The sequence below is a fragment of the Bartonella sp. AP280QHHD genome (assembly GCF_042196125.1).
Classification (GTDB): Bacteria; Pseudomonadota; Alphaproteobacteria; order Rhizobiales; family Rhizobiaceae; genus Bartonella.
This window is the reverse complement of sequence record NZ_JBHIPQ010000031.1, coordinates 1-192826: the sequence shown is the minus strand read 5'-3', so window position 1 is coordinate 192826 and position 192826 is coordinate 1. Positions and strand designations below refer to the sequence as shown.

149 protein-coding genes, 3 tRNA genes and 2 pseudogenes are annotated in these 192826 nt (G+C 37.1%); 62 read left to right on the top strand and 92 right to left on the bottom strand.

All coding sequences use genetic code 11. From position 1 onward, the window contains the following. The coding region (locus ACFIMK_RS04315; RefSeq protein WP_375675064.1) for an MBL fold metallo-hydrolase at positions 1–531 on the bottom strand (531 nt) is incomplete at its 3' end. Between the two features lie 144 nt (positions 532–675). Between ACFIMK_RS04315 and ACFIMK_RS04310 the strand changes: the two genes are divergently transcribed. After that, positions 676–1380 carry a response regulator gene (locus ACFIMK_RS04310; protein ID WP_375682985.1) on the top strand — a complete coding sequence of 235 codons (705 nt, stop codon included), beginning with the start codon at positions 676–678 and terminating at the stop codon, positions 1378–1380. Positions 1381–1388: 8 nt separating this feature from the next. Continuing rightward, entirely contained in the window at positions 1389–2729 is a 1341-nt protein-coding gene (locus ACFIMK_RS04305) for an ATP-binding protein (RefSeq protein ID WP_375611185.1), read from the top strand. A gap of 45 nt (positions 2730–2774) precedes the next feature. Here the strand turns inward: ACFIMK_RS04305 and ACFIMK_RS04300 are convergent, their stop codons facing one another. Together ACFIMK_RS04300 and ACFIMK_RS04295 are read right to left on the bottom strand one after the other, a co-directional pair. Further along, complete coding sequence (locus ACFIMK_RS04300; protein ID WP_273724125.1) at positions 2775–3275, bottom strand: YbjN domain-containing protein; 501 nt, start codon at positions 3273–3275, stop codon at positions 2775–2777. Between the two features lie 403 nt (positions 3276–3678). Beyond that, positions 3679–3924 carry an accessory factor UbiK family protein gene (locus tag ACFIMK_RS04295; RefSeq protein WP_273791228.1) on the bottom strand — a complete coding sequence of 82 codons (246 nt, stop codon included), beginning with the start codon at positions 3922–3924 and terminating at the stop codon, positions 3679–3681. Between the two features lie 305 nt (positions 3925–4229). On the opposite strand from ACFIMK_RS04295, the gene lgt reads away from it, so the two are divergent. The 4 genes from lgt (at position 4230) to ACFIMK_RS04275 (ending at position 8463) form a co-directional block, all read left to right on the top strand. After that, positions 4230–5108 carry a prolipoprotein diacylglyceryl transferase gene (gene lgt / locus ACFIMK_RS04290; protein ID WP_375638075.1) on the top strand — a complete coding sequence of 293 codons (879 nt, stop codon included), beginning with the start codon at positions 4230–4232 and terminating at the stop codon, positions 5106–5108. Beyond that, a complete protein-coding gene (locus ACFIMK_RS04285; protein ID WP_375638074.1) occupies positions 5083–6162 on the top strand; it encodes a class I SAM-dependent methyltransferase in 1080 nt (359 codons plus the stop codon). The genes lgt and ACFIMK_RS04285 overlap by 26 nt, the downstream gene beginning before the upstream one ends. Positions 6163–6264: 102 nt before the next feature. Continuing rightward, positions 6265–7056, top strand: coding sequence for a peptidoglycan editing factor PgeF (gene pgeF / locus ACFIMK_RS04280; RefSeq protein ID WP_375682986.1), 792 nt, complete (start codon positions 6265–6267; stop codon positions 7054–7056). 474 nt (positions 7057–7530) lie between these two features. Continuing rightward, positions 7531–8463, top strand: coding sequence for a ribose-phosphate pyrophosphokinase (locus ACFIMK_RS04275; RefSeq protein ID WP_375606345.1), 933 nt, complete (start codon positions 7531–7533; stop codon positions 8461–8463). Here ACFIMK_RS04275 and ACFIMK_RS04270 read toward each other — a convergent pair. Then, positions 8460–9959, bottom strand: coding sequence for a helicase HerA domain-containing protein (locus ACFIMK_RS04270; protein ID WP_375612981.1), 1500 nt, complete (start codon positions 9957–9959; stop codon positions 8460–8462). The two genes, ACFIMK_RS04275 and ACFIMK_RS04270, sit on opposite strands and share 4 nt — an antisense overlap. Before the next feature lie 292 nt (positions 9960–10251). Here ACFIMK_RS04270 and ACFIMK_RS04265 point away from each other — a divergent pair, with 292 nt between their 5' ends. After that, the gene (locus ACFIMK_RS04265) at positions 10252–10881 is read left to right on the top strand and encodes a 50S ribosomal protein L25/general stress protein Ctc (RefSeq protein ID WP_375611180.1); all 630 of its coding nucleotides are present in this window, start codon (positions 10252–10254) and stop codon (positions 10879–10881) included. A gap of 75 nt (positions 10882–10956) precedes the next feature. Continuing rightward, positions 10957–11538, top strand: coding sequence for an aminoacyl-tRNA hydrolase (pth, locus tag ACFIMK_RS04260; RefSeq protein ID WP_375631640.1), 582 nt, complete (start codon positions 10957–10959; stop codon positions 11536–11538). 221 nt (positions 11539–11759) lie between these two features. On the opposite strand, the gene ACFIMK_RS04255 is transcribed toward pth, so the two are convergent. Further along, positions 11760–12503, bottom strand: a complete 744-nt coding sequence (locus ACFIMK_RS04255) for a L,D-transpeptidase (RefSeq protein ID WP_375638071.1) — start codon at positions 12501–12503, stop codon at positions 11760–11762. 265 nt (positions 12504–12768) lie between these two features. On the opposite strand from ACFIMK_RS04255, the gene ychF reads away from it, so the two are divergent. Further along, positions 12769–13872 carry a redox-regulated ATPase YchF gene (ychF, locus tag ACFIMK_RS04250; RefSeq protein WP_375636229.1) on the top strand — a complete coding sequence of 368 codons (1104 nt, stop codon included), beginning with the start codon at positions 12769–12771 and terminating at the stop codon, positions 13870–13872. A gap of 159 nt (positions 13873–14031) precedes the next feature. Here ychF and ACFIMK_RS04245 read toward each other — a convergent pair whose 3' ends face one another. From ACFIMK_RS04245 to petA, 4 genes are all read right to left on the bottom strand, one after another. Next, on the bottom strand, positions 14032–14472 hold the full coding sequence (locus tag ACFIMK_RS04245) for a PRC-barrel domain-containing protein (protein ID WP_375611176.1): 441 nt from the start codon (positions 14470–14472) through the stop codon (positions 14032–14034). Positions 14473–14582: 110 nt separating this feature from the next. Then, the gene (locus ACFIMK_RS04240; RefSeq protein WP_375668220.1) at positions 14583–15479 is read right to left on the bottom strand and encodes a cytochrome c1; all 897 of its coding nucleotides are present in this window, start codon (positions 15477–15479) and stop codon (positions 14583–14585) included. Next, positions 15473–16729 (bottom strand): cytochrome bc complex cytochrome b subunit, encoded by a 1257-nt coding sequence (locus ACFIMK_RS04235; RefSeq protein ID WP_375611174.1) that lies wholly within the window; start codon positions 16727–16729, stop codon positions 15473–15475. Before ACFIMK_RS04235 ends, ACFIMK_RS04240 begins: the two co-directional genes overlap by 7 nt. A 4-nt stretch (positions 16730–16733) precedes the next feature. After that, positions 16734–17282, bottom strand: coding sequence for a ubiquinol-cytochrome c reductase iron-sulfur subunit (gene petA / locus ACFIMK_RS04230; protein ID WP_375611173.1), 549 nt, complete (start codon positions 17280–17282; stop codon positions 16734–16736). Between the two features lie 725 nt (positions 17283–18007). Here petA and ACFIMK_RS04225 point away from each other — a divergent pair. Next, positions 18008–18487 (top strand): tRNA (cytidine(34)-2'-O)-methyltransferase, encoded by a 480-nt coding sequence (locus tag ACFIMK_RS04225; protein ID WP_375682987.1) that lies wholly within the window; start codon positions 18008–18010, stop codon positions 18485–18487. Between the two features lie 477 nt (positions 18488–18964). Here ACFIMK_RS04225 and ACFIMK_RS04220 read toward each other — a convergent pair whose 3' ends face one another. Then, positions 18965–20218, bottom strand: coding sequence for a CCA tRNA nucleotidyltransferase (locus ACFIMK_RS04220; protein ID WP_375612987.1), 1254 nt, complete (start codon positions 20216–20218; stop codon positions 18965–18967). A 245-nt stretch (positions 20219–20463) separates the two neighbouring features. Between ACFIMK_RS04220 and ACFIMK_RS04215 the strand changes: the two genes are divergently transcribed. The 5 genes from ACFIMK_RS04215 to ACFIMK_RS04195 all read left to right on the top strand — a co-directional run bounded on the left by ACFIMK_RS04215 (position 20464) and on the right by ACFIMK_RS04195 (position 28776). Continuing rightward, on the top strand, positions 20464–21495 hold the full coding sequence (locus ACFIMK_RS04215) for an AAA family ATPase (protein ID WP_375612988.1): 1032 nt from the start codon (positions 20464–20466) through the stop codon (positions 21493–21495). After that, positions 21496–22407 carry a DUF58 domain-containing protein gene (locus ACFIMK_RS04210; RefSeq protein WP_375638069.1) on the top strand — a complete coding sequence of 304 codons (912 nt, stop codon included), beginning with the start codon at positions 21496–21498 and terminating at the stop codon, positions 22405–22407. After that, on the top strand, positions 22404–25202 hold the full coding sequence (locus tag ACFIMK_RS04205; RefSeq protein ID WP_375638068.1) for a DUF4159 domain-containing protein: 2799 nt from the start codon (positions 22404–22406) through the stop codon (positions 25200–25202). Before ACFIMK_RS04210 ends, ACFIMK_RS04205 begins: the two co-directional genes overlap by 4 nt. Beyond that, on the top strand, positions 25199–27295 hold the full coding sequence (locus ACFIMK_RS04200) for a glutamine amidotransferase (RefSeq protein WP_375675053.1): 2097 nt from the start codon (positions 25199–25201) through the stop codon (positions 27293–27295). The genes ACFIMK_RS04205 and ACFIMK_RS04200 overlap by 4 nt, the downstream gene beginning before the upstream one ends. A 596-nt stretch (positions 27296–27891) precedes the next feature. Further along, on the top strand, positions 27892–28776 hold the full coding sequence (locus tag ACFIMK_RS04195; protein WP_375612992.1) for a metallophosphoesterase family protein: 885 nt from the start codon (positions 27892–27894) through the stop codon (positions 28774–28776). Between the two features lie 1364 nt (positions 28777–30140). Here the strand turns inward: ACFIMK_RS04195 and ACFIMK_RS04190 are convergent. From ACFIMK_RS04190 to ACFIMK_RS04135, 12 genes are all read right to left on the bottom strand, one after another. Continuing rightward, positions 30141–30965, bottom strand: a complete 825-nt coding sequence (locus ACFIMK_RS04190; RefSeq protein ID WP_375612993.1) for an outer membrane protein — start codon at positions 30963–30965, stop codon at positions 30141–30143. 451 nt (positions 30966–31416) lie between these two features. Then, a complete protein-coding gene (locus ACFIMK_RS04185) occupies positions 31417–34341 on the bottom strand; it encodes a bifunctional [glutamine synthetase] adenylyltransferase/[glutamine synthetase]-adenylyl-L-tyrosine phosphorylase (protein WP_375649373.1) in 2925 nt (974 codons plus the stop codon). A gap of 90 nt (positions 34342–34431) precedes the next feature. Next, positions 34432–35814 (bottom strand): ATP-binding protein, encoded by a 1383-nt coding sequence (locus ACFIMK_RS04180; RefSeq protein ID WP_375610111.1) that lies wholly within the window; start codon positions 35812–35814, stop codon positions 34432–34434. Then, positions 35811–36497, bottom strand: coding sequence for a response regulator transcription factor (locus ACFIMK_RS04175; RefSeq protein ID WP_273791552.1), 687 nt, complete (start codon positions 36495–36497; stop codon positions 35811–35813). The genes ACFIMK_RS04180 and ACFIMK_RS04175 overlap by 4 nt, the downstream gene beginning before the upstream one ends. A gap of 72 nt (positions 36498–36569) precedes the next feature. Continuing rightward, positions 36570–38081, bottom strand: coding sequence for a Do family serine endopeptidase (locus ACFIMK_RS04170; protein ID WP_375611163.1), 1512 nt, complete (start codon positions 38079–38081; stop codon positions 36570–36572). Positions 38082–38299: 218 nt separating this feature from the next. Next, positions 38300–38710: a cytochrome c-type biogenesis protein CcmH gene (locus tag ACFIMK_RS04165; RefSeq protein ID WP_375628209.1), complete on the bottom strand. Its 411-nt coding sequence runs from the start codon at positions 38708–38710 to the stop codon at positions 38300–38302. 1 nt (position 38711) lies between these two features. Then, positions 38712–40691 (bottom strand): heme lyase CcmF/NrfE family subunit, encoded by a 1980-nt coding sequence (locus ACFIMK_RS04160; RefSeq protein WP_375638065.1) that lies wholly within the window; start codon positions 40689–40691, stop codon positions 38712–38714. Between the two features lie 7 nt (positions 40692–40698). Further along, on the bottom strand, positions 40699–41178 hold the full coding sequence (gene ccmE / locus ACFIMK_RS04155; protein ID WP_375611160.1) for a cytochrome c maturation protein CcmE: 480 nt from the start codon (positions 41176–41178) through the stop codon (positions 40699–40701). A 77-nt stretch (positions 41179–41255) separates the two neighbouring features. Then, positions 41256–42026 carry a tetratricopeptide repeat protein gene (locus tag ACFIMK_RS04150; RefSeq protein WP_375652309.1) on the bottom strand — a complete coding sequence of 257 codons (771 nt, stop codon included), beginning with the start codon at positions 42024–42026 and terminating at the stop codon, positions 41256–41258. A gap of 238 nt (positions 42027–42264) precedes the next feature. After that, on the bottom strand, positions 42265–43683 hold the full coding sequence (locus ACFIMK_RS04145; protein ID WP_375668225.1) for an ATP-binding protein: 1419 nt from the start codon (positions 43681–43683) through the stop codon (positions 42265–42267). Beyond that, positions 43683–44348, bottom strand: coding sequence for a response regulator transcription factor (locus ACFIMK_RS04140; RefSeq protein ID WP_375649356.1), 666 nt, complete (start codon positions 44346–44348; stop codon positions 43683–43685). Before ACFIMK_RS04140 ends, ACFIMK_RS04145 begins: the two co-directional genes overlap by 1 nt. A gap of 21 nt (positions 44349–44369) precedes the next feature. Further along, complete coding sequence (locus ACFIMK_RS04135; RefSeq protein WP_273723886.1) at positions 44370–44606, bottom strand: hypothetical protein; 237 nt, start codon at positions 44604–44606, stop codon at positions 44370–44372. A gap of 346 nt (positions 44607–44952) precedes the next feature. Here ACFIMK_RS04135 and ACFIMK_RS04130 point away from each other — a divergent pair, with 346 nt between their 5' ends. From ACFIMK_RS04130 to ACFIMK_RS04085, 10 genes and pseudogenes are all read left to right on the top strand, one after another. Next, a complete protein-coding gene (locus ACFIMK_RS04130; protein ID WP_375682988.1) occupies positions 44953–47103 on the top strand; it encodes a transglycosylase domain-containing protein in 2151 nt (716 codons plus the stop codon). A gap of 17 nt (positions 47104–47120) precedes the next feature. After that, on the top strand, positions 47121–47717 hold the full coding sequence (locus ACFIMK_RS04125) for a DUF1214 domain-containing protein (protein WP_375681164.1): 597 nt from the start codon (positions 47121–47123) through the stop codon (positions 47715–47717). Beyond that, positions 47710–48249 carry a hypothetical protein gene (locus ACFIMK_RS04120; protein WP_375681163.1) on the top strand — a complete coding sequence of 180 codons (540 nt, stop codon included), beginning with the start codon at positions 47710–47712 and terminating at the stop codon, positions 48247–48249. The genes ACFIMK_RS04125 and ACFIMK_RS04120 overlap by 8 nt, the downstream gene beginning before the upstream one ends. 523 nt (positions 48250–48772) lie before the next feature. Further along, entirely contained in the window at positions 48773–49558 is a 786-nt protein-coding gene (locus ACFIMK_RS04115; RefSeq protein ID WP_375628221.1) for a DUF1499 domain-containing protein, read from the top strand. A gap of 1421 nt (positions 49559–50979) precedes the next feature. Next, positions 50980–51381, top strand: a pseudogene (locus ACFIMK_RS04110) (DUF1499 domain-containing protein); the annotation flags it as partial. 392 nt (positions 51382–51773) lie between these two features. Next, on the top strand, positions 51774–52832 hold the full coding sequence (locus ACFIMK_RS04105) for a hypothetical protein (RefSeq protein ID WP_375638060.1): 1059 nt from the start codon (positions 51774–51776) through the stop codon (positions 52830–52832). Continuing rightward, complete coding sequence (locus ACFIMK_RS04100; protein ID WP_375638130.1) at positions 52786–55578, top strand: autotransporter outer membrane beta-barrel domain-containing protein; 2793 nt, start codon at positions 52786–52788, stop codon at positions 55576–55578. The genes ACFIMK_RS04105 and ACFIMK_RS04100 overlap by 47 nt, the downstream gene beginning before the upstream one ends. 78 nt (positions 55579–55656) lie before the next feature. Then, a complete protein-coding gene (locus ACFIMK_RS04095; RefSeq protein WP_375638059.1) occupies positions 55657–56697 on the top strand; it encodes an HlyD family type I secretion periplasmic adaptor subunit in 1041 nt (346 codons plus the stop codon). Between the two features lie 120 nt (positions 56698–56817). Further along, positions 56818–56922, top strand: a complete 105-nt coding sequence (locus ACFIMK_RS04090) for a toxin-activating lysine-acyltransferase (protein WP_375638129.1) — start codon at positions 56818–56820, stop codon at positions 56920–56922. Continuing rightward, positions 56891–57169, top strand: coding sequence for a toxin-activating lysine-acyltransferase (locus ACFIMK_RS04085; RefSeq protein ID WP_375638058.1), 279 nt, complete (start codon positions 56891–56893; stop codon positions 57167–57169). The genes ACFIMK_RS04090 and ACFIMK_RS04085 overlap by 32 nt, the downstream gene beginning before the upstream one ends. Positions 57170–57399: 230 nt before the next feature. Here the strand turns inward: ACFIMK_RS04085 and ACFIMK_RS04080 are convergent. Further along, positions 57400–57474, bottom strand: a tRNA-Gln gene (locus ACFIMK_RS04080). Positions 57475–58349: 875 nt separating this feature from the next. On the opposite strand from ACFIMK_RS04080, the gene ACFIMK_RS04075 reads away from it, so the two are divergent. Further along, the gene (locus tag ACFIMK_RS04075; protein ID WP_375682989.1) at positions 58350–58952 is read left to right on the top strand and encodes a superoxide dismutase; all 603 of its coding nucleotides are present in this window, start codon (positions 58350–58352) and stop codon (positions 58950–58952) included. Between the two features lie 82 nt (positions 58953–59034). Here the strand turns inward: ACFIMK_RS04075 and ACFIMK_RS04070 are convergent, their stop codons facing one another. Next, positions 59035–61128, bottom strand: coding sequence for a S9 family peptidase (locus tag ACFIMK_RS04070; RefSeq protein ID WP_375682990.1), 2094 nt, complete (start codon positions 61126–61128; stop codon positions 59035–59037). Between the two features lie 855 nt (positions 61129–61983). Between ACFIMK_RS04070 and ACFIMK_RS04065 the strand changes: the two genes are divergently transcribed. Beyond that, entirely contained in the window at positions 61984–62421 is a 438-nt protein-coding gene (locus ACFIMK_RS04065) for a MucR family transcriptional regulator (RefSeq protein ID WP_012754848.1), read from the top strand. A gap of 98 nt (positions 62422–62519) precedes the next feature. On the opposite strand, the gene ACFIMK_RS04060 is transcribed toward ACFIMK_RS04065, so the two are convergent. Continuing rightward, positions 62520–62930, bottom strand: a complete 411-nt coding sequence (locus ACFIMK_RS04060) for a SufE family protein (RefSeq protein ID WP_375611146.1) — start codon at positions 62928–62930, stop codon at positions 62520–62522. A 108-nt stretch (positions 62931–63038) separates the two neighbouring features. After that, a pseudogene (locus ACFIMK_RS04055) lies at positions 63039–63414 on the bottom strand (DUF5330 domain-containing protein). A 1050-nt stretch (positions 63415–64464) separates the two neighbouring features. Here ACFIMK_RS04055 and ACFIMK_RS04050 point away from each other — a divergent pair. Next, on the top strand, positions 64465–65298 hold the full coding sequence (locus tag ACFIMK_RS04050) for a peptidoglycan-binding domain-containing protein (RefSeq protein WP_375613011.1): 834 nt from the start codon (positions 64465–64467) through the stop codon (positions 65296–65298). Positions 65299–65395: 97 nt separating this feature from the next. On the opposite strand, the gene ACFIMK_RS04045 is transcribed toward ACFIMK_RS04050, so the two are convergent. From ACFIMK_RS04045 to ACFIMK_RS04030, 4 genes are all read right to left on the bottom strand, one after another. Next, complete coding sequence (locus ACFIMK_RS04045) at positions 65396–65566, bottom strand: hypothetical protein (protein ID WP_375628290.1); 171 nt, start codon at positions 65564–65566, stop codon at positions 65396–65398. 1492 nt (positions 65567–67058) lie between these two features. Further along, positions 67059–69725: a pyruvate, phosphate dikinase gene (ppdK, locus tag ACFIMK_RS04040; RefSeq protein WP_375613012.1), complete on the bottom strand. Its 2667-nt coding sequence runs from the start codon at positions 69723–69725 to the stop codon at positions 67059–67061. Between the two features lie 174 nt (positions 69726–69899). Continuing rightward, complete coding sequence (locus tag ACFIMK_RS04035) at positions 69900–70556, bottom strand: DsbA family protein (RefSeq protein ID WP_375611143.1); 657 nt, start codon at positions 70554–70556, stop codon at positions 69900–69902. Positions 70557–70638: 82 nt separating this feature from the next. Next, entirely contained in the window at positions 70639–71139 is a 501-nt protein-coding gene (locus ACFIMK_RS04030; RefSeq protein ID WP_375638055.1) for a DUF721 domain-containing protein, read from the bottom strand. 203 nt (positions 71140–71342) lie between these two features. On the opposite strand from ACFIMK_RS04030, the gene mutY reads away from it, so the two are divergent. Beyond that, positions 71343–72401, top strand: coding sequence for an A/G-specific adenine glycosylase (mutY, locus tag ACFIMK_RS04025; RefSeq protein ID WP_375620664.1), 1059 nt, complete (start codon positions 71343–71345; stop codon positions 72399–72401). Between the two features lie 755 nt (positions 72402–73156). Here mutY and ACFIMK_RS04020 read toward each other — a convergent pair. Next, the gene (locus tag ACFIMK_RS04020; RefSeq protein WP_375613050.1) at positions 73157–74245 is read right to left on the bottom strand and encodes a site-specific DNA-methyltransferase; all 1089 of its coding nucleotides are present in this window, start codon (positions 74243–74245) and stop codon (positions 73157–73159) included. A 368-nt stretch (positions 74246–74613) separates the two neighbouring features. On the opposite strand from ACFIMK_RS04020, the gene ACFIMK_RS04015 reads away from it, so the two are divergent. The 7 genes from ACFIMK_RS04015 (at position 74614) to ACFIMK_RS03985 (ending at position 85462) form a co-directional block, all read left to right on the top strand. Further along, entirely contained in the window at positions 74614–75309 is a 696-nt protein-coding gene (locus tag ACFIMK_RS04015; RefSeq protein WP_375613014.1) for an HAD family hydrolase, read from the top strand. Positions 75310–77304: 1995 nt separating this feature from the next. Beyond that, a complete protein-coding gene (locus ACFIMK_RS04010) occupies positions 77305–77661 on the top strand; it encodes a hypothetical protein (protein WP_375668543.1) in 357 nt (118 codons plus the stop codon). 189 nt (positions 77662–77850) lie between these two features. Beyond that, positions 77851–78213: a hypothetical protein gene (locus ACFIMK_RS04005; RefSeq protein WP_375628296.1), complete on the top strand. Its 363-nt coding sequence runs from the start codon at positions 77851–77853 to the stop codon at positions 78211–78213. Positions 78214–78422: 209 nt separating this feature from the next. After that, positions 78423–78785 carry a hypothetical protein gene (locus ACFIMK_RS04000; protein WP_375613017.1) on the top strand — a complete coding sequence of 121 codons (363 nt, stop codon included), beginning with the start codon at positions 78423–78425 and terminating at the stop codon, positions 78783–78785. A 637-nt stretch (positions 78786–79422) separates the two neighbouring features. Then, positions 79423–80820, top strand: a complete 1398-nt coding sequence (thrC, locus tag ACFIMK_RS03995; protein ID WP_375631597.1) for a threonine synthase — start codon at positions 79423–79425, stop codon at positions 80818–80820. 83 nt (positions 80821–80903) lie between these two features. After that, positions 80904–82178: a M16 family metallopeptidase gene (locus ACFIMK_RS03990; RefSeq protein ID WP_375611135.1), complete on the top strand. Its 1275-nt coding sequence runs from the start codon at positions 80904–80906 to the stop codon at positions 82176–82178. A gap of 398 nt (positions 82179–82576) precedes the next feature. Continuing rightward, positions 82577–85462, top strand: a complete 2886-nt coding sequence (locus ACFIMK_RS03985; protein ID WP_375672014.1) for an EAL domain-containing protein — start codon at positions 82577–82579, stop codon at positions 85460–85462. Positions 85463–85504: 42 nt separating this feature from the next. Here the strand turns inward: ACFIMK_RS03985 and ACFIMK_RS03980 are convergent, their stop codons facing one another. Further along, the gene (locus tag ACFIMK_RS03980; RefSeq protein WP_375613019.1) at positions 85505–86089 is read right to left on the bottom strand and encodes a YqgE/AlgH family protein; all 585 of its coding nucleotides are present in this window, start codon (positions 86087–86089) and stop codon (positions 85505–85507) included. Positions 86090–86160: 71 nt separating this feature from the next. Between ACFIMK_RS03980 and ACFIMK_RS03975 the strand changes: the two genes are divergently transcribed. Then, a complete protein-coding gene (locus tag ACFIMK_RS03975) occupies positions 86161–87039 on the top strand; it encodes a protein-disulfide reductase DsbD domain-containing protein (protein ID WP_375628302.1) in 879 nt (292 codons plus the stop codon). Positions 87040–87065: 26 nt separating this feature from the next. Here ACFIMK_RS03975 and rnhA read toward each other — a convergent pair whose 3' ends face one another. The 4 genes from rnhA to cyoE form a co-directional block, all read right to left on the bottom strand. Further along, a complete protein-coding gene (rnhA, locus tag ACFIMK_RS03970) occupies positions 87066–87533 on the bottom strand; it encodes a ribonuclease HI (RefSeq protein WP_375613021.1) in 468 nt (155 codons plus the stop codon). 5 nt (positions 87534–87538) lie between these two features. After that, a complete protein-coding gene (locus ACFIMK_RS03965) occupies positions 87539–88498 on the bottom strand; it encodes a homoserine kinase (protein ID WP_375613022.1) in 960 nt (319 codons plus the stop codon). After that, positions 88498–89553 carry a 4-hydroxy-3-methylbut-2-enyl diphosphate reductase gene (gene ispH, locus ACFIMK_RS03960; protein WP_375611130.1) on the bottom strand — a complete coding sequence of 352 codons (1056 nt, stop codon included), beginning with the start codon at positions 89551–89553 and terminating at the stop codon, positions 88498–88500. Before ispH ends, ACFIMK_RS03965 begins: the two co-directional genes overlap by 1 nt. A gap of 182 nt (positions 89554–89735) precedes the next feature. Continuing rightward, positions 89736–90671, bottom strand: coding sequence for a heme o synthase (cyoE, locus tag ACFIMK_RS03955; RefSeq protein ID WP_375613023.1), 936 nt, complete (start codon positions 90669–90671; stop codon positions 89736–89738). Between the two features lie 344 nt (positions 90672–91015). Here cyoE and ACFIMK_RS03950 point away from each other — a divergent pair, with 344 nt between their 5' ends. Next, complete coding sequence (locus tag ACFIMK_RS03950; RefSeq protein ID WP_375628307.1) at positions 91016–91555, top strand: invasion associated locus B family protein; 540 nt, start codon at positions 91016–91018, stop codon at positions 91553–91555. Between the two features lie 110 nt (positions 91556–91665). After that, positions 91666–93090: a metalloprotease TldD gene (gene tldD / locus ACFIMK_RS03945; RefSeq protein ID WP_375611127.1), complete on the top strand. Its 1425-nt coding sequence runs from the start codon at positions 91666–91668 to the stop codon at positions 93088–93090. A 557-nt stretch (positions 93091–93647) separates the two neighbouring features. Here the strand turns inward: tldD and ACFIMK_RS03940 are convergent. From ACFIMK_RS03940 to ACFIMK_RS03905, 8 genes are all read right to left on the bottom strand, one after another. Continuing rightward, positions 93648–94901, bottom strand: a complete 1254-nt coding sequence (locus tag ACFIMK_RS03940) for a class I SAM-dependent RNA methyltransferase (RefSeq protein WP_375638051.1) — start codon at positions 94899–94901, stop codon at positions 93648–93650. After that, positions 94898–95641 carry a TlyA family RNA methyltransferase gene (locus ACFIMK_RS03935; protein ID WP_375613026.1) on the bottom strand — a complete coding sequence of 248 codons (744 nt, stop codon included), beginning with the start codon at positions 95639–95641 and terminating at the stop codon, positions 94898–94900. Before ACFIMK_RS03935 ends, ACFIMK_RS03940 begins: the two co-directional genes overlap by 4 nt. Positions 95642–95657: 16 nt before the next feature. After that, the gene (dxs, locus tag ACFIMK_RS03930) at positions 95658–97565 is read right to left on the bottom strand and encodes a 1-deoxy-D-xylulose-5-phosphate synthase (protein ID WP_375681154.1); all 1908 of its coding nucleotides are present in this window, start codon (positions 97563–97565) and stop codon (positions 95658–95660) included. Between the two features lie 240 nt (positions 97566–97805). Further along, a complete protein-coding gene (locus ACFIMK_RS03925; protein WP_375611123.1) occupies positions 97806–98060 on the bottom strand; it encodes an exodeoxyribonuclease VII small subunit in 255 nt (84 codons plus the stop codon). Between the two features lie 7 nt (positions 98061–98067). Further along, entirely contained in the window at positions 98068–99171 is a 1104-nt protein-coding gene (ribB, locus tag ACFIMK_RS03920) for a 3,4-dihydroxy-2-butanone-4-phosphate synthase (protein ID WP_375613028.1), read from the bottom strand. Between the two features lie 15 nt (positions 99172–99186). Continuing rightward, the gene (gene aroC, locus ACFIMK_RS03915; RefSeq protein WP_375613029.1) at positions 99187–100275 is read right to left on the bottom strand and encodes a chorismate synthase; all 1089 of its coding nucleotides are present in this window, start codon (positions 100273–100275) and stop codon (positions 99187–99189) included. Positions 100276–100422: 147 nt separating this feature from the next. After that, a complete protein-coding gene (gene fabI, locus ACFIMK_RS03910) occupies positions 100423–101241 on the bottom strand; it encodes an enoyl-ACP reductase FabI (RefSeq protein ID WP_273787904.1) in 819 nt (272 codons plus the stop codon). 127 nt (positions 101242–101368) lie between these two features. Beyond that, a complete protein-coding gene (locus ACFIMK_RS03905; protein WP_375628316.1) occupies positions 101369–102274 on the bottom strand; it encodes a DnaJ C-terminal domain-containing protein in 906 nt (301 codons plus the stop codon). Between the two features lie 326 nt (positions 102275–102600). Here ACFIMK_RS03905 and pdxH point away from each other — a divergent pair, with 326 nt between their 5' ends. Next, positions 102601–103224, top strand: a complete 624-nt coding sequence (gene pdxH / locus ACFIMK_RS03900; RefSeq protein ID WP_375628318.1) for a pyridoxamine 5'-phosphate oxidase — start codon at positions 102601–102603, stop codon at positions 103222–103224. Between the two features lie 238 nt (positions 103225–103462). On the opposite strand, the gene ubiA is transcribed toward pdxH, so the two are convergent. Next, positions 103463–104467: a 4-hydroxybenzoate octaprenyltransferase gene (gene ubiA / locus ACFIMK_RS03895; RefSeq protein WP_375628320.1), complete on the bottom strand. Its 1005-nt coding sequence runs from the start codon at positions 104465–104467 to the stop codon at positions 103463–103465. A gap of 90 nt (positions 104468–104557) precedes the next feature. Between ubiA and purD the strand changes: the two genes are divergently transcribed. Further along, positions 104558–105832, top strand: a complete 1275-nt coding sequence (gene purD, locus ACFIMK_RS03890; RefSeq protein ID WP_375638048.1) for a phosphoribosylamine--glycine ligase — start codon at positions 104558–104560, stop codon at positions 105830–105832. Positions 105833–106918: 1086 nt separating this feature from the next. On the opposite strand, the gene ACFIMK_RS03885 is transcribed toward purD, so the two are convergent. From ACFIMK_RS03885 to ACFIMK_RS03855, 7 genes are all read right to left on the bottom strand, one after another. Then, the gene (locus ACFIMK_RS03885) at positions 106919–107446 is read right to left on the bottom strand and encodes a DUF6101 family protein (RefSeq protein WP_375638047.1); all 528 of its coding nucleotides are present in this window, start codon (positions 107444–107446) and stop codon (positions 106919–106921) included. Positions 107447–107590: 144 nt separating this feature from the next. After that, positions 107591–109000, bottom strand: a complete 1410-nt coding sequence (locus ACFIMK_RS03880; protein WP_375611115.1) for an FAD-binding oxidoreductase — start codon at positions 108998–109000, stop codon at positions 107591–107593. 2 nt (positions 109001–109002) lie between these two features. Then, positions 109003–109965: an L-threonylcarbamoyladenylate synthase gene (locus tag ACFIMK_RS03875; protein WP_375611114.1), complete on the bottom strand. Its 963-nt coding sequence runs from the start codon at positions 109963–109965 to the stop codon at positions 109003–109005. Further along, the gene (locus ACFIMK_RS03870; RefSeq protein WP_375638046.1) at positions 109962–110603 is read right to left on the bottom strand and encodes a ribonuclease HII; all 642 of its coding nucleotides are present in this window, start codon (positions 110601–110603) and stop codon (positions 109962–109964) included. The genes ACFIMK_RS03875 and ACFIMK_RS03870 overlap by 4 nt, the downstream gene beginning before the upstream one ends. Before the next feature lie 199 nt (positions 110604–110802). Continuing rightward, entirely contained in the window at positions 110803–111711 is a 909-nt protein-coding gene (locus tag ACFIMK_RS03865; protein WP_375638045.1) for a 4-(cytidine 5'-diphospho)-2-C-methyl-D-erythritol kinase, read from the bottom strand. A gap of 237 nt (positions 111712–111948) precedes the next feature. Beyond that, entirely contained in the window at positions 111949–112797 is an 849-nt protein-coding gene (locus tag ACFIMK_RS03860; protein ID WP_375612095.1) for a S49 family peptidase, read from the bottom strand. 191 nt (positions 112798–112988) lie between these two features. Continuing rightward, complete coding sequence (locus tag ACFIMK_RS03855) at positions 112989–113777, bottom strand: tRNA1(Val) (adenine(37)-N6)-methyltransferase (protein WP_375629758.1); 789 nt, start codon at positions 113775–113777, stop codon at positions 112989–112991. Positions 113778–113956: 179 nt separating this feature from the next. Here ACFIMK_RS03855 and ACFIMK_RS03850 point away from each other — a divergent pair, with 179 nt between their 5' ends. From ACFIMK_RS03850 to glyS, 4 genes are all read left to right on the top strand, one after another. Then, a complete protein-coding gene (locus ACFIMK_RS03850) occupies positions 113957–115033 on the top strand; it encodes a polyprenyl synthetase family protein (protein WP_375629760.1) in 1077 nt (358 codons plus the stop codon). 95 nt (positions 115034–115128) lie between these two features. After that, positions 115129–116823 (top strand): tetratricopeptide repeat protein, encoded by a 1695-nt coding sequence (locus ACFIMK_RS03845; protein ID WP_375612092.1) that lies wholly within the window; start codon positions 115129–115131, stop codon positions 116821–116823. A 91-nt stretch (positions 116824–116914) separates the two neighbouring features. Then, on the top strand, positions 116915–117856 hold the full coding sequence (locus tag ACFIMK_RS03840) for a glycine--tRNA ligase subunit alpha (protein WP_375606430.1): 942 nt from the start codon (positions 116915–116917) through the stop codon (positions 117854–117856). Continuing rightward, positions 117856–120078 (top strand): glycine--tRNA ligase subunit beta, encoded by a 2223-nt coding sequence (gene glyS / locus ACFIMK_RS03835; protein WP_375638042.1) that lies wholly within the window; start codon positions 117856–117858, stop codon positions 120076–120078. The genes ACFIMK_RS03840 and glyS overlap by 1 nt, the downstream gene beginning before the upstream one ends. 124 nt (positions 120079–120202) lie before the next feature. On the opposite strand, the gene ACFIMK_RS03830 is transcribed toward glyS, so the two are convergent. From ACFIMK_RS03830 to ACFIMK_RS03795, 8 genes are all read right to left on the bottom strand, one after another. Next, entirely contained in the window at positions 120203–120697 is a 495-nt protein-coding gene (locus ACFIMK_RS03830; RefSeq protein WP_375682991.1) for a F0F1 ATP synthase subunit B, read from the bottom strand. A gap of 11 nt (positions 120698–120708) precedes the next feature. Next, on the bottom strand, positions 120709–121275 hold the full coding sequence (locus tag ACFIMK_RS03825; protein WP_375612089.1) for a F0F1 ATP synthase subunit B: 567 nt from the start codon (positions 121273–121275) through the stop codon (positions 120709–120711). A 143-nt stretch (positions 121276–121418) separates the two neighbouring features. Beyond that, positions 121419–121649, bottom strand: a complete 231-nt coding sequence (locus tag ACFIMK_RS03820; protein ID WP_005773968.1) for a F0F1 ATP synthase subunit C — start codon at positions 121647–121649, stop codon at positions 121419–121421. Between the two features lie 54 nt (positions 121650–121703). After that, positions 121704–122462 carry a F0F1 ATP synthase subunit A gene (locus ACFIMK_RS03815; RefSeq protein ID WP_375638128.1) on the bottom strand — a complete coding sequence of 253 codons (759 nt, stop codon included), beginning with the start codon at positions 122460–122462 and terminating at the stop codon, positions 121704–121706. Between the two features lie 7 nt (positions 122463–122469). Further along, on the bottom strand, positions 122470–122904 hold the full coding sequence (locus tag ACFIMK_RS03810) for an AtpZ/AtpI family protein (RefSeq protein ID WP_375612110.1): 435 nt from the start codon (positions 122902–122904) through the stop codon (positions 122470–122472). 1090 nt (positions 122905–123994) lie between these two features. Next, a complete protein-coding gene (gene der / locus ACFIMK_RS03805; protein WP_375629773.1) occupies positions 123995–125419 on the bottom strand; it encodes a ribosome biogenesis GTPase Der in 1425 nt (474 codons plus the stop codon). Positions 125420–125423: 4 nt separating this feature from the next. Continuing rightward, a complete protein-coding gene (locus ACFIMK_RS03800; protein WP_375612087.1) occupies positions 125424–126095 on the bottom strand; it encodes a tetratricopeptide repeat protein in 672 nt (223 codons plus the stop codon). Positions 126096–126668: 573 nt separating this feature from the next. After that, complete coding sequence (locus ACFIMK_RS03795) at positions 126669–128441, bottom strand: SLC13 family permease (RefSeq protein WP_375613534.1); 1773 nt, start codon at positions 128439–128441, stop codon at positions 126669–126671. A gap of 354 nt (positions 128442–128795) precedes the next feature. Between ACFIMK_RS03795 and ACFIMK_RS03790 the strand changes: the two genes are divergently transcribed. Next, on the top strand, positions 128796–130502 hold the full coding sequence (locus ACFIMK_RS03790) for a hypothetical protein (protein WP_375682992.1): 1707 nt from the start codon (positions 128796–128798) through the stop codon (positions 130500–130502). A gap of 146 nt (positions 130503–130648) precedes the next feature. After that, complete coding sequence (gene nhaA / locus ACFIMK_RS03785; RefSeq protein ID WP_375618444.1) at positions 130649–132007, top strand: Na+/H+ antiporter NhaA; 1359 nt, start codon at positions 130649–130651, stop codon at positions 132005–132007. Positions 132008–134610: 2603 nt separating this feature from the next. Here nhaA and ACFIMK_RS03780 read toward each other — a convergent pair. Continuing rightward, the gene (locus ACFIMK_RS03780; protein ID WP_375638031.1) at positions 134611–135867 is read right to left on the bottom strand and encodes an aspartate kinase; all 1257 of its coding nucleotides are present in this window, start codon (positions 135865–135867) and stop codon (positions 134611–134613) included. A 188-nt stretch (positions 135868–136055) separates the two neighbouring features. On the opposite strand from ACFIMK_RS03780, the gene ubiG reads away from it, so the two are divergent. After that, complete coding sequence (gene ubiG / locus ACFIMK_RS03775) at positions 136056–136799, top strand: bifunctional 2-polyprenyl-6-hydroxyphenol methylase/3-demethylubiquinol 3-O-methyltransferase UbiG (RefSeq protein WP_375638029.1); 744 nt, start codon at positions 136056–136058, stop codon at positions 136797–136799. A 20-nt stretch (positions 136800–136819) separates the two neighbouring features. Here the strand turns inward: ubiG and grxC are convergent, their stop codons facing one another. Both grxC and ACFIMK_RS03765 read right to left on the bottom strand, forming a co-directional pair. After that, complete coding sequence (grxC, locus tag ACFIMK_RS03770; RefSeq protein ID WP_375612081.1) at positions 136820–137074, bottom strand: glutaredoxin 3; 255 nt, start codon at positions 137072–137074, stop codon at positions 136820–136822. A gap of 47 nt (positions 137075–137121) precedes the next feature. Continuing rightward, positions 137122–137907, bottom strand: coding sequence for a ComF family protein (locus ACFIMK_RS03765; protein ID WP_375621100.1), 786 nt, complete (start codon positions 137905–137907; stop codon positions 137122–137124). 196 nt (positions 137908–138103) lie between these two features. Between ACFIMK_RS03765 and ACFIMK_RS03760 the strand changes: the two genes are divergently transcribed. Further along, positions 138104–138982, top strand: a complete 879-nt coding sequence (locus tag ACFIMK_RS03760) for a methyltransferase (protein WP_375638027.1) — start codon at positions 138104–138106, stop codon at positions 138980–138982. A 7-nt stretch (positions 138983–138989) separates the two neighbouring features. On the opposite strand, the gene ACFIMK_RS03755 is transcribed toward ACFIMK_RS03760, so the two are convergent. Beyond that, positions 138990–140345, bottom strand: coding sequence for an L-cystine transporter (locus tag ACFIMK_RS03755; RefSeq protein WP_375638025.1), 1356 nt, complete (start codon positions 140343–140345; stop codon positions 138990–138992). Between the two features lie 815 nt (positions 140346–141160). Between ACFIMK_RS03755 and ACFIMK_RS03750 the strand changes: the two genes are divergently transcribed. Next, the gene (locus ACFIMK_RS03750) at positions 141161–141598 is read left to right on the top strand and encodes a type ISP restriction/modification enzyme (RefSeq protein WP_375612077.1); all 438 of its coding nucleotides are present in this window, start codon (positions 141161–141163) and stop codon (positions 141596–141598) included. A 1120-nt stretch (positions 141599–142718) separates the two neighbouring features. Here ACFIMK_RS03750 and ACFIMK_RS03745 read toward each other — a convergent pair. Together ACFIMK_RS03745 and ACFIMK_RS03740 are read right to left on the bottom strand one after the other, a co-directional pair. Then, the gene (locus ACFIMK_RS03745) at positions 142719–144092 is read right to left on the bottom strand and encodes a glutamate--cysteine ligase (protein ID WP_375612076.1); all 1374 of its coding nucleotides are present in this window, start codon (positions 144090–144092) and stop codon (positions 142719–142721) included. A 68-nt stretch (positions 144093–144160) separates the two neighbouring features. Continuing rightward, positions 144161–144904, bottom strand: a complete 744-nt coding sequence (locus ACFIMK_RS03740; protein WP_375612075.1) for a 16S rRNA (uracil(1498)-N(3))-methyltransferase — start codon at positions 144902–144904, stop codon at positions 144161–144163. 235 nt (positions 144905–145139) lie between these two features. Here ACFIMK_RS03740 and ACFIMK_RS03735 point away from each other — a divergent pair, with 235 nt between their 5' ends. Further along, complete coding sequence (locus ACFIMK_RS03735; protein ID WP_273790383.1) at positions 145140–145283, top strand: hypothetical protein; 144 nt, start codon at positions 145140–145142, stop codon at positions 145281–145283. Between the two features lie 315 nt (positions 145284–145598). On the opposite strand, the gene ACFIMK_RS03730 is transcribed toward ACFIMK_RS03735, so the two are convergent. Further along, a complete protein-coding gene (locus ACFIMK_RS03730) occupies positions 145599–147479 on the bottom strand; it encodes an AsmA family protein (protein ID WP_375638023.1) in 1881 nt (626 codons plus the stop codon). A gap of 315 nt (positions 147480–147794) precedes the next feature. On the opposite strand from ACFIMK_RS03730, the gene folD reads away from it, so the two are divergent. Next, a complete protein-coding gene (gene folD / locus ACFIMK_RS03725; protein WP_375629801.1) occupies positions 147795–148694 on the top strand; it encodes a bifunctional methylenetetrahydrofolate dehydrogenase/methenyltetrahydrofolate cyclohydrolase FolD in 900 nt (299 codons plus the stop codon). Positions 148695–148760: 66 nt separating this feature from the next. Here the strand turns inward: folD and edd are convergent, their stop codons facing one another. The 7 genes from edd to ACFIMK_RS03690 all read right to left on the bottom strand — a co-directional run bounded on the left by edd (position 148761) and on the right by ACFIMK_RS03690 (position 157172). Continuing rightward, on the bottom strand, positions 148761–150584 hold the full coding sequence (gene edd / locus ACFIMK_RS03720) for a phosphogluconate dehydratase (RefSeq protein WP_375682993.1): 1824 nt from the start codon (positions 150582–150584) through the stop codon (positions 148761–148763). A gap of 55 nt (positions 150585–150639) precedes the next feature. Then, positions 150640–151392 (bottom strand): 6-phosphogluconolactonase, encoded by a 753-nt coding sequence (pgl, locus tag ACFIMK_RS03715; protein ID WP_375638019.1) that lies wholly within the window; start codon positions 151390–151392, stop codon positions 150640–150642. A gap of 10 nt (positions 151393–151402) precedes the next feature. Continuing rightward, on the bottom strand, positions 151403–152875 hold the full coding sequence (zwf, locus tag ACFIMK_RS03710; protein ID WP_375682994.1) for a glucose-6-phosphate dehydrogenase: 1473 nt from the start codon (positions 152873–152875) through the stop codon (positions 151403–151405). Positions 152876–152995: 120 nt separating this feature from the next. After that, a complete protein-coding gene (locus ACFIMK_RS03705; protein WP_375682997.1) occupies positions 152996–154279 on the bottom strand; it encodes an NAD(P)/FAD-dependent oxidoreductase in 1284 nt (427 codons plus the stop codon). An 11-nt stretch (positions 154280–154290) separates the two neighbouring features. Next, positions 154291–155718 (bottom strand): glutamine synthetase family protein, encoded by a 1428-nt coding sequence (locus tag ACFIMK_RS03700; RefSeq protein WP_375682995.1) that lies wholly within the window; start codon positions 155716–155718, stop codon positions 154291–154293. Positions 155719–156173: 455 nt separating this feature from the next. Continuing rightward, on the bottom strand, positions 156174–156410 hold the full coding sequence (locus ACFIMK_RS03695) for a class I SAM-dependent methyltransferase (RefSeq protein WP_375668516.1): 237 nt from the start codon (positions 156408–156410) through the stop codon (positions 156174–156176). 414 nt (positions 156411–156824) lie between these two features. After that, entirely contained in the window at positions 156825–157172 is a 348-nt protein-coding gene (locus ACFIMK_RS03690) for a hypothetical protein (RefSeq protein ID WP_375668515.1), read from the bottom strand. A 468-nt stretch (positions 157173–157640) separates the two neighbouring features. On the opposite strand from ACFIMK_RS03690, the gene ACFIMK_RS03685 reads away from it, so the two are divergent. The 4 genes from ACFIMK_RS03685 (at position 157641) to ACFIMK_RS03670 (ending at position 161247) form a co-directional block, all read left to right on the top strand. After that, positions 157641–158876 carry a coproporphyrinogen-III oxidase family protein gene (locus ACFIMK_RS03685; RefSeq protein WP_375638015.1) on the top strand — a complete coding sequence of 412 codons (1236 nt, stop codon included), beginning with the start codon at positions 157641–157643 and terminating at the stop codon, positions 158874–158876. 205 nt (positions 158877–159081) lie between these two features. Further along, positions 159082–160302 (top strand): MFS transporter, encoded by a 1221-nt coding sequence (locus ACFIMK_RS03680; protein ID WP_375638013.1) that lies wholly within the window; start codon positions 159082–159084, stop codon positions 160300–160302. A 60-nt stretch (positions 160303–160362) separates the two neighbouring features. Further along, positions 160363–160695, top strand: a complete 333-nt coding sequence (locus tag ACFIMK_RS03675) for a hypothetical protein (protein ID WP_375693520.1) — start codon at positions 160363–160365, stop codon at positions 160693–160695. Positions 160696–161100: 405 nt separating this feature from the next. Further along, a complete protein-coding gene (locus ACFIMK_RS03670; RefSeq protein ID WP_273787870.1) occupies positions 161101–161247 on the top strand; it encodes a hypothetical protein in 147 nt (48 codons plus the stop codon). 68 nt (positions 161248–161315) lie between these two features. Here the strand turns inward: ACFIMK_RS03670 and ACFIMK_RS03665 are convergent, their stop codons facing one another. The 9 genes from ACFIMK_RS03665 to ACFIMK_RS03625 form a co-directional block, all read right to left on the bottom strand. After that, positions 161316–161525, bottom strand: a complete 210-nt coding sequence (locus tag ACFIMK_RS03665; RefSeq protein WP_375612065.1) for a hypothetical protein — start codon at positions 161523–161525, stop codon at positions 161316–161318. After that, positions 161510–161683: a hypothetical protein gene (locus ACFIMK_RS03660; RefSeq protein WP_375612064.1), complete on the bottom strand. Its 174-nt coding sequence runs from the start codon at positions 161681–161683 to the stop codon at positions 161510–161512. Before ACFIMK_RS03660 ends, ACFIMK_RS03665 begins: the two co-directional genes overlap by 16 nt. 424 nt (positions 161684–162107) lie before the next feature. Further along, entirely contained in the window at positions 162108–162281 is a 174-nt protein-coding gene (locus ACFIMK_RS03655; RefSeq protein ID WP_375638007.1) for a hypothetical protein, read from the bottom strand. Between the two features lie 40 nt (positions 162282–162321). Further along, positions 162322–162510, bottom strand: coding sequence for an NADPH-dependent FMN reductase (locus ACFIMK_RS03650; RefSeq protein ID WP_375612108.1), 189 nt, complete (start codon positions 162508–162510; stop codon positions 162322–162324). 315 nt (positions 162511–162825) lie between these two features. Continuing rightward, on the bottom strand, positions 162826–164169 hold the full coding sequence (locus ACFIMK_RS03645) for an MATE family efflux transporter (RefSeq protein WP_375681452.1): 1344 nt from the start codon (positions 164167–164169) through the stop codon (positions 162826–162828). A 1013-nt stretch (positions 164170–165182) separates the two neighbouring features. Beyond that, positions 165183–165434, bottom strand: coding sequence for a hypothetical protein (locus ACFIMK_RS03640; protein WP_375638002.1), 252 nt, complete (start codon positions 165432–165434; stop codon positions 165183–165185). A 296-nt stretch (positions 165435–165730) separates the two neighbouring features. Then, positions 165731–165898 (bottom strand): hypothetical protein, encoded by a 168-nt coding sequence (locus tag ACFIMK_RS03635; RefSeq protein WP_375631516.1) that lies wholly within the window; start codon positions 165896–165898, stop codon positions 165731–165733. A 742-nt stretch (positions 165899–166640) separates the two neighbouring features. Next, on the bottom strand, positions 166641–169838 hold the full coding sequence (locus ACFIMK_RS03630) for a DEAD/DEAH box helicase family protein (RefSeq protein WP_375638000.1): 3198 nt from the start codon (positions 169836–169838) through the stop codon (positions 166641–166643). A 28-nt stretch (positions 169839–169866) separates the two neighbouring features. Next, positions 169867–171783, bottom strand: a complete 1917-nt coding sequence (locus tag ACFIMK_RS03625) for a site-specific DNA-methyltransferase (RefSeq protein WP_375637998.1) — start codon at positions 171781–171783, stop codon at positions 169867–169869. Between the two features lie 370 nt (positions 171784–172153). Here ACFIMK_RS03625 and ACFIMK_RS03620 point away from each other — a divergent pair, with 370 nt between their 5' ends. Then, positions 172154–172480 carry a hypothetical protein gene (locus ACFIMK_RS03620; protein WP_375637995.1) on the top strand — a complete coding sequence of 109 codons (327 nt, stop codon included), beginning with the start codon at positions 172154–172156 and terminating at the stop codon, positions 172478–172480. A gap of 414 nt (positions 172481–172894) precedes the next feature. Here the strand turns inward: ACFIMK_RS03620 and ACFIMK_RS03615 are convergent, their stop codons facing one another. From ACFIMK_RS03615 to ACFIMK_RS03600, 4 genes are all read right to left on the bottom strand, one after another. After that, positions 172895–173023, bottom strand: a complete 129-nt coding sequence (locus ACFIMK_RS03615) for a DUF2924 domain-containing protein (protein ID WP_375631508.1) — start codon at positions 173021–173023, stop codon at positions 172895–172897. 813 nt (positions 173024–173836) lie between these two features. Continuing rightward, positions 173837–174340, bottom strand: a complete 504-nt coding sequence (locus tag ACFIMK_RS03610) for a hypothetical protein (RefSeq protein ID WP_375631507.1) — start codon at positions 174338–174340, stop codon at positions 173837–173839. Positions 174341–175056: 716 nt separating this feature from the next. After that, positions 175057–175133, bottom strand: a tRNA-His gene (locus ACFIMK_RS03605). Between the two features lie 137 nt (positions 175134–175270). After that, positions 175271–176353: a quinone-dependent dihydroorotate dehydrogenase gene (locus ACFIMK_RS03600; protein ID WP_375627812.1), complete on the bottom strand. Its 1083-nt coding sequence runs from the start codon at positions 176351–176353 to the stop codon at positions 175271–175273. Between the two features lie 1316 nt (positions 176354–177669). Here ACFIMK_RS03600 and mscL point away from each other — a divergent pair. Then, the gene (gene mscL, locus ACFIMK_RS03595; RefSeq protein ID WP_026500234.1) at positions 177670–178077 is read left to right on the top strand and encodes a large conductance mechanosensitive channel protein MscL; all 408 of its coding nucleotides are present in this window, start codon (positions 177670–177672) and stop codon (positions 178075–178077) included. Positions 178078–178095: 18 nt separating this feature from the next. Here mscL and ACFIMK_RS03590 read toward each other — a convergent pair whose 3' ends face one another. Both ACFIMK_RS03590 and ACFIMK_RS03585 read right to left on the bottom strand, forming a co-directional pair. Next, the gene (locus tag ACFIMK_RS03590) at positions 178096–179802 is read right to left on the bottom strand and encodes an ATP-binding protein (RefSeq protein ID WP_375612060.1); all 1707 of its coding nucleotides are present in this window, start codon (positions 179800–179802) and stop codon (positions 178096–178098) included. Between the two features lie 1154 nt (positions 179803–180956). Then, the gene (locus ACFIMK_RS03585) at positions 180957–183530 is read right to left on the bottom strand and encodes a DNA translocase FtsK (RefSeq protein WP_375682760.1); all 2574 of its coding nucleotides are present in this window, start codon (positions 183528–183530) and stop codon (positions 180957–180959) included. Positions 183531–183990: 460 nt separating this feature from the next. Here ACFIMK_RS03585 and ACFIMK_RS03580 point away from each other — a divergent pair, with 460 nt between their 5' ends. The 3 genes from ACFIMK_RS03580 to rpoH all read left to right on the top strand — a co-directional run bounded on the left by ACFIMK_RS03580 (position 183991) and on the right by rpoH (position 187488). Next, a complete protein-coding gene (locus tag ACFIMK_RS03580) occupies positions 183991–185421 on the top strand; it encodes an aldehyde dehydrogenase family protein (RefSeq protein ID WP_375682759.1) in 1431 nt (476 codons plus the stop codon). Positions 185422–185450: 29 nt separating this feature from the next. Then, the gene (locus ACFIMK_RS03575; RefSeq protein ID WP_375650654.1) at positions 185451–186455 is read left to right on the top strand and encodes an RluA family pseudouridine synthase; all 1005 of its coding nucleotides are present in this window, start codon (positions 185451–185453) and stop codon (positions 186453–186455) included. 148 nt (positions 186456–186603) lie between these two features. Continuing rightward, positions 186604–187488: an RNA polymerase sigma factor RpoH gene (gene rpoH / locus ACFIMK_RS03570; RefSeq protein ID WP_273790355.1), complete on the top strand. Its 885-nt coding sequence runs from the start codon at positions 186604–186606 to the stop codon at positions 187486–187488. A 203-nt stretch (positions 187489–187691) separates the two neighbouring features. On the opposite strand, the gene ACFIMK_RS03565 is transcribed toward rpoH, so the two are convergent. The 3 genes from ACFIMK_RS03565 to ACFIMK_RS03555 all read right to left on the bottom strand — a co-directional run bounded on the left by ACFIMK_RS03565 (position 187692) and on the right by ACFIMK_RS03555 (position 192187). Continuing rightward, on the bottom strand, positions 187692–189113 hold the full coding sequence (locus tag ACFIMK_RS03565; RefSeq protein WP_375613715.1) for a hypothetical protein: 1422 nt from the start codon (positions 189111–189113) through the stop codon (positions 187692–187694). A gap of 237 nt (positions 189114–189350) precedes the next feature. Beyond that, on the bottom strand, positions 189351–190640 hold the full coding sequence (locus ACFIMK_RS03560) for an adenylosuccinate synthase (RefSeq protein WP_375613716.1): 1290 nt from the start codon (positions 190638–190640) through the stop codon (positions 189351–189353). Positions 190641–191023: 383 nt separating this feature from the next. Then, positions 191024–192187, bottom strand: coding sequence for a phosphoserine transaminase (locus ACFIMK_RS03555; protein ID WP_375613717.1), 1164 nt, complete (start codon positions 192185–192187; stop codon positions 191024–191026). Positions 192188–192587: 400 nt separating this feature from the next. On the opposite strand from ACFIMK_RS03555, the gene ACFIMK_RS03550 reads away from it, so the two are divergent. Next, positions 192588–192663 (top strand) — tRNA-Phe (locus ACFIMK_RS03550). Positions 192664–192826 lie beyond the last annotated feature (163 nt).

Genomic DNA, 192826 nt, shown 5'->3' with positions numbered 1-192826 from the left:
AGATTGCATCAATTTTTCATAAGAACAGAAGGGGAAGTCCGTACGTCCAATAGAACCACGAAAGAGAACATCACCCAAGAGAGCTAAGCGCTCTTTTTCATTGAAATAAATAACATGACCAGGGGAATGTCCTGGGGTGTGAAAAACCTTAAACACATGTCCAGCAAAATGAACGCACTCACCATCTTCTAACCATTGGTCAGGAATACAGATGCAAGCATCAGTGATGCCATAATTTTTTGCGCTTTCGCTCACGGCATCCATCACAGGCTTATCATCGCGATGTGAACCGATAATTTTTACATTAAGCGCTTCTTTCACTTGCATTGCTGCTCCTACATGATCAAAATGACCATGTGTTATCCAAATAGCCTCAACGATAACACCATTCTTTTCGATTACGTCTTGAATTCGTGGCCAATCACCACCAGGATCAACGAGAACCCCCGTTTTACATTCACTATCAAAAAGCAAAGTGCAATTTTGTTGGAATGTCGTAACTGGAATAATATGTATATTAAGACTACCCATAATATCCTTTTCAAAAATAACTTTTTTAAATTTATAAATAAAACTTTCTTTCCTTTAAGGTAAAGGTGCTGCTCGACAGCTTTATACAACTTATGTAAACTTGCATTTTGTGTAAACTAAATTTTTATCAAGGTTTTTTTAAGAATGAGCAATCACGTTCAAGTTTTGTGTGACGATGCCCCTCACCTTCTTGTGATTGATGACGATACACGTATTCGCAATCTTTTATTTCAGTTTCTCATTAAAAATGGATTTCGTGTTTCAGTTTCAGCTAATGCGAATGAAGCAAGACGACTGTTAGTAAGTTTAGATTTTGATCTTCTTATTGTTGATGTCATGATGCCTGGCGAAAACGGTATTGATCTCACTCATTCACTCCGCCAAACAAAAGATGTCCCTATCTTTATGTTAACAGCTTTATCAGAAATAGACAATCGTATCCGTGGATTAGAAGCAGGGGCAGATGATTATCTGGCTAAGCCGTTTGACCCTCGTGAACTTCTCCTTCGCATCAACGCCATTTTACGACGTGGTTTTCCCCCTCACCAACCTAAAATTGAGCAAATAGTTTTTGGTCCTTATATATTTTCAATTTCACGACGCGAACTCAAAAAAGGAGGAGAAATTATTAAATTAACAGATAAAGAACAAGAAATGATGATCATTTTTGCCGAAAATGCAGGCGATACAATTCCGCGCCATAAATTCGCGACCGATGACAGCAATGTAAGTGAACGTGCCATTGATGTGCAGATCAACCGCCTTCGTCGTAAAATCGAAAAAAACCCAGCACTGCCTATATGGCTCCAAACCGTGCGAGGAATAGGGTACAAACTCTCTATTGAATAGGCACAAGAATGATCAAACCTTTAAGATTTTTTCTTCGATGGTTAACGAAAAAAATGCCTAAACGGCTTTATGCTCGCTCTTTGATCATTATCATCGCTCCCATGGTGCTTCTGCAAACGGTCATTGCTTATGTCTTTATGGAACGCCATTGGCAAATGGTAACCGAGCGTCTTTCAACGGCTGTCGTGCATGATATTTCAGCCATTATTGATATTCTTGAAACATATCCCCAACAAGATAACTATGAAGATATCAAGCGTATTGCACAACAACGTATGGGATTAAATATTTCTATTCTATCTCCTACCTCCTTACCCCCTCCAGGACCTAAGCCATTTTTTGCAATTCTTGACTATTTTTTAAGTGAAGAAATCACCCGCCAAATTAACCGTCCCTTCTGGATCGATACCGTAGGAGATTCTGATCTTGTTGAAATCCGTATCCACCTTGGTCACAACATTTTACGCGTCTTTGCTCCACGCAGCCAAGCCTATGCTTCCAATACTGCTATTTTTTTAAGCTGGATGGTAGGAACAGCTCTTGTTTTATTGCTGATAGCAATTTACTTTTTACGCAATCAAATCAAACCGATTCAACAATTGGCTGAAGCAGCAGAAAGCTTTGGACGCGGTCGTCCTTTACCAAAAGGATTTCAACCACAAGGAGCTGATGAAGTCCGACGTGCAGGCATCGCTTTTTTACGCATGCGTGAACGTATTGAACGCCAAATTGAACAACGTACCATGATGCTCTCAGGAGTAAGTCATGATTTAAGAACCATTCTTACACGCTTTAAACTTCAGCTGGCATTAGTAAATACTGACTTTGATATTAAACCGCTTGAGCAAGATGTAAGTGACATGCAAAATATGTTAGAAGATTATCTTGCTTTTGCTCGTGGTGAAGGAAGTGAAAGTGTCAAGACTTTTGATTTAAATGCTCTTATGCAAAAATTCTCCACCGATGCTCGTCTTCACAAACGTCAATTTTCTTACACTATTGAAGGTCCTACAGAAATACAAGTACGTCCCCGTGCTTTTACACGCTTGGTCAGCAATCTTGTATCAAATGCATTTTGTTACGGCACGACCGTTAAACTAACCGCTAACTCTCAACAAGAATCTTTTATATTAATAATCGATGATAATGGACCTGGAATTCATAAAAATATGCGCACAGAAGTTTTTAAGCCATTCTTTCGACTTGATAAAGCGCGAAATCAAGATGCAAGTGGAACAGGACTTGGTCTTTCTATTGCTCAAGACATAGCACGCAGCCATGGTGGCAATATACAATTAGATGAGAGCCCACTCGGGGGAGTGCGCGCTATTCTTGATGTCCCCCTATGAGCAATATTTCCGCAAACCGTCTGTAAAAATAACAGACTGTATATTTTAGGCATTCCCTACAGTTTCAAACAAAGTGTACTGTAGTGCCTTGTAAGCACTTTCTCCCGACAAAGCAACCATCTGAAATGCAACATAATGGCTTTCACAGGCTTTAAGTGCATGTATCAACAATGTTTCAACCTGTATATGAGATGGATGCATCCCACCAGCCAAAAGAAGACCTTGTCGATAAATAACTGAATTATTCCTTTGCCAGTAATCAAAATGTCCCAACAACAACTTTTCATTAATTGCTAGCAATAAGCGCTGTATTTCAGCTGTTCGAGCATTTTTAATAGAGAGATCAAACGAACAAGCTAAATGAAGTGCTTCATGCTCTTCCATCCATGAAAAAGCAAGACGATAGTTTGCGCGTTTTCCTTCCACACAAACGCTAATTTCATCTTGTGCATCCCGCTCAAACGACCAATCATATTCACAGGCAATCTGTTCGATAAAGTCAACAGGGTGCTCTTTTCTTTCTGTGGCGCAAAATGCAAGCCTCATCACAATCCTCAATCATCTTAAAACATTGTCAACAGAATATAAACCGTCTCAACTGTAACAATATTTTGCTACAATCAGAACCTTTACACCAAACAAATACACATAAAAACATCGACAGTACACAAACACCCAGAACACAATCGCGCTGTTTAGGGCAACCTGATAGTCATAAAACGAATCATCAAGTCTTTTCAGTGTATTGATACAATTTCATAGCGCCAGCCCCCCTGATTCAAAAAAATGTACTTTACCCAAAAAAAAATCAAAAATAAACAAATGCTCCGCTCTAACAGACTCAAGATTAAGCATTTTTTAGTTTCACGCATCATATTGAAAAATTGGGGATATTTTTTTGAAGATTCTTTTTTTTAAACTATTTTACTTTTTTGTGTCTGCGTTTTTTTTAATCATCTTTTTTTAAATCATCAAGGCGTCTTTTCAAATCAGCGTTATCAGCATGGATTTTCAGCACCATCTCCTTAAAAGTCTCAAACTCTTCGCGAGAAACAAGATCAAGTTTGTTTGCTATCTTTTCAGCCTGCACACGAAAAGCTGTTCCAGCTTCACGTCGTATGCCTTGCGCAACGTCAGCAGCATCCGTTGCTAATTTTGCTAATTCATCAAGAATACGATTTGATCCATTACGCATAACCTTTTTCCTTAAATTTTAATTATTGACGCACGCATTATAGCGTATTCTCATAACATTTAGATACTGTAATTTGTTCCTTTTACTCTATATTTTACATACTGTGCAGATTTTTCATAATGATTTTGTTTAAGATTTTTTAATATTCCTTTTATCACCATATTTTTTACCGCGATAAATCAGTGGAAATCTATCTCCCTTTCTGACTAGCCTCCCTACTGACTTGACCATTGTGTATTCATCTGTCATTTCTGACCATCAGAGTCACTTCATATTCATCTCGTATAATGTAAGATGCTTAACTCATGAACAATTTGTCTTGTCCAACCATTGCTTTTCCGTCTTTTCTTGATCCTGTTATTATCCAGCTAGGTCCCATAACACTTCATTGGTATGGACTTGGTTACGTGCTGGGTATTCTTTTTGCTTGGTGGTATGCGCAAAAATTATTAAAAAAAACATCTCTATGGTATAGAAACTATCCTCCTATGGATAAAGAAAAAATCGGAGATTTTGTTGTCTGGTCTGCCATAAGTGTTGTTGTCGGAGGGCGTTTAGGACAAGTTCTTGTATGGGATCCCATTTACTATTTTAACCATCCAAGTGCTATCATTGCCGTATGGGATGGGGGAATGTCCTTTCATGGCGGACTTATTGGTATTATCATTGCTATGATCTGGTTTGCCCGTAAAAATTATATTAACATACGAGCCATGTTTGATATCATTGCTGCAGGTGCTCCTATTGGTATCGGCATTGTACGAATCTGCAACTTCATTAACCAAGAATTATGGGGTAATATTACTACACGTCCTTGGGCTGTTTGTTTTCCTCTCGATCCTTACTATTTACCGCGCCATCCAAGCCAGCTTTACGAAGCATTTATGGAAGGATTTCTTCTCTTCATCATCCTGTGTCTTCTTATTTTTGGGTTCAAAGCATTAAAACGTCCCGGTACTGTATCAGGAACATTTATTATAGGCTACGCAGTAACACGCAGCATTTCTGAAATTTACCGTGCGCCTCAAGAAGATCCAGAATGGTTTTCGACTCTTTTCCATTCTACTGGTTTTACCTATGGCATGGCTTTATCTCTTCCCATGCTTCTTGTAGGGTTTTATCTTCTTCTCCACGCCTTTAAATATAAATCGACAGAAAATGGCCAATCTAAAAGAAAAAATTAAAGAAATTATTGTCCTTAATGGACCAATCACTGTTAGCCAATATATGACGTTGGCACTCACCGATCCCCAATTTGGTTATTATCAAACACAAACCCCTTTTGGACGTGCTGGTGATTTCATTACAGCACCTGAAATAAGCCAATTATTTGGAGAAATGATTGGCATTTGGACTCTTGCAAGCTGGAAAGCTCAAGGGTGCCCTCACCCTTTTATTCTCGCTGAAATAGGTCCAGGACGAGGAACTTTGATGGATGACATTTTGCGAACCATCCAAAAGCTCTCTCAAACGGCATTTAATGCTGCTGAAATTTTTCTGATCGAAATAAGCAAAAAACTTGCAAAAGAACAAAAAAAGCGCCTTTTCTCTTATCAAAAACAAATCCATAGCATTGAAAATTTTAATCAAATTCCTTCAAATCCTCTCTTCCTCATTGCTAATGAATTTCTCGATACACTCCCTATCAACCAATATATTAAAGTCAATGGAGAATGGAAAGAGCGCCGCATTACAGTCAATCAAAATGGAGATTTCATCTTTATTGCTGCCCCGCATAAACTTCCCTCTTCTTGTCTACAAACCTATTGTTCTAAAGTGCCTGACGGAACAATTTTTGAACATGCCCCCTTACGGCATCAATTCATGCAACAAATCAGCCACCATTTAGTGCAAGTGACAGGTTCTGCTTTACTTATCGACTATGGTGCTTGTGAGCTTGCCTTTGGCGATACCTTGCAAGCACTCTCAAAACATAGATTTCGTGATGTTTTTGATGCCCCTGGTGAACATGATTTAACATCCCATGTTGATTTTTCTTTTTTAAAAAACATAGCTCTTGAACAGGGCTGTTTTGCTGAAATCTTAGAGCAAGGAGAATTTCTTTTTAAAATGGGGCTACTGGAGCGCGCAAACCAGCTTGGAGTTGGCAAAAGTGCTCCTTTGCAAGACAAAATCCGCCAAGACATCGAACGGCTCGCTAGTCCAGATCAGATGGGAAAATTATTTAAAGTTTTACATTTCAGTGATAAAAATATCTCCATACCTCCCCAATTTTGATGATCGGCGCTTTTGTCAATAAGCACATCATTATCTGAAATATTCATTGACAAATATGAACATCTCCATCCTCACTTTAAATAATCTCCATAAGGAACTTTTATGAAATCTATCCCTCATCCCATTCTTGCAAAAAATCTTTCTACTTTACACTCCCATGGAATAAAACATGGATTTTTTACACGTCAAGGTGGTGTTTCAAAAAATCTTTATCATAGTCTTAATGTTGGGAAAGGTTCAAATGATCAACTTGAATATATTGTACAGAATCGTCTTTTGATTGCCAATTATTTTTCTATTGAAGCGCAAAATTTAGTCACAGTCAATCAAATACACTCCTGTAACGTTGTCGTAGCTCATCAAGCAACTATCGGTGCACCTCCTCAAGCTGATGCTCTGGTTACGACCACCCCAGAACTCGTTATTGGGGTTCTTACAGCAGATTGCGGACCCATTCTGTTTGCTGATCCACAAGCTGGAGTCATCGCTGCAACTCATGCTGGCTGGCGTGGAAGCTTAAATGGAATTATCGAGAAAACAATTGCTGTTATGGAAACACAAGGAGCCAAAAGACAATCAATAACAGCAGTCCTTGGACCTTGTATTGGCCCTTATCACTACGAAGTAACAAATGAATTTTACGACCAATTTATTGATTACCACAGCAAATACCAAAAATATTTTTTAAAAACAGACAAAATAAATCGCTTTTATTTTAATCTATGGGCATTTATTATAAACCAACTCAAAGAAGCAGGCGTTAATGCTTCTTGTGTAGAGCTTTGTACCTATCAAGATGAACAGCGTTTTTTCTCCTATCGCCGTGCAATACACCGCAACGAACCCGATTACGGACGGCAAATTTCTGCTATTATGCTGAAAAACAAAAGATGAGCCCCTTTTATACTTGAGAACAATACCAAAACTGCAAAACTAAACTTTTTACCCAAATGTAAAAATAAACCCCATTGGACTTTGCTTTTTTCACGAAATTATCTACCAGCACATAAAATATGATAGCCTTCGCTATGATCATTTTCAATGTTTGGTTATAATGATTGAAGGCAAGATGATACTTCTTTTTATTACTCCCCTTCATTCATCTTAAATATGAAACATTCCCCATATTGAAAGTATTTTTATAAAGTAATAACCAAAAAGCTTAATCAATATGTATTTCTTTGCCGCATGGAGAAAAAACTTTGCTCTAAAAGTAATAAACTTTTGGAAAAAGAGAAAACATACTGCATAGCTCTTTTATAATAATCGATAAAATTGTAAGGCTTTTGTAATTGCTCTCTTGCAATTTAATAAAAAGAAATTAAAAACCGTGTCGCATTCCCACCATGATGATTCAGAGGTTCTACTATGAAACTTTTCTGCGGAAATTCTAATCCACGCCTAGCTGAAGATGTTGCAAATTATTTGAACATCCCCTTAGGCAAAGCAACTGTAAAGCGCTTTGCTGATCAAGAAATTTTCGTAGAACTGCATGAAAATGTACGTGGACAAGATGTTTTTGTTTTGCAATCTACATCCTATCCCGCAAATGATCATTTGATGGAATTACTCATCATGATTGATGCCCTTCGTCGTTCTTCTGCGCGTCGTATTACAGCTGTTATCCCCTATTTTGGCTATGCCCGCCAAGATAGAAAACCAGGACCACGAACTCCTATTTCTGCAAAACTTGTTGCCAACCTCATTACTGAAGCAGGGGCCCATCGTGTTTTAACACTAGACCTTCATGCAGGACAAATTCAAGGTTTTTTTGATATCCCTACGGATAATCTCTATGCTGTTCCTGTCATTTCTCGCGATGTCAAAGTGCATTATTCTCTTGAAAATGTTATCGTTGTTTCACCTGATGTGGGTGGTGTGGTTCGCGCGCGCGCGCTTGCCAAGCGCTTGAACAGTTTGCTCGCTATTGTGGATAAACGTCGCGAAAGCCCCGGTGAATCAGAAGTTATGAATATCATTGGAGATGTATCGGGAAAAGATTGCCTTTTGCTTGATGATATTGTTGATTCAGGTGGAACTTTATGCAATGCAGCAAGTGCTCTGCTTAAACATGGTGCCAATAGTGTCACAGCTTATATCACGCACGGTGTTCTTTCTGGTAATGCAATCGAGCGAATTGCTAATTCAGAGATGAAAGAATTGGTTATTACAGATTCAATTATGCCAACACAAGCTATTGAGAAAACCCATAATATTCGTGTTTTGCCCATTGCCGACCTTATGGGAGAAGCAATAGCAAGGACAGCAGCAGAACAATCGGTTTCCAGCTTATTTGGTTAAAGTGGTTCCTTGGGGTCTCCCGGTGCTGTTTCAACACCAAGATCAGGAAAGGCAACAATACGTTGACCACTAAAATGCGTGTGAATAACAATAAGTCCACGCTCTTCAAAGTAGGTTAAAAGTCGGCGTGCACGGCTTAAAGAATGAGTCCCATAAAGACGTGCTAAAAATGCATCAGATGGACATGGCTTTCCCCCTAATGCGGCCTGTGCCACGTTCAAGAAGACTCCTTGAACATCTTCTTCCAAACTTTCTGATATCTGCAAAATATGTTTCCAATGTTCACTGACAGCCGTTTGTTCATCAACAAAAGCCTGAGCAATAGCCAATTTACGCCGAAATTGTGAAAGATTAAAAGGAACCTTTGACATCCCATGGATACGGCAACGAACTGAAAAATCTTGATAAAGCACCGCTGTTGAACGATAAAAAGCTTCAGAATCCTCAAGAATTTCCCGAATAATATGTTCTGCTTGCCCGTCACGCTCAACATCAGAAAGTTCAGGAAATAAACTTGGGTTTTCTTCTAACAACTCTTGTTTTTTATGCACGACCTCCTCTAACATCTCGTGCATTGACTTTTCCCTCATCGGCTCTCGTGTTTGTTTAAATGGCGTTAAAATTTCCTCTGGTGAAGCAGTAAAAACGAGCTCTTGCACATCATCCCGCTCTGTTGGAAGTGGCATTAATTTAGGGCTAGAAGAGCGTGCCAAAGTTTCAACAGAACCGATAATAATTGGTAAGGGACGTCGTGATAAAGCAGGGCCTAAAGCTATAAAATTTCCCCGTTCAAGATCTCTAAACATTTCCGCTTGGCGACGCTCCATCCCCAAAAGATCAGCGGCGCGCACCATATCAATATCTAAAAAAGTCCGCCCTATTAAAAAGTTTGAAGCTTCAGCCGCAACATTTTTGGCAAGCTTAGCCAAACGTTGTGTCGCAATAACACCAGCAAGACCACGTTTACGTCCTCGACACATCAGATTGGTCATAGCGCTCAAAGAAATTTTACGCGCTTCATCAGAAACTTCTCCTGCTGCAGTTGGAGCAAACAATTGTGCTTCATCGACAACGACAAGCATAGGATACCAATAATCACGTTCCACATCAAACAGTGCCCCAAGGAAAGCCCCTACAGCACGCATCTGTTGTTCAGTGTCCAAACCTTCAAGATTAAATACCACCGAAACCCGATGTTGTCGAATGCGATGCGCAATACGTGTCAATTCTAGTTCGCTCCGTTGAGCCTCTACAATAACATGACCAAATTTATCTGCCAAAGTTACAAAATCGCCTTCTGGATCAATTACACAATGCTGCACCCACTGAGCACTTTGCTCCAGAAGACGGCGTAAAAGATGTGATTTCCCTGAACCAGAATTACCTTGTACAAGAAGACGTGTCGCCAATAATTCTTCCAAATCAAGAAGTGCTGGCATCGATTTATGCAAAGCACGACTTTCTGACATCTCACCCAAGGCAATCTCAACCTTCATAACATCTCCAGTGTTTGATTTTGAACATATCAGTGCCAGCACATATTGGTTGATTCTCCATCCACACCGTAATTTGTAACATTTCCTCCTTTTTAACGGTAGAAATCATCGATTTTTCCCACAACTCTTGCATCTATGAATAGTTTGAACTATAGAACAAACTTCTGCGTAGACACCCTTGGAGGCAACGTAGAATGGAGTGATCGCTGTTGGTTAGCGCATATCTTCATATCCATGCAAAAACTATTACTGTTTTTGAAGGATCTCCAATCATGTAAAAAGGACTTAAATTATGAGCAAAAGCTACACTCTTAAGGCCGAAAAACGCGAGCGGGTTGGTAAGGGGTCCTCCCGTGAACTTCGCCGCAACGGTCTTATTCCTGCTGTCATTTATGGTGAAAAACAACCACCTTTGGCAATAACAGTTCCCTATAAAGAAATTTTCTACAAAATTCATGCTGGTGGCTTTCGCACCACCATTGCAACGATTATTCTTGACAAGCAAAAAATTATGGTTTTGCCAAAAGATTATCAATTAGATCCCGTGCGTGACTTTCCCCTCCATGTAGACTTTTTGCGCATTTCAGCAAAATCCGTTGTAGAAGTGAATATTCCTGTCCACTTCCTCAATGAAGATACGGCACCTGGACTTAAAAAGGGTGGTGTCCTCAATATTGTTCGGCACGAAATTGAATGTACAGCTCCAGCAAGTGCTATTCCTGAAGCTATTGAAATTGATCTCTCCAGCTACTCTATTGGTGATTCTATTCACATTTCAGCAGTGCAACTGCCAAAAGATGTGACTCCCATCATCCAAGATCGAGACTTTACCATTGCAACCATTGCAGCTCCTGCTGGCATGGATGTCAGCGATGAAACTTCTGAACAAGAAAATGATGAAGAAGACACACAAACTTCATAAAACTCAAAAGGCGGGAATTTTTCCGCCTTAATTTATGAGACATTACCCTTACTCATACTTTGACTGAAGATACACATGTGGCTTATTGCTGGTCTTGGCAATCCTGGTTTACAATATCAAAATAACCGCCATAATATCGGTTTTATGGCTGTTGATGCCATTTATCAGTCCTTCTCTTTTTCTCCATGGTCAAAGAAGTTTCAAGCAGAAATCTCCAATGGTTTCATAAATAATGAGAAAATTTTTCTTATAAAACCACAAACTTTCATGAATCTTTCTGGTCAAGCTATCGGTGAAGCTTTGCGATTTTATAAATTAGATTTAAAGAATTTGATCATCATTTATGATGAACTAGACCTGTCACCGGGGAAAGTTCGTATAAAAATTGGTGGAGGACATAATGGGCATAATGGCATTAAGTCTATTGATGCCCATTGTGGTACTGACTATTGTCGTATACGCATAGGAATTGGTCATCCTGGAAGCAAAGAACTTGTTCATCAACATGTCTTGGGGAATTTTACCAAATCTGATCAAGAATGGTTATCCCCTCTCTTAGAGACAATTGCAAAAAATATCGCTCTCCTTATAAAAGATGATAAATCCCTCTTTATGAATGAAGTTTCACAAACGATAAAACACAATCAGAACCATTAGCTTGCGTGCCCCTGTCGCGTGAAGAATATGAATAAGAACTCTTAAAAAAATCCTCTTATAAACTTTCTCAAAGGCAAAATCTGTTGGCAACGTGAGAAGCTAGAAAATAGAACAGAATACAAGCTTGTATACACCTTTGAAGAAGAAAGGCTTATATTCTCTTTTGAGAGAAAGAGAAGATTGAACAGCAAACACAGCTCTCTCCAATCTTCTCCCCTAAATTAAAAAAAATCATTTGGCTGAATGGTCGACTGTAGCGGATCGTAACCATTTGATTGTTGACTATAAACTGCAGGAATACTCCTATTGTTTTGCAATACCACAACACGCGAACCAATGGGAACACGATCATAAAGATCGATAATATCTTGATTAAGCAAACGGATACACCCACTTGAAATAGCACGCCCAATTGACCACGATTCGTGTGAGCCATGAATACGGAAAAGTGTATCTTTCCCATTTTTGAACAAATAAAGTGCCCGCGCACCTAATGGATTATCGGGCCCTGGTGGCATTCCTTTCCCAAGATGACCATAACGTTCTGGTTCTCGAGCCATCATAGCTGCAGTAGGAGCCCAATTTGGCCACCGACGCTTGCGCTGTATAACCCCCTCACCTTCAAATGCTAGGCCTTCTTTACCGACACCAATCCCATAACGCAAAGCTTTTCCATTTTCACCAATAAGGTAAAGAAAACACTCTTGCGTATCTATAACCAATGTTCCAGGCGCATAAGATGTATAATAAATCACCTCTTGTCGCCAATATTTTGGATCAATTGTCGCAAGATCAACAGCAGGTAACGAATAGGTCTCATTCGTTACAGGACCATACAAAGCCTGTATTTCTGGTGGAATGTATCGAACTTGTTGAAAAGGTACCGATGACATATCTGACTGACGTGTAGCACATCCAGCCAAAGCCAAAAGTGCTGCAATTAAAAAGGCACAACGAGATAACACTCTTCTATTTTCTCCGATTAATTATTTATGCAGATTTGCATACCATGAAAAACTTAGCACAATATTAACATTAATTCGAAGTTTTCTTATCCTTGTAACTAAGGAGAACAATAAGGTAAGAAGAACTAAGGTAAAAAAGTAGATACCTATTACTTTAGACTTTTTTCTCACTTATCGCAAGACCAGGACTATAACTCTTCTGAAAATATGCTATAAAAAGGAAGCTTTATCTTGACCATAAAATTAATAGAAAAGAAAGACTCTCATGGGCTTTAAATGCGGTATTGTCGGATTACCTAATGTCGGGAAATCAACTCTTTTTAATGCATTAACAAAAACAGCCACTGCACAGGCTGCCAATTATCCTTTTTGTACCATTGAACCCAATACCGGAGAAGTTGCTGTTCCAGATTTACGAATGGAAAAAATTGCATCAATCGCTGGTTCAAAAGAAATGATTCCTACACGCATTAACTTCGTCGATATTGCGGGGCTTGTGCGAGGAGCTTCAAAAGGCGAAGGTTTAGGAAACAAGTTTTTAGCCAATATTCGCGAAGTCGATGCCATTGTCCACGTTTTACGCTGTTTTCAAAATGAAGATATTACCCATGTAGAGGGACGTATTGATCCTTTTTGTGATGCGACAACGGTTGAAACCGAACTCATGCTTGCGGATCTTGAAAGTCTTGAGAGACGAATCATACAAATCCGTAAACGAGCAACCGGAAAAGACAAAGAAGCTCTCACAATTTTACCTATTATGGAAAAAGCATTAAACATACTGCAACAGGGAAACCCTGTCCGGTTATTACTCAAAGATATTTCTTCCGATGAACACCACATTCTTAAGAGTTTGAATCTTTTAACCTCCAAGCCTGTACTTTATGTTTGTAATGTAAGCGAAAATGACGCCGCTCGTGGAAATAGCTTTACCCAAACAGTTGAAAAAATGGCAACAGAGCAAAATGCGCAAAGCATTATCATTTCTGCTTCTATCGAAGCGGAAATTACACAACTGAGTGATGCTGAAGCATCAGAATATCTCAATGCGCTAGGACTCTTTGAACCGAGTCTCAATCGCCTCATTCGCGCTGGTTACCATTTACTTGATCTCATTACTTACTTCACCTGTGGGCCTAAGGAAACACGAGCATGGACAATTACGCGTGGTACAAAAGCTCCCCAAGCAGCTGGTGTTATTCATTCAGATTTTGAGCGCGGTTTCATTCGTGCCCAAACCATCAGCTATAATGACTATATTGCTCTGGGTGGAGAAAGCGGTGCAAAGGAAGCAGGAAAAGCCCGCGATGAAGGAAAGGAATACATTGTGCAAGATGGCGATATCATGTTATTTAAACATAATACTTAAATCTTCACTCTGTCTTAATAGTTTATCTTGAAAACTTTGATAATAGCTCCTTGGAATCTTGTCGCAAAAATTCTCAAGAGCTTTTAGAACAAAAAAACTGTTGCTAGCATATGATTGTGATAGCAACAGCTTGGTCCATTAAAGAATAGAAATATAAAATTAGCGTGTCCAACGCCCTTCGTATTTAAATGTTGGAGCGTTCTTTAAAGAATCTTTTGTCGCATTTGTAATAAGTTTCCATTTACCATAATCATTTGTCATCTGGATTGTTTCTGGAGAAACGACCACATAACTCTCGCCTATGCCAAGAAAACCACCAACAGCAATAACAAATCCTGCAATATTATTTTCACGTAAAATAATATCTTTTACTTCACCAATATTTTCATCTTCTATATTATATACATTGGCGCCTATAAGACTGGAAGCAACAAAATCCGTTGCTAAAGGTGTCACATAACGCACAGACTTATCTATCCCCACCTGTACAATACCCGTCGAAGAGATCATTTCAGGTTTTGAAGGCACTTCAAAAGACTGAGCATAAGTACTAGAAACCATCAAAATTGACATAAGAGTAGTACATGCAATTTTTTTCATTTTAACATCTCCATTTTTACTTTGCTTTTACTTTATAAAACCTCAATGCATCATAAAAAGATTTGTTCCTTATGCTCTTTATACTCTATACTCTTTTGAGCCTTATCGCTTTACCCTTTTCTCTTTATTTCGTCTTTTATTTCTTTCTCTAATTCTTCTTCTAAACCACACCAAATACGATTTTTTAAAATATAAACAAACCCTGCAAAAATGATTAAAAATAAAATAACACGAAAACCGGTTTTTTTACGAATTTCCATATGAGGATCGGCAGCCCACATCAAAAAAGCAGAAACATCGCGCGCATAATGTTCAATGATTTCTGGGGTTCCATCTTCATAAGCAACCATACCATCACTCAAAGGAGGAGCCATAGTTAAAGAATTACCGGCAATAAAATAAGGATTATACCAATAACCATTCGCAATTTTTATCTCCTTCGGTGCCTTCTGATATCCTGTTAAAAGAGCTGTAATATAATCTGGACCAGCTGTATCATAATGAGACAATGCATCAGTAATTAAAGCAGGAAACGGCAAAGATACCCCACGTGCACGTGCTATCAATGTCAAATCTGGAGGATAAGCACTATTCAAAATAAATCTTGCTTCTTCTTCATGTGAAAAGGGAGAAGGAAAACAATCCGTTGCAACCCCAGCACGTTTAAAAAATTTTCCTTCTCGATTAGGACCATCGCGCACTTCATATTGCCCCGCCAAAGCTTTGATCTGTTCTTGATCATACCCAAGATCTTTTAAATTGCGAAAAGCCACATATTTTAGCCCATGGCAGCTGGAACAAACTTGTCTATAAACCTTTAATCCGCGCCTCAATTGCGCCTTATCATAAAGCCCAAATGGACCTGAAAAACTCCATTCTTGTTTTTTAGGAACCTGTAAAGGAAAAGAAATAAATCCTTCTTCCTGATCAGAGGCATCACTCGCTAAACTCTGAGCAGAAAAACTCATAGCAACAATAACAACCAGCCCGACAAAAACATTTACCATAGTCTCTTTTTTTTCTGTTTTAAATCTTGCATAATTGAAGAAGGAAGAGAACAATTTTTTTCAAACGCTGGCAAAATCGGCAAAATAACCAAAAAAAATATAAAATAATAAACCGTAGCCAATTGTGTCCATAAAAGAATTTTGTCACTTATTTCTCTTGACCCCAACCAACCAAGAAAAACGACATCAATAACCAACGCCCAAAAGAAAATTTTATAAACAGGTCGATATCTTGCTGAACATATTTTAGAGCGGTCTAACCATGGCACAAAAATTAAAATGCAAATCGAACTGACGAATAAAACAAAGCCAACAAAGTTTGAAGAGAAAATACCGATATCAAAAGTTATAGCACGAAGCATCGCATAAAAAGGCAAAAAATACCATTCTGGAACCACACGAAGAGGTGCCTTTAAAGGATCTGCCACACTATAATTTTCAGCCTGCCCCATATAATCGGGCATATAAAACAAAAACCAGGCAAAGAAGATGAGAAAAACAGTAATAGCAAAAATATCTTTGATAAGCGCATAAGGCGAAAATGGAACTGTTTCCTTATCTGATTGTATAGCAAGACCCGTTGGATTGCCTTGCCCAACACAATGAATTGCCCAAATATGCAGCCCCACAAAAAGAAGCAAAATAAATGATAAAACATAATGGAAAACATAAAAACGATTCAACGTTGGTTGTCCTACGACATAACCACCCAGAAGTGTCTCATGCAACCATGTCCCCACCAAAGGTATCGTTTTTAAAAGCCCTGCAATCACTGAAGCCGCTGAAATAGACATCATCCCCCAAACAAGCACATAACCAAAAAATGCTATTGCCATCATGATGATATAAATAAAAATACCTGTAACCCATACCATTTCTCGCATATTTTTATAAGAACCATAATAAAGTCCACGTGCTAAATGGATATAAACAGCAATAAAAAAAAACGAAGAGCCTACACAATGCCATGGACGAAAAAGCCAACCAAACTGCCCTTCACGCCGAAATCGTTCACTGGTTTCAAAAGCCAAATGAATATCCGGAACATAATGCATAGCCAAGACAATACCAGTCAAAAGCTGTGATAAAAGCATAATGGTCAAAATACCGCCAAATGTATAAAAGTAATTAAGATTACGCGGAACAGGAAAAATCACAAATGCATTATAAAAAAAACGAGGAAGAGGAAAACGCTTATCAAACCAACGGGCAAGTGCATTTTTAGGACAATAAGGAGAAAACCTTGTCATAACCTTATCCTATTTTGAGCAAAGTATCAGAAAGAAATTGGTAAGGAGGAATAGCCAAATTATAGTTAGCTGGACCCGACCGCACTCTTCCAGCTGTATCATAAACAGACCCATGACATGGACACAACCACCCTCCAAATTTCCCAGATTGCCCAAGTGTTATACAGCCTAAATGCGTACAAAGATTAATGACGATAAGCCAATTTTCACGTCCTTTACCTGCTGAACGTGCAAAATCCGTCGCTTCTTTTTCACCTTCAAGATTAGGATTGCGCGCTTGACGATCTTTTAGAAGTCTCAATTCAGTAGCGCGCGCATCAGCAATTTCTTTTGCCGTACGATTTCGAATAACAACAGGCTGTCCTCGCCACTTTACCGTTACTGACATCCCCTCTTCAATACCAGAAAGATCAACCTCAACAGAGGAAGATGCCAAAACAGCTTCATCTGGACGCAACTGACGGATAAAAGGCCACACAACCGCTCCCATTCCAACTGCTCCTGCAACAGCTGTTACCAAAAACAGAAAATCCCGCCTCGTTTGCTCACCCATGGCCTTAACTTAAAGAGACACTTTGCTAAAACATTCTTTTACCATACCCTCTCCCATTGTACAATGCTTGATCACTCCGTTACCTCAACCATAAAAACATCCCCGTAAAACACTCCTGCCATTTGTATGGTTTATACAAAAAACTGTTTTATAATGATAATTCATCGTTTTACAGAGTGAATGAAATCCCTAAACACCGTAAGGTTTTTTCATTTCAAACCTATTCATATTAATCAATCAAAATTACTCCCCCGCCCGTGAAAATCAGAGATAGCATGTAAATAAACACTCCTAAAGAAAGAAACATAGTCTTGTTATGACCATATCTCAGTAAACAAGTTGAGCTTATCGGTTATTTCTTTAACACATTTACAGCATCTCTCCCTCCCTCAATTCCAACTGGTTGCATGAGTATTTTTTTCGCTTCTGTTTTTGCATAAAAAGCATATTTTGTTGATTTTAATTAAAATTGATGATCTAACCTCATTAAATATCCCACTTTTCAACATAATGAGCCAAGTCATTTCATGGATTGCTCAATAAAAGGAAGTCCCTAATAGGGAGCTTCTCTCTGATCCCAAACAGACCTGTATACATAACTTTTCCCTGAAATTTAAAGGGAATAAAAATGAACCGTAAAAAACATGTATTTCTCAAAGCATATTTTTCGAATAAATTGTGGTGCTTCTTTACAAAGTCGAAAGAAAAATCATATTACAGAGAACATGACACTTCATATAGCTCTTTTCCAACCTGATATTGCTGGTAATACTGGAACGATTTTACGTCTTAGCGCTTGCTTTGGTTTACATGTGCACATTATTGAACCTGCAGGCTTTAATCTGTCGGATCGTAATCTCAAACGCGCAGGATTGGATTATCTCGAATATGCTTCCTTAGAACGACACATTGATTGGCAACATTTTATAAGCTCCATGAAACACTTTAACCGCCGCCTGTTGCTTTTAAGTACAAAAGCAAAAACATGCTATACGCAGATATGCTATCAAAGAAATGATGTTTTACTTTTTGGTCGTGAAACAGCTGGCGTTCCCGATTATGTTCATGAAGCGGCCGATTACACATTAAAAATTCCCATGCAACCACAGGCACGCTCTCTAAATCTCGCCATGAGCGTAGCCATAACAACAGGAGAAGCATTACGCCAAATTGGTTATCATGAAAGAAAATCTATAAAAACATAAATTATCACGAAAAACAATAATACAACATATAAAGAACAGTTAGAGCGTATAATGCCTATCATTTTCCAACAATTAAGTGCTGGTAAAATAAACATTTCTTAGTGCCCATCACATCCATTTCATATCACCTCATATCACCACCTATGAATGATTAAATACTCCTCATAGTAAAAATCCAGTGAACATCCCCCTCTTTATGGTCATACAAGGTGCAAACCGCTACCACTATTCTCTTTATTCGTTCTCATTTTCGAGAATCCTTATCTTTGAGATGATTCATAAGAGACATTTTTCCTCTCTGTAATCATTTTTCCTCACTTGTGACGTGTAAGGCAATAACTTTGATTGATGTAATATGAACAGGTTTGAAATAACCTTACAATATTGTGAACTCTTATTTCACATAAATAATGATTATTATAAATTAATATGTTGACTTAAAAAATATAAACAACAGTGAGTTTATAAACAGAAATATTATAAATCAATTTTTTCTAATAGTGCATGACGATCCATTAAAAATCCGCTTTCAATCCATATCATTTCTAGCTCTTTAAGCTTTTTTCCTAAAAGTACACCTTTTGTAAAACCTTTCTTTATTAAATCGTTACCATTAATAGGAAAAGTTGGAATTTGCCATTTTTGGGCAAATTGATAAAGCTTGACATAACCCTCTGCTTTTTGCAAAGCATCACTTTTTTCCAGATGATCAAGATGTGATGCAGCGACAGACAACGATAATTGATCTAAAACTGGCTGTCGTCCATGAAAATAAATCAGTTTTTGCACAAAATGATCAGAACAGTTTTGGTTTATTATTTCTAACTCTGCCCATTCTTTTAATCGCGTTGTTTCCTTAAGAGAAAAACGCAAGCGCTGTGCCATTTCATGAAGACGCATGGGATCAGGAGGAAGAAGGCTTTCTAGCCGTAACAATGGATCAACTTTCCAACCAAGATCCTGTTCTGTCTTCACCAATGCGTGAATTGCATCAATACCCCATCGTTCTGTTTCAGGAAAAATGAGTGCCAAAATTCTGCTTTGTCGCATCCATAAAAGAGCACGCGTTGGATCAAACGCCGCAAGAAGCTTTTTCATTTCTGCCCAAATACGTTCAGAAGAAAGTTTTTTTAAACCGTGTTTTAAACGAACACATGCCTTCAATCCTTGCACATCAGGTCGCCCTGCTCCATACCACGCAAAAAAGCGAAAAAACCGTAAAATACGCAAATAATCTTCGCCAATACGATCTTCTGCAACCCCAATAAAACGAACTGTTCGGCTAGCAATATCACTCAAACCTCCCACATCATCATAAAGGTTGCCAGCAGCATCACAATAAAGCGCATTTATCGTAAAATCTCGCCGTTCAGCATCTTTTTTCCAATCACGACCAAATGCCACTTTTGCATGACGACCATCTGTTTCAATATCGCAGCGAAGCGTTGTAACCTCATAAGAACATGAATGAGCAACTACTGTTATTGTACCAAAAGCAATCCCTGTAGGAATAGCTTTAAATCCTGCTTCTTCTACACGTGCAATAACCTGTTGCGGCAAACAGGTTGTTGCAATATCAATATCACTAATAGGCTGCCCTAGCAGTTGATTGCGCACTGCTCCCCCTACAATACGCGCCTCTTCCCCCTCCACAGACAAAACACGAAGAAGTGTTTGGATATCACTTTGTTGTAACCACGCAACCTGTTTGAAGTTCTGTCTTATATTCACCCTTTAACCTTTCAAAAAAGTTGTCTTCATTGCTTTAAAAAACTCTCTTCATAAAACAAATTTTTTAAGACATCCCTTATAAAGCACGTCTATTCTTCCAAAGAAACTTTTCTCTTCTATACGAATATGAAAAAAAACGGCATATGATACTTCATTTCTTCTCATTTTCTGTTACAAACAATAAGATATCCATTATCATGCAGAGAAAATTACCATTTTTGCGACAAACGCCTTAAGGAAGAAATATGAGTCAACATGATCCATCATCCAATTCTATAAAAAAGGTCAATATCAATCATGAAGCTCAAGTCATTATTGATGATATTGATACGGCACACAAAGAATTGGATATTTTACAAAAAGAAATTGACAAAGTTATTTTTGGGCAAAATCAGGTAATCGAATATGCTTTAATCGCTATTTTTGCTGGTGGTCACGCCCTTCTTGTCGGTGCTCCAGGACTTGCAAAAACACGTCTTGTTGAAACATTGGGAACAGTCTTAGGGCTTGATGAAAAACGCATCCAATTCACTCCTGACTTAATGCCATCGGATATTATTGGTTCTGAAATTATGGATTCCGATAAAGACGGTAAACGTTCTTTTCGATACATTCAAGGTCCTATTTTTACGCAACTTCTCATGGCCGATGAAATCAATCGTGCTTCCCCACGGACACAGTCAGCCCTTTTACAAGCTATGCAAGAATATCATGTTACTGTTGCAGGTAACCGTTATGATTTGCCACAACCTTTTCATGTTCTTGCAACGCAAAATCCTCTCGAACAAGAAGGGACCTATCCACTTCCTGAAGCACAACTGGATCGCTTTTTGATGCAAATCGATATTGACTATCCTGACCTCACAACAGAGCGACGGATTATTTTAGAAACAACAAAAGAAAAAAAATCAAATGCAAAACCAATTTTATCCGGCAAAAAATTGCAAAAAATTCAAAATATCGTTCGCAAAATGCCTCTTTCAGAAAGTGTGATCGAAGCTATTTTAAAAATTGTCCGCTCATCTCGCCCTCATAAAGACAATAGCCTTGCTAATACTTATGTTTCTTGGGGACCTGGTCCACGGGCATCACAAGCCCTTTCACTTTGTGTTCGCGCCCGTGCTCTTTATTATGGACGCTTAGCCCCTTCACTTGATGATGTTGAAGCATTGGCCTATCCTGTATTACAACACCGCATGGCTCTTAATTTTTCTGCCCGTGCTGAAGATATAACCGTAAAAGATATTATTAATAACCTTGTGAAAGATGCTCTTTGAATGGCTCTTGGCAAAAAAGTTTTACAAAAGCCTCCATTGTCGCTGGCAAATGAACTGCATAAGGATACTGGCAAAATGCCATATTTCCTTTTACAAGCGCGTCATATCGCTAATACATTGATAACCGGATGGCATAGACAACGTAAAAGCGGTAATGGGGAAAACTTTTGGCAATTTCGTCCCTATATGGAAGGAGAATCCATTAGCCGCATTGACTGGCGTCGCTCAGCGCGTGATGAAAATACATATCTCCGTGAACATGAATGGCAAATGACACAAACCGTTTGGCTTTGTCCTGATCAGAGCGCATCAATGCATTACTGTTCGCGCTTTTCTAAAATCTCTAAAGGTAATCATGCCATTATTCTTACCCTTACCTTGGCATCCCTTCTTGCACGCAGTGGCGAACATATTGCTATTCCTAACTTAATGTCCCCCACAATGACATCCAATGTCGTAGAACGAATAGCCTTTGCTTTAGAAAATCATTCAGATGAAAATTTATTTCCGGATTTTTCAACGATTACACGCTTTTCACATGTCATTATAATGAGTGATTTTCTCGACTATCCTGAAAAAATCATCCAACATTTAACCGTTTTAACTACAAAACAAGTGACAGCGCATTTAATTGAAATTTCTGATCCCGCAGAAGAAAGCTTTCCCTACACAGGTCACACAGAATTTTTGGATCCCGAAACGAAAGAGAAACATGTTTCCACTAAAGCAGAAGATCTTCGTAAGAGCTATTGTAAACTATATCACGCAAGGCGACAAGAATTGGTAAATTTTTGCGCACGCCAAGGATGGTCTTATCACGTTAGTACAACAGATCAACCTTTAACAGAGACCATTTTTCATCTTGCAAATACAATGAGCGACTCTCCATTGCAAAAAAGGAGGGCACTTTGAGTTTTGCTGCTCCCTTTCTGTTACTAGGGCTTTTGTTCCTACCGGTCATTTGGTGGCTGTTGCGGATAACTCCTCCATCTCCGCGTAAAGAGCTTTTTCCCCCTTTTCGCTTCTTACCCAAACCAACTCATCAACAAGAAACAGCAAAACATACACCTTGGTGGTTGCTCTTGTTGCGTTTAACCATAGCGGCACTTGTTATCATAGCTCTAGCACGCCCCACTTGGAATCAAAAACCAATAAGCTTTTCCGGATCTCAACCCCTTGCACTCATTATTGATAATGGTTGGGTTTCTGTAAAAGAATGGAAACAGCGCATCTCTATCGCTGAAATGCTCCTTGCACAGGCAGAAAAACAGCAAAAAAATATTTATCTTGTTGCAACGGCTGAAAATAATATCTCCAATATAGAGCCCCAACCAGCCAAGATTATAAAACAGCATTTAATGCATTTGCAACCGCGTCCTTGGCCTGTCAACCGTGTGCATGCCTTCAAAAAACTCAGCGAAAGAACCAAAGGAAAACCTCTTGATATTGCTTATTTAAGTGATGGATTACAAACAAATGAAGATGAGCAAGCTTTTGCTCTTCTTGAAGAATTAAAACCTAGAAACTTCTTGTGGTATTTGACTGATATTTCCGATTTAACCGGCATAACATCCATAGAAAATAATAATGGAAACATGGGCGCGCGTATTATCCGCTCAACAACACACAGTAATACTCCCGCTATACTCAGCCTTTACGATTCAAATAATCAACTTCTCGGTCAATTTACGAACAAGTTCTCTGAAGGAGAAACAACAGCACTTGTTCCTTTTAATGTACCACTTGAACTACGCAATGATATCGCTTGGATAAAAATAAACAATCAAAACCATGCTGCTGCAACCTTCTTGGTAGATAGCCATAACAGGATAAGCCGTGTTGCTCTTCTCTCACCCGATACCAATGAAATGGCACAGCCTTTACTTGCTCCATTTTATTACATTATCAAAGCCTTACAAGGTCATACACAGCTTATAACAGCCGGTGGAAGAGAACTTTCAACGGATATTGATCATTTGCTTAAACAAAATCCATCTGTTTTGATTATGGGTGACATTGTTAACATACCCCCAAAAGCAGAAAAAAAACTTTCTGATTTTGTGAATAAAGGGGGAACACTCATCCGCTTTGCAGGAGAAAAACTCAGTAGCGCAGAACATTACGATAACCTTCTTCCGATACCACTGCGCCCAGGTCAACGTTCCCTTGGAAGTATTATGTCTTGGACAAAACCACAAAAGCTTGCCCCTTTTGCAAAAAATAGCTTTTTCTTTGGTCTTCCCTTTCCAGGAGATGTTACTGTCTCGCGCCAAATCCTCGCAGAACCAACCCCAGATCTTTTTGAAAAAACGTGGCTTAGCCTTTCGGATGGAACTCCTCTTGTTACCGCAGCAAAACGTGGTAAAGGAACCCTCATTCTCATTCATGTTGCTCCTGACCCAACATGGTCTAACCTTCCTCTTTCTGGCTTTTTTGCACAAATGCTGCAAAAATTAATCACATTAGGTTCTAACGAAAACACAAACCTAACACACAGAGAAAAAAGAACAGTGATACAAAACCCTTGGCGAACTATAGCCATTGACGGACAATTACAAGTACCACCCTCTGATGTTGTTCCTTTGATCTTTGACTCTCAAAATCCACCCCATCCTTCCTACCATACTCCCCCAGGACTTTATGGTGCCAAAAACAATTTTTATGCACTCAATCTCTTAACTCATTCGTCGCACTTGATGAAACAATCATCATTGCCAACTTCTCTTAATAAAAGCCCTTTATCTTACGATACAAAAGAAAAAAATCTTATCGGTCCACTTTTAGGATTAGCCATCTTATTATTCGCCTTTGACAATTTTCTCATTTTATGGATGGGAGATATTTTTTCTTTCATGAAACGGCGTAATATGTTTCTCGTCCCCTTTATAAGTCTTATTGCCTTGTTTTCATATGATCCAACTCTTCATGCACAAACGAAAGAAAATCATCATGATAGTGTACAAGCTGCTGGCGCAACACATCTTGCCTATGTTATAACCAATAATCATGAAATTGATACAACGAGTAAAAGTGGTCTAGAAGCGTTAAGTCAATTTATCGCAGAGCGCACAATGCTTACCCTTGGCTCTGTTACAGCACTTGATCTCGATAAAGATGAACTCTCTTTTTATCCTCTTATTTACTGGCCAATTGATGTTAAGAGTCCTATACCAACCCCCAAAAGCCTTGAAAAAATAAATAACTTTATGAAACATGGGGGAACAATTTTATTTGACACGCGCGATCAGATAAAGAGCAATCTTAATCTTGAAGGAGACGCTACTCCAGAAACGCAAAGATTACGAGATATCTTAAAAAAGTTAAATATTCCATCCATTGAGCCAGCATCAACAGATCATGTTGTTGCACGTTCTTTTTATATTATGCCAGATTTTCCTGGTCTCTACCGTGGTTCACCTTTATGGGTTGAATCCTCATCAACAAACAAAAAAAATAAAAACTCTCTTGCCAACGGCGATAACGTAAGCTCCCTTCTCATCACCGCAAATAACTTTGCTGGGGCTTGGGCACTCGATGAAAAAGGGGCATGGAAATATCCCCTTGTTCCCAATGATCCAATGCAACGTCTATGGGCATTTCGTGCAGGTTTAAATATTGTCCTTTATGTGCTTACAGGAAACTATAAAGCGGATCAAGTGCATGTTCCAGCACTCTTGGAACGCTTTAAAAGAGAAAGAAGGCAATGATATCATTTTTCACTTTTCAGCCTTTTTTACCACTCTTTTGGATTCTGCTCTTAAGCGGAATATCGATTCTTTTTGTCGTTGTTGGTCTTGTTACGCTACGGCAAGGTTCTTTATTTCGTCTGATGGCATTAAGCGCCCTTATCCTTGCTTTGCTCAATCCAATGATCATAAAAGAACAGCGCGAACCACTGAAAAGCACAGTAGGCATTGTCATTGACCGCAGCAAAAGCCAATCATTTGGAACACGTACAAATGATAGTGATGAAGCGCGCAGGCAATTAGTCGAAACACTGGCGCATTATCCACAATTTGAACCACGCTTTATTGAAGCTGGGAAACTTGCTGATAATCGATATGCACCCTCAACGAATTTGTTTGAAGCTTTAACACAAGCACTATCTGATGTACCGTTCTCTCGTTATGCAGGAACCATTTTTATCACCGATGGACAAGTGCATGACATCCCTGACCTATCAGACCTTCATCATGAAGCACCTCTCAATGCCCTGATTACAGGATACTCAGATGAATTTGATCGCCAAATCAAGTTTATTTCTCCTCCACGCTTTGCCCTTGTCAACAAACCACAAACGCTCTCCATTTTGGTAGAAGATAAAGGCCCCGCCAAAAAAACAATATCAGAGAAAGCAAATATTACACTAAGCGTCAATGGACAAGACATTGGCCATTATTCTGTAACTCCTGGCGTGATTTTTCAAACTGAAATTACCCTTCCTCATGCTGAAAAAAATATTATCCAAGTTATAACTGATCCACACAAAGGTGAACTAAGCTTGGAAAACAACCGCGCCATAACAATTATTGAAGGAATCAGAGAAAATTTACGCGTTCTTCTTATTTCAGGTGCTCCTTATAATGGAGAACGGACATGGCGAGACCTTTTGAAAGGTGACTCCAATATTGATCTTGTTCACTTTACTATTTTGCGTCCCCCCACCAAAGCAGATAATACGCCCTCAAGCCAATTATCCTTAGTGGTCTTTCCCACAAGAAAACTCTTTGTTGAAGAAATTAATAACTTTGATCTCATCATCCTTGATGGCTACCAGCACTCTACTGTTCTCCCCTTAATCTATTATGATTATATCGCCCAATATGTACAAAAGGGGGGTGCATTGTTGATGGTAACAGGACCTGAATTTACCCAAAAAAACTCACTTGCGAAAACACCTTTAATAAGCATTCTACCGGCATTGCCCAATGGAACTATTATTGAAAAACCTTTTCGCCCCACATTAACCAAAGAAGGTGAGCGCCATCCTGTCACAAGGGGTCTTGCAACACTTAACCTTCCCGCTTCTCAATGGGGGCAATGGTTGCGACAAATTGCTATTCAAAACATAAATAACGGAATCGCCCTCATGAAAGGAGCGGATGAACAACCACTTTTACTTCTCTCCCATGTTGATAAAGGACGTGTGGGCATGTTGCTTTCTGATGAAAGTTGGCTTTGGGCACGAGGTTTCGAAGGCGGTGGTCCTTATGCTGCTCTTTATCGTCGTATTGCCCATTGGCTCATGAAAGAACCAGAACTTGAGGAAGAAAAATTAAGTGCGACTAGCAGCCATCATCATTTAACAATTCGCCGCCAAACTCTAAAAGACCATCCAGAACCCGCTGAAATAATCTTTCCCTCTGGAAAAAAAGAAAATATTACTCTGACCAAAGAGAAAGAAGGCCTTTTTACTGCAACTGTGACCACTGATGAGACAGGAATTTTTAACATTAAAAATGGCGGTTTAACAATACTTTCTTCTGTAGGGATGCTCGATAATCTTGAGTTGTTTGACTTGATTTCAACACAAGAAAAACTAGCCCCCATTATTAAGCACACTGGTGGCTACATCGGACGTTTACACCCTGAAGGAAAAGAAAACATTCATCTTCCTCCATTTAAGCTGATTCAATCAAAAACAAGTCCGTCCTCTTCCCCAGCACATTCAATTGTTCTGAAAGAAGCAACAGAAACCCGTTTAATCAATACCTTTTATTTTTCGATATTTTCTGGTTTTTTTGCACTGCTTGCTTGCCTTTTACTGTTGAGCAGCATGTGGTATTATGAAGGCCGTTAAAAAGTCTGAGATTTCGTATAATAGTTTTAAAATTCAGCTTATCTTTTTACGTATTTACTTGTCTTTTGTAATTAGATAACGTATTGATTTATAACTCAAAATACAGTGGAATTCTCCTTATTTCCAATATCCTCATATTAAAACAATAAAAAACATTCTCTTGCGTATTATTAGAAGGGATGCTGTATGGATAGAAACCATTGAAGAAAAGAGTGAAATACCTCTTATGAATCCTATTAAAGCAAAGCAAGGATTTTCATAAAATTGGGGGAAAATAGTATGATGTTTTTTATTTGCACCTTGTATAAGTGTAGAGATGGTAGTGTACAGTAAGCCCTATATAGTTCACAGAAGCTTTCCATTATAATATCGAGTACCATCGTGAAATTAGCTCAAACGCATTGAGAAATGTTTTTTTTACAAATATGTGAATCTACAACACAATGATATTTTATTAGGGATATTCTATTTGGAACATTCCGCTTGAGACATTCTTTTTTGCAAGCTAATTTTCATTTTACAATCTTTCTTGCCTTTAAGCACTAACTTATCTTATGTTTATTCTTTAAATCGTTTTTAATACTTTACGAGCTTTTATGTTTTATCTTGCCCATATATCGGATGTACATCTTTCCCCTCTCCCGCAACCTTCCCTTTTTGAACTTTCTGGGAAACGTCTTACCGGTTATCTGAACTGGCAAAAAAAACGTAAGAGTCAGATGGCAACAGATGTCCTAGAAACTTTAATAGATGCCTTGAACAAAACAAAACCTGATCACCTTGTGATCTCTGGTGATCTTGTAAATCTTGCTCTCGATAAAGAATTTGTACAAGCTCATCGTTGGCTACTTAACCTAGGAAAACCTCAAGATATTTCTTTGACATTTGGAAATCACGATGCCTATGTCCGCGGCGCTTTACAAAAAGCATGCACTCTCTTTAAACCTTGGATTACAGGTGACATCCCTCAAAAAAGTGCCTTTCCTTATATGCGCATTCGCAAAGATGTTGCCATCATAGCAGCTTCTTCAGCCATTGCGACATTGCCTTTTCAAGCTTCTGGCTATTTTGGTAAAATGCAAGCGCAAACTTTACCGCTCTTTTTAAAGGAAGCAGCACAGCGCAACCTTTTTCGTGTCGTCATGATTCACCACCCCCCCTTTCCAAAGGCAACGTCTTGGCATAAAAAACTACGGGATATAAAACGTTTTCTAGACATTATCAAATACCACGGTTGTGAGCTTATTCTTCACGGACATACTCATTTACCCACATTGAATTACATTGAAGGACCAATTAAAAAAATTCCTATTGTTGGTGTTCCTTCCGCATCACAAGCTTTTGGTGATAAAAAACCGCCCGCAGGCTTTAATTTATTTTCCATTGAACGCTTACAAAATCAATGGCATTGCCAATTACAACGTTATAGCATTATCAACCCCAAAAACGAGATTGCATGTACTGAAAAAATTAATCTTTAAACACCTTCATAGTTGCCCAAACAACCAAAAATAAAAACATTTTTATTTCACATCCCTTTGGAAATCATAATTCTTATTTCCCTTTTTCTCCTTAAAAGATAAAGTTTCACCTTCTCTGTCAATAGATCAATTTTTCTCAGACAGTTCCATCTGCTGCCCCACTTATGTGACTAGCTTTTTACAAACTTATCGGTTTTCTTCCTTCCCGCTCTAAAGGACGAAAATTCTACCACATCTGATTTATAAATAATTCGGATTCTTGTCTCACGGGTTCCAGCTGCTAATTGCGCATGTGATTTACTTCACAAAGCTCTACACATAAACCCTGCTTTGAATTTCATCATCCACTCCTCCAAAAGCATCTAATGCCTAAAATCCTTATATTATTACAATGATGATATTTTATAGAATAATAGAGAAGCTCATTCAGCTTCTATACCTGAAAATCAATGGCTAAAAAAGCCAAATAATAACTAAAGTATATAATTTAAATAACCCAACCTACTTGTGATTCATAAACAAATGATGTTGATTGATTTATCGTAAATAGATTTGAAATGATCCATTACTATTTCACTCGAAATTTATTATCGTACATTAAAAAATTAGGAAAATAATAGATTATATTTCGATAACAGACATAGGTAATAATGTTTTTTATGTCTCAATAAATTCCTAATTTTCTCTCTATTTTTTCCTATAAATCACTTTATAATACTCTTTATAATTATTTTATTATTGAATTATATTGCGGATGTAATTTTACGTTCTTTAGAGTTTTTTTGCGAGCTTTTTGTTATTAAATAAAATATTTTACGATACCGCAAAACAGAAAAGTTGATTGTATGAAAAATCTTTCAAATAAAATAAAATGCCATTAGCTTGCCAATTCACATGTTGGTTTAAAAAAGCATCTTTTAAAGCACCCAAACCCATTTCCCGACGGTACCTATGAATGATGTAATGTTAAGTCCATTTAGCAACACCATCTTCACGTTTATGGAAAAGCAAGCTAGTATCAAAATCTCACACTTTGCCACCCCCTAATGTAGCGACAGCCTTTAGCACTTAAAATGGTTCATAAGAAGCATTTTTATTCTTTCTTTAATGTTTTTATCTCACGACGCCCCCTCTTTTTGACGTGCAAAAGACATGGTTTTGATCGGTTCAATTAAAATGAGAAAATCTTATGACACTTGGGTCTCTCACTCAACATGACAAAAAGTAATTTATGTTTACAAATCAAAGTATTGTTCGAATAAAATAGTAGCTCTTTTGAGTAAAGGATATTTACTAGAACATATCTGAAAAATAAAAGCCTCATTCGAAAATGAGACTTTTGAAGTGTTTAATTCTGCAAAAAATTAAAATTTATAAGCTACACCCACACGAAAATCATTTGTCTTGTAGCCCATTTCAAATTTATCCTGTATGAACTTCTTTTTGCCAAAATCTGAATAACGATATTCTGCACGTACAATAATATTATCAGTCATTGCAAAATCAATACCACCTCCAAGGGTATAACCAATCATGGTCTTTTTTTCATCATGCAACCAATCAGAAAAATCAACTTCTCCATTTTTGCTATCAGCTACTGCCGCAAAAATATTCTGAAGCTGCGTATAAGCAATCCCTCCAGAAATATAAGGCATCATACGCTCAATCGCAAAACCAACTCTCACCCGTGTAGCACCAGCCCATTTTTGTTTTAAAGTATGACGTACAGCTTTAATAGGTGTTGTCGAATCCTCCTCATGCAAATCTCTTGTTAGACTTGTTTTTTCTACAAGTTTTGGTGTTTCTTCAGTTGGACTTTTTTTCGGTAGATTGACATCTTTAGAATCCTTTTTACCAAACCACATAATATCTGTATCAATACCTATAATAAAACTATTATCGATATCAATATTGGAACCTGCATAAACTCCCCCGATAAAACCAGAAAGTTTAGGTAAATTCTCCTTTCCAATTGGATTCCATATCCCTGTCTCATGTTTTAAATAACTTGCAGTTGTTTTACCTGAAAAGTTACCAATCTGTCCTCCAAGATAAAATCCTGTCCAAGACAAAGCAGGTGCTGGAATAACAGGAACAGGTTGTTCAGGAATAACGATATCCGACGCCTGTACTACAGAAATTGAAATTAAAGAAAATATAGATGTCGAGGCTAAATACTTTGTAATCATAATTGCTCCCCTAAAAGCTAATGTGATACATAAATAATGGTAAATCGTTTCACAATTTTTTGAAAAAATCTATAGCAAAAATGACACAGTTAAAAAATTAAAATTAGTTTTAAATAAAGCTTAAATATTATTTATAATTTCCAGAAGCTATTAATCTATAGTAGCTTTTATAGCTTCATATTGATCATTATTACTTGGAATTATATAAATAATTATAATGTCAATTTTTTGAAAAAATGAGATAACGCTCATAAAAAATATGATTCACTAAATTAATCACTCACCGCTTTTTGTATAAAGAATGATACCTAGAATGGAGAATTTTTTCATCACACTTGAAAAAACAGTAGAGAACTTCACTCTAACCCTCTCAAGCGTCTATGAAATGAAAGACAAAAATTAATATATAAAAATGGAATTAATAATTTTTATTTATTCTTATAGAATTATTTTAATATTTCATGATTTTTGTAAAAACTGAACAGACCAATTGCCCAGTTTCTGCAATTAATTTTTCAACACGAAGCAAATCAGGTTCCCCAACACTATTCAACAAAAGGTCACTTAATCCAGGTGGCATGTCATTGGGATCAAGAGAATCATTTAAGCAAAGCCGTATAATTTGACTCAAATTTGTATAAAGACGATAGGCATAATGTAAATCAGCAATACATGACTGATTAAGAAAACTGTTTGGTAAGTGATCTAAAATATCCGCTGTCGTCGCTCCAATTTGAAACTCAATGACATGCGTAATAAGAGAAAATTGAGCAATAAACTCCAAATCCATAATGCCACCAGACATCGTTTTTAAATCCCATTGATTTTTTGGCGGCTTTTCTTTTGCAATCAAGGCACGCATTTCACATACTTCTTTTGCAACTTCCTTCTTATCACGAGAAATAGCAATAATTGCACACACTTCATTTTCTAGCTTTTGTAAAAAATCAGGGTCTCCTGCAATGCCTCGAGCCCTTGTTAAAGCAAGATATTCCCATATCCATGCTTCTTGGCGATAATACTTTTTAAAAAATGGAAAAGAAACAGCAATAGGTCCTTTATTGCCTAATGGCCGTAACCTTAAATCAACGACATAAAGAATACCTTGGCTTGTAAGAGTGGATAAAGCAGAAACGAGGCGCTGTGCTAAACGCGTATAATATTGAGAGATATAAAGAGGCTTTTCTCCATCAGATATTTCTGCATCATCATCGTGTTCATAAAGCAAAACGAGGTCAACATCGGAATCTGCTGTTAATTCGCGACTTCCAAGCTTCCCCATACCCAATATGCCAACACGCCCTCCTTTAATACGACCATGAAGACGAGAAAATTCCTCTTGAACGGTAGCAAATGTTTTTGTAATCATAAGATCAGCAAGCGCAGTAAAAGCAAAACCCGCTCTTTCTCCTGTAATTGTACCGTTTAAAATTCGAATACCAATCAAAAAACGTTGTTCATCTGCAAAAATCCTTAAATGATCAAGAATTTCCTCATAAGAAAGAACATTTTCAAGAAAATATTCAAGCCGTTTTTCTAAGTACGTTTTGGTCGGTAATTCTGAAAGAATATTCGGATCTAACATTCCATCAAAAACATGGGACCTGCGTGCAATAATTTCTGCAAGACGTGGAGCAGCCCCCATAATAAGGACAAGCATATCCAAAAGAGAAGGATTAGACTGCAAAAGACTAAAAAGCTGAATTCCTGAAGGTAAGCCCTGTAAAAAACCATCAAAACGTAACATCGCCTCATCAGCTCGTTTTGTCCCACCAAAAGCTTTCAAAAGAGCTGGTGTTAATTCCGTTAATCTCTCGCGTGCTTCGGCTGATTGCGTTGCTTTATAACGACCAAAATGGAGCGTGCGCATAATACGACAAATATCACTTGCTCTTTCGAAGCCTAAACGGCTTAACGTTATTAATGTCTCCGGATCATCTTCTTCACCGGTAAAAACTAAATTACCAATTTCTAAACCAAGTTCTTGCTCATTCTCAAACAGTGCAGCATAATGTTTTTCAACAATCTGAAGTGTTTTTAATAAATCACGGATAAAACTGCTCCTGTCTTGATAACCCATTAAATAGGCAACACTCGTGAATTGAGCAGTATCATTTGGAAGAAGATGTGTTTGTTCATCGAAAAGCATTTGAATACGATGTTCCACATTTCGAAGAAAAGCATAACTTTTTATAAGGCTATTTCTCGTTTTCTCACTGATCCAACCAAGCGTGTGAAGTTCTGCTAACATTGCAACTGTCTGACGTCCACGTAATTGAGGAAAACGTCCACCAGCAATGAGCTGCTGTGTCTGAACAAAAAACTCAATCTCACGAATACCACCACGACCTAACTTTATATTATGCCCATAAGCTGCAATTTGACCGTAATTTTTATGCGCATGAATTTGACGTTTGATCGAATGAATATCAGCAATAGCAGCATAATCTAAATATTTCCGCCACACATAGGGAAAAAGCTCTTTGAGAAAGTTAAAACCTGCCCTCTTATCACCAGCAACTGGACGTGCTTTAATCATGGCTGCTCGTTCCCAATTTTGCCCACGCCCTTCGTAATAACGCAATGCAGTCCTTACTGGTAAGGCCAAAGGGGTTGAACCTGGATCTGGACGAAGACGAAAATCAAGACGAAAAACATATCCTTCCGCAGTGCGTTCTTGAATGATACGGATTAATCGGCGTACCATTTTAGAAAATACGTCAACACTTTCAGAAAGATTACCAATATGAGGTGATGTTTCATCAATGAAAACAATAAGATCAATATCAGAAGAATAATTAAGTTCCCCTGCTCCTAACTTTCCCATCCCTAAAATAATTAAACCACAGTCTTTTTCTGGATTCTCACGGCTTAATAAATTGATCTTACCATGATCATGCGCTTCTCTTAATAGAAAACGTAGTGCTACACTTAATGCTGCTTCGCCCAAACGTGTCAACCAAGCACATGAAACTTCGTAAGTAAAAACACCACCCAAATCAGCTAAAGCAATAAGAACATGCGCTTCTCGTTTTTTGCGCCTTAAAGCAGCCATCAATGAAGTTTCATTTATAGCTTCATCTTTATCAATAGCTGTAATATCATCTATAATTTCGCTCAGCCTTGTTTCTATATCAACATTTAATAAAGCACTAAGATATGATGGGTTGGCAATTAAAACCTCACGCAAAAAAGGAGATAAGGTCATAACCGAACTGATAAAATCAATCTGCGTTCCACTCTCTGAAATGATGGAAACAAGCGATTCTAAACCTTCTTTCCTTGCTTGTTCTTCCATGTCTTTTAACCATTGGGAACCACTTTTATCGAGAGGACATAAAGGGAGAAGCTGTGTTTTTAAAAAAGCTTGTTTCATCTCTGCTCCCTTGAAAAGCATTTTGCTTTCCTTTCTATTGCTTTATACTTTTAAAATAGTTGTTACGTATGAAAGTGAAGAAAAATATCTTTAAGGAAATAACAAAACAGCCCTAAGCCCTGGATTTGCATTTTCAAGTAACAATTCACCCCCGTGAAGCTTCATAACCGCTTTTGCTATACTTAAACCAATCCCAAACCCAGGTTGTGTGCGGCTTTCTTCAAGACGAACAAATCGTTCTGTCACTTTTTCACGTTTATCCTCTGCTATTCCTGGTCCATTATCGCTCACAACAACTAATAAATGTTCATCACGATATTCCATTGATAAGCAAACCTTCGCTTGCCTTCCACCTTTAGGCGCATATTTAATTGCATTATCTATAAGATTAAAAATTGATTGTGCAACAAGCTCACGATTCAATTTTAGCTCTTTATCAAATATATCTCCCAACTGAAGTAAAACACCTGACTCTTCAGCAAAAGGTTCGTAAAGCTCAACAGCATCCTCAATAATCAGTTTCATATTCATCATTTCAAGATGTTCAATTGCACTGCTGGCCTCAATACGTGAAATCATTAAAATCGCATTGAACGTACAAATAAGTTGATCTGATTCTGCAATAACCCTATCAAGGACCTGACGATATTCAAGCTTTGTCTTATTTCCTGAAAGCGCTTCTTCAGCGCGATTTCTAAGACGCGTTAACGGCGTTTTCAGATCATGAGCAATATTATCTGATACTTGACGTAAACCAATATTTAACTCTTCAATGCGGTCTAACATAACATTAAGATTGGTTGACAATCGATCAAACTCATCCCCTACTCCAGAAACAGGTAAACGCCCACTGAAATCACCATCCATCAAGCGCTGTGATGCAGCCGTTACATGATCAATCCTTTGTAAAGCTCTCCTGCCAACAAAAAACCATATGAGTAAAGCGCCTCCAACCATTGCAGCAAGTGCAATGATCACAGCTTTGCGAATAACAACAGCAAAACGTTCTGGCTCATCCAAATCACGTCCTATAAGAATCTTCATAGCATTAGGTAAATCAACAATAACCGCCAAAGCGCGATGTTCACTTGTTTTGCCATGTTCTCCAAAACGGGAATACAAAAAAGAGGTAGAAATAAAACCACTCTGATTCAAAAGACCTAATTCAATACGTGCTACATTTCCTGCTAAAATACGCCCCATAGAATCTGTAACAAGATAAAGAAATGCTCCTGGTTGTCTTGAACGATAATCAATAGTGCGCATTAATAAGGATAATCCCCCATAATTATAAGCATTTTCAATATACTTTAATTCTTCATGTAAAGCCTGTTCAGTTTGCTCTGTTAACAATGAAGCAGAAAATGCCGTCATATAAATAGAAAGTCCTGTTGCCACCAATCCAAACAATAAAATGTAAAGTGCTGAAAGCCTTAGCGCCGTCGTGCGCATTATATTAATCAAACGATTCATGCTTTGTTATCTGGTACTTTCAGCATATATCCAGCTCCACGCACTGTATGGAGAAGGGGAACATCAAAATCTTTTTCAATTTTGGCTCTCAAACGAGAGATATGGACATCAATGACATTCGTTTGTGGATCAAAATGGTAATTCCAAACGTTTTCCAAAAGCATAGTGCGTGTAACAACCTGCCCCGCATAACGCATCAAATATTCAAGTAAACGAAACTCTCGTGGTTGCAATAGAATGTTTCTATCACCTCGTTTTACCGTATGTGCTAACCGATCAAGCTCAAGATTACCTACACAGTAAACAGTTTCTGCTTCTTTAGGATTTTTCCGCCGTTGTAAAACTTCAACACGCGCAAGAAGTTCAGAAAAAGCATAAGGCTTTGTCAAATAATCATCTCCCCCTGCACGCAGCCCCGTTACACGATCATTAACTTGCCCTAAAGCAGACAGAATAAGAACCGGTGTTTCATTGCCTTTAGCGCGCAATTCAGCAATAATAGAAAGACCATCACGATGCAAAAGCATTCGGTCAACAACCATAACGTCATAATTTTCCGTGGTTGCTAAAGCGTATCCCGTATCTCCATCATAAGCAACATCAACAGAATGCCCTACTTCCAAAAATGCTTTTTCGAGATAATGCCCCGTCTCATGATCATCTTCAATAACGAGTATCTTCATAAAACGTATCTCCATTATTTTATTATGTTGTAGGACAAATGTTTAATAAATATTTGTCCTACAACTAAAGCTTTATTTTTTGAAAATTGGAAGAGCAACAAAACGATTTTGATCATTTGTTCGCACTTGTAAGAGTATAGCCTTTCGTCCTAACTGCTGAGCATTTTTGATTGTGTTAATAATATCAGAGACTCGTTTAACTGGTTTATTATTTACTGTCACAATGATATCACCAGGGCGTATCCCTTTATCTGCAGCATCTGAATCGGTATCGACATCCGTTACGACAACCCCTACACCATCATCAGAAGGCATAACAATCAAACCATAATCTTCCAATGTTTCATCTAAATCACTCTGTCCATTTGAATATTTTGAAGTCTCTTTCTTACTTTCATCTTCAGACATTGAAGCGAGTTTAACCTTTATACTCTCCTCCTTACCTGATCTCCAAATCCCTATGGTTACCATTTCTCCTGGTTTAATATTTGCAATACGTTTCGCCAGCTCACGCGCATCAGCAACTTTTTCATTATTCACTGAAATAATTACATCACCCGCTTTAATACCAGCCTTTTCTGCCGGTCCTTTTAACGGATCAGTAACCAAAGCACCTTTGGCTTCTTTCAATCCTATTGAATCGGAAATCTCCTTTGTTACCGGCTGAATCTGAACACCTAACCAACCACGTTGAACTGAACCTTTTTCAATAAGTTGTTGTACAACCTGTTTTACAGTCGCTGCTGGAATAGCAAAAGCAATCCCAACATTTCCTCCAGAAGGAGAAAAAATTGCTGTATTAACCCCAACAACCTTTCCATTAAGATCAAACGTTGGACCACCAGAGTTTCCTCTATTAACAGCAGCATCAATCTGAATAAAATCATCGTACACACCAGTGCCAATATCACGTCCACGTGCAGAAACAATACCTGCTGTCACAGTTCCACCAAGACCAAATGGATTCCCAATGGCAACAACCCAATCCCCAACACGAAGCTTTGAATCATCACCAAAATCAACATAAGAAAATTTTCTTTTATCATTCACTTTTAATACGGCAAGGTCGGTTTTGGGGTCTTTCCCAATGAGCTTTGCGTTCAATTCTGTACCATCATCAAGAACAACAGTATAACTTGTTCCGTCAGAAATCACATGATCATTGGTCACAATGTAACCATCAGACGAAATAAAAAAACCCGATCCAAAAGCAACAGGACGGAGTCTCTGCGATTGGTGCGGAAATTTATTTTTAGGTTTATCAAAATCATAAAACTCTTTAAAAAATCTTTTTAAAGGATGCTGATCTGGTAATTGATCAAGTCCTGGACCACTAAAAAAGTTGCTAAAGAACCTATCTTCTTTCTTTTTATTGCTCTTTACTTGTACTGCTACAACGGCTGGTTTCACTTGAGCAACAATATCGGCAAATCCCTGTTGTTGCATTAACGAAGTAAATACAGAACTTGCATGAGCCTTTGTCATCCACAAGCTTGATGTACATCCACTAAAAAACAGTGCACTTTCCAATATCGCAGAAAAACTCACTGCGACAAATGTTTTAAAGAAAGCCTTTTTAACCATTTATTCTATGCTCCTATTCAATCATACCTTTATTTCAATTCCGATCACTTATAAAATACCAGACCTTACCGTTTTCTGTCTAAATTATTAAAGTTTTGTAAGGTTTCAGTATTCCCTAATATAATTACAATAAGATTGTCTGCTCATTGCAGATGATCTGATTTTTTTCTTTTATGTAACATTTTTTTTAATGCAATGACATTTTTGACTGTTCTTTTTCATTCACATAACTCATGATTATTTCGTTTGAAGTGGAAAAATATGATACTTACGCCAATGATAATAATGATCAAAGGCGAGAACCATAAAAACCAAGTTATCTTATTCAATGGTGGTTTCAAGAGAATAAATTCACCATATCGCTCAACAAGAAAGTCAGTGACTTGCTGATTACTATAGCCCATTTTTAGCCTTTCCCGAATTAAAAGCCGTAAATCACGTGCTAAAGCAGAATCTGAATCATCAATTGATTGATTTTGACAAACAGGACAACGTAAATGCGATGAAATATGGCGTGCTCGCGCTTCAAGAATCTTATTCTTTAAAATCTCATCCGGCTCTACTGCTATTGCTAATCGAAAAGGAAACGTTGCAATTAAAAAAAATACAATCCAAAGAATTTTTTTCATCTCAATGTCTTTTCCAAAAATTTAAAGCAAGCACTACCCTATTGTACATGCCAATGCGAAACCAATACCCCAAAAGAGAAAGACATCCCCCCATAGCCATCATGAATGCCCCTAACCAAATACATATTACATAAGGCTTCCACCATACGTGCACAACGAGACCCCGATTATCAATATGTCCCGGTACAATATATAGCTGTGATAAGCCATGATTTTTAAGACCAACTTCTGTTATTGATGTATTTTGGCTTGAATAAAATCGCTTTGAGGCTGTTACATGACCTACAATGTTTTTATTTTCATATATTTTAAAATAAAACTCCATTGTCGAATAATTCGAACCAACACCATCATACACTGCATCAAAATGAAGCGTTTTATCCGCTATCGTCACCCTATCCCCTTCGTTCATGATTAAAATACGTTCTTGCCCAAAACTTGCTACGCAAACAATACCAAATAATGTAACGCCTAATCCCATATGTGCTATTGCTGCACCAAAAGTAGACCATGGCAATCCAAGAAATCTCTTAACGCGTACTGAAAAAGCTCTCTTGCCATATCCACTCTTTCCCCATAGATCCGCTAAACTGCCTAAAAAAACAAACGCTGAAAGCCCAATCCCTAAAACTGCAAAAATATCACGCACAGATGTCGCATAGAATATTATAAAACAGACGATACCAACCAATACAAAAACAAACCACAAGCGTTCAAAAACTGCAAGAAAATCACCGCGTTTCCATGCCATCATTGTCCCAAATGGAACAAACAACAACAGCAAAACCATTAGCGGTCCACAGGTAAGATTAAAAAAAGCAGCCCCTACAGAAATTTTTTGCCCTGTTAATATCTCAATAAAATAAGGATAAAGCGTACCAATCAATACTGTTGCTGTTATTGTTGTCAGTAACAAGTTATTTAAAACAATAAACCCTTCACGTGAAATTGGTTGAAAAAATCTTTCTGTTTTTAAAATAGGGGTACGCAAAGCAAAAAGAAGAAAAGCAGCTCCCGTAAAAAAAAATAAAAGAGCAAGAATTGCTTGCCCGCGTGCTGGATCAACAGCAAAACTATGAACAGAAACTAAAAGCCCAGAACGCACAAGAAAAGTTCCCATCAGAGAAAGGGAAAAAGTAAGCAGCGCTAAAAACAGAGTCCAACTTTTCAATATTTCTCGTTTTTCGAGAACAAGAGCAGAATGTAAAAGAGCCGTTCCTGAAAGCCACGGCATAAACGAAACATTTTCAACAGGATCCCAAAACCAATACCCCCCCCATCCTAGCTCATAATAAGCCCAATAAGAGCCAACCATAATACCCAATGTCAAAAAACACCAAGCAAGTAAAAGCCACGGACGAATCCCACGCGCCCAAATTCTATCAACCTGTCCCATAATCAATGCCGCAACGGCAAAAGAAAAACAAAGTGAAAAACCGACATAACCTAAATAAAGTAGCGGTGGATGAATTGCTAATGCGATATCTTGTAAAAGAGGATTGAGACCATTTCCCTGCAATGCTGGTGGATTTACGCGTAAAAATGGATTGGATACAAAAAGAATAAATAAAAGAAAAGCAGTTGTAATCCAACTTTGGCAAATTAAAACAAGCGTCTTAAAATCTTCTGGCAAATGTTGGCTAAAAAAAGCCATCAATGCGCTAAAAAAAGCAAGACTTAAAACCCATAACAACATAGAGCCTTCGTGGTTGCCCCAAACACCTGTAATTTTATAGAGCATCGGTTTTTCTGAATGAGAATTCTCAACAACGTTCAAAACAGAAAAATCAGATACGACATAAGCATAAATTATCACTAAAAAAGATAAAAGCAGTAATGTAAAAGTGATATATGTTAGAGGAACAACTGTTTGCATTAACAAACGCTCTCTCCACCAAAAACCTAAAGCAGGTAAAAATGCCCCTAATAAGCTTACTGAAAATGCTGCAGCTAAAAAAATATGACCCAGTTCGACAAGCACAATCGAATTATTTCTCCATAATGTAATGTTTTTTCAAACGATCAGCTGTTTCTTTAGGCATATAAGTTTCATCATGTTTTGCTAAAATACGCATCCCTATAAAAAAGCCCTGTTTATCGAAATGCCCTTCTACGATCACCCCCTGACCTTCACGAAAAAGATCCGGTAAGGCACCATTGAAAACTACTTTTTCATGTTTTTTGTTATCCGTTACAAAAAAAACAACGCCTCTCTCTCCAACATATTGAACAGTTCCCTTTTCAACAAAGCCACCCAAACGCAAAGGGCGCTCCGTTAAAATATCTTCTCTTGTAATTTCAGAGGGCATTCTAAAAAAACTGACCGCATGACGCATTGCATACACTATGAGACTTGCTGCAATTGTCATAACCAAACAACATAATAATATGATCAGTAAGCGCTTTTTTTTTCGCTGCTCTAAAATAACCTTCCATGAGGCAGAATTCTTTAAAGATTGACTGTTCATAGACACTCTGCGAAAAAATTTTAAATACGTTATAATTAAGTATCAATATTTTATTTTTTAAGAGCTTTGCACATCTTCTACATAGGTGCAAGATTTCTTTTCTTTGTATGCTTACTCGATAAATCACGTAACTGAATCATCATTTTTTTAACACGTGATTGTCCTGAAAAATTTTCAGGCATTGTATCAAGAAAGCTTTGTAAAAATTGCACTGCCTGTGCAGTTTTTCCTGCTTGATGCAATGCATCGGCTAACAATAAACGTGGATAAAAATCTGTTGGCGCTAAATCTGCTGCTTTTTGAAAAGCATTTTGCGCTTCTTGCGTTATCACTCCCCCTTCATAACCAACCAATGCTAAACCGTATCCTACAAGCCTTGGAGCTGTTTCTCCATTCAAACGAAGTGCATCTAAATAAGTATTCACTGCTTCTTGAAAAAGGCTTTCTTCGAGATACCCTACCGCTAACGCATCTGCTAGCTTGCCATCATGAGGTGCACGGAAAAAAAGCACTTGTAAACGAATAAGCTTTTCTTGCTTACTAAGAGTTTGAGGATCCTTATCCATTAATTCGCTAAAAAAATAACTTTTCACTTCTGGATTGCCTGTCAGCCCATAAATATTCCATGTCATAAGGAGAACAAACAAGATACTTAAAGCCTTAAGAATATTTCTTTTTTTATAATGCATATAAAGCTTGTTAAACTCAATCATACGCTTATGGCTTCTATAACCATCCACGGTTTGAACTTTCCATTCTTTTTTTATCTCATCATCAAAACGTAGTGAAAGAAAAAGAACACTTGCCAGAAAAATCAGAAAAAATGCTGCAAAAATCAATAAGAGCATATCGTTTTTTTCCAATACGAACAGAGAATAACTCGCTTACATTTTATCCTCTTCATGAGAAAAGTGATGTGAATTAATAAAAATTCATTTTTTCATGGAGAATATTATAAAATCTATTATATATATATATCAATTAAACAAAGAAACTAAAAACAATGTTTCCCTACTCTTTGATGTATTATCTGAAAATACTGCTTTACAAACTTTATAGACATTTCTTGCTTAAGGAGAAAATATGTTATTCTCCCATCTTAGGTAATAAAACTTTTGCATATAACCCACCCAAATCAGAACGGGATAAAAAGAGATTCCCACCATATTCACTGACCATATCTGAAACAATTGCTAACCCTAAGCCTGACCCTAGTTTACTTTCATTAAACCGCCGCCCCCTTTTTAATGCTTCATCAATTTTGTCTTCTGTTAAACCAGGACCATCATCTTCTACAAAGATACTAAAATATTCTGTTTCTTCAGCATTTTCTTCTAAACAACAAGAGATCAAAACCTTTGCGCGAGACCACTGAGTAGCATTTTCAATCAAATTCCCTATAATTTCTTCTAAATCTTCCTTCTCTCCAGAAAAAACAATATCATCAACATCCATAATAAATTGAATTTGTTTTTCAGGATTAAGCTTTTTCATAACCCGCACCAAGCGTTCAAGCACACTGCGAACAGACGTATGATAGACAACACTATCGCATTGTGCTGCAATCCGCGCACGCTGAAGATAATGATTGATTTGAGCTTGCATTATTTGCGTTTGCTCTCTCAACAAACTAGCCTTTTCTCCGCGCATCTTATCTGTCTCATTCATAATCACGGATAGAGGCGTCTTCAATGAATGCGCGAGATTACCAACCTGTGTGCGAAATCGCTCGATAATACGCTGATTATTATTAATGAGAGCATTCATCTCTTGTACAAGCGGCATCACTTCGCTTACTAAATCCGTATTCACATAATGAACTCTTCCTTCGCGAATATCATTCAATGCATATCGAATAAGCTTCAACGGTTGAAAACTAAAGAAAATAATAGCAATATTAATAAGAACACTCCCGATACCGAAACTCCAAAGAAAAATTTGCAAAGTTCGCTTAAATTCCTTTACCTGGGCATGAGCTTCATCGATATTCCCAACAAGCCGAAAACGTGCAATATGATTTTTATTATCAAGAACAACATCACTCTCAATCACTTGTAGCTTTTGACCATTGTTCCCCGTTATCCGATAAGAGCGAAAGAATTTATTGTCAAAAGGTATATCAACATCACTTGGTGTAAATATCTCGCCTGTTCCCAATGAGGGAGATGTCAATCTTCCTTTTAAATTATGGGATATCGCAACAACTTCCCAATACCATCCTGTTGTTGGATCAGAATAACGAATATCATCAATCCCAGCCCCTCCTATCAAAGTACCTTCCGATGACACCGTCACTGTTGCAATAAGACTGTAGAGTTGAGCAGAAAGGATACGCTCTAGGCTTTGTTCAGTCGAACGCTTATAAAATAAAATACTTACTGCAGAAATCGATAAAAGAGAAATAACAACCCATAATGTTGATAAGATCATAACACGTAAACTGAGAGATCGAGTAATTACAAAAAAGAACCTCCTATACCAATTATTCTCTTCAAAAACATTCATTAATCACCTCGCGTTCTCACGCGATATCCCATTCCTCGAATAGTTTCAATCAAATTCACTCCAAGCTTTTTCCGTAACCGACCTACAAAGACTTCCACCGTATTCGAATCCTTATCAAAATCCTGATCATAAAGATGTTCAGTAAGCTCTGTTCTTGAAATGACCCTGTCACAATGATGCATGAGATACGAAAGCAGTCTGAATTCATAAGATGTTAGTTTAATCAATTGACCATCCACAAAAACACGAGACGTCTTTGTATCCAACAAAACATTTCCGCAACATAATGCACTTGTCGCATGTCCCGTAGTGCGACGAATTAATGCTCGCAAGCGCGCCATCACCTCCTCCAAATGAAATGGCTTCACAACATAATCGTCAGCTCCAGCATCAATACCGCGCACCTTATCAGACCAACGGTCTCGCGCCGTTAGCATTAAAACAGGCATGGAGAGCCCTTCTTGACGCCACTTTTCAACAACACTAATACCATCAATCTGCGGTAAACCTATATCAAGTATCACCGCGTCGTAAGACTCTGTGCTCCCTAAAAAATAAGCCTCTTCACCATCGAAAGCACTATCGGAAACATATCCTGCACGTCTTACAGCTTCTGCTAATTGATGGTGAAGATTCCGATCATCTTCAACGATTAAGATACGCATCACAACACCATCTGCTAAAGACTAATCAGCAGGAACAAAAAACTCAACACGACGTAACTTTTCACCATTACGGGCTGGTACAACAACTACAATTGCACACATGTCCTTTCCATCCTGAACAACCGGTTTTGAACGGACGAGAACCCCGCTCTCTTGTGCGGCAGCCTTCTTACCTACTTCAGCACACCCAGAAGCTAGAACAGAATCTGCTCCTAAAAAAGCTGCTATTATTACGAACAAGAATTTTTTTTTCATCATAAATATTTCAATAACCCATCTCTTCTCTTCCTTGATAAAGGATAAAAGAAATAATGGTTTTTTTTAGTCGATTAAAAAATCACAAATGAAAACAATTTATCCTCTATCTTACAGAAGAACATATTAACATTACTCCAAATTTTTAAAAAATCAAAAAAATATTTTTAATAATGAGAATAAAATTTATTCAATAAAATAATAAAATATTAATATACTATCTTACAAAAAATGCATAATTCTAAAACAAATTCTTTCTCTGTTAGAACTATAGAAAAAAAATACTTCTACTCCATATAATTATTGTAGATTTGTTTGGTTGTATTGCTTTGCCATAGGCTCTCTTTAAATGTTTGATTTTTTTAAAAAAAAGAAAGGGCAACACCGTAAGCCATTTCATAGTCCTGCTCTCATTGAATTAGACGCACGATTAGACACAGCGCTTTATCACATTCGTTCTGCTAACAGTTTTTTCTGGAAAAAGGCAAAAATCGTCTCACAAAATTTTCATCTTCAAGGATGGAAACGTTTTATCGTTGAAGTTCTCGATGAAATACTGACATTAGGGTTGTTGGGATTTACTCTTTTCACTATTTTGGGCATTTCTGTTTTTGAACTGACCAAAACAGATTGGTCTTCTCCTAAAAACTTTTCCATTCTTTTTCTAGATCGCTATGGAAATTCCATTGGGCACCGTGGTGCACTGCCGGCAATCTCTGTCCCCGTTGAAGAAATGCCTGACACTGTTATTAAAGCGGTTCTCGCTACAGAAGACCGTCGTTTTTTTGATCATTGGGGCATTGATTTTCAAGGACTTACACGGGCAATTTCACAAAATATGCAAGCTAAAGGTGTGGTGCAAGGTGGTTCAACTCTCACACAACAATTGGCTAAAAATTTATTTTTAACAAACGAAAGAACCATAACACGTAAAATCAAAGAAGCTTATCTTGCTCTTTGGCTAGAAGCAAATTTTAGCAAAAAGCAGATTTTACAACTTTACCTTGACCGAGCCTATATGGGAGGAAACAATTTTGGTATTGCCGCAGCGGCAAAATTTTATTTTGGAAAAAACATACGTCATGTCTCTTTAAGTGAATCTGCTATGTTAGCAGGACTCTTTAAAGCTCCAACAAAATATGCTCCTCATAGTCATCTCTTTGCAGCTCAAACACGTGCCAATATCGTCCTTTCTAATCTTGTTAATAGTGGCTTTATGACGAAGAGCCAAATTATCAATGCGCATCGCCACCCTGCTAAGGCACTTCCCCAAAGAGAAAATAATCAGCCAGATTATTTTCTTGATTGGGCATTCGAGGAAGTCAAAAAAATGCGTAATCAACTTCCAAGCCATAGTTTCATTATTCAAACGACCCTTGATCCGAATATTCAAAAAGCAGCAGAAGAATCAATCGCATATCATTTACATCAATATGGTCAACAATATCGCGTAACCCAAGCTGCCACCGTTATACTCGATAATAACGGTGCCGTATGCGCAATTGTTGGAGGACTCGATTATAAAAAGAGCCAATTTAACAGAGCAACACAAGGCGGACGGCAAACTGGTTCTTCATTCAAACCTTATGTTTACGCAACCGCACTGGAACACGGACTGTCTCCCTCGACAATCGTTTTAGATGCTCCTATCAATTGGGGAGGTTGGACACCAAAAAATAATTCTGGTCGTTATTTGGGAAAAATTGATTTAGCAACAGCTTTAGCTTTTTCTATTAATACAGTCCCTGTGTATCTCACCTATCAATATCTTAACCGTGATACCCAACCCATCATAGATCTCATAAAGAATATGGGGATTAACGCGCATATTTTATCACACAAAACAATGGTTCTTGGTACTTCCAACATGACCCCCATGGATCAAGCAACTGGCTTTAATGTCTTTGCGAATGGCGGGATAGCTGGTAATCGTCATGGGTTCACGCAAATCAGAACAATCGATGGGCATGTGGTATGGGATTTCGAACATAACGGAAAAAAACTACACCGAGTTCTGAGTCAACAATCAACAGCTTATATGAACCAAATGATGGTGGGTGTCACGACACGAGGATCTGGTAAGCGTGCTGCTCTACCCATGACTCTCGTCGCTGGGAAAACTGGAACATCACAATCTTATCGTGATGCTTGGTTTGTTGGCTTTACAGGCAATTATACAGGAGCGGTATGGATGGGAAATGATAACTTTTCACCGATGAATCGTGCTTTTGGGGGTGGCGTTCCTGCCATGATATGGCATCGCATCATGCTTGCTGCACATCAAAATATCATGCTCAAACAGCTCTATGGTGTTAAAGATTCTCTCCTTCCTTATCAGCCCCCAGTACTTTCTTCCCATGCAGATTCTGAAGTTCCTCCTCCAATACCCTCTACGCTTTCTCCTGAAACATTGAATATTGTGCGATTGATTAACAAAGATCTGAAAAAAACATCTGTAATTTCTTTGAAAATGAAAACAACTGGAGATTCAACATTTTGAATTCAAGATATTCACTGATGTTTTTTAATATCACCATTTTCTTTTTTATCTTCGCTTTTTCCATTTTATGTGGAACACTGAGTGTCGATTATGTGCTCAATTCCTTTCCTCATTTTGGACTCTTTAGAATTGGAAAATGGAGTGCTTATCCACAAATGGGAACAGCCAATATGGATCCTTATACCCGCGCCCGCACCGCTAAACAAGGCATTGTTTCACTCGGACGAACTGAAGGTATTCAATTCCAGATTTGGCAAGATAACCAAGAGCGTCCACTTCATCATCACTGTCATTATTTACTCAAAGGCACCATCCCTGAAACCCGTCTTTTTACCCTTTATACAGCTGACAAATCCCTAAAACCTTATACTTCATCCAAAGAAATACCTTTTGAACTCCACACTGACAATATTATCTATGAGCATGATGGCTCATTGCGCATCAATATTTCACCCACACCGCAAGCCGGCAATTGGCTTGCAACAGTTAGTCAAAAAGAATTCGGGCTTATTCTTACCTTATACGATACCTCAATCATCTCTGCAACGGCATTACAAAAGCTTACAATGCCATCAATAGAACAAATCCCATCAGGACAAATAAATTGTGACTAGATTTATTTATACCGCACTTCTTGCAATCATTGGCGCTATTATCGTTCATATTTGCGTTCTCTTTCTGATCCCCTATTGGGCACAGGATAATATATGGACAGCACTTAAAAAATCCGGAGTCCCTTATCAATTTGTTGCTTTTACTCCCGATAATCCTATTCAACAATCTGCTGATCCCCTCTTTCTTCTTAAAGTCTGTAGATTTAATCTTGAAAATGGACCTGTTCATTTAAAAGCTTTGAAAACACGACAATTTTGGTCATTAGCAGCCTACACACACAACGGAATTATTTTCTATAGCCTTAATGACCGAACAGCCCCTAATAATACACTCGATCTTATCATTGGAAAACCAATACAAATCATAGAACTCAAAAAATCAAAACCTAAAAAAAATGCCAATTCAGTTTTGGTTGCTAAAAATTTGAATGAAGGTTTTATCATTTTACGTATTTTTGCCCCTTCTTCACTTGCAAAAAAAGAAAGTGAAGCTTTTCTTTCATCTGCGACCTGCCGCATATTTTATGAATAAAAACGGACTAAACTCTCATTTGTACAACACCTTCCTTTCTATACAAAATACAGGAAGCCTATCAAAATGGTTATCTTTTTTCTCTATTAATTGAATATTCGAATTCAGATTTGTCTGATTGTAGATCCCTCAATTTTTTATTGAGGTAGAATGAAATCTCTATTGCACATCATCATATCCTATTTGATTACGCATTATCACTCCCCGCAATCAGAAGAGAAAAATCAAGAGTAAAGTTCTAAAAAAATATGCTGCTAACAACCGTAAAACTTGTTATTTGAGTTTACTTCTTTTTATTTACAAACATTCCCATAAAGTTCGCATCAATAACATGATAAACTATAGAAGAAATACTGATTACCTTCAATGAAGTGCTAAAATAACCACTGGAAACTTATAAGACATTACGTATCCTTGACCTCAAAAATAAGTGCTTTATTTTTGGTTTATGAGCAGAAGCTTTTTGTAAGGTAGCACTCTGAAAAAACTTAGCTTATAGTTTACAATTGAGGGGAAAAACTTCATGAAGAAGAGATATGTTCGGTTCGTTTCAAGAGCAGCAGTATGGTCCCCTCGATTTGGTGGATTGTCGTTCTTTATTTTATTATTTTCAGTCATTTTACAACGTTTTTCCGTCATTAACGTAACTGACTTCATAATTTTGATCGGAATCTCTACTGGCTGTGTAATTATTTCTCTTTTTCTGGCTATTAAAGCACTTCATAGTTTGTGGGTCTATGGTGCTCTAGGGGGAATGAAAGCTTTAAAAGGGATCATTTATTCGTTGATAACAGCCACACCATTGATGCTCTTTTTTGGACTTTGGTTTACCTTACCGGCTCTTTACGACGTTTCTACCGATACACAAAGACCACCGGCTTTTTTTCGCACAATACGTCCCAGCGATGCTTTACCACTCAAAAGTGTTTTGACTGAACAAGCAGCAATACAGATGTCACAATGGCCAGAAATATCGGGGCGCCGTTATGATGGCTCACCTGACCGTATTCGCGAATCCGTTCTTAATGTTTTAGCTGCGTATGATTGGCCTGTTGTAGCGCAACGAGAATTCAAAGGCGAAGAAAATGAAATTTATATCGAAACGAGAGCAAAAACTTTTTACCTTGGCTTTATTTTAGATATTGTTATTCGTTTAACTGATGAAGGGGATACAACTTTTGTTGATATGCGTTCTACTTCTCGTTATTTGCCAAGAGATTTGGGGACAAATGCTGCTTTTATTATCGATTTTATGGATGCACTTGATACAGAAATCGCCTCACTTCCTCTTGCTGAAGATAATGAGTAGAGGTTAGAAGTATAGTAAGTTACATTTACTAAATTAGCTTATTTCAAAAATAAATTTTGAGACGTGCAGAAACGCACAAAACATTTATCGTCTCTCGACGGCCATAAGCATTACTGACAAGTTCTTTAAACACCCAAAAGCAACTTATAGACTCTTTTTAGCGCGTGACATATAGATAAAATATTTGAATTCAAATTCTAAACTTAAATACTATAATTGATTTTACATATATTTTTTATGCTCAGAAATCTCATCATAAAAGTAGGAAAGAAGACTTCTCTAATAAGGAAATTAAGCATTTCTTACAGGCGCATTTTTCCAATGAAAATAGAAAAATACACCCTCATCAAGAAAGATGAAATACATTTATCATAAAATATGATGCATATGTAATATAGTTACAGAAAAAATTAACAATAAAATACACATAAATTCATCTGTATTTTACAATAAATGATTATTTCAATTTTATAAAGAAATTTCATAATAAAAAAATATATATATATTATTACAAATAATAGAAACTTATTTAAATGAAAATAATTTTTCATCAAACATAATTTAAATATAAATACTAATATCTAATATATTTAAACGCAACATAAATAAAACAAAACGCCAAAAATAACCCACTAAATGTCTTAATTGCTTCCTTTATACTATTTTTCCAACTTTCACCACTTTATCTATAACTTAATAAAAATATAAAAACAAATATTGAAAATAAAATATCAAAAACATTATTATATAAAGATAATAAATAATCATTTTTCATATAAATAACGTATACAAATAAAAACTGTTATAGAAAGTAATATAACAAATATAATGAACAAAAATGTGCTTAAAAACATTTTTTTCACAATTTCTTTGTTACTATAACCTTTAAATTTATACTGTAAAAACATTGCATAGAAAAATATAAAGAAAGCACATGTAGAAGATAATAATTCTGCAATAATACGAATAATATCACTCATAAAAAATCCAAATTAAATATATATAAAAACAATAAACATTAATATATATTATATCATACAAAAGTTAATAAAGTAAAATAATATAAAAATAAAATTTCCAAATTAATCTATAATTATAAATTAATAATGAATAATCATTGTTCATAGAAATAACGTATATAAATAAAAAATATTATAGAAAATAATATAACGAACAAAAATATTCTTAACAAAATTTTTTTCCAAATTTCCTTTTTACTATAACCTTTAGATTTATAATATGAAAACAATGTATAGAAAAATATAAATAAAGCACCTATAGAAAATAATAATTCTACAATAATACTAATAATCTCATTCATAAAAAAAATCCAAATTAAATATATAATTTTGTAAAATTATGCACCTAAACCTTCCTGTCAAGTTTGTAGACACATAATTATGCCTACAAGCTTGTGCATTGCTTTACCGCTCAAAAGTGTTTTGACTGAACAAACAACATTACAGATGTCACAATGGCCAGAAATATCGGGGCGCCGTTATGATGGATCACCTGACCGTATTCGCGAATCCGTTCTCAATGTTTTAGCTGCGTATGATTGGCCAGTTGTGGCTCAAAAAAAGTTTAAAGGTGAAGAAGATGCGCTTTATATTGAAACAATGGCAAAAACTTTTTACCTTGGCTTTATTTCAGATATTGTTATTCGTTTAACTGGTGAAGGGGATACAACTTTTGTTGATATGCGTTCTGCTTCTCGTTATTTGCCAAGAGATTTGGGGACTAATGCTGTTTTTATTATCGATTTTATGGATGCGCTTGATACAGAAATCTCGTCACTTCCTCTTTCTCAAGATGATGAGTAGAAACTTGTACTTACTTCCAACAGAAAAATCCCTACCAACCTGTCATTTGTTTGCACTATTATTACTTATTACTGAAAGTGCTTTTACTCTTTCAGGACAAAGCTTTTAAACGAAAATATCTCAATCCTAACTTATTTCATAACAAAAATATTGTTTTGTCTCTCATTTGATGTTTTTATTTAAAATATTTTAAGTATTAATATATATTAACTATTAATATACTATGTATTAAACAATAAAAATGATTTATTTTATTAAAAAGTAAATTTATAATATTTGACAAATAATAACAAATTAACTAATAGGTAAGTATTGTAATTAAAATTTAAATTGTTTATTTTCCTTACTTCTAAGCGGGGAGAACATGCGGAGCTTATAAGGGAGGAACAGCTATGTCTAAAAAATCTTTACTCTCCTGTACAGCTATCGCAGCAATTATGCTTTTTGGCAAAAATCTCAACGTACATGCTGAATCTCTTGAAGTTGATAAAGGAGAAGTAAAAAACGTATCAAACAAGACTTATGAATATATTCAAACAACAAATGGTGGAAAAGTCATCGGTAAAAACTTAACACTGACCGGAGGTCATCCAATAAACAACGATTTGGATGCTGTAGTCCTTAGAACCCAATCTTCAATTGAGTTATGGGATACAACCATTAAAAGTGCAAACGATACTCAGCTGCATAGTGGTGTTGGAATATGGCATGGTAGTACATTTAAGATGATAGGAGGTGTTATTGCAGCCGATTATGGCGTTATATCAGACACTGATGACAGTGGCACAACGATATTGGAAAACGTGAAATTATCAAGCGGTAAAGACAACACTTCGATGAGCAAAGGAATCTCCGCTAGAAAAGGCATAATTACTTTAAAAAATGTAACCGTTAATGAAGCAGATTTATCCGTAGCAGCATCTTCTGATGCACATGTGATAATATCTGTCAGTTCCTTTGGCGGTGAGGTACAAGCTAAACAATGCAGTACCATTACTTTAAACGATAATGTCACAGTAACATCTAAAAATGATGGACTCCATGCAGATGGTGAACAATCTAAAATCACAATGACTGGAGGAACTGTAAAGGGGAAAAAAAGTGCTCTGTTGACAGAAAATGGCGGATATATTGATGTCGCCGATATCACTCTCACCGCATATAACAAAGGAACAGGCGCAAAATCCACTGGTCCTAACAGCATGATTGATTTGCATAATAATGCAACCATTAAAGAGACTGTTATTGGACTTGAAGCAAAAGACAATGGTGTCATTCAAATGACAGGAGGATCTATTGAAATCACAGAAGGCGAAGCAGTAGGTGCATTATTCCTTGACACCGCAAGCAAAAAAAAACACGCTGAAAGATGTGAAAATATCAAGTGGAAAAGATGGCTTTCTTATGGAGAAAGGAATCTCCGCTATAAAAGGCATAATTACTTTAAATAATGTAACCGTCACAAAAGCAAAACGCAGCATCTATGCAGATAACAAATCTCAAGTAATGGTTTCTAGTGGATCTTTTGAGGCAAAAGAAGATGCAATCAATGCTCAAAGTGGTAGTACCATTACTTTGGACAATGAGGCTAAAATCACATCATCTGAGGGTGATGGCCTCCATGCAATTGGTGAGCAATCAAAAATTTTTATGACAGGGGGAACTGTTACCGGTAGCAATAGTGTATTATATACAAAAGCTGGTGGATATATTAATGTTAAAGACGTTGCTCTCACAGCAAATGGAAAAGGAACAAAATTCGGCGCATTTGCAAGAGGTTCCAGTACCATTGAATTGAATGGAAACACAACAATTAAAAATGCTACGATCGGTGTTAAAGCCCAAAGTGATAATGCGACAATCAAGATGACAGGAGGATCTATTGAAATCACAGAAGGCGAAGCAGTAGGTGCATTATTCCTTGACACCACAAGCAAAGAAAACACGCTGAAAGATGTGAAAATATCAAGCGGTAAAGATGGCTTTCTTATGGAGAAAGGAATAAGTGCTGACAAAGGAAGCATGGTTTCTTTAAATAATGTAACCGTTAAGAATGCAGAAAAAGCTCTCTTGGCTAATGATAATTCCCAAATAACAGTAATGGGCGGAGGTTCCTTTGGTGGAGAAGTACAAACTCTGCAAGGTAGCACAATTACTTTAAATGATAATGTCACAGTAACATCTAAAAATTACGGACTCCATGTAGATGGTGAAGAAGCCAAAATCACAATGACGGGAGGGAGTGTAAGTGCAAAAGGAGCAGCATTTGTCGTAAAAGATGGCGGACATATTGATGTCACAGATATTTCTGCAAAAGCACAGCGCAATGGGATACGCTTTGATAACTCAAAAAACGATCAAACTTTAGAAATAAACCTGACCAATACAAACCTTCTCATCGAAGATGGAACGGGTATTGTTGCCAACAATTCATCAAATGGTAAACTCAACCTCAAAGATTCAGAAATCAGAGCCGATAGGTTATTCGTAGGGATAATCCATGATACACCAAAACCTAATCAAATCTTTTCACTCTCCGCAGACCGTTCTGTCTTACAAGGTGGTGTAAGAAATGACGAAAATGGACAAACAAGCTTTGATCTCAAAAACAATACAACATGGTTTGTGAACACCAGCACAAAAGAAAAAGATGATGCGGGCAAGTTACTTGATATCACTCAAAGATCACGTTCTGATGTTTCTGCACTCAACCTCAATGACAGCAAAATTGTTTTTGAAAAGCCAGTAGAAAACCATTATCACACATTACATATCGGTTCTGGTAAAAAAGATACTCCAGAGATCTATAACGCTTCTGGAAACGCAGAAATCCACTTTAACATGGCATGGAACGATGGGGTTGCTGTAGATGATCAAAAAACCGATCGCGTTCTCATTCATGGCGATGCATCAGGTACAACAACAGTTTATATCAAGAGTGATGTAGGGGATAAAAACAGTGTAGAAAATGCTGCGGCCCCCTCGAATACAGGCGGTATTTCCCTTATCCAAGTCTCTGGAAAAGCGATGGAAGACTCCTTCAAATTAGCCAATGGTTATATCACAAGAGATGGTTTGCCTTATAAATACACACTAACTGCTTATGGACCAGAATCACGCCATGGCACAGCCAATATTGAGCAAAACCTCTTTGATGAAAAAAATGAAAACTTCTGGGATTTTCGCTTGCATAAAGCATTTCTTGACTCCGGTGGCGGTAGCGGTTCCGGTGGCTCTGTCCCTGGTCCACATGTGGAAGCTGTCGTACCGCAAGTGGCAAGCTATATCGTGATGCCTAACGCTCTCTTCTACGCTGGTTTTACCGACATTACTAAGCAAAGCAAATTGTTAGCTGATATCCGTACAACACAAAATTATTCTTTCTTCTTTTCACCCTATGGTAGCAATGCTACCTTAACCTCTGAGCGTGGTCCCTTCAAATATGGCTATGGCGCTGATATTCGCTATGCTGCCGTACAAGCAGGTGGTGCATTAGCTGCAATGGAAAGCCAAAATATCACCATGCATTTTGGACTTATGGGAACCTATGGGAAACTCTCTTTCACACCTAAGGATATGGAGGGTGCAGACAAAAGCACACTCAATAAATGGGCGGTTACAGCTTATGGCAGTATACAACACAACAATGGCTTATATGTCGATGTCCTAACTTCCTATGGCATGATCGATGGAAATATCACTACGGCTGATATCAAGAATGCCGCAAACTTGAAGGGTGCCAAAACCTTGAGCGCTTTGGTTACCATTGGAAAAGAATTTGCTACAGGAATGGCAGGGATAGAGTTTGAGCCACAAGCACAAATTGTTTATCAACAATTGTCGTTTGACACCATGAAAGATGCTGATAATCTAGAAATTGATATGAAAAATCCTTCCCAATGGTTGGTTCGGATTGGCGGACGTTTAACTAAAACTGTTTCTGCCGAAAGTGATTATCCCTTTTCTTTTTATGGAAAAGTGAACTTTCTTAAAACCTTTAGTGATGATGGGAAAATACAGATTGGTAAGGAATTTGACCTTGATCCTGCCGGAACTGCCATTGAAGGCGGTTTGGGCATCAATGCACAACTCTCCCACAATATCGTACTTCATGGTGATGTTAGTTACCAACAAAAGCTACAAAAAACGGGTATAACAGGAGCGAGCTTTTCTGGTGGAATACGTTATCAGTTCTAAGAAAATGCTGTAAAGTGAGCGTTATTTTCCCATTTGCTTGCATAAAAAGGCTGGACAACTCCATACTGTGTGGCCTTTTTGATTTGCACAAACCTACCGTGGAATACCGGTTATTCTTTTCTTTATAACATACCTACAACACTTCTTGCTGAAAGCAATCCTTTGGATAAAGATTTTGTAACCAAAGGGCTTGCCTATCTGCCAGCTCCTCCTTCTGGCAACACGACTGCAAGAATAGAAGGGGAAAAACTCATTAGCGCTACCCTTCAATCTCTCCAAGATAAATTAAGAGCGCTAAAAGCACAGGCGGACCGCGTCGAGCGCAGCGGTGCAACACAACATGCGCAATTAGATAGGTTGGAAGATGATCGTCAATTAAGCCAAGGAAAATTAAAGGCTGCAAAAAGCCTGATGGAAACAAAAGTCATTAGCCAAGCCGTTTATTTAGAGCGTTTACATGATTTTAAAAATGTCGAGCATGAAATTTTAACCAATCAAAGACGTTTGGAAGAAAATGCCGCCGAAATAAACACCCTCCGCCAACAACGGAAAAGTCTCATTTCCGATGAAATCGCCCGCTATCGGCAACTTTCGCGTGAAACAGAACTGAATCTTCAAGGATTAAAAGCAAAGCTTGATAGCACTCAATACCATCTTGACCACTTATCACTCTATGCACCTGTTGATGGACGTATCGATGATTTAAGTATCCATACTTTGGGCGGCTTTGTAGAAGCTGGTAAAACGCTCATGCGTATTGTCCCTGGTTCGGGTGGTCTCATTATTGAAGCATTTTTTGATAATCGAGATATTGGTTTTTTAGAAAAGGGCCAACGTGCTTACATCAAGTTTTCTGCCTTTCCGCCTGAACGTTTCGGTGTTATCCACGGTACAGTCGTTAATGTAGGCGCTACAGCGCGCTATAATAAAGAAATTAATGGTGTCTACGCTGTTTTAATCAAAATTGACCAAGATCATATCACTTTGAATAACAAACAACTTAAATTTATCCCTGGCATGACTGTGACAACGGATGTCATTACCTCAAAACGGCGTCTCATTTCTTATTTCTTTGAGCCTATCACCAAAATTTTAGAACAATCTCTAAAGGAAAGATAAAGATTAATGTGTGTGCATAAAAATCCTTCATCATCATTCATAGACCCTCTTACAGCGTTAGGAGCTATGGTTGTTTTAATGCTTACATCTTCCTTATACCGCCGCTGGCGAATCTAGGATATCGAACGAAATTTAGGACCAGCTTTACAGACTAGGCAATACAAGCTCTATAAAAATGAACGTGGAGAATTTTGTGCCTTTATCACTTGGGCTTTTTTTAGATGAGAAAAATCATCAATCTATGCTTGAAAAGGGAGAGCTTTTGTCCGATGCGGATTGGCAAGGCGGAGAATATATGTGGTTTATTGATTGTGTGGCACCCTATGGACATGCTGCTGGTATGGTACGTGACATGCAGCGGCATGTGTTTCCTAATCAGCATTATTGCTACGCTGTTCGGCGTAATGAAGATGGTGGAATACGGAAAATCACCCGCGGGTGTTGCTATAGAGCAAAAAATCCAGCTAAATAGTTTTTCTAAAGCAAGTGCGCATAAATCATTTACCTCTCGTCTTATAGAAAAGAATCTTTTAAAAGAGCTCTTTAAGCGATAGCTATAGCAAGAAAACCTTACCGTATTTAGAGCTAACCCACTATAAATAAGTGTCTCTCAACTTACCAGACTTGCTATGAATAGCAACAGAGGTTAAGAAGGCTAATCCACTCTCAAGCTGAACTTTGATTAACTAATTTCACTAGAATTGGCTGGGGTACCTGGATTCGAACCAGGGAATGCCGGTACCAAAAACCGGTGCCTTACCGCTTGGCTATACCCCAAAAAAACACGCTTTATAGCAACTCTTGCACCTTATAGCGATTCCTGTGATTGAACGCAATATTTGAAAATCAAAGACCTTACTTTTTTATCATAAAATTTCTGAGTCTTGTATGGCATTGCCATCGATACAAATTCGTAGCAGAAACTGATATACAGTTGTGATTTTAATATAAGTAGGAACCATTTATCCATCAATTATTTTACTCTTTGTATTGATTTTCTAGGAACAGAAAATGAAAATCTTGCAGTTTACTCATGTATCTAATAAATTTGCATATGATTTACTTTTCTTGATATATTAAAATCTCATCTTGCTCAATTTAAGAAAAAAGCTGTCACCACATTGGCAACCGGTAAGTGTATGATAGTGCTGCTGTGCTCTTGCATTAAGCATAAAGATGGTAATGTCCACTAATTTTTACATTATATTATTCATGGGTAGCACCATAAAATGAAATCAAGCACATTGAAAAATATTTCCTAAAAATAACACTTAATATTCTGTTGAAAACATTATGATACACCAATAAACTGGAAAAGTTTTGCAAAAATTAAAAACATTTTATATGGTATTTGAAAAAATAGAGATACCAAAACAAGGAATAATCGCTATTTCCATTTACTTTTTATTCAAAAGATAATGATATTTATTACCCGCTCATAGATGTAAAAAATCTTCAGAAGCAATCTTTATGTAGACCAATACCCTTTTTGATTGATGAATATACATTTCCTAAAAGCTTCTTTTACAAAAAGAGAGACATTAAAACTAATTTCATACAAACTAGGTATTCAACATTTGCTTTTAAATTCGGTAAATGGCAAATTAGGCTTATGAAATAAGCTTAACAATTAGAATCGAGGAGATTTTTAAATGGCTTTTGAATTGCCCCCGTTGCCTTATGATTACGATGCCCTTTCGCCTTATATGTCACGCGAAACGCTTGAATATCATCATGATAAGCATCACCTTGCTTATCTTACCAACACCAATAATTTTGTGAAAGAGTTAGGCTTAGAAAATGAAAGCCTTGAAGATATTGTTAAAAAAAGTTTTGGAAAAAATATTGGTTTGTTTAATAATGCAGCGCAGTATTACAATCATAACCACTTTTGGCTTTGGATGAAAAAAAATGGTGGTGGCCAAAAACTTCCTGAAAAGTTAGCAAAAGCTATTGACGCTGATCTAGGTGGTTACGACAAATTCCGCGCTGATTTTATTGCTGCTGCTAGTGCCCAATTTGGTGCTGGATGGGCGTGGGTTGCTGTTAAAGATGGCAAGCTTGAAATTATGAAAACGCCTAATGGTGAAAATCCCTTAGTGCACAATGCTCGTCCTATTTTAGGTGTCGATGTGTGGGAACATTCCTATTACATTGATTATCGCAATGCTCGACCGAAGTACCTCGAATCCTTTGTAGACCATTTAATTAATTGGGACTATGTTTTGGAACTTTATGAAGAATGTGAATTTTAAACTGTCTCAATAATTTTTTAGTGTATGAAAGTCTCTATAATTCAATAAATTATCGGAGACTTTCATACAGAAGTATTATGGATTAGCAAAAATCTTTTCCTGCTATCTTTAGAATATATGCATAGATATAGGCAACTTCTTCTAGCTTTGAAAAACGTCCAGCTGCACCAGCGTGCCCTGAATCCATATTAATACGTAATAAAATTGCATTATCGTCTGTTTTTAGGTCTCGTAATTTTGCCACCCATTTTGCAGGCTCCCAGTAAGTTACACGAGGATCTGTTAATCCTGCCATCACAAGTATAGGGGGATAGTTTTGAGCTTTGACATTATCGTAAGGGGAATAGGAAGCAATAAGCTTATAATCTTCTTCTGATTCAAGAGGATTCCCCCATTCGGCCCATTCTGGAGGAGTGAGTGGCAATGAAGCATCTAACATTGTCGCTAAGACATCAACAAAAGGCACATTTGCTACGATCCCAGCAAAATCCTGTGGAGCTATATTGGCAATGGCTCCCATCAACATCCCCCCTGCTGAACCACCATGAGCAATCAGCCGGTCGTGAGAAGTAAATTTATTGTTTACAAGATAACGCCCACAAGCAATAAAATCTGTAAATGTATTGTGCTTAAAGAGATGCTTTCCTTTCTCATACCATTCTACTCCCTTTTCTTTTCCTCCGCGAATATGAGCAATGGCATAAATAAAACCTCTGTTCACTAGAGAAAGTACATTACTATTGAAACTGGCAGGAATAGAAATCCCATAAGCACCATAACCGTAAAGCAGACAAGGCGCACCACCATCAAGGGGAGTGTTTTTGTGGTAAAAAAGTGAAATAGGAATCTTCTCACCATCGTCTGCTATTGCTGTAATACGTCGTGTTACATATGCATCTTTATTATGCCCAGAGGGAATTATTTGCGTTTTTAAAAGCATTCGTTTACAATTTTTCATCTCATAATCAAACACTTGATCAGGTGTTGTCATAGACGAATAGGAAAAACGAATAGTTGGACTGTTATATTCTGCAACTCCTTGCAGACCTAAAGAATAAGCCTCTTCAGTAAAAGCGATGGAATTAACTTGTTTAGTGGTACGTTCCATTACTTTTATACGTGGAAGCCCCTCAAAACGTTCGATCCAGACAAGAAAATCTTGATAAGCATCATGGGATAATATTAGGCACCCAAGCTGATGTGGGATAAACTCAGACCAATTTTCTGATTGTGGAGATGTATATGGCGCTACCATAATTTTGAAATCTTTTGCATTATCTAAATTGGTTAGAATATAAAAGACATCACCACCCTCTGTAAGTAAATATTCAATACCTTTTTGTCGTTTCCGTACACATTGGGGAACAGTAAAAGGCGCCTCAGCAGGAATTAACCAGATCTCGGATGTTTCATGATCATGAATATTAATATAAATAACATCATTAAGCTTAGAACCGCTTACATCTAAGAAAAAACCTGGATTGTCTTCACGAAAAATAAGCTTATCTTGTGATTGATCTGTGTTTAATTGGTGATAATAGAGCTCTGAAGGTCGGTGGTTTTTATCCATCTTAGTATAGAAAAAACCTTCAGATCTAGCATCCCATACAATTTGACCAGATGTATCAGTAATTGTGTCCATACAGTCAGACAATGTCTCAAAATTACGAATTTTAGCTGTATAGAATTCTGATCCTTTGTCATCATAGGTCCATACCACATGTGTATGGTCAGGAGATTCTTGAACTGAACCAAATTTAAAATATTCTTTGCCTTCTGCCAAGACATCACCATTAAGGTACACGTTTTTTTCTCCGCCATTCCTTGGTGTCCGAAAATAATGTGGTTGTTGGCCTCCGGTAACATAAGAGAATCCGTAAGCAAAAGGGCCATGTTTTATAGGAACAGAACTATCATTCTCTTGGATCCTGTTTTTCATTTCGGTAAAAAGCAAATCTCGTAATGGTTTTGTATCAGCCATTTGAGCTGATTGATAAGCATTTTCTTTTTCAAGATAATGTCGAATATTGGGATCAAGACAGTTAGGATCTTTAAAAACATCTTGCCAGTTAGACGCACGTAGCCAATGATAGGGATCATCACGAAAAATACCATGATATATTTCCTTATGAGTGATTCTAGATGCTTTGGGAGGAATTGCAAAAGTGCGAGTCATACACAATCCTATATTAAAATATGTTAATAGCTTCGTTTATATGTTAGAATCACAATGATTGATGCAAGTGTAAAAACCTATAAGTTCTATTCACTTGCAAAAATAGCACCATGATAATTTTTAAAACTAATACCTTTCTGTTCATTACATATCACAGCTATTGTTTTCTAGGGATATAACACCACTTTTATAATGAAAGTGACTGGTAAAACAATTAAACTTTTAGAAAAAGAATTGATTTTTTTTGAAACAGTATAATCGCATAATTTTACAGAAAGGAATAAATATATCTAAAATATTATTATTACTGTATAAAAAATAAAAATGTCCTATCTCCTTTTAATGAATAGTTTTATATTATAAATAATACTATTATGTCATATTTATAATATATCATGTTTTTTATTATTAAATTTTATAAATATAAATAATAAAAACAAATTTAAAACTTATTAAACATAAACTTACTAAACTATAAGTATTCAAAACAAAATATAATAATTTATATATTATATTTTTATAATTAGTAATTTTATTTTTACGTTCTCAAAAAAAATAAATAAATTTTATCATATATTTTTTTATATTTGTGATGTATTATATATTATGTATGATATGTTATAGGGTAAAAATATATTTTAGCATGTAATAATTTCGTTTTTCTTATTGTATATTATGACAAAAAATAGGTATTTATTTGATTTTTTTGTGTTTTGGCAATTTTATAGAATAATTGAATTGACAAAAAAGATTTTTGTACAATATGAAACTCATGTGCATGAGATCTTTATATCATGAGTATATGCACTATATCTCGATTTTGAATTACTCAATTTTAAATTAAAGGAAACAAGAATGGAACATCGTGCAGTCTTAGAGACTGAAAGCAATTTAGTTATTACATTGGTTGCTGATATTGTTGCTGCCTACGTGAGTAATAATTCTATTCGACCGACTGAAGTGCCAAGTTTAATTGCTGATGTCCATGCTGCTTTTCGTAAAGCAGGGAATCTAGAGTTAACAGAAGTCGAAGTTGAAAAACAAAGGCCTGCCGTTAATCCGAAGCGTTCAGTATTTCCTGATTATCTCATTTGCCTTGAAGATGGAAAGAAGTTTAAATCTCTAAAGCGTCATCTCATGACACATTATGGAATGTTGCCAGAGGAATATCGTGAAAAATGGCAGTTAGATAGTTCTTACCCTATGGTGGCGCCTAATTATGCAAAAACACGATCGGCTTTGGCCAAAGAAATGGGGCTTGGACGCAAAAGCAAACGGAAAAAAACTAAATAATCTTATTTTGCGAAAAAATGGTTTCGTGCATAAAGTTGATTTTAGTATACATGTTTTGTGTGAAGCTTTTGTATATATAGCAATTTCTACCAAGGGGATTACATATAGCTTTCGTTACGAATCCGTTTAATCATTGATTTCAAACCATTTGATCGTTGTGGTGTAAGATTTTCATTTAAACCAAGTTTTTCAAAGAGCTCTTGAGCATCAGAATTGCGAATTTCAGAAGCTTTTTTGCCTGAATAAAAAGCAAGAAGTATGTAAATGAGTCCACGCACAATATGAGCATCGGAATCACCTTGAAACGTCAATATTGGATCTTTTGAGTTATTACGTGAAGATAGAAGCCACACTTGGCTAACACAACCAGGAACTTTGTGAGCATCGTTTCGAGCGCTTTCTGGAAAAGGTGGCAATTCATAGCCAAGCTCGATGACATAACGATAACGATCTTCCCAATTATCCAAAAGCGAAAAGTTCTCTATAATATTACCGATTGTTTCCGCCATTATTTTAGTCCTGTTTCGTTTGAATAATCATTCTTGAATACACTTATAAAAAATAAATATTTATTCTTCCTAACATAAATAACACGAAGAACGTTAAAAATCCTTATTTCAAGATAACATTGCATGGTTTTGTAAGAACTCTTGTATTTCGATTTTGTAAGAAACATTAGGGGAAGTCTCTGATATCATTTTTGTTTCCTAATATGTTCCCTAAATATTCATAAGCAGCTCTTGCACCGTAATATGCGCGCTCACCAAGTGAACTTAAAAAGGATTTTCCTACTTTGCAGGTTTTTATATTACGGTCACAAAATGCGCCTAAGTCATTTAAGGCTTCCTTAAAAGCAACAATCACATCGCTCGTTGTTGTCTCATTATTTTGGGGGCTAGAAGAATGGTTACTGCTTGGATCTGCTACAAAAAATGAAATAATGACAAAAATAAAAAATAAAAAAAATGATAATTTGATTAAAAAACGTATCATGGACAATCAATGTACCGCAGTGGTAAATACAATAAAAGAAGCATTTTATACACTGTTGCTTTATAAACAATTTATAAAATGTGCTTTTTATAAAATTGAGTATTCATGTATTGGATCTATATCATTGGCTTTTTTATAAATATGGCACAATTCCGCTGTATAAAATGGGATACATTGTCTATTCAGTAAAAAATTAACATCAAAATTATACACTTACAAGCTGGTCATGTTAATGAACATACTATGATAAAAAATGAGAGAGATAATCGTGTTGTGTACATAATTATTTTAAATAATAGTCCACCATCTTAGCTTAGTTGAAAAAGCTAAAAAGAGTAAACTCTGTTATTCTGACTCTAGTGTCGATAAAATATTTATATTATCTATAAAATTTTTACTGGAATGTTATGAAAATAGTCAACCTGTCAATAAAAACATCAAAAAATAACTGCATCTCTTATGATTACATCTCAAGCCAGTTTTTTCTATAACATTGTAAACATCAATTTAATTAATACTTATGAAAATTATTTAATAGAAGGAATTTATACCAAAATATAATAATATTAAGAGATAATTATTATTACCAAACCGTTTATGGATAAGTAACCATCTATATGTAAATTATAAAGAATAGATAATGATTGTCATCTTTTTAGCGTTATAGGCAAATATTTTCAATTTTATTTTAAATAATAGGCAAACATATGCCCCAAAATGAAGAATAACGTGGCATTATTGTTTAGATAATTATATGTGATAATGCAGTTTGCAAATACCAAAATGATCTTGAATGCTAATCATTTGGTGCTCTCTTTATACACATTAAAGATTTGTATAAAATAAAATGAATAAACGTTGATAAGAACTCTTGTTGATTTATCAACTTATAAATTGATATAATGAAGCCGCTCATTTTAGGAGTTTGAAAGGAAAAATCAATAATGTCAATGCACTTCTCTCTGGCTGGAAGTAAAAACTGATTCATATTCGTTTCCTAATTTATATTTGTTTCTTTGTAAAAAATAAACGCAACTGAAAATAAAAGTAATGGCAACAAAACGAAAGACCTACCGAAAAAAAACTGTAAAACACCGTAAATACTATAGTAGTATTGTTATAACACTTCTTCTTATAATTTTTCATTTTATTTTTTGGAGTGCAAAAACTCTTTATTTCTATACACGAAAAAATACTTTATTTTTTGTTGGATCTTTTCTTTTTAGCATTAGTTTTTTATTTATTTCATTTAATGCTTTATTTTCGCAAATGACAACGCATCAAAATATTTTAACTCAAATGAAATTTTCCTCTGTTCAAAGTATAGGTAAGAGCTCTACTTTATCGGAAAAAGAAGAAAAATCACAAGAACTCTCCCGTGTAACTTCTGTACATTCTCAAAGTCATAAGCACACAAATTCACCTTTACCCTCTCAATCAGCAAGCATGCTGGAAAAGCAAAAAGAACTAGCAAAATTAGGACTTTATGATGGACCATTAGATGGACTGGAAGGACCTAAAACACGCCGAGCCATCACTTTATGGAAACAGCAAACTGCTCAGAGAATGCAAAAGAATGTTCTATCTAATCCCGCAGCAGATGAAATCGCGATATTAATTAAGCAAAGCGAAATAGAAACAAACAATACAAAAAATATGACACACTTAAAAGAAGCTATTTTAGAGCCTTCTGTTGAAGATATTATACAAGTGCAAAAAGCTTTACATATTTTTGGGAATGAGGAGGTTATTGTCACAGGAATAGAAGATCAAAAGACGATAGAAGCCTTAAAACAGTTTCAAAAAATATTTGATCTTCCTGTAACAGGTAAAATTAATCACACAATTTTAATGAAAATGCGTGAAATTGGTTTATTAAATTGAAGCTAATCATAATAATCTCTTAATTTATAATGATAATTCATCTTTCGTTTGTTTAATGCTCCCCTCAAACATTCCTTCATCTCAAGCCCTCTTATTTTCAATCAATCAGAATGGTTTTCTTACACATTACATATTGAGCCGTATAATTTTCTTCAAAAAAACCACAACCGATTGCAGAAAAAAGAATATTGCAAAATAGCAAACGCGCTTGTTCTAGCATTTTTATTGCCTCTGATGATAAAAGGACACGAAATTTTTGTAGTATCATGTAAACCTTTCATATTATCGAACCACGAATTGTCCATATATTATCGTCAATTTGATCTTTATAAATATGATGCAAAGAATTTGTGCAAACACCTGTAAGGATAAATAGACGTAAAGCTAATTGTGTTATGGTTGTTGTTTTGCAAAGTGTCTGATAAAAACCGGCACTTCTCTCTAATCTATTGCTGGAAAGTTATGTGTTTTATGACATTGTCTTCTTAAGAGAGCGTGTGCGTTTAGTATTGCCTATAAATCAACATCCAAACTTACCGCAGCAGTATGTTTGAAAAAAATGTTAAGACAGTTTAGTACTTCTCTCAGCTGTTATAGCTTTTATATGCCAAATGGAGGCAAGAATATTACGCATCTCTGTTTGTATAATCTCTTAAAACAGGAAAACAGCCTAATTTGGGAAAAATATGAAAAGTTAAGGTAAAAACCAGTTTTCATCTTTGTCATTTCCTTTTAATTCAGCTTTACGCCTTTCAAAGACATCTAAAGCAATATCTTTAAAATAACGGAAATTACCTATTGCCTCATGCTCTTACTTTATCACATGTCTTTTTGGTCTCACTCCCCCTCACCTAAAACAAAATGTCCCAAACGGAATATACTTGGATTGCCATTCACGGGCTTTCTTAAAAAACATCTCTAAAGCACCTAAAACCACTTCGCAACAACGCCCATGAATAATAATAGTAGTCCCACTGCACGCGCCGCGCATCATCTTTACGCTTTTTGTCAAGAAGCAAGCCGGCACCATTACACACTGTACCTACCTTCAATTTGTGACAGCTCTTGACACTTGAGACGTTTCATAAGAGGCATATCCTTGCTTTATTTTTTTATCTACAGACGCTCATCCCGCCTGTAACATACAAAAAACATGGTTTTGATTGATTCATTATAAAAGAAGTCGAAATAAGAAGATCTTATGATATTTACAGCTTTCATTCAATATGAGAAATAAAAAATTATCTTTATAAATCAATAGATTGTGTAACTTTGATATTCCTTTATAAATGTAAAGATGGGAGTGCATAATGGAGTTTATAAATTTTGGGAAGATTTTTATAAACTTACGGGGAGTTTTACATAATCCCCATTCCACGAATATCAATGTAAAATGGGGCATCCATTGAGAAATGTCTATCTCAAACAGCATGATGCGCAAAAAAAAATGCATTTGTTTGGAGCATTCTATTTTGCGTGAGGAGCTCATTCCCCTATAAAAAAGCAAACGCGTAAATTGACTGCACAATAACACGTTTCTCTCTATCAAGAGGTTCGCCAATAAAAAGTGCATTAATAATACATCTTTGTCTATCCTGTGCTTTATATTTTCTTTCATAAACCTCTAAAAAAAACACTTTCTCGCGTAACACAACTTATCGTGCATTTTAGAAGCATTTTTATTCCCTTTATTAAAGAAAATAAAAGAATATATAAAAATTTATTTCAGTAATAACGATACAACAAAAAATATTAACCCATTACATCCTTTTTGCTATTGCGGCCTGAGCTGCTGCTAAACGAGCAATTGGCACTCGAAAAGGAGAACACGAAACATAATCCAGGTTATTTTCTTCGCATAAAGCAATAGAGGCAGGATCGCCTCCATGTTCACCGCAAATTCCCAATTTTATTTTTGCACGCTTTGAGCGTCCACGCTGTGCAGCAATGGTAATAAGTTCCCCTACTCCATCACGGTCAATAGACACAAAAGGATCTTGCTCTAAAAGACCTTTTTGAAAATAGGTTGCCAAAAAAGGAGCTGCATCATCACGGGAAATCCCAAAAGTAGTTTGTGTCAAATCGTTTGTTCCAAATGAAAAAAATTCAGCAGTTTCAGCAATTTCATCTGCTCGAAGCGCCGCTCTTGGAAGTTCAATCATCGTCCCAACCATATATTGAATAGTGCTTCCCTTTTCTTTCATCACTTCCTCAGCAACCTGATCAATACGCGCTTTCACAAAATCGAGTTCAGATTTTAGTGCAACCAGTGGCACCATAATTTCAAGCATAACAGGAGATCCAGATTTTTGGGCAGCTTCTGCTGCTGCTTCAAAAATCGCCCGCGCTTGCATTTCTGCAATTTCAGGATAAGTAATAGCTAAACGGCATCCTCGTAATCCAAGCATAGGATTAAATTCGTGCAACTGCTGAGTGCGTTCAGCAAGCACTTCAGCAGAAACACCCATAGCTGTTGCAACATCAAGAATTTCTGCTTTCGTTTTAGGCAAAAATTCATGTAACGGTGGATCTAGCAAGCGGATAGTAACAGGTAAACCACACATAATTTCAAATAATTCACTAAAATCTGAACGCTGCATTGGCAACAGCTTATCTAGTGCTTTACGACGACCACTTTCATCATGACTTAAAATCATTTCACGCATGGCAACGATACGTTCATCAGAAAAAAACATGTGCTCCGTACGGCAAAGACCTATACCTTCAGCCCCAAAAGAGCGCCCCATACGGGCATCAGATGGTGTATCAGCATTAGCGCGAACTCTTATACGTCGCATCCCATCAGCCCATTCCATTAATTTTGCAAAGTCTCCGCAAAGCTGAGGCTGCAACATTGCAACTTTCCCTTTGAAAATTTCTCCACTTCCACCATCAATTGTGATAACATCACCTTTTTTTAAGCTTTCTCCTGAGGCAAACAACGTATTTGTGTTATAATCAATCCGCACACTGCCAGCACCAGAAATACATGGTTTTCCCATCCCCCGCGCAACAACAGCAGCGTGACTTGTCATACCGCCACGCGTTGTTAAAATTCCTTCTGCAGCATGCATACCATGAATATCTTCTGGGCTTGTTTCTACACGGACCAAAATAACTTTGCGACCTTCCGCCGACACAGTTTCTGCCTCTTCTGAAGTAAAAACAATTTCACCAGTTGCGGCTCCAGGAGAAGCAGGTAAACCACGTCCTATAACAAAACGTTCTGCTTTAGGATCAAGTGTTGGATGCAAAAGTTGGTCCAGCGACTTTGCATCAATACGCATCACAGCCTCTTCACGGTTTATTAACCCCTCCTCAACCATTTCAATTGCCGTCTTGAGAGCCGCACGAGCCGTGCGTTTTCCTGAACGAGTCTGAAGCATCCATAATTTACCTTTTTCAATGGTAAATTCGAGATCTTGCATATCCCGATAATGCTGCTCAAGCTTCTGCGCAATCTGACATAATTTCAAAAAAGCCTCAGGCATAATTTTTTCTAACGACGGTCTATTTGAACCAGCAACAATACGCGCACTTTCTGTAATATTTTGAGGCGTTCGAATGCCCGCCACAACATCTTCCCCTTGCGCATTAACTAAAAATTCACCATAAAGTTCTTTTTTCCCTGTCGATGGATTGCGTGTAAAAGCAACACCTGTTGCCGAATCTTCTCCCATGTTACCAAAAACCATAGCTTGCACATTAACTGCCGTTCCCCAACTTTCAGGAATGCTATGTAAACGGCGATAAGTAACTGCACGTGCTGTCATCCAACTTGAAAAAACGGCTCCAATTGCCCCCCATAACTGTTGTTCAGGATCTTGTGGAAAAGGGGTTCCTAATTTTTCTTCAACATAGGCTTTATAAGAAATAATAACATTCTTCCAATCATCTGCTGTCATTTCTGTATCAATAGTGTAACCATTGCATGCTTTTACTTCATCAAGAATCTCTTCAAAATACGAATGGTCTAGCCCCAAAACAACGTTAGAATACATTTGGATAAAACGCCGATAACTATCATAAGCAAAACGTTCATTATTGGCTTGTAAAGCAATTGCTTTTACAGTTTTATCATTCATGCCAAGGTTCAGCACTGTATCCATCATCCCTGGCATAGAAGCCCTAGCCCCTGAACGAACAGACAGCAAAAGTGGTCTTTGTTCATTCCCAAATTCACGTCCTGTTTGTTCAGCAACGTATCTTAGTGCTTGCTTAACAGATTCCTGTAGCTCTTCTGGATATGATTTGTCATGGGCATAATAAAAATTACAAACTTCTGTTGTCAGCGTAAATCCGGGTGGTACGGGCAAACCAAGATTACTCATTTCTGCCAAATTAGCCCCTTTACCTCCGAGAAGGTTACGCTCACTTGCACTTCCTTCTGCCTTTCCATCTCCAAAACTATAAACCCATTTTTTCACTGTACAAATCCTCCCATATCAGCTTCAAAACATCATTCAACCCAGGCTCACTTAAAAGCAATGATTTGATTCAAAATTGGCTCAACGATATCGCTTCATAAATGCATAATATTAATCCTTCCAAAAGAGATAATGACCAAAAGTATCACTATCCATCTTCTGGAAGATTAAGATTCAGTTTTTTAGAAAACTATCAATCACCGAAAAAAATTCTTCTACTTTCATGGCACCTTCATATTTACTACCATTAATAAAGAAAGTAGGTGTTGCTGTGACACCAAGCTCTTTACCGCGTTCAAAAGATGCATTTACTTCATCTAAAATGGACTGATTTTTCAAACACGCAGTAAAACTTTCATCTGTAAAACCAGCCATTAAGCCAATTTTCTTCAATGGTGTTAGAGCATTTTTTCCGAAAGCCCATTCATTTTGTTTTTGAAATAAAACTTCTATCAAAGGAAAATAGCGATCTTCCGGTGCACACCGTGCCAACATAAAACCTGCTGTTGCCCGAGGATCAAAAGCATATTCTCGGAAAATAAGTTTTACTTTTCCTGTTTTGATATATTTTTTACGAATTTGGGGAAGTATATCATTATAAAAATGCGCACAATGGGTACATGTCAACGAAGCATACTCAACAATGACGACTGGTGCATCCGCCTCTCCCTCAAAGCGATCCTTTACTTTACCCGATTGGAGAAGCTCTGCCATATCAACAGTTGCCACTGATTTGGGATCACGCGCTAAAGCAACTGTTACACTGTTTTGTACAATCGTTATGAAGAGAAAAATTATCCCGAAAGATAAAAAAGAACGATATTTTACCATAAATAATACTTTTCTGTTGTTATTAACGAATAGGAATCCAATGCTTTCTCATATATTAAAGAAAAATATATAAAATATCTTTCTATTTATTATTTTTTTCCAAAAAAATGCAACAGCCAAGTTGATAAAGTGCTTGGTGCAAACTTTTATCTTCAATTCCTTCAAGCATTTTTTCCACGCATTTTTTGTCTTGTTCACTCAAAGGCGGTTTTAGAGGCAAGTGATTCATAAAAACCGACATACTCCTTTGCTCAATCTTGATGCGATCAATAGCAATATAGCCAAAAAATCCGTTAATTCTATGAAGTAATTCCTCTGTTTCATGCATCAATTTTAACGCAGCAAATCCTTCACATGCGACAACAAGTGTTGCTGGCTGAAAAACTTCATCTTGATCTGCACGACGTTTCCAAATAATTTTAAGCGGCATTGTATGTTCACTGATATCATAGCCCGCAATCTGTGGCCAATGTTCTATAAGCGCTACATTAAGCCCTGTCCGTTTGCGTAAAACTGGATCAAGTATTTTGTATACCGCCTCAGAAAGAGAATAAAAGATACGTTTTTTAAGTTGTTTTCTCATTTTTAGATCATTGTTCAACCGCTTACTAAATTAAAATCATTTGTTTCATCTAAAAATTGTTGCCTCCTCAATTTATGAAATATCAACAAAATAAAAAGCCTTTTCTCACCAGAGCCTTGACAATAAAAGAGCAAAAAACATGAATTACAAAATAAATAATTTTTTCTTTTGCATTTTATATCTCCCTATGCTTGAAAGCAATCATGTATGAAATTTCTTCGCACCTCCTTGCTTGGTACGATCAAAATCACAGACATCTTCCATGGCGGATTACCCCCGAAAAGCAAAAACAAGGTATCCGTCCTGATCCTTATCAAGTTTGGCTTTCTGAAATCATGCTTCAACAAACAACCGTTGAAACAGTTAAGCCTTATTTTAAAAAGTTTCTAAAACTATGGCCTGATCTTTCCTCTTTAGCAAAAGCCTCCCAAGATGATATCATGAAAGCATGGGCTGGACTTGGTTATTATTCACGCGCACGTAATCTTAAAAAATGTGCGCGACAGCTTGTTGAAAACTACGCGGGACAATTTCCACAATCTGTAAAAGAATTGCGAACTCTAGCCGGTATTGGAGATTATACTGCCGCAGCCATTGCTGCGATTGCTTTTAACCACCCTGTAGCAGTGGTTGATGGTAATGTCGAACGTGTGGTAGCGCGACTTTTTGCTATCACTTCAATATTGCAAAAAGCAAAAGTTGAAATTAAAGAAAAAACACAAAAAATTACTGCTTTAAATCGTCCTGGTGACTTTGCTCAAGCAATGATGGATTTGGGAGCAACAATTTGTACTCCACGCAAACCATCTTGTTATACCTGCCCTCTTCAATGTTTATGCAAAGCAGAAAAGATGCAACAACCGGAGTCTTTTCCAGTTAAAGCCCCTAAAAAAGAACGCCCTTCAAAAACAGGTATTGCTTTTGTGGTCCTTAATAAAAAGAAACAAATTTATTTGGAAAAACGACAGACGCAAAAGCTCCTTGGTGGAATGACCCAAATTCCTAACAATATTGGCATAAACAACGAAAATGGGCTACAAAACGCACCCTTTACTGCCAATTGGCAATTCAAAGGACAAATTACGCATGTTTTTACTCACTTTTCTCTAAAACTTGATGTTTACTATACCGAAGATGTTCATGAAATGAATTGTGAAAATGGTTGGTGGTGTAACATTCAACATCTTGCCGAAGAAGCATTACCTACTGTTATGAAAAAAGCCATTTCCGTAGCACTTCCCAATTCTTTTAGATTTAAATAACCTTCCCTATTCATAAAAATGTTTTCTAATGGAGACTTTTGTATCTCTAGCGATCATTTATTAATCTGTAAAAGAAAAATTTTAAAAAATGAAATAACCAATTTTTTCTACAGACAAAAATTAAGGAGCGATAGAAACGCTTAGAAGCTTTAGATTTAAATTTCAGGATCTATCCTTTTTTCGCTTATGACGGAGCAAGTTAGCACCATCGTTATATTTACCAGCCCCCTCAACATCCCTTGGTACGTGAAACGGATTATAAGAGGTACTTTTAGTTCTTTCGTTAACAATTTTTATTCACACGCCAACCCCGTTTATGACATGCAAGAAAGTAATTTTCATCGATTCAATATGGAACAAATTTGAAATAAGAAAACTTGACGATATTCCGAGGGCAATTCGATATGAGTTGCGCTAAATTATCTTTATAATCAATATATTATATGCACTTTACAGATGTACGTATTCAAAAAAGCACTTAATTTTGAACTTCTGAATGAACCTTTTAATTCTGATATTTCATTTTTATAAGCTTATATTGAAATTTTACTGTTTTGGAACTAAAATGAGAACATAGATTGAAAATTTCTCATTTTAATTTCTTCTAAAAGAAGCATAAAATACTCGCTTGTCGCTTACAAGCGAGATTTAGTGTGTCAATAAAAAACATCTAAGAAAGGCTAAAACACCCTCACGTCCATCTCAATCAAGATCAGGTATATTGGTGGTCAATAGAATGAAGCGATCAGCTTAGTTCATAAAACACCCGTTTTTAACATTTGTGAACGTATGATCATTCTTAAATGATCTATGGACTTCAACCGTCCATTTTCCTCATAATACCAAAAGGTCCAACCATTACAACTCTGCGAATCTTGAGCCTTTCTTCCCATTGCGTGAATTGAGCCCGCTTCACCACCATGCATAATCGTACCATCAGCTCTTACAATAGCAGATACTTGCTTCTTACGATCATACAGAACTTCTCCAGGATAGAGTAAACCTGCTTCAAGCAAACTGTTGAATGCTACGCGCGGTTCTGCTTTTTTTCTATCCAAAATCGCTAGTTCTGGTTGCGCTAAAGGTTGAACCGCCGCAATTCTCTCACATGCTGCATCGATGTAATCTTGCTCGCGTTCAATCCCAACAAAATCACGCCCTAAAAGCTTGGCAACAGCACCTGTTGTTCCCGAACCAAAAAACGGATCGAGAATAACATCACCAGGTTTACTAGAAGCCATAATAATACGCGCTAATAACGCTTGCGGTTTTTGTGTTGGATGTAATTTACGCCCCGAATCATCCTTTAAACGTTCAGCTCCAGTGCAGAGAGGGAAAAGCCAATCTGAACGCATTTGTAGATCTTCATTTGCCGCTTTTAAGGCATCATAATTAAATGTGTACTTTTTATCTTTTTGATCTCGCACGGCCCAAATAAGCGTCTCATGAGCATTTTGAAAACGGCGCCCTCGAAAATTAGGCATCGGATTATTCTTGCGCCAAATAATATCATTAAGCATCCAAAAACCTAAATCTTGTAATGCCGTCCCAACCCGAAAAATATTATGGTAAGATCCGATAACCCAAAGTGTTCCGTTGGGTTTTAATACACGACGACAAGCAAGCAACCATGCACGAGTAAAAGCATCATAAGCAGCAAAACTCTCAAACTGATCCCATGCATCATCAACCGCATCAACAAGCGAATGATCTGGACGGTATAAAGCTCCATCCAATTGCAAATTATAGGGTGGATCCGCAAAAATCATATCAACAGAATGTTTTGGAAGTTTTTCTAAAACGGAAACACAATCTCCTTTAAAAATTTTATTGCGCCATGGCATTTGTGAGGGAGTACGAAGGAAATCTTTTTGAAGCTGAATAACTGTCATGAAAAACCCAACAAAATTAACTGAATTTGCCCTATAATCAACCAAAATAGTTTATAGGCCCGCATTACCCATCTATATTTACAAAATAGCGTAAACGTATCGTTAAAGTTCTACAAAATTGATGATTGTTTTTGTTTTTTTAGTAAAAAAAAACTTTCATATGAATGAAACCTTAATTTTTTTTCAATGTACTGTTCCCATATCTTTTATTTCGTAAAAGAATTAAGAATCATTTTCAAAGCGTATTTTTATGAAATAAGATCTTCTCAATATCGTTTTCATGAAAGTTGTCCATCTCGTAACATGTAAAGGAATATCTTATGCCTCAGATAGATCTTATTATTTTTGATTGTGACGGAGTTCTCGTCGACTCTGAATATCTTGCAGCAAAAATTGGATCTCAATTGCTCAAACAAACAGGATATGAAATATCACCCGAAGAATTGAGTGAGCGTTTTGCAGGGCTTATCTTTCGCGATATTCTTAAACACGTTGAACAGGAAACAGAAAAACCTATTTCTGCTCATCTCATAGATCAAATGACTAATATTTTTCGTACACAAATAAAAACTAAATTACGGGCTATTGATGATGTAAGAGAAGCTGTAGAAATTATCCAAACACGCTATCCCTACTGTATCTGCTCTAATGCAAAAAGCGTAGATATAAAAGAGATGCTCATCACGGTTGATCTCTATGACCTTTTTGAAGGTAAAATATTTTCAGCACCTGAAGTTGGAACAAAAAGAACGAAACCGGCCCCTGATGTTTTCCTTTTTGCCGCACAACAATTACAGGCAGAGCCCCAAAACACTATCGTTATAGAAGATTCACTTCATGGTGTACACGCAGCCATAGCAGCAGGCATGCGTGTCATCGGCTTTACGGGAGGATCACATAGCTATCTTGGCCACTCTAATGCACTTGCAGAAGCTGGTGCAGAAACAGTTATTGCAAAACATGCTCATTTAGGAGAAGTCTTAGAAGCAATGGCAGTATGGCGAGATCTATTATAAAAAATCTCTTGAATATATCAATTTGTAAACTCTTGTAAGAAGCATTTTTATTCAAATGTCCTGCTCTTCTCGCTGCTCCTTTTATAATAACTTCAATAAATGCGTAATTCACGACACGGGTGAATTGCATCTCAATGTGAAGGAAAAATATAGCGCCTCATTGAAATCATAAGTCTGTTAACCATTGCACGTGCTTTAAAAAAAGCCAAAAACAGGGGTGCCAACTCATGAAAATTAAACCCTGCTTATCTATCTCAACTCCGATATCCCACTCCCAACCTCAGCAGCTCATCCTGATAAATTATTATATTTGTCAAAAAAGGAATATTACGATGCCTTGCTCGATAAGATGTGAGAATTGCTAGCCTCTTTCATCTGATCAAAAAAATCACATACTATGGTAAAATTGTAAGGGATGTGCCTATTGATCATGGAAAAAATATTAAAATTCGCGGAATCTATGGAACACAAGACTTTATTGAAAATGACAAATGCGTCCTTGTTGAGTTACAAAGGCTTATATTTACTCAATCCAAATCTCATAAACTTGTTGAAGGCTTATTTACTTTGCTGCTTAAATAGTATTTTAACAGCATCAATTGGTACAACCTCCCTAAGATTACAAAAAACAAAAAGAATACACTCTTATGAAGATGTGCATTTTATAAAAAATATTTCATACCAAGTAATTTACAGACAATATATTGATTTATAATCATAATTTATCATGATTCAAATTAAGCAAAAAAACCGAATATTGTAAGATTCTCTCATTTCAAACCTAGATATGCTGAATTAAATAAATAAAGAAATAAAAATGCCTTTTAATGAATCATCTCAAAAGGCAAAAATTGTAGCAACATTAGGAGCGAGAAAAGTGTATGGCAATGCCATCTTTCTTCTTTATAAACGTCAAAAATTCTGATGCCCTAAGAATTTTATATTATGGGGGCTTTATCATCATATCTATCATTGCAAAATAGGCTTGAGTACCTTGAGAACGGTTTCTTTAAAAAAGCACATAAATATGAAACATATAATCATGTTAAACAAGCGACAGCGATACCAATAGTTGCTTAAAATTTTCCGAAAGCACTTAATAGCCTTTTTAAATAAGCAATGAAATCAGATCTTTTCAAAAGTAATCCACTTTCTAAAAATAAAAGCGGCTTTTCAGTTTGGAAAGAAGAAAGTGTTGAAAATATTATCTAATGCTGATCTTTCGGCACTCATAAATATGTCTAAATTATATTCTTCTATACACTGCCTTGCATCATAGTAATATGCTGTTCACATTGGCAATAAAAAGATAATATCATTTATCTCTATCCAATTCGAGCTCTACTTTACACTATGAGAAAATTGTACATTTTTTAGTATCTATAACATATTATTATCTATAAGATAAATGTATATATTTAATAGTAAAGTAAGAATTATTATTCTGCTATCACGATGCAATTAAATAACCATTGAATAATAATTTAATAATATCTATAGAACACACATTCTACAATAATGACTATCTATAATAAATACTATAAATAATAAAATTTTAGCGTGTCCATTCATATTTTAATTGTTAATAATATTTTTATAACCACATCATAATTTTCATTTTTTCTATTATACTATCGATAATAAATAATTTTTTATATATTTAATATGTAAAAATTTTGATCAATTTTATTATCTATAAATGTATTTAAAAAATATATTAATGTCATTTTATAAAAATTATACGATAACCATATGTTATTTTATATATAACACATAATAAAATATTGTATAAAGTTTTTAAAAAATATAATTTGTAATTATGACTGTTACTTTTTTACAATAACGTTTATAAAAAATTATAGTTATATTTTTATATGTATTTTTATTATTGACTAAAAATACATATTGAACTATATGGCTTGTATATAGTGTGATATACATAAACATTATGTATATTTCTTACATATATAACTTAAAAATATTTGAGGTAAAGTTATGGTAAAAATATTTAAAAATTATATTTTAAGCATTTTTATAGTGAGCACTTTTTTTATTTCACAAACTGTAAATGTTAATGCAAACTATTTGAAAAACGATACTCCAAAAGAGGAATTTTCTGTTTTCCCAATGGAACAAGTAAAATATGCGAAATCCGATGTAGTTTCTACGACTGCTTTCTATGCTCCGTCTGTAAATTATCAAACAGAACATGGAACAATAGGTGAAGGAAAATTTGAAAAGGTCGTTGAGCCTATGACTATAGGAATGGGGCTATTGTTTACTGGACATGTAATGAGCTTTATAGGATCGATAATAAGTTGGATAAAGGACATAGTATTGATGTTCAAATAATTCAACCTCGTCTAGAACTCTATAATAATAGCTTTATTATGTGGCTATAATTCATTGTAAATAATTACATAATGAAGCTCATTATGCTACAAAATATAAATGTTGTAGATTACATCCAAATATCCAAAGTATAAATTAAGTATAAATTTACGCATATATATTGAATAGTATAAATATTTGAGGTAAATTATGATTAAATTATTTAAAAATCATATATTAAGTATTTTCATTATTTCTGCCTTTTCTCTTTCTCAGGTTGTAAATGTGCATGCAAACTCTTTACAAAATAGTACTCATCGTGAGAATATTTTTGTTTCTGCAATAGAACAGAAAAGAAAGGATGCAGTCCATACCGTTTCTCTCTATAGACCTAGTCTAAATCGTGGAGTGGGTAATGAAGCTACTATTGAAGGAAAATTTGAAAAGGTTGTTGAACCTCTTACACTCGGGGCTTTTGGTATGGGGATGGCACTTGGATATGCATCAAGTACGATAGGCATGTTTTTAGGATGGATAATAAGTAAAATAATATTGTATTTTAAATCTCGTTAAAATTGAAATTTCATCAGAATAAGACCTTCTCATATGAAATATAAACTATGAACATATTCCGTGTTTATCCATTGTTGATGACAAAAACTAATGAATTATCACACTAAGAGTGAAAAAAGCTTTAAATGCTTCTGTTTCTCTCAATGTGCACTAATTCTGCCGATGCATCTATTCAATTCAGATTAAAATAAAAGTATTGGTGGTAAACTATGATTAAAGTATTGAAAACTTACGTATTAAATATTTTTATAGCAGTTGCTTTTCTGCTTTCACAAGTTATAAATGTTCATGCCAATCATTTGAAAAATGATACTCAATGGGAAACTGTCTCTTTAATAGAACAAGGAAAGAAAAAAGCTATCGATATAGCTGCTCTTTATGTCCCAAGTTTCACTCATAAAGCAAAAAGTGAATCTGCCTTTGAAGGAAAATTTGAGAAAGTGTTTGAACCAATTACGCTAGGAGTTTTTTCTACAGTAGGAGCTTTGGGTTTTGGATTCTTGACTGGATCTGTTATGGCCATATTTAGCGGGATAATCGGATGGGCAATAGGAAAAATTAAAGGCAAATAATTCAAAGATACTTAGTTATTTTTTTCTATTTAAAATGAAAATACTTTACAGCCTGCTTCCCATCATTTAGCAGGCTGTTGTATGTTTTCTATGGATAAACTTTAGGTTACCATACTGTATAGCACAAATATAATATCTATTATTACACAAAGTGATAAATTAAGCTAAAAAAGATTATTCAAAGTATAGATTTGCGCACGAAATGCCATAAAATTACCTTATAAATCTTCCAATGTGAGTTCTGAGATGTATCATTTTAACATTCAGTTTAGCAGATTTAATTGTTACAAAGTATTAAGAGCATAAAATAACTATGAATGATTGAGTTTTATACAAAAGTTCTTCAATAAATACCATTCTATCTATTTAATTTTATTATTTAAGAAGGTGTACAAGTGAAGATACGTTGTAAAATTTAAGTGAATGAATAATAGAGAAAAAAATTTTGACTGTAACAGATTTTCTGTGAACATTTGGCGTTTATATCTCAAAAATAAAAATGCTTAAGGCTATTTCCTTTCATTATTGAATTAAAAAGAAGAAAAGAAGCTCTATCCATTTAATAATTTAAATATTATGAAAAACGTGAAATAAATAACTTCATCAATTTGCCAGAAATAAAAAAAGGATAAGACTTATGGAATATATCAGCACGAGAGGTGAAGCTCCTGCTTTAAGCTTTACGGAAACAATCATGACAGGGTTGGCAAGTGATGGGGGACTTTATTTGCCAGATAAATTTCCTCAGCTATCATTTGATGCGTTACGAGCACTTCGTGGTCAGTCCTATACAACAATTGCTAAAACTATTCTGTGGCCCTTTGTGAATAACGAAATCGAATATACAGCTTTTGAAAATATGATCGCTGAATCTTATGCAACCTTTCACCATCCAGCAATCTGTCCGTTACGACAAACTGGAGCAGATGAATTTATCCTTGAACTCTTTCATGGTCCTACTTTAGCTTTTAAAGATGTAGCAATGCAGTTTCTTTCTCGACTGATGGATTATGTTTTGACTGAAAAAAATAGATGTGCAACGATTATTGCTGCAACATCAGGTGATACAGGAGGAGCTGCAATACAGGCTTTTGCTGGAAAAGAACACTCAGATATTTTTATTTTATTTCCTAAAGGACGTGTATCGCCTGTTCAACAACGGCAAATGACAACCAATCATTGTTCCAATGTTCATGCCATTGCCATTGAAGGAAATTTTGATGATTGCCAAGCTCTTGTCAAAGCAATGTTTAATGACCACAATTTTCGTAAAAAAAGAGCACTTTCAGGTGTTAATTCTATAAATTGGGCGCGTATCATGGCGCAAATTGTTTACTATTTTTCATCTGCACTTTCTTTAGGAGCACCTGATAGAGCTGTTTCATTTACTGTTCCTACTGGAAATTTTGGTGATATTTTTGCAGGTTATGTCGCAGCCCGTATGGGATTACCCATTGCTCAACTGGTCATCGCAACGAATGATAACGACATCCTTGTACGTACATTGACCAGTGGTACTTACAAAACACAACCAATAGTCCATACAACATCACCTTCTATGGATATTCAGGTCTCTTCTAATTTTGAACGTTTGCTCTTTGAAAGTGGCAATCGTGATCCAATGTGGATTCGCAATGCAATGGAAAACTTGAAAAAAACGGGTCTCTTTACTCTTGATGAAAAGCAACTCAAAAATATTCGTTCCCTATTTTCCGCTGGAAAAAGCAACATGGCTGCAACAGCTCAAACAATTGATAGTGTCTATAAGGAAAGTGGCTATCTTGTTGATCCACATACAGCGGTCGCTCTTCAAGTAGCGCGTGAAAACAAAAAACCGCATATTCCAATGATCGTTCTTGCCACGGCTCATCCAGCTAAATTTCCTGATACTATTAAAAGTGCTTGTGGCCTTCATGCTCCATGGCCATCTCATCTCAATGATGTAATGAAACACGAAGAACATTTTATAAATCTTGCTAATGATGAAAAAATAGTAAAAGATTATATTTCTTTAAAATCGCGTGCATCTTATTAAAGTTAGCTGCATTAATTTAAATCAAGAATATTCTGATACCCTTACAATGAGGTATTTAGCTTATTTAATGGAGTTGTAAATACATGGATGTAGATATATGTCGCCTTAGTAATGGTTTGACTATCGCCACACATACAATGCAACAAATTGATAGTGTTGCCCTCGGAATATGGGTTAAAGTGGGCTCACGCAATGAAACCTCCACACAGCATGGTATTGCTCATCTTCTTGAGCATATGGCTTTTAAAGGAACCGAAAACCGTACTGCTTTTCAAATTGCAACCGATATTGAAGATGTTGGCGGTGAAATCAATGCTACAACCAGTATTGAAACAACAGCTTACTTTGCACGTGTTCTTAAAAGCGATATCCCACTTGCTATAGATATTTTAGCCGATATTTTAATGCATTCAAAATTTGACGACGATGAACTAGAACGAGAAAAACAAGTAATCTTTCAGGAAATTGGTGCTGCCCATGACACTCCTGATGACATTGTTTTTGATCACTTTACAGAAACAGCCTTTCGTCATCAATCCCTTGGACGCTCTATTTTAGGAACAGCTAAAACTATTCAATCATTTACATCTACTGATCTCCATGATTTCATCAATAAACAATATAGTGCAGATCGTATGATTGTCGTTGCTGCAGGAGCTGTAAAGCACGAAAGTTTCTTGCGAGAAGTTGAAAGTCGTCTTGGTACTTTTCGCTCCCATTCAACCGCACCTCTTACTAATCTTGCAAATTATGTCGGTGGCGACTTTCGTGAATATCGCGATTTAATGGATACACAAGTTGTTCTAGGGTTTGAAGGACGTGCTTATCACGCGCGTGATTTTTATGCAGCCCAAATTCTTTCTATCATTCTTGGTGGTGGTATGTCTTCACGTCTTTTTCAAGAGGTAAGAGAGAAACGTGGATTATGCTATTCTATTTATGCTTTTCATTGGGGATTTTCAGATACTGGGCTTTTTGGTGTTCACGCAGCTACCGGACAAGAAGGGCTCAAAGAACTTATTCCTGTGATTCTTGATGAACTTTCCAAGGTCAGCAAAAATATTCACGCCAACGAACTGCAACGAGCACAAACGCAATATCGTGCAAATCTGACAATGTCACAGGAAAATCCCTCTAGTCAAGCACATCTCATTGCTCGCCAAATACTCCTTTATGGTCGACCAATTCCAATATCGGAAACAATTGAACGCCTCAATCTCATCACTCCTAAAAGATTAACTGATTTAGCACATCGTCTTTTTACAAACTCCACTCCAACACTAACTGCTGTCGGACCTGTAGGACCCCTCATAAATTTTGATGATTTAACGTCAACTCTTTCATACAAGCTAAAGTAAAAACTTCTTTTCAAAGCAGCATCACAATAACATCACATATTTTATCATAAAATTTACCACAAAAGCTCTCCTCATTAAATAAGTTTTGGAAATATTGGGCAAATAGGCGTACAAAACTACCCAATTCATACTTCATGTGATAAAGATTCTAATAAGTGAAGGTATATCCGTGAAATCTGGAAATTCATGGTTTAACTTTGCCCTTTTAAAATATAAAACTTCATTCGCTTCAGGTTCCATTGAAGCAAATGGGTGTGTGGTCTATTTGTATATAAAATCACATAACTTAAGAAAAAGTGATAACAATTTATTATGTAAATAAATTATAAAAGGTGGACGTTTTTTCTCAAAAGTCGAAATGAAAATTAAACATCCTAAAATATTGAGAGTGGGACATTGTGAAGAGTTTGCGTAAAATAATTGACATCATTTTCATTGTAGTCGTTAGTTCTTTTGTCCATCTTACATCAGCACAAGCAATTGAACCAGTTAAAATTTCTTCTCAAGATGCTGCTCTTGATCTCTCAAAAGCAATTGAAATTCACCATACAAACAACTCTATTTTTCAAACAAGTACAGCACCAGGACCAGATGGTATTGTATGGCGTATTGAAGTGCAGGCAAAAAATGAAAAATTTTCCGGAAATTGGGCAGTTTTTTCTCTTGCAAATCCAACAGATGAACAAGTTGATCGTCTCATCGTTGCCCCCCATTACCGCATGGCACATTCTGGATTTTTTTGGCCAGACCTTGGATCATCAAGGATTCAATCCATAACGCCAAGCGAAGGTTTTTCCCTCGATCGTCAACTTAGTGCAAACTCTGATATCTTTCGTATTACCCTTAACCCTGGTGCTGTTATTACATTTGTGGCCGAACTTAACTCTGCAAATCTACCGCAAATCTATTTATGGCAACCTGAAGCTTATAAAGATGCAATTAATTCTTATACGCTTTATCATGGTATTCTTCTTGGGATATCAGGTCTCTTAGCGCTTTTGTTAACTGTTCTCTTCGTCGTCCGTGGAACAGGGCTGTTTCCTGCAACAGCGGCAGTTGCTTGGGCAGTGCTTTTTTATATTGGTATTGACTTCAACTTTTTAAATAAATTCTTTGCAGTTACACTCACAACCCAACCAATCTGGCGTGCTGGTACAGAAGTAGCACTTACTGCTACACTCTTCATTTTTCTTTTTACCTATCTCAGCCTTAACCGCTGGCATTATCATTTTAGTTACGGTGCTATCGCTTGGACCATTGCGTTTTGCAGTCTAGGAGCCTTTGCTATTTATGATCCCATCAGAGCAGCTGGAATTGCGCGTTTGTCTTTTGGCCTTACCGCTGTGCTTGGTATAATATTAATCATCTATTTCTCAATCAGAAGCTATGACCGCGCCATTATGCTTATTCCAACATGGTTGCTCATTAGCTTTTGGTGTGTTGGAGCCTATGCCTGCATAGCTGGACATTTAAACAATGATATTATCCAGCCAGCATTAGCGGGAGGATTAGTGCTCATTGTTCTTCTCATAAGCTTTACTGTCCTGCAACAAACTTTTTCTAATGACGCTTTCCATGAAGGAATATTTTCCGACCTTGAACAACAAGTACTCGCAGCAAAGGGAGCTGGAAATATTATTTGGGATTGGAATATTGAGCGTGATCGTATTGTTGTACATCCAAACATGGCAACCCTTTTTGGTACTGAAATTCATAACCTCAATGGACCTATGCGCAACTGGATTTCAGCCTTGCACCATGATGATCGTGAACGCTTTCAAGCCGTATTGGATATCATTCTTAAAAATAAAAAAGGGCGCATTGATCAAATTTTTCGGCTTTCTTCCGGTGGTGGTTATTATCATTGGTTTTCTCTTCGTGCACGTCCGGCTATGCAAAAAGATGGAAAAATCACACGTGTCATTGGAACCATTGTCAATATTACTAACCATAAAAAATCCGAAGAACGCTTATTGCATGATGCAATCCACGACAGCTTAACTGGACTTCCTAACCAACAAATTTTCTTTGATAGACTACAAAATTATACCTCTTTAGCGAAAGCAAATATCAAAATTAGACCAACTGTCTTTATGATTGATTTTGACAATTTTCGCCAAATTAATCGCAAATTAGGCATAGCAGTTGGGGATACTGTACTGCTTATAATCGCACGTCGTTTAAATCGTCTCATTAACTTTCAAGACACCTTATCGCGTCTTTCAGCAGACCGCTTTGCAATTATTTTACTCAGTGAAACCGAACCACAAAAAATTGCAGCATTTGCAGATCATTTGCACAAAACAATTTCAGCACCTATTTCACTTTCAGAAAATAAAATAATCCTTTCAACCTCTATCGGATTGGTTACATGGAGTGAAAGCCGGTCGACGGCTAAAGATATTTTTAATGATAGTGAGTTAGCGATGATTCGCGCAAAACAAATGGGTGGGAACCATATTGAACCTTTTCGTCCTAATTTTCGCACTTTGGGTCTCGAACATAATACTCTGGAGAAAGATGTCCATTATGCCATAAAACGTAATGAGATGAAAATCCTCTACCATCCTATTCTTAATTTATCAGACGGACATATTATTGGTTTTGAAACAATTGTAGAATGGCATCATCCCACTTATGGAAATTTAAATGTCTCTGATTTCATAAAAATCGTAGAAAATGAACAAATTGTTATGGATTTGTCACAATTTATCATCGATAATGCCATTATTGATCTTATAAATGTACAAGAAAAGTTTTCCCAACAATCTTTCTTTATTTCAATTAATTTACCAAGCGCAGAAATGATTCATCCTCGTTTTATCAGTCAATTGCGTGCCGCTTTGCTTCGCCATCCGCTCCACAAAGGGCGTCTGATGATTGAAATATCTGAATTTGTCTTAAGAAATAATCCTGAACAATCAGCGCACTTTCTTGAACAAATTAAAACACTTGGAATGAATCTCGCACTCGATAATTTTGGAACAGGTTATTCGTCTCTGACCTATCTCGTACGTTATCCATTTGATATGGTTAAACTTGATCGTTCACTTATCTCAATCGACTCTCTTAAGAAGAAAATTGTTCTAAAGTCTATCATTAATATGGCAACAGATCTTAATTTGCAAATTATCGCAGAAGGTGTTGAAAATGAAAAAGAAGCAATCTTCCTCCGTCAAGAAGGCTGTAAATATGTTCAAAGTACACTTGTGACGAAACCGATTGCCATAGAAGAATTAATTACGCTCGTTCAGAGCCATTTCCCTTATAAAATAAAAACATAAGGGATAAAATAACGTGTAAAGTTAAAAAGCTTAGAAAAAACTCTACGCGTGTCCCATTTCAGAAGCAAGATAAGTTGGATCGATACCCATGCGTGTTAAACTTTTATCATACTTGCAGCTTAAATCGCTTTCAAAAAGAAAACTAGGTGATGTAGAACTGATTAGCCAACCATTTGTAGAAATTTCTGCCTCAAGTTGCCCCGCTTTCCATCCAGCATAGCCTAATGCGACCAGTGCATGTTGCGGACCTTGTTCGCAACTGATCGCTTTTAATATATCAATTGTCGCAGTAAAACAGATCTTATCCGCAATAAAAACAGTTTCTTCACAAGCATAATCATCTGAATGAAGGACAAAACCACGCGAAGGATCAACAGGACCACCATAGCGAACTGGAAACTGTTTTATTGGTTCAGAAAGACTTTTTTTTTGGCCACTGTCTATGATTCCTAAGTGAAGCAAAAGCTCTGGAAAATCAATGTGATGCAATTGATTGAGAATGATGCCCATCGCACCGGCATCAGAATGCGCACAAATATAAATAACAGAACGAATAAAGCGTTTGTCATTCATCCCAGGCATTGCTATGAGTAATTGTCCACCTAAAAAGCCATTACACCGCTTCATTAATCTGTTATTCTCCATAATTGACATGATAAAAATTTGTTCATTTAGCACACTAGGAAAATAAAACTCCAATGAAAAAAAGTTATATATTTACAAATTTACAAAATATCGCAACTTTCTTTTATAAAAAGCTTTTAGTTACTTTAAGCTTAACATTCATAGTTTTAGAATTACTTAACATTCCTGTAAATGCTCAAACAGAACAAAAACTCCAGCTTTTCGCAACATCTTGGTATGAATCAGATGGTGGTCGTATCCGATTAGCGATCACTGAACCTTCTCTTTCTGGAATAAGAGAAGGCATTATTGAAATTGAGCTTAAACCAGGATGGAAAACTTACTGGCGTAATCCAGGTAATTCTGGCATGGCACCATTTTTTAATTTCAACCAACAGATTTCTTATGAAATCTTTTATCCTACTCCACAGCTTTTTGAAACAGAAAATGATTGGTCATTAGGTTATAAAGATAAAGTAATATTGCCCTTCAATCTTTCTGGTTCAAGCAAAAATTTAAGTGGTGCTTTCACTCTTGGATTATGTCACAAAATCTGTCTTCCATTTACTGTTAACTTTGATTTTTCGCCATCTGCTCTTAAAAATAAACAGCTTCCTGCTTCCTTCTTAAAAAAGGCGCAAAATTCTTTGCCCCGCATGACGCAGAATGCACTAAAAATAAGTGCTGAAAAAAATAATAGTACCCTTCTTATAAAAATACAAAATAACAACAAAACCACTCCTTCCTCTCTCTTTTTAGATGGAGGAGAAATGCAAATTGGAGCAGCAAGAAAAGTCAGTGATAACGCAGAATATACACTCTTCAGTGCTCCACTCTATTTCACACCAGAAGAAATAAACCAAAAAATTTTTTATACAGTTGCTTTTAAAGATCACGCCTTAAGTGGAACATTCATATTCCATACGCAGCCAACCCCTCTTGCGTCTCCGTGATAAAAGAAAAAGCTCTCAAAAAGCAATTATGCTGGAAAACGTCCATTTTCACGATATTGAGTAATTGCTTTGCGAGCAAGGGCATCTGCGCGTTCATTTTCTGGATGTCCCGCATGCCCTTTTACCCAGTGCCATCTAACTGTATGACAAGAACTAGCATCCTCAAGAGCTTGCCATAGCTCCATATTTTTAACAGGATTTTTTGATGCAGTGCGCCAATTATTCTTTTTCCAATCTTCAATCCACTTAGATATACCGTTACGTACATAAACTGAGTCTGTATAAAGATCGACCAAACAGGGCTCTTTAAGCGCCTTTAATGCACAAATTGCCGCCATGAGTTCCATTTGATTGTTTGTCGTATGGATCTTACCGCCATAAAGCTCCCGTTCATGACCATTCCAGCGTAAAATTGCTCCCCATCCTCCAACTCCAGGATTCCCTGAGCAAGCACCATCTGTATAAATTTCAACGACTTTTTGTTGAGTTGCCATAAAATTTAAAAACCTAATTCACTTAGCGAATTTACATTACTGAAAAAACAAAGCTTGTGCCAATACTCCCATGGATCTTTCTTAATAACAAAGCTATTAGGCGGTGTATTAAACCAATCATATAGACGTGTGAGTAAGAAACGTAGAGATGCACCACGAGCTAATAAGACCATCTTGTCCAATTCTAAAGGGATCAATGGTCTTATTTTTTGATAATTTTCCAATAACTTACGTGCTTTGGTAAGATTATAGGAATGATCAGGCTCAAAGCACCAAGCATTTAAACAGATCGCTAAATCATAAGCAAAAAAGTCATTACAAGCAAAATAGAAATCTATCATCCCAGAAAGACGATGATTCACAAAAAAAACGTTATCATTAAATAAATCTGCATGAATAATGCCTATTGGTAAATTACATGGCCAATTTTCCTGTAAAAAAGCCAATTCCAACTCAATTTTTTGTCCAAATTCTTTTAACAATGCATCTTCTTTGGTTTGACAACGTTGCCACAATACCTTCCAATCCATAACAGAAAGAGTATTTTTACGACTGAGTGTAAAATCCTGTCCTGCTAAATGTAATTGTGCTAACCCCGTCCCCACTTCGCCACAATGATCTATATTGGGCTGGCGGATCCACTCTCCTTCCAGAAAAGTAATAATAGCAGCAGGACGTCCTGCTAGTTCACAGATCATCATTCCATCATTTTGAATAACAGGTTGAGGACAAGGAATTCCACGCTGTCCTAAATGCTGCATCAAGCGACAAAAAAAAGGTAAATCATCTTTTGAAATACGCTTTTCATAAAGTGTTAAAATAAATCGCCCTTGTGTTGTCTCTAACATAAAATTAGAATTTTCAATCCCCTCTTCTATACCTTGATAAGACAAAAGTGATCCTATTGCATAACGTGTTAAAAACACTTTTAAATCATTTGGGTGAATATCTGTATAAACGGCCATTATTCTGCTTTCGTTGTAGACATGTCTGTATTCTGATTTTCATTTTTTGCATTATTTGCTTGACCATTAACGAAAGCCATATCTTGAGACGTTAAAATGACGTCGCGTAATTCGCGACTCACTAAAAATTTTTCCGTTTCTACCACTGTTTCAGCTAATTCTATTGTGACATCATAACGCTCACGAAATGCTGAAATAATTTCATCAATAATAATTTCAGGAGCCGAAGCCCCTGCTGAAAGACTGACTATAGAAAGAGATTTTAGGTTTTCAAAATTAATTTCATCAGCGCGCTGAACTAAAATAGCTTGCCGCGCACCAGACTTTTCGGCAACCTCTACTAAACGTCGTGAATTAGAAGAGTTTGGTGCTCCAACAATCAAAAACAAATCACTCCCCTTTGCCGCTGCTTTAACCGCATCTTGTCGATTCGTTGTAGCATAGCAAATTGATTCAGCCGCTGGTGCTGCTAATGTAGGAAAACGTTGTTGTAATATATCGATAATTCCTGCAGTATCTTCAACAGAAAGCGTTGTTTGTGTAACAAATCCTAATTTATCTGGATCATTGGGTTGATAATGCAAAGCATCTTCTATCGTTTCAATAAGCGTCACAACCCCTTCTTCAAGCTGTCCCATTGTCCCTATCACCTCAGGATGACCAGCATGACCAATCAATATAACATGACGACCATGACGTTGATGTCGTATCGCTTGTTTATGAACTTTCGAGACCAACGGACATGTTGCGTCGAGATAAAACAAATTATAGTATCGTGCTTCTTCTGAAACAGATTTTGGTACACCATGAGCAGAAAAAACAACTGGTTGATTGCGATGTTCTTCTGGAATCTCATTAAGTTCTTCGACAAAAACAGCACCCCGTTGCTGTAATCCCTCAACTACGTAGCGGTTGTGTACAATTTCATGACGAACATATACTGGAACACCATATTTTTTTAATGCAAGCAGAACAATCTGGATAGCACGATCAACCCCTGCACAAAATCCACGTGGACCACAAAGACGTATCGTTAAAGGGGGAAGTCCAGACATAAATCATCCTTAATCTCTATAGTTTTAGCTATATATTCAAACAACCTATTATTATACATGAATAAGCAATGTAAAAAAACGTGCAATATCATCTTTTGCATAAGAACACACTCTATCGTGTTTTCTTACAGCATTTTCTTGAAGAAAAGCTCTTTTAAAATTTGCTCTTTCATTTTACGCAACTAAAGAGCGATAAAATACCAAACAAGAGATTCAATCAAAAGAATTCCAAAGATAGCTGCCAAATAAAGTAACGAAAAGAAAAACGTTTTTTTGGCCATCAAAATAGTTTCATTATGTGTATCAGCTTTCCATAAACGATAGGCAAAATAAATAAAGATAATGCTTAAAATTGTTGAAAAAATACCATAAAAAATTCCGCCAAGACCAGTAAAGCAAGGAGCAGCAGCACACAATGCCATCAAAACAGTATAAAATAAAATCTGTTTTTTTGTTGAATGTTCACCTCGTACATTAGGCATCATAGGGATACCTGCAGCCTCATAATCAAGAGATGAAAATAAAGAAAGAGCCCAAAAGTGAGGGGGGGTCCACATAAAAATGATTAAAAATAATAAAAAGCTATCAATACTCACTGTCCCTGTTGTCACGGCCCATCCAATCATTGGTGGAAAAGCCCCAGAAGCACCACCAATAACAATATTTTGTGGTGTGATACGCTTTAACCAAATTGTATAGATAACGACATAAAAGAAAATCGTAAACGCAAGAAAAAATGCCGCAAACCAATTAATGAAGCTCCCCATAACCAATACCGAGAGCATAGAAAGAACCATGCCAAAAATAAATGCCTTTTGGGAGCTGATTTTACCCATGGGAATAGGACGCTTTTTAGTCCGTTCCATCACAGCATCAATGTCAGCATCATACCACATGTTCAGTGCTCCCGCACCACCGCCACCAGCAGCAATACATAAAATTGCTAAAAAACCATACCACGGATTGATAGGAACAGGCGATACAAGCAAACCAACCAGAGCCGTAAAGACCACAAGAGACATAACACGTGGCTTTAATAATGTGATGTAATCACCAATACCGGATTTTGGTGGCGTTGATTTACCATTCACAACCGATAACTCTTCTGAAACTGACATTCCACTCAAAGCCCTTTTCCATTTCTGTCATTCACAAATCCAATATTATCTGACAAATATTATCTAGCGTATGGAAATGACCCATTAAGACCAATCGTATTTTTGAGAAAATATGAAATATCTCTTTCGCACGTATCCCCTAAAAGTAAATGGAAATATTGGCAATAAAAATACATTTTTTCAATCAACGTTCTCTCCACATTACAAATGTATCATAAAAATATATCATATGAATTAATATATTTGGGTAAATACTGATTTTGTGTTATGGTTTTTTATGGGGAATTCATTTTTTTATGTAAATCTATGCATGGTTGTGGGTGTTGAGTCGGATAGGATTTTCTGTGATACTTTATAAATTACTCAAAAAAACTTTTTTTATTGGTGCTGTTCTTTACACGCTTTATAGTAGTTTTATCAGTCATGCATTTGCACAAACACCCTATGCACAAGATGTCCCTGCTCCGCAAACCTATGGTGCATGGACAAAAGTGTGTTCTCTACCACCAGGTACACCTAACATACAGTGTGAAGTTGTACAAAACGTTCACACACAAGGGCGTCAAGATATTACCTTGCGCGTTACATTTTATAAACTTCCTCAAAAGCAAGGTGCTTTGATGCGTGTTTTTGTTCCGATTCGCGTTGAATTACGTCCTGGCGTTGGAATTAAAATTGACGATAAAAATATGGGCAGAATGGAATATCGTCGTTGTCTTGGTGATAATTGTGTTGCTGAAGCCTTTCTTAAAGAAGACATATTGCAGCTCTTTTTAAAAGGAAAAATGGCAACCTATTTTATCTTTACAACTCCGGAACAAGGGATTGGAGGTTTTGTTGACCTTCATGGTCTTGGCGACGCCTATGCAACCTTACCGACATGAATGAAATCAATACATTTTAAACAATCAAAATCTCATCGTATATTTTGAAAGATTCTTAAAATTAGATTGATAAAAATCTTCTGAGCCCCCATAAAAATAGGATAATTCTTATGAAATCGCTGATTGATCATTTTGATATTGCTTCCTCTAAAGTGCAATCACTTATACAGGAAACACTTCATCATGCTGATGATGGTGAGCTTTACCTTGAGTACACAGAAAGCGAAGCTCTTTTATTTGATAATGGACAGCTTAAAAACGGCTCATTTCATCAAGATATGGGATTTGGACTACGCGTTGTTGCTGGAGAGGCTACTGGATATGCTCACTCTAGTGAGTTATCAGCTGCTGCACTCAAACGTGCCAGTGAAGCTGCTAAAGCTGTTACCTATAATAATCATGCAGGGACTTATAGCATAGCACCTCAACAAACAAACAAAAGGCTTTATCAACCGCATAATCCCCTTGATGCTCCATCATTTGAAGAAAAAAGTGCTCTTTTGCAAAAAATTGATGCCTATTTACGTGCTAAAAATGATAAATTGCATCAGGTGACTGTTTCTCTTTCCGGCTCGCTACAACATGTTGAAATTTTACGTGCAGATGGTTATTTGGTTCGTGATATTCGTCCCCTTGTGCGACTTTCTATATCTGTGGTCGCAGCTGAAGGCAATCGTCGTGAAAATGGTTTTTATGGATGTGGAGGGAGACAAGCATTTAACCAATTTATTCATGAAGACAATTGGAAAAAAGCCGCGGATGAAGCCTTACGTATGGCTTTAACAAATTTAGAAGCAGAAGCAGCACCTGCTGGATCTTTTGATGTTGTCTTAGCTAACGGATGGCCTGGTGTTATGCTCCATGAAGCCGTAGGTCATGGTTTAGAAGGTGACTTTAACCGTAAAAAAACATCGGCTTTTGCTGGACTTTTAGGACAACAAGTTGCAGCAAAAGGTGTTACAGTTGTTGATGATGGAACAATTCCACAATGCCGTGGCTCTCTCACTGTCGATGATGAGGGGACCCCTTCAGGATATAACGTTCTCATTGAAGATGGAAAACTCGTTGGTTTTATGCAAGACAGACTTAATGCACGGCTTATGGGAGGTAAATCAACTGGAAATGGACGGCGTGAATCTTATGCTTATGCACCAATGCCACGAATGACCAATACAATCATGCTAGGAGGAGATAAAACACCTGAAGAAATCCTTTCTTCACTTAAAAGTGGTATCTATGCTGTTTCATTTGGTGGAGGACAAGTTGATATTACTTCCGGAAAATTCGTCTTTGAATGTACTGAAGCATACCGAGTAGAAAATGGCAAAATTTGTGCACCAATCAAAGGTGCAACTCTTATTGGAAATGGACCGGATGCTATGAAACGTATCACAATGATTGGTAATGATAGTAAACTAGATAATGGTATTGGTATGTGCGGAAAAGCAGGGCAAAATGTCCCTGTTGGTGTTGGTCAACCTCATCTTCGAATCAATAATATGACAATCGGTGGAACTGCGCTTATAGAGGAATAAGCTTGCTCATTCCTTCCCAGTATTGCCTCCTTCTCGTCTATTATGACCATTTTGTGAGGGGGAGATTACAATGAATTGATTTATAAAGATAATCTAGCGTTATTCATATTGTATTAGAACCTTGAATACCGCAAGATTCTCTCATTTTAAATCTGTGTCTGTTGGATCAATCAAAATCATTCGTTTATACGTTACAGGCGGGGAGAGTTATATGGATAAAAACTGTACAAGAAAAGACTAAAGATTCCTCTTATGGGCCGTCTCAAGTACCAAGAGTTTTAAGAAACATTAGGGGATGGCAAATATAACGACGGCACAGGCTTATTCAGACACATCTTTTTCGTAAGATATTAGTCTTTTGTGTGTTTTTTTGTGTGGGGTAACTTGTCTTTTATATTTCATAATAAAAAAGCTTAAAAGAAAAAAGCACTTTCTACATTCAGTGCTCTTAGCTCAACGAGAAAAAGGTTATTATTATAGATAAATTTTGGAGAAATTTTATAATAATACACAGGTCAACTTTTAAAAAATCTTCATAGTATTAAAAAACTTTCAGGCTAAAGTTTCCAACCTTTCTTTTTTTTCTTTTTGCTCAAAACAGCAACAACTTCGACATGTGGTGACCATAAAAATTGATCAATCGGTATGATTTTTTCTACTGTATACCCCCCTGCAACAAGAAGAGATAAATCACGAGCAAATGTAGTAGGATTACAAGAAATTGCCACAACACGTGATACTGTTGTCTTCGCTAATTCACGTACTTGTTGCTCTGCACCAGCACGGGGAGGATCAAAAACAACACTCTCAAAACATTCAAGTTCCTTTACAGAAAGGGGATGTCGGAAAAGATCACGTTTTTCACAAGTGACCGTTTTTAAACCAGTCGCAAAACGTGCTGCTGTATTTAGATTTCTTAATGCATCTTCATTATTTTCTACTGCATGAACATTCATCTTTTTTGCCATACGCAAGGTAAATGTTCCTACCCCTGAAAACAAATCAACAGCATTCTTTGCTTTTTTTAAATGAGTCAAAATAATATTGCCCATTATATTTTCAGCTTCACAAGTTGCTTGCAGAAAACCACCAGAAGGAAATTCAACACGGACATCTCCAAAGTAAATCTCTGGTTTTTCTCGTTCAACCAAAACTTCACCGTCAACAGATAAACGTATAATCCCATATGAAAGAGCAGCACTGATCATTCTCTGACGAAGTGATTCATGGTGTATAATGCAACCGCTTAAAGCAACATCTAAACCATTTTCAACACATGTTATCGTAACATGAAACCGTTTGGCAGAGCTCTTTAGAAAAGCACAGAGCTCTCTGATATTATGCAACTGAGAAATAAGCTCTGGACGGCTTACTGGGCATTCCTCAAGAGCTACAATCTCATGAGAGAGATAACGGTTAAAACCAACTTTTTGCCCCTGTGGGGTCATGGATGCTGTTAGAGTAATCCGCCGTCGGCTATAAGGTTTACATTCTATTAAAGGCGCAACAACATTATTAAGTCCATACTTTTTAAGCGCCTCAACAACCAATTGTTGTTTCCATACGCGATAAGCATCCATATGCCAATGCTGAAGAGTACACCCTCCACATTCTCCAAAATGCTGACAAAGAGTATCAATGCGTTCTGATGATTTTTCTTTTAATGTTATATATGTTGCATATTTTCCATGAACAGTAATTTCAGCACACTCTCCTGGTAAAGTAAAAGGAACAGAAACGAAGCCGTGAGACGTCTTAGCAATACCATAACCATTTGCTCCGATATGATCGATTATGACATTGTCATTCACTCTTGTTTTTCTCCGAATAGTAAATATTCCACGTTGCCATCACCACCTGTAATAGGGGAAGAAATTAAACCTTTTGCACTCCACCCTGTTTGTGTATTTAACCAAACAAAAAGCGCCTCAGCAGTTTCTTTAGCACTTGATGGACTTAATATTCCTCCCTTACTAAAGTGTTTACGACCAACCTCAAACTGAGGCTTTACCAGTAAAACAGCTTGGGCACCCTTCTTGGCTAAAGACAACACGGGAGGCAACGCAAGTTTGAGCGAAATAAAGCTAACATCTGAAACGATAAGATCAATTTCTCGCCCACCTAAATGTTCCTGTTTAAAATCTCTGACATTCAAGCCTTCTAATAACGTTATAGCACTGTTGCCCAATAAACGTTTATCAAATTGATGATGCCCAACATCAACGGCAATGACATGATCTGCTCCACGCTCTAAGAGAACTTGCGTAAAACCACCTGTTGATGCACCAACATCAATGGCTGTCACTTTGTCCGTTACAATTGGAAATGCATCAAGTGCAGCAATCAATTTTAACGCTGCCCGAGAAACATAATTCTGCGCTGGATCACAAACGGTAATCTCTGCATCATCAAAAACGATTTGCCCAGCTTTAAAAACGATTTCTCCGTTAACTTTAACAGTTTGGCGCATAATTGCATCACGTGCGCGTGAACGTGTCGTAAAAAAGTTTTTTTCAACTAAAAAAATATCGAGTCTTTTTCTGGAAGCCATCTCATACTCGAATTTTCTATCCTGTTCGAATCTCGCGTCCCAAAACAGCAAAAACCGTGTTTAAAATACCCATAGCGTCAAGTCCGACACGTGAAAGAATTTTTTCTGGTGAACCATGATTCAAATATTCATCAGGAAATTTTAGTGTACGAACTTTCAAACCATGCTCTAAGAGCCCTTCTTGCGCTAAAAATTGTAATATGTGCGCTCCAAATCCACCGATTGCCCCTTCTTCAATTGTCACCAATACCTCATGCTCACGTGCCAAACGACGCATCAAATCTTTATCTAAAGGTTTTGCAAACCGTGCATCTGCAACCGTTGTAGACAATTCTTCAGCCTCCAACGCATCAGCAGCTTGCAACACTTCTGACATCCGCGTTCCAAAACAAACCAAAGCGATTCTATTTCCTTCACGCAGAACGCGCCCTTTTCCAATTTCTAATAACTCACCACGTTGCGGTAAATCTATACCAATCCCCTCACCACGCGGATAACGAAAAGAAATTGGTCCCTGATCATAAGCTGCAGCTGTACGCACCATATGCATCAGTTCAAGCTCATCAGAAGGTGCCATAACAACAAACTCAGGAAGAGTGGCCAAAAAAACAATATCAAAACTTCCAGCATGTGTTGCACCATCTGCCCCCACAAAACCTGCTCGGTCAATAGCAAAACGTACCGGTAATTTTTGAATTGATACATCATGAATAATTTGATCATAAGCACGCTGTAAAAAAGTAGAATAAATTGCAACAAAAGGCTTATACCCTTCACAAGCAAGTCCTGCCGCAAAAGTTACGGCATGTTGCTCAGCGATACCAACATCAAACATTTTTTCAGGAAATTTTTTCGCAAAAGAATCAAGGCCTGTCCCTGTTGGCATCGCTGCTGTTATGCCAACAATCTTATCATCATGGCGAGCTTCTTCTATTAAAGCTTTAGAAAATACCTTGGTATAGGGTAGAATATTACTTGATGCTTTTACCTGTTTTCCTGTCGTGACATCAAAACGATTAACACCATGATATTTATCAGACGAGGCCTCTGCAGGTGGATATCCCTTTCCCTTATGGGTTACAACATGCACCAAAACAGGACCATTAGGATATTCACGAACATTTTTAAAAACAGGCAATAAATGCCCCAAATTGTGCCCATCTATGGGTCCAACATAATAAAAGCCAAGCTCATCAAATAAAGTTCCCCCAACCAAAAGGCCACGCGCAAATTCCTCTGAACGACGAGCTTTATCCAAAAAAAACTTTGGCAATTTTTCGCTCAACATCTTTACGCGTTCACGCAAATGACGATAAGAAGGACGAGACACTAATCGTGCAAGATGTGCACTCATAGCACCTGTAGGTGGTGCTATAGACATATCGTTATCATTAAGAACAACAATCAAGCGTGCATTCAAAGCACCAGCGTTGTTCATGGCTTCATAAGCCATGCCCGCAGACATTGCACCATCACCAATGACAGTTATGATATTGCGTCTTGTCTCTGCTTTCAAAGCACTTGCCACTGCCATACCAAGCCCCGCTGAAATAGAAGTAGACGAATGCCCCGCTCCAAATGGATCATACACACTTTCTGAACGTTTTGTAAAACCAGATAATCCGCCCTCCTGACGTAATGTGCGAATTTTTTCTCTACGCCCCGTTAAAATCTTGTGTGGATAGGTTTGATGACCAACATCCCAAATAATCCTATCCTCTGGTGTATTAAAAATATAATGTAATGCAACAGTGAGCTCAACAACACCAAGTCCCGCCCCAAGATGACCACCTGTTACAGAAACCGCATCAATTGTTGCGGTCCGCAACTCATCAGCCAACTGTACCAAATCAGACTCAGGTAATGCCCGCAAATCTTGCGGAAAACAAACACGGTCAAGCAATGGTGTTAAGACCTGAGACAAAAAAAATCCTTCCTATTATCTTAACTCAAGAAAACACAATGATAAAAATATATCTTCTCTACTCTTTTATTTACAGTTTTGCATCTTTTTTACTGAAAATGCTCTTTTCTATTTGAGATGAGCTATAATTTCCTCATTTTTAACTTATTTTATAAAAAAGAAATCAATAAAACTTTCTGTTTATAAACTAAGGTTATTGCTTCTCTTAAGTCCCACAATAAATATCCAAAAAGATTTAAATTATTTAGCATCAAGTGGTTCCACTCCTTCTGGAAAACCTTCTTCTGAAAGCTGGATTTTTTCAACTTTAGCTTCAGCAACTCTTAAGAGTTTTTCACAATGCTTTTTAAGCGCTTCACCGCGTTCATAAATATCAATGGATTGTTCCAAAGGCACATCGCCACGTTCCAAATTTTCGACAATAACTTCAAGTTGCTTAAGCGCTTGCTCAAAGCTTAAGGTCGTAATATCCCCCTCTTGTATCTCTTTTTTCATATGAACCTCAAAAAATATCTGTTCTGGATATACGAACTCCAAAACCTTCCAAACCTACATAATGATGCTCTTTAGAAGCATAAACAATAACAGAGCCTATTCCTAAATATTTTAAAATTTGTGATCCTAAACCAATTTTGCGCCATTCTTCTTCGCGTGCAATCGCCTGCACATGGTTTTCTGAACTGTTTCTTGTCATGTTTTGAATACCAACAGTTGATTGTATAACAGATCCTTCACGCAAATAAATAAATACGCCACGTTTTTCTTTTTCCATCATACGCCGCATCATCACCATAATATCTGAAGTTTGACAAAAAACGTCACTTATAATGTTTTCATGATGTAAATGCACAGGAATATTCTCACCCTCACGGACATCACCAAAAACAATTGCAATATGCTGAACGACTTCCCAAGGGAGTTGATAACTTTGAACAATAGCGGGACCTACGAATGTTTCAATAGGCATTTCTCCAACATGCTTGATCAATATTTCCTTACGTTGGCGGTAAGCAATTAAATCTGCAACCGTTATAATATGCAACCGATGTTCTTGCGCAAATTTCATAATCTGATCGCCATGTTTAACGCTTCCATCATCATTAACTAACTCACCGATAACACCAACCGGCGGCAAATTAGCTAATTTACATAAATCAACAGCGGCCTCCGTGTGACCTGAACGCATGAGCACTCCCCCTTCATGCGCAATTAAAGGAAAAACATGCCCTGGACGAACAAAATCATCCGCACTTGCATTTGAATTCGCAAGATTACGTACAGCTAATGTACGGTCATGTGCTGAGATCCCTGTTGTTATGCCGTGTTTAAAATCAACAGTAACCGTAAATTGCGTCCCATGTGCAGAGTTATTATCTGGTACCATAGGAGAAAGATTAAACCGTTTTGCTTCTTTTTTTGGCATAGGTGTGCACACAATACCTGTTGTGTGACGAAGAATAAACGCCATCTTTTCTTCTGTACAATGCGCTGCAGCAACAGTTAAATCACCCTCATTTTCACGGTCATCATCATCTGTCACCACAACAATTTCACCGCGTTCAAAAGCTTTAAGTGCAGAAACAATTTTTTTTTCATCATACGCCATTGTTCACCTTTTCAATCACCCAACTTGACCGCGATGTCTTAGATAATGGTCAGCAATAGCACAAGCAACCATCGCTTCACCAACAGGAACGGCACGAATCCCAACACATGGATCATGACGTCCCTTTGTTATAACGTCTATATCATGACCATCAACATCAATGGAACGACGAGGTGTTAAAATTGATGAAGTAGGCTTTACAGCAAAACGCGCAACAATTGGCTGTCCACTCGATATTCCCCCTAAAATACCTCCCGCATGATTTGATAAAAAAAGCGGTTTTCCATCATTTCCCATTCGCATTTCATCCGCATTTTCTTCTCCCCTCAAGCGGGCTGCCGCAAAACCATCACCAATTTCCACACCTTTTACCGCATTAATCGACATAAGTAACGAGGCAATATCTTGATCAAGCTTTGCGTAAATAGGGGCTCCTAAACCTGCCGGAACATTTTCTGCAACGATCTCAACAACCGCACCAACAGATGTCCCCTCTTTACGGAGTTTACTGATATAGTCACTAAAAATTTGAACCATCTCTGCATCAGCTGTAAAAAAAGGATTATTATCGACCTCTGACCAATCCCAACGATCACGATTAATATTATGAGGACCAATTGCTATCACTGCTCCTCGTACAATCAAACCAGGAACGATTTTACGAGCAAATGCACCTGCTGCAACACGTGCTGCCGTCTCCCGTGCCGAAGCACGTCCCCCGCCTCGAAAATCACGAATGCCATATTTAATATCATAAGTATAATCCGCATGTCCTGGACGATACTGATGAGCAATTGCTCCATAATCTTGAGAGCGTTGATCTGTGTTTCGAATCAACAGAGAAATTGGTGTACCTGTTGTCACCAATGTCGTTCCATCGTCTTGAACAACAACTCCTGAAAGGACCTCTACTTCATCTGGTTCTCGGCGCTGCGTTGTGTATTTTGATTGTCCTGGCTTGCGTTTATCAAGATAAGCTTGAACTTCTGCAAGAGTAAAAATAATTCCAGGTGGACAACCATCAATGACACAACCAAGAGCAGCACCATGACTTTCACCCCATGTTGTTACACGAAACAAATGACCAAATGTATTATGCGACATGAAAAAAGATCCATTTCTCTGTCAAATATATACAACGATAACGTATGTTGTGTGCTATACACAAAACAGCTCTTTTCTCCCAAATACTCTTGGACACCTTAAATTTGGTCAAATTACTGCTGTCTAATAAAATCTTATAACCAAACTTTATTCTTTAACGACAGAAATGTCTGGTGCATCAACTGCTTTCATACCTATGATATTATAACCCGAATCGACATGATGGACTTCACCGGTAACAGAACGAGACAAATCTGAAAGAAAATAAAGCGCAGAATCACCAACCTCTTCAATTGTTACCGTACGACGTAATGGAGCATTATATTCATTCCATTTTAAAATATAACGAAAATCACCAATACCAGAAGCCGCTAACGTTTTAATTGGTCCAGCAGATATAGCATTAACACGAATATTTTGGGGACCTAAATCTACCGCTAAATATTTCACGCTCGCTTCAAGAGCGGCTTTGGCAACCCCCATTACATTATAATTGGGAACAACCTTTTCTGCACCATAATAGGTTAGTGTCAAGATTGAACCACCATCTGGCATCAATTTTTCTGCACGCTTCGTTAGAGCTGTTAGGGAATAAACGGAAATATTCATGGTCATCATAAAATTTGATTCGCTGATATCAATATAACGACCACTTAATTCATCTTTATCAGAAAAACCAATAGCATGAACTAAAAAATCAAGTTTTCCCCATTTCTTCTCTATTTCTCTAAAGACCGTATCAATAGAGACACTGTCAGAAACATCACAATGTCCACAAACAAATCCCTTTAATTCTTCAGCCAAAGGCTCGACACGCTTTTTCATTGCTTCACCCTGATAGGTAAAAGCAAGCTCTGCCCCTGCGCTACTTGCCGCTTTAGCGATTCCCCAAGCGATGGAGCGATTATTGGCCAACCCCAAAATTAAACCACGCTTACCGTACAATAAACCATTACCCTTAGCCATCAGCACTGCCCCATTGTTACTTAAAATTAGTATTATTCACCTGCCTATGACACAGGTCAACTTTTTCTTCAAGCAATTGGTTTAAAATCAAACAAAAACTACGCTTTTATATATAAAATTTTTAAAATTAATCTTGTTGCATTTGCAAAAACTGTTCTAGTGCGGCGGCATTTTCATCTCCCGGCAACATAATGCGAACATGCACATAAAGATCATCTCTTGTACCATTTTTTAAACGAAGCCCTTTCCCTTTCAACCGTAAAACGCGATCAGAACTTGACCACGCAGGAATCGTTAAAACCACACGCCCCTCCAACGTCTCAACTTCTTCTTTTGCTCCCAAAACAGCATGTTTAAGAGAAACTGGTAAATCAAGATGGAGTGCTCTTCCTTCAACCCGAAAACGAGGATGTTTTTGAATCTGAATGGTTATTAACGCATCTCCTGCTTGCCCGTGAGGTACCGCTTCTCCCTGACCTTTTAAACGAATAACCTGTCCGTCTTCAATATAATCTGGAAGTTTAATTTTTAACTTTTTCCCATTTGGAAAAACAGCCTCCACCTTTTCTGCGCCAACCATCTGCTCTAATGTTATGGCAAGATTAGCACGAACATGTGCTCCTTGTTGGGGACGGTTATAGTGTGTGGAATTCGAAAAGCTACCACCTCCTCCAAACAGATCCCGAAAAATATCACTCGTATCAAAACCTGCACCACCTGAAGAGGAAAAATCAAATCCCTTTGCTCCTCCTGAAAAGGGATTTTGTTTATTGCTAAAATTTTCACCAGCACCATAGGCTTGATAAAGCGGTTTTCCTTCCATATCAATTTCACCGCGGTCAAATTGTGCCTTTTTATCTTTATCACCTATAATTTCATAGGCTTGATTAATTTCAGCAAATTTCTCTTTAGCCTTTGTATCATCTTTATTATGGTCTGGATGATATTTCTTCGCTAATCTTCTAAATGCCGATTTAATCTCTTGCGATTTTGCGGTACGTGCCACACCCAAAATCGTGTAGGGATCACGCATATTGCCCTCTTTTCAATTTCTTCGTTTTCAAAATATCAACTGATACGTTGTTCAATATCCCTTATAGCTTCATCAGTCTATTCTAAAGAATAATTTCTTCTTTTCTCTTTATATGTCTATCAATAAACTAAAATACCAGATAAAATGAGATATTTATTTAATATAGCTCCTTGTAGTCTATGCTAAAGTAAAAAATAATTAAACTACCATAGAAATACACGATAGCATTGGCTTTTTGAAAATAAGAAAAAATGGTACTGTGACTTCTTGATGATAAAGTAAATGAGAAAATGCCTCACCCATGCTCACTGATATTTGGAGAAACTATGAGCAAAAAAATACCAACAGATGATCATTTTATGCAAATGCAAAAACCTTTTGAACTTTTCGCAAAGTGGCTTGAAGAGGCAACGATAAGTGAAATAAATGATCCGAATGCTATGGCATTAGCAACAGTTGACGAAACAGGACTCCCTAATGTTCGTATGGTTCTCCTCAAAGACTACAGTCCCCAAGGATTCGTCTTCTATACCAATTATGAAAGCTGTAAAGGACAAGAAATTTTAAAATCAATGAAAGCATCCTTAGGTTTTCATTGGAAATCACTCCGTCGTCAAGTCAGAATTAGAGGAATCGTTGAAAAAGTAAGTCAACAGGAAGCCGATGCCTATTTCCAATCGCGACCACGTGGTAGTCGAATTGGTGCATGGGCCTCTAAACAATCTCAACCTTTAGACAATCGTTTTGTGCTCGAAAAAGCAATTGCTCAATATACTGCGCGTTATGCTCTAGGCAATATTCCACGACCACCTTATTGGTCTGGGTTTCGTGTTAAACCCCTTTCTATAGAGTTCTGGTGCGATCGCCCATTTCGTTTACATGATCGTTTGCTTTTTACACGGGATTGTGTTGAACACAGCGATTGGAAAAGACAAAAACTTTATCCCTAATCCTTCAAACTTCATCGTTATGAAGATTTTTTCTTCGCAACAATTAAACAAATATTTTTTATTCGAAAAATTCTAAAAGAAGATGATTTATTTTATTTAAATAGAAGAATTTTATTTTCACTGTAAAGGTTAATTGGTGATATTTTCTACTGTATTGCTTAAAAATAGATTAGCAACAAGCTTATTAAAAAAAAACATACTGTATTCAGTAGAAACTATGATTTTAGCTAACTTATTTTTAGACCGCAGGATAAAATATCATCCATATACCCCCACATACTAAACCAGCAAAAATCACAAAACCAATAAGCGAATTAGATTTGAAAAGCCTGAGGCATTGTGAACTGTCATCTATATCAATGACTTTAATTTGAATAAACATATGGATACTTGCCACAAAAATCCCCAAAAAACTAAGAACAGGAACTCCAGCTAAATAAAATGCTAGACTAACGAACATCACAAAACCACCATACAAAAATACTAAAGCACGCTTGGTTGCTTTACCAAAAAGAAGAGCCGTAGAACGGACACCAACAGTAATGTCATCTTCTTTATCTTGATGTGCGTAGATTGTATCATATCCTATGGTCCACAAAATTGATCCCACATAAAGCAAGATTGGTGCCCAGCTTAAACTTCCAAAGACAACAGCCCACCCCATTAATGCCCCCCAATTAAATGCAACGCCTAAAAAAAACTGCGGCCAATATGTTACGCGTTTCATAAAAGGATAAAATGCAACAGCTATCAATGACGAAATACCTAGAAAAAAACTAAACCTATTAAATTGTGATAAAACGACTAAACCAACAAAACATTGCACAAGGATAAAAACTCTCGCTTGAAACCGACTCACATGACCTGTTGGCAATGGGCGAGAACGTGTCCTTTCTACCTGAGCATCAATTTTATGGTCAATAAGATCATTCCAAGTACATCCTGCCCCTCGCATAGCAATAGACCCCAGAAAAAAAAGAAAAAGATACCAAACCCAATGAAGAAACATTGATAAAAGAGTATCGTAATGCATGTTATAAGAGAAAAAAGCCATTGTTGTTGACCAAAAACAAGGCCACATCAACAATTGCCAACCGATAGGTCGATCCCAACGCGCCAATTGCGCATAAAACCATAAAGAACGGGGAAGGAAGCTGTAGACCCATTGTTTGGAAGATGCATCCATAACCCGTCCTTGGCTATCATAGGACTGAACATGCGCGATATTTTTATTTTTTTTCATCAAATGATTTACCTTTGGTCTTGCGATAGAGACATTTCATTCTTATGAGAAGGGGATGAGATTAATTATCTTTTATGAGAGGAGCAAGCAATGAATATTCTTCTTATTGGCTCAGGTGGACGAGAACATGCTTTAGCATGGAAAATAGCAGCATCACCACTGCTAACAAAGTTATATTGTGCTCCTGGAAATCCTGCAACAACAGAATTTGGTGAAAATATTAATTTAAACATTGATGACCATCCCCTTGTTATTGATTTTTGTAAGGCACATTCTATTGATCTTGTAATTGTAGGACCAGAAGCACCCTTGGTGGCGGGTATAACAGACTCTCTTAATAGCGCTAACATCTGTGTATTTGGTCCTACTCAAAAAGCTGCTCAACTAGAAGGTTCAAAAGCCTTTACAAAAGATTTATGTCGGAAGAATAACATTCCTACAGGAAGTTACCAATGCTTTAATGATGCCTCTAAAGCTAAAGCTTACATTCAGCAACAAGGTGTTCCCATTGTTATTAAAGCTGATGGCTTAGCAGCTGGCAAAGGTGTCGTGGTTGCAACAACTATGGAAGAAGCGTTTAACGCAGTTGATGCCTGCTTCAAAAGTACATTTGGAGATGCAGGAAACAAAATTGTTGTAGAATCTTTTCTTGAAGGTGAAGAAGCAAGCTTCTTCTGCCTTTGTGATGGTAAAGTTGCTCTTCCTTTTGGATCTGCTCAAGATCATAAACGTGTAGGTGATGGGGATACTGGAGCAAACACCGGTGGTATGGGTGCTTATTCACCAGCGCCCATCATGACCCAAGAAATAGTGAATCGTACTCTCAAAGAAATTGTTGAACCAGCTTTAAAAAGCATGAAAGAAATGGGCGCCCCCTTTAAAGGTATTCTCTTCGTCGGATTAATGATAACGCAAAAAGGACCCGAATTAATTGAATTTAACGTACGATTCGGTGATCCTGAATGTCAAGTTTTAATGATGCGCCTCAAAGATGATATTTTGCCAATTTTTCTTGCTGCATCTCAAGGAAAACTTGAAAATAAGCCTCTTCGGTGGTCTGAAAAAACAGCTCTCACCGTTGTTATGGCTGCTAGTGGTTATCCAGACTCTCCCCAAAAAGGTACTGTTATCCGTAACGTTGATCAAGTAAACACTCTTCCCGATGTGAAAGTTTTTCAAGCTGGTACAGTGTTGCGTGATGGAGAACTCATTGCAAATGGTGGACGTGTACTCAATATAACTGCAACAGGAAAAACGATTACGCATGCACAAAAACGTGCTTATGAAGCTGTTGATTGTATTGATTGGCCAGAAGGTTTTGTTCGTCGAGATATCGGATGGAGAGCCGTTGCGCGAGAAAATTAAATCCTTTGAATATTCTTTTTTTACGATTTTCTTATTTTATATAAGAGCATGATACAAAAATTTTCTCACTGTTTTACGTTGACCATAACTTTGAAAAAATAAGTGTGCTTTCCTTTGAACAATCAAATATTGTAAATAGGATATCTACTCATGATAAAATAGGAAAATTTTCTGAATCTGAAGATGTAATATAAAATAATCATTTTACTGTTGTCTTTACTTTAAACGCATTTTCTCATCATTTTTATAAACACTTTCTTTCTTATAAAATCCTGAGGAAAAACGTATATACTATCATTCCTTTTATTTATCGCGTTTTTAGTGAAATTCCGCTTTTACGAAAAATAAAATGCCCAAAAAAGATAGTTATGTTATTCACATACAAATTCTTAAACAATATCTCTCATGCTTATCATTCCCATTTTACGACACTACCTGCAAATAGTATAAATCCATTCTGCCAGCTTTCTGGAATAAAAATAAAAACCTATACCATCATTGTATTTTCCAATTCTCAATATTACGATAACCCTTTCTATCTAAATGATTTTGATTATAAAAGAGAGATGAAATAAGAATATTCTGCAATATTCAAAGCTTTCATTCAACATGGAGAAATGATTTATAAAAAAAAATTCAAAAACACTTCCAGTAATCTTCTGGTGTTTTTAATAATGTGGCAAAAACCCAAAATTATACCGCAAAAAAACAGTTTCTATTGTTATGAAAACCGTTTTTACCTCTCTGAAAAAAGCGTTTTATATCATCGATTCCTGCTGCCAATGTATGGTGTCAAAAAACTCTCATTTACAATCATTGACTTTCTCTTTGTTTTCAAGAACCAAAAGTCACACCAAATCCCGTCTGTAAAGGTCTGAATTCTCATTAAGCGGGTTCCTCTTGCTTCCCACTCATATGCTGCACTTACACAAAGACCTACAAGCAAACTTAAGAATATTCGCCATATCTTCTAACAACACTTCATGTGTGAAGTTTACATGCCTTATGTTACCTCCCCAAACAACGATGTTTTACAGCACAACAAGATAAATGCTGACGGTCGTACAAAAATGAATGCATGTTAATTTACTGGAGTGCAATTCGATTCGCAATCACCAAACGCAAGCCTAACGGATTGCTATAACGAAGTAAAAAATGCTTTTGTTTAGAATGTGCTGTTGTACCAAAAAATCGATGTAAATCAGAACGATCTTTTACAACCAGAATGCGATTATCTTCATTGATCATAAGCATGGGAAGGCCATAAGTATCCGCCCATAACCGCCAATCCAGAAGAACATTATTCAAATCTCTGGAAACCAAAAGCGGTATACAAGCTTCCTCATCGGCATGAAGTAATTCTAATGAAACAGCTCTTTCTCCTGAACGCGTTTTTACGGTACGTGCTGCAATTCCTTGAAAATGATAAGGGGGTATTAAATGCGATAAGCTTGAAGGCATATCCGTTTTAAAAGAAACACCACGCTCATTTAACGAACAAATAACCTGATTACCCGTTTTGGATGAAAAATATGTCGTCGTTTGTGGCAAATGGCACGGATCTAACCGAAATTCAAGCACCGCTTTTGCCTGATTAAAGCATTGATTAGCCATATACATTATCCCAATTTATCTTAAATAACATACACCCTTTAGCAGCTTTTTCTCACTGGATTATTAAAAGTTTGAATAAAAAACAACTGGTTTCTTTTTTGGTTATTAAAATCTAAACAAAAATGCATGATCACCATTCTTGAATTATAATACTTTTCCAGGATTCATTATCCCTAAAGGATCGAGTGTTTTTTTAATCCCTTGCATAATATCCAATGCGACAGGCGATTTAAAAGAACGAAGTTCTTCGCGCTTAAGCTGACCAATTCCATGCTCAGCAGAAAATGCACCTCTATAGTCCACCACTAAACTATGAATGCGATGATTCATTGTTGACCATAACTGCAAAAACACTGTCGTATCAGCTCCTACAGGTTGTGTAATATTATAATGTAAATTTCCATCGCCCATGTGTCCAAAACAAATCACCTGTGCTCCTGGAGCAATATCTTCAACAATGAGCGCTGCCTCAGCAATAAAATCAGGAATAGAAGCAAGTGGGATTGCAATATCATGCTTAATGGACCCTCCTGCTAACTTTTGTGCTGATGATATACTTTCTCGTAATTGCCAAAAAAAATCTTGCTGTTTTAAAGATTGCGCAACAACTGCATCTTCTATCACCGCGTTCTTTAAAGCTTCTTCTAAAATAGTACTCAATACCGATAACGCCTCATCATTGCCTTGCAACGATGAAATGTTCATTAATACATACCATTCATGTTTCCGCTGAAGAGGAGGCTTCTCACACATCTTATAATCTAAAGCCATTTGCAAACTGGGATTTCCCATGAGCTCAAAACCTGTCAACATCCCTCCTCCATATTCTTGAGCCAGAGATAAAAACTCTAAGGCCTTCGCCGGACTATATAATCCCACCAAAGCAACAGCTTTTCCTTTTATTTTTGGAAACATCTTCAAAACGGCTGCGGTTATAACTCCCAATGTGCCTTCTGCACCAATAAAAAGATCTTTTAAATCATAACCGCTATTGTCTTTTTTAACAAAACGCAAATCATCTAAAATACGCCCATCCGGTAAAACAACTTCTAAACCAAGACAAAGATCACGCATATTGCCATAAGCTAAAACAGCTGTCCCTCCAGCATTCGACGAAAGATTTCCTCCTACTTGGCAAGAACCTTCAGATGCCAAAGAAAGAGGGAAAAAACGACCTGATTCATCCACTTTTTTCTGTAAATCCTGTAAAATAACACCAGCCTCTACAACAACAAAATTTCCCTCAAGATTTATAGCTCTAATCTTATTTAATCGCTCCATGGATAAAAGAACGCTCCCTCCTCCTTCATCTGGTTGTTGTCCCCCCACAAGCCCTGTATTTCCACCCTGTGGCACAATCGGTGTGCGCGTTTTGCTCGCTAACTGCATAATCGATGAGACCTCTGCGCAAGAAGATGGACGTAAAAGTAAAGGTGTTTTTCCATGAAAAAGCCCACGCTCTTCAAGCAAATACGGTGCAATCAAAGCTTGATCTGTTATAGCATGCTTAGCACCAACAATTTCCCTAAACCCTTCAATTAATTCCTGCTCCATGTTCATTTCTCCTTTGGAGCCGCAGCCCGTATAAGACGATCATTGATAGCCTCTCCTAATCCGTATGATGGAATAGGTTCTACTGCGATACATCTCACTTTAAATGAATCTAATTCCTTCATATATTGAAATAAATGAGAGGCTGCCTCTTCCAACTTTCCATCTTCGCTAAGGTTTAAAATAGAAACGGCATTTTCAGCCCCCATAACACGCTTTGAACCAAATGCTAAAAGCGCTTCACCATTTTCCACCTTTTCTACATTCAAACGAACCGTAGCATTGGGAGCATAATGCGATTTTAACATCCCAGGAGCTTCAATCGCCGCCCTTTGATCTATCCGTTTTAAAGGCTTCCCCACAACCTCTTCAATTTTATCAGCCGCAAGCCCCCCTGGACGCAAAAGATAAATATTTTCACCACAAATTTTAATAATCGTTGATTCCAGCCCTATTTTAGCAGGTCCTCCGTCCAATATCAAAGGAACAGATTCCCCCAAAGATGCAAAAACAGCCTCAGCTGAAGTAGGGCTAAGACGCCCCGATTGATTCGCACTAGGAGCAGCAAGTGGACGGCCAAAATGTTGTACCACTTCCGCAAAACGACTGTCTGGAAAACGAACAGCCAAGGTATTCAAACCAGAGGTTGTTAAAGGATGGATATTATGCTGTTCCTTTAAAGGCAAAACCAATGTCAAAGGCCCTGGCCAAAATTCCTCTATTAATTGGCGTGAAAGAAAGTCAATTTTAACATAACGTTCCGCCATTTCGATGCCGCTAACATGCGCAATAAGAGGATTAATTTGTGGACGACCCTTTGTAGAGTAAATAGAAGAAATTGCCCTCCCATTGGTTGCATCGCCCGCTAATCCATAAACAGTTTCCGTTGGTAACGCTACTAACTTCCCTTGTTCAAGAAGCGCTATTGCCTCTCTTATCGAAGCACTATCGAGTGGTAGAATCGTCATGACACATCATTTCTATAACACTCTTTTAGTGGTGCAAAACTATAACGATGTAATCCTATAACTGGTCCATATTTATCAAGAGCTGTACGATGCGCTAGCGTTGCATAACCTACATGCTTCTCTAAACCATACCCTTTATAAACTTGTCCTGTACATTCCATCATCCGATCACGCGTTACTTTCGCAATAATAGATGCGGCTGCAATTGAAACTGAACGCTGATCGCCCTTAATCAATGCCATTGCAGGACAGGACAACTCAGAAGGAATATCACGCCCATCAACAAGGACATAGTGGGCTGGAATGGCTAATCCTATAATACAGCGACGCATTGCTTCTAACGTTGCTTTTCTAATATTAGATTGATCAATTGTACGAGCACAAAGACTGGCGACTGAAACCGCTAATGCACTTTGCAAAATTTCATGATAAAGTCTATTTCGTTGGAAAAAAGAAAGTTTTTTTGAATCATTTAACCCATTAGGAATACGATCTCTATCCAAGATAACGGCTGCTGTTACCACAGGTCCAGCGAGAGGCCCCCGTCCTACTTCATCAACACCTGCTATATGAAAAAAACCCTGTTTTTGCAAATCCAATTCGCACGAAAAATTTGGTTGAAGCGGCAAATTAAACATCTTTGATACATCACAAATACAACAAACATACATCTATTTCTGTAGCCTGATCATTTTTTGCAAGCATTACAGTTTTAAATGGCTCTTCAAACATTCCACGAATTCTTGCACAAAAAATAAAAAAACACATTTCTTTGGTTACCCTCTTTTATTATGTATAATAAAATCATGATAAAATAAAAGCTTTTATATTTATTTATCAAATATTTCCTAAAGTCATGATAGGTTTTACAAACCAATTTGGGTACATTGATTTGATAAAAAGAGCTGCTTGTTGCGCCGTTTGTTTATTTTTAAAAATGCCAAAGCAAGTTGCTCCCGTTCCAGACATACGGGAAAAAAGAGCCCCACATTCATCTAATATAGATAACACTTCAGCTAACTGAGGTGCTATTTTTAATGCAGGAGAAAAAAGATCATTACGCGTTTCTTGTAAAACTTCAACTAATGAATCAACACTCTTTAAAGCGTCTGTATTAATTTTTAAAGAAGGATTATGACGCTTCTCTAACGCTTTAAAAACAGCTTGTGTTGAAATCTCTTGTCCATGATTAACCAATACCATTGCTAATGAACAAGCTTCTTTTAGTCGTATCATCTCTTGACCAATTCCTTTAACCAAAAGCGGCTGCTGATACTCTAATGCACAAAGGCACATGGGAACATCAGCACCAAGAACTAAGCTCTTTTTTGCTAATTCTTCGTAAGAGCAATCAAGATTCCACTGCCGACGCAACATGCTGATAACCCCAGCTGCATCACCTGAGCCACCACCAATGCCTGAAGCAACAGGTAATGTTTTTACAAGCCGAAAAAAAGCAGGTTGAGCACATTCCGGAAAAGTCTTATGCATAAAGTCCCTTGCGCGAATAACCAAATTGTCTAAATGAGAAACAAGCCCTTTTGCAAACGACCCCGTCAAAACAAACTGATTATTTTCACAAGGTGCATAGTGTAGACAATCACCGCTAAGACTAAAATAAACCAAACTCTCTATTAAATGATACCCGTCAGCACGTTGCCCCACAACATGTAGAGCTAAATTCAATTTAATAGGTGTAAATAAATAGGAATATCTTTGGAACGAAGTTTGTACATTTGATATCATATGACGTAATATTCACTTACATAGGGTTCTTTTAAAAATTTCCCCCTTTTACCCATACTTTTAGCACGAGCCCTATAAACAGCTTGGAATATTCTTAATCGTTTTCTAAAAAACAATAAATATAAAGAGTTCTCATACAAAATAAACGACATGTTCTCATTCGTATCATTTCAAGCCTTTTTTCTTCTAGTATCTGTTTTTAGATAAAAATCTCTCTGGCTTGAATGATCCTTTCCATCACAAACCATAACGCTGCCAAAGAGCTCGCTCTTCTGCTGCCATCAATGCACTATCAACGACTGTATAAACCGTATGTGCCGTCACTCCTGAAGGCGTTTTAGGTCCTAAAAAACTTTTTGGAGGCATAATAAGTCGAAGTTTTGCATCATTACCAAAGCGCTCCTTAATAACAGAACGTACATCATTCAATCCATCAACCAGACCAAGCCCAACGCTTTGTTTTCCACTCCAAAACATTCCTGTAAAGAGATTCGAATCATCTGATAATTTTTCAGCACGCCGTTCTTTAACCAAATCGATAAAAGTTTGATGCACTTCAAGTTGGAGAGATTTCAAATGCTCAATATCCGCCTTTTTTTCTGGCTGAAATGGATCTAATGTAACTTTGTTCTTTCCTGCTGTGTATACACGCCGTTCGATACCAATTTTCTTCAAAAGTTCCGGAAAACCAAAGGAAGCTGAAACCACTCCAATGGAACCAACAATTGAAGAAGGATCTGCAAAAATTTCATCCCCTGCACAAGCAATCATATAACCACCAGATGCTGCAATATCTTCAATAAACACAAGAACCTTTTTATTTTTTTCTTCTGCCAAGTCACGAATGCGCTTGAAGATAAAACGCGATTGTACAGGTGAACCACCAGGAGAATTAATAATAAGTGCAACAACCGGTGACTTTTTGTGTGCGAAAGCCTTCTCTAAAAGATTTGCACACCTACTGAGGGAAAGGGTACGAGATATAGATGCTGATGAATCCATAATTGCTCCTTGAAGGCGCACCACAGGAATTTCAAGTTTATCGGAAGAAAAACGGCGTGGAATAAAACTTTTAATAAAATCCATCAAAACAAAATCTCCTTATAAATTAAGAACAATTAAATAGGCAAGGACAACAAAAAGGAAGAACGCGATACCATCCAAAAACGCCAATCAATCCCCACATTACAACCAGAAATATAATTTCATCCAAAGTCAAACCTCCCTAACAACAAAGTGTAGACTTTAAATAATAAACTAAAAAACACAAGATACTATTAGAAAAGTTCCCACAAGCTTATATATCCATTATTAATTGCATCAACTCGGGGTGAAAAAGTATGGTCATTACCTTCATGTATAACCAATGCCGGTAAAATAGATAAAGCTGCTCTGCTTCCTCGTTTTGCGTAAAATAAAAGACGAATTGCTGCTGTCTTTGCACGTGCATGCACAGGAACGATACAAATACCACCAAAGCGCCCTTCTAAAGCACGCAAAATATCTACTAGTGATTGTGGTCGTGCAATGAGCCCTAAGTATCCACCTGGCTTGACAATCGCTGCTGCACTCCGCAACCAATTATCAAACATCGCTTCAGGCATAACATGTGCTTCAGATTTTTGTTGATCAGGTGTCTTGCGATCAGTGGGATTATTAAAAGGTGGATTCATAATCGCAAAATCAAAGCTATTATCTATCAAACCTGCTTTTATACGGGCATTCCCTTTGAAGGTAACATCTGCTTCTAGCAAACAAATTCGGCTAGCAAATTGTTTATTTTGTTTTAGCATAAGCGTTTTTTGAGCATAAGATATCATAAAAGCCGAACGTTCAACTAAGGTAACATGAACTTTCAGACAACGCGAAGCAACAGCTAACCCTGCAGCTCCAGCACCAGCACCTAAATCAACAACCTTGCCCTTTAAATCACTTGGAACCAAACTAGCTAATAACATCGCATCCATTCCAGAACGATGACCATATTTATGGGGTTGAACCAAATAAAATTTCCCGCGGTGAAAACTGTCAATTGTTTCACCACTCTGATTCGCTGCTTTATCCATTTAAAAGCCTAATGCTCACCTTTATAAACTGCATTTTTGCCATTCAGCTGCTATTTTAAATTTTTTATTATTTTATAACAATAAGATTACACTCGCTAAAGAACATTTCTTGCCAATAACATTCCAAGCTAACACTTTTAAACGACATCAAAAGCTTGAGTCAAAACCAAACCCCCTTTATGCTAATGAATAAAGTAAATTTTATATATGTCCATTGCAATACTCTAGGAGTAAACACATTGAGTGCAGCTATCAAACCAAAACAAATAAGAAATAATCAAATTTCTCTTCAACCTCTTGTCAATCTTACTCAAAAAGATATGGATTGCGTAAATCAATTTATTCTCTCTATGGCAAAATCAGAGGTTGAGATGATCCCTGAAATTTCTAACCATCTTATTTCATCAGGTGGAAAGCGATTACGCCCAATGATTACGCTCGCTTCTGCTCATATGTTCGGTTATCAAAGTGACGGGCATATAAAACTCGCAACAGCTGTTGAATTTATGCATACAGCAACATTGCTACACGATGATGTGATTGACGAAAGTAATTTACGACGTGGAAAATCTACAGCACGGATGATTTGGGGGAATCAAGCAAGTGTACTTGTTGGTGATTTCCTATTGGGCCAGGCCTTTAAAATGATGGTCGATGTCGGTTCCATAGAAGCGCTCTCTGTCCTAGCCAACGCTGCTGCAATTATTGCTGAAGGAGAAGTTATGCAACTTTCTGCCGCAAAAAATATAAAAACCAGCCCTTCAGAATATCTCAAAATCATCGATGCAAAAACAGCAGCACTTTTTTCAGCAGCCGCTGAAGTAGGACCCATTATTGCTGGCTATGGAAATAAAGAGCGTTCTTCATTACGTGAATATGGAACATCCTTAGGTTTAGCTTTCCAATTAATTGATGATGCACTTGACTATAGCGGTAGTGCTCAAAACTTAGGAAAAAATATAGGGGATGATTTTAGAGAAGGAAAAATCACAATGCCTGTTATTCTCGCATATGAGCGTGGGAATATGGTAGAAAAAGATTTCTGGAAAAAAGCGCTTGAAGATGGCAATAATAATGATGAATCCTTCGCACACGCGCAACACTTAATGGAAAAGTATGATAGTATCACAGATACAATAGAACAAGCACGCATCTATGGAAAATATGCAATTGATGCTCTTGTTCCCATGAATGAAAATCTTGCTTATAATGCTCTCGTTGAGACTGTTGAATTTTGTATTGCGCGCGTAAACTGAATTCTTTGCAAGAATCGCAGTATTTCTCAACAAAGTAATGAGATATGATCTATAAACAACACCATCAATTGATTATCTTGAAAAGGATTAGCTCCATGTGCTCTGCAACGGTATCTCGACTTTTTGCCCTCTTTATCGTGGGTATCATGCTGATGCCATCCCTCACCTACAGTAAAATAAGTGCAGCAACTCATACAAGCTCATTTACAGGTGCTTATTTAGCTGGACGGGTTGCAAATCATGAAAATAAAACAGAACTTGCTATCAATTATTTTAAACAAGCACTGGTTTATCAACCTGATAACATTGAAACACAAAAAGAGCTCCTTGAAGCTATGCTCTCGGTCGGAAACTTTAAAGAAGCTGTCCAACAAGCCCAAAAACTCAAAGAGAACGATGTTATAACTCCCTTTGTTTCCTTAACTTTGTCAGTAGAAAGTCTCATCAAAAAAGATTATAAGAATGCCAAGGCTCTTCTGAAATTAAAGGAACTTCCTACGTCCAATAATCCAATACCTGAACTCATCGGCGCTTGGATTACATTTGGATCTGGACAAAAATCTCAGGCAATCGATGATCTTAAGAAACTCAAAGGTCCTGTCTGGTATGATCTTTTTATATCTTATCATCTAGCACTTATGAGCGACCTTGCAGAACGGCCAAAGGATGCAAAAAAATATTTCATTAAAGCACTGAGTAACAAACAGGGAACTCTTATCGCTCCTAATACTTATGAGCGTATTATCATAGCCTATGCCTCATTCCAATTGCGCCATAATATGCGCAACCAAGCTCTTCAAACAATCCAGCATGGCGAACAAATGTTGTCAGGTCGAGAAGTCCTTAAAAATTTTCAAGAAAAAATTGAAAAAAATTCTTTCTTAGAGAGAGTTATTAAAACACCTCAACAAGGAGCAGCCGAGGTATTATATAATTTTGGAACAGCCCTCAACTACAAAAACTCAGGGCGAATTGCACGTATTTTTAAGCAATTATCTTTCGCCTTATACCCTCAAAATGACGCAACACTGTTTCAGCTCGCACACATTTCTGCTAAATTGAACGATCCACATCAAGCAATTAAACTTTATCGCGCTTTATCCCCTAAATCTCCTTATTATAAAGATGGACAACTTCATCTTGCATTCCTTCTTGCCAATAACAACAATTACAAAGAAGCAATAAAATTACTCACATTGTTAAATAAAAAATTTCCCAATGATCGTAATATTTTGATAACGCTCGTTGCTTTTTATATGCAGGACAATAAATTTCTTGAGGCCATTAAAACTCTAGACTACGCTATTACAAAGATAAAAAACTTTCAGCAGGACGATTGGAAACTCTTTTATCAGCGTGGTATTGCTTTTGAACGTTTAAAGCAATGGCCAAAAGCAGAACTTGACTTGCGAAAATCACTTGAATTTTTCCCAAATCAACCGCAGGTTCTTAATTATTTAGCCTATTCCCTTGTGGAACGTGGTGAGAAGCTTGAAGAATCGCTCCGTATGCTACAAAAAGCCTCTGCTTTACAAGCTCACAACAGTCATATTCTCGATTCTTTAGGGTGGGCTTATTATAAACTAAAAGAATATAATAAAGCAGTGCAAATATTAGAAAATGCTGTCAGATTACAACCTGAGGACCCAACACTAAATGATCATTTAGGGGATGCCTATTGGAAAGTTGGGCGTAAACGTGAAGCAATCTTTCAATGGAACCACGCAATTGACGGAAAACCAGAAAATTCTGAACAAATTCAAGAAAAGTTGAAATTTGGTTTGCAATAAACGATGCTTAACCATAAACCACATGAAATAATAAATAGAGAAACTAAAATTACTTTGTTTTTTGTTTAGTTCAATATAAAGAGTATAAAGCGTGAAACTGCCTGAACATCTTAACCCCAAACGTTCTTTTCAGGGACTAATATTAACTTTGCAAAATTATTGGGCACACTATGGGTGTGCAATTTTGCAACCTTACGATATGGAAGTCGGAGCTGGGACTTTTCATCCAGCAACAACATTACGCTCTCTAGGACCACGCCCTTGGAAAGTTGCTTATGTCCAACCCTCTCGACGTCCAACAGATGGCCGATATGGTAAGAATCCAAATCGTTTACAACACTATTATCAATTCCAAGTGCTTCTCAAACCCTCTCCGCTCAATCTACAAGAACTTTATATAAAGTCGCTACAAGCTATCGGGCTTGATACAAAACTGCATGATATTCGCTTTGTTGAAGATGATTGGGAAAGTCCCACTCTTGGTGCTTGGGGGCTTGGATGGGAATGTTGGTGCGATGGAATGGAAGTCTCTCAATTTACTTATTTTCAACAAGTGTGCGGCATTGAATGCGCTCCAGTTTCAGGGGAACTCACATACGGTCTTGAGCGTCTAGCGATGTATATCCAAGGGGTTGATAACGTCTATGACCTTAACTTTAATGGTTTGGAGGGAGAAAACAAAATAAGTTATAGAGATATTTTTTTACAGGCAGAACAGGAATACTCATATTATAACTTCGAATTTGCTGATACAAAACTGCTCCATCAGCACTTTATCGATGCAGAACGCGAATGCAGCGCACTTCTTGATGCTGGAAAACCAAATAAAGAAAATGTATTCCATCGCTGTGTTTTTCCTGCCTATGATCAATGTATTAAAGCGAGCCATATCTTTAATCTTTTGCAAGCACGTGGCGTTATTTCTGTAACCGAACGACAAAATTACATTCTTCGCGTTCGTAATCTCGCGCGCCGTTGTGGGGAAGCCTTTTTACTCACAGAAGCTGGACAAATATATACTGGAGAAGCCTAATGTCTGATCTTCTTCTTGAACTTTTCAGTGAAGAAATCCCCGCACGTATGCAACGAAAAGCTGCTGCTGATCTTAAGAAATCTGTTACAGATCAACTTGTAAATGCTGGATTGATCTATGAAGCTGCTCGTGAATATTGGACACCTCGTCGGCTAACATTGGACATACGCGGACTTTCCACACGCTCCAAAGATGTCCATGAAGAACGCAAAGGTCCCAGTATAAAATCACCACAGCATGTAATTGATGGTTTTCTACGTGCAACAGGATTAAATGATGTTTCTGAAGCGCATATTGGACATGATGATAAAAAAGGTCATTTTTATATTGCTAAAATTGTTAAAAAAGGTCGAGCTGCAGAAGAAATTATTGCCGATATTTTACCGGATATTATCCGCAACTTTCCGTGGCCGAAATCTATGCGTTGGGGAAAAGATTCAGCACAAAGTGGTACTTTGAAGTGGATTAGACCTTTACAAAACATTCTTTGCATCTTCGGACCAGAAATTGGTGAAACACATGTTATTCCGTTTACAATTGGTTCTCTTAAAAGCAATAATTTAACTTATGGTCATCGTTTCTTAAGTGATGGAGAGCCATTTCAAGTGCGCCGCTTTGATGACTATGTTACTCAACTTGAAACCCATAAAGTCATTCTGGATGCCGAAAGACGAAAGAATATTATTTTAGCTGATGCCCAAAATCTCTGCTTTGCAAACGGTTTAGAACTGGTTCAAGATAATCCCCTCCTAGAAGAAGTTGCTGGTCTTGTTGAATGGCCTGTTATCCTGATGGGTGATTTTGACAAATCATTCCTTGATATTCCTCCAGAAATTATTCGCTTGACCATTCGAGCCAATCAAAAATGTTTTGTCACCCGCAAACAAGGAGAAAAAGTAAAACTTTCTCATCATTTTATTCTCGTTTCTAATATTCTTGCAAATGATGAAGGCAAAGAAATTTCGAAAGGAAATAGTAAGGTTGTCCGTGCCCGTCTTTCTGATGCACTTCATTTTTGGCAAACCGATCAGCATGATTTGCCTGATCTTCAACAATTGGAATCTTCTATAAAAAAATTTGAGCTTGATATAAAAAAACCTCTCGATCAAAGAATGGCGCGACTTGATCATTTGAATGTAACCTTTCATGCTAAATTAGGTACACAAGGTAAAAGAGTAGAACGCATTGCTACACTCGCACAAGAAATTGCCCCTTTGATACAAACAGATCCTCTTTTAGCAAAACGTGCAGCCATCCTTGCAAAAGCTGATTTGCAAACAGAAATTGTCGGAGAATTTCCTGAACTACAAGGTGTTATGGGGCAAAAATACGCCCTTCTTCAAGGGGAAGATCCTCGCGTAGCTGTAGCAATCGAAGACCATTATAAACCTCAAGGACCAACAGATCGTCTTCCACAAGAACCACTAGCTATAACCGTTATGCTCGCCGACAAAATTGACATGCTCGTTGGCTTTTGGCTCATTAATGAAAAACCAACGGGCTCAAAAGATCCCTATGCGTTAAGACGAGCAGCATTGGGAATTATTAGGCTTGTACTTTCGCGAGATTGGAAAATCAATCTTATGCCGCTGTTCCAGTTAGCAACGAATCTTTTCTTACAACAAAAAAATAAATATGAAATCTCTCAAAGAGAAAATTCACAATTGCAGAATCTGCTTCCAGAAAAAACAGAATATATTTTATCAGATCTGTTATTCTTTTTTCATGACCGTTTGAAAATCTATCTAAAAGAGGAAGGCGCTCGTTACGATGCCCTTGAAGCCGTTTTAAATAAAGATTCTGATGATTTTTTATTGGTTGCACGTCGTGTCGAATCGCTTATCGCTTTCATCAATACCCACGATGGAATGAACTTTGTAGCCTCTGTAAAACGTACTGCCAATATTCTTGAAAATGAATTTCAAAAAAGCACAACAATAGCGAATGAAATTAATCCTGAGCTCTTTGTCGAGAAAGAAGAAAAGCAGCTCTATCATGCAATCTGTGAAGTAGAAAGAAAGGTTCTTGCTCCCATCAATGCAACAAATTTATCATTTGCACTCAGTGTGCTAGCGCCACTTGGAAAATTGATTGATATATTTTTTGAAAAAGTATTGGTGAATGATAAAAAAACTGATGTTCGTGCTAACCGTCTTGCTCTTCTCAAACGCACTCACATTGTTACACAATCGGTTGCAGACTTCTCAAAACTTGTCATTTAAAATCAAAATACCCTATTAACTGATAAAAACAATGAAGATAATTTTTTCTTTTTTATGACTTTTATTAATTAATATTGAGAAAATTATGCAACCAAAGAGACTGTTCTTTATCTCTCAAATATCATTAATTAAGATATGTTTTCATTTTGATAAATGATTCTTTCTCAAGAGACTCTTTGATAAGTTCATCTGCCTTGTTAGAATCTATTTTCCTTGCAATAAGGGTACCTGCTGTAGAAATTGCCAAATCAATCGCCGATGAAGAAACCATGCGTATTGCATCCGCTTCTGCTTGGGCAATTTTTTGTTCTGCCAATTTATTGCGGTTTTTTACATATTCTTCTGCTTTTGCACGGGCCTCAGCAATAACGGATTCAACTTCATGCTTTGCTGCTGCAATAATTTCTTGCGCATCTTTTTCTGCTTCTGCATGTTTGCGTTGATATTCAGCCAATATTTCCTGTGCCTCTTCACGAAGACGCAGAGCCTCATCCAGTTCATCTTTGATACGTTTCGCGCGCGCATCAAGATGGTGTATAACCCTCTGTGGAATTTGGAAATAGACTAAAAGAGCCAAAAAAAGAACTAACCCAACAAATGCCCAAAAAGTATCAGTCATCTTTGTCTTCCTCAATAATCCGCAGTTTTAACAACTGAACGAACAGCCTCTTTGCTGATATCAACGTCAATCAATTTTTTCACAATTTCAAGAGCTACTTCTTCAGCGATAGAACCAACATTTTGCATCGCTTTATCCCGAATTTTTGCTATCTGTTTTTCAGAATCTGCGAGTTTTTTCTCTAGACTCTCTTCAATTTCTTTCCGTTCAAGCTCTGCCTTTTCTTTTAATTCTTTACTAGCTACCTGCGCTATAGCCTGCGCGTTCAAACGCGCTTCTGCTAATTTCCGCTCATAAGTTTCAACAACAATGTCTGCTTCTTGCTTCATGCGCATTGCCTGATCTAAATCAGATGCGATTCGATCTCGCCGTGTTTCAATAACACCGCCAATACGTGGTACAATTACACGGGAGATAAAAAGATAAAACAGTCCGAAAGAAATTGCCAACCAGAAAAAATGCGAACCAAAATGCACAAAATCAAAAGGCGGAAACACACGATTTGCATGCTCTGCTACCTTTTTAATATGTTCTATCGACGTTTCAGTGTTCTGTGCATAAGCGCTTGAAACAAACATCTTCTTTCATCCTTTAAATAGCTTATTAAAGCCCTCTATAACCGATGATAACTGACAAACATCTCTCTGGCATCTCTCTAGTTAAGAGCCTAAAAGGGTAAATCTTTCCTCATGCAAGAACAGATATACCCTTTTGATAATGATTAAACCCCAAAAAGAAGTAATAAAGCAATGAGCAATGAAAAAATTCCCAAAGCTTCTGTTACAGCAAAACCAAAGACGAGACGTCCAAACTGACTATCTGCTGCTGATGGATTTCGTAATGCACCAGAAAGATAGCTACCAAAAATATTACCAAGTCCTAAAGCTGTTCCAGCCATACCAAAGCAAGCAAGACCAGCGCCAATATATTTTGCTGCAAGCACCATTTCCATGTTATTCTCCTTTAAAGCGAAATTGCATTATTCGACGGAAAACCGCCAGTTCTATTAATGTCCTGGATGAATTGCATCATTAAGATACATACAAGTTAAAACCGTAAAGACGTAAGCCTGAAGAAATGCGACCAAAAACTCAAGAGCAGTAATTGCTACAGTCATAATAAGCGGTAAAATCGAACCACCCACACCTACAATTCCTACCCCAATCATTGAAACAACAAACCCAGAAAACACTTTAAGCGTAATATGACCAGCAAGCATATTCGCAAAAAGACGAAGAGAAAGACTAATTGGACGGGAGAGAAAAGAAATAACCTCAATCATTGTCACCAGAGGTAAAACCACAACAGGAACTCCACTGGGAACGAACAGTTTCAAAAAACTGACCCCATGCTTATAAAAGCCATAACCAATCACCGTCAAAATTACCACTATTGCTAACGAAAACGTGATCATGATTTGAGACGTAACCGTATAAAAATAAGGAAAGAGACCAATAAAGTTAGCAACCAAAATAAAAGTAAACAGAGAAAAAACTAAAGGAAAAAACTGCATTCCCTGCACACCAGATGATTCCCGCAGAGTCGATGCTACAAATTCATATGCCATTTCCGAAAGAGACTGCATCCGCGTTGGAACCAATCCACGACTCGATGATGAAATAAAGAGAAAAATAGAAGTTACAACAACCGTGAGAACTGTAAACAATGATACATTTGTAAACGATAAATCCATATTTCCTATGGAAATCTTAATCAGCCTTAAAACCTCAAACTGATGAATAGGATCTGGAGCGTGCGCTGTCACTTCAACCTCATTTATCGGACCTCTCATTGGCCCCTTTATTTTGTTTATCTTGGCGCAATACGCCTTTTTTTCCTAATTGACTGGAGGAAACATACCCCACAGACCGAAGAATACTCAATACACCAGCAGCAAATCCAAAGAAGAGAAAAAATACCAATCCCCAAGGCCATGAACCTGCTAACTTATCAAACCCCAACCCCAAAACAATACCAACTATAATACTTGCCAGAAACTCACTGGAAAGCTTAATTGCACCTGCCATCCTTCCTTGTGATTTTTCCCGCTTATTCCTATGCTCCCGCTTCTTTAATGCTTGCTTGCGCACTAAAGCTACGCTTAAGTTCCTACTACGACATTCCAAATCCTCTGAATGAAGACACTCTCCTTGCTTTTCCTCTTCAGCCTCCTTACGGCTCATAACGGGTTTCTCGCCCATCGCCATCATTGGCTCCTTAATTAAAAAGCAACGTAAGAATACATTTCATAAAACCGTGTGCATCATATTGTTCCCGAATTTATTCGTCAAGATACTAAAAGAAATCTATCACAAGTTATCGTATAAATTTTATTGCAGAAATAACGTATTTTTCAATTTACATGCTTTCTTAAAAAGATATTCCAAGCACCTAAACCGATTTCACGACAGCACCCGTGAATGTATAACGAAAAGTTCACGTGAATAATATAAAACTCATAGAACAACCATTTTTACACTTAACAAAAGGTGTAAACCAATACCATCTTATTTTCCGACTCCCAATGTTATATCAGTCCTAGTTTTGAAAGAGAACATAGAAAGCTAAAAACAGTATGAGAGCGTTGGTTTTCTCCTTTTATTCGAATAAACTTGCACTTTTTATTTTATGAAAATGAAATAATCAATGGTTTCTATATGATCCTATTCGCAAAGTATTTTATATACGCCATTACAGGCCTCATCACGAAATGAGCTTGAGGGTATTAAGAGAAGGTCCTTTAAATACAAGATATTAATAAATCCAAAATTTCAAATAGATTAAGCCAATAGAACACAATAAAATTTAAATACGATTACCATACTACTTTATACAATTTTAATCCACTTTTATGAATTTCGCTCTTTACAATTGAATATCCGTAGATTCAGCAAATATTTTTGCTTTTTATTCAGACAAACTATCGTAAGCAAAAGCGCTTATTCATAAGCTTTATTTTTATGAAACGATAATCTAATGCTGCTTTTCAAACAAGCATCATAATTACATTCCCCTACCCTCATATTGCATCTATTCTTGCACTTTAATGACCCATTAAGAGGATTATGTACTCTTTCTTAAATACTCCCTATTAAACTCTTCTCATGACATGCAAATAAATGATCTTTATCAAGATGAGAGAACTCTATTCAATAGCGCTCATGATAAATGATTATCAATAAAATTAAAACTTTAGCAAATAAAACTTTTTCTTTTATGAAAAGAACGATCATTTAAAAAACTTATTTTTAAGATTCTTAAGTATAGATTTCATTCACTTAAAAAATTAAAGAGTTATCATTTCTTCTTGGAACGTGTCGCAAAAGGATTATCAGAGGCTCGTAATGATATGCGAACGGGTATACCAGACATATCAAATGTTTCACGTAACCCATTGACAAGATAACGCAAATACGACTGAGGCATACTTTTGGGGCGCGAGCAGGAAATCATAAATCCAGGAGGACGTGTCTTAACCTGTGTGATGTATTTAACCTTAAGTCGACGTCCAGAAACCGCAGGAGGTGGATGATGTGCCACAACAGTTCCAAGCCATTGGTTCAATTTAGCCGTCGAAATGCGACGATTCCATACACGGTGCATCATCATGACATTTTCCATCAGTTTATCAATCCCTTGACCATATTGTCCTGATAAAGGAACAGCTCTCAAACCACGAACTTGAGGAAGAAATCGCGCACATTTTTCATGCAAATCAATCAATGTGGTCTGACTGTTTTCAATAAGGTCCCACTTATTGAAAGCAATAACTGGAACACGCCCTTCACGAATCACAAGATCAGCAATTTGTAAATCCTGCTTTTCAAAAGGTATCGTTGCATCAAAAACAATGACCACCACTTCTGCAAAACGAATAGCACGCAAAGTATCTGCAACAGATAGTTTTTCTAATTTTTCTTGAATTCTCGACTTTCGACGTAAACCTGCAGTATCAAAAAGTTTAATATGACGACCACGCCATTCCCAATCTACAGAAATAGAATCACGCGTGAGTCCTGCTTCTGGTCCTGTTAACAATCGCTCTTGTTTCAACATACTATTGATAAGAGTGGATTTTCCTGTATTGGGACGCCCCGCAATTGCAATCCTAATGGGCTTACTTTCATCGTAAATAAGCTCTTCTTCTTCCAAATCCTTTACATCATCACCAACAGATGCAGGTTGTATCATTCTATCTTCTTCTTTGTTGTTGCCAAAAACATGCTCTGACCCAACAGCATCTATAATTGCATCACGCAGATCACTAAGTCCCAAACCATGTTCAGCCGATATTGGGCATGGCTCTCCCAAACCTAATGACCACGCCTCATACTCTCCTCCTGTTGCCGCTCTTGACTCAGACTTATTGGCAACAAGCACAATTGGCTTTCCTGATTTGCGAACCAATGAAGAAAAATTTAAATCACTTGGTGTTATTCCGCTCTTTGCATCAAATACAAATAAAATAAGATCCGCTTCATCAATTGCAACTTTTGTATGAGAACGCATACGCCCCTCAAGTGTATGATCACCTGCTTCTTCCAGCCCAGCCGTATCAATCACATCAAAACGTAGATCTTGAAGTTTTGCCGCATGAATACGCCGATCACGTGTTACACCAGGCTTATCATCAACCAAAGCCAATTTTTGCCCAACCAAACGATTAAATAGTGTTGACTTCCCAACATTGGGACGACCAACGATAGCAATGGTAAGGCTCATCGATTTATTCCTTATTTGCCTTGCCCTCAGCTTGTATAAGCTCAAGCATCATTCGAGCCCGATCTGTTATTTTTAAACCCAAAGAACCTTCTTCAGAAATTTTCTTAAAATAATAAACCGCCTCATCCATTTTATCCGCCTTATAAGCAGCTAAGCCTAAAGCTTCTCTTGCAGACATACGCATAGGATCGGTATCACTTGCCATATCTTTGATGCGCTTTTCAACATCAGCTAATGTCCCTGTATCAACCAGAATATAAGCCGCCCGAATTTTTGCAACTTTCTGCAAAATCTGCGGTGCTTTCTCATCCGCTGCAACAGAATCAAAGATCTCCACTGACTTAATAATATCACCTTTCTCCATGAGTAAAGAAGCCTCACGTAAACGAGCAAGAAAAGGATACCCCCCAAAATGAGAGGTTTTAACAGTTTCTAATTGCTTTATCGCTTTATCAAAATCACGTGTATCCGCAAGATCAAGACTCTTTACAAATGCATCACCAATATAACCAGCTTTCTTTATTTGTGTATGATGATAAACTTGATAAGCAACTATCATGAATATAAAAAGAACAGCCGCTCCAATAATTGAAAAACCATACCGTCTCCAAAAAGCAAGCGCCTTTTCCTGACGAAATTCTGCATTCACTTCAGCAATAAAACTATCATACGACATATATCATACCTTGAAAAAAGTTACTTCACCTGTGCTTTTACGCATAAATGGATAAAGATGGTAGCCCTAATTAACTAAAAATCTTTAAATTGCTCGTTTATTTATTTTAAATCAACATGTAGCCAATTCAATCAGATTTTTGCAACAGTCTTAATCGAAAATGATGTAAGCACCCTGTTTGTTCACATTACAGCTTTTACATATTATGAAAAATTCACTGCCTTAATATTTATCATGATTGCCTATCATCTCAAGCGAACTTTCTCTCCATTATATAGAGGAATAATCTTTTAAAGTCTTCAACCGCAATCGTTGGTTGTATTGGATTATACAATTATAATAGAAAAACCAATTCTTGAAAAAACTTGAATAAACAGTAAATTTCCATGAATATCTACTAAAACCAAATAGATAAATTTTTATCTGTATCAAAAATACCGAAGCGCCATGATTACAGTGTGGTATAATTCCAAATCTTCAGTTAAAGCTCTTTATATAAAGTATATCCCTTCAACTTATCTTCATACGATTAACAACCTTTTATAATTGATTCTTAAAGTTTCTAAAAATATCCTATTGTAAAGGCCAAACCCACATAAGCATTGGAACAGCAATAATAACGATCAACACCGCCAATGGAGCACCTAAACGTGGATAATCACTAAAACGATATCCTCCTGGCGCCATCACGAGCATATTACTTTGATGTCCAATAGGTGTAAGAAACTCACAGCCCGCACCAATTGCAACAGCCATCAAAAAAGCTTCAGGCTTATAATGAAGGGAATGAGCAAAACTTGACGCAATTGGTGCTACCATCATCACTGTTGCTGCATTATTCAAAAATGGCGTAACCAACATAGCTGTCACCAACATAAGCGCTAAAGCACCGGATGGCGGGAAAAATATTGCCAATTGGCTCAGCCATTGACCAATGAGATCCGTACATCCTGTTTTCTCTAACGCTTCACTCACTGGAATAAGAGCCGCTAATAGCACTAATATTGAGCCATCTAATGCCTGATACAGATCACGCGCGGGCAAAACACGAAAGATCACCATTGCAGCAGCAGCAGAAAAGAAAGAAAAAGCAACTGGAACAATATGAAAAGCTGTAAAAATAATTGCTATAAATAAAACAGCTAAAGAGATGAAACCATGTCGTAAATTTCCAAACACAATATTTCGTTTTGCTAGGGGCAAGCATTTCAATTCTCTTAATAAATTTGGAATAACTGCATCCTGTCCTTGCAAAACAATCACATCTCCAAGATGGAAAATAATATCATCAAGTCTTCCCCGCACCCTTTCATGTTGACGACTTAACGCAAGCAAATTTACATTATAGCGATCAAATAAGGAAAACTCTTTCGCACTAATACCGATAAGAGGTGAATTATGGGTAATGACTGCTTCAATAATATCAATATCACTGTCCTTATCACCTGCAACAATAGTTCGCCCCTTAGAAAACTCTAAACGAGCAGAATTCATCACGCTATCTAACCCTGTATGTGATCCTTCCAGCAAAATAATATCATTTTCAGACAAAACAAAATCTGGTAATGGTGAAATAGATACTTTGTTTCTGATGATTTGAATCACCATAACATCACCACTTGATGGCTTAACCAAATCAACAATATTTTTTCCCACAATCGGTGAATTTATTGGAATATGTACTTCTGCAACATAATTACGAATATCAATGGCATCATCAAATGATACACCTGAACGCACACGCACAGGCAAAAGCCAATAAAAAAGAACCAAATATACAACACCAGCCGTCGCAACAACCGCACCAACTGGTGTAAAATCAAACATAGTAAAAGGTGTTCCTGCTAAACGTTCTTGCATCGCTGAAATAACAACATTGGGAGATGTTCCTATCTGTGTCATAAGCCCCCCCAACAAAGAACCAAAGGCCATGGGCATCAAAAAGACAGAAGGAGAAACCTGAGAACGACGTGCAAACTGAAAAGCTATCGGAAGCATAATCGCCAAAGCACCAATGTTTTTAACAAACATTGATAATACGACAACAGAAAGAACCAAAAACGCTAATTGAAGACGCACCGATTTCACGTCTGGCCATATCCGTTGAATAATAAATTCCATTATACCAGAGCGAGATACAGCCGTACTGACAACAAACACACTCCCCACGATAATAACGATATCATTACTAAAACCGCTAAAAGCTTCCTTCGGACTGACAAGACCAAGGGCACAAGCTATTAATAAAGTACAAATAGCAACAAGATCATAACGAAATCGATCCCAAATAAAAACAACCATCATGAGACCAATGATCGAAAAAGCCATTATTTGATTTTCTGTCATAACACTTACCTCTCCCCATTAAATTATAATGAACAAGAACATATTTTTTATGTTTTAAATATTCCTATAAACAGCAGCAAGATAAAAGCAGACATCGAAATATTTTAGGATAATTTTAAAGTGATAAAAAATTATGATGCGCATAAACTTGCCTCTCCTTATTATGCGTGCTTTTCTATAAAGTGCTGAACCCAAAGAAAATTGATAAAAGTTGATAAAGCTATATTGCAAAAAAGATGAGAATAACTCTAATATAGAGAGTAGATAATTGTTGAAACTGGTACACGCTATATTTAAACCTTTGTCGTTGCTTAAAAGAATTTATCTTCACTCTCAATTCAAAGAGTGATAAAAATGAAAGAAGAAAGAATGGTCAATCTTAATAGTGGGTATCAAAGTAACCTCAGATATTGGCTCACTTGCATTATTGGATTTGTTGCTATCTTGGCAATTATAATTGTTGGTGGATTTTATATTGCAAAACCCTATCTTGACGGTTTTGTAAGAAAAGAAATAGCCCGTCATTCCATAAAAGCCGAAACATCTGAAGTAAGCATTCTAGGTAAAATCAATTTGAAGAATGTGACAATACCTGTTCCAGCTGGTACATCACTTAAAATTGGTGCCATTTCTGCCCGTCCTCCTCTTTCCTTTATTCCCGGAACTTTTACATTTTATAATGTTGATTTAAAGCATAATAATATTCATGTGCAAATTCCCCAAATTTCTCTTCGGAGTGTATCCCTAAAAGAAAAAGATAGAACGATAACATCACGTCTTTTACAATCAATGATGCGTATTGAGCTTTCCTCAATTATTGCTCCCAATATACAACTTTCTATAGAAAATAAAAATAACCAAACAGAAACGGTTGAGATCAAGAATTTCCAGCTTTCTGATTTTAGAAATAACCATATCCGTTCAGTTAGTATCAAAAATATGGATCTTAAAACGGTCGTAGCAAATGGTGCCAAACAGATGCAACTTATGGCTAAAAGTAATACAATAAAAGCCCATGATATCGACATCAACTATGCCTACTCTATCATTTTTGGAAAAAACAATGCTCTCAATCAAGGTAAAACCGTTACTGGCCCCATTTCTTTGAATAATATAAGTGTCGATATTTTTGAAGAAGCAGAAAAAAACAGCTCTTTCTTCCTTGGGCAGTTTAAAACATCTGGTTTAAAGATGAAACCGCTTGAGCAAACTCCTGAAAAATTAATCAAAGCTTATCTTAATGCAAGAAAAGAGAATAATAAAATCGCTGAAAAAGTAGCACAAAATGGTCTTCTTCTAAACATACTGCTCGCCATTACCTCAGCGGATGCCAAAGTTGATAATATCACCGTTGATATACCGCAGTTGAAAGCAACGCTCGAATCATTCCAATTCAAACCAAGTTTGTGGAAACAACCTATCCCTAAAAAGCTTTTTCTTTCTCTCAATAACCTTTCCGTTTTACCTAAAAAAATGAATGAAAAAGACTTAGAGTTCTTCAAAAATCTGAACTTTGAGCGCTTTAATGTTTCAGGAAAAATTGATATTTCTTACGATGAAAAAAAACGTATGCTCTTTCTTGATACAATGTCTTTCAATATGAAAAACGTTGGATCTGGGAACATCTCGGCTAAGGTTATTGATGTTGATGAAAAGCTTTTTTCTGGTCAGAAAAATATAATGATTGCTGCGTCTCAAGACCTTGGCATCAATGAAATTGATATACAATATACGGATGCAGGTTTCATTGATAAGCTTTTTTCTTATCTTGCGCAAAATCTTAATGACAGCCAACATGATCTAAAAAAGGAACTTTATGACGATTTCTATCTAATGATGACGCAGACCCCAAAAATTCTGCTAAAAAATCATGACGAAGCAGAAAAAATTTCAAAATCCTTAGGAGAATTTGCTAAAAATCCACAAACATTGATCGTTAAAATTAAAGCAAAAGATAATAAAGGTCTCGCAATAGTTGATCTCGAATCTGCTCTACAAAATGATCTATCTAAGGCTTTAAGCAAAGTACATCTCACTATTAAAAATGAAGCGTCGCGTTAAACATTTTGTGCTTTAAACATGATGATCTTGTCTATAAATTAAGAACTTTATTCCTCTTTTTTCTTTTGTATGATACAGAAGGTATCATACAAAGTCATTTATACAGAGAGTATAGAATCTAAAATTGACGATGCTTGGAGTTGTTCATGTCTGATTTATCTTCAAATCGCCTGCCTAATCGCGCTTCTCGTGTCACTAATCAAGCGCTTTCTGCTATCGAGCGTTTTCTCCATATTGAAGCTCTTAGTGGTGTTGTTCTTTTATTAGCTGCTGCTTCTGCACTTATTTTTGCCAATTCTAAATATGCTGCTTTCTATGAATCTTTTTGGCATACACCTCTTGGCTTTAATTTGGGTCATTTCACTCTTTCATGGGATTTACATTTCTGGGTTAATGATGCCCTTATGACTATTTTCTTTCTCGTCGCAGGAATGGAAATTCGACGCGAAATTCATGAAGGGGCTCTTGCCGATTTTAAACAAGCAATCTTACCAATTGTTGCTGCAATAGGGGGCGTTTGTGTTCCTGCAATTATTTACTTTATCTTCAATTTTAACGAGGGACATATCCGCGGTTGGGCTGTGCCAACAGCAACAGATATTGCCTTTGCTCTAGGTATTCTTGCTCTTCTAGGGAAAAAAATTCCCTCTAATCTTCATATTATTCTTCTATCATTAGCAATTATTGACGATATTATCGCTGTTCTTATTATTGCTTTTTTCTACTCAACAAACATTGATCCTAGCGGTTTAATGATTGCAGGAGCGGGTATTGCTTTGGTACTATTTTTTCAGTGGATCGGGCTTGCATCAGCATGGCTTTACATTTTACCTGGTGCAATCATTTGGTGGGGTTTAATGGTAACAGGCGTTCACCCATCGCTTGCTGGCGTAATCTTAGGGATGATGACTCCCGTTCTTCCTACCCGTACTCTTGTAGCGCCACTCACCATGCTCAGTAACGCTATGCAAATTCTTCAAGAAAAAAATACAAAAACAGATCTGCATCATATTTCAACAGCATTGAAAAAGATGCGCAAAGGACAACGGGCCATGATTGCCCCAGTAACACGTGTTCAAAAAGCATTGCATCCATGGGTTGCATACGGTATCATGCCAGTTTTTGCCTTCGCAAATGCAGGAGTAAGTTTTGCAAACTTTGATCTTTCTTCTGACAAATCATTCTTGATTGTTCTGGGTGTTGTCATTGGTCTTTTCATCGGTAAGCCTCTTGGTATTATCACTGCCAGTTATATAGCTGTAAAATCAGGACTATGCCGCCTACCCCCTCATATGACTTGGACAGGTGTTTTACTCATTGGTTTTTTAGCAGGAATTGGCTTTACAATGTCTATTTTTGTTTCAATGCTCGCTTTTAAAGATATTATTCTGCTTGATGCGGCAAAAATTGGGGTCCTTTGTGGCTCAGGTTTATCTGCCCTTATCGGTCTGGGATATGGATTTATTTATATTAAGCGCAATAAAGGAATTTCTCATAGTTCCTAACAAACTAACTGAAAATACATTTTTATGCAGAACTTTTAAAAAGCGATTTCGCTCATTTGTTGGGTTCGGACGATATTTAATGTAAAAGCTGTTGTCTCGCCTCATCTTTACACTTATGAAGGAGAAAACTAACATCATCATACTATTTACGAGCCTCTAATGTTACAACACCTTTGACTCTTAAAAAGACTTATAAGAGATATTTTTATTCCTTTCTTCAATATTCTTTTACTCATGCACCAGCTCCACTCATGATATGCACAGAAATGATTTTAATTGTTTCAATATAAAAGGCTTCGTGGTTTCAGAAAAGCTGCCTTTCGTCAGGACTATTATTCACTATAAAAAAATTAATTATTATGAATCAATATCTTATGTTTAATCATACGAAACAGATAAGAATAAGCAAAATTCAATAATCAGTTAAGTAATTCCATGGTTTATTTTTTTCCAATAAACTACCCTCCTCGTTACTGATTTTATTGCGGTATTCTAAATAACTTTAATTTTTATCTTCTTAAAAGCACATTATTTTTGGATAAAAAATATTTGATTTATCATTATAAATCTTGAATGGAGTCTAGATATCGTATGATTTCCTCATTTCAAATCTGTACATGATGAATCAATCAAGACTATTCTCTTACACGTCACAAGCCGAGGAGAAGTATGGATTATTTGAAGAAAGAAATAAGAATGCTTCATCATATCCATATAAGCGCTGTTCAACAGGAAAACTAAAAATTAAATGATGACGACCAGCTGACACCTTTGATCTAAGTAAAGGAGATGGTGGTCCCCAATAAACTTTACGTTAGCCATCCACAGGCGCCATAATGTGGGGGGGGGGCGCCTTGGGGAGAGAGATATTTCTTCAAAACAAGCGCGTAAATTGGCACTATAATAGCGTTTTGTTTTACGTGAAAGGCATATAGATTTAAATAACGCAAATAAACAAAAACGTGAACCAATGTGTAATATCCATTATTTAAAAGATATTGCTGTCAATACCTTTGAAAATTGTAAAGCAGAATTAAAAGGAAGTTGTAAAATGGAAGTTGGTTTTCACTTTTATGGCTTCATCTCACCCAATTAGGTTTTATCTCCATTTCAGAAATTACCCCACCAGGTATACGCAACATCCTTATTCCTATCTGGCATACAAAAACAGGAGTTGCTCGTAGGCCCCTTATCCGTCTCAATATACCATCAAATATGCATCTGCACTGACATTAGATATTGATACAGGTAACAAAAAACAAAAGATTTATTTGGAATAACAACGTCATAACATCACTACTAGATTGACAATGGAGTGGAAAAATATTCCCGTTTTTTATCATCGACACATCGCTTGTCTCACTCCATGAAAGAATTAAACTTGAAACATGCTTCCACAGGGAGCACTCTAGTTTACGTAATTAACTCGCGGGAAAAAAGAAAATCCTAGTCATTTAGACTATTCTAAAACATATGATTGGTGGAAAAATAGAGCATATATATCGTTGTTCTCCCCTTTTTCCGCTCTTATTTGATATTTATTTTCTTTTTGTTTAAAGAGCACGCTCTATATTTCTTGATATCATAAAATACTCTTCATAGATAATTTAAAAAGCAATATTTCCGAGACTTTCAAATTGTACAACGCCACATAAAATACAAGAAGGGTAAAATAATATGGCTATATTTCTCACAAGAAGAGTTTTGCTTACAAAGACCACCATTTGCAAAATATGTAAACATGATAAGAAACTAGCACAATATACTGCAAAAACGAAAGAATGTATTTCATGTGTGATTGGCAGTATGACACAGAAAATACCTATAATAGAGTAGTTAAGGGAAGAAAGTTAACCTAAAGAACATATGGAGGTATCAAAAACTTTGAAAATCTTAATCATAATTCAAAAAAGAGAAATAGACATGAAAAAAATTTAAGTAATAAAATCATAAAAGAAACACACTGTAACATTATCATTATTTTATGAAAAGTACTTCTGAAGAAGCTATAAACGCATAAGACATGGTAATTTTATAACTTATAGTGCAACATAAATATTATCTATAGAGATATATTTTTTATTGCCTCGTAATACGGAAAAAATTAAATTTTCAAGATATACATAAAGTCATAAACAATCATTTGATGACAAACTAAACATCTCTAGAAAATACATCATCAATTCTATTTTGGTAATTCCGTCACTAATCCAATGAGCTCCCATTTCTCTAAGATTTATAATATTAAATCTGTATTCACGAGGCTGTCCCTCATGTAACATGCATTCTTTGAATAAACGCAGTGCATTGTTCCTTAGTTCTATTAAGGCTTATCGTAAAGTCTTCTCCATCTCACTCTATAGGCTCTAAAACGTTTATAGACGGCATATTTTATATCCCTTCTTAAACAGTTTTTTACCCAAACATCTTTCTCTTGTAATGTATAAGTGACCATTTTAAATTCATCATGAACAAGTTTAAAATGAGAGAGTCCTGCTGTATTAAATATTCCATTTAAGTTAAAATATAAATATCCTTAACAAAAATTATTAATATATATTAAAGCTTTACGTTATTGAAACTCTGTTGAAACTAAAAAATACTTATCCCTTATCAAGTGCATAAACAGCATGTAATGTTCTAACCGCAAGTTCAGTGTAAGCACTATCAATCAAAATAGAAATTTTAATTTCTGAGGTCGTAATTGCTTGAATGTTAATACCCTTTTCAGCCAAAGCCTTAAATGCTGTAGCGGCAACACCTGCATGGCTACGCATTCCAATACCAATCACAGATACCTTGGCGAGATCGCTTTCAAACTGGAGAACATCAAATCCAATTTCTTTGCGATTCTTTTCAAGAAGTGTAACGGCTTTTTCTACATCTGATGATGGTACAGTAAAAGTCATATCAGTTTTTGAGCCATCTTCAGAAATATTTTGCACAATCATATCAACATTAATGCTTTCTTCAGCCAAGGGACCAAAAATTGCTGCCGAAATCCCTGGACGATCGGCAAGCCGACGAAGGGAAATTTGTGCTTCATCCTTAGCAAAAGCAATACCAGTAACATTTTGTTGTTCCACAATTTCATCCTCATCGCAAATAAGTGTTCCAGAAGAACTCATTGGATCCTCCATGCCTAACGCATCAGGATCCTCAAAACTTGAACGCACAAAGGTACGAACCTTATGAACCATTGCCAATTCAACAGAACGAACCTGTAAAACCTTTGCACCAAGAGAAGCCATTTCTAGCATTTCTTCAAAAGCTACTTTTGGTAAACGACGCGCTTTCGGCTCTATACGTGGATCCGTTGTATAAACACCATCCACATCCGTATAAATATCACAGCGATCAGCTTGTACAGCAGCGGCTATAGCAACAGCACTTGTATCTGATCCCCCACGCCCTAAGGTAGAAATCCGGTTATCCGGAGATAACCCCTGAAAACCAGCAATAACGGCAACCTGACCTTCCTGAAAACACTCGATTAAAAAAGATCCATCAATATTAGTAATACGTGCACGGCCATGCGCATTGTCTGTATGAATAGGAATTTGCCAACCAAGCCATGAACGTGCATTCACCCCCATTTCTTGAAGTGTCAAAGCCAACAAACCTGACGTAACCTGTTCACCAGAAGCAACCACAACATCATATTCACGAGCATCTCTATGCATAGAGGAAGCACCACTTGTCCACTGAACAAGTTCATTCGTTTTACCAGCCATCGCAGATACGACAACGGCAACCTCATTGCCTGCATCAACCTCTCTTTTGACATGCCTTGCAACATTATGAATACATTCAATGTTTGCTACAGACGTTCCACCAAATTTCATGACAATGCGCGCCATTAATAACACTCTTACCTTTACATCTCTTATCTCAAACAGTAATGAGAATTAGATGCTGTATCAACTAACCATTTTCTCGACATAGCGAATATCTATCATTTGTGCAAGTTTCATTATGATTATATTAATTTCTCTTGACTTTGTATAAAATCTACTTGACCTGATCATTAAAAATAAAGGAAGGCAACATGATCGATGAAACACAAACAACTATTGATCAAAGTGAAATTGATCATTTTTCACGTATTGCTACAGAATGGTGGAATCCACAAGGAAAATTTCGACCTCTTCACCAATTTAACCCAACACGCCTTGCTTACATCAGAGAAAAAATCTGTTTAGAGTTTAATCGTGACCCTTCTTCACTTACGCCCTTTCACAATTTGAAAATTCTTGATATTGGCTGTGGAGGAGGCTTGTTATCTGAACCAATGGCACGTCTTGGTGCTATAGTTGTAGGCGTTGATGCTGCACAAACAAATATTGAAGTCGCAAAAACCCATGCAGCTCAAAATGATCTTTCCATTGATTACCGCACGACGACAGCAGAAGTACTTGCCAATGAAGGAGAAAAATTTGATATCATCCTTAATATGGAAGTTGTTGAACATGTCGCTGACGTTAATCTCTTCATAGAAGCTACAGCAAAAATGCTGAAACCACAAGGGGTGATGTTTGTCTCAACACTCAACCGCACATGGAAAGCATGGGGGCTTGCTATTGTAGGCGCTGAATATATTCTACGTTGGCTTCCTAAAGGAACCCATGATTATAAAAAATTCCTAAAACCTCTAGAACTTAAAAATTTCTTATCAAAAAACGCTCTGACTGTCATTGATGAGATAGGTATTACTTATAACCCATTAAACGACAGCTGGAATCGCTCAAAAGACATGGGCGTTAACTATCTCCTTCTTGCAAAACGGTCTTAAGAATATGTAATTTACAAATATCATATGCCTTGTAATAAAGAATTGAGCTTTCCCTCAGCCTCTAAAGCATAAAGATCATCACAACCGCCAACGTGATAATCACCTATGAAAATTTGTGGAAATGTATTACGTCCATTTGCACGCTGTACCATTTCTTGGCGAAGGGATGTGGAAGCATCAATATCTGTATACTTTACGCCTTTTTTATTAAGCAAATCACGTGCTTTTGTACAATAAGGACAGTTAGGGCGTGTATAAATTATTACCTCTTTCATAGTATTATCCTCCAATATTTTTTAATAATATTCATTTTAAATTCCTCTTAAGAAGAGGGAAAAATAGAATCTTCTTTGAGAACACGCGAAAATGTTAGCACATCAACCTGTCGTGCACCTGCATCTTTTAATGCAGCAGCTGCTGCTGTAACTGTTGCACCCGTTGTAAATACATCATCAATCAGCAAAACAGAACATCCTTTGAGATATTTTTTAACTTTATGCGAAACCTTAAAAGCATTTTTTACGTTAAGTTTTCTCTCTCTCGAAGAAAGACTAACCTGCGGACGGGTATGCCGACAACGAACAAGCCAACTCGGTTTTAAAAGCTTTTTTTGTGATGCTGCAATGTAACGTGCAAGCTCAGCAGATTGATTATAACGCCTCTCCCAAAAACGACGAAAATGCAATGGAATGGGAATAATAACATCACAATCATCAATAACCTCGCGTCCAGCAAACATCATCCAATTGGCCATAAATGATGCCAATTCTATATGATCACCATATTTTAAGCGCGTTACTAAAGTTCGTGCAAGCCCTTTATGAACAATGACTGAGCGAACACGTGAAAAAGGATGGGAATTACGGAGTGCTTCACCACTAAGAAAACCATCCCCCATATCACAAACAAAAGGAGTCCCCATAACAGGACAATAAGGTTTTGTGATAAATTGAAGATCTTTCCAACATTCGGAGCAAATCGTACCATAAGTAAAAACATTTTGCTTACATCCAGGACAAATTGGTGGATAAAGCATCGTTTTCAAGCGTTCAACGAACTTACTTAGTATATCTCCGCTATTTAACGCCGCTTCTCGAAAATACAACATTATAAATTTAGGCTTTTACAAGTTTCCCTCAGAACAAAAGTTCCTTTGTATTTCCTCAATTTATAATTTTAATTCCTTTAAAAACTCTTACCTTCTATAAATTTATTTTCTTTCATATTATAAACTTGACAGAGCTTGCACAAATAATGAACCTTTTTAAAATATATTCTTTCATAGATCGAAAGTGTTCTACAATATGTCGCATCCTTTAATTTTTGATCATAACCGCATTGAACAATTCCGAAAACGTGCCTTTCAAAAAGCAAAAAAAGGATGTGACTTTTTACTCTCTCACATGGCAGAAGATCTCTATAAACGCCTTAGCACTGTTGATCGCCTCTTTACATTAGCTCTCGATTTACACAGCCATACAGACCTTGCTGCGCAAGCTTTAATGAAATCTGGAAAAGTTTGTTCCATAGAACGCATTGAGACCGATACGCTTTATCAAAGCCATGATAAAAAATTTCATTTACGTCATCGAGAATTTCTTGATTTACCTCAAAGTTACTGTGACCTTATTGTTTCACTTCTTTCATTACAATTGACCAATGATACCCCTGGTGTTCTAAGCCAGATAAAAAATACTCTTAAACCAGATGGCTTATTTCTTGCTGTTATGGCAGGAGCTGGTACATTAAGAGAATTGCGCGAAAGCCTGCTGCAAGCTGAAAGTGAAATTTATGATGGAGCAAGCCCTAGAATCTACCCTTTTGCCGACATTCGTGATGCAGGCGCTCTTTTACAGCGTATTGGCTTTGCCCTGCCTGTAGCAGACGTTGAAGATATCACAATACGTTATAATACAATGTTTGACCTTATGCACGATCTTAAAGCTATGGGAATGCAAAATGCACTCATCAATCGTTCACGACGCCCTGTATCCAAACGTTTTTTTCTCCGCGCAGCTGAAATCTATGCACAACGATTTAGTGATCCTGATGGACGTATTCGTGCACATTTTTCTTTCATCTGGCTCTCTGGTTGGGCTCCTCATCCCAATCAACAAAAACCGCTACAACCTGGTTCAGCGCAAATATCTCTTACAGATGTTTTACAGCCCCAAAAAATATAATCTAAAATTATTTTTTAAAAATACTTTTATCTGTTGTCCGTAATATTTGACTGGTGACCGTTCCAGCTATCATTGAATCGCTCACGTTTAGAGCAGTCCGTCCCATATCAATTAGCGGTTCAATAGAGATAAGTACAGCAACCAAAGTAACAGGAAGCCCCATAATTGGTAACACAATCAATGCAGCGAAAATAGCACCTCCCCCCACACCAGCAACACCAATAGAACTCAACGTTACAACACCAATAAGCGTAGCAATCCAAGTAGGATCAAGAGGATTAATACCCATAGAGGGTGCAATCATGGTCGCAAGCATCGCTGGATAAAGACCAGCACAACCATTTTGTCCAATTGTTGCCCCAAAAGAAGCTGCAAAACTCGCAATGGATTGTGGTACACCTATCCACTGTGTTTGCGCTTCAATATTCAAAGGAATACTTGCAGCACTTGAACGACTGCTAAAAGCAAATGTTAAAACTGGTAAAACCTTTTTGAAAAAACGAAAGGGATTAATCCCAGAAATACCAAGCAATACACCATGAATTCCAAAAATTAAAATAATACCGACATAAGAGGCAATGATAAAAACCAGTAAATTTAAAATATCTGTAATACGCGATATTGCTCCTACTTTCGTCATAAGTGCAAAAATACCATAAGGCGTCAAAGCAATCACAATACGGACTAACCGCATAATCCAAGCTTGTGCCACTTGAATAAATAAAAGCGCTTTTTCTCCTTTTTCTGGCTCATCTTTCTTTAAAAGAAGAACCGATGCACCTAAAAATGACGCAAAAATCACAACACTAATAATTGACGTACGTTTAGCTCCACTCAACTCAGCAAATGGATTTTTAGGAATCATAGACAAAATCATCTTTGGTATATTCATATCTCCAAGTTTAGAAATATGACCTTCAAGAAGAGCAGAAACATTTTGCCCTTCATGCACCAAACCATCGGTTGTTAATCCAAAAAAATTAACCACAAGCACACCAACCAATGCTGAAAGAGCCGTTGTAAAAAGCAATATTGAAATTGTTATTATACTCATCTTTCCAACAGCATAAACAGAATGTAAATGAGCAACTGCTGAAACGATAGAGATAAAAACCAATGGCATAACAATCATTTGCAACAATAAAATATAGCCCTCACCGACAATGTTAAACCATTCAACGGATTTCAATAAAGTGCTTTCACCCTCTCCATAAATAAACTGCAAAACACTTCCAAAAATCAAGCCAAGGATAAGCCATAGCATAACACGTAGTGAAAGACTCCATTGCATTTTCTTACTTTGAAAAACCAACAATAAAAAAATAACAAATAGAAATAAATTGACGAAAAAATTAAGTGTCATTGTCTATGCTCACTATTATTATGGTTGACATAAATAATCTGCATAATTCAAAATCAATGCATGATATTTAAAATTAACCTATAAAGCTTACAAGGCTTTTACAAAATCATTATTTTTTTAATTTATAGATTAAAAGAGAATTTTTTATCTACTAATAACTGTTTAAAGAAAATAAATAAAATTATTTTCTTATTCTTTAAATTTATGCTCTTATAAAATAGTTAAATAAGAAAAATATAAACAACATTCATTGCATCTTAATATTGAATAATTCCAGCATATCTTATCCTATAAATCTCCTTACCTCTCTCTTTTTCTATTTGAACTGAAGCGAGCTTTCCAAGCAAGGATGAATTAACAATCGAACATTCATGATTTTTCTAGAAAATACACCAACAAGCTACTTCTGCTCATTTTATGGACTGCACTCTCAATAGCTTTGATCAGCACTTCAAATATAATTATTTTATTGAAAATACTTTTTATACATTCTTTCTTTGCTCTCAATGAAAGCTTTTTTATTTTTCAAAACTCTTTTTATAGTCATAAAAAGGCTTTGAAATACAACATGTTGATTTATAATCATAATTTACTGTTTTGCATATTAAATGAGAGTCCCGAATAACGTAAGATTCTCTCATTTCAAACCTGTTTATCTTGAATCAATCAAAATCATTTGCTTGCACGTCACAAGCAGGGCTGGCGTATGAGTAAAAATGTATAAGAAAGGAGTAGAAAGACCTCTTATGAAACATCTTAATGCAAGAGTTGCCGTAACATTGGAGGGCGGAGCTTGAGCAGAAAATATAAATAATATGATTGCTTTTTATAATAGCGCAGTAAAACGTTTTAACGATACCTATTCATATGCTGATCGAACAACACGTGCATGTGCTATAGATAATTTTGTCACTTTAGATATAAAAAAGATAAGTTGGAGTTATAATGTTACGCAAGAACTAATAAGAGGAAAGGTTTTTGAATTTGAAGAGGCATGCCTCACTCAGAGTTCATATCATCCTTTTACGCAACAGTGGTTTTATTATAATCGGAATCTCAACGATGGAATTTACCAAATGCCTCGTATAGTCCTGATAGGACAAAAAGTTGAAAATAGGATGATACAAATTACAGGCATAGGAGCACGAAGCGTTTTTTCTGTATTGATAGCTAAGAATTTGCCTAATCTAGATGCAATAGATACAGGTCAATGCTTTCCACGGTATCTTTATAAAAACGTTGAATCTCTGTAACTGTTCATGATGAAAAACAATCCCATTTGTTTGCAAATTCAATAAAGGAAAGAAAAACATCTGGTTTACAGAGGCGTGATGCCATTACGGATGAAGGACGAGCACATTTTAAAGCTGCTTATCCTAGTGGAGCATAACAAAGACGATTACAAATTTCTAGATAATGAAAACAATGGAAAAGACTGAGGATATATGATTACAATGAGAGGCTTTAAGCCTACAAATATTATAAATTTTATGAATAGTACAGTTTAAAGCATTAAAAGCAGTCTTACAGTAGATTTACAATGTATGGGGATAATTAATTGCCTATAATAAGTTGCGCTCATACTGATAAAGATTATTCTGCTATAGAAATGTTGTGCTTTTTTGAATTTTTGTGTGTATTCAAACACTCATTCGTTACAAGCTCAATCTCTTTATCTCGTGCCTCTTTATCAAGAATAATAGTATTTTAATATAATACCCCTTTGCATACAAATAGTTATTTCTTATCTATGAATAGCTTATAATTTCATATAACTCTATGAAGATAATATTTTTTATTTATCAATATTTAATGATGTAATTAACACATTCATTATATATAATAATCTTTATTTCTATCTATTTACATAATATATTTTTTTTTTATAAAAATAAAATTGAGTTATACATACATAGATCTATCGGTATTTTTTCTACTGTCTTTTTAGCGCACTGAAAGATTGATATCATAATTTTTGTATAATAAAATGCTCTTTCATATAAGCATCGTATATTGAATTATAATAATTGACTATTAACCGCAAATTATATTTTTTATCCCTTTTAAAAGTAAAAAATATAATTTTCAGACCTATTCATAAGTAGGCTTAGCCAAGTGAATAAAAAATGTTTGATAATAAGCTTTATCTCTTATGAACTATCTTTTGTACAAAGGGACAACATTATGATTACAGAAATATCGTGATATTATTGGGTATAAAAATCACACTGCCCAAGAGATTTTTGTATTGTATCCTTTCCGTTATGAGAAATGTTAAAAGCAAGGTAGGATATGCTCTCTAGAGAAATGAGTGAATGAACCACCACGGTGATATGCATTTTTAAAAAAGTAGGAAGTATCTTTGCTTCAAATTTAATAGGCACATTCTAAAAATAAAGGTTCTACCGACTCATTCCAAATAGAATAGTAATGGGACAAAAATTTTTCAGCATCTGTTTGTCCCATTGCAACAACCTCTTCTAGAGGATTAAGAAAATTTGTTTCATCAAAACCATTCGTATCATACTGTTTGCGATTTTTTAAGCCTTTGCGAGCAATAGCGAGAGCTTGACGTGCTAACTCTAAAAGAATAGTTTGACGAAAAGGAGTTCTTAACCCTTCTTTAGGAACGCGTTGGCGCAACTCTAAAACTTCTTCAAAACACCAATCTTTTGTCAAAGCCTCTGCCTCATTAAGTGCTTCCCTATCATAAAGAAGCCCAACCCAAAAAGCCGACAACGCACAAATGCGCTTCCAAGAACCACAATCAGCTCCCCTCATTTCTAAAAATCTTTTTAAGCGGACTTCAGGAAATAACGTTGATAAGTGATTAATCCAATCTCCCATGTTTGGAATTGAATTTGCAACTTGTCCTTTTAATGCTCCATTCATAAACTGACGAAACGTTATGTGTGTACAATCATAATAACGACCATCCCGCACAACAAAATACATTGGAACATCAAGGGCCCATTCAACATAATCAGCAAAACCAAAACGCTCAGAAAATACAAAGGGCAGAACGCCTGTCCTCTGATTATCCGTATTACGCCAAATTTCAGAACGCCACGATAAAAAGCCATTTGGGCGCCCTTCTGTAAAGGGCGAACTTGCAAATAATGCCGTTGCAATGGACTGTAACTTCATGGATACTTGCATTTTTCGCCGCATATCACTTTCAGATGAAAAATCAAGATTAACCTGAACTGTTGATGTGCGATACATCATATTAAGACCATTATACCCCACTTTAGGCATATAATCAGTCATAATCTGATAACGTGATTTAGGCATTCGCGGCGTTTCAGCTAAAGTCCACTTTGGACTAGCTCCAAGACCTAAAAAACCTATACCTAATGGTTCTGCAATTTTTTTGAGAAGAGTTAAATGCTCCATCAACTCGTAATATGTATGGCTTACTGATTTTAATGGTGCACCAGATAATTCAAATTGTCCCCCAGGTTCCAAAGAAATGGCTCCCTGATCAACTGATCCTACGAGCCCAATAATATTCTCTTCATCTAAAATAGGTTTCCATCCTAAGGCGCTTTGCATCCTCTCTAAAAGCGCTCGGATTCCCCTCTCTCCTTCATAAGGAACAGGGTGAAAACCATCTCTATAAAACGGAAATTTTTCATGTTCTGTACCAATGCGCCAATCATCTTCTGCTTTATACCCCCCTTGGAAATAGCTAACCAAAGAATCTAAGTTATAAATTTCACTTTCATCAGTTATATCAAGCGCCATAACTTACCGTATCCTATAATTGGTATCATCATCTTAAATAAATTGTTTAGAATGATTTTACAGATTTCTCAATCCATTGCCCAATCCCCCACGGTAGCATTAAGAAGAGCCAAAGCAGCAACAGCGGCAGTATCAGCGCGTAAAATACGCGGACCTAGTGATATTGGAAACACAAAAGGATGTTTTTTTAAAAAGCTCCGCTCTTCTTCACTAAAGCCACCTTCCGGTCCAATAAGAATACCAGGTGTTGTAACGTCACGCTTTTTAAAAGAAGGTAATGGATTATGCAATTTATGCTCTTCATCACAAAAGAATAAAGGCTGTGTCTCATCCCACTGTGCTAAAAGTTCTGCTAATGATAGAGCCGATACGCATTTAGGAAGAGATAAAATTCCACACTGTTCAGAAGCTTCAATAACATTGGCTTCCATACGCGCCATATTGATACGCGTAGCCTGCGTATGATGCGTTATAACAGGCTGCAAAATCGATACCCCCATTTCAACAGCTTTCTGCACCATATAATCCAACCGCGCATTTTTGAGTGGAGCAAAGCAATAAATAAGATTGGAATGCGTCGTTTGTAATCTTTCTTGATGGATAAGCTGAACCACAACAAATTTTTTCTTAACAGTGATGAGTTTAGCAAGCCACTCACCATCCTGTCCATTAAAAAGTAAAATTTCTGCTCCTTCTTTCATACGCAAAACATGCATAAGATAAGAAGCTTGTGCCCCCTCTATCTTTATTTCTTCATTCAAAGCCAATGTCTGTCGGATAAATAATCTTTTAAGTTTATAATTTATGCGCATAAAAATTTTGCCAATGCTCACTATCGTCATCGAGAAAATGAAGAAAAATATATAGCAAAAAGAAAAAATTATATCTATAGAACTATAATATATTAAAGAATTATAGAGTTTTTTTAGCTTTATGAGATAATAATAGGAACTTATAGATCCTTAAGTGATTCTGCTTTCATAAAAGTTTAAATAATGCACCATTCATCTTTGCATTCAGTCATTGATGCATCCGTGGAGGAAAAATATGTCTGCTAAAAAAGCTACAATTATTACGATTACAACCCTCTTAGCCTTTATTTTGATTACAGTGGGAATTGGTTCTGTTGGAGCCGACGGGAAGCATACAATTACCAAAGATGGCTATGGTATTTCTTCTGCGATTCAATAAGCACTGGCCAACATCCTCCTTAAAATTTTAATGTTTTTTAGCAATTTTTATAAGATTAGCACCGATATTATGAATCTCTTGTATTTGAAAGATTCCATAAGAAGGTTTTTTATTCCTCTCTTCAGTCATTTATCTATACCAACCTCACTTATTATGACGGTGAGGATGGTTTTTACTGCTTCACGACGAACGGATTTAAAATGAGAGAATCTTCCGATAATGGGAGCTCTGATTTAAATTTAAAAGACAATTTTAAGTTGCAAAAAGACGAATTACCATTATAGGATAGAATATTATACAGATGAAAAACGATACTCAATCTGCGTTAATATCTTTTGTAACCCAAAAATCGCCATGATTTTGTCCTTTAGAGCTTAGAGAAAATGTAAAAGGCCATGCAAGGCTATTAGCAAGACATTGGACATCTTTACATAAAGTTTCTGATCTATAGTTTTTGCGTAGTTGTGCCTGTAATATCAGTTCATTTTCCTTCCCTTGCGCAATAGCAGTTGCAATGATTCCTTGAATGGATAAGCTCAAGTCTGCTGTACGCATTAATGACTCTGTTACCTTCATCATACCTTCTGAAAAGCTTGTCTGAATATCCCAGTGATCAAATGTTGTTGAAAAAGTATCATTATTCATTAAAAGAAATTGTTGTTTATTTGAAAGTCTTGTTTGTAATTCATTCAGATCATACCCTAATAGCCGACCAGAAGACATCTTCAGTGTTAACTCACCCTGCATTTTCGTAAAAATTTCTGGCCAAGAATCAGCAAGTGTTCGTACCGTTGCAGTAAAATTCGTTTTGCTTTGTATAAATGGAATAAATCCCAAGATTTCTAAAGTCTCCTGCATATCAATAGAAGCACCTGAAATATTTCCTCCAATACGCACTTTCTGTCCAGCTGAAGTAACTTCAATATTACTTTGCACAGATCCACCAAAAATATTCGCATGTCCAAGATCAAAAATACCATGACCATCTCTTATTTGTATTGCAGCAGCTAAATTTGTGAGTGAAATATTTCCTATTTTAGCTTGTGGCGCAGAAAGTCGTATATCCACGCCAATACAATCAAAAGTTCTCATGTCAAAGCAGGCATTTTTCTTTTTACCTGAAAAAAACATTGAACCCAAGAGGCTAAGGTCTAGATTATCAAAGGCTAAAGAGCCCATGACATTTGGTACATAATCTTGAAAATCGAGTTTTAAAGCTCCTCGCGCATTGGCTTTCCCCATCGTAAATGTAACATTGTTCATTTGGATATGCATTGGCTGCGCTAAAAAATGAGATTCCCATACAATGGGTATTTTTAATTTATGTCCCCAAAACTGATTTCCACCAACCCAAGACAATGTCTGATTCCATCCAGGAGAACGCATTGACACTTTTCCGTCAAAAATATAATATTCAGATAATCGAGCCTTTCCTGTAAAAGTTATTCCCCCACGTACAGAATTGAGACTTGCCCTAATATGACTTTTGCCTCCAGCAAGAAGCAGTAATGCTTGAGAAGCATCAAGTGATAATTTTGTAAACTCTCCGCGCCAACGCGCATCTGCACGTAACCGTACTTCCTGAGTTGATTCCGGCCAATCTAAAGTTGCATTTAATCCTGTTATTTTTTCTGCTACTCCTGAAAAACTATCGTGATACACAAGAACACCATTTTTAATGACAATCCGTCCAAAAGGTTGTTTTAAAAGGTGCTCTATCTCTGGATGCTCAGGATTATGTTTTAATATTTCACGCGTATTACGTATTGCCACCCCTAATGCACCTTGTGAGCGAGAAAACCGATCAAAAAAATCTGCTATTGTTTTAACAGGCTTTTCCATAACAAATTGAGGACGCATAATCCGCGTCTCTGAAAAAGAAATATGTCCCCAAAGAAGATCGACGACAGAAAGATCAACTTCTATTGATTCAGCTTCCATTAATGGCGCAACATCATCCATTTTTGATGTTAAAGTAACGCCAGAAAGAAATGCTTTAGGATAAGGAAAAAGATGTAACCGCGGTGGATCACGCAATTGCACATTGTAACCCGTCCACGCACTTAAATCCTGCGCTAAACGAATACGAATCGCATCTGTAGAAATAAGATAAGGTAAAACGAGAATCCCCACTCCAAATAAAAAGATAATTGTAATAAAAACTCCGCTCAAAAATTTTATTATTCTGATGCGCACATTATCCCTCTATACTTATCCCCCTATAACAGATTAAAAACAAACTTAAATGATCATAAAAAGTTTTTATAATCCTATAATTCACTATATCCACTTTGTATCTTCATTATTTTTGTTCTTTATCCAAAATTTATTCAAACAGCAATGTTGCTGCTTCTTTATAAAGCAATTATTTAAAAGTCTTCAAAACTATAAATCCACAACATTATAAAACCATTCTTACTGTTCTCATATGAATATTGCTATAAAACTCTATCGTATTATTAGAAAATGCTTTACAAAAAAAACAAACAGCCTTACCGAAAGGATCTCTGAATGAATAATATTATCGACGGAAAAAAACTTGCTGAAGAGATTATTGTGAAAGTTAAGGCCGAAACAGCAAAGCTCCGCCATCACTATAATATACAACCTAGTATCGCTGTTATTATCGTTGGAGATGATCCTGCAAGTCAAGTATATGTCACCTCAAAAAATAAAAAAGCCGAAGAATGTGGGTTTCTTTCAATCAAACATGTCGTTTCCAAAGAAACGCAAGAAAAAGAACTCCTTCAACTTATTGCAACATTAAATTCTGATCCCAAAATTCATGGTATTTTGGTACAGCTGCCTCTCCCTGCTCATATGAATACAAATCGCATAACACAAGCCGTTGCTTTCCAAAAAGATGTTGATGGTTTTCATTATATTAATGTAGGAAAACTCGCGGCAAATGCACTTGAAGATGCAATTATTCCCTGCACTCCAGCTGGTGCCATGATGATGATTGAACAACACTGTGGACGAGATTTATCTGGACTTGATGCTGTCGTTGTTGGACGCTCTAATATTGTTGGAAAACCTATGGCTGCCCTTTTAACAGCAGCCAATGCCACTGTGACAATTGCCCATAGTCGTACCCGTGACCTTGATGATGTGTGTCGAAGCGCTGATATTCTAGTAGCAGCTGTAGGCCGCCCACAAATGATTAAAAAAGACTGGATAAAAGATGGTGCAATTGTTATTGATGTCGGTATTAACCGCGTTGCTGCACCAGAAAAAGGTATAGGGAAAACACGTCTTGTTGGTGATGTCGATTTTGAAAACGTAAAAGAAAAAGCTGCTGCGATCACCCCTGTTCCAGGAGGCGTTGGACCAATGACAATTGCCATGCTTATGGTTAATACACTCAAAGCCGCCGCGCGATCACACAATCTGCCGATACCAAAATTCTAAAAATTGTAACAATTCCTTGTATATGGTTTCATTGTATATGATTCAGCTTATTTATTTTTGCATTTTTCATGTCATAAAAACAGATGCCCCTTGATCTGCACGATTAACGGATTGACGAAAAACATGAAAAAGTTCGCGTCCAACACCATGTTCGTTTTTTGAAAGATCCGGAGGTATGATTTTTCGCGCGTTAAATTTTGCTAAATCCTCCAAAAGAGTTAATTTACCCTCATGAGCATCAAGAAAAACAATATCACCATCCTGCAAACGTGCAATGGGGCCATTATCCACTGCTTCTGGTGTCACATGGAGAGCAGCAGGAATTTTTCCTGACGCTCCTGACATACGCCCATCGGTTATCAATGCTACCTTTTGACCGCGATCTTGTAAAACGCCTAAAATGGTTGTTAATTTATGAAGCTCTGGCATACCATTGGCTTTTGGTCCTTGATAGCGAATGACAGCGATAAAGTCTTTATTATGCAACACTCCAAATTTAAAAGATTTTTGTAGTTCCTCTTGATCATTAAAAACAAAGACTGGTGCTTTAATCTGCCAATACTCTGGTTTAACAGAGGAAACTTTTATAATAGCTGTTCCCAAATCTCCTGATAAAACACGAAGACCACCATCAAGCTGAAATGGCTTTCTCCACCCCGCTAACACCTTATGATCACCACTTTCCTTAAGAGCCGCTTCACGCACCACATGACCATCAGCAGAAAGCTTTGCTTCAATTGCATAAGCATTGAGATCTTTACCAAAAACCGTAGAAACATCTTCATGTACCAAACCTGCCTCGATAAGCTCGCGAATAATAAATCCCATTCCCCCCGCAGCGTAAAAATGATTAATATCTGCTAAACCGTTAGGATAAATGCGCGCTAAAAGAGGCACAACGGATGAAATTTCTGCAATATCATGCCATGTCAATTTAATACCGCAAACAGCAGCCATAGCAATCAAATGAATCGCATGATTGGTAGAACCTCCTGTTGCATTTAATCCTACAATGGCATTCACAAAAGAACGCTCATCAATGATCATACCAAGTGGACTATAATGATCACCAAGATCTGTCATTTCAAGTACACGTTTCGTAGCTTCTTTTGTTAAAGCATCACGCAACGGTGTATTCGCATTAATAAAAGAAGCTCCAGGCATATGAAGCCCCATCATCTCCAGTATCACCTGATTAGAGTTAGCTGTTCCATAAAATGTACATGTTCCTGGCCCATGATAAGAACGTGCTTCCGATGCTAGAAGTGTTTGGCGATCTATTTTATTTTCCGCGTAAAGTTGACGTATCTTTGCTTTTTCATCATTACCTTGACCACTTGTCATAGGACCAGCAGCTATAAAAATTCCTGGTAAATGACCAAATGTTAGGGCACCAATCAATAAACCTGGCACAATTTTATCACACACCCCAAGATACAATGCTGCATCAAAGACATCGTGTGATAAGCTTATAGCTGTTGCCATTGCAATTACTTCACGTGAAAAAAGGGAAAGCTCCATCCCCGCATTTCCCTGCGTAACACCATCGCACATCGCGGGAACACCACCTGCAACCTGTGCAACACCACCAACCATACGGGCCGACTCTTTAATTAAGTGAGGAAATTTTTCAAAAGGTTGATGTGCTGAAAGTATATCGTTATATGCCGTGATAATGCCAATATTCCCAACGATATTTCCCTTCAAACGCTCTTTATCTATTGCACCACAAGCAGCAAAGCCATGAGCCTGATTGGCACATCCTAAAAAACTCCGTTTGGGGCGATGAACTTGTGCTTTCGCAATACGATCTAAGTAAATTTCTCGTGTTGATCGAGAACGTTCATAAATTCTTCGTGTAACTGTGGCAATTGTCTTGGAAAGTGCCATATTTCTCTCCCCCTTTCATTGTTTCTTCCCCTCATTCATTGAGAGAGATTACGTTTTATTCACTTTGTGTCACATATTTTGATTCACTTATTTCATTTTCTGCAGGCGACCAATAAACCTGAACGAGATGAGGGGAATTACGCAAAATTGCCCGAATAGGCATTTCTATTTCAGACCCGTCTTGACAAGCTTCTTCAAAACAATCGCGTTTCTGAAAACCCTCGAAATGGAGAATAACGCAACGAGATTGCATAATAACTGGCAAAGTTAGTGAGAGTCTTGGCTCAACAGCACTCTTAGCATGAAGGGGTAAAACAAGTGCTTGTGTTCGTAAATCAAGCGCTTGCTTTAAACGATCAGAATCAGGAAAAAAAGAAGCCGTATGTCCATCCTCCCCCATTCCTAAAACAACAACATCAAAGGGTTTAGGCAAAGTATTAACACGACTCGCCGCTGAAAAAGCAGCAAGTTCAGCAGTAATTGCTTTATGATAAAGCCCTACAAAACGTGCTTTTGCGGCAAAATTTTGTAACAAATGACACCGTACCATATGTTCATTTGAACGTTCATCGTGTGCAGGGACAAAACGTTCATCGACCAACGTGATAATAATCTTTTGCCAATCAATATCCGCTTTTGACAAATAATGAAAAAACAATTCTGGTGTTTTACCACCAGACACCGCTAAAACTGCTCTCTTGCGCTCAAGAACAGATACACTAAGCTCTGCGGCTACTCGATCTGCTAATGCCAAGGCTAAAGTCTGAGGGGTTTCAAAGTCTAAACGATCAATATTCATTCTATACATACTTATTGCTCTAAACTAAATTGTTCCATATACGCCCATCACGTTCCATGAGGCTCATCGAAGCAGACGGCCCCCATGAACCAGCGTTATAACTGTGAACAGGCTGTTTTATTTCTTCCCATCCCTCAATGATTGGATCAATCCAACGCCAAGCAGCCTCAACTTCATCACGACGCATAAACAGTGTTTGATCTCCACGAATAACATCCATTAATAAACGTTCATAAGCATCAGGATTACGTTCAGAAAATGCGGAAGCAAAACTCATGTCTAATGGAATGTGACGAAACCGCATACCGCCATAACTTGGATCCTTAATCATCAACCATTGTTTTACACCTTCATCAGGTTGGAGACGAATTACAAGCCGATTAGAAAAAATTTCATCTAAATCCACATTAAAAATATTATGAGGAATAGGTTTAAAAACCACAACAATTTCAGACATTCGCGTGAACATGCGCTTACCTGTTCGTAAATAAAAAGGCGTATTAGCCCAACGCCAGTTATCAATCTTAACCTTAAGTGCTACAAATGTTTCACTCTTACTCACTCTTCCTAGATCATCAAAATAAGACTCTACCGATATACCATTTGATAGACCAGAAAGATACTGCCCACGTACAGTATGCTGCCCTACATTATGGACATCAAGCGGTGTTAAAGAATGTAAAACTTTAAGTTTTTCATCGCGCACAGCATTAGCACTGTTGGTAAATGGTATTTCCATCGCAACCAAACAAAGTAACTGTAGCATATGGTTTTGAACCATATCGCGTAGAGCACCAGTGCTTTCATAGTATTCTGTACGCCCCTCTAACCCTAAAGATTCAGCAACGGTTATTTGAACATGATCAATATAATTGGAGTTCCATAGCGGTTCATAAAGTGTATTAACAAACCGCAATGCCATTAAATTTTGAACAGTTTCCTTCCCAAGATAATGATCAATGCGAAAGATCTGCTCTTCATTAAAGGCGCTTGCAAATACATCATTAAGTGAAATAGCTGTTTTTACATCGCAACCAATTGGTTTTTCAATGATAATCCGTGTTTGTGCTGTCACCAAATTATTTTTTCCCAACTTCATCGCAATATCAGCAAAAAGTGACGAACCAACAGCCAAATAAAAAGCTCGAATATCTGCTGAATCTTGTGACAGAAGGAGAGCTAAATCCTCCCACCCTCGATTTGAGGTAACATCAACAGAAACGTAAGTTAAACGTGCAAGAAAACGATTGAGTTCTGTTGAATTGAGATCTTTTGGATGGATATGTTTTTCTAAAGAAATGCGAACAAAATTTTGATATTCTTCACAACTTAAGGAAGTGCGCGAAACCCCAATAATACGTGTTGGCTCACTGAATTGCCCAGCACACTGACAATGATACAAAGCCGGCAAAAGCTTGCGCAACGCCAGATCACCATTGCCACCAAAAACAATACAATCAAAGGAAGAGACTGGAATAATTTTACGCACCATGAACTTGTTTATTTTTCTATTCGATTATGAAATCCCATATCACTTATAAAAGCTTTCATCATTAAAGCAGACAGATACTAAATAAGCCATTAATTTTCTTCATTTCAAGCAATGTTTACATTAAAGGCGATCCAATAAAGAAAACCAACGCATTGCTAAAAATATAAGCGGATAACGCAAAACGCGTCCCCCCGGAAAAGATGAAATCTTTAAGTCTTGGAAATAGGAAAAACGTTCATATTTTCCAGTTAACCATTCTGCGTATAATTTTCCCACGAAAGGAGCCAGCATAACGCCATGCCCTGAATAACCACCACAATAAGTCATCCTTGAGAAAAGTTGGCGAACATAGGGCATGCGTTCAACTGTGATGGCAACCGTTGCTCCCCACCGATGGCTTAAATTGATAGAATGTAATTGAGGATAAATTTCAACAATTTGCCGTTTTATACGTTCATCTAAATTTAGAGGATGCTTATTATCATAACTTTCTACACCACCAAATAAGAGACGATTATCAATGCTTTTGCGAAAATAGCGAACCATAAAACGGGAATCATCAACCGATTCCCCCCCTATAAGAATTGAACTATGCTTTGGTAATGGGTCCGTTGCTCCAATATAAGAGCGAATAGAAACAATATTTTTCTCAATAAAACGCTCCAGACCAAGTTTATACCCATTTGTTGCAAGTAAAACATGCTCTGCTGTTACACTGCCTTTTTCTGTTATTACTTTCCAATGTGCTCCCTTGCGCCTTATGGTCGTTACTTGTGACTTCTCATAAAGCTTAGCACCAGCATCTTGTGCTCTTTTTGCCAACCCAATAATCAATTTTAAGGGATTTATATGACCGGTATCCGCATCATAAATACCACCACAATAAAAAGTTGATCCAAGTCGCTCAAATGTTTCAGCCTTATCCATAAAAGTAAGCGCGTGATAGCCATAACGCTGCATCGCCTCAATATGCCGTTGATAAGAGAGAAGCTCACGCCTTTTATGAGTTACAGAAAGCTGTCCTCCTATCAAATCACACGGACAATTAGGCATTGCGCATAAAGCTAAAATATCTCTTTTAGCTTCTTCTGCCAAATCAAACAGAGCCTTACTGCGCTCAAAACCATACTTTTTTTCTAATGTTTCTACCCATTGCCGTTGCCCTGTTCCCAGCTGTCCACCATTGCGCCCTGAAGCACCATCACCAAAACGTGATGCTTCAAATAAAACAACATCTACTCCAGCCTTGGCTAAATGATAAGCAGCCGAAAGACCCGTAAATCCGCCTCCAATAATGACCACATCACACTGTCTGTTTTCACAAAAAGAAGGATACGATGGACGTTCTCTTAAAGCATCTTCATACCAAGAAATTCCTGGAGAAATTGAATTATCATCAATCATCGTCATAAAATTTAAACATTCAGCAGGAGATATTCACGCTCCCACGGACTGATTACTTCCATAAAAGTTTCAAACTCTTGGCGTTTGATTGCAGCATAAGTACTGACAAACACATCCCCTAAAATAGCACGTATCACTGTATCTTGTTCAAACAAATTGACTGCCTCAATGAGTCCACGCGGCAACTCAATATTATCAGCGTTTACATTATTTGTCGCTGGCTCATCCGGCTCAATTTTTTGTTGCAAACCAATAAGACCACACGCTAAAGAAGCTGCAAGAGCTAAATAAGGATTCGCATCTGATGAAGGAAGTCTATTCTCAACACGTCGCGCTTGAGGAGCAGAACGGGGAACTCGAAAAGCTGTAGTACGATTATCATATCCCCATCGCAAATTAACAGGAGCCGAATTATCAGGGACAAGACGTCGATAAGAATTCACATAAGGTGCAAGCATCACAAGTACCCCTGGCATATGTTTTTGCAATCCACCAATAAAATGGCGAAAACAGATACTTTCTTCACCATTTTCCTGTGTAAAAATATTCATACCGGTTTTCTTATCAACAACCGATTGGTGAATATGCATAGCAGAACCCGGCTGCCCTTGAATGGGTTTTGCCATAAAAGTTGCATACATATTATGTTTTAGTGCTGCTTCACGAATTGTTCGTTTAAACATAAAAACTTGATCCGCTAACTCAATAGGATCACCATGACGTAAATTAATTTCAAACTGACCTGCTCCTTCTTCATGAATGAGGGTATCAATTTCCAATCCTTGTGCCTCTGAAAATTGATAAATATCATCAATCAAATCATCAAATTCATTAACACCAGCAATGGAGTACCCCTGTCCACCACCAATTGAACGCCCAGAACGACCAACCGGTGAAACTAACGGATAATCAGGATCGGGATTTTTTTGTACCAAATAAAACTCAATTTCTGGTGAAACAACAGGGCTTAAACCCATTTTTGTGTAAAAGTGAACCACCGTTCGTAAAACATTGCGTGGTGTGTAATCTACAACCTGACCATTTTGATACACAAGATCACAAATCACCTGTGCCGTAGGAGCATCTTCCCATGGAACAATGCTTAACGTAGAAAGATCAGGCTCAAGGCGTAAATCACCATCTGCTTTAGGATATTCAAAACCATGACCATCTTCCGGATAATCCCCTGAAATTGTTGCCATAAAAACTGCTGAAGGCAATGCCAATGATGTTTCCGATGTAAATTTTTTAGAAAGCATCATCTTGCCCCGTGGTACCCCTGCTTGATCAGGCGTAATACATTCAATATCCTCTACCTTACGGAAAGCAAGCCATTGTGAAACTTGTTCCCAATTGTGCACACCACGTAAACTTTTGAGAAAACGAGAAACAGGTTTAAAATTCTTACTTTTCGTTTGTTTACCATTTTTTACATCCATAACATACCAACTTTAAAAACAATCAAGTCCTATTCTTATTGTATCAGCCCATGCATAAACGACACGAAAAAAAATTATCAACTGATATTTTTGAAGAATACTATAAGATCCATCAAGGTAAAAGAACTTTGCGCTCAAAAAGCTATCCTATCACCATAGTGAAAAAATTGATATTGCACGCGATACATCGGTGCGAACCTTCTCCTTATATAAAACAGCGAGAAATACCATATTGTACGTAACCTAATTCCGATTCAAATAATCATATATAAGCAAACATTGGCGAGAATAATAAAGGCGAGATATTTAATTTCCTTTTGGTTGTAGCAATGCTTAATTAAAAGAAAAGAAACTTTTCTTTTAATATGAAGCAAGTTTTGTAACTCTATTGTTATCCACGTAGAAGTAAACACCCTAAGATGGTGAATAGCCTTTACAGCTGTGCTTACAAATACTCACCCCGCCGTAATATGCGTAAATGTATTTTCAGGATAAGACATACGCTCAGCATTTCCAATATGAAACTTAACCATCGCCTGCATAATAGAGCTATCAACCTTGTTCTGAGCGGATGGTACAAACTCTGCACTTATATCAATTTCCACCGCTTGACATTGCTCTTCGCACACAATATTTAGAGCTGAGAATCCAGTAGAGCATACCAAATCCAATAGATAGGAATTTTTGCTAATTGCGCCATGCGGGATCCAACATCTGATAGTCTCCAGCCCACTAGGAGATGTGTTATTTATATCTAAAAAGCCAAAAAATCAGGATATGAGAACACAATAATATCAATTTCCTTTGAACTAAAGTCCTTCATCGTCGATCTTCCACCATCGTAAATTTTTTTTGTATCAGTTGCTTTCACATACTTTGACTTCTGACCTAGTGATACTGTGCAGATTGAGTACACATCCCCAGAGCCCAGATTGTAATTAAGTTCGTACCATTCTGCTCTTTTATAGAGCTAATATTTGAAAATAAATAACCATAATCTTTAGATATAACACGCCTAGGTTCAATAATTACCGTAAGCTTATGTAAACCACAACCCAATTGTGATAATGCCTCATAAATTTTACGAGGGTATTCGTCATTGATCGTCATGGCATCGCAGAACGCTGTGGAAGTCGGATATCCCCGCCTAAACTGATAAAACTTTTTTGATCCTTCAATGCGTAAATATCCTTTCCAGCCTTAGTTAAGGTGGATACTATTAACTCAGTCGAATTCAAATTAGAGCCCACATGAAAAGGCGCCCCATTAAGCCTAATCCTATTGGATTCTAGCAAAGATAATGCGGCACGTAACTCCGCCGCAGTCATACCAAAACGCGATCTATCCCCGTTTGCCAGTACATGGCACAATCTCAATGAGATTTTAGGTAGTATATCAAAATGGCGTGCAAGAGTGATGATGTCATGTAATTCGATAATATTATCACACTGGATATTTATATGTTTTCTAATAGGATAACTCTATCTCTTCTCGAAGTTTTACAGGGATATTAAAAAATATATATCTACCTTTAAAACCATCTTTTTGCGCTAATGATATTTCATAACCAGACGCAAATTCCAAATCCCAGCAACATAACAAAGATGCCCCGCACGTCCATTAAAATACCCTGCTTTTTCTCGCCCTAGGCATTCATAGCCCGACCACGTAAAACAGGATACCAATTACAATATCAGACCATAAGGCTGCAAGAGAAAGTTCTTTTATATTTTTATCTTTACATTGCCTCTTAAACAAGCTCATCTGTTCATATAATGAGTTATATGTATAATACATATAACTTCTACAAAAGGAGGATTCATTATGTTCCGTGAAAATCTTTGGTAATACACTCGGATGATTGGATCACCTGTCGCCCGTCAATAATATAGTGCGCGTTAAGAAATTGGGGGAGGTAAACTATGCAACTCGTGGATCATCCTTTTGTGAAGTTCGATCAACTCAAGCCGATTTACAACTTCACATATCCGTTATTTCGCACTATTTCAAATGAATTTTACGATTACCTAGACTTTAATAAACTAGCGCAAAGTAAGCAGATTCCACAAGCGCGTACCATTTCTCTTTATTTGCATATTCCCTTTTGCGAAACCATCTGTTCCTTCTGTCCCTTTCAGAAAGGGGCCTACAAGCACGTTAAGCAAATCGAATCTTATATGTCAGCGCTTACCACAGAGATCAGAACCAAAGGAAATTTCATTCGCTCGCTTAGAGGGCCCATCCGCAGCATCTATATAGGGGGCGGCACACCGTCGCTCTTGTCCGCAGATAATATCCGCCACATCGGAAAAGTATTGCATGCCGAATTTGAGCTCTCTTCCTTAGCCGAGTTTACACTGGAAAGCGAACCGAAGAGCGTCACACGTGATAAACTTTATGCTGCCCGTGAGATCGGCGTTAACCGGATCAGCTTCGGTATACAGAGTTTCATTGAGCGTTTCCGATCATTGTTTAACCTCACCTCAACACGTGAACAAATCAACAATACCGTGGCTTGGTCACAAGAGATAATTGGACATGTCGGTTTCGACCTACTATATGGCATGCACAGCCAGCAAACCGAAGAACTATTATACGATTTGAAGCAAGCCAGCGAGCTTCACCCTGAAACCATCAACCTCTATGCAATCAACAATCTGGCTATCACGTCGCAACTGCATAAGTCTTACGCACAAAAAGGGCTTAAACCGTCCAGCCTACAGCATCGACAGATGCTTCGATTATTTAGCGACATCGTTATGCGCAGCTGCGGCTATGCGCCGTGTAATGGGCATTCCTATATCAAAATTGCCAATAACACTCCTCTAACGCTCGCTAAAACGAGTTCAGCTAATTATTTCCGCTATCACAAATATTTGCATGGTTATCATGACGATTATGTGGTTGGCTTCGGGGCGTCAGCACTGTCGATTCTCGGCTCACTCGTCACACGAGCCAATCCCAGTCGAAGCGGATACATTACCGACATACAACTTAAAGGAAAATCCAAAGTATACTACAATTGGGTATCAGCGGAGCAACAAGCCTCCAAAGCGTTGTGTATGCGGCTACCTTATAACGGCTATGCCAAATATGCCAAAAAAGAAAGAATTGACTGGACCGCACTTCCCTCTTTCGTATACAATAACCTACAATAGCTCATAGGTGCAGGTCTCATCGTAGAAAGTGATAACGATCTTCAACTGACTCAGCGTGGTTGGCAATGGTATTCCAACCTTATGTATTTTCTTCTACCTCAGGCAGATAGGAATATCTTGGACGGCTATGTCGCAAACATGCTGAATACAACCGCCGTACTTGATGGACCAGCGGAAACCTGTGTGGCATCTTAAGGAGAACAGAATGTTCACGCTTTTTTCCAACAAGAACATACGCTATTTTTGCCTAACCGTTAGTCTGCTCGCCTTACTCAGCGGTGCTTTGCGCACTGCCATCCCGCTATTAGCAAGACAATCTGGATATGGCGTAGTCGGAGTAAGTTGGGCGCAAGGTCTCTTCTCATTAGCGTGGCCAATTTTCGGCATCCTTGCAGGCGCTTTACTTGATCGCTGCGACAAAATAAAACTTGCAACCTCGGCTCTCCTCATCTTCATGCTACTGCATATTGTACTGTTCGTACTGCTCACGATACAGATTACTCCAGCCGAACAAATTTTCTTCTATGCAACCATTGCTGGATTCATCGTCGTTTCTGCCGAAGCTTATATAATGACTATTCCACCACTTATCATGGAGGGAGAGCGATTGATGACCTTCTACTCAATTGTCTTGTTTTTAGATTTCGGGGTCTCCTATTTTCTTGCCCCTGTCATAACAAGCAGCATTTTAGCGCATAGCACACTGCTATTTCTCGGCCTGTTAATCGTGCTTTTTATCACATTGATTTTTACCGCTCGCCGTGCTGTTCCGATATCGCCAACACCCGATAAAAAAAACATCACTTTCCGTTATATCATTGCCGGATTTCGTTTCATTTTTTCAAATCGGCATCTTACCTCCCTTACATTACTCACATTCTTTCTATCGGTGGTATTTGGAGCATTCCTAACCTCGTTCATCTTCTTCGTTACCGACAGTCGGTATCTGGGCCTACATAGCAGCCAATATGGCGTGATGTTTGCAGCCTACGCGCTTGGAACAATGGCAGGTGCCCTATTTGCGTCGCGTATACGCTATGCACCGGTGCGCCTAGCTGTTCTCACTGACGGTTTAGGAACTGTTGTCTTGCTTTTGATTCCAGCCTTTTCAAAAAGTGCTGTCGTCGTATGGGGCGTCACCTTTATTGCTGGCGTTGGAGCAAGCTTATGGTTTATTGGTGTTACCGCCTTCAGGCAGCGCCTCACACCAAAGCAACTTCTCGGGCGAGCTAATTCTGCTTTTCGAGTGATAGGCTATGCTGGAACGCCGGTCGGAAGCTTTTTGGTCGGCGTCCTTGGTTCTTTTATATCATTGCAGTTTGCTGCCACCTTTATCGCTGGACTACTATTGGTAGCTATCGCGATAACGCTTCCATTTCTTTGGCAGGCTGATCATATAAACACCCCCAACCCTGCCACGAGGTAACAGCTGCTTTTAAAAAAAGACACGGTCAAAAAAGGCACACATACCCTATTACGCAATCGATTGATTTATTCTTTGGACGAGAAAATTATCACCATAATGGCTGATAGAGCCAGCGGCACTATAGAAGCAGCCAAACAAACGCTAAAGACAAAACAGCCCCTTTACGTTGATTGGGCGATGATCCAACACCTATATGAAGGATGCAGAGAGCTTATAGCGTACGAAGTGCAATTCTTAACCAAAAACTCCGCCCTAGCAATACCCACTTATACTCCAGTTAATCCGTTACCCGCTGGACATCAAATGCCTCACCCCTCTGCTCCTCAAAATACATTTTGCTGCACTTACGCGCCGTATTCTTCCTTTGTAATTAGCCGTATTCTTCCTTTGTAATCAAAAGAGCAGCCCTCCTTTCCTAGTTTAGGATCTTTGCCTACACAACGCAGCAACAGATGCGACCATATATGCAATCACGCCTTAGGGCCTGCATAGTAGAAAGCTTAGTTCGAGAGATTCATAAAGCCTATATTCCAATAAATTTTCCACCCAATCCACCTTTTAAAAGGGCGGCTTTATATAAACCGTTAGAGCAAGCTATGAAATCCTTAGGTGTATTAGAAATAATTGACGGTTTTTACCTCAGACCAATGTTGATTAACTTTTACTCGTACATATACGCAAGCGGTGCTACTCTTTTCTCAGATAGAAAGGAGATAATCGTTACCATCTGACCTATTATTGTTTGAAAATAAAAAAAGTATCAGTGCGACTGATGATATTGAAGAGCTATCTCATTATGTGGCTGTACTTAATTACGGCATTGGGAAGCTAGACACGCAATCACCCATTTCTGCGCGCCTTCTGCATAATATTCATAAGATTTTATTACGCGGTAAACGCGGTACGTCCAAAAGCCTTGGCGAATTTCGCAAAGCACAAAATTAGCTTGGTGGTACACAACTAAAGACAGCGTCATTCGTGCCGCCCACTCCTACCACAGCCCCCCACTCTCTCTACCACCATCCCCCCCGCTTAGAATCGCGCCAACTCATCACCAGTGCCTCGTTAAACACCACACCAGTCTCAAGGGCGGTAAAATGCGCCTTGCCGCATTTAATCTTCAGCATTTCTTTAAGGCGCAAATCAAAATCGCTATTCGTTCCTTTTGTTTCCAGCACAAAGTAAAGCTTTTGTTCGCCATCCCTCTCTAAAAAACCGCCCAATCAGGCGTATAAGAACCAATGGGAGTGGCTATTTTTAAATTTCTTGGCAGTTTAAAAAATAATCTTACATCAGAGTCATTATCGAGATTTTGCGCAAACTCTTTCTCAATACGGCTCTCACAAATCTCATGATCATAAACACTTTTCTCATTGACCACCGTTGGCCCTATGATCGCCTTTTCCGACCTAATTTTACAGATGTAGAATCAATCTTATTATGATGCGCACATCCAGAGATTATTTTATCCTCTGCATTAGAACCAAAAACATGAACAATACGCAGAGGCTTCGGTAAGAAGGCCAACCGCTCAATCTCAACCTACACGAAAATGCATGTGCAGGCGAATGCCCTCCATAATATGCAATATTTCAAGCCCGTCCAGAGGGGTACCCCTTTTAAAAATTGTGCCTATGGCTTATAATAATCTCCAAAATATACATTTAGCCCTTGTCTGAAATAACTCAATTTTGGATTGATGAGAACGAAAACGCGCTGCGATAATCACGTTGTTCAGCCCTTATGACCGGCAAAAGGGCGCCAATATTCCTGTACCACCAACGACTAACTAACGGTATTTCTTATCATTTTTGATCATATCCTCCACCCTTATTGTACATTTTATCAGCAAGATGTGCGCAGCAAGCCCGTACATTTACGCTGCTAAGTCTCCGTGTACGGTTTTCATTCTCAAACGCAAAATCATCTTTAGCCGAAGCAACTTGATATTGCAGCGCCGGTCCATAAAGCGTATGCACAATTGGTACCAAATATACACAGGGCAGTGCGCATTTTGGGTTATATTGTCATGAGAGAGATGACCAAAAACTTTATCCCAAAAGCATTATACTCTAAATTATCAAGAGCATTCTTCAATCCCCCTGAATAAGACCCGTGATAAACAGGGCTTGCAAGAATAACATCGTTAGCGTCTGCGATTGTTTTGACAAATGCATGCGTTTTAGCATCACAATGGTAATGACTTATAAAAACAACAACTTTTTTAAATGCCTCCTCAACGGCGTATGAATATAAGCACGTTTTTTCTCGTCATTTTTTAAGGTATTAAACTCTTCCAATCTACCGAACTTACTCTTAAATTGTAGCCGAATGATTTTAATAAACCCATATTATTTTAAAAACTCAACAAATAATATTGAGGCTACAATCAAAGACACTTCTTTTCAATATTAAGCAAGTTTTGTAACCTATATTGTTATCTCCATAGAAGTAAAACAGCCTCTATGGACGATGAGTAGCTAAGCCTTCACAGCTAGTGCTTTACAAGCGCTTTTATAACACTCACTCTGCCCCAAATATAGGATTGCATTTTATTAAATAACCCACGCGCATATAATTAAAGAGAGAAACGATTAAGCTTGCACCAATCATGCCAAGCCAATAGCCAATAAAGTCATATTCAAAAAAATGCGCCATTAGTGCTCCCCCAAATAGGCCTAACCCCCAATAACTTATTGCTACAACAATTGTTGACCAAAACGTATCAAGCAAGCCCACAAGTATGCCATTGAGCATAGCACCTAAAGTGCCAAAAGCAAAAGACAATAAAATGAACGGAAGCAACTTCCAAGAGAAAACAACAACGCGTTCTGAAGAAATATTAAAGATGGTTGTAAGGATGAATCCATAAGAGAGATAAACAATCCCTGATAAAAACAAGACATAAGCTACAGCAAAAACAGTGACACTCATACGCAGCTGTTTTAGAGCCATATTATTCCTATCTGCTCTATACCACGCTGCTATTGTCGCGGCTGCGCTGGAAATCCCCAAAGCCACCACAGAAATAAGCATATCGAGACGCATCCCTATCGTATGCGCGGCCAAAGATTCGACCCCATAAGCCGTAATCATAAATGCAATGACCGAAGGAAAGCCCTCCGCAATAAGAATACGTATACCAATGGGTAGCCCTACTCTCAGCAATTTTATTATTCGTAAAATCTCTAACTTTGGTCTCAAATAATTAAAGCGAAAAGAATGAAAAGCAGAATTGCGGGAAAAAATTATTGCTGCTGCAATAACAATTAAAATACGGATCAAACTGCTCGCAATTCCTGCACCAAAGACACCTAATCCGCTTGCAGAACCTATACCAAAAATAAGCGGCCAAGAGATAAGAAAATTCACGAGGATAGCCGCAAGCATAACCCAGGTTAACGGCTTTGGATTACCAATTGCTGACAGTAATCCCCGGCTATTCACATAAAGATAAAAAAACACCACTCCTATAGCAGCACCACTATTATATTCCTGCGCTATATTGGCAATTGTCCCATCTTGGCCGAGAAAACACAAAATATTCCTCGTGTTGAGTAAAATGATCGCACTCATTATTCCAATCACAAGTGAAAGCCATATTCCTTGATCAAACCATGCCTTTAATGCATATCTATCTTGTCTACGAAAACTTTCCGCAAGTTTTGGTGCAACCGCGGTAATAATACCTAGCCCAAACAACATAACAAAACTAAATATACTCAGAGCTAACATTGTACCACTCAAGGCTTGCACGCCTAAATGCGCTACAAGCGCTGCATCTGTGAAGGAAATCATCATCTGAGAGATAAACCCAACAGCCAGTGGCATGCCAAGAGAGAGCAATTGCTTCATCACAACAAACATTGTGAAATACCCTTCCATATTGAAGGGCATATTAAGCTCAGATCTTTTAAACAAAACACATTGATTTTTTCCGTAAAGTCTTTCCATCGCAAGTCTTGTGTAAAGGATGCATAATGAGAACGCATTAAGGTAAGAGGAGATGCCCAGTTCTTAAAAAAGAAGCGCAATGCACCTTTATTGGTTTTTTGTACAATATTATGCCCCCAAGCAACTACAGTCATTGATAAAAGATCCTCAGCGAGCCGTTTGTTCGTCTTGTATATCCATTTTTAGTATTTTTAATCAAACTTTTTGGTACTGCAAGTAATACACCTGTGCTAACCTTTGCTTACTCGCTGCTTACATACGTAAAAAAAACAAAGCCGACCAAGTTGTCAAAAAACACAGGCATTAGCATTTTTACAATCCATTGTGCCTATACACCAATTAAAAAAGAGCGTTTATGATACATAAGACACCTCGATGCCCCACCGCTCTACGATCTAAAATTATGAAACTTTAGTTCAACAACCAACGCACAATATTTTACGAACGCAAAAGCACCATCTAGCACTCACTAGGAGAGCATTCTATAACTATACGCACCATGTCCACATCACAAAACCTATAGAGACTTCATATGAATGATTGCCCTCCTCAAAAATAATAATTTTGGCCTCCTCCGAATCCAATCTGAAGTATTCATTTAACAACACATCAATATCATATCCTCTTGATATACTCGTTCGCGATATTTCTGGAGAATAACAGCACAATCATTTGGCGCATTCAAATCGGTAAGCATCTCTGCTAAAAACGATGGACAGCTATTAATTTCGACTCAATCCATATAAGATGACCCACACACTATTTTTTCCTGTGTCTTTATGTAAGTCATAGGCAAGTCCCTATTCAACTGTATCTTCACTCTCAGACCTCTTCGTTTTTTATTAACTTTTTATCAGTATAAAGCCAAGCCAAATTAAGCGGGATAATTGAACATATACAAACCAAGGCAAAACAAAAAGCTGCTTCTATACAAACATTATTTGCCAACCAACAATCAGCACAAGCGCTAAAATACCAAAAATACGCGCAAGAAAACTAACAATGGATAAAACCGTATTTGCATTCTTTTGTTGAATATGTTTAAAAAATTCTGCTTCAAACTGCGTCATAGGAACAGAAAAAAACTGTGAAATACGGTGAATAAAATAATAGGAGCCCAACTGTTTGCAACGAGAAGCAGAGCAAGCATAACAACAGCACTTAGGACGAGTGAGCACAAAGTTATCGCCATAGGAGCATATTTTTGCATAAGATATTTAATCACAAAGCGATTAAATAAGTATTTTACGAGAGTATAAGACACAAAGCACAGGCCAAGAATAAGAATTTTAGTCTTTCCTGTCGCATTGTCTAATACTCCTGTCTGTCCCAAAATAAAAGGTTGCCAAAAATGAAATATTGGCTGCAATGCAGCAACAATAAAACCACATATCAATATGTAATATAACCCGATTTTTGAGGTAACTAAATAAGTAAAAGCTTCTGTTGCATGCAACAAAGAACCCGAGTCTATTTACTGACTATCCGAAGCGGATGCAATACCTATCCCCGTCACCCGACTAAACAAGAATACAAGCACGAGAAACCCGAAAGAACAAAAATAATATGCCGACTGATAATTATCCATACACAAAACAATAAGAACACCTAGCGCACCAGCAACCATATTCATGAATGCCATCAGTTCCCGCTTATAGACGTTTACTTGGTGGTAGATCAAACTACCCTTGTATCCACCGCCGTCGATTAAGCCTTTAATCCATGTGCTATCAGCGCCAGAACATAAAGCAAAGCCTAAAGCATATATAATTTCTGCCGGAATTAAGACAGAAAGATTAGGCGCGTAAATAGATAAAAAGAAGAAGAGCGAAAAAAAGAAACATGATAAGATAACATTTTTTTAACGCCAATTTTATCTCCTAAAATCCCACAAGGCACTTCAAAAATACAAATAGCCGCGCTAAACACAATTTGCAATAAGGCTAACTGTGCTATACTAACGCCCATAGACAAGAAAAAAAAGCATGGAAGGAACCTGTAATCAGCCGAACCTCGCTCATTGCCCCACAGCCATAGAGCAACTTTTTAACTTCATAATCTATCGTCATTAATATATCCAAAAGCTATAAAGCTGGCAGCTTTTTTTGCCGCCAGCTTTGTATATTTTAAAACTTCAATTCATAGAAGCGCCTCAAGCAGCCATTTTCTGCTCACTTGCTCGGGCTTTGAGCGCAGCAACATCAACCCGTTTAATTTTTTTTCAGTGGTTTATACATATCTTTAGTTTTCATAACTTTACCTCCTGTATTAAATGAAAACAATTAAATTCAACATGAAGTGTACATTATAACTACCTTTTATCAATTTATTATTTTGATATAAAAAGCTTTTCTCCCCTCCCCCTTAAGTATTTCATGCTCCAATCATTCTGTAACAACCACCGCAGCACTTGGAAACTCATGCGCCCCTTCGGGCAAAGTACGCTTATATTCACGCCAATTTATCACCGGCTGGTCGTTAAACGCAACGCTCGTTTGCAGTGCAGCAAAATGCGCTTTGCCGCATTTAATCTTCAGTATTTCTTTAAGTCGCAAATCAAACTCGCTGTTTGCCCCTTTTGTCTCCAGCACAAAGTAAAGCTTTTGTTCGCCATCTCGCTCTAAAAAAACTGCCCAATCAGGCGTATAAGAACCAATGGGAGTGGCTATTTTAAAACTTCTTGGTAGTTTAAAAAACAATCTGACTTCAGGATCATTTTCAAGACTTTGTGCAAACTCTTTCTCCACACTGCTTTCATAAACCACATGATCATACACACTCTTCTCACTCACAACAGCTGTACGCTCTAAATTTGCCACAAGCTCTTCACTGGTAAAAAGCTCTTGCACACTATATTCTTGCCCGACCAGCTTTAAATATTTAATGCCATCAATTGTAAGATTAACATGGGTTTTATTGAGTATTTCTTCTATGCGCTCTAAAAAAGCTTGTGGATTTTTTACAAACTCATGCTCACGGCCACTCTTGGTCAAAATACCAATAATTGTCTTTGTGGTTAATTTCAGCTTTAAGGTCAAATAATGTACAATGTTCGGCAGTGCACAAAAACTATAATCAAGCGCACTCTGCTTTAATAACTGCTCTTCATAGGTCACACCAGCACTATCCAGTTCTATCTCTGCTGTCTGATAAACCAAATGCGCGGGCGCAACTGGCGCCATTTTTTCCACTGCATCCACTGCTTTGGCAACAAACTCTGTGCGATCAAGCTTTGCACGATAAGTGGTCTTTTTATTGATCTTCTCCCACAAGGCCAAAAACTCTGGTGAAGCCACTGTTTGCTTTTTAAGCTTAACCCGCACCTCGCGCGTAGCATTACGAATAATCGGCATGGCTTGGCTCGCTTCTAGCGCCTGCAGCACAGCTTGCTTCTGCCCTTTACTAAAACGTTCACTTAAATCTAACGTCCCAGTCGCCCATTGCGCTTTTAATGTATCTGTGATTTTTCCTGCTGATGTAAGCAAGGCTTTTTCACGCAACTCAACCAATATATCAGCAGCCTCTTGCGAAGACAGAATTTTTGTTTCCGTCACAGCTGTCATATAAATCAGATCTTGCAGCGTCTCAACATTAATAAGCGCGCCCGCATCAGTTTTTTTCACAATTTCTTGACGCAATTCGCGTGGCATTTCCTCCGCCCCTATAGCCTCAAATTCGCTCGCCACTAAATCTTGATCTACTTTAACGACACCCGCCTCATCAATAAAATCTTTTGCAACAAGTATTTTAACAATTTTTTGTGCTTGCGATACTTCCACTTTAGCGGCCACATATTTTACATCTTCATAAATACGGCCAACCAAATGCTCCATCTGCAATGTACCAAGTTTATAACCAATATCCGCCTCTAATTCTTTTTGCAATGTACTCACAAACTCAGCAAAGCTTTCATTCACCATGACATGCAGCACATTTATATCTTTATCTTCTACCTGTTCACCGTGTTGGTTTACGCACAAGCGCAAACCGCGACCAATCTTTTGCCGTGCGGTAAAATTCGATTTTTGCTCAATCAACATACACACTTGAAACACATTCGGATTATCCCAGCCTTCTCTCAAGGCAGAATGTGAAAAGATAAAACGCAAGGGGCATGCAAAAGATAATAACCACTCCTTATCACGCATAATCGTGTTATAAGTGTCATCATCAGCTTGGCTGTCGCCCTTTGTATCCTTATACACGCCTTTCTTGTCTTGCGAGAAATAACCGCCGTGCACATTTCGAACATTTTGCGCAAACTTAGTTCGTAAGGAGGCATATTTCTTTTTCGTCAACAGCTCTTCATAACATTCTTCAAACATACGCTCATAAAGTGCTGGCTCTTCATCAGAGCTACGATATTTAGCCACCTCATCAATAAAAAAAAGTGATAAAACTTTAATCCCTAAAGGCGCAAGCCGCAATTCTTTATCTAAATGTGTTTCTATAGTGCGATAAATTTGCGCGCGTTTAAGCTCTATTGTATTCACATCACCAAGGGCGTGGCCAAATTTGACAACTTCAGTATCAGAAAACTCAACAGCTTCATCCCCCGCCATGCAATTGATACCCGAAACAATATAACCCCTATAAAGCTCACGCCCGCCCGTAACGCGATACAGATCATCGCCTTGTCTCACTGTAACTGTTTTGCGGCTCACAGTGCCATTCTTTCCCGCAATATCCAACTCTAAGCGCGCCTTAAAGCCATGTTTGTGTGATACGGATTTCAAGGCAATATAGGGACGGTTAAAATCTTGCTCTATCTGATTAGAAGAGACACAAATTTGCTTTACCAGTCCTTTTTGATAAGCATCAACAGGTGTTAAACGATATAAAAGATTAATCTCCTCTTTATGCGTGGCACTATAGCGGAAAACACAAAGCGGATTAAGGCTCGCAATAGCCTCTTTCGCTTTTGCTGTACTATCCACCGATTGCGGTTCATCTATGATCACAATCGGATTTGTATCTTGGATATAGCGCATAGCACTTTCGCCATTCAGTCTATCTTGCGGAAGATTGATAATATTTTCCGCTTTTTTAAATGCATCAATATTGATAATCATAATTTCAATATTGGTAGAGCTTGCAAATTGGCGAATTTGCGAAAGATCTTTTGAATTATAAATAAAATAACGATAGGGCAGATTATCAAACTCTGCTTGAAAATGCTCCCTTGTTACTTGAAGTGATTTATATACCCCTTCGCGAATAGCAACACTTGGTACGACGATAATAAATTTGATAAAGCCATAGCGTTGATTTAACTCAAAAATCGTCTTGCTATAAACATAAGTTTTGCCTGTTCCCGTTTCCATCTCAATAGAAAACTGCTTTTGCTCTAGCGCCTTACTCGCCACGAGTTTATTGTTCTGTTGCACCTCTTGTAAATTTGCTAATATAGTTTCATCACTAATCAATAATTGATTACCATAACCAAATTCATTTAACGCTAATTGTCCTTGTTCTGAACACAAGAAAATAGAAGAATCTCGTCGTGGTTGGCCTTTAAATAAATCAATGACGCTTTTAACGGCATCATTTTGAAATTCTTGTTGTTTAAATTTAAGTTTCATATCGCCGCCCCAATCGTCTCTCTATAGTTTAAATTTTATCAAAACTTACTTCATTGTCTTTAAAGATAAAGTCGCAATTAATAAGCGCCTCATCACTTTTAAAGGCCGCATCAAGCGCTACGATTTTTACGGGCAAATACTTTATCATCTCTTCCGCATCTTCGGGGTCCAAGGGCGGGTCTATGGCTATAATCACTAAGACATCGCCTTCGCTCTCACCTATATAATAGAATTTTTTGCCATTGATTGGTAAAGGATAAATTTTTAAATCCAATGGCCAACCATATTTAAGTATGATCTCGAAGATAATATCTTGATGAGAGCGCTCGGAATTCACCCCCCGTAAAATATGATCCAAACGCATTTGCAATTGTTCTTTAACATCAAGTGCATTCGGATCAATCGGGCTATCGTCCCATATGGAAAAGTTGGAACTATCGAGCTCTAGCACGCGAAATCCGATGTCTAAAGGCTGCTTGCTTGTGAATTCTGCTTCATGCTTTTGCTTGATTTGTGCACCAGCGCGGCGAATACGTTCGCTACCTATATCGCAGATAGTTTTATAACCAGCCTTATAAGCTTCGCTCTTCTCATCACACAATTCAGGCAATTGCACCATGATGAATTTGCGATTGCCACCATCTTCGGCATTCAAAGCCATCACTGCATGCGCTGTTGTACTAGAGCCAGCAAAAAAATCGAGAATGATGTCGTCTTTGTTCATGCCGATTTGCATGAGCAATTTTATGAGTTTGGTAGGTTTAATATATTCAAACAATCCTTGAACATGCATTAATTGATCAATTTCACGTTTGGAAAAAGCGGTATCACCTGAAAACTCTCGTTTAAAAATTCCTGCAAATTCTTCATCAAAATTGGCATCGATCTCCTTGCCGAAAAAAGTCGTAGGAACCAACCCATCTTGAGTCTCATTTAAAAACCTTTTAATCATAGGATAGGATTCGCCTTCGCCCCATATGATCTCATCATTAGCAATTTTTTCTTTCAAAACTTTTTCGCTAAAAGCCCAATAACGCCCTTGCGGCCTTTTCAGAACCACCCCATTCGGCTTGGTAATTGTATAATTGGCCGCATAGGGTTTATGAGCCGTAATGGGGTCCGCTTTCCAAGGTCCCTTAGGATGATTATCAGGATTTTTATATGCTGAACTATCTGGTCGCGGTAACAGGTTTCTCTTGAAATTCTCCTTATACTTTGCGTAGCATATAATATATTCATGGCTGACAGAAAAATATTTCGCTGAATTCTTGCGCGTGTGAACCTTCTCCCACACCAATTGAGCAACAAAATTTTCTTCACCAAACACCTCGTCGCACACTTTGCGCAAATTATGCACCTCATGATCATCAATCGAGATAAAGATCACCCCATCGTCACGCAATAAGGTCTGTGCCAAAAGCAAGCGCGGATAAATCATATTGAGCCAAGCCGTGTGAAACCGCCCCATTGTCTCAGGGTTTGACTTCGTTGTCTGCTTGGTCACTTCCTTATATCGCGCCAATGGGTCTTTAAAATCATCATCATAGATAAAATCATTCCCCGTATTATAGGGCGGGTCTATATAGATCATCTTCACTTGGCCAAAATAAGCCCGCTGGATAAGTTTTAACACTTCAAGATTATCGCCCTTAATATAAAGATTATGTGTATTATCAAAGTTTACGCTCTCCTCGCGCTTCGGGCGCAATGTCGCTAGTGAAGGCTTTTGTGCAAGCTTTAAACTTGCTCCTTTGCCCTTCCATTCAAATTTGAACTTCTCAAAATCATTATCAATATATTCGCCGCATAGATTAAGAAGCTGATCTATATCCAGCTTTCCCTCAGCAAAACATTGCGGAAAGGCTGCTTTTAACTTTTCTATGTCTGGATTAACAGGGCTTTGACTCATGCCCTCTATTCTATCTTCACCCGCTATTATACTCATCTTTGCGCTTCTCCGTTACGCTTAGTATAAAATATGTCTATGAATATTTCTTTTGTACGTCGCAATTCCTTTTATCCTATTTATTTCTATATCCTCTGCAAATTTACTTTCATGAAAAGTGTCATATAAGCTGTTCTCTTTATTTTTTAAAGTTTCTTGTGCTTGTTTTATGTCTTTTTGCTTACGCAAGTCGGCTAGATCAATTCGCATTACCACATTTTGATCATTTTGCCTTTCTTTGATTTACTTTGAAAAAGCAATAATTTCGCGCCCTAAATTAGCCGCTGTTTGGCATAATAAAGGCGGTTATTTTATATTTTTTCTTGTGTGCTATTATGGCACTTACAAATATTATCAATAAGCTTATCAATTGGCACAAGCACATCCCAAATATGTCTATCTTTTAGCCTTGTCATATTTCTTACAAATCGAAGAGCTGTATCGTCAATTTGACGACATGCCACCATGGGTAATTTTAAAATTGCGTCACATGTGGCTTGGTCAAGCACATACAAGTACTATCACTGCCAACGAAAACATAAATTTCTTCATCATTTATTTTGACGCAATAAAAACCATTTCACAAGGGATTATGTCAGCATCCACTTCTAGTTCTCCCTTGTCCGCACAAGCAAGATTTGCTAAAATACCTTTCACGGTGTGTAAAAACACCCTCAAACGCCCACCAGCAAGCTGAAAATCCTTCCCATGCCATAAAACGCTTTGCCTTTATAGGTTTTATACTGTGTGTCAGATTCATAATAAAATATAGCTCTTATCATTTTATCCCTGAGTGATTTGTATTGCCTTATCAATCATATAATTAGACTCATGTACAAACCATGCTTTTACAATCTGCCATAGGAATGTATTAATCTCTTGCACTCGCTCCTTAAATATATTGCGGCATGATTTTTACATTATCAGCAACGTTGGTATTAATTGCCAACCTTCATGACGGTAAGCTTTAACAAAGCTTTCGTCTGCTTCTTTTTGTCGTCCCGTCAGTTAAACTCTTGCTTTAAACCTTCTTCGGTTTTACGTCTATATATAGCGCCGCGTATTGGTTTTATCGCTTGTTTAAGCACCTTTCTTGTCCCCAGTCATCCTCTCATCCCCGCCTTACAAGGCCAAAAAACAAATGGCCATTCCAATTGATGCCGGTAATATGCTTAGCAATAGCTTTCAAGCTTTTGTAAATCTTGCCCTCATTGATAGCCTTTTGACACCACAAGCACATGATGCGTTTGTCCTAAATAATCGTCACTGAAATAAGTGTGCCATAAGGCTTTGGGCTCCTACATTAACGTATACTTTACAGTGGCTATTTCTTGCTCTAATTGTTTACAACTCATTGTCTAATCCTCTCAACACAGGAATGTTCTATTTCCTCGATTAGTCCAGAAAATAGTGTGTGTTCACAAAGTTAGACAAAAATGCAATTTATTCTTTTTCATTGGATAGCTCAACTCCCTCCACGCTTAGAACCAATAAACCTAAGCTTATTGCTGCTATAAGTTTACCGCGCACCCAAAACGAGAAATTTATATCCTATTGAAAAAATAAATTTAGAAGATCCCTTCTTAAACAAAGTCTCGACTAAATAAGATGGTTTGAGCATTTTTAGCAAAAAGAGATAAAAATTCACTATCTCAAGGATCTTAACTACGTTATCGATCATACGCAAAAAAAGCTGAGAAGTGCAGATTTCTAAAAGAAATGAGAATAGTTTTATAAAGAGAAATGGTACTGCAAGCGATACATCGGTTCGAACGTTCTCTTTAAAAACACACCGTAATTACAAGCGGCTTCAAAAAACAGCCTTACTAATATAATATTAGCTAGAGGGTTACATGTATATCGCAATAATAATGCACTCATTCCCGCAAGAGTGCTCCACATATTATGGCGTAGACTGTATAAACTCTGCCGCTCTTGCATACTCAGACGTAAGGCCACTTAGTCGTATAGCAGCCGCAGTTTCAACGTAAAACAGCGGACGCTTCTGTATCATAATACTTGACAGAAGCATCAACAGCTAAGGATATAGGAACTAATTTATATTTTTTCGAAATGTTATATATAAATTTAATGTGCCGCCCCAAAACACACCACCAGTGAACCCACTTAAAAGACCAAAAAGAAGGTTAAAATCAAATGCATATTTCAAATCAGGTACAACCTTGAGAAAAACAATCAATGTGAATTTGATGACAAAAGCGATAAGAATAAATGTCAGCGTCAACGGCGTACCAGGCAGAATAATGAAATCCGTTCCTTCTTTGATTTTTAAACGCGCAGTAGCACGCCAGAGCAACCAGCCAACGCCAACGCCGATCATCAGCCCTGCCAACATTGAGACTGCTCCCCAGCGCAGGAACGCCAGCTCTTTAATCACATCGCTTGCGCCCAAAAAAAGAAAGACTAACGGCAATAGAAAAAGGCGGTTAACCTTCATTTCCCTATCTTTCAATGCGATTATTCCCCTCGCAATGAGAAAAATAAGCAAAATCCAGGCCCATAAAGGAGTTCCAGTCAGAATGTTAAACAATGACATATTATGCTCCATGATGTTTGATGCGATAAAAATATCGCATCATGTTAGGAAAATATTTAGAAAAAAAGATACCAACACAAACTAAACCCATATTGATCCACCAAAGCTGGGGAGTCCCTTCAAAAAAACATTGGGCAGCCCATTAGCAAAAAATATGATAACCCAAATCCATGTAATATATTTATTGATGAGATACAACATAATATGTCTACGTTTTTCCTCACAGACACCAGCACTGGCATAAAAAATAGTAAAGGGTTTCTTTAGTAAAAGGCTAATCAATTTTATCTTCACCCGCTATTATACTCATCACTGCATTTCCCCTTATGCTCAGTATAGAAGAATAGAATATTTATTTTCATGCATATTGCAAGCTTACTGTAAAAAAACAAAACCTTATAGGGGAATTATAGCGATTCTACTTAAACAGAGGCCTTAGGTTCGTATCACGCGCGCCACCCACAAGATGCATACCGACCAAAAATGAGCAATTTTATAACATATTGAAAAATAAATATAAATTGAGCGGAGACCTTTTTAAAAAAGTCTCCGCTCAATGAGACGTTTTGGCCATTTTGGGCGAAAAAGAGGAAAATACACCCGCGCAAGGCCTCGGCTCTGTTATCAGTCAAAGGCAAAAAACGCCGAAAACTGCGTCTTTTAACCGCTTTACAAAACACTGGAAAGGAGAATGAGAAAAGTTGTAAGGAAATCAATGGTACGGTTGGTGGGATTTGAACCTACGACCTCTGGTGCCACAAACCAGCGCTCTAACCAACTGAGCTACAACCGCATAAAATCAAATGTATCATAACTGTTCACGATTTCGTAAACATTTATTCTTTGCTTATGTGACATAAGGAAGATCAACAAAGTTTGCAAGCCCCTTTAAAAAAATCTCGCAATTTTTTGTGAAGAAAAAAGCGTTTTTTACAAAGGAAATTTTGCCCAATGCTCAAGACTATGATCACGATAGCCTTTTATGTTATCAACTCCATCTTGTTGCATCATCTGCAAAACCTCTTGCAGAATAGTTATGACAAGATTTGGACCTTCATAAACCATCCCACTATATAATTGAATCAAATCTGCACCAGCTTTTACTTTTTCCAAAGCAGTCTGTGCATCCTTTATACCGCCAACACCGATAATTGCAATCTCCTTCCCTAATTTTTGACGCATTTTTGCAAGCATAATAGTAGAACGCTCAAAGAGTGGACGTCCAGAAAGCCCACCCTCTTCATTACGGAAGTGACTATTGTTAAGACCTTGGCGTGAAAGAGTTGTGTTAGAAACAATGAGTCCATCAAAATCAGAAAGTTTTATTTCTTCAGCAACATCATCTAATTCTTTCTCTGATAAATCAGGAGAAATTTTTAAAAAAATGGGAATGGAGAATCCATGCTTGTTCTCTTGCTCATTTCGCGCTTGCGAAATTGCACTCAACAAAAGATGCAAACTGTCACGGGCCTGTAAATCACGTAAACCTGGTGTATTAGGAGAAGAAATATTAACCGTAAAATAATCAGCAACATCATAAAAATGAGCAATACCAACAGTATAATCATCAATCTTATCGACCGTATCCTTATTGGCTCCAATGTTGACTCCTATAACACCAGTTTTTTTACACGCATGCAATCTATTGTAAACAACTTGATGTCCGTCATTATTAAAGCCCATTCTATTAATAATCGCTTCATCTTCTTTTAAACGAAAAAGCCGTGGTTTAGGATTTCCAATCTGAGGCTTTGGTGTCACTGTCCCAATTTCAGTAAAACCAAATCCTAACCGAAAAATACCATCTACAACCTCTGCATTTTTATCAAACCCCGCTGCAAGACCAATAAAATTTTCAAACTCAAGACCAGCAACAGTTACACACAAACGTTTGTCGATAACCTTTTGACAACCATTTAATCCACTTTTCAGCCCAAGAATCGCTAAACCGTGTGCTTGCTCTGGATCCAACATAAATAAGGCAGAACGGCCAATACAACGAAAAAAACTCATCAATTCTTCTCCACAACATAAAAATGATCCATCGCACCTCACCTCTACCTTTTAACACAAAAGATTTCCAATCAAAGCAAGCATATTATCCAAATAATATTCCCCTTCTAGAAGAAAACTCATCACATAATAGCCATACATGTTTATATTGGTTATACTATGTAAAGAACTTTTTATTCTTAAAAAATGTTTCTCTTTTTCGACATTTTTTAAAGATTAAAATATGAATCCTAATCTTATAAAATTCAGCATGAATTGGAACATCAATGGCTCTTACCATAGTCATGGTTTTATGACGCCTTATGCAGGCACGCTCATAATTTTCTTAAAAATGCAGGCAAATTATCTCTATTCCCAAAGTTCCTTTGTGTAATATTGTTTTCAATAGAAACAAAGCTTGTTCTATAAAGCTATTTTTTCCTAGCATTTATAGGATACATAGTTCATAAAATCATCTAAATTCATACTATTGTTGCACTATTTATGAGCAACAGAATGTTCAATCAATTTGTACTCTATTGATAATCTGCGTTGTTTTCTTTGCCATTTCTGATGTATTAAATACAATTTTGCATCTATTAAGTGCTCTGCCTAACATATATTTTAAGTAATGACAGTTGATTATTGAACTCAAACATCATACCAACGACTTCCAAACCAAAATGATCTTGCAAACCCTAGAGCTCTGCTATTTATAAACTGATACAATCTTCCAGCAGATGAAATGTGTTTCTTCCATCCGAATTATCGCCATTTTAGCTCATGTAACCCAATACAAATAGCTTTTAGATAAGCCATAATGCCCTCCTAATTGCTATTATCGCTTACTAAATTAAGAGGAATTAAATTATAAGTTTTACTCCTGTCTCATCTATCTATTTCTTCTATCAGTGCTGAAATATATTTTTTATTCCTAAATTCTCTTTTTATGACAAAATGTTATGCTAATATATGTACTTCATTTGAAAAGCTTTCTGATAGCTCAACTTTCTACACTACTTATTTTGTGGTATTGTGTAAAAACCTCTCTTTTTAATGTTAACATAAAAATCTTGAGGCAATTATATAAATTAAGCTACAGTTTTCTACTTTCTGTTGAAAAAGCAGATATAGTTTTTATCAAAAAAGCTTTTTTCTAGGAAATATTCTATGTACATTCAAATAGAGCCCTAAAGCTCTTTATTAAACCTTATAAAGTTCTTTGAAAATAATATTAATATCGTAATATAATCCTAAAAATAAAATCTGCCCTTTCCTTTTTCATCAAAAGCGGTAAGTAAATTACCGTATATCGCTTATATAAAGGGGAAAATGCAATGCTTAAAGAATTCAAAGAATTTGCCCTAAAAGGTAATATGATTGATCTTGCTATCGGTGTGATTATAGGGGGTGCTTTTGGTAGCTTGGTCAACTCAATTGTCAATGATATTTTTATGCCAATCATTGGGCTGATTACAGGTGGGATTGATTTTTCTAATATGTTTATTCAACTTGCTGGCGAAAAACAAGCAACATTGAGTGCCGCCAAAGCAGCTGGAGCAACCATTAGCTATGGACACTTTATTACTTTACTCATCAATTTTCTCATTATTGCTTGGGTTCTTTTTTTATTCGTTAAGGCTATGAATAAAATTCGTAGAAAAGAAGAAGAAAGCCCCAAAAAAACGTCTTCAGAAGAACAACTTTTAACAGAAATTAGAGATCTTTTGGCTAAGAAAAAATAATTTTATGCAAGATTTACATCATGGAACACGAGGAAAAAACATTTCCACAGTTGTTCCATGATTGGGTTTTGAGAACAGTAAAAATTGTCCCCCTCTTTCTTCCACCATTGCTTTACACATTGGGAGGCCTAAACCTGTTCCCATAAAAGCGCTATCACCAGATCGTCCATCTTTGCGCTCTACTTGACCATAAGGTTGCAGTGCCTGTATAATCTCTTCTTCGTTCATCCCTATACCATTATCACTCACTGAAATTTTTACACGTTCTTTTCTATAAGAAACGTGAACAATAATCTGTCCACCCAAAGGTGTAAAACGAATAGCATTGGAAAGAAGATTCCATATAATCTGGCGAAACACTTGTTGTGATACAGGAATAAATGGAACGTGAGGTGGAGCAACAATACGCATGATAATGCCGTTCTGATTGGCTTGAGTTTCAAGAAAAGCTATCGTCGCACGTAAACAAGATATTACATCAAATGTTTCAGAAATAAGGGAAGAATCAATCTGGTTATCGGAACCAGAATAATTTATCTTCGAGCACTCTAGTAATTGATTAATCAGCAATAATATATGTTTTCCAGAGGAAATAATATCGCGTAAATATCCATGATAGCGCTCATTTTCTATCGAACCAAAACGGCCTTCTCTCATAATTTCTGCAAAACCAATAAGAGCATTCAAAGGTGTTCGTATTTCATGAACAACTCCAACGATTTTATCCTCTTCTGCTTTTTTTTCTCCTGATGGAACTGTTTGTGTCCTATCACGCAACATAACAGCATAATTGCCTTGCTTTACCAAAAATACAATCGTTATCAAAACGGTTATATTTTTATGATTTTTTGTCATTAAATCAGCGGTTTCACTGCGATTTAAAACCTGATTTTTTTCCTCCATACGGATTGATTTAAAATACTTTTCAACCAAAAGTCGGCTTTGCAAAGTAAATAATGAAGAGAATGGTTGTCCTCGTAGTTCATTTATTTCATAACCCATTAATGCTAAGGCTGCCCTACTCGCTGATTGAACAAAGCCCTCTTCATCCAACCATAAAACACCATCTGTTGCTGTATCCAACAATGATAAAACTGCAGCGGGCTCTTTTACGAGAGCTTGTTCTATAGCATTTACCGGCAATGTTTGTGCATATGGTAACTGAATAGCTGTTTCTTCAACTAAATTTTCTTCTTTTACCGATGAATTCAATTCATCACGCAATTGCTCTGCAATTTCACGAAAAGCTGAGCGTTCTATCTCCGTAAGACATAGCATTTCTGTTTCTAGCTTTTCATTTCTTTTTTCTTGGACTTTTTTTTGTATTTTTAAAACACCAAAGCCACGAAACCCCTTAAGCTGCTTTTTAACATCAAAAATTGGCAAAGCCGACAATTCAACATCAAGCCATTGTAAGCAACCATCAACAGGCCATTGAACAATCTCTTTACTCCAAGGCATAGCCGCTTCAATAAAACGACTGAGAACCAGATATCGATCATCATTAAATTGATGAGCAAGCTCATGAAAACTACACCCTAAAATAGAAGAAGAGAGAGGACCAACAACTTCAGCTAGCTCTTTTGAGACTTCACAAAACAAACCATTGTGATCGATTTCCCACGTAAAAGGCCGTGGCAAAAGCTCTGGTGTAAAACGAAAAGCTTCTTGCTGACATTTTAATTCATTTGTATTTAACTTTAACTCATCTGCTTTTAATGGCATAACTAAAACTAAAAAGTGTTGAATTTACTCTCAAATGAATAATGCTAATTTGTTTACAATTATCTATTCTGGTTAAAATAACTTGATATCTCATATCAATTGTCTGTAGCAAAATTTTGACTGTTTCATCAACAAAACAAGAATAAAAAGAAGCTTCCAGCTCTTGTTGCTTATTCACCCATTATGTAATAAATCTTGTTACAATAATGGTAACATCTCCCTCGCATAAATAGTACTCAAAAAGAATACACTTATTTTACACATTCATGCGCCTTTTTTGAAAAGATATCTCCCAAGATCCCCAAGCTTATTTTACGACGTCATCTGTAAATGGTGTAATGTAAAAGTCCCTATAGAGGATATCAAGGCATTGTGCATTACCATTTTTATACTTATAAAAGAGCTGGTTAGCACCATCATTATACTAATTTCAGCCCCTAATGTTATCAATAGTTCTCGGCATTTGAAGGCGTTCATAAGCAGCCTTTTTATTTTTTAACTTTTTTACTCCTACATTATTATGATACGCAAGAAAACGGTTTTAATTGTTTCAACAGAAACAGATTTGAAATGAGAAAATCTTACAATGTTTGAGACTTTTATTCACTGTGAATAATGATAAATTACTATAAATCAATATACTGCATTATCAAAATCTCTTTTTCAAATAAAGCTTCTCGTAAGAACATCTTTCTTGAGCCAATAATATCAAATGATAATAAATTCAGCGTGACGCTTTAAAGTATCCTATGCAACAGAACTTGCATATTGGGCATTTTTCTTATGATGCTCTCAATAATCTCCCAAAGATCTTTCTTTCATTAGAATCGCTACAAAAGAAAAAACAAAAAATATGCCACCGCACTATTTTATTAAAAAATTTCTCTGTAAAAAAGAGAACACAAATTATCTGTTTTCATATAAAGATTTGTTTAATTTCTTTATATTCCAGATCATTTAGAAATGTTAAAAACATCTCATAATCTCCTTTGATATCAGCTTGTTTACCTCATCAGAAGTCTTAATACAAAAGATCGCTTTTGCTTTATTACTCTCCATTTAAATTTTTAATATTATATAAAAAAATAAAACAAGCACATTTAAATAATAACTGTCAGATATTTAAAAAATTGCATATTTTTAAATGCGTTTGTTTATTTTCCTTCATTGAGTAAAATTTCACGTTTTCCAACATGATTAGCGGCTCCAACAATGCCTTTTTCTTCCATTCGCTCGACGAGAGAAGCTGCTTTATTATAGCCGATTGAAAGTCGGCGCTGAATATAAGATGTTGAACATTTTTTATCACGCATAACAATTTTTACAGCTTGGTTATAAAGTTCCTCACCCTCTTCATCAAAATTTTCTTCCTCAGAAATTTCAGCAGCTGAATCAGCAGAAGTATCCTCTTTGTTATCGTCTTCATTATCTGTTACCGTTGCTAAATAATCAGGTTTTCCTTGCATTTTAAGATGTGCAACGATGGATTCAACTTCTTCATCTGAGACAAAAGGTCCATGAACGCGCACAATGCGTCCACCACCTGCCATATGAAGCATATCCCCCTGACCTAAAAGCGTTTCAGCACCTTGTTCACCCAAGATCGTACGACTATCAATTTTTGATGTTACTTGAAAAGAAATGCGGGTAGGAAAGTTCGCTTTAATTGTACCTGTGATAACATCAACAGAAGGACGTTGTGTTGCCATAATAAGATGAATACCTGCCGCACGCGCCATTTGCGCTAAGCGCTGAATGGCATTCTCTATCTCTTTCCCTGCCACCATCATAAGATCAGCCATCTCATCAACAATCACAACAATATAAGGAAGCTGCGTGAGATCCATGGCTTCTTCATGATAAAGCATTTCCCCTGTTTCCTTATCAAAACCCGACTGAACAGTACACATGATTGTTTCGCCTTTTTGAGCTGCAAGTGCAACGCGTGCATTAAAACCATCAATATTACGCACACCCAACTTAGCCATTTTGCGATAACGCTCTTCCATTTCACGAACCGCCCATTTTAAAGCTGTTACTGCTTTTTTGGGATCTGTGACAACGGGTGTTAAAAGATGTGGAATGCCATCATAAACAGAAAGCTCTAACATTTTAGGATCAACCATGATCAAACGACATTGCTTTGGTGTCATACGATAAAGAATCGACAAAATCATTGTATTAATTGCAACAGACTTGCCTGATCCTGTTGTTCCTGCAACCAATAAATGAGGCATTTTTGCTAATTCTGCAATGACCGGTTCACCATTAATCCCCTTCCCCAAAGCAAGAGCAAGTTTAAATTCACTTTCACGAAAAGAACGTGTTTGGATTAATTCTCGTAAATAAACGGTTTCACGAACCGCATTGGGTAACTCAATCCCGATAACATTACGTCCAGGAATGACAGCAACGCGTGTAGAAATAGCAGACATAGAACGCGCAATATCATCAGAAAGATTAATAACGCGCGATGACTTTACACCCGCAGCAGGCTCAAATTCATACATTGTAACCACTGGCCCTGGATGTACATGGATAACTTCACCCTTAATACCAAAATCTTCCAAAACACTTTCCAAAAGTCCAGCACCACGTTCTAATGTTTCCTGAGGAATCATCGTACCTTCATGAAAAACAGGTTTCTGTAATAAACTGACCGGAGGAAACTCATAAACATCACAGTCAACAGAGTGCATATTTTGCACAAAAGCAGAATCATAATTACCTAATGGCATACGAGTAGATTGCAATGTTTTAGTTTTACTGTTTGCTTGCATCACAGAAAAATCTTTTGAATTCTTTTTGACGGCTTTGTTTATACAATCAACAGTATTATTGGCGACAATATTATTGGTATTTTCAGTCTCTATACTCGCCCCTGCATCACTTAACGCCCCTGTATTACTTAACGTATGAGCAAAATCTTCAACAGAAAGCTTAGAATGACACTCTTTAGTAGTATCATTATTTGTATGCATTAAATCAGAAATTTTCTCAACACCTCGCATCCTTTCCGCTGGAGATTCTGATGTAATTGAATCATAGAGTTGTGGAAAGCGGTATTCAAGAACACGGTAAAGAGCCGTTATTGACTCATCAAAGGCTGTGGGAATATCCGGTGTAATTTCATTTGTCGTATCAATTGATGTTCCATCCTCTTTTGATGTTTGAGTCTCCACATGTTCAAATATCAAAGATTCACACTCAAAAAAAGCATCGTCGGAAAGATGCAACGCAGGTTTTATTTTTTGTAGCACATTTTCCACTTGTAATTTATGTTCTTGTTTATCCTCCTCAAGTGGAATATTTGCTGACGGCATATGAGTAGTTTGACGTGACAACTGCTTCAAAACCGTTGAATGACAAACTGATGTTTTATTCTCTATTGATTGAGGATTAATGACTTTTTTTGTCGAAAGAATATTTGTTGTTTTCTTGTTACAACGTACAATATCTGTATCTGTAATTTTTTTTTGATCTTGCTTCGTAAAAATTTTAAACTGTTTTGCAAAAACTGGATCTGTTTCTATACGACGACGCAAAATCTCAACTTCTGGGGTTCTCGTGAAACGGACGTTTTTTCCGAGGGCAAATGCCTTTTTCCACACTTCCGGATAAGGAAATATCTCAGTAATCTTAACAGATAAATCTTCTCTTGATGCACCTTTTGTACCATCATCAGAAAAAGAAGACGTAGAAATAGATTTTGTTTTCGAATTATGCATGGCACCCAACAAATTTATAGCAATGAGAAAAATAACCTTTTCAAAAAGAATTCGTAGAAACTATCATACGAAGGTTAATAACCTTTTGCTGATGGTTACTTTTTAATGAAAAAAATAGTGCCATAATGCATATTCATAATCTGCCTTTTGCATATTTACGATATAAATTGCCTAGTTTATGGTGTCATAGAGCGCGTATTTCATTTGTTTTGAAGAAAACTTCATGATAAAAAAACTTCAAGAAAATTGTCTATGCCTCTCTTTCTCTCCCTTTTCATAAAAGAAACTAGTCTCAATAATACAATAAGCATTGCTCTATTGAACTCTCCATGCTCAATTATCACGATATAATCTAATTTCTCACGTTTTTATAAGATTATCCTTGTTATCCTCGTTTAAAAAGGCTTAGACTAAGACAATCATAATGACATAAATATAAATAGAAAAAAGGGAGTGAATTATGTTTAATAAACGGAAATTTTATATCAATGGTCTATGGGATGAGCCAAGCACTCCTCACGATTTTGACGTCATTAATCCATCAACAGAGGAGGCTTGTGCTGTCATTAGCCTTGGAAGTACAAAAGATGCCGATAAAGCAATTAATGCGGCTAAAGAAGCCTTTCAAAAATGGAAAACAACATCACCAAATGAGCGTCTTGGATTTGTTGAAAAAATTCTAGAGATCTACGAAAAACGTTCCAAAGACATGGCAAAAACCATTTCAATGGAAATGGGAGCACCAATTGATATGGCGCTTAATGCGCAAACTGCAACCGGAAGTTCCCATATTCGCAATTTTATCGAAGCTTATAAAGAGTTTTCGTTCCAAGAAACTTTAATAAAGGGAAATGAGCAAGCAATCCTTCACTACGATCCTATCGGCGTCGTAGGATTAATTACGCCATGGAATTGGCCCATGAATCAAGTAACTCTTAAAGTTATTCCTGCTCTCTTGGCTGGCTGTACCATGGTGTTAAAGCCCTCTGAAATTGCGCCTCTTTCTGCTATGCTTTTTGCTGAATTTTTAGATGAAGCCGCACTTCCAGCCGGTGTTTTTAATTTAATCAATGGTGATGGAGCGACTGTCGGCTCTTACCTCTCTGCACATTCAGATTTAGAAATGATCAGCTTTACTGGTTCAACTAGAGCAGGAAAAGATATTTCTAAAAATGCCAGCGCTACTTTAAAAAGAGTCTGTCTGGAACTTGGGGGAAAAGGAGCGAATATTATCTTTGCTGATGCCGACTCAGATGCTGTTCAACGTGGTGCACGACATTGCTTTTATAATAGTGGACAAAGTTGTAATGCACCAACTCGTATGCTTGTGGAACAGAGCATCTATGACAAAGCCGTGAAAATAGCCAAAGATATTGCAGAAACAACAAAAGTAGGACCAAACTGCCAAGAAGGAAATCATATTGGGCCCGTTGTTTCAAAAAAACAATATGATAAAATTCAAGATCTTATCCAATCGGGAATTGATGAAGGTGCAACTCTTGTTGCAGGCGGGACTGGTTTACCGAAAGGAATGGAACGCGGTTATTATGTCCGTCCAACAGTCTTTGCTGATGTAAAACCTCATATGCGTATTTTTAAAGAAGAAATCTTTGGTCCAGTTCTCTCGATTCTTTCTTTTAGTACAGAAGAAGAAGCCGTCGCTTTAGCGAATGAGACTGAGTATGGTCTTACAAACTATATTCAATCGCAAGATCGCAACAAATATCGTCGTATTGCGGCACAAGTACGCTCTGGTATGGTAGAAGTTAATGGATATGGATTACCCAGTGGAAGCTACTTTGGAGGTGTAAAATTTTCTGGGCGCGCTCGTGAAGGAGGACATTGGGGAATTAAAGAATTTCTCGATAGTAAAGCAATTTCGTACTGGTAAAATCTTATTAAAAACTTAATAGGAATCGTATGGTAATACAGAAAATAACGGATGAAGGTGCTCTTGGGCAACGTCTTGATCAGTGGCTCGCAAAACAATATCATGATGTGCTCTCACGTTCGCGTTTGCAAACTCTCATCCGTGAAGGCTGTCTTAAAATTGATGGTCAATTCATAAAGGAACCCAAAATAAAATTAAAACCTAACCAAATAATTGAATTGGAAATGCCGGACCTTCGTGATGCAGAACCTAGCGCTGAAGCCATTGCATTGGACATTCTTTTTGAAGATGATCATGTCATTGTTATTAACAAACCAGCCGGTCTTGTTGTTCATCCTGGGAATGGCAATTGGACCGGTACATTGGTTAATGCCCTTATTTACCACTGTGGGAATAGTTTATCTGGTATAGGTGGTGTTAAACGCCCTGGTATTGTCCATCGTCTTGATAAAAATACAAGCGGTGTCATGGTTGTTGCAAAAAATGATCTAGCTCATAAAAGTCTCAGTGCTCAATTTTCTGATCATGGACGTACCTGCGCATTAGATCGACGCTACCATGCCTTGATTTGGGGAACACCTCAGCGCAATGTCTGGACAATTGATGCATCACTTGGCCGTTCGCCCCATAACCGGACAAAGCAAGCTGTCATCCATAACCAAAACCCTTATGCTCGTCATGCTGTTACACATGTTTTTCTGCTTGAAAAATATGGCTCTCATGCAGACTCAACATCTTTTGCTAGCCTTCTGGAATGTCGCTTGGAAACTGGACGCACCCATCAAATCCGTGTTCATATGACTCATATTGGGCATCCACTCATAGGCGATACAGTTTATGGAAACGCTTTTAAAACAAAATCAAACACATTCAACTCCACTATTAGAAATGCAATCGATCAATTCAACCGACATGCACTCCATGCTGCAAGTCTTACTTTTGAACATCCTTCTACCGGTAAAGTTATGTCGTTTTCCGCACCACTGCCTCAAGATATGGCTAAACTTATTAAACTTTTTAAAAAAATGAATTGAAACTTTTCCCCTTCTCAAGATTTCACAATAAAATATCTTTTTTTGAACAAAATTGAAAAATATGCTAGAGTGAGGTTATGAGGATAGTTAGCTATCTAAAACATAGAATTTGCCTTATCAGGGAATTCAAACAAAAGGAGGGTGCTATATGGCCCATATGAATTTATTATCAGTAATGACAGGTGATGGTGGTTTAAACCGTTACTTGGAAGAAGTGCGTCGTTTTCCAATGCTTGAGCCAAAAGAAGAATATATGTTAGCTCAGCGTTACCGTGAGCATAATGATCTAAAAGCTGCGCATAGGCTAGTAACCAGCCATTTGCGTCTCGTAGCTAAAATCGCGATGGGATATCGGGGCTACGGACTTCCCATTGGGGAAGTCATTTCAGAAGGCAATGTTGGACTCATGCAAGCTGTTAAACGTTTCGAACCAGAGCGGGGTTTTCGTCTTGCAACCTATGCAATATGGTGGATTAAAGCATCAATCCAAGAATATGTATTGCGCTCTTGGAGTTTGGTGAAAATGGGGACAACAGCTAATCAAAAGCGTTTGTTTTTCAACCTTCGTAAGTTAAAAAGTAAACTTCAAGCACTTGATAGTGGCGATCTCAATGCAGAACAAGTGAAAAAAATTGCAATCCAGTTGAATGTCACAGAAGATGAAGTTGTATCAATGAATCGTAGGCTTGGTGGTGACACTTCACTCAACGCACCAATTCGAACAAAAGAAGGGGAAAACAGTGAGTTGCAAGATTGGTTGGTGGATGAATCTAACGATCAAGAACAAATTTTAATTGAAAAAAGTGAATTAGAAAATCGCCGTTCCATGCTCATAAATGCCATGGACAATCTCAATGAACGCGAAAAGCGTATATTTAAAGCGCGTCGTTTAAACGATGTACCACTAACCCTAGAAGAACTCTCTGGTGAATTTAATATTAGTCGAGAACGAGTAAGACAAATTGAAATGCGTGCATTTGAAAAAGTGCAAAACTCTATCAAAGATTCTACTTTATCTCAAAGTCAAGTATAAAACCTAGAGTTAAGTATAAAGCCAATGGTTTGCACATTCTTTAAATGTGAAAATGAAAAAAAGCATGCCTTGGCTTTATACTTGTAAATTAGCCTATAGAATTCTTTAAGTTATTGATATGTAAAGCTTTATTGAATATATTTGGTATATAATTGATAAAGACGGTCGTAGAAAATTCTTCACAGCCGTTTATTTTTTTGCATCTATGTTTTATTTTGTTGACCAAGAACTGTTAACTTATCTTGTTGTGCAAGCCATTGTCCAATAACTTCATTAAAAATAGACTTACCTGTTGGTCCTTTTGCAAAGGTTAATTCACTTATACGCCCGTTTTTATCCGTTAACACCAAACGCATCCAATCTAATTCTCGCATCAATTGTAAATTTCGATCAAGAAATGGATGATTTCCACTCAATGCGACAAGAAAAAAGTCATCGTTAATCTTTGCAGCAATGGTTCTTGTTAAAGCCTGTCCAATGGATTGTTCACTTGCTTTAAAGGTTAATGCTTGAACATTGCTTATAGCTTTACCTGAAAATTTATCCGAAAGAATAAAAATAAGGTCCATAATATATGAAGCAGGAAATGACTGATCGGTATTACGACGTAAAATTAACCGTAATGATATCCCTTCATCAGGAATTGTTATATCACCTTGTATAGTTGTTTCTTCTGGAGACCCCTTCACTTGAGACTCTTTTATAAGTGTCCAGCGAGCACTTCCCGTTGCTATCTTTTCTGCATCATAATTTGTACGTGCTTGATAGAAAACAGCTTCACCTGATGTTTCAAGCGATTGCAAATTGCTATCAACAACTGTTGAGAATACTTCTTCATCCGAAGAATCTATCGCTTGTTTTAAACCAACATCAATTTCACTTCCATCCTCTAATAAGCGTTGTGTTAACTTTCTCTTAATTGGAAATGCCTTTGGTACTCTGTGAGAAGCTTGAAGATTTTCTTCTAAAAACTGATGATCATTTGATACAAATACACGCTCACCAACAAAAAAAATACCAACAAGTAAAACAACAAAACTAACAACAGAAACAGCACTTATCACAATACGCCTTTGCACTAACGATTTATTAGCACGACGTAAAGCCTGAGAAAAAATGTGCGAAACAATATGCGGATTATCTTCCTGCGAAGGAGAAATCTTTAACACACTGCTATTAACATGCTGAGAAGGCACATCAGCCTCCATATTAACAGGCTCTGCATCTGGTATATCTGATACACAAAGCTCAACAAATACCTTGTTATCCTTTGAACGTGTAACAAAATCTTGCTTTCTTTTTATGTTTACCTCTGACAATTCATTATTCTTTGGTAATATAGTTTTTTTTGTATATTTCTTATCTTCATTTATATTTGTGGGATTCCAACCAATAACTGAAGAAAGCCGTTTCTTTTCAACTGCTAAATATTCTCCTTCAACAGTTGCAATAGAACTTTGAAGAATCTTTCTTTGTTCATCCGCTATTGCTTGTGGTATTTTTGCTGTTACAAATTGATGTTCTAGTGTTTCGGTAGCCCGCTTATAAATCCGCTTACGCACTTGTGGTGTAATATTATTTTGTGCATTAATTGTCTTTTTTAAGATTCCAACGAAATCTACCATTTCCTCTATAATCTCTCTTAAACTGAGAAAAAATCAATAGTAAAGCCAAAAAACTTTATTTTAGCCTTCTAAATTGGTTGCCATTTAATATTGGTACAACTATTGCAATAATGTAAAATGAATATGAAAAATAAACAATGCTATTTTGCACCTTTCTTTTACGTGCTCTTAAAAACTTTTTTTGTAAAAAGATACAAAAACGAACAGAGAACATATATAGAAATCTAAAAACAATAATCAATTAACAAAGGGATCCGTAATAAGAATAGTATCTTCACGCTCTGGACTTGTGGATAATAAAGCCACTTTCGTATTAATCAGTTCTTCAATATAGCGTATATATTTAATAGCCTGCACTGGTAAATCTTCCCACCTCAATGCATGTGCTGTTTCTTCCTTCCAACCTTCTAATGTTGCATAAATAGGCTTCACCCGATCCTGAGCTCCCATGGAAGAAGGTAAATAATCAATCCTTTTACCATCAAGCTCATAACCAATACAAATTTTTATTTCATCCAAACCATCTAAAACATCAAGTTTTGTCAATGCTATACCTTGAACACCGCAAATTGTTACCATCTGACGTACTAAGACAGCATCAAACCAACCACATCGACGCTTTCGACCCGTTACAACACCAAATTCATGTCCACGCACTCCCAGAAATTCACCAATATCATTTATCTGCTCTGTCGGGAACGGCCCTTCTCCAACGCGTGTAGTATAAGCTTTTGCAATACCCAAAACATAATGGATTGCATCAGGTCCCATCCCCGAACCTGTACATGCTTGCCCAGCAACTGTATTAGATGACGTTACATAAGGATAAGTTCCAAAATCATTATCTAATAAAGCACCTTGCGCACCTTCAAAAAGAATGTGTTTCCCTCCTCGATAACCTTCATCTAAAAGACGCCACGTACAATCCATAAAGGGCAAAATTTTATCCGCAACTTGCATCAATTCATCATAAAGTGCTCGAGAATCAATCTCTGCAACACCCATCCCACGACGCAAAGCATTATGATGCCTCAAAAGCCGCTCAATCTTAGCCATAAGTGTATCTTTTTCTGCTAAATCCATCACTCGGATAGCACGACGTCCCACCTTATCTTCATAAGCCGGTCCAATACCGCGCTTTGTTGTACCAATCTTTAAACCAGATAAACCGCTTTCTCGAATTGCATCAAGATCACGATGCAAAGAAAGAATCAAAGGAGCATTTTCAGCAATACGCAAAATTTCTGGTGTGATTTTTACACCCTGATTACATAGTTTTTTTACTTCTGCAACAAAATGATGAGGGTCAACAACAACACCATTACCAATAATTGATAACTTGCCACGCACTAAACCAGACGGTAAAAGTGATAATTTATAACTGACTCCATCAACAACCAATGTATGGCCAGCATTATGCCCCCCCTGATATCTCACCACGATATCTGCTCGCTCAGACAACCAATCTACAATTTTACCTTTGCCTTCATCACCCCATTGTGTACCGACAACAACTACATTGGCCATAACTTTCTCCGTCGTGTTTGGTCAAAAAAACCAGCATTCAAAAACAAACTCTTCTTTATAACGAAACCTTAGAGCAAGTGCGACTCCTCATTTCAGATTTTTCTCAATCTTCAAGTGATTAAATTTTCAAATTTATGATAATAAAGATAAGCAAATACCCAAATATTTTAAATCTGTCATTTTCGCTACAAAAAGTAAAAACATTAGAGATTTTAATTTGTGCGTATCCAACACCTGACAAAGCATTCATTCCCCGTCTTAATCTTTTACAATTCATGTAATATTTAGAGGCTGTTTGTCTGATACAAGAATACGAAAGATCATCATAATCTCTCGTATCCTTTTTTGTTTAAAAACACGTTGTGAAAATCAACAGTAATTATTTAAAGCTGTGCTTTTTCAACTTGGAACGCCCACTCAAGCCATTGTGTTAAAATTTCAAGATCGGAAGCCTCAATTGTTATACCCGCCCAAATTCGAAGCCCAGGAGGAGCATCGCGATACGAACCGATATCATAAGCAACCCCTTCCTCATCAAGACGCTTCACAACCGCTTTTATAAAAGATACTCGCTTTTCCGTATCCAAAGCAGTAATCACTGGATCCACAATATCTAAACAAATAGCGGTGTTAGAACGCACTTCAGGATCTTTTGCCAAATATTCTAACCATGGCGTTTTGCGAACAAAAGCATCAAGTACAGAAAAATTTTTCTCAACCCTTGCTCTTAATGCCGCTGCACCTCCTAGAGATTTTGCCCACTTCAACCCATCAAGAAAATCCTCAACACAAAGCATAGAAGGTGTATTGATGATCTTTCCTTTAAAAATATCTTCGTTCAATTTTCCATTTTTTGTCATATAGAAAAGTTGGGGCATAGGCCAAGCTGGAACATGATTCTCAAGCCTCTCAACAGCACGAGGACTTAAAATCACCATACCATGTGCAGCCTCACCTCCCAAAACTTTCTGCCATGAAAAAGTAACAACATCTAATTTTGAAAAATCAAGATATTGCGCAAAAGCTGCCGATGTTGCATCACAAATGGTCAATCCAGCCCGCTTATGCGGAATGAAATCCGCATTAGGAATACGCACACCAGAAGTTGTCCCATTCCATGTAAAAACAACATCCCGATCAAAGTCAAGTTGTGTTAAATCTGGTATTTCACCATAAGGAGCTTCAAAACGACGCACATCAGAAAGCTTTAATTGCTCGACAACATCTTTATTCCACCCAAACCCAAAACTTTCCCACGCTGCCATATCAATGCCACGCTCACCTAATAGAGACCATAGAGCAGCCTCAACAGCACCGGTATCTGATCCTGGCATAATTCCTATACGATGATCAGAAGGAACCTCAAGAATCTCACGGGTTAAATTAACAACTTCAGCAAGTTTTAATTCTGCTTCTCTAGATCTATGTGAACGCCCAACTAATGCATTTTTAAGAACATCAAGAGTCCAACCAGGCCGTTTGCTACAAGGGCCTGAAGAAAAATTAGTATTATTGGGACGATTACTTGGTTTTTGTAACATTATCATTATTTCTCCCCTTTTAGATGTTTTTCTTTCTTTATAAAGAAAAACAAATTATTATAAAGACTAATCAATAATCTTTTTAGAAAAAAGTCAAAAATGTTGTCTCTTATTTCGTATGCTTAAAATTTAGGGAAACTTTATAAAAAAATCTTTCTTAATCATTCTTCTCGATTGATTCTTTTAATTTTTTTTCGTATCACCACCACGATAAGACAGCATTCTAATAACAATACACTAAAGTGTCCAATATACCTATCAAATTTATTTTATGATAAAGATTCATTGATAACGCTCTAGAATAGGGAGATAAACTTATTAAAAAATCAATTATTTTTCTTTTGATGACTGGACAGAGAAAATTTTAATGTTATAACCGCAAACGCTTTATGTTTTTTTGAAGCATGCCCAGATAGCTCAGTTGGTAGAGCAGCGGACTGAAAATCCGCGTGTCCGTGGTTCGAATCCGCGTCTGGGCACCACTTTTTTGTTTAAAATATTGAAATATATAGATTTTTTCTTTAAAGAGCTATTTTAAGACCAACTTTTAGACCACCTTCTACGGTTTATATAATTTTACCTAATTTGTTCTTATTTGCTCCGTATTTTTCTTTGGAGTAAAAGCTAGGATCTCTTTTTTTCTCC

Excerpts from the sequence above, each read along its gene's own strand:
- ACFIMK_RS04105 (WP_375638060.1), top strand. The coding sequence starts at position 51,774 with ATGTCTAAAAAATCTTTACTCTCCTGTACAGCTATCGCAGCAATTATG.
- nhaA (WP_375618444.1), top strand. The coding sequence starts at position 130,649 with ATGTCTGATTTATCTTCAAATCGCCTGCCTAATCGCGCTTCTCGTGTC.
- ACFIMK_RS03850 (WP_375629760.1), top strand. The coding sequence starts at position 113,957 with ATGCTAATGAATAAAGTAAATTTTATATATGTCCATTGCAATACTCTA.
- ACFIMK_RS03645 (WP_375681452.1), bottom strand. The coding sequence starts at position 164,169 with ATGTTTGTTGTGATGAAGCAATTGCTCTCTCTTGGCATGCCACTGGCT.
- ACFIMK_RS03735 (WP_273790383.1), top strand. The coding sequence starts at position 145,140 with ATGTCTGCTAAAAAAGCTACAATTATTACGATTACAACCCTCTTAGCC.
- mutY (WP_375620664.1), top strand. The coding sequence starts at position 71,343 with ATGTATGAAATTTCTTCGCACCTCCTTGCTTGGTACGATCAAAATCAC.
- tldD (WP_375611127.1), top strand. The coding sequence starts at position 91,666 with ATGAAATCGCTGATTGATCATTTTGATATTGCTTCCTCTAAAGTGCAA.
- ACFIMK_RS03745 (WP_375612076.1), bottom strand. The coding sequence starts at position 144,092 with ATGGCGCTTGATATAACTGATGAAAGTGAAATTTATAACTTAGATTCT.
- ACFIMK_RS04115 (WP_375628221.1), top strand. The coding sequence starts at position 48,773 with ATGAAGAAGAGATATGTTCGGTTCGTTTCAAGAGCAGCAGTATGGTCC.
- ychF (WP_375636229.1), top strand. The coding sequence starts at position 12,769 with ATGGGCTTTAAATGCGGTATTGTCGGATTACCTAATGTCGGGAAATCA.
- ribB (WP_375613028.1), bottom strand. The coding sequence starts at position 99,171 with ATGGCGTATGATGAAAAAAAAATTGTTTCTGCACTTAAAGCTTTTGAA.
- ACFIMK_RS04245 (WP_375611176.1), bottom strand. The coding sequence starts at position 14,472 with ATGAAAAAAATTGCATGTACTACTCTTATGTCAATTTTGATGGTTTCT.
- ACFIMK_RS04125 (WP_375681164.1), top strand. The coding sequence starts at position 47,121 with ATGTTTTTTAATATCACCATTTTCTTTTTTATCTTCGCTTTTTCCATT.
- ACFIMK_RS04165 (WP_375628209.1), bottom strand. The coding sequence starts at position 38,710 with ATGAAAAAAATTCTTTGGATTGTATTTTTTTTAATTGCAACGTTTCCT.
- ACFIMK_RS03925 (WP_375611123.1), bottom strand. The coding sequence starts at position 98,060 with ATGAAAAAAGAGATACAAGAGGGGGATATTACGACCTTAAGCTTTGAG.
- ACFIMK_RS04060 (WP_375611146.1), bottom strand. The coding sequence starts at position 62,930 with ATGGCGGAAACAATCGGTAATATTATAGAGAACTTTTCGCTTTTGGAT.
- ubiG (WP_375638029.1), top strand. The coding sequence starts at position 136,056 with ATGATCGATGAAACACAAACAACTATTGATCAAAGTGAAATTGATCAT.
- ACFIMK_RS03885 (WP_375638047.1), bottom strand. The coding sequence starts at position 107,446 with ATGGCTAATCAATGCTTTAATCAGGCAAAAGCGGTGCTTGAATTTCGG.
- ACFIMK_RS03755 (WP_375638025.1), bottom strand. The coding sequence starts at position 140,345 with ATGACACTTAATTTTTTCGTCAATTTATTTCTATTTGTTATTTTTTTA.
- ACFIMK_RS03590 (WP_375612060.1), bottom strand. The coding sequence starts at position 179,802 with ATGCCATTAAAAGCAGATGAGTTAAAGTTAAATACAAATGAATTAAAA.
- ACFIMK_RS03780 (WP_375638031.1), bottom strand. The coding sequence starts at position 135,867 with ATGGCGCGCATTGTCATGAAATTTGGTGGAACGTCTGTAGCAAACATT.
- ACFIMK_RS03555 (WP_375613717.1), bottom strand. The coding sequence starts at position 192,187 with ATGATAATGTTACAAAAACCAAGTAATCGTCCCAATAATACTAATTTT.
- ACFIMK_RS03565 (WP_375613715.1), bottom strand. The coding sequence starts at position 189,113 with ATGGTAGATTTCGTTGGAATCTTAAAAAAGACAATTAATGCACAAAAT.
- ACFIMK_RS04140 (WP_375649356.1), bottom strand. The coding sequence starts at position 44,348 with ATGCGTATCTTAATCGTTGAAGATGATCGGAATCTTCACCATCAATTA.
- ACFIMK_RS03965 (WP_375613022.1), bottom strand. The coding sequence starts at position 88,498 with ATGGCCGTTTATACAGATATTCACCCAAATGATTTAAAAGTGTTTTTA.
- ACFIMK_RS03575 (WP_375650654.1), top strand. The coding sequence starts at position 185,451 with ATGGTAATACAGAAAATAACGGATGAAGGTGCTCTTGGGCAACGTCTT.
- ACFIMK_RS03700 (WP_375682995.1), bottom strand. The coding sequence starts at position 155,718 with ATGGATGTAAAAAATGGTAAACAAACGAAAAGTAAGAATTTTAAACCT.
- folD (WP_375629801.1), top strand. The coding sequence starts at position 147,795 with ATGAATAATATTATCGACGGAAAAAAACTTGCTGAAGAGATTATTGTG.
- aroC (WP_375613029.1), bottom strand. The coding sequence starts at position 100,275 with ATGTCGCATAATACATTTGGTCATTTGTTTCGTGTAACAACATGGGGT.
- petA (WP_375611173.1), bottom strand. The coding sequence starts at position 17,282 with ATGGGTGAGCAAACGAGGCGGGATTTTCTGTTTTTGGTAACAGCTGTT.
- ACFIMK_RS03560 (WP_375613716.1), bottom strand. The coding sequence starts at position 190,640 with ATGGCCAATGTAGTTGTTGTCGGTACACAATGGGGTGATGAAGGCAAA.
- pgeF (WP_375682986.1), top strand. The coding sequence starts at position 6,265 with ATGAAATCTATCCCTCATCCCATTCTTGCAAAAAATCTTTCTACTTTA.
- ACFIMK_RS03825 (WP_375612089.1), bottom strand. The coding sequence starts at position 121,275 with ATGTTTGTTTCAAGCGCTTATGCACAGAACACTGAAACGTCGATAGAA.
- ACFIMK_RS04270 (WP_375612981.1), bottom strand. The coding sequence starts at position 9,959 with ATGAAGGTTGAGATTGCCTTGGGTGAGATGTCAGAAAGTCGTGCTTTG.
- ACFIMK_RS04045 (WP_375628290.1), bottom strand. The coding sequence starts at position 65,566 with ATGATACTACAAAAATTTCGTGTCCTTTTATCATCAGAGGCAATAAAA.
- ACFIMK_RS04150 (WP_375652309.1), bottom strand. The coding sequence starts at position 42,026 with ATGCTCTTATTGATTTTTGCAGCATTTTTTCTGATTTTTCTGGCAAGT.
- ccmE (WP_375611160.1), bottom strand. The coding sequence starts at position 41,178 with ATGAACAGTCAATCTTTAAAGAATTCTGCCTCATGGAAGGTTATTTTA.
- pth (WP_375631640.1), top strand. The coding sequence starts at position 10,957 with ATGTGGCTTATTGCTGGTCTTGGCAATCCTGGTTTACAATATCAAAAT.
- ACFIMK_RS03625 (WP_375637998.1), bottom strand. The coding sequence starts at position 171,783 with ATGAGTATAATAGCGGGTGAAGATAGAATAGAGGGCATGAGTCAAAGC.
- ACFIMK_RS03585 (WP_375682760.1), bottom strand. The coding sequence starts at position 183,530 with ATGCATAATTCGAAAACAAAATCTATTTCTACGTCTTCTTTTTCTGAT.
- ACFIMK_RS03740 (WP_375612075.1), bottom strand. The coding sequence starts at position 144,904 with ATGCGCATAAATTATAAACTTAAAAGATTATTTATCCGACAGACATTG.
- ACFIMK_RS04100 (WP_375638130.1), top strand. The coding sequence starts at position 52,786 with ATGGAGAAAGGAATCTCCGCTATAAAAGGCATAATTACTTTAAATAAT.
- ACFIMK_RS03580 (WP_375682759.1), top strand. The coding sequence starts at position 183,991 with ATGTTTAATAAACGGAAATTTTATATCAATGGTCTATGGGATGAGCCA.
- ACFIMK_RS03935 (WP_375613026.1), bottom strand. The coding sequence starts at position 95,641 with ATGGCTTCCAGAAAAAGACTCGATATTTTTTTAGTTGAAAAAAACTTT.
- ACFIMK_RS03870 (WP_375638046.1), bottom strand. The coding sequence starts at position 110,603 with ATGTTTAATTTGCCGCTTCAACCAAATTTTTCGTGCGAATTGGATTTG.
- ACFIMK_RS03615 (WP_375631508.1), bottom strand. The coding sequence starts at position 173,023 with ATGTGCTTGTGGTGTCAAAAGGCTATCAATGAGGGCAAGATTTACAAA.
- ACFIMK_RS03630 (WP_375638000.1), bottom strand. The coding sequence starts at position 169,838 with ATGAAACTTAAATTTAAACAACAAGAATTTCAAAATGATGCCGTTAAA.
- ACFIMK_RS03860 (WP_375612095.1), bottom strand. The coding sequence starts at position 112,797 with ATGGATTTTATTAAAAGTTTTATTCCACGCCGTTTTTCTTCCGATAAA.
- purD (WP_375638048.1), top strand. The coding sequence starts at position 104,558 with ATGAATATTCTTCTTATTGGCTCAGGTGGACGAGAACATGCTTTAGCA.
- ACFIMK_RS03765 (WP_375621100.1), bottom strand. The coding sequence starts at position 137,907 with ATGTTGTATTTTCGAGAAGCGGCGTTAAATAGCGGAGATATACTAAGT.
- ACFIMK_RS04020 (WP_375613050.1), bottom strand. The coding sequence starts at position 74,245 with ATGCCATGGCGCAATAAAATTTTTAAAGGAGATTGTGTTTCCGTTTTA.
- ACFIMK_RS04005 (WP_375628296.1), top strand. The coding sequence starts at position 77,851 with ATGATTAAATTATTTAAAAATCATATATTAAGTATTTTCATTATTTCT.
- ACFIMK_RS03790 (WP_375682992.1), top strand. The coding sequence starts at position 128,796 with ATGAAAGAAGAAAGAATGGTCAATCTTAATAGTGGGTATCAAAGTAAC.
- ACFIMK_RS04305 (WP_375611185.1), top strand. The coding sequence starts at position 1,389 with ATGATCAAACCTTTAAGATTTTTTCTTCGATGGTTAACGAAAAAAATG.
- ACFIMK_RS03610 (WP_375631507.1), bottom strand. The coding sequence starts at position 174,340 with ATGTCATTGTTTAACATTCTGACTGGAACTCCTTTATGGGCCTGGATT.
- ACFIMK_RS04180 (WP_375610111.1), bottom strand. The coding sequence starts at position 35,814 with ATGAATCGTTTGATTAATATAATGCGCACGACGGCGCTAAGGCTTTCA.
- ubiA (WP_375628320.1), bottom strand. The coding sequence starts at position 104,467 with ATGAAAAAAAATAAAAATATCGCGCATGTTCAGTCCTATGATAGCCAA.
- ACFIMK_RS04275 (WP_375606345.1), top strand. The coding sequence starts at position 7,531 with ATGAAACTTTTCTGCGGAAATTCTAATCCACGCCTAGCTGAAGATGTT.
- ispH (WP_375611130.1), bottom strand. The coding sequence starts at position 89,553 with ATGTCTGGACTTCCCCCTTTAACGATACGTCTTTGTGGTCCACGTGGA.
- rnhA (WP_375613021.1), bottom strand. The coding sequence starts at position 87,533 with ATGGCAACTCAACAAAAAGTCGTTGAAATTTATACAGATGGTGCTTGC.
- edd (WP_375682993.1), bottom strand. The coding sequence starts at position 150,584 with ATGGCACTTTCCAAGACAATTGCCACAGTTACACGAAGAATTTATGAA.
- mscL (WP_026500234.1), top strand. The coding sequence starts at position 177,670 with ATGCTTAAAGAATTCAAAGAATTTGCCCTAAAAGGTAATATGATTGAT.
- ACFIMK_RS04235 (WP_375611174.1), bottom strand. The coding sequence starts at position 16,729 with ATGACAAGGTTTTCTCCTTATTGTCCTAAAAATGCACTTGCCCGTTGG.
- ACFIMK_RS03905 (WP_375628316.1), bottom strand. The coding sequence starts at position 102,274 with ATGCGTGATCCCTACACGATTTTGGGTGTGGCACGTACCGCAAAATCG.
- rpoH (WP_273790355.1), top strand. The coding sequence starts at position 186,604 with ATGGCCCATATGAATTTATTATCAGTAATGACAGGTGATGGTGGTTTA.
- ACFIMK_RS03875 (WP_375611114.1), bottom strand. The coding sequence starts at position 109,965 with ATGACGATTCTACCACTCGATAGTGCTTCGATAAGAGAGGCAATAGCG.
- ACFIMK_RS04215 (WP_375612988.1), top strand. The coding sequence starts at position 20,464 with ATGAGTCAACATGATCCATCATCCAATTCTATAAAAAAGGTCAATATC.
- ACFIMK_RS04000 (WP_375613017.1), top strand. The coding sequence starts at position 78,423 with ATGATTAAAGTATTGAAAACTTACGTATTAAATATTTTTATAGCAGTT.
- ACFIMK_RS03750 (WP_375612077.1), top strand. The coding sequence starts at position 141,161 with ATGATTGCTTTTTATAATAGCGCAGTAAAACGTTTTAACGATACCTAT.
- zwf (WP_375682994.1), bottom strand. The coding sequence starts at position 152,875 with ATGGTGCGTAAAATTATTCCAGTCTCTTCCTTTGATTGTATTGTTTTT.
- ACFIMK_RS04285 (WP_375638074.1), top strand. The coding sequence starts at position 5,083 with ATGGCCAATCTAAAAGAAAAAATTAAAGAAATTATTGTCCTTAATGGA.
- ACFIMK_RS04175 (WP_273791552.1), bottom strand. The coding sequence starts at position 36,497 with ATGAAGATACTCGTTATTGAAGATGATCATGAGACGGGGCATTATCTC.
- ACFIMK_RS04135 (WP_273723886.1), bottom strand. The coding sequence starts at position 44,606 with ATGATGAAAAAAAAATTCTTGTTCGTAATAATAGCAGCTTTTTTAGGA.
- ACFIMK_RS03865 (WP_375638045.1), bottom strand. The coding sequence starts at position 111,711 with ATGATATCAAATGTACAAACTTCGTTCCAAAGATATTCCTATTTATTT.
- grxC (WP_375612081.1), bottom strand. The coding sequence starts at position 137,074 with ATGAAAGAGGTAATAATTTATACACGCCCTAACTGTCCTTATTGTACA.
- ACFIMK_RS03635 (WP_375631516.1), bottom strand. The coding sequence starts at position 165,898 with ATGGCATTCATGAATATGGTTGCTGGTGCGCTAGGTGTTCTTATTGTT.
- ACFIMK_RS04295 (WP_273791228.1), bottom strand. The coding sequence starts at position 3,924 with ATGCGTAATGGATCAAATCGTATTCTTGATGAATTAGCAAAATTAGCA.
- ACFIMK_RS04075 (WP_375682989.1), top strand. The coding sequence starts at position 58,350 with ATGGCTTTTGAATTGCCCCCGTTGCCTTATGATTACGATGCCCTTTCG.
- ACFIMK_RS04265 (WP_375611180.1), top strand. The coding sequence starts at position 10,252 with ATGAGCAAAAGCTACACTCTTAAGGCCGAAAAACGCGAGCGGGTTGGT.
- ACFIMK_RS04210 (WP_375638069.1), top strand. The coding sequence starts at position 21,496 with ATGGCTCTTGGCAAAAAAGTTTTACAAAAGCCTCCATTGTCGCTGGCA.
- ACFIMK_RS04035 (WP_375611143.1), bottom strand. The coding sequence starts at position 70,556 with ATGGTAAAATATCGTTCTTTTTTATCTTTCGGGATAATTTTTCTCTTC.
- ACFIMK_RS03845 (WP_375612092.1), top strand. The coding sequence starts at position 115,129 with ATGTGCTCTGCAACGGTATCTCGACTTTTTGCCCTCTTTATCGTGGGT.
- ACFIMK_RS04050 (WP_375613011.1), top strand. The coding sequence starts at position 64,465 with ATGGCAACAAAACGAAAGACCTACCGAAAAAAAACTGTAAAACACCGT.
- ACFIMK_RS04065 (WP_012754848.1), top strand. The coding sequence starts at position 61,984 with ATGGAACATCGTGCAGTCTTAGAGACTGAAAGCAATTTAGTTATTACA.
- ACFIMK_RS04200 (WP_375675053.1), top strand. The coding sequence starts at position 25,199 with ATGATATCATTTTTCACTTTTCAGCCTTTTTTACCACTCTTTTGGATT.
- ACFIMK_RS03685 (WP_375638015.1), top strand. The coding sequence starts at position 157,641 with ATGCAACTCGTGGATCATCCTTTTGTGAAGTTCGATCAACTCAAGCCG.
- ACFIMK_RS04195 (WP_375612992.1), top strand. The coding sequence starts at position 27,892 with ATGTTTTATCTTGCCCATATATCGGATGTACATCTTTCCCCTCTCCCG.
- ACFIMK_RS03680 (WP_375638013.1), top strand. The coding sequence starts at position 159,082 with ATGTTCACGCTTTTTTCCAACAAGAACATACGCTATTTTTGCCTAACC.
- ACFIMK_RS04300 (WP_273724125.1), bottom strand. The coding sequence starts at position 3,275 with ATGAGGCTTGCATTTTGCGCCACAGAAAGAAAAGAGCACCCTGTTGAC.
- ACFIMK_RS04185 (WP_375649373.1), bottom strand. The coding sequence starts at position 34,341 with ATGAAACAAGCTTTTTTAAAAACACAGCTTCTCCCTTTATGTCCTCTC.
- ACFIMK_RS03990 (WP_375611135.1), top strand. The coding sequence starts at position 80,904 with ATGGATGTAGATATATGTCGCCTTAGTAATGGTTTGACTATCGCCACA.
- ACFIMK_RS03820 (WP_005773968.1), bottom strand. The coding sequence starts at position 121,649 with ATGGAAATGGTGCTTGCAGCAAAATATATTGGCGCTGGTCTTGCTTGC.
- ACFIMK_RS04170 (WP_375611163.1), bottom strand. The coding sequence starts at position 38,081 with ATGGTTAAAAAGGCTTTCTTTAAAACATTTGTCGCAGTGAGTTTTTCT.
- ACFIMK_RS03810 (WP_375612110.1), bottom strand. The coding sequence starts at position 122,904 with ATGGCGATGGGCGAGAAACCCGTTATGAGCCGTAAGGAGGCTGAAGAG.
- ACFIMK_RS04010 (WP_375668543.1), top strand. The coding sequence starts at position 77,305 with ATGGTAAAAATATTTAAAAATTATATTTTAAGCATTTTTATAGTGAGC.
- ACFIMK_RS04030 (WP_375638055.1), bottom strand. The coding sequence starts at position 71,139 with ATGAGAAAACAACTTAAAAAACGTATCTTTTATTCTCTTTCTGAGGCG.
- cyoE (WP_375613023.1), bottom strand. The coding sequence starts at position 90,671 with ATGTCAGTTTCAGAAGAGTTATCGGTTGTGAATGGTAAATCAACGCCA.
- ACFIMK_RS03800 (WP_375612087.1), bottom strand. The coding sequence starts at position 126,095 with ATGTCGTATGATAGTTTTATTGCTGAAGTGAATGCAGAATTTCGTCAG.
- pdxH (WP_375628318.1), top strand. The coding sequence starts at position 102,601 with ATGAGCAAAAAAATACCAACAGATGATCATTTTATGCAAATGCAAAAA.
- ACFIMK_RS04145 (WP_375668225.1), bottom strand. The coding sequence starts at position 43,683 with ATGAATGTTTTTGAAGAGAATAATTGGTATAGGAGGTTCTTTTTTGTA.
- ACFIMK_RS03705 (WP_375682997.1), bottom strand. The coding sequence starts at position 154,279 with ATGATTGATGATAATTCAATTTCTCCAGGAATTTCTTGGTATGAAGAT.
- fabI (WP_273787904.1), bottom strand. The coding sequence starts at position 101,241 with ATGGCTAAGGGTAATGGTTTATTGTACGGTAAGCGTGGTTTAATTTTG.
- ACFIMK_RS04240 (WP_375668220.1), bottom strand. The coding sequence starts at position 15,479 with ATGGTAAATGTTTTTGTCGGGCTGGTTGTTATTGTTGCTATGAGTTTT.
- ACFIMK_RS04310 (WP_375682985.1), top strand. The coding sequence starts at position 676 with ATGAGCAATCACGTTCAAGTTTTGTGTGACGATGCCCCTCACCTTCTT.
- ACFIMK_RS03830 (WP_375682991.1), bottom strand. The coding sequence starts at position 120,697 with ATGACTGATACTTTTTGGGCATTTGTTGGGTTAGTTCTTTTTTTGGCT.
- ACFIMK_RS03855 (WP_375629758.1), bottom strand. The coding sequence starts at position 113,777 with ATGGATAAAGCAGCGAATCAGAGTGGTGAAACAATTGACAGTTTTCAC.
- ACFIMK_RS03975 (WP_375628302.1), top strand. The coding sequence starts at position 86,161 with ATGAAAAAAAGTTATATATTTACAAATTTACAAAATATCGCAACTTTC.
- ACFIMK_RS04190 (WP_375612993.1), bottom strand. The coding sequence starts at position 30,965 with ATGATTACAAAGTATTTAGCCTCGACATCTATATTTTCTTTAATTTCA.
- ACFIMK_RS03760 (WP_375638027.1), top strand. The coding sequence starts at position 138,104 with ATGTCGCATCCTTTAATTTTTGATCATAACCGCATTGAACAATTCCGA.
- thrC (WP_375631597.1), top strand. The coding sequence starts at position 79,423 with ATGGAATATATCAGCACGAGAGGTGAAGCTCCTGCTTTAAGCTTTACG.
- ACFIMK_RS03880 (WP_375611115.1), bottom strand. The coding sequence starts at position 109,000 with ATGGAGCAGGAATTAATTGAAGGGTTTAGGGAAATTGTTGGTGCTAAG.
- lgt (WP_375638075.1), top strand. The coding sequence starts at position 4,230 with ATGAACAATTTGTCTTGTCCAACCATTGCTTTTCCGTCTTTTCTTGAT.
- glyS (WP_375638042.1), top strand. The coding sequence starts at position 117,856 with ATGTCTGATCTTCTTCTTGAACTTTTCAGTGAAGAAATCCCCGCACGT.
- ACFIMK_RS04015 (WP_375613014.1), top strand. The coding sequence starts at position 74,614 with ATGCCTCAGATAGATCTTATTATTTTTGATTGTGACGGAGTTCTCGTC.
- ACFIMK_RS04130 (WP_375682988.1), top strand. The coding sequence starts at position 44,953 with ATGTTTGATTTTTTTAAAAAAAAGAAAGGGCAACACCGTAAGCCATTT.
- ACFIMK_RS03600 (WP_375627812.1), bottom strand. The coding sequence starts at position 176,353 with ATGAGTTTTTTTCGTTGTATTGGCCGTTCTGCCTTATTTATGTTGGAT.
- ACFIMK_RS03795 (WP_375613534.1), bottom strand. The coding sequence starts at position 128,441 with ATGACAGAAAATCAAATAATGGCTTTTTCGATCATTGGTCTCATGATG.
- der (WP_375629773.1), bottom strand. The coding sequence starts at position 125,419 with ATGAGCCTTACCATTGCTATCGTTGGTCGTCCCAATGTTGGGAAGTCA.
- ACFIMK_RS04070 (WP_375682990.1), bottom strand. The coding sequence starts at position 61,128 with ATGACTCGCACTTTTGCAATTCCTCCCAAAGCATCTAGAATCACTCAT.
- ACFIMK_RS04225 (WP_375682987.1), top strand. The coding sequence starts at position 18,008 with ATGACACTTCATATAGCTCTTTTCCAACCTGATATTGCTGGTAATACT.
- ACFIMK_RS03980 (WP_375613019.1), bottom strand. The coding sequence starts at position 86,089 with ATGAAGCGGTGTAATGGCTTTTTAGGTGGACAATTACTCATAGCAATG.
- pgl (WP_375638019.1), bottom strand. The coding sequence starts at position 151,392 with ATGTATAGAATGAATATTGATCGTTTAGACTTTGAAACCCCTCAGACT.